This window comes from Occallatibacter sp. FHG110214_02 (assembly GCF_059115385.1).
Genome location: NZ_JBZYWK010000007.1, coordinates 57,672 through 239,359 on the forward strand (window position 1 = coordinate 57,672; position 181,688 = coordinate 239,359).

General features: G+C 56.9%; 143 protein-coding genes, 3 tRNA genes and 1 pseudogene (1 of these 147 only partly in view). 59 read left to right on the forward strand and 88 right to left on the reverse strand.

Annotation, left to right across the window (positions count from 1 at the left end):
* The 17 genes from AC5S3R_RS08385 to AC5S3R_RS08465 all read right to left on the reverse strand — a co-directional run.
* Nucleotides 1-87: the 5' portion of a hypothetical protein gene (locus AC5S3R_RS08385; RefSeq protein ID WP_494266569.1), read on the reverse strand. It extends 1,476 nt beyond the left edge of the window; 87 of the gene's 1,563 nt are visible here — the first part of the coding sequence; the start codon lies at nt 85-87; its stop codon lies off the left edge, out of view.
* Nucleotides 88-261: 174 nt separating this feature from the next.
* The gene (locus AC5S3R_RS08390; protein WP_494266570.1) at nt 262-2,145 is read right to left on the reverse strand and encodes an asparagine synthase-related protein; all 1,884 of its coding nucleotides are present in this window, start codon (nt 2,143-2,145) and stop codon (nt 262-264) included.
* Nucleotides 2,146-2,191: 46 nt separating this feature from the next.
* Nucleotides 2,192-2,266, reverse strand: a tRNA-Thr gene (locus tag AC5S3R_RS08395).
* A 46-nt stretch (nt 2,267-2,312) separates the two neighbouring features.
* A tRNA-Thr gene (locus AC5S3R_RS08400) sits at nt 2,313-2,387 on the reverse strand.
* Between the two features lie 1,019 nt (nt 2,388-3,406).
* A complete protein-coding gene (locus tag AC5S3R_RS08405) occupies nt 3,407-4,864 on the reverse strand; it encodes an O-antigen ligase family protein (protein WP_494266571.1) in 1,458 nt (485 codons plus the stop codon).
* Between the two features lie 113 nt (nt 4,865-4,977).
* Nucleotides 4,978-6,255, reverse strand: coding sequence for a glycosyltransferase family 4 protein (locus AC5S3R_RS08410; RefSeq protein ID WP_494266572.1), 1,278 nt, complete (start codon nt 6,253-6,255; stop codon nt 4,978-4,980).
* A 96-nt stretch (nt 6,256-6,351) separates the two neighbouring features.
* Complete coding sequence (locus AC5S3R_RS08415; protein WP_494266573.1) at nt 6,352-7,599, reverse strand: DegT/DnrJ/EryC1/StrS family aminotransferase; 1,248 nt, start codon at nt 7,597-7,599, stop codon at nt 6,352-6,354.
* Nucleotides 7,592-8,092, reverse strand: coding sequence for an acyltransferase (locus AC5S3R_RS08420; RefSeq protein ID WP_494266574.1), 501 nt, complete (start codon nt 8,090-8,092; stop codon nt 7,592-7,594). The genes AC5S3R_RS08415 and AC5S3R_RS08420 overlap by 8 nt, the downstream gene beginning before the upstream one ends.
* Nucleotides 8,089-9,087, reverse strand: coding sequence for a Gfo/Idh/MocA family protein (locus AC5S3R_RS08425; RefSeq protein WP_494266575.1), 999 nt, complete (start codon nt 9,085-9,087; stop codon nt 8,089-8,091). The genes AC5S3R_RS08420 and AC5S3R_RS08425 overlap by 4 nt, the downstream gene beginning before the upstream one ends.
* 111 nt (nt 9,088-9,198) lie before the next feature.
* Nucleotides 9,199-10,347 (reverse strand): sugar transferase, encoded by a 1,149-nt coding sequence (locus AC5S3R_RS08430; protein WP_494266713.1) that lies wholly within the window; start codon nt 10,345-10,347, stop codon nt 9,199-9,201.
* A 202-nt stretch (nt 10,348-10,549) separates the two neighbouring features.
* A complete protein-coding gene (locus AC5S3R_RS08435) occupies nt 10,550-11,527 on the reverse strand; it encodes a CpsD/CapB family tyrosine-protein kinase (protein ID WP_494266576.1) in 978 nt (325 codons plus the stop codon).
* Between the two features lie 88 nt (nt 11,528-11,615).
* On the reverse strand, nt 11,616-12,497 hold the full coding sequence (locus tag AC5S3R_RS08440; protein WP_494266577.1) for an ExeA family protein: 882 nt from the start codon (nt 12,495-12,497) through the stop codon (nt 11,616-11,618).
* Nucleotides 12,498-12,506: 9 nt separating this feature from the next.
* The gene (locus AC5S3R_RS08445; RefSeq protein ID WP_494266578.1) at nt 12,507-14,105 is read right to left on the reverse strand and encodes a GumC family protein; all 1,599 of its coding nucleotides are present in this window, start codon (nt 14,103-14,105) and stop codon (nt 12,507-12,509) included.
* 10 nt (nt 14,106-14,115) lie between these two features.
* Nucleotides 14,116-15,345: a hypothetical protein gene (locus AC5S3R_RS08450; protein WP_494266579.1), complete on the reverse strand. Its 1,230-nt coding sequence runs from the start codon at nt 15,343-15,345 to the stop codon at nt 14,116-14,118.
* Between the two features lie 120 nt (nt 15,346-15,465).
* Nucleotides 15,466-16,122, reverse strand: coding sequence for a polysaccharide biosynthesis/export family protein (locus AC5S3R_RS08455; protein ID WP_494266580.1), 657 nt, complete (start codon nt 16,120-16,122; stop codon nt 15,466-15,468).
* 55 nt (nt 16,123-16,177) lie between these two features.
* On the reverse strand, nt 16,178-16,819 hold the full coding sequence (locus AC5S3R_RS08460; protein ID WP_494266581.1) for a UpxY family transcription antiterminator: 642 nt from the start codon (nt 16,817-16,819) through the stop codon (nt 16,178-16,180).
* A 282-nt stretch (nt 16,820-17,101) separates the two neighbouring features.
* Nucleotides 17,102-17,974, reverse strand: coding sequence for a sigma 54-interacting transcriptional regulator (locus AC5S3R_RS08465; protein ID WP_494266582.1), 873 nt, complete (start codon nt 17,972-17,974; stop codon nt 17,102-17,104).
* 551 nt (nt 17,975-18,525) lie between these two features.
* Here AC5S3R_RS08465 and AC5S3R_RS08470 point away from each other — a divergent pair.
* The 4 genes from AC5S3R_RS08470 to AC5S3R_RS08485 all read left to right on the forward strand — a co-directional run bounded on the left by AC5S3R_RS08470 (nt 18,526) and on the right by AC5S3R_RS08485 (nt 27,161).
* Nucleotides 18,526-22,896 (forward strand): beta strand repeat-containing protein, encoded by a 4,371-nt coding sequence (locus AC5S3R_RS08470; protein ID WP_494266583.1) that lies wholly within the window; start codon nt 18,526-18,528, stop codon nt 22,894-22,896.
* A 181-nt stretch (nt 22,897-23,077) separates the two neighbouring features.
* Entirely contained in the window at nt 23,078-24,373 is a 1,296-nt protein-coding gene (locus AC5S3R_RS08475; RefSeq protein WP_494266584.1) for an MFS transporter, read from the forward strand.
* Nucleotides 24,370-26,343 (forward strand): YjhG/YagF family D-xylonate dehydratase, encoded by a 1,974-nt coding sequence (locus AC5S3R_RS08480; RefSeq protein WP_494266585.1) that lies wholly within the window; start codon nt 24,370-24,372, stop codon nt 26,341-26,343. Before AC5S3R_RS08475 ends, AC5S3R_RS08480 begins: the two co-directional genes overlap by 4 nt.
* The gene (locus tag AC5S3R_RS08485; RefSeq protein ID WP_494266586.1) at nt 26,340-27,161 is read left to right on the forward strand and encodes a fumarylacetoacetate hydrolase family protein; all 822 of its coding nucleotides are present in this window, start codon (nt 26,340-26,342) and stop codon (nt 27,159-27,161) included. The genes AC5S3R_RS08480 and AC5S3R_RS08485 overlap by 4 nt, the downstream gene beginning before the upstream one ends.
* 15 nt (nt 27,162-27,176) lie before the next feature.
* On the opposite strand, the gene AC5S3R_RS08490 is transcribed toward AC5S3R_RS08485, so the two are convergent.
* Nucleotides 27,177-27,953 (reverse strand): CAP domain-containing protein, encoded by a 777-nt coding sequence (locus tag AC5S3R_RS08490; RefSeq protein WP_494266587.1) that lies wholly within the window; start codon nt 27,951-27,953, stop codon nt 27,177-27,179.
* Between the two features lie 53 nt (nt 27,954-28,006).
* Here AC5S3R_RS08490 and AC5S3R_RS08495 point away from each other — a divergent pair, with 53 nt between their 5' ends.
* Nucleotides 28,007-28,861: an ABC transporter permease gene (locus tag AC5S3R_RS08495; protein WP_494266588.1), complete on the forward strand. Its 855-nt coding sequence runs from the start codon at nt 28,007-28,009 to the stop codon at nt 28,859-28,861.
* A gap of 2 nt (nt 28,862-28,863) precedes the next feature.
* On the forward strand, nt 28,864-29,322 hold the full coding sequence (locus tag AC5S3R_RS08500; protein ID WP_494266589.1) for a metallophosphoesterase family protein: 459 nt from the start codon (nt 28,864-28,866) through the stop codon (nt 29,320-29,322).
* A 6-nt stretch (nt 29,323-29,328) separates the two neighbouring features.
* On the opposite strand, the gene AC5S3R_RS08505 is transcribed toward AC5S3R_RS08500, so the two are convergent.
* Together AC5S3R_RS08505 and AC5S3R_RS08510 are read right to left on the reverse strand one after the other, a co-directional pair.
* Nucleotides 29,329-30,264 carry an ABC transporter permease gene (locus AC5S3R_RS08505; protein WP_494266590.1) on the reverse strand — a complete coding sequence of 312 codons (936 nt, stop codon included), beginning with the start codon at nt 30,262-30,264 and terminating at the stop codon, nt 29,329-29,331.
* A 32-nt stretch (nt 30,265-30,296) separates the two neighbouring features.
* Complete coding sequence (locus tag AC5S3R_RS08510; protein WP_494266591.1) at nt 30,297-31,796, reverse strand: ATP-binding protein; 1,500 nt, start codon at nt 31,794-31,796, stop codon at nt 30,297-30,299.
* A 66-nt stretch (nt 31,797-31,862) separates the two neighbouring features.
* On the opposite strand from AC5S3R_RS08510, the gene AC5S3R_RS08515 reads away from it, so the two are divergent.
* The 5 genes from AC5S3R_RS08515 (at nt 31,863) to kdpC (ending at nt 37,330) form a co-directional block, all read left to right on the forward strand.
* Nucleotides 31,863-32,567, forward strand: a complete 705-nt coding sequence (locus AC5S3R_RS08515) for a response regulator transcription factor (protein ID WP_494266592.1) — start codon at nt 31,863-31,865, stop codon at nt 32,565-32,567.
* 219 nt (nt 32,568-32,786) lie between these two features.
* Nucleotides 32,787-32,882 (forward strand): K(+)-transporting ATPase subunit F, encoded by a 96-nt coding sequence (gene kdpF, locus AC5S3R_RS08520; protein WP_494266593.1) that lies wholly within the window; start codon nt 32,787-32,789, stop codon nt 32,880-32,882.
* Nucleotides 32,883-32,899: 17 nt separating this feature from the next.
* Nucleotides 32,900-34,633 carry a potassium-transporting ATPase subunit KdpA gene (kdpA, locus tag AC5S3R_RS08525; protein WP_494266594.1) on the forward strand — a complete coding sequence of 578 codons (1,734 nt, stop codon included), beginning with the start codon at nt 32,900-32,902 and terminating at the stop codon, nt 34,631-34,633.
* Nucleotides 34,634-34,649: 16 nt separating this feature from the next.
* The gene (kdpB, locus tag AC5S3R_RS08530; protein ID WP_494266595.1) at nt 34,650-36,683 is read left to right on the forward strand and encodes a potassium-transporting ATPase subunit KdpB; all 2,034 of its coding nucleotides are present in this window, start codon (nt 34,650-34,652) and stop codon (nt 36,681-36,683) included.
* Nucleotides 36,684-36,694: 11 nt separating this feature from the next.
* Nucleotides 36,695-37,330, forward strand: coding sequence for a potassium-transporting ATPase subunit KdpC (gene kdpC / locus AC5S3R_RS08535; protein WP_494266596.1), 636 nt, complete (start codon nt 36,695-36,697; stop codon nt 37,328-37,330).
* 61 nt (nt 37,331-37,391) lie between these two features.
* On the opposite strand, the gene AC5S3R_RS08540 is transcribed toward kdpC, so the two are convergent.
* Nucleotides 37,392-39,320, reverse strand: coding sequence for a glycoside hydrolase family 127 protein (locus AC5S3R_RS08540; RefSeq protein WP_494266597.1), 1,929 nt, complete (start codon nt 39,318-39,320; stop codon nt 37,392-37,394).
* 151 nt (nt 39,321-39,471) lie between these two features.
* On the opposite strand from AC5S3R_RS08540, the gene AC5S3R_RS08545 reads away from it, so the two are divergent.
* The 3 genes from AC5S3R_RS08545 to AC5S3R_RS08555 are packed head-to-tail and all read left to right on the forward strand — an operon-like array spanning nt 39,472 to nt 42,481.
* Nucleotides 39,472-40,434: a proline racemase family protein gene (locus AC5S3R_RS08545; RefSeq protein WP_494266598.1), complete on the forward strand. Its 963-nt coding sequence runs from the start codon at nt 39,472-39,474 to the stop codon at nt 40,432-40,434.
* Complete coding sequence (locus AC5S3R_RS08550) at nt 40,431-41,570, forward strand: NAD(P)/FAD-dependent oxidoreductase (RefSeq protein WP_494266599.1); 1,140 nt, start codon at nt 40,431-40,433, stop codon at nt 41,568-41,570. Before AC5S3R_RS08545 ends, AC5S3R_RS08550 begins: the two co-directional genes overlap by 4 nt.
* On the forward strand, nt 41,567-42,481 hold the full coding sequence (locus tag AC5S3R_RS08555) for a dihydrodipicolinate synthase family protein (RefSeq protein WP_494266600.1): 915 nt from the start codon (nt 41,567-41,569) through the stop codon (nt 42,479-42,481). The genes AC5S3R_RS08550 and AC5S3R_RS08555 overlap by 4 nt, the downstream gene beginning before the upstream one ends.
* Before the next feature lie 52 nt (nt 42,482-42,533).
* On the opposite strand, the gene AC5S3R_RS08560 is transcribed toward AC5S3R_RS08555, so the two are convergent.
* The 5 genes from AC5S3R_RS08560 to AC5S3R_RS08580 all read right to left on the reverse strand — a co-directional run bounded on the left by AC5S3R_RS08560 (nt 42,534) and on the right by AC5S3R_RS08580 (nt 49,694).
* A complete protein-coding gene (locus AC5S3R_RS08560) occupies nt 42,534-43,307 on the reverse strand; it encodes a GntR family transcriptional regulator (RefSeq protein WP_494266601.1) in 774 nt (257 codons plus the stop codon).
* 118 nt (nt 43,308-43,425) lie between these two features.
* Nucleotides 43,426-44,685, reverse strand: a complete 1,260-nt coding sequence (locus AC5S3R_RS08565; protein ID WP_494266602.1) for an FAD-dependent oxidoreductase — start codon at nt 44,683-44,685, stop codon at nt 43,426-43,428.
* A complete protein-coding gene (locus AC5S3R_RS08570) occupies nt 44,682-44,924 on the reverse strand; it encodes a (2Fe-2S)-binding protein (RefSeq protein ID WP_494266603.1) in 243 nt (80 codons plus the stop codon). The genes AC5S3R_RS08565 and AC5S3R_RS08570 overlap by 4 nt, the downstream gene beginning before the upstream one ends.
* A 527-nt stretch (nt 44,925-45,451) precedes the next feature.
* Nucleotides 45,452-46,221, reverse strand: a protein-coding gene (locus AC5S3R_RS08575; RefSeq protein ID WP_494266714.1) for an IS5 family transposase whose coding sequence is annotated in 2 segments (ribosomal slippage) — nt 45,452-45,885 and nt 45,885-46,221 — 771 coding nt in all. Because the reading frame shifts where the segments join, the coding sequence is not laid out codon by codon here.
* Nucleotides 46,222-46,562: 341 nt separating this feature from the next.
* Nucleotides 46,563-49,694 (reverse strand): TonB-dependent receptor, encoded by a 3,132-nt coding sequence (locus AC5S3R_RS08580; RefSeq protein WP_494266604.1) that lies wholly within the window; start codon nt 49,692-49,694, stop codon nt 46,563-46,565.
* A 138-nt stretch (nt 49,695-49,832) separates the two neighbouring features.
* Here AC5S3R_RS08580 and AC5S3R_RS08585 point away from each other — a divergent pair, with 138 nt between their 5' ends.
* The gene (locus AC5S3R_RS08585; RefSeq protein WP_494266605.1) at nt 49,833-50,984 is read left to right on the forward strand and encodes a PepSY-associated TM helix domain-containing protein; all 1,152 of its coding nucleotides are present in this window, start codon (nt 49,833-49,835) and stop codon (nt 50,982-50,984) included.
* A 21-nt stretch (nt 50,985-51,005) separates the two neighbouring features.
* Here the strand turns inward: AC5S3R_RS08585 and AC5S3R_RS08590 are convergent, their stop codons facing one another.
* A complete protein-coding gene (locus AC5S3R_RS08590; protein ID WP_494266606.1) occupies nt 51,006-52,040 on the reverse strand; it encodes a LacI family DNA-binding transcriptional regulator in 1,035 nt (344 codons plus the stop codon).
* A 202-nt stretch (nt 52,041-52,242) separates the two neighbouring features.
* Between AC5S3R_RS08590 and AC5S3R_RS08595 the strand changes: the two genes are divergently transcribed.
* The gene (locus AC5S3R_RS08595) at nt 52,243-52,914 is read left to right on the forward strand and encodes a GntR family transcriptional regulator (RefSeq protein WP_494266607.1); all 672 of its coding nucleotides are present in this window, start codon (nt 52,243-52,245) and stop codon (nt 52,912-52,914) included.
* A gap of 91 nt (nt 52,915-53,005) precedes the next feature.
* Here the strand turns inward: AC5S3R_RS08595 and AC5S3R_RS08600 are convergent, their stop codons facing one another.
* From AC5S3R_RS08600 to AC5S3R_RS08620, 5 genes are all read right to left on the reverse strand, one after another.
* The gene (locus AC5S3R_RS08600) at nt 53,006-54,517 is read right to left on the reverse strand and encodes a M20/M25/M40 family metallo-hydrolase (RefSeq protein WP_494266608.1); all 1,512 of its coding nucleotides are present in this window, start codon (nt 54,515-54,517) and stop codon (nt 53,006-53,008) included.
* 125 nt (nt 54,518-54,642) lie between these two features.
* On the reverse strand, nt 54,643-57,867 hold the full coding sequence (locus AC5S3R_RS08605; protein WP_494266609.1) for a TonB-dependent receptor: 3,225 nt from the start codon (nt 57,865-57,867) through the stop codon (nt 54,643-54,645).
* Between the two features lie 554 nt (nt 57,868-58,421).
* Nucleotides 58,422-58,508, reverse strand: a tRNA-Leu gene (locus AC5S3R_RS08610).
* A gap of 139 nt (nt 58,509-58,647) precedes the next feature.
* Complete coding sequence (locus AC5S3R_RS08615; protein ID WP_494266610.1) at nt 58,648-58,911, reverse strand: hypothetical protein; 264 nt, start codon at nt 58,909-58,911, stop codon at nt 58,648-58,650.
* 196 nt (nt 58,912-59,107) lie between these two features.
* A complete protein-coding gene (locus AC5S3R_RS08620) occupies nt 59,108-61,552 on the reverse strand; it encodes a transglycosylase SLT domain-containing protein (RefSeq protein WP_494266611.1) in 2,445 nt (814 codons plus the stop codon).
* 243 nt (nt 61,553-61,795) lie between these two features.
* Here AC5S3R_RS08620 and AC5S3R_RS08625 point away from each other — a divergent pair, with 243 nt between their 5' ends.
* Both AC5S3R_RS08625 and AC5S3R_RS08630 read left to right on the forward strand, forming a co-directional pair.
* On the forward strand, nt 61,796-63,091 hold the full coding sequence (locus AC5S3R_RS08625; RefSeq protein ID WP_494266612.1) for a hypothetical protein: 1,296 nt from the start codon (nt 61,796-61,798) through the stop codon (nt 63,089-63,091).
* Nucleotides 63,092-63,353: 262 nt separating this feature from the next.
* The gene (locus AC5S3R_RS08630; RefSeq protein WP_494266613.1) at nt 63,354-63,776 is read left to right on the forward strand and encodes a hypothetical protein; all 423 of its coding nucleotides are present in this window, start codon (nt 63,354-63,356) and stop codon (nt 63,774-63,776) included.
* Between the two features lie 189 nt (nt 63,777-63,965).
* On the opposite strand, the gene AC5S3R_RS08635 is transcribed toward AC5S3R_RS08630, so the two are convergent.
* Nucleotides 63,966-64,343, reverse strand: coding sequence for a VOC family protein (locus AC5S3R_RS08635; protein WP_494266614.1), 378 nt, complete (start codon nt 64,341-64,343; stop codon nt 63,966-63,968).
* A 120-nt stretch (nt 64,344-64,463) separates the two neighbouring features.
* Here AC5S3R_RS08635 and AC5S3R_RS08640 point away from each other — a divergent pair, with 120 nt between their 5' ends.
* The 4 genes from AC5S3R_RS08640 (at nt 64,464) to AC5S3R_RS08655 (ending at nt 68,822) form a co-directional block, all read left to right on the forward strand.
* Nucleotides 64,464-65,108 (forward strand): sigma-70 family RNA polymerase sigma factor, encoded by a 645-nt coding sequence (locus AC5S3R_RS08640; RefSeq protein ID WP_494266615.1) that lies wholly within the window; start codon nt 64,464-64,466, stop codon nt 65,106-65,108.
* The gene (locus AC5S3R_RS08645; protein ID WP_494266616.1) at nt 65,105-65,341 is read left to right on the forward strand and encodes an anti-sigma factor family protein; all 237 of its coding nucleotides are present in this window, start codon (nt 65,105-65,107) and stop codon (nt 65,339-65,341) included. Before AC5S3R_RS08640 ends, AC5S3R_RS08645 begins: the two co-directional genes overlap by 4 nt.
* Nucleotides 65,342-65,434: 93 nt before the next feature.
* Nucleotides 65,435-67,492 carry a DUF1800 domain-containing protein gene (locus tag AC5S3R_RS08650; protein WP_494266617.1) on the forward strand — a complete coding sequence of 686 codons (2,058 nt, stop codon included), beginning with the start codon at nt 65,435-65,437 and terminating at the stop codon, nt 67,490-67,492.
* Nucleotides 67,493-67,586: 94 nt separating this feature from the next.
* Nucleotides 67,587-68,822: a DUF1501 domain-containing protein gene (locus AC5S3R_RS08655; protein ID WP_494266618.1), complete on the forward strand. Its 1,236-nt coding sequence runs from the start codon at nt 67,587-67,589 to the stop codon at nt 68,820-68,822.
* Here AC5S3R_RS08655 and AC5S3R_RS08660 read toward each other — a convergent pair whose 3' ends face one another.
* The 3 genes from AC5S3R_RS08660 to AC5S3R_RS08670 all read right to left on the reverse strand — a co-directional run bounded on the left by AC5S3R_RS08660 (nt 68,823) and on the right by AC5S3R_RS08670 (nt 73,437).
* On the reverse strand, nt 68,823-71,459 hold the full coding sequence (locus AC5S3R_RS08660) for an ABC transporter permease (RefSeq protein WP_494266619.1): 2,637 nt from the start codon (nt 71,457-71,459) through the stop codon (nt 68,823-68,825).
* A 4-nt stretch (nt 71,460-71,463) separates the two neighbouring features.
* Nucleotides 71,464-71,802 (reverse strand): PadR family transcriptional regulator, encoded by a 339-nt coding sequence (locus AC5S3R_RS08665; protein WP_494266620.1) that lies wholly within the window; start codon nt 71,800-71,802, stop codon nt 71,464-71,466.
* Nucleotides 71,803-71,988: 186 nt separating this feature from the next.
* Nucleotides 71,989-73,437, reverse strand: coding sequence for a S10 family peptidase (locus AC5S3R_RS08670; protein ID WP_494266621.1), 1,449 nt, complete (start codon nt 73,435-73,437; stop codon nt 71,989-71,991).
* A gap of 146 nt (nt 73,438-73,583) precedes the next feature.
* Between AC5S3R_RS08670 and AC5S3R_RS08675 the strand changes: the two genes are divergently transcribed.
* Both AC5S3R_RS08675 and AC5S3R_RS08680 read left to right on the forward strand, forming a co-directional pair.
* Nucleotides 73,584-74,330 (forward strand): peptidylprolyl isomerase, encoded by a 747-nt coding sequence (locus tag AC5S3R_RS08675; protein ID WP_494266622.1) that lies wholly within the window; start codon nt 73,584-73,586, stop codon nt 74,328-74,330.
* A 64-nt stretch (nt 74,331-74,394) separates the two neighbouring features.
* The gene (locus tag AC5S3R_RS08680; RefSeq protein WP_494266623.1) at nt 74,395-74,925 is read left to right on the forward strand and encodes a peptidylprolyl isomerase; all 531 of its coding nucleotides are present in this window, start codon (nt 74,395-74,397) and stop codon (nt 74,923-74,925) included.
* A gap of 66 nt (nt 74,926-74,991) precedes the next feature.
* On the opposite strand, the gene AC5S3R_RS08685 is transcribed toward AC5S3R_RS08680, so the two are convergent.
* The 3 genes from AC5S3R_RS08685 to katG all read right to left on the reverse strand — a co-directional run bounded on the left by AC5S3R_RS08685 (nt 74,992) and on the right by katG (nt 80,092).
* On the reverse strand, nt 74,992-75,603 hold the full coding sequence (locus AC5S3R_RS08685) for a hypothetical protein (RefSeq protein ID WP_494266624.1): 612 nt from the start codon (nt 75,601-75,603) through the stop codon (nt 74,992-74,994).
* 106 nt (nt 75,604-75,709) lie between these two features.
* Complete coding sequence (locus AC5S3R_RS08690; RefSeq protein WP_494266625.1) at nt 75,710-77,785, reverse strand: RecQ family ATP-dependent DNA helicase; 2,076 nt, start codon at nt 77,783-77,785, stop codon at nt 75,710-75,712.
* 114 nt (nt 77,786-77,899) lie between these two features.
* Nucleotides 77,900-80,092: a catalase/peroxidase HPI gene (gene katG, locus AC5S3R_RS08695; protein WP_494266626.1), complete on the reverse strand. Its 2,193-nt coding sequence runs from the start codon at nt 80,090-80,092 to the stop codon at nt 77,900-77,902.
* Between the two features lie 253 nt (nt 80,093-80,345).
* Here katG and AC5S3R_RS08700 point away from each other — a divergent pair, with 253 nt between their 5' ends.
* From AC5S3R_RS08700 to AC5S3R_RS08725, 6 genes are all read left to right on the forward strand, one after another.
* Nucleotides 80,346-81,266 (forward strand): LysR substrate-binding domain-containing protein, encoded by a 921-nt coding sequence (locus tag AC5S3R_RS08700; RefSeq protein WP_494266627.1) that lies wholly within the window; start codon nt 80,346-80,348, stop codon nt 81,264-81,266.
* A gap of 265 nt (nt 81,267-81,531) precedes the next feature.
* A complete protein-coding gene (gene smc / locus AC5S3R_RS08705; RefSeq protein WP_494266628.1) occupies nt 81,532-85,416 on the forward strand; it encodes a chromosome segregation protein SMC in 3,885 nt (1,294 codons plus the stop codon).
* Nucleotides 85,417-85,821: 405 nt separating this feature from the next.
* Nucleotides 85,822-86,715, forward strand: coding sequence for a phosphoribosylaminoimidazolesuccinocarboxamide synthase (locus AC5S3R_RS08710; protein ID WP_494266629.1), 894 nt, complete (start codon nt 85,822-85,824; stop codon nt 86,713-86,715).
* A gap of 45 nt (nt 86,716-86,760) precedes the next feature.
* Nucleotides 86,761-87,300, forward strand: coding sequence for a CvpA family protein (locus tag AC5S3R_RS08715; RefSeq protein ID WP_494266630.1), 540 nt, complete (start codon nt 86,761-86,763; stop codon nt 87,298-87,300).
* A 79-nt stretch (nt 87,301-87,379) separates the two neighbouring features.
* On the forward strand, nt 87,380-87,670 hold the full coding sequence (locus tag AC5S3R_RS08720; protein WP_494266631.1) for a helix-turn-helix domain-containing protein: 291 nt from the start codon (nt 87,380-87,382) through the stop codon (nt 87,668-87,670).
* A 16-nt stretch (nt 87,671-87,686) separates the two neighbouring features.
* A complete protein-coding gene (locus AC5S3R_RS08725; RefSeq protein WP_494266632.1) occupies nt 87,687-89,594 on the forward strand; it encodes a type II secretion system protein GspD in 1,908 nt (635 codons plus the stop codon).
* A gap of 57 nt (nt 89,595-89,651) precedes the next feature.
* On the opposite strand, the gene AC5S3R_RS08730 is transcribed toward AC5S3R_RS08725, so the two are convergent.
* The 7 genes from AC5S3R_RS08730 to AC5S3R_RS08760 all read right to left on the reverse strand — a co-directional run bounded on the left by AC5S3R_RS08730 (nt 89,652) and on the right by AC5S3R_RS08760 (nt 98,507).
* The gene (locus tag AC5S3R_RS08730) at nt 89,652-90,638 is read right to left on the reverse strand and encodes a DsbA family protein (protein WP_494266633.1); all 987 of its coding nucleotides are present in this window, start codon (nt 90,636-90,638) and stop codon (nt 89,652-89,654) included.
* Between the two features lie 76 nt (nt 90,639-90,714).
* Nucleotides 90,715-92,355, reverse strand: a complete 1,641-nt coding sequence (locus tag AC5S3R_RS08735; protein ID WP_494266634.1) for an NAD+ synthase — start codon at nt 92,353-92,355, stop codon at nt 90,715-90,717.
* A gap of 32 nt (nt 92,356-92,387) precedes the next feature.
* Nucleotides 92,388-93,335 (reverse strand): catalase family peroxidase, encoded by a 948-nt coding sequence (locus AC5S3R_RS08740; protein ID WP_494266635.1) that lies wholly within the window; start codon nt 93,333-93,335, stop codon nt 92,388-92,390.
* Between the two features lie 179 nt (nt 93,336-93,514).
* Nucleotides 93,515-95,032: a sugar transferase gene (locus AC5S3R_RS08745; RefSeq protein WP_494266636.1), complete on the reverse strand. Its 1,518-nt coding sequence runs from the start codon at nt 95,030-95,032 to the stop codon at nt 93,515-93,517.
* A gap of 546 nt (nt 95,033-95,578) precedes the next feature.
* Entirely contained in the window at nt 95,579-96,466 is an 888-nt protein-coding gene (locus AC5S3R_RS08750; protein WP_494266637.1) for an ABC transporter ATP-binding protein, read from the reverse strand.
* Nucleotides 96,466-97,140, reverse strand: a complete 675-nt coding sequence (gene mobA / locus AC5S3R_RS08755) for a molybdenum cofactor guanylyltransferase (RefSeq protein WP_494266638.1) — start codon at nt 97,138-97,140, stop codon at nt 96,466-96,468. Before mobA ends, AC5S3R_RS08750 begins: the two co-directional genes overlap by 1 nt.
* Complete coding sequence (locus AC5S3R_RS08760; protein ID WP_494266639.1) at nt 97,137-98,507, reverse strand: dipeptidase; 1,371 nt, start codon at nt 98,505-98,507, stop codon at nt 97,137-97,139. The genes mobA and AC5S3R_RS08760 overlap by 4 nt, the downstream gene beginning before the upstream one ends.
* Before the next feature lie 97 nt (nt 98,508-98,604).
* Between AC5S3R_RS08760 and AC5S3R_RS08765 the strand changes: the two genes are divergently transcribed.
* Nucleotides 98,605-99,369 (forward strand): acyloxyacyl hydrolase, encoded by a 765-nt coding sequence (locus AC5S3R_RS08765; protein WP_494266640.1) that lies wholly within the window; start codon nt 98,605-98,607, stop codon nt 99,367-99,369.
* 7 nt (nt 99,370-99,376) lie between these two features.
* Here the strand turns inward: AC5S3R_RS08765 and AC5S3R_RS08770 are convergent, their stop codons facing one another.
* A complete protein-coding gene (locus tag AC5S3R_RS08770) occupies nt 99,377-99,841 on the reverse strand; it encodes a nuclear transport factor 2 family protein (RefSeq protein ID WP_494266641.1) in 465 nt (154 codons plus the stop codon).
* Between the two features lie 127 nt (nt 99,842-99,968).
* Nucleotides 99,969-100,292, reverse strand: a complete 324-nt coding sequence (locus AC5S3R_RS08775; RefSeq protein ID WP_494266642.1) for a rhodanese-like domain-containing protein — start codon at nt 100,290-100,292, stop codon at nt 99,969-99,971.
* A 167-nt stretch (nt 100,293-100,459) separates the two neighbouring features.
* Here AC5S3R_RS08775 and AC5S3R_RS08780 point away from each other — a divergent pair, with 167 nt between their 5' ends.
* From AC5S3R_RS08780 to AC5S3R_RS08795, 4 genes are all read left to right on the forward strand, one after another.
* The gene (locus tag AC5S3R_RS08780; protein WP_494266643.1) at nt 100,460-101,860 is read left to right on the forward strand and encodes a sigma-54-dependent transcriptional regulator; all 1,401 of its coding nucleotides are present in this window, start codon (nt 100,460-100,462) and stop codon (nt 101,858-101,860) included.
* A 126-nt stretch (nt 101,861-101,986) separates the two neighbouring features.
* Nucleotides 101,987-103,891 (forward strand): sensor histidine kinase, encoded by a 1,905-nt coding sequence (locus AC5S3R_RS08785; RefSeq protein WP_494266644.1) that lies wholly within the window; start codon nt 101,987-101,989, stop codon nt 103,889-103,891.
* A gap of 59 nt (nt 103,892-103,950) precedes the next feature.
* Complete coding sequence (locus AC5S3R_RS08790) at nt 103,951-104,478, forward strand: hypothetical protein (RefSeq protein ID WP_494266645.1); 528 nt, start codon at nt 103,951-103,953, stop codon at nt 104,476-104,478.
* A 55-nt stretch (nt 104,479-104,533) separates the two neighbouring features.
* On the forward strand, nt 104,534-104,770 hold the full coding sequence (locus AC5S3R_RS08795) for a four helix bundle protein (protein WP_494266646.1): 237 nt from the start codon (nt 104,534-104,536) through the stop codon (nt 104,768-104,770).
* 84 nt (nt 104,771-104,854) lie between these two features.
* On the opposite strand, the gene AC5S3R_RS08800 is transcribed toward AC5S3R_RS08795, so the two are convergent.
* The 4 genes from AC5S3R_RS08800 to AC5S3R_RS08815 form a co-directional block, all read right to left on the reverse strand.
* A complete protein-coding gene (locus tag AC5S3R_RS08800; RefSeq protein ID WP_494266647.1) occupies nt 104,855-105,712 on the reverse strand; it encodes an NAD(+)/NADH kinase in 858 nt (285 codons plus the stop codon).
* Between the two features lie 38 nt (nt 105,713-105,750).
* Nucleotides 105,751-106,518 (reverse strand): TlyA family RNA methyltransferase, encoded by a 768-nt coding sequence (locus AC5S3R_RS08805; protein ID WP_494266648.1) that lies wholly within the window; start codon nt 106,516-106,518, stop codon nt 105,751-105,753.
* 116 nt (nt 106,519-106,634) lie between these two features.
* Nucleotides 106,635-108,176: a YncE family protein gene (locus AC5S3R_RS08810; RefSeq protein ID WP_494266649.1), complete on the reverse strand. Its 1,542-nt coding sequence runs from the start codon at nt 108,174-108,176 to the stop codon at nt 106,635-106,637.
* A gap of 133 nt (nt 108,177-108,309) precedes the next feature.
* Nucleotides 108,310-110,676 carry a glycoside hydrolase family 31 protein gene (locus tag AC5S3R_RS08815; protein ID WP_494266650.1) on the reverse strand — a complete coding sequence of 789 codons (2,367 nt, stop codon included), beginning with the start codon at nt 110,674-110,676 and terminating at the stop codon, nt 108,310-108,312.
* Between the two features lie 135 nt (nt 110,677-110,811).
* Here AC5S3R_RS08815 and AC5S3R_RS08820 point away from each other — a divergent pair, with 135 nt between their 5' ends.
* Complete coding sequence (locus AC5S3R_RS08820; protein WP_494266651.1) at nt 110,812-111,699, forward strand: DUF92 domain-containing protein; 888 nt, start codon at nt 110,812-110,814, stop codon at nt 111,697-111,699.
* 10 nt (nt 111,700-111,709) lie between these two features.
* Here AC5S3R_RS08820 and AC5S3R_RS08825 read toward each other — a convergent pair whose 3' ends face one another.
* Together AC5S3R_RS08825 and AC5S3R_RS08830 are read right to left on the reverse strand one after the other, a co-directional pair.
* Nucleotides 111,710-112,351 (reverse strand): YdcF family protein, encoded by a 642-nt coding sequence (locus tag AC5S3R_RS08825; RefSeq protein ID WP_494266652.1) that lies wholly within the window; start codon nt 112,349-112,351, stop codon nt 111,710-111,712.
* Between the two features lie 15 nt (nt 112,352-112,366).
* On the reverse strand, nt 112,367-113,011 hold the full coding sequence (locus AC5S3R_RS08830) for an L-threonylcarbamoyladenylate synthase (RefSeq protein ID WP_494266653.1): 645 nt from the start codon (nt 113,009-113,011) through the stop codon (nt 112,367-112,369).
* Between the two features lie 376 nt (nt 113,012-113,387).
* Here AC5S3R_RS08830 and AC5S3R_RS08835 point away from each other — a divergent pair, with 376 nt between their 5' ends.
* A complete protein-coding gene (locus tag AC5S3R_RS08835) occupies nt 113,388-114,224 on the forward strand; it encodes a TrmH family RNA methyltransferase (protein ID WP_494266654.1) in 837 nt (278 codons plus the stop codon).
* The gene (locus AC5S3R_RS08840) at nt 114,221-115,597 is read left to right on the forward strand and encodes a replication-associated recombination protein A (RefSeq protein WP_494266655.1); all 1,377 of its coding nucleotides are present in this window, start codon (nt 114,221-114,223) and stop codon (nt 115,595-115,597) included. The genes AC5S3R_RS08835 and AC5S3R_RS08840 overlap by 4 nt, the downstream gene beginning before the upstream one ends.
* 36 nt (nt 115,598-115,633) lie before the next feature.
* Here the strand turns inward: AC5S3R_RS08840 and AC5S3R_RS08845 are convergent, their stop codons facing one another.
* The 5 genes from AC5S3R_RS08845 to lnt all read right to left on the reverse strand — a co-directional run bounded on the left by AC5S3R_RS08845 (nt 115,634) and on the right by lnt (nt 121,830).
* The gene (locus AC5S3R_RS08845) at nt 115,634-115,819 is read right to left on the reverse strand and encodes a hypothetical protein (protein ID WP_494266656.1); all 186 of its coding nucleotides are present in this window, start codon (nt 115,817-115,819) and stop codon (nt 115,634-115,636) included.
* 225 nt (nt 115,820-116,044) lie between these two features.
* Nucleotides 116,045-118,414, reverse strand: coding sequence for a protein-disulfide reductase DsbD family protein (locus AC5S3R_RS08850; protein WP_494266657.1), 2,370 nt, complete (start codon nt 118,412-118,414; stop codon nt 116,045-116,047).
* Entirely contained in the window at nt 118,371-118,805 is a 435-nt protein-coding gene (locus AC5S3R_RS08855; protein ID WP_494266658.1) for a CoA-binding protein, read from the reverse strand. The genes AC5S3R_RS08850 and AC5S3R_RS08855 overlap by 44 nt, the downstream gene beginning before the upstream one ends.
* 197 nt (nt 118,806-119,002) lie before the next feature.
* Nucleotides 119,003-120,137 (reverse strand): peptide chain release factor 2 gene (prfB, locus tag AC5S3R_RS08860; protein ID WP_494266659.1). Its coding sequence is split into 2 segments (ribosomal slippage): nt 119,003-120,064 and nt 120,066-120,137, totalling 1,134 coding nucleotides; the frame shifts between segments, so codons are not numbered across the junction.
* A 7-nt stretch (nt 120,138-120,144) separates the two neighbouring features.
* Nucleotides 120,145-121,830 carry an apolipoprotein N-acyltransferase gene (gene lnt / locus AC5S3R_RS08865; RefSeq protein WP_494266660.1) on the reverse strand — a complete coding sequence of 562 codons (1,686 nt, stop codon included), beginning with the start codon at nt 121,828-121,830 and terminating at the stop codon, nt 120,145-120,147.
* A 122-nt stretch (nt 121,831-121,952) separates the two neighbouring features.
* On the opposite strand from lnt, the gene AC5S3R_RS08870 reads away from it, so the two are divergent.
* The gene (locus AC5S3R_RS08870; protein ID WP_494266661.1) at nt 121,953-122,078 is read left to right on the forward strand and encodes a hypothetical protein; all 126 of its coding nucleotides are present in this window, start codon (nt 121,953-121,955) and stop codon (nt 122,076-122,078) included.
* Between the two features lie 18 nt (nt 122,079-122,096).
* On the opposite strand, the gene AC5S3R_RS08875 is transcribed toward AC5S3R_RS08870, so the two are convergent.
* The gene (locus AC5S3R_RS08875) at nt 122,097-125,105 is read right to left on the reverse strand and encodes a two-component regulator propeller domain-containing protein (protein WP_494266662.1); all 3,009 of its coding nucleotides are present in this window, start codon (nt 125,103-125,105) and stop codon (nt 122,097-122,099) included.
* A 240-nt stretch (nt 125,106-125,345) separates the two neighbouring features.
* On the opposite strand from AC5S3R_RS08875, the gene AC5S3R_RS08880 reads away from it, so the two are divergent.
* Nucleotides 125,346-127,718 carry an APC family permease gene (locus AC5S3R_RS08880; RefSeq protein WP_494266663.1) on the forward strand — a complete coding sequence of 791 codons (2,373 nt, stop codon included), beginning with the start codon at nt 125,346-125,348 and terminating at the stop codon, nt 127,716-127,718.
* A gap of 129 nt (nt 127,719-127,847) precedes the next feature.
* On the opposite strand, the gene AC5S3R_RS08885 is transcribed toward AC5S3R_RS08880, so the two are convergent.
* The gene (locus AC5S3R_RS08885) at nt 127,848-128,762 is read right to left on the reverse strand and encodes an MBL fold metallo-hydrolase (protein ID WP_494266664.1); all 915 of its coding nucleotides are present in this window, start codon (nt 128,760-128,762) and stop codon (nt 127,848-127,850) included.
* Nucleotides 128,763-128,858: 96 nt separating this feature from the next.
* Complete coding sequence (locus AC5S3R_RS08890) at nt 128,859-130,205, reverse strand: sensor histidine kinase (RefSeq protein WP_494266665.1); 1,347 nt, start codon at nt 130,203-130,205, stop codon at nt 128,859-128,861.
* Nucleotides 130,206-130,245: 40 nt separating this feature from the next.
* Here AC5S3R_RS08890 and ribA point away from each other — a divergent pair, with 40 nt between their 5' ends.
* Nucleotides 130,246-130,938 carry a GTP cyclohydrolase II gene (gene ribA, locus AC5S3R_RS08895; protein ID WP_494266666.1) on the forward strand — a complete coding sequence of 231 codons (693 nt, stop codon included), beginning with the start codon at nt 130,246-130,248 and terminating at the stop codon, nt 130,936-130,938.
* A 738-nt stretch (nt 130,939-131,676) separates the two neighbouring features.
* Here the strand turns inward: ribA and AC5S3R_RS08900 are convergent.
* Together AC5S3R_RS08900 and AC5S3R_RS08905 are read right to left on the reverse strand one after the other, a co-directional pair.
* On the reverse strand, nt 131,677-132,195 hold the full coding sequence (locus AC5S3R_RS08900; RefSeq protein ID WP_494266667.1) for a DinB family protein: 519 nt from the start codon (nt 132,193-132,195) through the stop codon (nt 131,677-131,679).
* Nucleotides 132,196-132,207: 12 nt separating this feature from the next.
* The gene (locus AC5S3R_RS08905; protein ID WP_494266668.1) at nt 132,208-132,933 is read right to left on the reverse strand and encodes an AAA family ATPase; all 726 of its coding nucleotides are present in this window, start codon (nt 132,931-132,933) and stop codon (nt 132,208-132,210) included.
* Nucleotides 132,934-133,273: 340 nt separating this feature from the next.
* Here AC5S3R_RS08905 and gap point away from each other — a divergent pair, with 340 nt between their 5' ends.
* From gap to tpiA, 3 genes are all read left to right on the forward strand, one after another.
* Nucleotides 133,274-134,278: a type I glyceraldehyde-3-phosphate dehydrogenase gene (gene gap, locus AC5S3R_RS08910; protein WP_494266669.1), complete on the forward strand. Its 1,005-nt coding sequence runs from the start codon at nt 133,274-133,276 to the stop codon at nt 134,276-134,278.
* A 119-nt stretch (nt 134,279-134,397) separates the two neighbouring features.
* Complete coding sequence (locus AC5S3R_RS08915; protein ID WP_494266670.1) at nt 134,398-135,612, forward strand: phosphoglycerate kinase; 1,215 nt, start codon at nt 134,398-134,400, stop codon at nt 135,610-135,612.
* 146 nt (nt 135,613-135,758) lie between these two features.
* Complete coding sequence (gene tpiA, locus AC5S3R_RS08920) at nt 135,759-136,514, forward strand: triose-phosphate isomerase (RefSeq protein WP_494266671.1); 756 nt, start codon at nt 135,759-135,761, stop codon at nt 136,512-136,514.
* Between the two features lie 47 nt (nt 136,515-136,561).
* On the opposite strand, the gene AC5S3R_RS08925 is transcribed toward tpiA, so the two are convergent.
* A complete protein-coding gene (locus tag AC5S3R_RS08925) occupies nt 136,562-137,350 on the reverse strand; it encodes a tyrosine-protein phosphatase (protein ID WP_494266672.1) in 789 nt (262 codons plus the stop codon).
* A gap of 229 nt (nt 137,351-137,579) precedes the next feature.
* Between AC5S3R_RS08925 and AC5S3R_RS08930 the strand changes: the two genes are divergently transcribed.
* The 5 genes from AC5S3R_RS08930 (at nt 137,580) to AC5S3R_RS08950 (ending at nt 143,060) form a co-directional block, all read left to right on the forward strand.
* Nucleotides 137,580-138,902 (forward strand): Gfo/Idh/MocA family protein, encoded by a 1,323-nt coding sequence (locus AC5S3R_RS08930; RefSeq protein WP_494266673.1) that lies wholly within the window; start codon nt 137,580-137,582, stop codon nt 138,900-138,902.
* A gap of 57 nt (nt 138,903-138,959) precedes the next feature.
* Nucleotides 138,960-139,841: a sugar phosphate isomerase/epimerase family protein gene (locus AC5S3R_RS08935; protein WP_494266674.1), complete on the forward strand. Its 882-nt coding sequence runs from the start codon at nt 138,960-138,962 to the stop codon at nt 139,839-139,841.
* A gap of 75 nt (nt 139,842-139,916) precedes the next feature.
* A complete protein-coding gene (locus AC5S3R_RS08940; RefSeq protein ID WP_494266675.1) occupies nt 139,917-140,330 on the forward strand; it encodes a DUF8459 domain-containing protein in 414 nt (137 codons plus the stop codon).
* Nucleotides 140,331-140,741: 411 nt separating this feature from the next.
* Nucleotides 140,742-141,593 (forward strand): mechanosensitive ion channel family protein, encoded by an 852-nt coding sequence (locus tag AC5S3R_RS08945; protein WP_494266676.1) that lies wholly within the window; start codon nt 140,742-140,744, stop codon nt 141,591-141,593.
* A gap of 60 nt (nt 141,594-141,653) precedes the next feature.
* The gene (locus tag AC5S3R_RS08950) at nt 141,654-143,060 is read left to right on the forward strand and encodes an APC family permease (RefSeq protein WP_494266677.1); all 1,407 of its coding nucleotides are present in this window, start codon (nt 141,654-141,656) and stop codon (nt 143,058-143,060) included.
* Here AC5S3R_RS08950 and glgA read toward each other — a convergent pair.
* Nucleotides 143,057-144,514: a glycogen synthase GlgA gene (gene glgA / locus AC5S3R_RS08955; protein ID WP_494266678.1), complete on the reverse strand. Its 1,458-nt coding sequence runs from the start codon at nt 144,512-144,514 to the stop codon at nt 143,057-143,059. The two genes, AC5S3R_RS08950 and glgA, sit on opposite strands and share 4 nt — an antisense overlap.
* Nucleotides 144,515-144,575: 61 nt before the next feature.
* Here glgA and AC5S3R_RS08960 point away from each other — a divergent pair, with 61 nt between their 5' ends.
* On the forward strand, nt 144,576-145,304 hold the full coding sequence (locus tag AC5S3R_RS08960; protein ID WP_494266679.1) for a GNAT family N-acetyltransferase: 729 nt from the start codon (nt 144,576-144,578) through the stop codon (nt 145,302-145,304).
* Nucleotides 145,305-145,312: 8 nt separating this feature from the next.
* Here AC5S3R_RS08960 and AC5S3R_RS08965 read toward each other — a convergent pair whose 3' ends face one another.
* Nucleotides 145,313-145,978, reverse strand: coding sequence for an energy transducer TonB (locus AC5S3R_RS08965; RefSeq protein WP_494266680.1), 666 nt, complete (start codon nt 145,976-145,978; stop codon nt 145,313-145,315).
* 93 nt (nt 145,979-146,071) lie between these two features.
* Here AC5S3R_RS08965 and rsmA point away from each other — a divergent pair, with 93 nt between their 5' ends.
* Nucleotides 146,072-146,866, forward strand: a complete 795-nt coding sequence (gene rsmA / locus AC5S3R_RS08970) for a 16S rRNA (adenine(1518)-N(6)/adenine(1519)-N(6))-dimethyltransferase RsmA (RefSeq protein WP_494266681.1) — start codon at nt 146,072-146,074, stop codon at nt 146,864-146,866.
* Nucleotides 146,867-147,553: 687 nt separating this feature from the next.
* On the opposite strand, the gene AC5S3R_RS08975 is transcribed toward rsmA, so the two are convergent.
* The 13 genes from AC5S3R_RS08975 to AC5S3R_RS09035 all read right to left on the reverse strand — a co-directional run bounded on the left by AC5S3R_RS08975 (nt 147,554) and on the right by AC5S3R_RS09035 (nt 160,923).
* Nucleotides 147,554-149,122 carry a DUF6600 domain-containing protein gene (locus tag AC5S3R_RS08975; protein WP_494266682.1) on the reverse strand — a complete coding sequence of 523 codons (1,569 nt, stop codon included), beginning with the start codon at nt 149,120-149,122 and terminating at the stop codon, nt 147,554-147,556.
* A 284-nt stretch (nt 149,123-149,406) separates the two neighbouring features.
* Complete coding sequence (locus tag AC5S3R_RS08980) at nt 149,407-150,069, reverse strand: hypothetical protein (RefSeq protein ID WP_494266683.1); 663 nt, start codon at nt 150,067-150,069, stop codon at nt 149,407-149,409.
* On the reverse strand, nt 150,066-150,596 hold the full coding sequence (gene ruvC, locus AC5S3R_RS08985) for a crossover junction endodeoxyribonuclease RuvC (protein ID WP_494266684.1): 531 nt from the start codon (nt 150,594-150,596) through the stop codon (nt 150,066-150,068). Before ruvC ends, AC5S3R_RS08980 begins: the two co-directional genes overlap by 4 nt.
* 176 nt (nt 150,597-150,772) lie before the next feature.
* Entirely contained in the window at nt 150,773-151,165 is a 393-nt protein-coding gene (locus tag AC5S3R_RS08990) for an ArsR/SmtB family transcription factor (RefSeq protein WP_494266685.1), read from the reverse strand.
* 162 nt (nt 151,166-151,327) lie between these two features.
* Nucleotides 151,328-152,515 (reverse strand): acyltransferase family protein, encoded by a 1,188-nt coding sequence (locus AC5S3R_RS08995; RefSeq protein WP_494266686.1) that lies wholly within the window; start codon nt 152,513-152,515, stop codon nt 151,328-151,330.
* Between the two features lie 61 nt (nt 152,516-152,576).
* Nucleotides 152,577-153,281 (reverse strand): UMP kinase, encoded by a 705-nt coding sequence (gene pyrH / locus AC5S3R_RS09000; protein WP_494266687.1) that lies wholly within the window; start codon nt 153,279-153,281, stop codon nt 152,577-152,579.
* A gap of 109 nt (nt 153,282-153,390) precedes the next feature.
* Complete coding sequence (locus tag AC5S3R_RS09005; protein ID WP_494266688.1) at nt 153,391-154,092, reverse strand: methyltransferase domain-containing protein; 702 nt, start codon at nt 154,090-154,092, stop codon at nt 153,391-153,393.
* Nucleotides 154,093-154,306: 214 nt separating this feature from the next.
* Nucleotides 154,307-154,963 (reverse strand): translation elongation factor Ts, encoded by a 657-nt coding sequence (locus tag AC5S3R_RS09010; RefSeq protein ID WP_494266689.1) that lies wholly within the window; start codon nt 154,961-154,963, stop codon nt 154,307-154,309.
* A gap of 202 nt (nt 154,964-155,165) precedes the next feature.
* A complete protein-coding gene (rpsB, locus tag AC5S3R_RS09015) occupies nt 155,166-156,029 on the reverse strand; it encodes a 30S ribosomal protein S2 (protein ID WP_494266690.1) in 864 nt (287 codons plus the stop codon).
* A 190-nt stretch (nt 156,030-156,219) separates the two neighbouring features.
* Nucleotides 156,220-156,615 (reverse strand): 30S ribosomal protein S9, encoded by a 396-nt coding sequence (gene rpsI, locus AC5S3R_RS09020; RefSeq protein ID WP_494266691.1) that lies wholly within the window; start codon nt 156,613-156,615, stop codon nt 156,220-156,222.
* Between the two features lie 50 nt (nt 156,616-156,665).
* Nucleotides 156,666-157,097, reverse strand: coding sequence for a 50S ribosomal protein L13 (rplM, locus tag AC5S3R_RS09025; protein ID WP_494266692.1), 432 nt, complete (start codon nt 157,095-157,097; stop codon nt 156,666-156,668).
* A 590-nt stretch (nt 157,098-157,687) separates the two neighbouring features.
* Nucleotides 157,688-159,241, reverse strand: a complete 1,554-nt coding sequence (locus AC5S3R_RS09030; RefSeq protein ID WP_494266693.1) for a GGDEF domain-containing protein — start codon at nt 159,239-159,241, stop codon at nt 157,688-157,690.
* Nucleotides 159,242-159,588: 347 nt separating this feature from the next.
* Nucleotides 159,589-160,923, reverse strand: a complete 1,335-nt coding sequence (locus AC5S3R_RS09035) for a sugar porter family MFS transporter (protein WP_494266694.1) — start codon at nt 160,921-160,923, stop codon at nt 159,589-159,591.
* Nucleotides 160,924-161,301: 378 nt separating this feature from the next.
* On the opposite strand from AC5S3R_RS09035, the gene AC5S3R_RS09040 reads away from it, so the two are divergent.
* Together AC5S3R_RS09040 and AC5S3R_RS09045 are read left to right on the forward strand one after the other, a co-directional pair.
* Nucleotides 161,302-162,498 (forward strand): DUF481 domain-containing protein, encoded by a 1,197-nt coding sequence (locus tag AC5S3R_RS09040; RefSeq protein ID WP_494266695.1) that lies wholly within the window; start codon nt 161,302-161,304, stop codon nt 162,496-162,498.
* A 198-nt stretch (nt 162,499-162,696) separates the two neighbouring features.
* Nucleotides 162,697-165,405, forward strand: coding sequence for a glycoside hydrolase family 3 C-terminal domain-containing protein (locus AC5S3R_RS09045; RefSeq protein ID WP_494266696.1), 2,709 nt, complete (start codon nt 162,697-162,699; stop codon nt 165,403-165,405).
* A 231-nt stretch (nt 165,406-165,636) separates the two neighbouring features.
* Here AC5S3R_RS09045 and AC5S3R_RS09050 read toward each other — a convergent pair whose 3' ends face one another.
* The 3 genes from AC5S3R_RS09050 to AC5S3R_RS09060 form a co-directional block, all read right to left on the reverse strand.
* Entirely contained in the window at nt 165,637-166,218 is a 582-nt protein-coding gene (locus tag AC5S3R_RS09050) for a Spy/CpxP family protein refolding chaperone (protein WP_494266697.1), read from the reverse strand.
* Between the two features lie 190 nt (nt 166,219-166,408).
* Complete coding sequence (locus tag AC5S3R_RS09055; protein WP_494266698.1) at nt 166,409-166,804, reverse strand: hypothetical protein; 396 nt, start codon at nt 166,802-166,804, stop codon at nt 166,409-166,411.
* A gap of 44 nt (nt 166,805-166,848) precedes the next feature.
* The gene (locus AC5S3R_RS09060) at nt 166,849-167,400 is read right to left on the reverse strand and encodes an RNA polymerase sigma factor (protein ID WP_494266699.1); all 552 of its coding nucleotides are present in this window, start codon (nt 167,398-167,400) and stop codon (nt 166,849-166,851) included.
* Nucleotides 167,401-167,858: 458 nt separating this feature from the next.
* Here AC5S3R_RS09060 and AC5S3R_RS09065 point away from each other — a divergent pair, with 458 nt between their 5' ends.
* Both AC5S3R_RS09065 and AC5S3R_RS09070 read left to right on the forward strand, forming a co-directional pair.
* Nucleotides 167,859-170,801 (forward strand): ATP-binding protein, encoded by a 2,943-nt coding sequence (locus AC5S3R_RS09065; protein ID WP_494266700.1) that lies wholly within the window; start codon nt 167,859-167,861, stop codon nt 170,799-170,801.
* Nucleotides 170,794-172,230 (forward strand): sigma-54-dependent transcriptional regulator, encoded by a 1,437-nt coding sequence (locus AC5S3R_RS09070; protein ID WP_494266701.1) that lies wholly within the window; start codon nt 170,794-170,796, stop codon nt 172,228-172,230. The genes AC5S3R_RS09065 and AC5S3R_RS09070 overlap by 8 nt, the downstream gene beginning before the upstream one ends.
* Nucleotides 172,231-172,247: 17 nt before the next feature.
* On the opposite strand, the gene otsB is transcribed toward AC5S3R_RS09070, so the two are convergent.
* Nucleotides 172,248-173,102: a trehalose-phosphatase gene (gene otsB / locus AC5S3R_RS09075; protein ID WP_494266702.1), complete on the reverse strand. Its 855-nt coding sequence runs from the start codon at nt 173,100-173,102 to the stop codon at nt 172,248-172,250.
* Nucleotides 173,103-173,130: 28 nt separating this feature from the next.
* Nucleotides 173,131-175,455 (reverse strand): alpha,alpha-trehalose-phosphate synthase (UDP-forming), encoded by a 2,325-nt coding sequence (locus AC5S3R_RS09080; protein WP_494266703.1) that lies wholly within the window; start codon nt 175,453-175,455, stop codon nt 173,131-173,133.
* Between the two features lie 247 nt (nt 175,456-175,702).
* Here AC5S3R_RS09080 and AC5S3R_RS09085 point away from each other — a divergent pair, with 247 nt between their 5' ends.
* From AC5S3R_RS09085 to AC5S3R_RS09100, 4 genes are all read left to right on the forward strand, one after another.
* Entirely contained in the window at nt 175,703-176,476 is a 774-nt protein-coding gene (locus AC5S3R_RS09085; RefSeq protein ID WP_494266704.1) for an MlaE family ABC transporter permease, read from the forward strand.
* Nucleotides 176,476-177,309: an ABC transporter ATP-binding protein gene (locus tag AC5S3R_RS09090; protein ID WP_494266705.1), complete on the forward strand. Its 834-nt coding sequence runs from the start codon at nt 176,476-176,478 to the stop codon at nt 177,307-177,309. Before AC5S3R_RS09085 ends, AC5S3R_RS09090 begins: the two co-directional genes overlap by 1 nt.
* A 78-nt stretch (nt 177,310-177,387) precedes the next feature.
* Nucleotides 177,388-178,566 carry an acyl-CoA dehydrogenase family protein gene (locus AC5S3R_RS09095; protein ID WP_494266706.1) on the forward strand — a complete coding sequence of 393 codons (1,179 nt, stop codon included), beginning with the start codon at nt 177,388-177,390 and terminating at the stop codon, nt 178,564-178,566.
* Between the two features lie 47 nt (nt 178,567-178,613).
* Entirely contained in the window at nt 178,614-179,912 is a 1,299-nt protein-coding gene (locus AC5S3R_RS09100) for a metal-dependent hydrolase family protein (protein WP_494266707.1), read from the forward strand.
* A 5-nt stretch (nt 179,913-179,917) separates the two neighbouring features.
* On the opposite strand, the gene AC5S3R_RS09105 is transcribed toward AC5S3R_RS09100, so the two are convergent.
* The 3 genes and pseudogenes from AC5S3R_RS09105 to AC5S3R_RS09115 form a co-directional block, all read right to left on the reverse strand.
* Nucleotides 179,918-180,118, reverse strand: a complete 201-nt coding sequence (locus tag AC5S3R_RS09105) for a hypothetical protein (RefSeq protein ID WP_494266708.1) — start codon at nt 180,116-180,118, stop codon at nt 179,918-179,920.
* Nucleotides 180,119-180,148: 30 nt separating this feature from the next.
* Nucleotides 180,149-181,300: an aminofutalosine synthase MqnE gene (gene mqnE, locus AC5S3R_RS09110; RefSeq protein WP_494266709.1), complete on the reverse strand. Its 1,152-nt coding sequence runs from the start codon at nt 181,298-181,300 to the stop codon at nt 180,149-180,151.
* 185 nt (nt 181,301-181,485) lie between these two features.
* Nucleotides 181,486-181,688, reverse strand: a pseudogene (locus AC5S3R_RS09115) (hypothetical protein); the annotation flags it as partial.

Consider the following 181,688-nt stretch of genomic DNA (forward strand, 5'->3'; position numbering starts at 1 on the left):
GATAGTCGTTTGTGCCTCTGCTGACGAAAAAGCAATGACAAGCAAAACAAGGAATATAGCTTTTGTTAACAAACGCCGAACAAGCACAGGATAAGACCGTCCTTTCTAGATGTATGAATCTCCCTTGTAAAAATGGCCCTATCACGCAAAAGTAACCAACTGGAAACTATAGTAACAGTTAAAAGGATTTCTTCCTCTTTCTAATTGCAAATATCTATGCAAAATCAGCAGGGGCAGTACAGCTTAAGTAGAATTCCCAATTTAGGCCCCACGCACAACTTCTTCATCGAATGCGTATAAAGATTCATCTTTCGTATCACTGCCGGAATTGTCCACAAATAGCCGATGAATCAGTTCCAGCGTCAACATCTTATGTATCTCTGTTGTGTAATTCCGATTCCCTTTCAGATGTCCCTCAACTGCTGATTCCAAGTTCTTGCGCTCCACATAAGGCCTTGATAGGGTACGCTCATCGAGCAACATATCCCGAACATATCCTGCCAGAGCATTGCGATACCACGTGCGAAAATGGAAAGTCTTATGCCGCCCCATAAATAGATGTTCAAGGTGTAGCGGTTTAAAAAGATAATCCAAACGCGCCAGCCATTGCGGCATTCCTATGTCGTATGCATACTCTGCTTTGAAAAGAAACTCAAGTAGACCGTGAGCAACTGTTCTCTGGATTCGCCCCAGATTACCTCCCACCGCACGGTCAGTTGGGATCTCCGCAAGCCTCCGATTACCATCCGCAATCAGTCTAAGGCAAATATCATTTCCCTCAAATGTCGCAGTTGGTGCTCGGAATATTGTGCGGACAAATTCATTGTCAAGAAACGGTGTCCGCATACAGAGCTGTGTCTGTTCCAGTCCTAATGACCCGTATAAATACCATGGTCCTTGGCGAAAAGCGGCAAATGAAATGGGATGGCAATTGACCACGCTGGCATAGGTTTCAGATGTCCGCTGAATCTGTGCAGAAAAATCTGAAGAGAACACTTCCCCATCGCGCACTCCCGGCTTAAACGCGCGGAAGCCTCGAAGTAGCTCACCGCCATAAAGCCCTGTCATACGAACAGAGGAAATTTCCCGCGCTCTCTCATTTAGATAAAGGTCAGGTGAACGACTCACATCGACCGACCCGTCTCCGATATATATCGTCCTCTCAGCGTAGTCAGCAAACCTGGATAAAAACTCATTTCCTGCTGTCAAAACATGAAATGGCTGTCCATAAACTTCAGCAACGCGGTGTGCCACGCGCACATCTTCATTCTCGTGGTACATGCTACCGAAGGTGTAGCAAGGCAGTGTCCCTGGCGCCGCATCCCAACTCGCAAGAACCATGCGGGTGTCCAAGCCTCCTGTCAGAGACATACCAATGCATTCGGTGCCTGCAAAATAGCGCGGAAAATTATTATTGAAAACCGACCACAGTTTCTCGTAGTAGGCCTCTGGCTCCAGCGTCTCTTGCTCTTCCCACTCTTTCGGATTGAAATAGCTGGCCTTGTCAGTAAGTGCGCCATTACGGAACTTCCACGCCGCTCCGGGAGGAAGAAGCTGAATTCCTTGAAATACAGAACGATTCTCTAAAACTGCGCCGCAGGAAACATACTCGCCAAGGCCCTGATAATCTACGCGCCTCAGTTCAGGGCAAACCGCCAGAATGGCCTTAGCCTCCGCGGCAAAGTAAACTGCATCTTCCGATTCATGATAGTAAAGCCGATGCATCCCATAACGGTCATTGAAAAGCGTCGCTTCGCCGCGCGACAAATCAACGGCCATCCCGTGAAATCGTCCATTAAGGCCAGCAGGAAAAGACGAGGCTTCTTCCCACAAATGAGTTAAATACGACATCCCATCGGAATCAAACTCATGCCCCTGCTGCCGTAGATGCGAGAGCGTCGAAGGGTCAGGAAAATCTTCCCCGGAAAACACCACGACTTTATCCCGCCGCTCATTCCATAGCGGCATGGCCGAGCAGGGCGAGCTTTTGTGGGCAACCCATCCTAAATAAATGCCCTGCGTCTGCTCTGCCCAGGTCCCTGCAACATAGAACTGCTCATGAAGAAGAGCATTCGTCATCCGACGAATCTTCGTGAATGCAACCTTGGGCGATTGGCGGGTAATGCACCCGACGATTCCTGGCATAATTGCGCCTGCTATTGGAAATGTATTTACGAAACGGCGGGAAAACTGGAGCCGGCGGGGGGACTTAAACGCCCCATCTGTCGATTACGATTCGACTGCTCTGTCATTAAGCTACACCGGCCCATCTTAAAAAGAAGATTGTCTATAGTATGTAAGCCACTAAAAATTGGAGCCGGCGGGAGGACTCAAACGCCCCATCTGTCGATTACTATTCGACTGCTCTGTCATTGAGCTACACCGGCCCATCCTGATGCGATTCAACCAAGCACGTCTGGCCACGAGAAATGTAATCACGCTGTGAGGCAGCATTCCCATTAGCCCTTGATGAATCTTCAGCTTGATAGATATCATGCCCTTCAACGTCAGGGGCACATAATAGCGTGGAACTAAAACTTCTACGAATCCATTTCTAATCTTAAACTCGCGAAGCGAGGTATCGCGCTTGTTGTAGTAGTTATACAAACCATACGATAAATACTTCATCTTCTTCTCAACGCAAATCTCCATGACTTTTGCCATGAGTGCATTTGCTGGCCTCATATCGCTCTGGCTTGCCTTGGGAAGAAAGGTCAGGATAGAAGCGATTTCGCCTCGATAGACCAGCTTAACGAAGCCAACCAATTCAGCTTCATGATATGCGCATATGTAATCGCTGCGCTCCAGGAAGTCTTCCTGGTCCCGAAAAACTTCCTCTCGAGTCTTGCCAAAATGTGTATAAGCCTTTCCCTGCCTCACCGAAGAATCGTTATTCAAGGTGACGATATCGTCTAATAGCTGATCGTCCAGGCTTTGCACTCTTACTACCACGCCACGCTTCTGAGCTCTACGCACATTTTTGCGCGTCACTTGCGGAAGCGCCTCCCACCACGCATCAAATGTAGATATGGGAATAGCTGCAACACTTTCATATTCCAACGGGTATTGGTAGTGGGGTTCGATATCAGGAAGCATCTGAGAAAAAGTGAAGATGTCAGAGCGAAGTCGTGCAGCACCTTTCTCCTTCAAAGCGCGCATACAGGATAAAGGGTCTTTGATAGGCGCCGTCATCCACTCTTCTGCATTCACGTAAGCTGTTTTAAGCCATCTACCCCTCTGGGCAATATATGCTCCATCCACGTTGAGTGCAGGAACAGTTACCCACTTTCCTTTAATACTTATTTCGATACTTTCCACGGCCATTCTCTTCCTTGTACAACTCAATCGCTTGGAATTGGATGCTCTGTTGTTTGAATGCGTTCTTGATTCTGTTAATCAGCGCTACTCAGGCTTGTTTGCTCACCTGTAATGTATTCACACTCTGCATGCTGCCTGGCTGTGGAACCGGTTCGCTCATACGCTCTTCAGTAGTTCTCCACACCATGGAAAGAGTATTGCGAACCCGCTTGCTCGAGGATTCCGGGAGTACAAGTGCCCCCATCAGAAATATGATGTACAGCAATCCGCCTTCGAGTGCGGCTTCGGACATGTTATAGAAAACCATTGATGTCCATATTGCCAATGCAAGAACTGCTTGATGAGGCGATGACTTCAGTCGTTGGCACACCACTCGATAACCTGCAAACAGAAATATGCATGCCAGTAAAACACCCACCACGCCCATTTCGAGATAGACCTCAAGATAGCCGTTGTGAGCTTCATTCAAGTGCCCAAGGCCGGAACTATTCCAAAACGATTCCAATCTTGAGCCCAACCAGAAGCTTTGATATCCGACACCAATCAGTGGATTGGTATGCATGCTGAGAAGCACTGTCCAAATTTTTGTACGATCAGTAAGCGTGGGGTCTTTTCCAACAGCTTGCGCCATCTGACCATTCATTCCAAATACAAGATTCAGAACCAGGTACATGCCAAAGAGTGCCGGCGCAATTGCCTTAAACAGTGCGCGATTACGCTGCATCAGTGGGATATGCGCGAAAACGATCATCAAACATCCGAGCACAAGACAGACAGTTGAAGTTGTACTCGATGCAGTTTTCAGAAGCCACACTGTGAGCCCAAAGAATATGGCATTGATGTATAAAATCTGTTTCGTACGCCGCCCCTTCCGTTCATGCCAGCGTGAAGCAGAATCCCAGAAAAAATAGATACCGCTAATCATGCACAAGAGTCCCAGCATGTTCTTGCTTGTCGTTATGCCAACGTAATATCCAACTCCAGACCAATAATCATATTGCTTACCGAGTTCTGGGAAATACTTATCAAGCAAAATAGAGAGTGGAATCGCAAGAATGCTGAACCTACGCAGCACAGTTCTAATTGCTGCTAACGGACGCGGGTCAGATAAAACAACCAGCGCAATCAGATAACTGCACCAGTCACGAACCCAACGTTTAAATACAATGAACGGAAAGTCCGACCATATCGCACTTATCAACTCGAATCCGACAAAAACTGTCAGCGCAATATTCTGCCTGAAAAAGCTTCCCCACTTAAACGACCTTGCAGTTAATACGCCGATAGACAGTGCAATCAGTATTAGAAAGATGACTCTATCAAGAGGATTACCGTCCTCCATAGCCTGTGCGGACATCAACTCTTGGCCGCCGAGCCATTGTGAAGGAAGCCGCGACGAAAGGATAAACAGCCAGATTACTGGAATCCAATTTGCCGGCGAGAGATTCTTCTCTCGTGCAGGGTCCAGATACAGAAACACCCCAACACAGAAGGCCCATAATATTAAAGCAATTGATGGTGGCATTTGTCTGACTATTTGAATCACTTACAAACATTCGCTTAGCCCATTCCGAGCAGCAAATGTGGGAATTCAATAACTAATGGAGTCCCGGTATTCTTCGCGCGGAAGCGGTACCACAAACTACGAAGCCCTGCCTCTTAAACTGCGACCTTTCTATCGGGGCTGAGCAAATCAACAACTAGTCCCACAAGAGATTGCCGCTCGTTTGTCCATCTGTGCGCGAGATACACTTGCTGTCCTCGCTTTGCAGTTGCAATCGCATCCTTGTTATTCAGCGCAATGTGCTCCAGCATTGCAGCCAGGTCCTGCACACTCCCAGGTTCAAAAAAGAAGAGAGAGTCTGAAGCAAAATAATCTTCAATCCCTGTTGTACGTGGAGCAACAACGGGCTTGCCAAGAGCTAAGTACTCAAAAATGCGAGTAGGCGTGTTAATTTGTGTGAATTCGTTCCGCGGATTTGGAATAATCCCCACATCACAGCTTTCAATCTCCTGCGCCAGTTCTTCCAATCTCTTCGGTCCGAGATAATGCACACTATCGCTCAAGCCTAGCTCGTGCACTTTACTCATAACTTGCTCAAGATACGATGTGCTATACCCATATATTCGCAGCTCAGCATTGGCAATTGTCGTTCGCAATTTCGCAAAGGCCTCTACAGCCAGATGCAAACCATTACGATTCTCCAGCAAACCGTGATACATGATGACAAACGGTTGTTCAGGCTGACGAACTGGATAAGACCCCGCTTCACGAAATGGAAAGAGTCTCTCATCCGGAGAATTCATCACAACCCCGATTTTCTCGTCTGAACAACTGCGCCCGCTAAATATGCGTTTGAAAGTAGAACTTACCGTGATCACCAGGTTCACACGCGCAATGCTCCACTTTTCCAGCCAAAGCATAAGACGAACGCCAAAACTGTCCCGGTTCATACCAAAAATCGTCATCATGAGCTCAGCCATTGGATCATGCTGGTCAAGAATCATCTTTGCGCCGAACAGTTTAGGTATTAATCCACACATAACCAGAATGTCTGGCATGTTATGCACGTACACCAGGTCATACTTTTTTTGAAAACAACGCCGCGCAAGAATGGCCGTCGCCACCGAAATAAAAAGAGCGTACTGATAGGCATAGTCCAGAAAGCCACCACGACGGCGACGGATAGGAATCCGTATAACCTCGAGTTCCCCTAGGACCTCCTGCGAGGGAGATTTGCCATTCCCCTCGCAAATCAGGTCCACGTGCATTCCTTCTTGCAGAAGCGCGCTTGCAGCCCTGCGTGGCCGAGGGTCGGCTGGATAAGGAGAGAAAACCACCATTCCGACACGCTTATTCTTCAGATGGAGGTTCTTACCTGTATCTCCCTCTGAGATGCGTTGCAGCGGCATTTCCTCAACAGATATGAGTTGCATATTATCCTTGGTCGCCCTTAACTTCAGGGGTAGAACTGACTTGCATTATTGAATTGGAAGACAGTAATTACCTTTGTGGCGGCTCGAAATCAATCCTTACGCGATTTGGCCAACTTCTAAAGTCGGAGTAATGTCATCCCTCACATCTTTTCCTGGCTGCGCGGAAACGAAAGCAAGTACCTCTCTAACTACACGAGACTGCTGTTCCGAAGTTAGCTGCGGAAACATCGGCAAGGAAAGAATCTGAGAGGAGATTTGCGTTGCGACAGGAAAATCTTCCGACTGATAGTTCAACTCCGAATATGCTTTTTGCAGATGCAGCGGAACCGGATAGTGAATTCCAGTTCCTATCCCCACAGATTTCAGATATTCCATCAGGCCATCGCGGTCATCAACACGAATTACATATAAGTGATATACCGCCCTCGACCATGAGGGTTCATATGGACATTTCACTGCATCCCCATCTACCAGAAGACGGTTATATTCTTCCGAGCAGTCACGACGCAGATTGTTCCATCGTGAAAGATGTGCGAGCTTGGCATGCAAAAGGCCGGCCTGAATCGAATCAAGCCTTCCGTTGTATCCCTCTACGTCGTGGTGATATTTCCTCGCCTGGCCATGGTCTCGAAGCATTTTAATTTTATTGGCCACATTAACATCATTCGTTGTGACCGCTCCTGCTTCTCCACAGGCTCCAAGGTTCTTCCCCGGATAGAAACTGAACGCCGCGGCCTTCCCCATCGAACCAGCCGTCATCCACTGATTCCTTTTCGCCGAGAAGTATTCTGCACCGTGCGCCTGGCATGCATCTTCCACCACAATAAGCCCATATTCTTCCGCCAGGTCAAGAATCGGGTCCATATCTGCCATCTGGCCGTAAAGATGTACAGGCACAATTGCTGTTACTCGCCGATTGCTTCTGCGGCTAACAATGTATCCACCATCATCTCGTGAACACTGCTCTTCAAGATAATGCCGCAGCTTCTCAACTGACATGTTGTAGGTCTGTTCATCTATATCTACAAATTCAGGCAAAGCACCAGCTTGAGAAATCGCCTCGGTCGTAGCAATAAATGTGTGGGGAACAGTAATGACCACATCCCCTTTCTGCACTCCACATGCTATCAACGCAAAACGCAGAGCATCCGTCCCGCTGCTGACTGCAATCGAATGCGTCGTCTTGCAGAAGGCAGCAAACGATTGTTCAAACTCCTCAACGACAGATCCGCCAATAAAACCTGCAGTATAAAGGGCGCGTCGAAAAACTCCTGTCAGCTCTTCCTCCAGTTCTACATGAGGAGTAATGAGATCCAGAAATGGAACACCTTCAGAACTATGCATCGTACTCCTCCACGTTTTTTTGGATATAACGCAAGACTTTCGCGGGATTGCCCACAACAATTGCATCTGGCGGCACGTCTTTGGTGACCACGCTTCCTGCGCCTACAATCGCTCTTTCCCCAACGCTGATATTCGACAGTATTGTTGCTCCCGATCCGATGGATGCACCATTCTTTACGACAGTACATTCCACCTTCCAGTCAGCCTCCGTCTGCAAGCGCTCTCCCCCAGTCGTCGCTCGCGGATAGCTATCGTTGATAAACATTACGCCATGCCCAATAAACACGTTGTCTTCAATCGTGACACCTTCGCAAACAAAGGTGTGACTGGAAATTTTGCACCGTTTCCCAACGGTTGCATTTTTCTGGATTTCGACAAACGCGCCTATCTTGGAATCGTCACCAATCTCGCATCCATATAGATTGATAAATTTCGATAGCCGTACATTTACTCCGAGCTTTACATCTTCTGCGACACAATTCCAAGAGTTCACAGGTAGACCAACTCTCCTCGTTTATTCAATGAATTAGTAGCAGCCTCTAATATCTTGACGACGCGCAATCCAGCGTTGCCGTCATTATGAGGATTTCGTCCGCCGGAAACACAATCGACAAAATAAGACAATTCCTCTCGAAGCGCCTCTACTTGCTCCAATTGCGGAGCCCACATATCGCCTGACCGATAACTCACAAGAAGGTCGTAAACCCCCTCGCGGCTTGTAATCTGTACGCCTTTGTCGTAGAGCTTCACCTTCTCGTCGGCATCCAGATCATTCCAGACAAGCATCCGTTTTTCACCGCCGATGAGTGTCGTCCGAACTTTCACCGGAGACAGCCAATTGACATTGATATGAGCAATTACTTTGTCTGGAAAATAGAGGGTCATATAGGCTACATCTTCGTGCCCATTCAGGTGCCCCTCGCCTGTTGCGACAACAGCCTCCGGGCTCGCCTTGATGAGATAATCCATGATCGATAAATCGTGAGGTGCAAGGTCCCACAGAACATTGATGTCGTGCTGAAAAAGTCCCAAATTGACTCGTGTGGAATCGTAGTAATAGAGATTGCCCAGAGCACCTTCATCAATCAATCTGGAAATTCTCTTTACAGCCCCAGTGAACAGGAAGGTGTGGTCCACCATAATCGTTAAATTCTTCTGCAGAGCAAGATTTACTAGTTCCTCACCCTGTGCAGCAGTGCTCGTAAATGGCTTCTCCACGAATACATGTTTACCGTTCAAAAGAGCGGCCTTCGCTAACTCATAGTGAGTCCAAACTGGAGAAACAATTGCGATCGCATCAATTTCAGGAGATGTAATCACTTCTGATGTATCTGCCGTCACCTTGATGCCCGGATAGGCCTTTTGCGCACGTGCGCGCGCTGCGGGACTTATCTCTGCAATTGCGCATACCTGTGAACCTTCCAAACTCACCAGGTTTCGTACGATATTGGGCCCCCAATACCCGTAACCTATTACACCAAAGTTCATAATATTTTCGCTTTCAGAATTGCCTTCAGCACCGAACTGAAGCCGGAGAGGGTGCGATTAGCCATGCTTATCAATTTAGTTTTGAAGCGTGTCACCTAAAGTACTGCAGGCCTAAAACGCGCCAGCGCCTTTTATTACAGCAAGAGGAGTAAGCAGGAGAATCCTCAGATCAAGCCATAGATTCCATGAAGTCGCATAGCGAAGATCCAGGCGGACCATCTCATCGAACTTTACGCTGCTTCGTCCCATTACTTGCCAGAGTCCTGTAATTCCCGGCTTAACATCCAGTAATCGGCGGCGATGCCATGTTTGGTAAGCTGCAAGCTCGTAAGGAATTGGCGGCCTCGGCCCCACAAGTGACATGTCGCCCCATAGAACGTTCAAAAACTGCGGTAGCTCATCCAAGCTTGACCTGCGCAAAAACTTTCCGAGTGGAGTAACTCTTTTATCGTTTGTGAGCTTGTACACTCGCTCGCCTTCGCCGCTTCGCGACTCTGCCCCAGCTCCAGACTCAATCAAACGCTTCACAAATTCCTTGTGAACACTGGCATCATTGTTCACATACATCGATCGGAATTTGAGGAAAGTAAAGCATCGTCCATATTGTCCAACGCGCTTTTGCCGAAAAAACACAGGCCCTTTCGATGACATTTTTACGGCCAGCGCTATCACCAGAAATGCCGGAGAAAATATAAGCAGCAATAGTGCGCTTCCTATAACATCGATCGCTCGCTTAACTAGCAGCAGCGGCCCCCGCCCCTTGTTGTTGCTCATCAAATCTGGATACAAATTGGGGTTGCTTAAGCGACCTGGCTTGTCATTATCCCAGTCATCAGGAAAGAAGTGGCACGAAATAGTCACCGCTTCAAATTGCTCTGGTGTGAGCTCGTCTCGCAAGGTCGCGCTTACTCGACCAACGATCATCTCTGCCACAGAGTGTTTATCGTTTTGAAGCAGGCCGGTAAATATCACTCCAACAACTGCTTTTTCCTTGTACCACCCAATTACATCGGTATCTCTAACGGATGTCGTCAGAGCCGATACGATTGAGTCAAGCGCGCTGGCAGGCCGGTACACCTTGTCTTGATCTTCCAGTTCTAGCAGCATCAACAAAAACGGAACCATGGTTCGTTCGGTTCGCTTACGCTCAATCGCCATCATCTGTTTGAACGCATCAGCATCAAGGGCTTTCTGGCCGTGTATAACAACGGACTCCAACGCCGGGTTTGCTAGAGTTGACGCATTAGTCTCACTGCGCATGGTAAACACTTGCTCCTCTCTTATTGATTGCCATCCCCATGGATTCACGGCAAATTCCGCGATAATAGCAGCACCAATGAGGTCAGCCGCGGAGGCCCATTTTGCTTTCGGATACGTAAAGGCGATTTAGCTAGATAGATTGTGATATCGATAGCTCGACAGTTATCTATATTTAGGCGGACTTGCGAATAAACCGTAACAGCTACGCTGTACTCGAGGATCCATAGTAGTAGCTCTTATAAACAGTGTTCTTAGAGCAATTCAGCAATGCTCCTATGAGCTTGCCTGGTTCAAACGACTGCAGCGCCGCCGTTAGTTGCTTCTTTTCGGTGACCCCACGCCGCGTAACAAGCAAGATGCCATCTACCATCCTGGCCCATACGCTTGTGTCTGCCAATGGCAAAATTGGTGGAGCATCTACAATAATCCAATCAAACAAGGTGACTAGTTGGTCCATCAGTGGGAGCAACTTGCTTGACTGCAGCAACTCAAGTGGAGTCGAAGGCGATCTCCCTGCAGGCAATATCCACAAATTCGCTTTTTTGAGATGGTACATATTAGAGGGCTGGTCATTGTCCTTCTGCAACCACTCGCTGATACCAGGAACGTGCCCCAGTTCAAACATTTTCACAAGTGTAGGCCTGCGCAAGTCCCCCTCAATCAGCAACACTCTCTCGTCACTGTTGTGAGCGAGAGCACATGCGAGATTGCCCGCTACTGTACTCTTCCCTTCCCTTGGGGTCGAACTGGTAATCAGAACCTTCTTCAATGAACGTGTCTTGCGCAGGTCTCTGAGCCGCACACTCAAAAGCCGGAACGCCTCCGCTTGTGCGCTTTCACTATCAGTCAGTGACACAAGACGACTAGCAGAAGAAGGCGTTATGGGCAGCGACTGCAATTGATTTAACACATTCAGCTGCTCAGGAGTAGACGGAGCCTCGTACACCGGATCATCATTGAAAGAAACTGTTGCTTCCAGCTCTGAAGCCTTTTCGGTAAGCACACTCTCAGCAGTGCTATTTACGGCACCGCTGAACGCCGAAATGCCGTCCGTTTTCCATTTAGGCGTAGCCATATGTTCGACGTGCCGTAAGAGTTCAGTAGCCGCCGTCTGCGCCAGTGGATGATTATCTGCATGTTGCGTCTCAGATCTCAGCAACGCATCGAATATCTGACTCATATCAATTCCTGGGGGGAGAGTTACAGGTACTTTTCCTGCCTATATCACTGCATTTCCTGCAATCTAGCTTATAAGCACGGCAAACAATTTAAGCTGGTCGCGCCACCAATTGACTTACTCGTTTTGCCTCGGCATCTTCAGACGGGCGAGGAAGATCAAGCCGAAGATCTGCAGCCACTTCCTTTATGATTTCCTCTGTTGGATGCTCCAACCCTCTCGCGTATGAGTTAATCAGCGCATTCTCGCAAATGGAATTGATTAAACGGGGCAACCCTTGGGAATAACGATGAACTTCTGCGATGACATTTCGCGGAAAAATCGCTGCTGAAACAGGACATCCGCCGGCAATCTGCAGGCGCTTCTCAATATACTTTTGTGTCTCCTCCATGCTCAGAGGAAGAAGTTGCGTGCGAAACACAATTCTCTGCTTCAGTTGCCTGAGCCCGGCAGAATCAAGTTTCTCATCGAGTTCAGGCTGCCCAACCAACATGATCTGTAATAACTTTCCGTTAGGCGTTTCCAGGTTTGATAACAACCTGATCTCTTCAAGAGTTTCTGCGGATAGATGATGCGCTTCATCTACGATCAGCATAGTAGTTAAGCGCTTTGTGCCGCGCGCCACCAAATACTTATTTAGATCGAATAGCAGTTCACTTTTGTTCTTACCTGAAGCAGGAAGACCTAAATCGAACAGCGTATATTGCAAAAACTCCGTCGGAGAAAGTGTGCTATTAAACAGATATGCATAGGCAACATCTTTGCTCTCTTTTAGAAGTTGCAGTAGGCATCTAAGCAACAATGTCTTGCCTGTTCCGACCTCACCCGTCACCACAACCAGTCCCTTGTGCATTCGCACACCATAGTAGAGCGCTGCAAGCGCCTCGTCATGATGTTTGGTCGCAACAAAGTAGCCCGGGTCAGAAACCAGTTCGAACGGATTGCGATCGAGTTTGAAAAATGTTTTATACATCTCAAATGTCTACTCACGCAGATAGCTGACTGCAGAACCGGCTAGGATGATGCAGAAAACAACTACAGCCGTTGCCCATCCCAATGCAATTCGCATTTTTTCTTTTTGCACTTCAGCAGGAACAACAATTTCAGGAACTTCGGAGATGATTGCGCCGGATAATAACTCTTGAATCTGCGCATCGCTATGCATGCGGTCGTCAGGAAATTCAAACGCGATAACAACCAGGAGACCAAGTGCCACCCCAATACCTAAGCCCATACCGCACATCTTCATGCGATTTGGAGAATCAGGTTTTTGCGGCAAACTCGGTGGATCAATCATCGTAAACCGCTCCCCAGCCTGCATTTGTTCCATGCTGGTCGCCATTTCCGAGTCATTTTTCTTTTTCAGCAGTTCGTTGTAGTTCGCTTGTGATTGATCGTAACCACGCGTAAGATCCGCTAGCTGCTGTTCTATATTTGGCTCCGCATTTAAGCGCGCCTGATATTCACCGATCCTGCCTTGAAGGGCTGCAATCGCACGTTCGCGATTACTGATCTCCAACTGATCTGCTTGCAGTTGGCTCTGCAGTTGCAGAAGAGGCGCATCTTGCACGGGATCAATCGTTGCGTGTACATCGTCCACGTCTTTATGCGCTTTATTTTTCAGGCTCGCAAGCAATTGCTCCCTGGTCTTTTCGGTCTTGGCAATCTCGTCCTTAAGCTCTCGTACTTCTGGATACTGATCGGTGTAGCGCGCGCTGAGGTTTGCAAGTTTCGACTTTAAGGCATCGAGTTGCTGATCGACACCCGTCAACCCTGTCGGCGCTCCCGTGGCTGTATGGGATGTACCTGATGTAGACCGATACTGCGTAATCAGAGACTCCAAATACACACGATGCTGTTTTGCAGTATTGAGTGAATCCTGCTGGCTCTGTAGTTGCGACTGCAATCCTGTAAGAATCTGAAGATTGGCGGCCTGCTGGGATGGCAATTCCCCTTCGTGGACGGACTGGAATGCCTTCACCTTTGCTTCCTGATCAGTCAGACTCGTACGGGCCGTTTCAAGTTGGCTCTTAATAAATTCCGTTGTCTCTTCAGATTGCTGCTGACGCACTTTCGAATTTTCAGCAATAAAGAGGTCTGTCAGCTCAGTCGTTACTTGTTGCGCAATATGCGGATCTTTAGCCGAGTATGAGACTCGAAACGCATTGATAGCCCCACTCTTATCATCGTGGACTAAATCAATATCGATATCCTTGCGCATCAACTCGACCTTTTCGTCTGGCGTATACGCTTTGTGGCCGTCGCTATAAAGATGAAGTTTATTGATAATCAGAAGAAGCCGCGTTCTGCTGAGAATTTGTTGCGTGATGCTCTGCAATCTCGCCTGCAGATCATCGTTTACGTTGGGCGCAACATAGTTACTCGGCATGGTCGGCTGCTGTACCAGTATTAAAGTGCTGGACTTATAGCGCGAAGGAAGAATCCAACTCGCTCCCCACACAATAATCCAGGCCAGAAACAGCGGAACCAGGAAGTGAATATGCCGGCGTCGAACGATGTCCAGGTAGCGGCCAAAATCAAATGGCTGTGCTTTTTCGTTTTCAATGATTTGTTCGGACATTGTCCCCTTGCTACCTTCCCAGTGGACGCGTAAATTGCCACTTCAGCGAAACTGTTCCACGATTGCTGTCGGGATTGTTGTTAATTGCAGCGATTCCAGCGTAACTTTGGTGCAGGCGGTTATAGGCAAAGCTCAAGCTAACCTGACTATTAAATGCATGCTCAAGCACTGCATTTCCTACAATGCTGTGCCCACCAAGCGTGTTCGTGAATAATAGGGGCGTTATTGTATTGTTGTTTGCGTAGCTGGCGTTCACACCCGCAGTCCATGCACGTGAAACTTGCCTGCGCACTGACGCAGATATGCTGGTGGAGAGAAAAGCGCCTGCTAATCCTCCACCGCCAGAGACCTCTCGGGAATAGCTCAGCGCAAAGCTCGTACGAAGTAATTGCGCGCCCACACTTGCCATGAACATCGGCGCGAATCCATTTATCTTCGGGGAAGATGTCTCAGCTATTTCGTAGTATTGAACTCCACCAGTTGCAGAGATCGAAAAGTTATGTTTCGGATAAATTGTGTAAAACGCATAAGCGGCGTGTGTCTGGGTATCGCTTTCGATTGACGATATACTGCTTTGCCCAGCACCTGGAAAAGCATGCACCCACGAATATTGATACGTCACACCGGAATACTGCGCAGCAGAGATACGTCGGTTATAGAAAACGGAGCCGCCGCGTTGATCGGAATTGAACAAACCCTCTGCCTGGCTCGGATTCGGGTAGCGCATCGTTGTAAATGTTCCGGAAGCGCCGACCATTTCACTTGGTCTGTATTGCAGAGAAAACTCCGCACTGACATCGTTGGTGAGAAGACTTGCGAATGGAGCAATAACTCCTTGGCTCACAGTCGGCAACGAACCAGAAATGCTTTCATCAAGAAAAGGCGTAGAAGTTTTATGCAGGGAGTAATTCGCACTGATATTGGCGTGCTTCGTTAGACGATATTGATACGCCAAGATCGCATTCTGTTCTGTCGTATCAAAAGAAGAGGTGGGGCGATACATCATAAAGCCGGGACTATACCTCAGCATCCTATGCTGTCTGGATGTTGTCTGATCGACAATAATCGTCGGCTGGATAGAATAGTTCATTTCGCCAATTGGCTCTGCGCCCGTACCTGGATACAGATTGTCGATATATGAGGTCTGAAGCTCCAGCCAGCCGCTGACATAATTCGACCGCGTCTCACCGGCAGTCACTTTTGGATATGCCTTACTGCTTACGGGAGGAGGAACCTCCATCTGCTCCTGCTCATTCGAAGCCGGAGTAGCTCCCGTTGCACCTGATCCCGATTGGGCCCAGGAAGCAACAGACCAAAAGAACACAAAACTAGCGTACACACACTTAAACATAACCACCTCTCAAGGCACAATGATCGTGTCGTGAGCTTTAAGTGCGACATTCTTACTTACACTTTTTCCCTTGAGGTAATCCTGATAGTTGAAAGCAATCCGGGATTCCCCTCCGCTCGCGTCTTTTCGCAGAACATAAATCCCCTTCTTCTTCGCAAAGTCGCGAAAGCCTCCAGCAACGGCAATCGCATCTACAATCGTTGTGTTTGCGATAAGCGGATAGGATCCTGGTCTTTCAACCTGCCCAAGAACATTAAATTTCTGGCTATTAATCTGCTGTACCATCACCGTAACTTGCGGTTCTGTGATGTAGCTCTTAAGCCTTGTCGAAATATCATCCTCTAATTGCAATGGAGTTCGTCCCGCTGCAACCACTTCTCCAACAAGCGGAAGAGATATCTTCCCATCTGACCGCACAGGAATAGAACGGGAAAGGTCCGGCTCCTTCCACACATTCACCGCGAGAACATCTTCTGCGCCAATAACAAAAGCATCGTCGTGTGGCTTGGAATCAGGCGCAGTCGTGGACCGGGGCACTTCAACCGCCGCTGAAATTGCCTTTTCGCTGCCACCCTGAGCAGCCACAGACACCTGCGCCGACAGAGTGCTGCAAAGTAGAACCAGAGAGCCCGCAGCCCGTAATGTATGATTTGCCAGATTACTCATATCAGACCTTAACTAACTAGCCCTCCTTTTAAGTGGGCTCGCTTCAATTCCTGACTCAACTAACGAAACTAAAATTCTGCCGTTGATTGCGAGAAAAGGCCTGGGCAATGTTTACGACCTTCGAGGCAGGCGCAACCTCCACAGGTACATCCTTATTGGAGGACAGCTCCCTCACGGGCTCTACATCACTCGCATTCACTTCAACCGCAACAGACTGGGCAACCATATTCACAGAAAGAACTAGACGGAAGAGATTCTTCTTCCTGGTCAAAATTCCCTCCATACCCTCAAGCGCACCACGCACAACCCGAACCCGTTCTCCGCATTTCAAAAAAGGATGAGGCTCAACGTGAAAAGGTCCATCAACAACGCGGCGAATCGACTCGATTTCTGATTCCTGAATCTTCGCAACATGCTCGCCGTGATAAAGAATCATGTTCACGCCGGGGGTCGTCACAATCTGCAATTTGCGCTCAAGACCTCCGCGAACAAACACGTAGCAGGGAAACAATGGCAGAGAGAGCGTCTTCTTCCGGTCCTTCCAGATACGAACGGAATCATAGAGTGGCAGGAAGACCTCGAAGCCTTTTGTCGACAGCATATCTGCCACTGTCTTCTCGTGCTGATGACGGGTATAAAGCGCCCACCAGCACACGTCTTCGATCGTTTCGCTTCCAGTATTCGGTAGTGATGACATCCGACTTGCCCCCTATGCCGTGTATTTTTCGATTGATTCTCAAGAGGGTATAGCTTCGCCCTGTGAGTCACAGACCCCTTTTTCTTTCATGGTTCCCAGCCGTTAAGTACATAACTCCAACAGCCGCAGGCATGGAATTCGCCAGCGTTCGGGAACATATTTTCAACATCGTCAGTGCGTCAGTAACTTGCAATTCCAGGTTCGTTCTTGCTTTTGAACCTCTGGCTACCCTGCCGATGATCGTGCAACTGCCAAATTCACTTCTTACTCAACCGAGAAAAATTACCTGAATCTCGGAAACCTTCTGTGGTGCCTCCGCCGCTCCGATAGGGCCGCTGCCCTGCTTCCATACGGCAAAGACCGGTCACTCCACGCAAACTCTTCGTTGACCTTATGTTGATTTAAGTGACGCGAGAGCTCTTCGCATATCGCAGATTCGTCACCTAAAACAATTACGCGTGCAATACAGTTCTCAAGCTCCAGCAAATTCCCTGGCCAACTCCACTGGTTCAACACAGTCAGAACGGATGGCGTCAACTCCGGCACACCCTTTCCAAGCCTTCTTGCCAGCTTCTGAGTAAAGAACTTCCAAAGCTCGGGAATATCCTGCTTCCTCTCGCGCAACGCAGGCAGGCGAAGAGAGATAGCGTCAATGCAATAGAACAGATCTTTGCGAAACGAGCCGCCTGCGACAGCCTCCGCCAGGTCCATACTGGTCGCACAAATAATCCTTACGTCCGCGCGCGGCGCCTCAAATCCATCCACATGGAGATAGCGCCCCGCCTGCAGCAGATGGAGAAGCTTGCTCTGCTGTGCCCAGCTCGTCTCGCCAATCTCATCCAAAAAGAGCGTGCCACCGTTGGCAATATCGATCAGCCCCTGCCGGATATCATTGGCCCCCGGAAATGACTCCTGCTCGTATCCCAGCAACGCGGTTTCTAGAAACTCGACCGGCGTAGCAGCACAGGACAGCTTGACGAACGGCATATCCCGCCGGCTTGACTGGCTATGCAGATATTTCGCGATCAGGTCTTTACCTGTCCCGCACTCTCCCTCCAGCAGCACTGGAAGATCCGTATTCAGAACGCACTCTAGCCGGCCACGAACATCCTGCATGGCATAGGAGCTGCCGAAGATTACCTCAGCACTGGGCAAATCTGCGGGATCTACCCTGTATTCTTTTGGCAACTCAGCTGGCATAGCACCCCATTGGCAAATGACTGTTCTTGCCCTCTATTGAGCACGTCCGTCGCCAAAGAGCACATCTTTCTACTCTCGGTTTGAATTTCCCCTGTAATCGTCTGTTTCTAAATATCTTATGCAATAATTCCGCAAGGTGGCTAAGGCCATAATTCCCTCACCTCCTTGCGTTGTTGCGTCCAAGTGTGCAGCCCTTTGCACACTTTATGCAAAGGGCTGCCATAGAATCACAATTTCACTGCCCTATGCACGCGCAGAAGAACAAGACATAAAGCCCTTGTGCATCCAATTTCAGAACGCAACTCTTCCAGCGCCTCACTTTGACACAAAAGTCACAAAGCGCGAGCAAAAGTAACCTGCTATGTGGTGACTATATTCATGTGCCATGCTAAAATCCCGATATAAGAACTAAAGATATGTTGTATGGGCCCTCTTATGATCCGTTGCCATGGATTTATTCATAATGAGGCAGGACGATGCGCAAGCCAGATAGTCTTTGGAATCGAGTGGTCTCGATTTTTGGAGTATTTTCCCCCAACGCTGTTTCGAATCTGAGGCAAGGTACGGCTTTAAGCCGCATATCAGGCAAACAGCATTCGTTCCAGAGCTTCTCGTTACTTCTGTTCGTCCTGATAGGTTACCTGACGGTCACCCTCTCCGGGTGCGGAGCATCCTCTTCCTCGAGCGTCGTATTAAAGGGAGTCCTTCAATCCTCTACGAACTCCGTTAATTTTGGCTCGGTTGCCGTCGGCACAACTACGTCCGCCACAATTGAGCTCCTCAATCTGGGATCGACCTCGATTAAGATTACAGCCCTATCCCTTAACAATAAGGCTTTTTCGCTTCAAGGGCAGAACACGCTGCCCATCCAGTTAAAGAGCGGCTCCACGTATAAGTTGACGATTCAGTTTGCGCCCACATCTGCCGGAGCGACATCGGCAGCGCTGGCCGTTACAAGTGACGCCTCAGCCAACCCTCACCTCACCATTAATATCAATGGCACAGGCGTGGCAGCAGCAGCAATACCCATTTCAAGCAGCCTTACCTGCGCGAATCCCTCTATCACCGGCGCGGGAACGGACAATTGCACCGTCACGCTCAGCTCCGCAGCCCCGACAGGCGGACAGGCAGTCACGCTTGCCAGCAACAACAGTGCCGTCACGGTGCCAGCCTCCGTAACAGTAGCCGCAGGAGTCACAACAGCGAACTTCTCCGCAACCGCTACTGCAGTCAGCACCGCACAGACTGCAACCCTCACAGCCAACGCGGGAAACAGCTCTTCCACCTATAGCCTGCAACTCAACGCGGCAACTCCCACGCTTAGCATAAGCGCCAGTACCGTCAGCTTCGGCAATGTAAACCTGAACACCTCCACATCCCAGTCGCTCATCCTGAGTTCAACCGGAACGATCGCTGTAACCATTAACTCAGCCACCATCAGTGGCACAGGCTTCTCTGTCTCGGGAGCAGCTTTCCCGCTCACTCTAAACCCGGGCAAAACCGCCACGCTGACGATCCAGTTCACCCCCACTACAACAGGAGCCGAAGCCGGAGCCCTTACTCTCTCCAGTAATTCGTCCTCCAATGCTACGGCCAGGATAGGCCTCTCGGGCACAGGCATCGGCCCATCCCTAAGTGCCCTCACCTGCACCACTGGCTCTTATACCAGCGCTGGAACTGACACCTGCGCCGTCACACTCAGCGCCGCGGCGCCGGTCCGCGGACAGACCGTGTCCCTCTCCAGCAATAACAGTGCGGTCAAAGTGCCGGCCTCTATTACGGTATCCGCAGGCGCAACCACCGCCAGCTTCTCCGCGACTATCAGCGCCGTCAGCACCGCCGCCACGGCAACACTTACCGCCACCTCTGGCGGAGCATCCAAAACCTTCGCACTGCAATTGGGTGCTGGCACACCCACCTTGACCGTCAGCGCCAGCACTCTCGCCTTCGGCAACATAAACCTGAACACCGCTACATCCCAGTCGCTCACACTGAGTTCGACCGGCACAGCCGCTGTAACCATCAACTCAGCCACCATCAGCGGCACAGGTTTCACCGTCTCCGGAGCCACCTTCCCACTCACATTGAACCCCGGCAAGACCGCAGTATTGGCGGTTCAGTTCGACCCCACCACCGCTGGGGCCTCAACCGGAGCCCTCACTATCTCCAGCAACTCATCCACCAATGCCACCGCCAGGGTAAGTCTCACAGGCACCGGCATCGGCCCATCCTTGAGCGGTCTCACCTGCACCAGCGCCTCCATCACCGGCGCGGGAACTGACACCTGCACCGTCACGCTCAGCGCTGCGGCACCCAAAGGCGGTCAAGCTGTCACTCTCGCCAGCAACAACAGTGCAGTTACCGTACCCGCCTCCGTAACAGTAGCCGCAGGAGCAACAACAGCAAGCTTCTCTGCTACCGCTACTGCCGTCAGTACCACCGCCACGGCAACGCTCACAGCTACTTCCGGCGGAACATCCAGGACCTTCGCACTCCAGTTAGGTGCGTCTACCACAACCCTGACTCTTAGTACCAGCACGCTGGCCTTCGGCAACGTAAACCTCAACACGGCCACATCCCAGTCACTCACACTCAGCGCAACCGGCACAGCCGCCGTAACTATCAACTCGGCCACCATCAGCGGCACAGGCTTCACCGTCTCAGGCGCAACGTTCCCGCTCACCCTGAACCCCGGTAAAACTGCCACTCTAGCAGTTCAGTTCGATCCCGCCACCGCTGGAGCAGCAACCGGAACCCTCACCATCTCCAGCAACTCCTCCACCAATGCCACCGCCAGGGTAAGCCTCACAGGAACCGGCGTCGGCCCCTCCCTAAGTGCCCTCACCTGCGCAACTGGCTCTTATACTGGCGCTGGAACGGATAGCTGCACAGTCACACTCAGCACCGCAGCACCAACTGGCGGACAGTCCGTGACTCTCGCCAGCAACAACAGCGCTGTCACCGTACCCGCCTCCGTAACAGTAGCCGCAGGAGCCACAACAGCCAGTTTCTCCGCAACCGTTACCGCAGTCAGCACCGCGACAACAGCAACACTCACAGCCACCTCTGGCGGAGCATCCAAAACCTTCGCGCTGCAATTGGGCGCTGGCACACCCACCTTGACCGTTAGCGCCAGCACTCTCGCCTTCGGCAACATAAACCTGAACACTGCTACATCCCAGTCGCTCACACTAAGTTCAACCGGAACAGCCGCCGTAACTATCAACTCGGCCACCATCAGCGGCACAGGCTTCACCGTCTCAGGCGCAACGTTCCCGCTCACCCTGAACCCCGGTAAAACTGCCACGCTGGCAGTTCAGTTCGACCCCACTACAGCGGGAGCAGCAACCGGAACCCTCACTATCTCCAGCAACTCATCCACCAATGCCACCGCCAGGGTAAGTCTCACAGGCACCGGCATCGGCCCATCCCTGAGCGGACTCACCTGCACCACTGCCTCCATCACCGGAACCGCAACAGATAGCTGCACCGTCACACTCAGCACCGCAGCACCGACAGGCGGACAAGCAGTAACACTTTCCAGCAACAACAACGCCGTCACCGTACCGGCGTCCGTAACAGTAGCCGCGGGAGCCACAACAGCCAGCTTCTCCGCAACCGCAACCGCTGTCAGCACCGCTGCCACGGCAACACTCACAGCCACTTCCGGCGGAACATCCAAAACCTTCTCACTACAATTAGGCGCATCTACCGCCACGTTAACCGTGAGCGCCAGCACGCTGTCCTTTGGCAACATAAACCTGAACACCGCTACATCCCAGTCGCTCACATTGAGTTCGACCGGAACCGCTGCTGTGACCATCAACTCAGCCACCATCAGCGGCACAGGTTACACTGTCTCCGGAGCCACCTTCCCGCTCACTCTGAGTCCCGGTAAAACTGCCACGCTGGCAGTTCAGTTCGACCCCACTACAGCGGGAGCAGCAACTGGAACCCTCACCATCTCCAGCAACTCCTCCACAAACGCAACCGCAACGGTAAGCCTCACTGGAACAGGTATCGGCCCATCCCTGAGCGGACTCACCTGCACCACCTCCTCCATCACTGGCGCTGCAACCGACGCCTGCACCGTCACACTCAGCGCTGCAGCACCAACAGGCGGACAAGCAGTAACACTCGCCAGCAACAATAGCGCCGTCACCGTACCTGCGTCCGTAACAGTATCCGCAGGAGCCACAACAGCCAGCTTCTCCGCAACCGCAACCGCCGTCAGCACAACAGCCACGGCAACCCTGACAGCCACCTCTGGCGGAGCATCCAAAACCTTCTCACTGCAATTAACCGCAGCCACACCTACCCTCACCGTAAGCGCCAGTACCCTCGCATTCGGAGATGTCTCTCTCAACACCGCCTCGACGCAATCGGTAGCTCTCAGCTCAACCGGAACCTCCGCCGTAACCGTGAATTCGGCCACCGTCAGCGGCACAGGCTTCAGGCTCTCCGGAGGCACTTTCCCAATTACCCTGAACCCCGGTCAGAACACCTCGTTAAATGTCCAGTTCGACCCCACCACCGCAGGAGCGGCAACCGGAGCCCTCACCATCTCCAGCAACTCCTCCTCCAACCCCACAGCCAAGGTCGCCCTCACAGGCACGGGAACTTCAACCTCCTATGAAGTCCAGCTAACCTGGAGCGCGCCTGCCAGCTCCGCAGATCCGGTAACCGGCTACAACATCTACCGTTCCCCGAGCGGAGCATCCACCTTCCAGCTTCTGAACCCCTCCGCGAATACAGGAACAGCCTACACAGACACCACCGTCACGGCAGGGCAGAGCTACGACTACTACGTGGAAAGCGTTGATGCCTCCGGCAATCTCAGCGTCCCATCCAATACCACCACCGTAGCCATCCCATAAAACAATGCGGACCCTCCGGGTGGAGGGTCCGCATTACCAATATCCAGTCCGCGCTGAAATCAGAGTGGACACCTTATTCCTCTCGCACTCTTAAAGACAGAAACCAGATCTAACGCCTCTCTATCCGCCACGTAGCAAGAACTCCCCTCCCGCCGTTACAATCGCTGCGCAAAGAATTGTGATGAATTCCAGCGCTCTTACCGAATGGCCCGTCTCCACACCGGCGCAGGCAGCCTTGTACGCGCGCTGGTGGCGTCTGCTTCCCGCCGTCTTTGTCATCTACAGCCTCGCCTACCTCGACCGCGCCAACTACGGAATGGGCGCAGCCGCGGGCCTCGCCTCCACGCTGCACCTCAGCGGCCAGCAAAACTCCCTCCTCGGAGCCCTCTTCTTCCTCGGCTACTTCCTGTTCCAAGTCCCGGGAATGATGCTCGTAGGCAAGCGCAGCCCCGTCCGCCTCATCTTTGTCTCCATGGGCATCTGGGGAGTCCTCGCCGCTCTCACCGGCATCGTCCGCAGCTTCTGGATGCTGGCCCTCGTCCGTTTCCTCCTCGGCGTCGCCGAAAGCTGCATCTTCCCCGCCATGCTCTTGCTCTTGACACGCTGGTTCACCCGCGCCGAGCGCTCCCGGGCCAACGCACTGCTCATCATGGCCAACGCCGCCACCGTTCTCTGGATGAGCCTCATAACCGGCTTCCTCATGGAAAAGCTAGGTTGGCAAATCACCTTCATCGTCGAAGGCCTGCCCGCCGTCCTATGGGCAGCCGCATGGATTACGCTAGTCCGCGACCACCCCGCACAAGCCACATGGATGCCTCCCGAAGCCGCTGAAGCCCTCGAAGCCCGCCTCAACGCGGAACAAACCTCCGTCGGACATATCCAATCCCTCGGCAAAATACTCCTCCGCGCTGACGTGCTGCTCTTAACAGCCGTCTACTTCTGCTGGAGCCTCGGCATCTACGGCTTCGTCCTCTGGCTGCCGACTATCGTGCGTCGCGGTGCAGGCACCTCCATGAGTATCACCGGCATCTACTCCGCCGTCCCCTACCTCGCCGCAATCCTGCTTATGCTCTTCGCCGCACATCGTTCCGACAAACTCCTGCGCCGCAAAGCACTCGTATGGCCCTTCCTGCTCCTCGCCGGCATCGCACTCATGGAGTCCTTCCTCTCCGCAGGAGCCACCTTCGCCATCCCCTTCGCCGGCCTCATCGTCGCCGGAGCATGTATGTACGCGCCCTACGGCCCATTCTTCGCCATCATCCCCGAACGTGTCCCCAAATCCGCCGCCGCGGAAGTCCTTGCACTCATTAACAGCAGCGGCGCTCTCGGAGCCTTCGTCGGCACCTACTTCGTCGGATGGCTCCAGACAGCCACCGGCAGCTCACGTCCCGGCTTCCTCCTCATGTCCGCCGCAGTAGTCGTCGCATCCGCCCTCATGCTCACGCTGAAAGAAAAGCCACCGGAGAAAACGGCGTGATAAAAAAATGGACCGCATCCCAAATACTTGAGAGCGACAAAGCCGCACTGCAAAACATTCGCACCCACGCACCCGGCCCCGAAGGGGCTCTACCGCTCACGCCCGCCATGCTCGTCAACCAGCCTTCCGGCAATCTCTTCGGCTGGAGCCAAAATGCCGGAATGGGCTGGGAACCCACCCGCCTCGCCGACCCCGAATTCCTCATCCTCAGCACACACGGCGGCCTCCGCACACAAGACGGAACCCCCATCGCACTCGGATTCCACACCGGCCACTGGGAAGTAGGACTCCTCGTCTCCGAAGCCGCACGCGAACTCCGCGACCACCACGCCATCCCTTTCGCTGGCTCCTGCACCGACCCATGCGACGGTCGAACGCAAGGCACCGAAGGCATGTTCGATTCCCTCCCCTATCGCAATGACGCCGCCACGGTTCTCCGCCGCCTCATGCGTTCGCTGCCCACACGCAAAGGCGTCATCGGCGTAGCCACATGCGACAAAGGCCTACCCGCCATGATGATGGCGCTCGCATCCTCCGGCACATTCCCCAGCATCCTCATCCCTGGCGGCGTCACACTGCTACCGGAAGCCGGTGAAGACGCAGGCAAAGTCCAAACCATCGGTGCACGCTTCGCACAAGGCGAAATCTCCCTCGAATACGCCGAAGAAATGGGTTGCAAAGCCTGCGCATCACCCGGCGGAGGCTGCCAATTCCTCGGCACAGCCGCCACCTCGCAAGTCGTAGCCGAAGCCCTCGGCCTCTCGCTCCCACACACCGCCCTCGCCCCATCCGGCCACGCCATCTGGCTCGACGCCGCACGCCGTTCCGCGCGAGCCATCCTCCGAATGACCGAACAAAACATCGGCACAAGCAACGTACTAACCAACGCCGCAATCCGCAACGCAATGGTCGTCCATGCAGCCTTCGGAGGCTCCACCAATCTCCTCCTGCATCTTCCCGCCATCGCACACGCAGCAGGACTCAAGCGCCCTACGGTAGACGACTGGGCCGCAATCAACCGTCAGGTCCCGCGCCTCGTCGATGCTCTCCCCAACGGCCCACGCGGCTTCGCAACCGTTCAAGTCTTTCTTGCCGGAGGCGTCCCTGAAGTCATGCTGCACCTCCGCGAGGCTGGCCTGCTCGACACAAACGTGCGAACCGTAACCGGCGAAACACTCGAACAAAATCTCCAGTGGTGGAAAGAAAGCAACCGCCGCGCCGAACTCAAAAAGCAGATCCGCGAACAAGACAACATCGACCCCGATGAAGTCATCATGAGTCCATCCAGCGCCACCAGGCGCAACCTCACCGCAACAGTCTGCTTCCCCACAGGCAACCTCGCCCCGCAAGGCTCCGTAATCAAAAGCACCGCCATCGACCCTACCCTCGTCGATGCCAATAACGTCTATCGCCACACCGGCCCCGCCCGCGTATTCACCACAGAAGCCGCAGCCATGGAAGCCATCAAGCGTGGCAACATCGCACAAGGCGACATCATCGTCCTCATCTGCGGAGGCCCGCTAGGCGCAGGCATGCAGGAAATCTATCAAGTAACCTCCGCGCTCAAAACCCTCTCCTACTGCAAGCACGTCGCCGTATTAACCGACGCCCGCTTCAGCGGCGTATCCACCGGAGCCTGTATCGGCCACATCTCTCCCGAAGCGTTAGCAGGCGGTCCCATCGGCCGCATCATAGACGGCGACCAGATCGAAATCATCGTAGATCGCAAAACCCTAAGCGCCTCAATCAACCTCATAGGCGAAAACAATGAACTCTTCTCAGCACAAGAAGGCACACACCGCCTCGCAACACGCACCCCACGAACAGACTTAGCGCCACACCCCGCACTCCCCGCCGACACCCGCCTATGGGCAGCCTTGATTCAAGCAAGTGGCGGCGTATGGGGAGGCTGCGTCTACGACGTGGACGCAATCGTCACACAACTCAGCAACGGAGTCCCAAAAGCATGAAACTCTATCGAAGCACGCAAGGAATTTTCATAGAAAACAACGCAAGCTTCCACCGCATCGCCGCGGAAAGCTGGGACGCCCTGCTCAACAGCGACACCCTGCTCGAAACAGCACGCGCCGCGCTCAACACCGCTCCCGTATCCTTCGACCCCGCCACCGCATCAGCCCCCATCGAAAGCCAGGAAGTATGGGCCGCCGGAGTCACCTACTATCGCAGCCGCAGCGCCCGCATGGAAGAAAGCAAAGAAGCCGGTGGCGGCAGCTTCTACGACCGTGTATACGCGGCCGAGCGCCCCGAACTTTTCTTCAAAAGCACAGGCTGGCGAGTCATCGCCCCCGGCAGCCCTGTGCGAATCCGCAAAGACGCAACATGGTCCGTCCCCGAACCCGAGCTAACGTTAGTAGCCAACGCCGCAGGAAAAATCATCGGCTACACCATCGGCAACGACATGAGCTCACGCGACATCGAAGGCGAAAACCCGCTCTATCTCCCGCAAGCCAAAGTCTACGATGGCAGTTGCGCCATCGGCCCCGCCATCCTTCTCGCGGAAGAGCCAATATCCAAATCCACAGCCATCCAACTGCAAATCAATCGCGACGGAAACTCCATCTTCACCGGCAACACCACGCTAGCCGAAATGAAACGCGACCACACCGAGCTAATCTCCTACCTCTTCCGCGAGCTGCAATTCCCTCACGGAGCCTATCTCATGACCGGAACCGGAATAGTGCCACCCGACAACTTCACCCTGCAAACCGGAGACATCATCCGCATCTCAATCGACGGCTTGGGAACCCTGGAAAACCCCGTCGCATAACGCATTCGCGGGGACTCAGTACAACAACACCGCAAAGCGATACATAGTAAACCCACTGTCAGCACCACGCGGTGCGCAGCTCCCCACAACCGCCTCGTGATACTGCCCCGACCCTAGCCGATCCACAAGCGGCTGCGGCAAATGCCCAATGTCCGTGTTCTGCCACCGCATCACAAACATAGGCTCGCCGCCGCTAAGCCTGTCAGGCAATCCGCGCTCCATGCCGCACGCCCTCCGCGCATCGCCCACATTGTTCCGCAGCTTAATACCGCTCATCCGAACAAGCCCGCCAATCTGGGACTCCGCCTGCTCCGTCGTCATCGAAGCAACGCCCTGCGAATAATCCGCAACCGCATAGATATCGCCGCCACGCGCAATCACCGCAATCCCAACGCGATTCACCTCGCGATTCAGCAAATTCTGCCGATGCCCTTCCGACTGCATCCAGTCCTCATGAACCTGGTCCGGATACTGCCCCATCGCAATGTTCTCCTCAATCACGCTGAAGTGGGCTCCAGCCGCAGCCGCACGCTCCGTAAGGTCCAGCTCACCAGAGTAGCGATGCGAAATCGGCCCCTCCACCACCATGCGCTGGCAGTGCTTCATCGCCGCCGCAGCCAACGCCGCGTCCCACACCAGCGGCCCCGCGCCAGCCTGCGCGCGAGACTTGTTAGCAAGCGCCAAAAGCTGCTCCGCCATCTCCGGCTGCGACTGCGCACAAACAGCCTCTGGCAGCATCGCAACAAGAGCCGCAACTATATAGAAAAAGAACCAGCGATGAAAACGTGTCATACATAGATTGAACACAATCTCCCTCGGTTTGTCGCTGTATCCTCATCTTGTACATGAGCTTTCTCCACACAATCCAAAACCGTGTCCGCCGCCAGCCGCTGGCAGCCGTAGGCATCGCACTGCTCGCCGCATTCGTTCTCGGCGGACTCTTCGCACCCTGGCTCGCACACTACAATCCCGCGGCAATCGACCTGCTCCACCGCCTCGAAGCACCCTCCCTCACACACTGGGCCGGCACCGATGAACTAGGCCGCGACACACTCGCCCGCCTTCTCTGGGGAGCACGCCTCTCCCTCGCCGTCTCCGTCACAGTCGTCGCAGTGTCGCTGACACTAGGCATCGCCATCGGCGGACTAGCCGGATACCTCGGCGGCTGGGTAGACACCGCCCTCACCACCTTCGCGATGAACACCTTCCTCGCCCTGCCCGGAATCCTGCTCGCCATCGCCTTCGCCGCATTCCTCGGCCCCGGCTTCCTCAACCTCGTCCTCGCGCTCGCCATCGGCGGATGGGCCGGCTACGCACGCCTCGTCCGCGCACAGGTAATGTCCGTACGCGACCGCGAATATGTAGATGCAGCGCGTTCCCTCGGAGCCAGCGGCCTCCGCATCTTCTTCCGCCACATCCTCCCCAACATCCTGCAGCCCATCCTTGTGCAAGCAGCCATCGGCATGGCCGGAGTTATCCTCGCGGAAGCCACACTCTCGTTCCTGGGCCTCGGCATCCCCGCTCCTGCGCCAAGCTGGGGAGGCATGCTCAACGATGCCCGCTCCCACCTCTTCGACTCGCCGCACCTCGTACTCTTCCCAGCCGCCGCCGTAGCTGGAGCCGTCCTCGGCTTCAACTTCCTCGGCGACGCTCTCCGCGACCAGTTAGACCCGCGCACCAAGCTGGAAATGGGTTTGTAGCAATGAAAATCGGCGTAGTAAGCGACACACATGGCCTGCTAAGGCCCGAGGTCATACCAGCGTTAGCAGGCGTAGAGCACATCCTTCATCTGGGCGACGTAGGCAAGATAGAAATCCTCGAAGCCCTTCGCCAAATCGCCCCCGTCACCGCCATCCGCGGCAACATCGACACCACCGGCCCCTGCTCCCAACTCCCCGAAACCGAAGTCGCAGACATTGAAGGGATTTCTATCTATTTATTGCATAATATTGAAGTTTTAGACCTTAAACCTGAAGTCGCAGGCTTCCACGCAGTCCTCTACGGCCACTCCCACAAGCCCCACATCGAGCACCGTAACGGCGTCCTCTACTTCAATCCCGGCTCCTGCGGCCCCAGGCGATTCCAACTCCCCATCACAATCGGCCTCCTGCACGCCACGCCCAACAATCCCCTGCAAGCCAAAATCATCGAACTGCTCTAAGCATCCTCAAGCCCTCATCCGCGGATTCACCCACCGATACACAAGGTCCGTCAGCAGATTCACCAGCACATACGTCAGCCCAATCGACAGCAAACACCCCTGCACCAGCGCATAATCCCGATTGGAAATCGCATCCACCACCAGCCGCCCCAGCCCCGGCCAGCTAAAAATCTTCTCCGTAACAATCGCCCCGGCCAGCAGCGCGCCAAACTGCAATCCCACTACCGTAACAATCGGCACAAGAGCATTCGGCAACGCATGCCGCCACACCACAGCGCCCTCGCTCAATCCCTTGGCGCGAGCCGTACGAATATAATCCTGCCCTAACTCTTCCAGCATCGCCGTGCGCACCATCCTCGTAAGAATCGCCGCCAGGGAAGCCCCCATCGCAATCGCAGGCAACACAAGATAATGCCAGTCAATCAACTTTGTACTGCCGTTATTCGCGCCGGAAACAGGCAGCCACCCCAGCACAATCGCAAACACCAGAATCAAAACCGGCCCCAGCGCCAGCCCCGGAACAGAAAGCCCAAACAGGCTCACCACGCTCAGCACCTGGTCCATAGCCCGCCCCCGGCCCACAGCCGCTGCAACACCTGCCGGCAGCGCAAGTACAAGCCCAAAAACCAGCGCCGCAATCGTCAGCGCGAGCGTAAACGGATACCTCTGCGAAATAAGATGCGCCACCGAATCATGCAGCCGAATCGAGCTCCCCAGATCCCCATGCAGCACGCCGCCCCAGTAGCTCAGGTACTGCAAGCCAAGCGGCTTATCCAGCCCATATTGATGCCGCAACGCCGTCATATCCGCAGGCGTAGCGCCGTCCCCAAGCATCGCCTGGATCGGGTCTCCCGGCACCAGGTGAATCAGCAAAAACACCAGCGAAACCACCAGCCAAACAACCGGAAGCGTGAGAGAAAGTCGTATGAGAATCTGCTTCATATCTCCCTCTCACCATACATCAACGCTTCCACTTAACTCATCTTCAACCTGGCCGCGCCCTCGGGCTGTTTCTCCACCAGCGGAACCCAGAAGCGAAACGTGCTTCCCTTTCCCGGCTCAGTCGTCACATCAATCCCGCCCCCATGCGCCTCCAGGATGGCGCGAACAATCGACAGCCCCATCCCCGACCCCTTACCCGCCATCTTCCCCTGCTTCCCGCGATAAAACTTCTGAAAGATAAACGGCAAATCCCCGGCATCAATTCCAGCCCCATAATCCGCAACTCTGAACACAAGCTGACCCAACTCGCGCTTACTCTCCAAAGCAATTGCCGCGCCTGACGCCGAATACCGCGCCGCATTCTCGATAAGATGCCGCAGAACCCTGCTCAGCAAATGCGCATCAAACCACGCTGGCCTGTCCACCACGTCCACATCAATCGAAACAGGACGCCCCGCAAGCGTCCTTCGCGACTCCTCCACCGCATGCTCCAGCAATGCGCGAACATATTGCGGAACCAGCGTCACGCGCAGCACATTCGCGTCAATCTCCGCCATCTCCACCGCTTCGCCAATCAGCTTGTCGAGCCGCTTGCTCTCCTCATCCATCAGCTCTGCCAAGTCTTTGCGCGACGCATCATCCAGCCCCTCGCCATGCACAAGCGTCGTAGCCGCCGCGCGAATACTCGTAAGCGGCGTGCGCAGTTCATGCGTAAGCGAATCAATTAGAGCCGTGCGCAAGCGCTCTCCTTCGCGCGCAGCCTCCACATGCGTATAGGTCTCAATCGCCTCAGCTCTCGTAAGCGCAATCGCAACCTGCGCGCTCAAGGAAGTAGCAGAGTCCCGTGAAAGCACGTCAGGATTCCACGCAATCGCGCCAATCTTCTTCATGCCAAACATCAGCGCATGCAAAACATAGCCATCCCCGCCTTCTGCCGCGGCGGCATGGCCATACATAAGAGCGTGAAGCTCCTCCTGCACCTGCGAAGGAATCTCCTGCAACGAGCCATAAAATCTGTCCTGCTCCCGCACGTACAGCACCACATCGCCAAGAGAATATGTCTTCTGAATCATCGTCGGCAGATCGCGCATCAACTGCACCGCATCTTCATGCAGCATCATCTCCTGGCTCAACAAGTAAAGCCGTTCTACATCCATCCGGCGGTCTTCCGCCAGGCGCGCCTGCAAGCGTATGCGGTCTGCAATACTGCTCACAACCACGGAGCTGGCAAGAAAAGACAGCAACTCCATCCACTCCTGCAATCCCGCCAGCCGCAGCGTTCTCAACGGAGACAGGAAGAAAAAATCAAAGCTGATGGCACACAAAAACGCCACATAGAGCGAAAGCCGCACGCCAACCCGCGTAGCGACCCACACAACCGCCGTCAGAAAGATAAGCGCAACAATCGAATCATCAATCCGGCCCCAATCCAGCAACGCCGTCGCCGCAGCCACGCCCAAAGTAGCGTAAAGCGCCTTCAAAATGCTCTTGAGACCTATCGACCAGCTTGATGCTTCGCTCACTGTAGACATTGCCTTTCTCACTCAGCATGATACCCTCCGAAGCGGGGACACTATCGCGTCCCCCACGAGAAAGCTATGTCCGGACGAATTCTTGTCATCGATGATGAATCGCAAATCACCCGCGCCCTGCGCGCTGCACTAACGGCGCAGAGCTTTGAAGTACGCACCGCCAACGACCCCGAAGAAGGCCTGCAGGTCTTCCGCGAGTGGACGCCCGACCTGATCATCACAGACCTCATGATGCCCGGTCTCAGCGGCGTAGACGTATGCCAGGCAATCCGCCGCATCTCTTCCACTCCCATCCTCGTCCTCTCCGTTCGCGACCATGAACGCTCCAAGGTAGAAGCACTCGACGCCGGTGCGGACGATTACGTAACCAAGCCCTTCGGCATTCAGGAACTCCTCGCCCGCGTCCGCGCCCATCTGCGCCGCGCTCCTGAGCGCACAACAAGCGCAATCACCGTAGGTGATTTTGTCGTAGACATCGCAGCGCACAACATCACCGTGCAGGGCAAAGAAATCCACCTCACGCCCAAGGAATTCGACCTCCTCGCGCACCTCGCACGCAACCCCGGCAAAGTCATGACACATCGCGCACTGCTTACCTCCGTCTGGGGTGGCCAGGCCGCGCATCAGCCGGAATACCTCCGCGTCTTCGTTGGCCAGCTGCGCAAAAAACTCGAAAACGAAACCGGCCGCCAGTACATTCAGACCGAGCCATGGGTCGGCTATCGCTTTATTCCTGAAGGCTGGACAGACACCGAAGCACCATCCGAATAAATACACGCACTCCGGCCCTTACGCATTATTTAGGAATCATTTCGCCTACCTATAGACACACAAGCGCATCCTCACTCATGGGTTGAACAACGGTCACGCCTCGCGTGGCCATCCCCATGAGGTTGCTATGCAAGATGCACTGATGTTCCTTTTCACGGCTGTCTTCTTCGCCGTTTCCTTTCTCTACATAAAAGCCTGCCAGAGGTTGAAATAAGCGCCATGCACATCGACCTCATCAGCGCAATTGCGCTCATTCTCTCCATTCTTCTGCTGGGTTATCTCGTTGCAGCGCTGCTCTATCCCGAGAAATTTTGAATTGGAAAAGTTCTGATATGTCCCTCAATGGCTGGCTACAATTCGCTCTCTTCACGCTTGTCCTCATCGCAACAGTCCGCCCCATCGGCCTGTATCTCGCAAACGTTCTCGAAGGCAAGCGCACATGGCTTGATTTCGCACTACGCCCCGTAGAGCGCTCCATCTACAAACTCACCGGCGTTCACTCCGAACGCGAAATGAACTGGCGCGAATACGCCTTCGCGCTCCTCGACTTTTCCGCCATAAGCCTGCTGGTCACCTACGCAATCGAACGCCTGCAAGCCGCACTGCCGCTATGGAACCCACAAAAGCTAGCTGCCGTAGGCCCCGACCTCGCATGGAACACCGCCGCAAGCTTCACAACGAATACAAACTGGCAGTCCTACACACCGGAAGCCACCATGAGCTACCTCACGCAAATGGCAGCTCTGGCCACGCATAACTTCTTCTCCGCAGCCATAGGTATCGTCACCGCCATCGCACTCATCCGTGGCATCCGCCGCACCGAGTCCACCACCATCGGAAACTTCTGGGTAGACACAACACGCACACTGCTCTACATCCTGCTGCCCGCATCCGCCCTCTACGCACTGCTTCTCGTAGCCCAGGGTGTACCGCAAAACCTGCATGCCTACACCGTCGCCCACACGCTAGAGCAATCCAATCAAACACAAACAATCGCACAAGGCCCCGTAGCATCGCAGGAAGCCATCAAGATGCTGGGCACCAACGGAGGCGGATTCTTCAACGCCAACAGCGCGCATCCCTTCGAGAACCCCACGCCCTTCTCCAACTTTCTCCAGATGCTCTCCATCTTCCTCATCCCGGCAGCATTGACGTTCACGCTAGGCCGTATCACCGGCTCGCCCGGCCACGGCTGGGCCGTCTTCGCAGCAATGTTCGTGCTCTTCGCCGCAGGCTTTACCGCCGTCTACTGGGCAGAGTCGCATCCGCATCCACAACTCCACGGCACGGCACAAACAGGCACGCCAACAGCACCCTCCGGCAACATGGAAGGCAAAGAAGTCCGCTTCGGCATCTCGCAGTCTTCTCTCTTCGCAACCATCACCACAGATGCAAGCTGCGGCGCAGTCAACGCCATGCACGACAGCTTCACCCCGCTCGGCGGCATGGTCGTGCTCACCAACATCATGCTCGGCGAAGTCATCTTCGGCGGCGTTGGCTCCGGTCTCTACGGCATGCTCATCTTCGTTGTATTAGCCGTCTTCATTGCTGGCTTAATGGTTGGCCGCACGCCAGAATACCTCGGCAAAAAAATCGATGCCTACGACGTAAAAATGTCCATGCTCTACGTGCTCATCTTCCCGATCTGCATCCTCACGCTCACCGCCATCTTCGTCCTCTCGCCCACCATCGGCCTTGCATCACTCAACAACAGCGGCCCGCACGGCCTCAGCGAAATCCTCTACGCCTTCACCTCAGCCACCGGCAACAACGGCTCAGCATTCGCAGGCCTCAGCGCCAACACCTGGTGGTACAACGTAGCTCTCGGCTGGACGATGCTCGCAGGCCGCTTCCTCATGCTCATTCCCGTGCTAGCCATCGCAGGCAATCTAGCGCAAAAGAAAAGCGTCCCGCCATCCCCCGGAACATTCCCCGTAAACGGCTCGCTCTTCACCGTCTTGCTCATCGGCGTAGTCGTCGTATTAGGCGCACTAACATTTTTCCCCGTGCTAAGCCTGGGTCCAATCCTCGAACACCTGCTGCTCCAATCCGGCCAGCTCTTCTAACAGAAAGAAAACTCCAATGGCTGAAAACAAAAATCTTTGGAACACAGAAATCCTCGGCGCAGCGCTACTCGATTCCGTGCGCAAGCTCAATCCACGCTCCATGATCAAGAATCCCGTAATGTTCGTCGTCGAAGTAGGCAGCGTCCTCACCACAGCCCTGCTCATCAACGACGCAATTAACCACCGCCCCGGCCTCGCATTCAATCTGCAAATCACGCTATGGCTGTGGTTCACCGTACTCTTCGCCAACTTCGCAGAAGCCATGGCAGAAGGCCGCGGCAAGGCCCAGGCCGACACATTGCGCAAAGCCCGCGGCGAAACCATCGCCCTGCGCTACACACCGTCAGGAGAGCTTGAAGAAATCTCCAGCACCCACCTCCGCTCCGGCAACGTCATCTACGTCCCCGCAGGCCAATACATCGCAGGCGACGGCGAAGTCATCGAAGGCGTAGCCTCCGTCGATGAATCCGCCATCACCGGAGAATCCGCGCCCGTCATCCGCGAAGCTGGTGGCGACCGCTCCGCCGTCACAGGCGGCACCAAAGTCCTCTCCGACTGGATCAAAGTCCGCATCACCTCCAACCCCGGCGAAACCTTCCTCGACCGCATGATCGCGTTAGTAGAAGGCGCATCGCGTCAAAAAACGCCCAACGAAATCGCCTTAAGCATCCTGCTCTCCGGCCTCACAATCGTCTTCCTCTTGGCAGTTGTGACACTGCAACCCTTCGCCATCTACTCCAAAGCCCCGCAAACAATCTTCGTACTCGTCTCGCTGCTGGTCTGCTTAATTCCCACCACCATCGGCGGCCTTCTCTCCGCCATCGGCATCGCCGGAATGGACCGACTGGTCCAATACAACGTACTCGCCATGAGTGGCCGCGCTGTTGAGGCCGCAGGAGACGTCAACACACTCCTGCTCGACAAAACAGGAACCATCACGCTGGGCAATCGTCAGGCCGTAGAATTCGTTCCCGCTCCCAGCATCAGCCCCGAGCGCCTCGCCGACGCAGCACAACTCGCATCCCTATCCGATGAAACCCCCGAAGGCCGCTCCGTAGTCGTCCTCGCCAAAACCAAGTACAACCTCCGAGGCCGCGAGCTAAGCGACATCCACGCCGAGTTCGTTCCCTTCACCGCGCAAACCCGCATGAGCGGCGTCAACCTCCCCGGCATTCGCATCCGCAAAGGTTCAGCAGACGCCATCGCACGCTTCCTCGAAGAGCAAGGCGCAAGCCTCCCTCCCAAAGTCCGCGAAAGCGTGGAAGCAATCGCACGCCAGGGCGGCACGCCTCTCGTAGTAGCTGAAAATTCCTCCGCGCTCGGCGTCATCTATCTCAAGGACATCGTCAAAGGCGGCCTTAAAGAGCGCCTCTCCCGTCTGCGCGCCATGGGCATTCGCACCATCATGATTACCGGCGACAACCCGCTCACCGCCGCCGTCATCGCACGTGAAGCAGGCGTAGACGACTTCCTTGCCGAAGCCAAGCCCAAAGACAAAATGGACCTGATCAAGCGCGAGCAAGCCAAAGGCAAGCTAGTAGCCATGACCGGCGACGGCACCAACGACGCCCCAGCTCTTGCGCAAGCCGACGTAGGCGTAGCCATGAACTCCGGCACACAAGCCGCCAAAGAAGCCGGCAACATGGTCGACCTCGACTCCAACCCCACCAAGCTCATCGAAATCGTAGAAATCGGCAAGCAGCTCTTAATGACCCGCGGCGCGCTGACCACCTTCTCCATCTCCAACGACGTAGCAAAATACTTCGCTATCATCCCCGCCATGTTCGCCGGAACCTTCCCCGTGCTCAACGCGCTCAACATCATGTATCTACGCTCGCCGCAATCGGCCATTCTATCGGCGGTCATCTTCAACGCCATCATCATCGTCGCGCTCATCCCACTCGCGCTCAAAGGCGTGCGCTACGAACCCAAGCCCGCCGATGTCCTTCTCCGCCGCAACCTTCTCCTCTATGGAGTAGGCGGCATCCTCGTTCCATTCGTTGGTATCAAGGCAATCGATATGGTGCTGGCCATCCTGCACCTCGCCTAAGGAGATCACTCGTGCATTCCGTATCCACCATGCCCGCAACACCGGCAACAACATCACAATCCGAGCAAGCATCCAAGCCGCATTCCATCTGGAAGACGTCCATCCTCTTCACGCTCATCGCAACCGTAATCTTCGGCCTCGCATATCCGCTCGCCATCACACTCGTAGCGGGCATTCTCTTTCCACATCAAGCCTCCGGCAGCCTCATCCTGAAAGACGGCCAGATCATCGGCTCAGAATTACTCGCGCAAAGCTTCACCTCCGACCGCTACTTCCACCCGCGCCCCTCCGCAGCAGGCAGCGGCTATGATGCCACATCTTCCGGAGGCTCCAACCTCGCGCAATCCAGCGCCAAGCTCGTGCAACGCATTCAAAGCGACATCAACAAACTCAGCGCCGCATCTAACAACAAGCTCGTGCCCATCGACCTCGTAACCACATCCGGCTCTGGCCTCGACCCCGACATCACACCCGACGCCGCCTACTTCCAGGCCCCACGCATCGCCAAAGCCCGCAACCTAAGCGAGGATCAGGTCCACACCCTGATCGCCCAGCACACCACCACCCGCCAATTCGGCATCCTCGGCGAACCCCGCGTAAACGTCCTCCTGCTCAACCTCGCACTCGACATACAAACGAACAAATAGCCACTCGCACAAAAAATAAGCCGGGGATTTATCCCCGGCCATCACCTCAACACAACACTCATCAAACTTCTCTCTGCCAATAAACCGAATACCGCTCATCCACCACACGATAAAGCGGCCTCAGAGCAAAGTCCTTACTCTGCCCCGCGCTATGAAACAACAGCGCCTCGCCCTCATCCTTCCGCACCCACGCAGCCTTATCATCCGTCGCACGAAAACGCGGCAGCGCCAACGGCGGCAACTTCCCCATATCCGGCCCCTCACCTGCGTTAATCATCTCGCGGCTCAACCCCTCGCGCCCCATGCACGCAACCAGCGTCAACGGCCCATAAGCAACAGAAGCCAGCTCAGGGCTCCCCGGCACAGCCTCCTGCCGCAGTGTCATCGGCAACTCAACAGCAACCACATCGCCAGGGCTCCACGTCCGCTCAATCCGGACATACCCATCTGTATCTTTGCGCAGCTCCATACGCTTGCCGTTCACACTCATGCTCATCTCCGGTGACCAGTGCGGAGCACGCACCTTCAACACAAAAGCCACCGGCTTCTCCGCATGCACATGCAACACCGTCCGTTCTTCTTCCGGAAAACTCGTCTCCTGCACCAGCCGAACCTGCTTCGCATGCCAGTTCACTTCCGAAGCAACAAACTGGTTCACATAGATATTCGAGTCATCGTGAAAGTACAGCGTATCCACAAGCTTCGCGTATTCTTCGGACCCCGTCCCCGTGCAACACCAATTCGCGTCATAAACATCGCCGAACGTCTTCCATCCCCCCGGCACAGTAGGTACGTAGTACATCAGCTTTGCATCTTCGTTCTGCGTTCCCGCCCGCACATTCCACAGCAGCTTCTCGTAGTAATCCATCCGCCGCGCATCCGGCTGCCATCCAAATAGGTGCCGCGTCAGCTTCAGCATGTTGTAACTGCAGCAGCACTCCTGCCCGCCCGCAGCCAGCTGTTTCCCTTCCGTATCCGGCTCGCTCCATCCTTCGTTGTCATTGGAAGTCCCACCCGGCGCATGACTGTGATGCTCCGTAATCGTATCCCAGAAAAACTCCGCAATCTCCTTGTAGCGCGCATCACCCGTCAGCTCATACCCACGCGCCGCCCCAATCACCTTCGGAATATTCGTATTCGAGTGCAGCCCCGCAAGCTTGTCCTGCCGCGCCGCCAGCGGTTCAAAGAACCGCTTATGCTCAAACCGATACCCCGCGTCCAAATACTTCTTCTCTCCCGTCACCGCATAGAGATTGAACATGACCTCATTCATCCCGCCATGCTCCACCATCTGCACCTTGGCCAGCTCGTCATCACTCAGCGGCTCAATCCACTTAACCGCCCAGTTCGCCATCTTCTGCACCGTTTCCAGCGCCGTCGGACTGCCGCAATACGTATACATATCCAGGTGCCCCGCCATGATCTTGTGATACGTGTAAAACGGCGCCCAAACCTTCTCGTGCTTCTTCAACCTGTCGTAAAAGTTTTCGGGATAAGCGCCAAGATATCCGTTCGCCTGCTGACACTCCGCCAGCATTCCCACCAGCGCCTCCGCCTTCAACCGCAGCGACTCATCCCCCGTAGACGCATACATCAGCGCGCAAGCCGAAAGATAATGCCCGCCCGCAAGATGCCCGCGCAGCTCACCATCCGGAGCCTCCCATCCACCCAGCGGCTGCGCATGCGAAACCTTCCCCGCCGTCAGCCGAAAGCTATGTGCAAGCCGGTCATTCGGCAGCATGAACAGATAAATCCGGTTCCTCTCCTGCATCTCCTTCAAATATCCAGATCGCAGCCGCACATCCGTCATCGCAAACGGACGCGCCTTCCACGCAACCTTTTCGCGGTTCGCATGGTCCACGGACCGCGCCGAATTCACAACTGGGTCCTGCCCCATCGCCCACACACCGTGCGGCATCACCCCAACCCCAGCCGCCATCAGAGAAGACTCCCGCAGAAAATCCCGTCTCGTCTTATTCTTCCTCGCCATCTCAGCCCTTTCTCCGCTTCCCGCAAGTAGCGCTATTGTATCCAACCTCGTATACTTTCAAACAAGCACGGCTCCGCAAAAAGCCCGACCCGCAGCACGCGCTTCATCAGGCAAACATACGCAACCGCTCATTCTAAGACCCAAAGACACAATGACCAGCCAAATACCTCGCCGCATCTCAGTCATCGACTCCCACACCGCCGGCGAGCCCACCCGCTGCGTGCTTCCCTTCTCCATCGACCTCGGCAACGGAACCATCGCCGAACGCCTCGCAACCCTACGCGCCAACTACGACAGCTACCGCCGCGCCATCCTCTGCGAACCCCGCGGCTCTGACGTACTCGTAGGCGCATACCTACTCGAACCCAGCGATCCAACATGCGTAATCGGCGTCATCTTCTTCAACAACGCCGGCTACCTCGGCATGTGCGGCCACGGAACCATCGGCGTCATCACCACCCTCGCCCACACTGGCCAAATCCAGCCCGGCATCCATCGCATTGAAACTCCCGTGGGCATCGTAGAAGCCGAACTCCACGCGGACAACCACGTAACCTTCCGCAACGTCCCCGCCTATCGCTACCGCGCCGCTGTTCCCGTTGAAATCCCCAACCACGGCACCGTCACCGGAGACATAGCCTGGGGCGGCAACTGGTTCTTCCTCGTCAAAAGCCACCCCTTCGACCTCAGCATCAACCAGGTCGAACCACTCACAGCCTTCACCTGGAGCATCCGCAACGCCCTCATCGCGCAAAACATCACCGGAGCCAACAACGCGGAAATCGACCACATCGAGCTCTTCACCTCCGCGCACGCCCCCACCAACCATAGCCGCAACTTCGTCCTCTGCCCCGGCAAGGCCTACGATCGCTCTCCCTGCGGCACCGGAACCAGCGCCAAGCTAGCCTGCCTCGCCGCCGACAACTCACTCCAACCCGGCGAAACATGGCATCAGGAGGGCATCCTCGGCACCGTCTTCTCCGGCTCCTACCAATGGGACAGCAGCAGCCCCGGCCACATCCTCCCCACCGTCAGCGGTTCCGCATCCATCACCGCCGAAAGCACGCTAATCTTCGAGCCCAACGACCCCTTCCGCCTCGGAGTCCCCGAATGAGCACCTCCTACGACGCCGTCATTGTAGGCGGCGGCATCGTAGGCGCAGCCTGCGCCCTCGCCCTCGCACGCGAACACATGCGTGTAGCCATCATCGAGCGCGGCACCATCGGCGGCGGAGCATCCGCCGCAGGCATGGGCCACATTGTCGTCCTCGACGGCAGTGAAGCCGAGTTCGCCCTAAGCAGCCGCTCCCAAACCCTCTGGCAACAGCTCGCCGCCGACCTGCCCCGCACCTCCGAATACGCCCAAACCGGCACCCTCTGGGTAGCCGCCGACGAAGAAGAACTCTCCGAAGCCGAGCGCAAGCTAGCCTACCTCCAGCAGCACAACCTCCCCGGCGCCATGCTCAACGCCAAAGGCATATCCGAAGCCGAACCCAACCTTCGCCCCGGCCTGACCGGCGGCCTCGTCGTCCGGCAAGACTCCGTAGTTTTCCCGCCCACAGTAGCCGCCTATCTCATAGAAAAATCCATCTCTCTAGGCGCAACCCTCCTGCGCGCTAACGTCACACACCTGGCTAACGGCGAAGCCCGCCTCGACAACGGCACCACCCTCCACGCGCCGCGCCTAATCAACGCCGCCGGAGCCGAAGCCTACTTCTGCAACCCCTCCATCCCCATCCAGAAACGCAAAGGCCACCTCGCCATCACCGACCGCTACCCCGGCTTCCTCCGCCATCAGGTCGTCGAGCTAGGCTACATGAAATCCGCGCACTCCATCACCGCCGACTCCGTAGCCTGCAACCTGCAACCGCGCATCACCGGCCAGGTCCTCATCGGCTCCTCACGTCAATTCGGCGTAGACGACCCAACCGTAGAACACACCATCCTGAGCCGCATGCTCCGCCGCTCCCTCGAATACATGCCCGCGCTCGCGCACTGCAAAATCATCCGCACCTGGACCGGCTTCCGAGCCGCCACACCCGACAAGCTTCCACTCATCGGCCCCGTCCCCTCCGACAGCACCCTATGGCTCGCCACTGGACACGAAGGCCTCGGCATCACCACCTCGCTCGCCACCGCGGAACTGCTCGCCGACACCTTCGCCGGCCACCAGACAGCCATCCCCGCCGAGCCCTACCTACCCGCCCGCCTGTTAGCGGAGCAAACACAACCAATCAAGGAGCACCAATGAACTGGACCGGCGTAATGCCCGCCATGACCACCGCCTTCGACGCCAACGGAAACGTCGATCACGCCTTCGTAGCCCGTCACGCCCAGTGGCTCATCGCCAACGGCTGCACCGGCATCATCACCCTCGGCTCTCTCGGAGAAGCCGCCACCCTCTCCTTCGACGAAAAAATCGCCGTCCTCAAAACCATCATCACCGCGCTCGACGGCTCTGCCCCCACCGTCGCCACCATCTCCGCGCTCTCCACAGCCGACGCCGTCGCACTAGCCAAAGCCGCCCACGCAGCCGGAGCCAGCGGACTCATGATCCTCCCGCCCTACGTCTACAAAGGCGACTGGCGCGAGATGAAGGCCCACGTCTCTGCCATCCTCGAAGCCACGCCTCTCACCGGCATCCTCTACAACAACCCCGTAGCCTACGGAACCGACTTCCTCCCCGAGCAAATCGCCGAGCTGGCCGCCGCCCATCTCAACCTCGCGGCAGTCAAGGAATCCTCCACCGACGTCCGCCGTGTCTCCGCCATCCGCGCTCTGCTCAATGACCGCATCGCCATCTTCGTCGGCGTAGACGACGCCATAGTAGAAGGCATCCAGGCCGGAGCCACAGGCTGGGTCGCAGGCTTAGTCAACGCCTTGCCCCGCGAGTCCGTTGATCTCTTCAACCTCGCCCGCGCCGGCAAATCCGCCGAAGCCTTCGAGCTCTACCGCTGGTTCCTCCCACTCCTCCGCATGGACACCGTTCCCAAGTTCATCCAGCTCATCAAGCAAATCCAGCAGGAAGCCGGCGTAGGCAGCGCCAAAGTCCGCGCCCCGCGCCTCGAAGTCATCGGCGAAGAGCTAGCCCAAACCCAGGCCGCATGGAAGCACGCCCAATCCACGCGCCCCTCCGTAGCCATCCCCAGCACCACCTTCTAACCAAACAAAAAGGGAGAGCCAAAGCTCTCCCTTCCATCCAATCCAACAAACCCTACCAGCTCCCACGCTCCCCAAACATCTCAATCACACGCGCAAGCCTCTTGCACCCATTCTCCCAATTCCCCACCAGCGCCTTCTCCAGCCTGTCCGAATCCCCCGACACCAGCGCCGCAATAATCTCTTCATGCTCTTTCACGGAAAGATGCAGTTCCCCAATAATCGAACTCGCATAAAGCCGCCAGTACCGTTCCGTCTGCGGCTCAATCGCCCGATGCAGCGCAATCAACCGCCGCCCCGACCCTACATCCACAATCAGCCGGTGAAACTTGTGGTCCAGCTCAAAAATCTCCGGCCCATTCAAACTCCGATCCTGCGCAATCTTCCCCAGCCGCTCATTCACCTTCTTCAGCTCGCCAGCCAGCTTCTTCCGCTCTTCCACAGGAAGAACCGCCGCCCGCCGCCCAGCCAGCCCCTCAATCCGCCCAATAATCGGATAAAGGTCATTCGCATCCTCAATCGTCACCGGAGCAACAATCATCCGCGTCTTGCTGCCATTGCGATACTCGTGGATATACCCCTCGCGCTGCAGCAGATAAAGTGCCCCGCGCACCGGCGTACGGCTCATATTCAGGTGCTCGCAAACATCGCCCTCAACAATCCAGCTCCCCGGCGCCAGCTTGCCATGCACAATCAGGTCACGAACCCGCTGAAACGCCACCCCAACGCTCGTCCCATGCTCGGCCTTCACCGTCCGCTTCTTCAGACCCTTAGTAGTCTTCACCGCAACTCGAGCCACAGTCATCCCCTCACGACCTACCTCGTCCATCTAACCACACCCGGCACCCAGTCCCCATCTTCGTTCACCCACAAAATGAGCGTTGTCATCCTGAGCGAAGCCGAAGGACCTGCAGTTGTTCTTGCTCTTGCCTCCTACTCCCCGTTCCCTATTCCCTACTCCCTGTCTTTTCCGCCATCGCCAGCACACTAGCCGGAAACACCGGCGGCCTCTTATCCCTCACATCCCACCCAAACAAAAACTCCGCCGCAGCCCCACAAACCCGCCCCTGGCAAGCCCCCATCCCCGCCCGCGTATGCAGCTTCGCATCCCGCCAGCCCGCATGCTCGCACATCGCCTTGTACTCCACATCCTCGCAGCGGCAAACCAGCGTCTCCGCATCCGGCAACTTCCTCAGCTCATCCCGCAAAGCAAACGCAGCATCCAGCCGCCGCGCAAACCCAACCTGCTTCTCACGCTCCCCCTGCAAAGCCGCAACGCGCAACGTATCTCCCGCCGCAGCCCATCCCGCAATCTCTCCTTCAACCAGAGCCTTCCCCACACCACCAACGCCAGTCAGTTCTCCCACACAAAACACATCCGCAACAGAACTCTCCTGCCGCCCATCCACCCGCACAAACCCACCCTCAATCTCACACCCCAACAACAACGGCAACTCAAGATTAGGCACCAGGTGAAACCCGCAAGCCAGCAGGTCGCAAGCAACACTCCACTCCCTGCGTCCATTCGTCAGCACCACGCGCTCCAGCCGCTCGCGCCCCTCTGCACGCACCACCCAGCACCCCGCACGATAAGGCGCAAACCCCGCCCCAGCCCGATACGCCAACCCCTCAACCAGCTTTTCGGAATACCGCCACAACCCTGTGCCAAACTTAACCAGCCGCGCCAACGGAGCCTGCTCGCAAACCGCCGCGACCTTCGCACCCTTGCCACGCAGCCATGCAGCCACCGCCAGCAACAACGGCCCACTCCCTGCAACAACGGCCCGCCGCCCCTTCACCTCAAATCCCGACTTCAAAAACGCTTGCACCGCCCCCGCGCCCATCACACCAGGCAGCGTCCATCCCGGAAACGGTAAAAACCTCTCCCGCGCCCCGGTAGCAAAAATTAACTTCCCCCACTCCACATCGCGAACACCATCCGCACCTTCCACCCGCAGCACGCGCTCCCGCGGAGCAGCCACAACATTCGCCCCTTGCCAAACCTCGCAGCCAGACGCACGCAACCGCCCCAGCCACCGCGCAGCCAAACTCTCGTTGCCCGCCGTCTGCCCGCGCCAAATCTGCCCACCCGCGCCAACATTCCCATCCACAACACAAATCCGCAGCCCCGCCTCCGCAGCCACAACCGCCGCAGCAATCCCACCCGGCCCCGCACCCACCACAACCACATCAAACCGGGCACTCATTGCGTACGCACCTTCATCCCCTCTTCGCAAAGCCGCTGGCAGGTCACCTGCTGCGCCACGCCATCCACCTCCGCGCGACACTCCATGCAAATCCCCATCCCGCAAAGCGGCCCGCGCACCTCTCCCGTCGGAGAAACCCGCGTCCCCTCTCGCGCCGTCAAAACAGCCGCCGCAACGCTCGTCCCCCGCGTTACCCGCACCGCCCGCCCGTTAATCGTCAGCTCAATCTGCTCACTCATAAGCAGCCACTCTCACCGCAAAACCCTGCAGCAAAATCCCCACCCCCCCATATTGCATCCATTTTTGTATATTACAGACCAAACATCTCCCAACCTACTCTCCCAAGCGCAACGCCCCATCCTTCTGCGTTCCTTGCAGAAGGGTGGAACCCATATCACCAGTTCCCCGTCTTAGCTCTCCCAATCCCCCATCCTGTCCGGAGCCGAAGGATCCGCAGTTGTTCTTGCCGTTACCTTTCGCTCGGCATACCTCAACTCTGGGTGTCCCATTCATGCGGCGTAGTTTGCCGCATGGGTGGGATACCCCATACAGCAAGCTCCCCCGCTTCAAGTTCTCCCACCCATTCCCTGTGAAAATCTCTTGTCAAGCCCCAAACCAGAAAATATTTTCTAACCCCTTGATTCCATTGGGCAAAAATCTTCTCCAGTTTTGCGCTCAATTAAGCCAAACCTGCCACAATAGAATCAGCAGCAGAAAACGGCCCGATTCCCAAGGAATCGGGCCGTTCTGTTTTCTCGCTAACTTGCTAGGCTGTATCGACATATTGTTTGAGGTGTATCCAGGCGCAGGCGATGTTGACGGTACTTGCGAAGGTTGATGCATATTTGCAGTATCTTGTGGCGAATCGGCGGAACTGTTTGAGTTGATTGAAGCAGCGTTCGATGCGGTTGCGCAGCTTGTACAGGTTGTGGTCGTGGTTTCTTGGTTGTCGGCGGTTGACCTTGGACGGGATAACGACGGTAGCGCCCATGCTGCGGGCGTGCTCGACGATGGCCCGGCTGTCGTAACCGCGGTCGGCGATGACGGCCTCGGCTCTGCGTTGTCCCAGCAGGGCAAGGGCTTCGGTATAGTCGCTGCGCTGGCCCGCGGAGAGACGGAACTGGAGCGGTTCGCCTGCGCCGTTGACCAGCAGATGGACCTTGGTCGTCAGACCTCCTCGGCTTCGCCCCAGAGCCTTGTCGCCCCCTTTTTACGGCCCGTGGCCGCCTGCTGGTGTGCCTTCACGATGGTCGAGTCCAGCATCAGATAAGGGTTCTGCTTGTCTTTGACCAGATCGGCGAAGACACGGTCCCAGACGCCGGCATGGGCCCAGCGCACGAACCGCTTATGCACGCTCTTATACTTGCCATAACGCTCCGGCAGGTCGGCCCAACGCATCCCCGAGCGAATCACCCACAACACGCCGTTCACGAAACGCCGGTTATCTTCCGCCGGACGGCCCACCAACCCCGTTCGACCCGGCAGAAGCAGCTCGATCCGCCGCCACTGTGCCTCGCTCAATTCATAGCGCAATATACCCATCCACTCATCGCAACAAAAGAAAACATCTTGCGTAAGTGAATATGTCGATACAGCCTAAGAACAAAGCGCCGCTAACTCGCTAAATCAAATGAAAGGAGAACCCAATGCCATCAACAACAAGCACAATCCCCTATACCCGATACCCTATCCCCCGGCTTTTACACAGTTCCGGAATAAAGAAACTGCACAGCTCCTGTGCAATCCACCACAACCCAAACAAAACAAAAGAAATGAAAAAGCACCCCACTGTGCGCATACACACGGACGCATAAGCAAACAATAAAGAAAGGGCGCCATCTGTATAGAACGACGCCCCATCTCTCAATCCAACTCAACTAAAAATGCAGCTTCAAAGCCATCTGCAGCGACCGCGGACCTCCAACCTGGTAGAGCGCACCAAGCCCTCCCAGAGCCGAGTTCTCCGTGTTATAAGCCTGCCCAAACAGCGCCGACCCGGTAGAAAGAGAGTTGTACAGATTCCCGTAAATCGGATGATTCAGGAAGTTATAAGCCTCCGCACGAAACTGAATGCCGAACCGGTCATGAATCGGAAAGTCACGCCGTAGCGTCAAGTCCGCCTGCACCGCATCAAAGCCACGCGCAATGTTGCGCCCCGAGTTACCTTCCCCAGCAACCTGCGTAAAGGCATCAAAGTTAATCGCCTTCCCGCCGGGATACGCGCTGCCCTTCAGATACAACGGCTTCGTGCGGTCATAGTCAGGGTGATAAATCACAGCAGTAGCCGCCGACGTGTCAATCGTCGCCGTATCCTGCACATCAATCGGCAGCGCCGACCGCGCCGAAACACGCGCATCAACCGACCAGTGCCGCAGCGCATAGTCGAGATAGCGATTGTCGTAGTGCCCGCCAATGTCGTAGCTCAACGCCGCTTGAAAGTTATGCCGAATGTCGTAATCCGACACCGCACGCTCCAGCGTATAAACCGTAAAGTTCGATGTAGCCGTATCAATGCCCTTCGACCACGTATACGACCCAAGGAACTGCATCCCATGCGCCATCTTTCGCTCAAACCGCACCTGCAGCGAGTTGTAGTTGGAGTCAGCCGCATTATTCGTAACGTAAAGCCCATTGCCGCCGCTGAAGTTCTGGTTGCCCGCCAGCTCCGGATGATAGAACCGCTGCACCAGCAACCGCTGAGCCGCAGAGCCAACATAGTTGATCGTCAAGCTCTGCGCCGCGCCCAGCCCCTGTTCAATTGCAGCATTCCACTGCACCGTGTAAGGCTGCTTCAGGTTCGGATCATAAGCCCACACCGCCGCATTGTAAGGAGCAGCCGCGGAAGGCTGCGGCGTATTCTGCACCTGCTGCAGAGTAGCCGGAAACGGAGAAGCATAGCTGGCAAAACCCGTAGTACCAACGCCGTAATAACCTTCCGCCGTCAACTCCGTGCCAGTGTCATAAAAGAGCCCCGCGCCAGCGCGAAATACAGTCTCACGCCCCGGTGTGCGATGCATCTGGTAAGCAACGCCCACACGCGGAGCAAAGTTGTTCCATGTCGTCTTCCACAACGGCGCATTCTTCTGCGCAAGTGTTGTAGTAGCGAGATCCGTAATCTGCGTAACCGTGTAAGGCGTATTGCCATCCGCATCACTCGGCGGTGGATTCAGATCCCACCGCAGCCCAAGCGACAAGCTCAAACGGTCCGTAACTCTCCACTCATCCTGCGCAAACGCGGAGAAGTTCATATTGACCGCATGCATATTCGTACCCTGCGTATAAACATACAAACCCGCAGGCGCATTGTTCAGTATGGAATCCTCGTCATAATAAAACGCCACCTCCCACAGCGGAGCCAACGTTTCCGACGTAAAGAGCCTGCGATAATCCACGCCATACTTGAGCGAGTGGCGCCCAATCGTCTGCGTAAAGTTGTCCACCACATTAATCTGCCGCTGCTTATTCTGCTGCGGCTCGATGAGGTAGTAAGGATAAAGCCCGTAGAACAGAAAGAACGTCATCCAGTCGTTCTGCGCAAGGCCCGGCGCAACGCTGACATCCAGCGGCGTAGCTCCGCCAAAATTATCAAGATAACGCTGCGAGTAGTAATCGTTGCCCGTCACACCAAAGCGCAGCTCATTCGCCATCGTAGAATTCAGAGCCGCATCCAGACCCAGCACCGCCATCTTCACATTGCGAACATTGTTGTTCACCTGCGCCAAATCCGTATTCTGCCGCGACAAGCTATAAGAAGGCACATCCGTATAACGCCCAAACAGCTTCACGCGATCACTAAACGCATGGTCCACGCGAATGCTGCGGTTATCCAGCTGACTCGGAGCCGAATAGCCCGCCGTATAGTACGCAAGTCCATTGCCCTGGTCTGCGCCATTTTGCGTGGGAAAGGCAGAGAGAAAGGGCACCAGTTGCGGCTGCTTGGTGGCAGCCTGCGTTTTCAAGTCATCGCTTGGCACTTCATAAAGCTGCGCCGCCTGTGGACTCGTCAAACGAAGCGCTTCATACGAGAAGAAGAAAAACGTGCGGTCCGTGCCGTTGTAGAGATGCGGAATGCGAATCGGCCCGCCCAGCGTGCCGCCAAAATCATTCTGCCGCAGAGGCGGACGGCTCGTTCCAAAGTAGTTATTGAACCAGTTGTTCGCATCCATCGCGTCATTACGCAAAAAATCAAATGCCGTACCATGATACTGGTTCGTACCCGCACGCGAACTGAAAGTAAACTGCCCACCTGGCGAGCGCCCATACTCCGCCGAATAAGTAGAAGTCAGCGCACGAAACTCATCCAGCGCATCAATCGAAATAATGCTCTGCGTCGTGCCAAACGCGCTCGACTGCGGCGTAGCACCGCTAAAACCTGCGCCAATATAGCCGGAACTGGAAACCGTAGCACCCGTGTTCGCACTGATGCCGTCAACAATAAAGTAGTTCGCCTCCGTACGCTGCCCGTTCACGCTGATCTCGCCGCTCATACCCGAGCCCTGCGAAGGAACAACCGCCGTACCCGGATTGATCGTAATCAACGATTGAAAGCTGCGCCCATTGAGCGGAAGATTCTCAACAAACTGGTGATTGATAACCGTGCTCACGCTCGCATCCACGGTATTGATGTTCGCCCCGCTGCCATCCACCACAACCTGGTCGGTAGCAGTTCCCACCTTCAAGCTCACATCCAGCGAAATCTTGGCGCCCACCTCAACCGTGACATGCGTCCGGCGCTCTGTCTCAAAGCCCGCAGCCCCAACCGTAAGCTGATAGCTCCCCGGCGGCACCGCGGCCAGCGTATAGAGCCCCACGTGATTACTCACCGTGCTCTGCTTCACCGCTGTTGCCTCGTTCAGCAACTCCACCTGCGCATTAGCAACCACCGCGCCTGAGCTATCCGCCACAATGCCGCTAATGGAAGCGCTCTGCGCCCACGCCGTTCCACACATAGCCGGAAAAAGTACAGCCACCAGCCCTAGCCAAAATAGGAATCGAAAGCTTTTTTGCATCTTGCACTCCTCAAATAAAACCGACCGATTCAGTCGTACATAGTAGAGCACATAGAGGACTAATTTAGTCGCATATTCTGGAATGGGAGCAAAAATGCCCGTATATTCTGCAAACAGAACAACGGGCGAAATCTTTGCATGAGTTTTGTAGACAACCCGCAACAGCTCTGGTGGCGCAAGGCAATCTTCCAGGTCCATCTCTGGGCCGGCATCATCCTGTGCCTTTACATGCTCGTCATCGGCGCCTCCGGTTCCATCCTCGTCTTCGATAGCGAACTCCGCCATCTCACCTGGCCCCATCTCTGGAAAGCATCCCCCGCTCTCCCCGGCGGCACGGCAATTGATTTTCCCACTGCCGTCAAAACCATCTCCACTGCCTATCCCGGTTATCAAATCACCGAGGGGTACCCGCCCGACAAATCTGGCGACAACTTTGAATTCATCGCTCACCGCGGCGCAGAAAGACGCGACATCTTTCTCGACGCCAACACCGGCAAAATCATCGGCGAAGTTGCTCCCAATCACTCCTGGATCGCCTGGACCATCGACCTGCATTTCCATCTTCTAGGCGGTCACACCGGCGAAATCATCAACGGCATTGGAGCAGCCGGACTCATCCTCCTCTGCATCACGGGAATCATCGTCTGGTGGCCCGGCCTCAGCAACTGGCCCCGTGCCCTCAAAATCAATCTCCGCTCCAACTGGAAGCGAATCAACTTCGACCTTCACAGCGCCATCGGCTTCTGGACGCTCCTCATCCTCTCCATGTGGGCATTCACCGGCGTCTATCTCGTCTGGTCCGCCCCCATCGTGTCTTTCGTCAACCGTTTCTCTTCCACCGCAAGCGACAATCCCCCCGCCTTCCATCTCCCCCAGCACAGCAGCAACGCGACTTTAGCTGATCTCGCACCAATGATCCGCATAGCGCAGCAAACATCGCCCAACGCAGCCTTCGGCGGAGCCTTCTTTCCTGCAAGCAAGAAGAGCGCCCTCATCCTTCTCATGGCGCGCCAGCAGCAACGCAACTACCGCCAGTGCGACTACATCTACTTCGATCCCGTCGCCGGCCAGCAACTCGCCGTATGGCATCGCGGCATCAACAACACATGGGGGGCGCGCCTCGTCTTCTTTCTTGTGCCGCTGCACTTTGGCTACGACTGGGGGCTTGCAGTCAAAATCATCTGGGCAGTGCTGGGTTGCGCACTACCACTGCTCTCCATTACCGGCGCTCTAATGTACTGGAATCGCTCGCTCAGCAAGAAGTGGCGCGCGCTCAAATCCACTCACTGACTTCGCAGATAGCTCTGCGTCTTACCCTCTGCACCCGCACGACTGCCGAAGCACAAGCTTGGTCTCAAGCTTGATCTCCGCAGGCTGCTTCTTCGATACAGGAGACTTGCTCTTTGCCGCAAGAAGGTTTTCAAAAAGAATTTCCGCCGCAATGCGCCCAATATCTTCAATCGGTTGCTGAACAACACTGATAGAAGGGCGTAGCGTAGAAGCCAGTTCAAAGTCGTCATACCCCAGCAACGCCACCGACTTCGGAATTCCCACCTTCAACTTCTGCAGAGTCTCATACGCATAAATCGTCGTGCTGTTCTTCAGCGTCAAAATGGCCTGCGGCGGCTGCGACGTAGCCAGCAAACTTTCAATCGCATACTCAGCCGATTTGTAGTCCTTCACCGACATATCCACCATCGGCGTCAGTCCCCTGTCCACCATCGCCTCGCGATATCCCCGCAAGCGCTCCCGCAACGTATAAAGCGTAGGCTCTCCACCCAGGCATAAAATGCGCTGATGCCCATGCTCAATCAGGTGTTCCGTAGCAATGCGCGCCCCGCTATAGTTATCCGCCAGCACACACGGAATAGTGGAATTCATAATGGGCCGGTCAAATGTAACCACCGGCGTTCCCATGCGGTATAGAAACTCCGCCAGCGTATCGCTTTGATAATTAGCCGGAACCAGCAGAAGGCCATCCGTGCGGTGCCGCATCAGGATATTGAGATTCTCAATCTCCACATGCGGATCATTATTGGTGACCGTCACCATCAGCAGCGAGTCGTTCGCCCGTGCAATCGCCTGCGCCGCCTCCGCACAGCTCGCAAAAAACGAGTCCGCGATACTCGGAATCACCAACCCAACCGTCTTAGCCCGCTCGCCTTTCAGTATGCGGGCAGCTTGGTTCGGCATATACCCAAGCTGCTCAATCACCGCCTGCACGCGTTTCAGCGTGCGCGGACTCACCCGCTCTCCGCCGTTAATAACGCGCGATACGGTAGTGGTTCCGACTCGGGCTTTGCGTGCAACTTCGGCGAGAGTGGGATGCGTACTAGACTTGCGCATCAAGAATGAATAACCAGGCACTATTCAGATTTGCACCAGTATTCACCCCGCCGCGCAAGCTGTCAACGCCGGGCCCCATTTGCATCGATATCCCGCAATCAGGCAATAGTCGTTATTCCTTCCGGCAGACCCTTGGCCCAGGTGATATTTCACATATTATGGTTTACTACGCATCAGTATTGGATAGAATACGTGAGTCACCATGCACCGAATCGCCAAGATCAAACCCGTCAAAAATCTCACTGAGCTAGCATACGAAAGCATCAAGAACTACGTTCTTCGCGAAGACCTCGACGAAAGCACCAAGCTTACCGAAGAGCTCTTGTCCGGCCAGTTGGGTATCAGCAAATCCCCCGTGCGCGAAGCCTTGAACAGCCTCGCCACCGAGGGGCTTGTGCGCATTGAGCCGCGCCGCGGTGCCTATCTGCGCCAGTTCTCGCAGAAAGAAGTGCTCGATCTCTACAACCTCCGTGAAGCCCTTGAGGTCTACGCTGTAAGCATCGCTCACATCACGCCCGCACTCCTCGCAGAGATGCGCAAGAGCATTCAGCACACGGAAAAGCTGCTCAAGGCGCATGACAGGCAGGGCCACATCGAAGAAGATATGCACTTTCATGGGCTGATTGCCAGCGCAGCCGGCAATGCCGAGCTCGGCCGCATCCTCCTGAACATTCAGAACCAGATATGGCTCTGTCGCAGAAAAACCTACGACCTCTCCTCCTCCACCTCGCCGGACGCGCACCGTGCCATTCTCGCCGCTTTTGAAAAAGGCGACCTGAAATCGGCACAAACTGCCATGCACAAGCACATTACCCTTGTCAGAGATCGCCTGCTAGCCTTCATGGAAAGCAAGAATTCAGCCTCTGCATCCTGAGTCAGGCTCTTGTAATCGATATCGAGAAACATTGCAAAAAACGACTGCGCCGGAATCCCTAACTCCGGCGCAGTCGTTTTTATTGGCGCGGCTATTGCCGTGGTGCAGCCGCTGCCCGCCGCTGCGGAATCTCCGGAGCGGGCGCAGTCGCACTGCTGCAATGCCCTTTCGCATCGCACGAGCGTATGCCGAAAAATACATTGTCTTTAGAAATAGGAACAGTAATCGTGTGCATGCTTCCCTCGACCTTGTCGTCATACTTGGCGGCATTCCCCGCATACTGCCAGTCGGAAGCATCCGTCTCACGCCAGACAACTTCATACCAGGTATCAGCCGGCGCACCATCGGGAACAGTAAACTTCATCACCGAGTTATTATCCTGGTTGCGAGCAGACATCAGCACATTCTTCGGCTGTCCCGGCGCACTGGCCATGGTCGCCAGTGTCCCGGCATTGATCCGAGCTACCTTGGCAATGTAATCAAAGTCGTCGAATTTCAGCAGGTCACCATACTCAATCCCATTTTCCGTCCGCACATCCTGGTGCTGATGGTTATAGTCTTCACGCCATTCCGTAAACCGGATACCCGCAAAGCCCTGCGCATTGAAAGAACGATGATCACCGCCGCGTCCATAGCGGTCCAGCCGCATCTCCATCACCGGCTTCAGCGCAAAAGGAAGCTTCGACTCAGCAGGCGTCCCCGTCGGCAAATGAAAATACGTACGTGAAACATCAAGAATCTCTCGCGCCAACTCACGTGACGGCGTGTCATCTTCATTCCCGTACATAATCAACCGCTTCATCTCTTCAACAGTTGCATTCTGCGGAACACTCTCAGAAAACACACGAACGCGAGTCTTGCTCTGATGCGTTTCACCCGGCGTAGTGTTACCGCCAACAATATCGTTGTTTAGAACACCCTCAAGATCCCAGCCTTCCTTCTTGGCCATCTCGGCAAAGTGCTCGCTGCCATTCAGCCCCTGCTCTTCTCCCGGCACAGTAAGAAAAACAATCGTGGCAGGAAACTTGTGCTTGCTCAAAACACGCGCACACTCCATGCTCACAGCCGTTCCGCTCGTATCGTCATTCGCGCCGGGAGCAAAGTCATGCGTATTGAAAACATTAATGACGCGCGTGTCATAGTGTCCGGTAACCAGGTAAATGCGCTTCGCCTGCGCCGGGTCCGTCCCCTTCAACACCGCATAAACATTCACCAGGCGCGTATCTTTCGTGACACGCGAGCCGGGAGCATTCGACGCAGGCAGAATAAAATCATCTGTCTTAACTTCCAGACATCCGCCACATTCCTTGGAATACGCCTCAAACTGCCCCTTGATGTAATCAGCCGCAGCCAGCACGCCTGTATTCGGCGGCAAATCAGTCTCCGTGCTGCTAAGCGTGTTGCGATTCTTAAAGGCCACCAGCGCTTCAATATTCTGACGAATCTTCTGCGGTGAAACCGCCTTGAGCGCCTCGGCAATCTGCGAATCCGCAGGAGACACCTTCAAAGGTGAACCAGTCGTCTGGAAATCAAGATTCTGCGCCAACGCGGATGAGCTGAATGTCAGCCCCATAAACAAAAGACCTGCGGGTAACTTCAACATAACTTCTCCTGCATAATGCAACTGGAACGCAATGTTATTTGGCAATCTTACCGAATCACAGCAAGGTGGATAACAGCAAAGAAGGCGCGCGCTACCATTCCGGAAGCGCGCGCCTTCCACTTTGGTTAGAAAATAAATTTCCCCGCAATCTGCAACTGCCTTGAAGATCCAAGATCGCCCACTGGAAAGCGCGTAGAAGTGATAACACCGAAGGAACTGCTACCAGCAACAGCCGAGTTCCCAGGATTACCAAAGCTAGGATGGTTGAAGACATCAAAGGCATCGAGGCGCAACTGAAAGTTGAGCCGCTCGAAAATCTTTGTGTCTTTGTAGAGAGACATATCAAAGTCCGTAAAGCCCGGTCCCCTGCCGCCATTGCGCTGCATGGTGCCAAAGGCCGCGCTCGGCGTGTAAAACACGCATCCAGCCGGAGCGGGATTTTCCGTACCGCAAACCAACCCCGAAGGTCCCGTCGAGCCCGAAGGCGCGCTATACCAGTTCACCAGTCCGTCCGCACGATACTGCTTGTGATACGGAATCGCGCCCAACAGCGTAGGATGCTGCACACCCGAAGTCCCGGTATAGGTAGACGTAGTCGTAATGTTCAGAGGATTGCCCGTCTGCCACTGCAAAATTCCTGCAAGGCGGAATCCCTCCACCCACCTATTCCCCTTGAAAGGCAGAGCATAGATGCCGTTGCCCGAAATGCGATGACGGGTATCGTAATCAGAAAGGCCATAGTTGAGCGCCGGCTGCGTAATATCCGTAAACTGCGTTCCAGCAAGCGAGCCTTCGTCCATCGCCTTGGAGTACTGCCACGTAACGCTGTACTCAAAACCATGGCTCATATTCTTCTTACCCTGCACCCACAGAGCGTTGTAGTTGGACATACCATTGCTCGACGCCATCGTCACATTGCCGCTCAAAGACACGTTGGGATCAATCGGGCTGTCAGCGGAAATCCTGGTAAAAGCGCGCTTCTTCGTCTCAGGAGAAATCTGGTTAATATTCTCGCCCATGCGCAGATGACGCCCCACATTGCCGTAGTAGCCAATCGAAATAGCAGCATTCCCCGGCAGCGCTCGTTGCAGATTCAGGTTAAAGCTCTGCGTAGTCGCGTTCTTGTATCCCGGCTGCACAGCGCTCACTGAGATGGAAGCCGCAGCAGCGGACGCATACAGACTCTCCACCGGAATGCTCGCCAAATTTGCTGCAGAGTACTCCCGAACATCCGTTGCCGGATCCGCCGAAGTCGATGTCGTAGCCGTATAGCTCACCTTGGAGGTATACGGGGGGTTGCTCGAAAGACCCGTCACCAATCCGGAAAGCGGTTGATCCGAAAGGATCGAGTAACCGCCGCGTATCACCGTGCTGCTATTGCCAAACATGTCATAAGTAAATCCGATGCGCGGCATGTAGTTGTAGTTCTGGCTGTACGGATTGCTATAGCCCTTGCTGCCGTAAGGATTCAACGTAATCGCCACGGGATCAAAGACAGATGCCTTCATCCCGCCAAAGGTTGGAGACCCAAGCCATTCAAAACGGAAACCAGCTTCAATGGAAACGTTCGGAGTCACCTTGTACGTATCCATGATGAATGCGCCAACAGCATTGCCAAAGATGCGGCTAGTGTTCTGCTGAGGTGTAATGCTCCACCCGGTAGCATTGCCGCTCTGGAAGTTCTGGATAGCGGTCTGCCCAGTCTGTATCACGTTGCCATTCGCATCCAGCAGCGTCGGCGTAGCAGAAAAGCTCAAGGTACCCGCATCATCAGAAAAGTTGGTATTGAGATAGCGTCGTCCCTCTCCGCCAAACTTAATCGAATGCTTGCCAATGGTGTAAGTCGCCGCATCCGACAGCACTCCCAGCGTGTCATAGCGGCCAGAAGGAAAGCCCCCAGGACCACCAATCGCAACGCCATAACCGGAGATCGTAGTAAAAGGAATACCGCCGCTCGGCGTTACACCCGAAGGATAGTTGTTGAAACCATACTTCGTGGGATCATCCGTAAAGTTATTGATGAACTGCACCGCAACGCGGTTATACCCTGCGCGAAACTCGTTAACCAATCGCGGGCTGAACACATGCGTTTCATTAACCGTCAAAATCTGACGATGCCCTGGACGATGATCGCCAAACCCTCCAACAGTATTGCCCTGTGTAGTCGGTTCCGTGCGCACATCAAGCTGATAAGCGTAGAAGACATGCAGCATATCGCTGGAGCTGAAGTTCTGCAGAACATCCATGGTGCCCTGGTCGATGTTCACAGGCCCTGAGGCAAGGCCGTTATAAGTCTTGGCCGTAGGACCAGCTGCAGTAGAAGTAGGAATCAGCGGCAGAAGGCTCTTCATCACAGCATCGGTAACTCCGGCGCGGTCGTTCAGTGAAGGCACCGTCGTACTCAACTGCAACCCCTGGTGCTGGCGCAACGCCTCATAGCTGGCAAAGAAGAAAGTCTTGTCCTTCCAGATTGGCCCACCCGCCGCAACGCCAAAGTTATTACGCTTCAGCGATGCCTGCGGAGTGCCCGCCGGGTCAAAGAAGTTGCGCGCATCGAAAGAGTTGTTGCGCGTATATTCAAACAGCTCACCATGAAACTTGCTCGCACCTGATCGAGTGCTGACGTTCACAATCGAACCGGAGTTACGGCCATACTCCGCGGAGAACGTCGAATTATCAATCTTCACTTCGGAAGTAGTGTTGATCGAAGGCTGAAACACAATCTGCGCATTGGCGATGTCGTTGAGGTTGATTCCATTGATCTGAAAATTAACCGAGTCCTCGCGATTGCCTGCAGTATTAAACGAGAACGCGCCAACACCGCGGCTTGGAGCAGTAAGGCTGCCAGCCGCAGGTGCAGTAACGCCACCCGGCGTCAGCGTCGTCAAGTCCAGAAAGTGGCGGCCATTCAGCGGAATCTCCTGCACCGTCACCTTGTCGATGACCTGTCCCACCGTAATCGACCCCGCATCAATCACAGGTGCTACGCTCGTAACCTCAACAGTCTGCCCCGACGATGCAACCGACAGCGGAATATTGATCTCCGCGTGCTGGTCAACCTGCAGCATCAAACTCTTGATCGTATAAACCGCAAACCCCGGAGCCGTAACCGTAAGCGTGTATTCGCCCGGCTGCAGAGACGGCATAATGTAGCTTCCGGAATTGTCCGAGGTCACAACACGCTCAGCCCCCGTCGCTGCAGAGCGGGCGGTAACCTGCGCTCCGGGCAAAACAGCTCCTGTGGGGTCTTTAACCGTGCCTGCAATCGTAGATGTTGACTGTGCGGACGCCATTCCGGCGCAGAATGTAATTGCTATCAATGCGATAAAACTGTAAAGCTGCTTAATCAAGGACAGACCTCCCAAAAGGCCCACGCACCAAGGTCTCCCTCGACACGCATGGCATACATGTGCTGAATACGACAGAAATACACTGCTCTTTGCCTGCGACATGGAAGGCGAAGAGGTCACTTCGATGAACTGTGCAGTACAACCGGGATACAGCTTGGCCCTCTCCACGAAAGGACTGGGGAAATGTGAGAAGAATACGATTTCGTATACAAGAGGAGTAGTTCTTGAGTTATAAAATTGCACGACATTAACACGATGTCAATCGTAAAATGTTATATATCACCAATATTTCTCGAGACCATTTCACCCCGTCTCACGCAGAGCGCCGCTTAGGCGAAACATACCAAACAGGCGCTCCCGCAAGCTACCGTATCAACCTGTAAGTAGTAACCCGCATGCCGAATTACAGTCTCCAGGCGAGCCCTGAAGATGCCCTTCTCGCACTCTCCCATTGAATGAGCTTGAGAGCAAGCGCCCTGAGAGTTCATCAACCGCAAAAAACAAAGCCTCTCGGAAACCGAGAGGCTTTGTTCAATGAAACTCACATCTATCCATGGTGCCGGGAGGGGGACTTGAACCCCCACAACCTTGCGGTCCGCGGATTTTAAGTCCGCTGCGTCTGCCGATTTCGCCATCCCGGCGGAATGACTCAACCAATCTGTCTCTTAATTTTACGCTGTAACTCCCACCTCATCGCACTTGGAAAAGCAGAACCAGAAAAACAACAAACCCAGCGCAGCATTTCCACACCGCGCCGGGCCTGCTTGATTGAGATATTTTCTATTGCGGATTCCGGTAGCAGATGTTCTCGCCATCCAGTTGATACTCCGCCGAGCAGAACTCGCCCCCGCAAATCATTGCCTCAAACCCGCAAAGCTGCCTGCGTGTAATCAGCCCCATCGTCCCGCACCGTGGGCAACTCATCACCGCAACATAAGGGTTTTGAGCATTGCCAAGTTTGGTCTGGTTCTCCAGCACAAACACTGTGCCGGGGTCCATTCGTTCAGGAATCCACTCCTCCAGAAACTGCAAATCAGCCGTCATCCTGCCCTCCAATCGGGTTGAGATGCAACCGAACCAAAGCGCCCAGTATTCCGAGCGCCATTCTCTTCAAGCAGTCCCGCGAACGCCTACTTCAGAGAGACAAATCTCCGAATCGTTCTCAGTCTTCTTCTTTGACGTACCTACCGTCAATTGGAATTACATACCATCTGCCGCCAAGTGCCAATCTGGTCAATAACTATTGAGCCGCGTCCCCATGGCTCATGCTCGGCACAGCTGTTCCCGCCGCATCCAGCGACCGATAAATCTCCTCGTTCCGCAAAATCGCCTGTACATATTCCCGCGTCTGCGTAAACGGAATCGACTCCACAAACTCATCCATCCCGTGATACGGTCCCGCCGCCTGCCAATCCACCACGCGGCTCTCGCCTGCATTGTACGCAGCCAGCGCATACTCCTGCACGCCGCCAAACCTGTCCATCATCTGTTTGAAGTACCGCGTGCCCAGCCGGATATTCATCTCCGCGTTCAGAAGTTGATTCTGCGAGAATCCGCCAATCCCCTCCTGCCGCGCCAGCGCCCGCCCGTTATAAGGCTCAAGCTGCATCAAGCCATAAGCATTCGCATACGAAATCACACCCGGATTAAACTCCGACTCCTGCCGAATCAGCGAAGCCACAAGATACGGATCAAGCCCATTCTTCGCACTTTCCGCCTTGATTGTGCTCCACCACGCATTCGGAAACAGAATCCGCCAGTACGCCATCGGTATCGACTTAATCGGAGCCGAAGAAGCATACGGCAGAGCCTTCTTCATCACGCGCAGCGCATGATAAGGATCGTTGAACGACGCATAAATCTGCGCCTCCGCCAGCGAGCCCCAACTGGCCGAATCCGGGTCCGCCGCAATCTCCTGCGACACATACTCATTCAGCCCCGCATTCGCCACAAATCGCGCCTTGGCAATGTGCTCACTATCCGCCGGCACCGCCCCGTCCAGATGCGGAATCGCGGGCGTCTGAAACCTGTCCAGTTCCGGCAGCGCAACCGCCTGCACACCGCCTAACGCCGCAATTCGCTGCCGCGACATCTCCGCATAAAAGTAGTGCGTATAAGCCCGCACCACCGCGCGGTAATACGGCAGCGCCGTCCCCGGCTTATGCTCGTAGATCTCGAAAATCCGCCCGCGCCAGTAAAGCGCCGACGCCGCTTCCGGCGAGCTCGGGAACAGCCGTATCTGGTCATCAAAAATCTTCGCCGCATCAGCATACTGGCCTTGCCGGTAAATCATCCAACCGGCCTTCCAGTGCGCGCTCGCGGCATTCTTGTTCGCCGGAAAATGCGCCGCCAGGTAGCTGAAGTGTCCCGCTGCCGAGGCATATTCATGCTTCAGCAAATACGTTGTACCCGCCGAATACAACGCCTCCGCCAGCCACGGGCTCTGCGAAAACCGCTGCTTCATCTGCGCAACCAGAGTCTCCATCTCGCCGTAGTTCTGAGCGGGCCGTTCCAGCTCCACCATCAGGTACATGCGCCGCGCGCCATTCTCATCATTCGTATCGGCCAGCGCGGAAGCCTGCGCCATCGTCAGCCGCTTCAAATGCAAATCGCTCTCCGCGGCAGCGGCAGCAAAGCCGTTACGACTGTTCGCATCCAGCGTCGAGTTCCGAGCCAGCGCGTGATACTGCTCACTCGCCAACTGATACCGCCCTGCGCTGTAATACGCATCCCCCAAACTGCGCAGCTCAGTAGTCGTCAGGCTGCTCTCCGCACCCAGCGAAGTCAGGTTCGCCCGCGCCGCCTCCGCTTCACTGCTCAACGGATGCTTCAACAACAGATGCTTATAGAGCTGAATCGTCTGCGACTGGTTGCCTTGCGCCTGCGAAATCTTCGCCCGCGTTAAATCAAAGCTGGGCTTGTCCTGCGCCGCATCGCTCGCCTGCGCCAAAGCCTTCTGCGCGCCAGCCGCATCGCCCATCGCCAGCAACACATTCGCCTCAAGGTCCGCCGCAGCATCGTCAAAAATGCTGTCCGGATACTTCTCGCCAAATCCCTTCAGCAATGCCTCCGCCGCAGCATCGTTGCCGCCAACATGGTTGCTCATCGCGCCCAGGTAATCGGCATAATCATCCAGCGCATCACTCGCCGCATTCGCCTGCCGGAACGCCGCAGCCGACTCCGCATACCGCTTGTCCTTCTGATACGCAAAGCCCAGCGCAAGATACGCCGCGCCCGCCGCATCGCCGGTGTGGCTATGTGCATAAGCCGCAACGCCCGAATAAGCCGCCGGAGTCCGCAACGTCATCAACTGCTGCGCCATGGGCCGCAACTCGCTGCTCTCAACAAACGCCCGCGAGAACCGCTCTTTCCGCTCGGCGCTTCCAGCACGCCCCTTCTTGCCGTGAGCCGCAGCCTTACCCTTGCGGCCTTTCACTGCAACGCCCTTGCGCGACGCGCTCTTCTTGCCTGCACTGCTCCTTGCAGACTTTGTAGACGCCGCCTTTTTCTTCTTCGCAGCCACCGTCACAAGTCGCGCTCCAGAAGCGGAAGCGCTCCGGTGCGTCGTACCAACAGCAGCCACCAGCGGAACAACCATCAAGGCACTCAAGGCAGCAACAAGGCAGCGCTCTGCCACGCGCCGCCAGTCAATCGAAAGAGAGATAGGGGGATTCTGCGCTCTCATACTTCTTACTCTAAGCAGTCACGTACAAAATTTCATAAACGAATCAGAAGAATCGTAAGAATGGGCCTCATTTGGAACCAAACATGCCAAATAGGAAGAACAAAAAAACAAGCCTGCAGAACCCAGTCTGCAATCGGGACATAGCCTTTAAGTCATTGCAAAATAGCGCAAATTTCTATTTACCGCTACCTGATCTTCCGCTACACTCGCCCCATGAACCCCCAGCCATTTCTTCCCGTACGCATGGCATCCCGCACGCCTGCAAAGCCTGCCCCCGCGCCTTTCATTCCCGGTGCTGCAGTCCAGCGAGTTGTCCGCACGGCAGGAACACCGGCTGCAGCACAAGCCACGACAGCACAGGTGAAAGCCCCATCCAATCCTGCGCCGCCCGCGTGGAAGCCAAACGGAGCACCCCCCGCAGTATTACTGGCCAGCCGCCAGAACCGCATGCAGGCGCCGCCCGTCTACAATCCTTTTTCCCTGATGCAGAGACAGGTTCAGAGGCAGGCTGCAAAAAACCTTCCCGCGCCACCCGTCTATCGCCCCGTTGCACCACCAATCCAGCGCCACCTCGCCACAAGCCAGCCTCAGCCCAAAAACACCGCTCCCCCCGTATATCGTCCCGGCAACGTAAGTCAGGCCAAGCCCGCCGCCGCTCTGCGCCCCGCACCAGCCTCCGTCATTCAACGCACAGTCGCGGTTCAAACGGCGCAAACCACCCTGAGCGACATCATGACCGCCCACGGATTGGAAGCCTGGTATCAGGCAAACTGGGGTAAAGGAAAGGCAGTAACCCGGATCGCAACCGAGGTAGCCACTATGGCGGACACGGACAAAGACAACCTGCGCAGCCGTCTCCAGGCGCATGCGGAAATCGCTCCCCTGTTGCGCGCCGTCCGAATACAGCCCGAAACTCCCGCGGGCATTGCAGCTTTGTCTGCAGAGGAAAGAGACGTTTACGATGCCGTAAACTCACTCACCTTCTACCACGTCTCCGAACACCATGCAGGAGTCCGTGCAACCGGCCTGGACCCGAACCGCGGCGGCAAGGCAGGTGGATTTGCTGCGGAGCGCTCCACAGCCGGGCAAAAAGCCAAGAATGTCGCCAACAGCAAAAACAAGGTCTTCGTAACGCGCAACCTCGAAGAGGTCCGTCAGTATGCCGACGGCCACACAGACCATGTCGTGCGAGTGATTGTCCCTCCCCATGAGCAGGCTGCGTTTGCAACCGATCCCGACAGCCAACGCGGCCTGAGCCATACCGCTCACCTCACGCACACCGACACACCGTCCCGGCTACTCGATTGGTGGGGATACTCGTACGCTTCTCACCTACTTCCGCCGGGTCCAGCGAAAGATAATTTCGCCACACTCTACACCGGCCTCGCACAGAGCGGAGCTTTCGGACCCGTCCAGCCCGAGACGGAACAGCGGCTGCCCGGACCAGCTCCAATCATGGATGCGGAACAGATAATCGCCGCGCTTCTCGCAAAGTTCCCGGGACTGACTCGCGAAGAGGCTGCAAATGCAGTCCGTTAACTCGTAAACAAGCCGCACGGCGAACCCTGTCCCACGGCTACCCTGTTCTTGATAGGAACCACCTTTCAGCCCCCGCGAAACAAACTTCGTTTCGCGGGCAAGACTGTGGAAATCTTTTGTCAAGCCCCCTACTCGCAAAATACTTTCTAAACTGCTGATTCTAAAGAGAAAAACTTCCGCCACTTTTGCGTACAATTACCACTCCTTTTGCAACAATAGAAATAACCCTCTACAAACCTCTTTTTTCAAGGAGTTTCCAGCCATGCATGGATTCCAGACGACCCCGTGTCTTCACGCAGCCCTCTCCCCCGCCGTTCAGCGCTGCTGCAACGCCCGCAACGCCGTCCTCGCGGACCTGGCCAACATCCCCGACGAACCCACCGAAGAAAATCCCTTCTACGACCGCGATCTCTTCCGCAAAACCTTCACCGACTATCACACCAACAAATACGCCACCGTTGAAGGCTCCAACGCCTTCGCCTCATCCATGCCAGACCTCTCCACGCGCCAGAACATCAAGGACTACATCGCCTGCGTCCTCCACGGACTCGCCATCCAGGTCATCGACCAGGCCACTGCCTCTCGCATGATCGCCGGAGCAAGAATCGCCACAACCCTGCTCAAAGAGGACGCAGCCGAAGCCAAAAACGCCGCCAAAGAGCTGCAGCCAGCCGCCCTCGAATAAAAAATTCCGAAAAGTAACCACCTATGTACTAAACAGTAAATAGCTAAAACCACCATAACCAACAGATAAAAAACGACTAAGATAACTTCCTCTCCCCTACCTCCCAAACAGGCCAGCGAGTAGCAAATCGCCCAAACCCAGGTCCCCGCCGTAGAGACCTGGGATTAGGCCCCCGGCACGATTACCCGTTCAGCTCTTATGCACAGCCTCAAACGAATACCCATCAGGATCGATAACATCCGCCGCATAGTAGCCGGGGTAATACTCAAGCCGCGCCCGTGGAGAAATATTGTCCTTCGCCCCTGCGGCAATCGCCGCGCGATAAAACTCATCCACCTGCTCGTTGCTCTTCGCCGCAAAGCCCCAGTGAATCGATGCTGGATCCGGCTTCCCCTGCTTGAGCCAAAGGCACGCCCGCTTGCCGTCCCCAAATCCCCATAAATCGGGATGCCCGTCCTCTCCCGTATACGGAAGGAAAAAGCCCAGCCCAAGCGGCTTGAGCGCCGCATCATAGAACGCCAGCGAGCGCTCTACATCGCTAACCGTCAGAATTATGTGGTCAACCATCACACTCTCCATCAATAACTATTTGCCTTTGCAGCACCCTGCGCGCGGGGCTCTGTACCCTGCCCCCTCGGTCTTATACACTATTTCTTGCGGCACTTCTGAAACTTCCGCAACCGACGCATGGCGACAAGCATCCCTGTAGCAGAAGAAAACGAGCAGCACCCGGACGTTGCCCTTGTTGAAAGGGTACGCGCCGGAGATGTGTCTGCCTACGACCAGCTTGTCCGCAAGTACGAGCGGCAAGTCTTCCGCATCGCGCAACACATTACCAAGAATGCCGAAGACGCCGAAGACGTAATGCAGGATGCCTTCCTGAAGGCGTACGAAAAGCTTGACCAGTTTCAGGGAAACTCCAAGTTTTATACCTGGCTGGTGCGCATTGCCGTGAATGAAAGCCTGATGCGGCTGAGGAAACGCCGCTCCGGCCGAATGGTTTCGCTGGACGAGGATGTGGAGACCGAAGAAGGCTCTGTGCCGCGCGACCTGGCCGACTGGGACCCGGACCCCGAGCAGCAATATACGCAGGCCGAACTGGCCGAGATTCTGCGCAAGACCATTCAGGGCTTGCCACCGGGCTTCCGCGTAGTGTTTACTTTGCGCGATGTGGATGGGCTTTCGACGGAAGAAACGGCGGAAACGCTCGGTTTGAGCGTGCCGGCGGTGAAATCGCGGCTGCTGCGTGCCCGTTTGCAGCTTCGTGAGCGCCTTAGCCGCTACTTTAAGCGCCGTAAAGCATCGAATAGTGGGACGGGAGGCACCAAGTGACGTGCTCTGAGTTTTTAGCAATGCTCGACGACCTTATCGACGGCTCGGTAGCGCAGGACATGCGCACGGAGCTCGAGAAGCACTTGGGCAGTTGCGAGCACTGCGAGGTCACCTTCTCGACCACGCGCAAGACTATCCAGATTTACCGCTCGCATGAGATCTACGACATGCCCACGGGCCTGAGCGAGCGCCTGCATGCCGTGATTAAAGAGCGCTGCAAAAAAGGCTGCTGACACCGCAACTTCCCTTCCTTAAACCCGTCTGCATAAAGGTAAGCCGAGCCGCGACTCTGCATCGCCGGAACTTATCCGCGTGGAGACAGGTAAATGCAGCACTTGCAACGCACTCTGGCCGCCGCTCTTTCGTTGTTGCTTTGCGCCGGGCCCCTTCCCCTATCCGCCGCGCCGGATAACAAGCCCGTGCCGCGTCCAGCCTATGCCGCGCTGACGCAGGACGAGCGAATCCTCCACGCACTCAACCGCTTCACCTTCGGTCCGCAACCCGGCGACCTCGAATCCGTTCGCTCCATCGGGCTCGACCGCTGGTTCCAGCAGCAGCTTCATCCCGACACCATCGACAACATAGACCTGCGCGTGCGGCTTGCGCAGTACCCCGCCATGCAGTGGACAAGCGCCGACCTGCTCTTCCGCCTGCCCAGCAACGCCATCATCCGTCAGGTAATCGACGGCAAACTCCCCATGCCTGCAACCGGTGTACTGGAGCATGTCTATGCAAACCAGGCATCCCGTATCGAATACAAGCGCGAGCAGGACAAGCGGAAGCAGCAAGCCACGAACAACACTTCCAGCATGATGGCCACACCAACCCAGCCCGACTCTACGCAGCCTGAGTTCACACCCGCGCAAATCAACAACATCCTCGCGCTGCCTGCACATGATCGCGTAGTAACGCTGGCCGCCATGCCGCAACCCAAGTTCGACGCCTTCCTGAAATCTCTGAAAGGCCCGCAGCGCGCCGCGTTGATAACCAACCTCCCGCCAGACATGAAGGAGACCGTCGGCGCACTCGAAAACCCCGACCGCGTAGTAGTCGATGAACTTCTCTCCCAGCGCCTCACCCGCGAAATCTACTCGCAGGCGCAGTTGCAGGAAGTAATGACCGACTTCTGGCTCAACCACTTCAACGTCTTTCTGCGTAAAGACGAAGCCATGCCCTACTACCTCGTCAGCTATGAGCGCGACACAATCCGCCCGCACGTGCTCGGCAAGTTTGAAGACCTGCTGGAGTGGGTAGCGCACAGCCCAGCCATGCTCCTCTACCTCGACCAGTCGCAAAGCATGGGCCCCAACTCCATCGCCGCAGAGAGAGCCAAACAGAACGCCAACAAGAAGACGAAATCCGAAGGCCTGAACGAGAACTACGCACGCGAACTGATGGAGCTGCACACCGTAGGCGTAAACGGCGGTTACACGCAAGCGGATGTAACCGAAGCTGCGCGCATTCTCACCGGATGGACAGTGGACCAGCCACAGCGCGGCGGAGGTTTCCTCTTCAACTCCAACCGTCACGAGCCCGGCACAAAGAAAGTGATGGGCAAAAAGTTCAAAGAAAGCGGCGAAAAGGAAGGCCGCGATCTGCTGCACTTCCTCGCCACGCGCCCCGCCACAGCACAATTCCTCTCGCGCAAGCTGGCAGTGCGATTTGTAAGTGATGCCCCTCCACAGCCCCTGGTAGATCGCATGGCAAAGGCCTATCTCTCATCCGACGGCGACATTGCAAAGATGCTGGAAACCATGTACCGCTCGCCAGAGTTCTGGGCGCCCGCAACATACCGCGCCAAGATTAAAACGCCGCTTGAGTATGTCGTCTCCGCCGCCCGCGCCAGCAATGCGAACATCACCAACATGCAGGCGCTCATCAACGGCCTGCGCGATATGGGCATGCCGTTGTACGGCGCGGTTCCGCCAACAGGCTACAAGTGGGACGCGGCAGACTGGGTTTCAACAGGCGCTCTGGTAAACCGCATGAACTTTGCATTATCCCTGGCTACAAACCGGCTCAACGGAATTACAACCACATGGGCCATACAAGACCCCGCAACACAGCTTGCCGCAGCCTCTGCACCCGCTCCGGAAGCAGAAGAAGCACGTCTTGAATCGCGATTGATTGCAGGAGCCGTGAGTGAAACAACACGCAGCGCGGTCCTGCAACAGTTTGCGGCGCAGAACACGCAAAACCAAAGTGCGCCAGCCACGCCACAGATGCAGCAAGTAAGAGAACCGCAAGGCAACAAGTCCACCGTTGCAATTCCAAAGACCTTCCAGGCGCCGCCAAACAAGCTGCCTCCACCACCTCCCGTCGAGAGGCAGGACCAGGTGCTAGCAGGCCTGCTATTAGGCTCGCCTGAATTTCAACGCCGCTGATGGCATGAAGGGTACGGGCTTTAGCCCGTACATGGAAAATCGCAAGTCCGTTGGGGCTTTAGCCCCTGAGGGAAATCGATTCACGGAGTAAAACATGATGCCCATAAACCGCCGCTTCTTCCTTCATAAAGGCGCACTCGCCCTTGCCGGAACTACCGCAATCCCGCAGTTCCTCGTCCGCACGGTAATGGCACAGCAAGCTGCTCAGCCAAATAAGCGGCTCGTCGTCATCTTTCAGCGCGGCGCCGCCGATGGCTTGAACATCGTAGTTCCCTATCGCGAAAAGAATTACTATGCGATGCGCCCCAGCATCGCCATTCCGCAAAACCAGGTCATCGACCTCGACGGTTTCTTTGGCCTGCATCCGGCCATGACGGCTTTCAAGCCACTCTATGATGCCGGACATCTTGCGATTGTGCATGCAGCGGGCTCGCCAGATATGTCCCGCTCGCACTTCGACGCACAGGATTACATGGAATCCGGCACGCCCGGCGTAAAAGGCACCGATGACGGCTGGCTGAATCGAGCCCTGCAAGCGGAAGACATGCGTCATGCAATGCAACATACAGCTTTCCGCGCACTGGCACTCGGAGCAAGCGTGCCGCGCACACTCGACGGCAAAATCCCTGCGCTGGCATTGAGCAACGTGAACAACTTTTCCGTAGCAGGCAGCAAACCATCTCCCGCAGCCTCTGCCTTTGAGGCGATGTACGGCGCAAGCGGCGATAAGATCCTGCATGCAACCGGCGACGAAACCTTCGACGCAGTAAAGATGCTGCGAGCCGCAAACCTCGCACAGTACAAGCCTTCCGCCGATTATCCAAACAGTGAGTTCGGCAACAGCATGAAGCAGATCGCGCAATTACTCAAAGCAAACCTCGGCGTAGAAGCGGCCTTCACCGACATCAACGGTTGGGATACACACCAAAACCAAGGCAACGTAAGCGGCCAGCTTGCCAACAGGCTGAGTGACTTTGCGAATTCCATCGCAGCCTTCTGGCACGACATGGGCGACCAGGCAGAGAACGTCACCGTCGTCACAATGAGCGAGTTTGGCCGCACAGCAAAAGAGAACGGCACAGGCGGCACAGATCACGGACACGCCAATGCAATGTTCGTTTTCGGCGCAAATGTAAAAGGCGGAAAAGTCTACGGCAAATGGCCGGGCCTGGAGCATGAACAACTCAACGAAGGCCGCGACCTTGCGCTGACTACGGATTATCGCAGCGTGCTTGGCGAAGTTGTGATGCGCACGCTGGGGGCGAGCAATCTGGATGTAGTTTTCCCCGGTGCGCGCCTGCAGTCAAACACATTTTTGAAACTAGTTTAGCTATTCCGCACGCAACGCTTCGGTTGGATTGACAGAAGCCGCACGGCGCGCTGGCAGAAAACTCGCAACCAATGCCGCCACACCTAGTACCAGCATTACGGCAAAGAGCGTTGGCATGTCCCATGCGTCTACGCCGAAGAGCAGTTTCTTCATAAGCGTGGATGCAGCGGTGACGCAGATCATTCCCAATACAAGGCCGCTTACAGCGAGCACAATTGCCTGCTTCATTACCAGTGTGTAGACCGAACTGCGCGGCGCGCCCAGTGCCATGCGTATGCCAATTTCGCGGGTGCGCTGGCTGACAGAGTAGGCGATGACGCCGTAAAGGCCTACTACGCTGAGGACTAGCGCTATGAATGCGAAGCCACCGATGAGCCATGCAGAGGCGCGATGCAGAACTACAGGCGGCTCGCTTGCAATGAATTCCTGCATGGTCATTTCATGGAAGACACCTAGGCCGGGATCGATCTGGTGCAGCATGCGCACCATCTCCTGCACGATTGCCTTGTCATCCTTGGCGGTTCGCACCACAACGTCAAAGCCTGTGTCTACGGCACGATGGATCGACGAATACTCCGCGGGCCAGACTTCCTGTTCGAGGCTGCTCTCGTGTACGTCTGCAATGACGCCTACGATTTCGCGCATGGAGTCGGGCGACAAATCAAGGCTGCCGATTTTCTTGCCGATGGGGTCTTCACCGGGAAAGTATTTCTTGGCAAAGGATTCGTTGACAATGACAACCATTGGCTTTGGCAGGTCATCGGCGTTGGTAAGCATGCGACCGCGTATCAATCGCGCTTTAAGCGTGGCGAGGTAATCCGGGCTTACCTCGCGGGTGAGGATTTCATTGTGTTCGCCATTGTAGGGGCGGCCGGGGATGCGGATGCGATCAGTGTTGCAGTTGCACTGCACAGGTGAGACTTCTGTTATTCCAACCGAAACGACGCCGGGTAATGCGCTCAGCCTGCGCTCTATTTCGCGGTAGAGGTTTAACGTTTGTTCATTGGTGGCATAGTGACCTTCCGGTGCCTGAATCGAAGCCTTGGCAAGATGCGTAGTATCAAAGCCTGTCTCCACGTGCAGTAGCTTGTAGAAGCTTTTGACGAGCAAGCCTGCTCCGGCGAGCAGGACTACGGCAACCATCAATTCCATTACTACGAGGTTTGCGCCGAGGCGCTGCCAGAAGCGGCCTGCTGCGCTGCGGCCACCTTCACTCAGGCCGTCGCGAAGATTTGTATCGGCAAGACGCAATGCAGGCGTTGCCGACAGCAAGACGACTGCCAGCAACACGATTGCAGATGCAAAGAGTCCCGTGTGTACGTTGAGGCCAACCTTGTGCAGAAACGGCATACCGCCGGCCATCTGCGTGGGCACCTGCTTGGCCAGCAAAGGCATGGCCCATGCTGCGATGGATACACCGATGGCACAGCCTGCAACAGCCAACATCAGGCCTTCCGTAAAGAGTTGGCGCACGAGGCGGGAGCGGGTTGCGCCGAGTGCTCCGCGTACGGCCATTTCTCGGCGGCGGCTTTCAGAGCGCACGAGCAGCAGACTTGCTACATTGATGCAGGCGATGAGGAGCAGCAAACCTGCGCCGCCAAGCAATGTGAGCAGAATGGAGCGGTAGTCGCCGATGAAGGACTCTGAAAGCAACCGCACTTCGGCGCTCTGGCCGCGGTTTGAATCAGGATACTGCGATTCCAACTGTGCGGCGATGCGCTTGAGGTCGGACTGCGCTTGTACGACGGTAACGCCTGTGCGCAGACGTGCTACGCCGAAGAGGTCGCGGCACTCACGCAATTTTTCGCATTCGTCATCAAGGAGCGGCATCCAGAACTCACCGTTGCCGCGTGGCGCGAAGATAGAGTCTTCTGGCAGAACACCGATGATGGTGTAGTTGTCACCGCTTAGGTTGACGGATTGGCCGATAGCATCGGCGCGGCTGTTGAAGCGTTTTTGCCATGCAGCGTAGGTAAGGATTACGACCTTCGCGGAACCGGGGCGGTCTTCGCCGGGGAGAAAATCGCGGCCAAGGATGGGCTTGACGCCAAGCGTGCGAAAGATGCTGTCGCTGGCGCGCACGGTGGAGACGCGCTCCGTGGTTTCTCCGTGGCGCAGCAGGTGCGAAGAATATGACCATACATCGAGCGCGCTGAGTGTTGTGTTGCGGCGCTTCCAGTCTTCATAGTCGAGGCGCGAGAGTCCCGAGCTTGGTAGCTGCGCGGTTGTCTCATGGACTTCTATAAGCTGCTCCGGGTGCGGATAGGAGATGGGCCGGATAAGCGCGGCATCAACAAAGCCAAAGATGGTTACGCTGACCCCGATGCCGAGCGCGAGGATGAGTACCGATGCGAATGCGAAGCCGGGGTTGCGGCGCAACTGGCGGAAGGCGAAGTGCGCATCCTGAAGAACTGTTTCCATGCGGAAGCCTATGACCTGCTCGCTTTGCTCGCGGAGTTTGGTTGTGTTGCCAAATTGGCGCATTGCTGCGTAGTGCGCTTCTTCTTTGTTCATGCCATAGGTGCAGAGTTCCTGCTCAGCTTGCTCGCGGTGAAAGGCCATCTCTTCGTCCAGCTCGCTGCGGAAGCGATTGCGGGCAAAGAGAAGTGCGAGTTTGTGGATGAAGGAACCAGGCATGGGCTTATGCTTCCTCCGGCGCGGTGAGGACACGGCCAATGGCGGCGATCATCTGCTCGAATTGCGAGATTTCGAGGCCTAGCTGCTTCTTCCCTGCCCGCGTGAGCGTGTAGTAGCGGGCGCGGCGGTTAGTTTCGGTCATCTTCCACTCGGCTTTTACCCACTCAGCTAGCAGAAGGCGCTGGAGCGCGGGATAGAGCGAGCCTTCTTCGACGGTCAGCACTTCGTCGGAAAAACGCTTGATGGATTGCGCAATACCATAGCCGTGAAGCGGGCCGCGGGACAGCGTTTTGAGAATCAGCATGTCGAGCGTGCCGGGGAGCAGGTCAGATTTCTTCGCCATGCACGAATATATAGGTTATCTATGGGTAGAAAGTCAAGAGTTGAAAGAAGGGACTAAGGGGCTTGGGGACTAGGGACTAGAAAATGCTCGACAAGGTGTACGTATCGCCAATAAAAAACGAGGCCTCAGAGCGCGGTGCTCTGAGGCTTTTCGTTCCTACGTCCCTGGTCCCTATGTCCCTGCTTTTTAGTGCTTCTGCATCATATCCTGCACGTCTTTGCGCAGGGCCAGGCGGCTGGAGTCGCGGGTGTAGAACATGTGGCCGCCGGGGTATTCCTTGACGGCTACGCGGGTGGGGTCGCCCATAACGGGCATTCCGTCCACGGTAAGAACGGAACCCATGAAGGGGCAGGAGAGATCGTTCCAGCCGTGCACGATGAGCACTCGGAGTTTGGGGTCGGCGGCTACGGCTTCACGCAAGGCGGGAGCAGAGCCGCGGCGCTCGTCTTCACTGCCGCGTTCCCACAGGTTGCCCACTTCATAGGAGAGCGCGTTGTAGCGCTGGTCCACTTTCCAGCCGACGACGCGGGTATCGAAGTCCACCATTGCAGTGGTCATCGGCGCGACGATGCTGGCGAGGATGGGGTCGTTGGCACGTTGCTCGGGAGCGTACGGGAAGGGGTCGAACGAAGTAACGTTGGAATCGTAGACCGAACCGAGTTTGCCTTGCTCGCGATGCGCTTCGCGAAGATATGCGCCGGTTTCAATGCGTCCGCCGGAGTACTTCACGAAAGAGGGGTCGAGGCCGGTGAGCTCGGTGACCTTCTGAATCATCCTCTGCTGTCCGGCTTCGTCAGAGCGCCCTTTGAGCAATGCGGTGGCGTAGTCGCCACGCGTGTAGGCGATGATGTCGGCCATAGCTTCCGGCGTAAGCTTGTGCTGGCGCTCAAGATTTGCGGCGGAGATGGAAGGCAGTGTCATCATCCACGGCAGGGGCGACATGTCTTCGTAATCTTCCTGACCGGGGTTGAGGTAAGGCGAGACCAGGACGACGCCATTGAGTGCGACGCCGAGCTGCGATTGCAGGTAATGCGTGATGCGCGGGCCGCGGAAGCCACCGTAGCTTTCGCCGACGAGATACTTCTTGGAGCCGAGGCGGTCATTGAGAACCAGCCAGTCGTAGACGATGCGCGAGAGGTACTGAATATCAGGCGTGGTGGAGTAGAAGAGCTTCTTCGTCTCGTCCACGGAGACCTCGGAACGGCTGAAGCCGGTGCCGATGGGATCGACAAAGACGAGGTCGGTGAAGTCTAGCCATGTGCCCTGGTTGTCGGTCAGCGTTACGGGATCAGAGGGGCTGTCGCCTTCATTGCCGGCAATCATGTGCTTGGGACCGATGGCGCCAAAGTTGAGGTAAACGCTGGAGGCTCCAGGGCCGCCATTGAAGGCGAAGGTGACGGGGCGGTTTTCGCCCGCTACAACATAAGAAGTAACGACAACCTGACCGGCGATCTTTCCGTCTTTATCGCGCACGGGCAATGCGCCGACGGTCACCGTGTACTTGAGCGGCTTGCCGTTGAGGGTGATGGTCTGCTCGGTGTGCGCAGGTGGCGGCAGCGCTGGGAGAGCCGCTTTGTCTGCTGCCGGTTTCTCTGCCGGCTTGTCTCCTGCAGGAGCCTGCGCCCAACTGTGCAATGAACCTGCCCCTACGCATAGCGCACAAGCCAGCACAGCGGCGCGCCCACCCAAAACTTGCAAACTGAAAATGCTCATGCGTTTACGATACAGCGTTGACATGCGCTAGCAAGGCTAAAGCCGAATGATTTACCCTCAAACTCGGCATGAAGCTCAGATTTTGCCTTTTCGCACCTGCATTTGCCGCGATTTTTGCGGCTTCCGCGCTGGCCCAGCTACCAACGGCGCCAGCCACGCCTTCCACCCCGGCTACCAAGCCCGCAACCGCTGATGATCTTCCGGATGGGCCTCAGCCCACGCAGGCAGTGTTGACGCATCCGAATGGTCCCTTTGTCGTGTTTGATACGTCGATGGGACGCATTACCTGCCAGTTTTTTCAGAAGCAGGCTCCGAACGCCGTGGCCAACTTTATTGCGCTGGCCAATGGCTCCAAGGAATACACCGACCCGGTAACCAATAAGAAGGTCCATAACAAGCGCTACTACGACAACACGACCTTCCATCGCGTGATTCCTGAGTTCATGATTCAGGGCGGCGATCCGACAGGAACCGGCATGGGCGACCCCGGATACAGCTTTAACGACGAGCTTGACCCGAACCTGAACTTTGATGTTCCGGGACGGCTGGCAATGGCGAACAGCGGCCCGAATACGAATGGCAGCCAGTTCTTTATCACGGAGCAGGCTTATGATTCGCTCAACCAGCACTACACCATCTTTGGCCAGTGCGATGACTCAGGCGTTGGCGTAGTGAAGACGATTGCCCGCGTACAACGCGACAGCAATGACAAGCCACTGGAGCCGGTGACGCTGAAGAAGGTGACGATTGTGCCAGAAGGCCAGCCTCTGCCGCCGAATCCTGCAGCGGTGCAGGAAGGTTCCGCAAAACAGTAGTGCAACTGATTGAAACAGCAATGCAACCGAATGCGCTTTGCGCAGAAACTGCGAGGTATACGCTATGTCTCTAACCCCCGGCACTTATGCCAACTTCAACACGTCCGAAGGCAAGATTGTGATTCGCCTTTTTGAGCAGGATGCGCCAATCACGGTGAAGAACTTCATCGAGCTTGCGGAAGGCACCAAGGAATGGGAGCATCCCGGCACACGCAAGAAGACCACGGACAAGCTGTATGACGGCACCATCTTTCATCGCGTGATTCCGAACTTCATGATTCAGGGCGGCGACCCGCTTGGCGTTGGCATCGGTGGACCGGGCTATCGCTTCCAGGATGAGACGAAGGGCTCTCCGCACAGCTTTGACAAGCCGGGCAAGCTGGCCATGGCCAATGCTGGACCGAACACCAACGGTAGCCAGATTTTTATTACCGTGGCTGCGACGCCGTGGCTTACCGGTAACCACACCATCTTTGGTGAAGTAGTGGAGGGCCAGGGTATTGCCGATAAGATTTCCAACGTGAAGACGGGAGCACAGGACAAGCCGGTAAAGCCGGTGGTGCTTGAGTCGGTTACGATTGAGCGCGTGGCGTAGCACTCTCTACGAATACAACAAACCCTCGGCATGCCGAGGGTTTGTTATTTTTGCATGCAGATTGCGCTAGAACTTCCAGACTACTCCAGCGGCTGCCTTGCCGAAATAATTTGGCAAGCCTGGTACGCGGTATGGCTGGGTATACGTGACCGCCTGGATAAGCGAGTAGTTTTCATAGACCCAATCACCGCTTACACGGGCCGCAAAGTGTTTCGCGATGGGTGTATCGAGACCGCCGCCGACTACCGTGGTGAAAGATGTGGTCATGCCTGCATGCCCGTTGGGTCCCCAGTAGCGGTTGAGTGCAATATCGCCAGCCAGCACCTCGCCGAAAAGTGTCTCGCGGCCAAACTTATGGTCATATTGCAAGCCGCCAACAATATAAGTGGCATTCTGGTCTGCGTTGTAGTTGTGACCGCGGTATATCATCGTCTCCGCCTTAAAACGGATTCCTGGCCAGATATACGGAAAAGCCAGCGCCACTTCCCCGCCGTTCAAAGACTGCGTATGGCCGGGCACACCGTTGAATGAGTTGGACTGAAAACTATATCCGCCGTAAATCTGCCAACGCTCCGGAGCCTTTACGATACGCACTTCCCGCGCATCCGGAGCAGCCTGCGCGTAAAGCGCACCAGATAAGCACAGCAACACTGCCAGCACAAGAACTCGATTTCGCATGAATACCTCAACTAATGTATGAAAAGAGTTTACTGATTCTACGAGAGTAGTTTACCGCTTGCAGAGCCAATCGCCTAAGCCCTGCTTCGCGTTTCGATTGTATGGCCTAGCTTGTAACTGCACACAACTGCAGAATGGCTTCTCCAAACTTCTCCACCTTGGTTGGACCCATGCCGTCAATCTCCAGCAGTTGACGAGGATTAGACGGACGAAAAGCCGCAACGGCATTCAACGTGCGGTCATGCAGCACAACATAGGCTGGAACGCGGAGCCGCTTCGCTTCAGAGGCACGCCACTCTTTGAGCTTGGCCGCCAGTTTGGCACTTTCCCCCGTCAGCTCTACCGGAGCAGGTATTGTGTCACGCGAAGCCTTTGGTTTCGCGCTGCGCCTGCTTATTTGCTGGCTTGAACGCGGGGCGTACTCCTCTACGATTCCGTCAGATAGCAGCAATGCGACAGGCGTTGTTGCACGCGTATCGAGGCCGGATTCCGTAAGGCTGATTTTGCGATACGGAATGACGCGGCCATCTTTTTCAAACGAAGCTTCTTCGCTTTCGATAAGCCCCGCACGCAGCATACCCCCAAGGATTTCTTCGATACCATCGCGGCCTAGGCGCTCGGCCCACGAAAGCTCGCTCATCAACTGCTTGATGGTCTTGTAAGCTGCGGGGCGGAGAGCTTCAATGACTTCCTGAACCCAGTGGCGCTCTTCCGTTGTTGCGCGGCGGAAAAGTCGTAGAACGGCATCCGCGGGGTTGCAAACATCGCAATGACCGCAAGCCTGTGAAGCGTCTTCGTCATCGCCAAAGTGCCGCACAAGAGCGGCCATGCGGCAGGTTTGACCTTCCACAAAGTGCAGCACCAACTCTAGCTGCTCGCGGCGAAAATCTGCCTGCACGCTGTAAGTCTTTTTCCAGCCTGGGCCACCGATAGCGGCGTTGCCTGCGAAGTCTACCTTTGCGCCGCCGTGGATGTGAAGCTTTTCGAGAGCCTTGTCAAAAGATTCCGGGCCGAGCTTGGATTCGGAGCGAAGAAATTCGACTTCCTGCGGGTCTTCGCGAAGCATACTGTAGACACGAGTGAGATCCTGCGTGGGCGGATAGTCGCGATTGACAAGGAAGTCATGCGTGCGGCGGTCGGCGTAGCTGTGCATTAGGATGGTGCGACTTGGCTGGCCGTCACGTCCTGCACGGCCAATCTCCTGGTAATAGCCTTCTACGGTTGCGGGAAGACCCGCGTGGATTACGGTGCGGATATCGGCCTTGTCGATACCCATACCGAATGCGATAGTTGCGACTACGGCTTCCAGTTCACCAGACTGGAAGGATTTCTGCACGCGTTCGCGAGTTTCTGTATCGAGGCCTGCGTGGTAAGCCGCAGCTCGCACGGTTCGCGAGAGTTCTTCCGCAAGCGCTTCTGCCTGCTTGCGGGATTGCGCGTAAACAATTGCGGGGCGCCGGGATGGATCTTTCATCAGACCGCAGATGATGGGCGCGCGCTGCGGAACAGAAACTTCTACAACTTCGATCGCGAGGTTGTCGCGGCGGAAGCCGTGGATGAACTTTGCAGGCTTGATAAGGCCAGCTTGCGTGATGATATCTGTCTGAACCGTGGGCGTAGCGGTTGCGGTGAGCGCGAGGACAGGCGCTGAATCACCTTCGCCACTTCCCTTTCGTAACGCTGGCAGCCAGTCGCCGAGCATGCGGTAATCGGGACGGAAATCGTGGCCCCATTGCGAGATGCAGTGCGCTTCATCAATAGCGATAAGAGAAAGCTGACGCTTGGCAAGCATTTCGGCAAAGCCAGGGACGCGAAGGCGCTCGGGAGCGATGAATAGGAATTGCAGGTTGCCAGCGAGGTAGTCCACGCAGGCCTGGCGCGATGCGGCGCGGTCCATGCCAGAGTGGATGCGGGCTACTTTGAGGCCGAGGTCGATGAGCTTGGAAGCCTGGTCTTCCATCAACGCGATGAGAGGCGAGATGACGAGGGCCGTTCCGCCGCGTGCGAGCGCTGGCAACTGATAGCAGAGGGATTTGCCAGAGCCGGTCGGCATGACCAGTAACAAGTCGCGGCCAGAGGTTGCCGCACGGCAGACTTCTTCCTGGTTGGCTCGGAAACCCGAGAAGCCAAAGACAGAGCGCAGGAGCGCGTGAAGATTTTCCGGGTTGGAGGGAGTGGTCACAAAGAGGCGTAGAAGAAACGTAGATAGTCCTCTTCAACTTTACAGGAGTGCGCGGTTGAAAAACGAATGGCCGGAGCGTAACGCTCCGGCCATTCGTAGTTACATGGATTTGGCTTACTTCTTCAGGTCGAAGCGGTCCAGATTGGCAACCTTGACCCAGGCAGCTATGAAGTCCTTGATGAACTTCTCCTTCGCGTCGCTCTGGGCATAAACCTCAGCGAGAGCGCGGAGCTGCGAGTTCGACCCGAGGACGAGGTCGGCAACGGTGGCCGTCCACTTCTTCGCGCCGGTCTTGCGATCCACACCTTCCAGCACGCCTTCCGTTGCTGTCTTCTGCCACTTTGTGCCCATGTCGAGCAGGTTCACGAAGAAGTCGTTGGTCAGCGTTCCGGGCGTCGTGGTGAAGACACCGTATTCGGTGCCGCCGTAGTTGGCTCCGAGCACGCGGAGACCACCGATGAGCACCGTTAACTCAGGAGCAGTCAGCGTGAGCAACTGCGCCTTGTCGATGAGCAGGTTGGAGATGTAGCCCTCCAACCCCTTCTTGACATAGTTACGGAAGCCGTCAGCCTTCGGTTCGAGGTAGCCTACCGAATCCACATCGGTCTGCTCCTGCGTGGCGTCGTTGCGGCCCGGTGCAAAGGGAACCTTCACATCCACGCCGGCCTTCTTTGCGGCAGCTTCCACGGCAGCCGAGCCAGCGAGCACAATGATGTCAGCAAGCGAAATCTTCTTGCCGTCCTTGGCTGCGCTGTTGAACTCGTCCTTGATGGCGGTGAGCTTGGTGAGCACCGTTGCCAGTTCCGTGGGCTGGTTGACTTCCCAATCCTTCTGGGGAGCAAGAGCGATGCGAGCACCGTTGGCGCCGCCGCGCTTGTCGCCGCCGCGGAAGGTGGAAGCCGAAGCCCATGCCGTTGAAACGAGCTGCGCCGTGGTGAGGCCCGAAGCGAGAATCTTCTCCTTCAGCGCTTCTACGTCCGCATCGTCTACCAATTTGTAGTCAACAGCAGGAATCGGATCCTGCCAGAGAAGCTCTTCGCTGGGAACCAGCTTGCCGAGGTAGCGCGAACGCGGACCGAGATCGCGGTGTGTCAGCTTGAACCATGCACGGGCAAAGGCGTCGTTGAACTCGTCTGGATGCTCGTGGAAGCGGCGCGAAATCTTCTCGTAGATAGGATCGGCCTTGAGCGAGAGGTCGGTGGTGAGCATGGCGGGCTGATGCTTCTTCGACGCATCGAAGGCATCGGGCACGGTGTTTGCGCCTTGGTCACCCTTAGGCTTCCACTGGAATGCACCTGCGGGGCTGGTGGTCAGCTCCCACTCGTACTCAAAGAGATGCTTGAAGAAGTCAAAGCTCCACTTGGTAGGCGAGGTAGTCCAGGTCACTTCCAGGCCGCTGGTGATGGCATCCTTGCCTACGCCGGTGCCGTAGCTGCTCTTCCAGCCAAGGCCCTGCTCTTCAACGCCTGCGGCTTCCGGCTCAGCACCTACGTGGCCTTCCGGCGTAGCAGCGCCGTGCGTCTTGCCGAGGGTGTGTCCACCGGCGATGAGCGCAACGGTCTCTACGTCATTCATCGCCATGCGGGCAAATGTCTCACGAATACCAGGTGCAGCGGCGAGAGGATCGTGATTGCGATCCGGGCCTTCCGGGTTCACGTAGATGAGCCCCATTTCCGTCGCGGAGAGAGGATTGTCGAGCTTGTCAGAAGGGCGATGCGAGAGCCATTCCTTCTCAACGCCCCAGTTCACATCGGTATCGGGTTCCCACACATCTTCACGGCCACCGGCAAAGCCGAAGGTCTTGAAGCCCGTCGATTCGAGCGCAACGGTGCCCGCAAGGATAATCAGGTCAGCCCACGAGAGCTTCTTGCCATACTTCTGCTTGATGGGCCAGAGCAGGCGGCGCGCCTTATCGAGGCTCACATTGTCAGGCCAGCTATTGAGCGGGGCAAAACGCTGCTGCCCGCGTCCGCCGCCGCCGCGGCCATCGGAAACGCGGTAGGTTCCGGCGCTGTGCCAGGCCATGCGGATGAAGAATCCGGCATAGGAGCCGAAGTCCGCCGGCCACCAGTCCTGCGAGTCCGTCATGAGCGTCTTAAGGTCTGCGACTACGGCGTCGAGATCGAGTGTCTTGAACTCTTCTGCGTAATTGAATGACTCGTCGTATGGGTTCGACTTGGAGGAGTGCTGATGCAAAATTTCGAGGTTCAACTGCTCCGGCCACCAATCACGATTGGTCTGGCCGCCTTCATTGGTGGTGTGCTTCAACAATGCGCCAGTAAATGGGCACTTCGCTTCGCTTGCCATAAACTCTCCTGTGGTCAGCCAGCCGACCAGCCCGTTCAGTATAGGAGCCGGTTGCTAAGCTGCGCGAAAGAACTGGTTAAAAACATGAATAGGTAACAGCCATCACGCCTGCGGGTTTGGGAAGATGCCAGCGCCCTCCCATTACCCCGAGGCTTAGACTAACCACTGGCGCAAGATAAATACAATCAATTGTTCTGAATATAACGATTGGTTTTAGCTATGATAAAAGACGGTGAATAATTAGGAGTATCCATTGAACCTGCAGGACTTGAAATATCTGGTTTCCGTGGCCCAGCACCGTCACTTTGGACGCGCCGCGGAAGCATGCAACGTGAGCCAGCCAACGCTGAGCAGCCAGATTCGCAAACTGGAAGAAGAGCTGGGCGTAAAGCTGCTGGAGCGCACCAACAAGCGCGTGGACTTGACTCCGGTTGGCGGGCAGATCCTTGCGCACGCGCAGCAGGCTCTTGCCGCGGCGCGTGAGATGGAGACAGTAGCGAGCGCTTCGCGTGACCCGCTGGTCGGACCGCTGCGCCTCGGTGTAATCCCGACCCTGGCTCCCTACCTGATGCCGCTAATCCTGAAGCCGCTGCGGCAGGCGTATCCCGGGCTGACTATTGAGCTATGGGAAGACCAGACTCGTGCGCTCATCGAAGGATTGCGCGGGCACAGGCTGGATGCGGCCCTACTGGCTACTCCCGGAGTGGCACCGGAGATTACGGAGATTGAGCTCTTCCGCGAGCCGCTGCTTGCCGCCCTACCGCCCAATCACAAGCTGGCAAAGATGGAGACCGTAAAAGAAGCAGCGCTGGCGAATGAGCTGATGGTGCTCTCCGAAGGCCATTGCCTTGCCAACCAGGCTCTTTCCGCCTGCGGAGACAAGGCCAGCGCGCCGCGCAGCCCTCTGCAGAACTCCATGCAAGCCGCTACACTGGAGACGCTGGTGAACCTTGTTGCAGCGGGATACGGCACCACGCTGATTCCGGCCCTGGCTATTAAATCCCTGCGGAGCCGGGAAATTGCCATCCGGCCACTGGCGGGTGATTCGGTGCGAACAATCCGCCTTGTCAGCCGTCCCGGTTACTCGCGCCCTCAGGCGCTTCGTGCGCTCGAAAAGATTATTCGCCAGACGGTAGAACCTGCGCTTTCCTCGTTACCCAAAAGGCACTCCTGATTGCCGCCCGAGTGGACCAAAAGCTGTTGAAAAGTGGGCGAAAACACCGCCAGAAAACCCGAGAATCCCCCTAAAGCCCACCTTTTTTAGCCGAAGTGGAATTCCGTCCTCCTTTATCCACAAAAACCGGAGTCTGGGGCGTTGACCCCACCTCCATAGCTCCGTAGAGTCTGTAACAAAGGTGTGGATCTCCACGCCCGGGTGGCCGTGTAGCCACAAGGGCAAGGAGGTTCACAAAATAGTCCCCCAACCCATTGGAGTAGACATGCTGAAACTGAAAAAGATCCACATCATCGGCTTTAAGAGTTTTGCTGACCGGACGGAACTGACGACCGCCGGCTCAGGCATTGCCGTGGTGGTGGGTCCCAATGGATGCGGCAAATCGAACATTCTTGACGGCGTGAGCTGGGTGCTCGGCGAGCAGAGCGCGAAGACGCTGCGCGGCACGCATATGTCGGACGTGATCTTTGCCGGAACGCGCGACCGCAAGGCGCTGGGCATGGCGGAAGTAACGCTGACGATGGTGGACCCCGATGCCTACGAGGGCCCCATCCCCGTTGAGCCGGAAGTGCTGATGGACGACAGCAATCCCGAAGACTGGGATGAGGAAGCTGCACGCAAGGCGCGGGCCGAGGAAGCAGAAGAGATTATTGCCGCCGAGCAGCCGGGACAGGTAATTGAAGGCGAGGAAGGCGCGCAACTGCAGTCAGAGGCCGGTTCGGAAGCTGAAGCCAGCGCCGAAGCTGCTCCAGAAGCCACAGCCGAGCCCAATGCAGAGGCCGCACTGAAAGGCCCGCAGCCGGTGGTGCTCAAGATTCGCCGCCGCAAGTTTCAGCGTACCTTTGCCAAGGGCGAAATCGTCATCACGCGGCGCTTGTTTCGCACCGGCGAAAGCGAGTACCTGCTCAACGGCAAGCTCTGCCGTCTGCGCGACATTCAGGACATCTTTATGGGCACCGGCCTTGGGCCGGAGAGCTACGCCATTATCGGGCAGGAGCGCATTGGGCAGTTGCTCAGCTCCAAACCGCATGACCGCCGTTCGATTATCGAAGAGGCTGCCGGCATTACGCGCTTCAAGACGAAGAAGCGGCTTGCGGAACTTCGCCTTGAATCCGCGAAGCAGAATCTTGCACGTGTGGATGACATTTTTGAAGAAGTCACAAGGCAGATGAACTCGCTGAAGCGGCAGGCCGCCAAAGCCGAGCGTTATGCCGAGGTTCGCAATGAACTGCGCGGCAAGCTGCGCGTAGTGCTTGCCAGCCGCATGGCTCAGATGGATGCCGAGCAGGGTGCTCTTGACGCGGAGATCAATTCCCTCTCCGAGCAAATCAACACTGGCGCGGAAAGCATTACGGCTGCGGAAGCCAACCAGCACACGCTCACCGAGCGCGGCTATGAGCTGGAGCGCACGCAGAAGGAAGCGCAGACGCAAGCAAACAACTCCACGATCGAACTGGAGCGCGCCGCAGCCCGCGAGCACGGCAACACGGAGCGCGTCGCGGAACTTGAAGCGCGCATTGCAGCAACGGCTGCGGAAGTTGAGCAGACGCGCACGCAGCTTGCCGGAATCATCGAAGAACGCGAGCAGCAGAAGAGCTTCCTTGAAACGGCTGCCGAAGAGGCTCGCGCCTTTAAGCAGAACGTGGAAGCTCGCCAGCAGCAGGCACGCACGGCTGCGCAGGAAGTCTTTGAGTCTGAGCGTCAGCTTGAGTCGCAGCGCCGCAACGCGATGCAGTTGCTTTCGCTGGCCGGCAGCGCCCGCAACAACACAGCACAGGCGGAAGAGAGCCTTGCCGCTCTCGAACGTGAAGCGGAACGCCTCGAAGCCGAGATGCGGCAGTCGCGCAATGAACTCGAAGAACTAGGCGTGCGGCAGGGACAGGCGAAGCTCAACTTTGAGTCGGCCACGGAATCCCTCAAGACGCTGGAGTCGGAAATCAATGCGCTGCGTGAAGACCTGCAATCGAAGCGTGCCGAGGAGTCCGCGCTGCGTGCGAGCGCGAACCACTTCCGCTCAGAGGTCGCTTCCCTTTCGGGCCGCCGTGATTCGCTGACTGCGCTTATTCGCGATCACAGCTACTCGACGGAGACTGTGCGAAAACTGCTCAAGCCAGGCGCGCTGAACAACGGCTTTGCTCCTGTGGGCACGCTGGCGGACTTCCTCGAGGTCAGCGGCCAGCATGAAGGCGTAGTCGATGAATTTCTGCGCGAAGAGTTGAACTATCTCGTGGTGAAGAGCTGGTCGGCGGCAGAGCATGGCGTCAACCTGCTCAAGTCCGGCGTGGATGGGCGCGCCACCTTCCTTATTCATCCGGAAGAACACACGGCTACGGCCACCCTCGACAGCGCGACGATTCAGGAATCCGGTCTCACGCCGCTCAAGGACACTATCAAGGTGCTCAACGGCTTTGGCCGCTCGCTGGAATCGATTCTGCCGAAGCTGCGCGATGGATACATTGTCGAAGACTCGGCGGCAGCGCAGCGCCTTGCAGGACAGTACACGCATGCGTACTTCCTTACGCCGGGCGGCGAGTGCTTCCACAACACCACCGTTACCGGCGGCAAGCCTGCCAGTGAAGGTCCGCTTGCGTTGAAGCGCGATTTGCGCGAGACCGAGCGCAAGCTTGCAGCTCTCGAAGCACAGCTTGCCGAAGCAGAAACCAACGGTGCACTGCTTGCACGCACTATCGAAGAGCTTTCGCGTCAACTCGAAGCCAGCAACGAAGCCCGCCGTCAGGCTGAGCGCGACACCGCCAACCAGGGCGCTGCTCTCCGCCAGATGGAAGCCGAAGTGCAGCGCATCGATCGCCGCGTGCAGGAGTGGACCGTGCAGGCCGCGCGCAACAAGGACGCACGCGAGCAGAAGCTTGCCACCATTGAGCAGAAGCGCGCCGAGGCCGAACGTCTGGAAGCCGAGCACAAGACCGCGGAAGCAGCGCTTGAATCGAAGCAGGGCGAGCTGGCCGACATGCGTCAGCGTCGCGAAGGCTTGCAACAGGAAGCCGCGCAGCTTACCGCCGAGCTTGCTGGCCTCGAAGAGCGCCGCCGCGGCGCGGAAGCAGCCTTCCAGCGCATCGACCGCCTGCATGCCGATCTTGACCGCCGCATTCTTGCAGTCGAGCAGCAACGCGCCGCCGCGGAAGCTGAGCGCGCGCAGCGCATCAGCGAAAACGAGAACCTGGTTGCGCGTCAGACCGAACTAACCGCAGCCCGTGATGAAGCTCTTGCGCAGGCGCAGGCTCTCAGCGCAGAGGCGCAGGCTCTTCGTGCGCAGCTTGCGGGAATTGAAAGCGAGCTTAAGACCAACCGCACCGCCATCGACCAATTGCGCGAAAGCCGCACTGGCAAGATGAGCACGGTTGCCAAGCTGCGCGCCGACCTGGAACATCTCGAAGCCAGCGCTCTTACAGAAGTCAACGAAGAGGCCGTTGCACTGCGTGCCGATGAATCTATCGTTCGCATTGACGGTGAAGCCCTCGCGGCAGAAGACGAAACCTGCCGCACGCTGCGCCAGAAGATTGAGCAGATGGGCCCCGTCAACATGATGGCGCTTGAGGAGTACAAGGAAACCGCCGACCGGCACACCTTCCTTGAGACACAGCGCAAGGACCTCATTGAGTCCATCGAAAACACGCAGGAGACCATCAAGGAAATCGACCAGATCTCCCGCGAAAAGTTCGACGAAGCCTTCGCCCGCATCAATGAAAACTTCGCGCAGGTCTTCTCTCGCCTCTTCAATGGCGGCCAGGCCTTCCTGCGACTCACGGATGCGGAGAATCAAGCGGAAAGCGGCCTCGACATTGTGGCCTCGCCGCCGGGCAAGAAGCTGCAGAACGTGTTGCTGCTCTCGGGCGGCGAGAAGGCGCTCACAGCAATCTCTCTGCTCATCGGCATCTTCCAGTTCCAGCCCAGCCCCTTCTGCGTGCTGGACGAAGTGGATGCGCCGCTCGATGAAACCAACGTGGGCCGTCTTGCCGACATGCTGCGCAGCCTCGGCAAAGAGACGCAGTTCCTCATCGTCACCCACTCCAAGCGCATGATGCACGCCGCCGATATGATCTACGGCGTTACCATGCAGGAGCCGGGCGTTTCCAAGCTGGTCAGCGTAAAGCTGGGAAATGGGCAGGAACAGCAGCGGGCCACCGCATAACGATCAGTAAAAACACGTAAAGCCGCAAGCGGCGCACCAGGTTTGGTGCGCCGCTTGCGGCTTGTGTCGTTTATCGAAGGGTAATAAGCGCACAAGAAAAATTTGCGGGGACCAGTAGCCGGCACTGGAGGTCGATAGTACGCGGCTACTGGCAATCCCCTGCACACGACGAGACATGCTGCGGCTTCCCCGTTCCACGGCAGCCTCGTGTCCACTGGCTCCAAGGCGGTTAGGATGGCACCGCCCGAACCATGTTGACAACAAAAGTCTCGCTCAGCCGGCTGCTCCGGTCCGTGACGTGCGTCACAACTCCGCAAAGCCTTTCCCGAACCGCCTTCCTGCATTGACAAGGCACGGCGCAGCCTCGAAAATTGAAGTTTCGACCCCCATCGGAAAGGCCTTTCTGTGACTGCTCTCCTGACGACGAATCTCGGCGATATTCCCTTGCTTGGCCGCGGCAAAGTGCGTGACCTTTATGCCATTGGCGACAACCTTCTGCTCATCGCCACGGACCGCATCTCCGCTTTTGATCACGTGCTGGCCACGGGCATTCCCGGCAAGGGCAAGATTCTTACGCAGATTTCGCTCTTCTGGTTTGATTTGCTTGCGGACATTGTGCCGAATCACCTGATTAGCGCCGATGTGCGCGAGTTCCCTGCCGAGCTGCAACCCTATGCGGACCAGCTTGAAGGCCGCTCCATGCTGGTGAAACGCGCAGAGATGTTCCCCGTGGAGTGCGTGGCACGCGGTTATCTCGCCGGCTCCGGCTGGAAGGAGTATCAGACCGAAGGAACCGTCTGCGGAATCTCCTTGCCTGCTGGATTGCAGGACGGTTCGCAGCTTCCTGAGCCGATCTTCACGCCTGCCGCCAAGAGCCAGGACGGCGCACATGATGAAAACATTGCATTCGATGCAGTAGAAAAAGTTATCGGCACAGCGGACGCAACGGAACTGCGCCGCCTGACCATGGCCATCTACGCCAAGGCATCGGCGCATGCGGAATCGAAGGGCCTCATCCTCGCTGATACAAAATTTGAGTTTGGCCGCACTTCCGAAGGCATTCTGCTTGGCGATGAAGTGCTTACGCCTGATTCCTCCCGCTTCTGGGATGCGTCTAACTGGAAACCGGGCGGCGCGCAACCGTCTTTTGATAAGCAATTCGTACGCGATTATTTAGAATCGATTCACTGGAACAAGCAGGCACCCGCTCCTGCACTACCCGAAAACGTGGCCGAACGCACACAAGCAAAATATCTTGAAGCTTTCCGTCTTCTTACTGGACACTCTCTTACGTTGTAGTAGGATGGTCGAACAAACTCTCACACACTGAATGGAGTACCACACATGACACCAGTGGACTGGGTTGTTATTGCCATTCTTGCTGTTTCATTTTTCAGCGGACTGGCACAAGGATTTTTCCGCTCTGTCTGCGGCTTAGGCGGGTTGATTCTGGGCCTCGCCGTAGCGGCGTGGAACTATCACCACTTCTCCATCTCGCTTTCGCGTTTCATTCGCATCCCCGCAGTTGCGGATGCGGTCGCGTTTATTCTGATTGCCGTTGCGGTGATTGTTGTCGCGGGATTTATCGGTCATCTGCTGGCAAAAGCCTTCAAGCTCATCGGCCTTGGATGGCTCGACGGCCTTGCTGGCGGCGTCTTTGGCATTGTGCAGGGCGCGGTCATCCTCAGCATTCTCATTCTTATCTGCGCCGCATTTTTTCCGCAGGAGACGCATTGGATTGCGGAAGGGCAGCTTTCACGCCAGCTCATGGGAGTCACGCATTTCAGCTCTCATATCGCGCCCTCGCATCTCGGTGACCAGATTCGCGAGGGCTTACGCTCATGGGAAAGCAAGGCTCCGCAGTGGCTCCATCCCGGTCTGTGATAAACGAAAAATATTTGCCGACGCAATGCGCCGGAATATGGCAATCTAGGTAAGACGCAAACAAGCAAGAGGTGGGAAGTTGAAACGAGAATTGGACAGCCTGGTGACGCAAATGCACTCGAGCGGAGTACGCTACGAAGATGCAGTCAGGGAATTTAAGAGACAGTACCTGCGCGAGGTACTGATTGCGCATCGTGGCAACCAGTGTAAAGCCGCTGAAGAGCTTGGAATGCATCGCAATACGCTGAGCCGGTCGATGGCCGAGCTTGGCCTCAGCCTTGCAGAAGTTCGCGCAGGCCTCAAGCGTCCGCCGCGCAGCGAACGTCCTATATTCAGCGCCGCTATCCGCTCAGGCTATCGCCAGGGCTGACACGGCGCATAGCATCATGCGCCAGACTGCATATCCATCTTTCGTAGCACTGCTATTGTCCGCGACGCTTGCGTACGCGCAGGCAGCCCCGTCTGCGCAAAGCACACCGGCACCGCCTGCAAATCCGGGCTCTGCATCGACTGCGCCTGCGCAGTCTGCCAGCGCTGCAGATAAGCGCCGCGCGGACAAATTCTACATTGCCGCGACCAAGCTCTATGAGGCCGAGCAGTTCGAGCCTGCGCTCACGCAGTATCAAAAAGCCTCCGAACTCGACCCCGCAAACAACGATTATGCAATGGCCATAGTCGTGGCTCGCAGCCACGCGGTTACGGCGCTCATTCAAGCTGCAGCAAAAGCGCGTACGCTCGGCGATAAAGCCGCAGCCCGCGCCGCGCTTGCGCATGCACAACAGCTTGATCCGCAAAATGCGAATGTAGCGGCCCATCTGAGCCAGCTTGCCGATGACTATGCTGCAGAGCCTGTTTCCCCGCTCTCTACGCAGCAGCACTATCGTTTCGCTTCTCCGGAAGAGTTTGCGCCCAGACCCGGCGCGCAAAGTTTTCATCTACGCATGAGCCAGCGGCAGCTCATTGAGCAGGTTTACAAGTCCTACGGCATTGATGCCACCATCGACGATAGCGTAAGCGGGGATAATGTACGTCTCGATCTGGATGATGCCACCTTTGCAGATGCCTCCAAAGCGCTTTCGCTGATGACAGACACCTTCTCCATCGTCATTGATCCGCATCGTGCGCTGATTGCCCGCGACACACCGATATTCCGCAGCCGCTACGAGCGCAACGCGGTTGAGAACATTTCCCTCCTCGGCCTTGACCAGAAAGAAATGAACGACATTCTCAGCATGTCGAAGACGGTCTTCGAGATACCGCACGGCAATCTCGACGTAAACGCATCCATGCTTTCCGTTGAGGCTCCGCCCAGCACGCTCAACGCGCTCAACAGCACATGGCGCGATATTTCAGAAGGCCGCTCCGAAGTGCTGATTGACGTGAAGGTTCTCCAGGTAGCGCATAACACCACAAGAACCACCGGCGCGCAGTTACCGCAGACCATCACCGCCTTCAACGTTTACGCAGAAGAGCAATCGATTCTGAACTCGAACCAGAGCCTCGTGCAGCAAATCATCTCTTCCGGCCTTGCCTCACCGGGAGACACGCTGGCGATTCTCGGCATTCTGCTTGCCTCTGGCCAGGTTTCCAGTTCCATCTTTTCCAATGGCACCGTGCTCTTTGGCAATGGACTTACCCTCTCCGGTCTTTCACCCGGCCCTGTCACCTTTAATCTCAATCTCAACTCGTCAGACTCGCGCCAGCTCGACGACTTTCAACTTCGCCTCGAAGACGGTGAAGAAGGCACGCTCAAGAGCGGCACGCGCTATCCGATTACGACCTCATCTTACTCGAGCCTTACGCCAAGCTCGCTGAATATCCCCGGCCTCACCGGCGCAGGCAACTCCAGCGCACTCGCAGGCCTGGCCTCGCAGCTTTCAAGCGCCACCAACATCCCCATGGTGGAGTACACAGACCTCGGTCTAACGCTCAAAGCAACACCGCACGTTCTCCGCTCCGGAGATGTCGCACTAAACATCGACATGAAGATGACCTCGCTTGCCGGAACCTCCATCAATGACGTTCCCGTGCTTGCGAACCAGGCTTATGCAAGCATGATCACCGCGCGAGCAGGAGAAGCCGTAGTAGTAGCGGGTGAAATGGATGAGTCCGAGGTTCGCGCCGTAAGCGGCTTGCCAGGCCTGAGTGAAATTCCAGGAATGAACGACGCCACCGACAAGAACGTGCAGAAGAACACCGCCACGCTGCTCATCATCATGACCCCGCGTATAGTGCGCAGCACACATAGCATGGGGCACTCGCCAATGCAGTTGGTAGAGCGCACATCGCACTAAAGCGAAACGGCCTTCTCACCAGACGATGGAAGGCCGTTGTGTTGAGCTGTAAAAAGCTTACTTCTGAATACCATCCTGCTTTGCCTGAAACTCGATAATCTGCTTCAGTGTCTCGTAAGGAATGTTCGCCGGAACCTGGCGGCCATTAATCACCAGTGTCGGAGTCTCATTGATGCTGGCATCCTTCGCCAGCTTAACGGAGGCATCCACAGTGGCAGTGGTCGCAGGCAGCGCGGCACAGGCGGCAATCTTCGTCGGGTCCTGCCCGGCCTTTGTCACCGCGGCATTCAGTGTCAACTGCGCGCCATCGGGAGTGTTCAGGCCATCCTGCCCGTCAAACACGGAAGCAACATACGTAGCGAATGCGTTGTTGCCGCCGGCCTTGGTGACGCAAACACCGTAAGCTGCCGCACGAGCCGCCTGCGGGTGCATAGGCAGAGGATAGTTCTGGAAGACGATGCGCGCATGCGGAAAGTCCGTTGCAAGCTGGTCCATGTTTGCCTGCGCAGCCTTGCAATGCGGGCACTGCAGATCGGCGAACTCCACAATCTCAAGATCCTTGGAAGCGTTGCCGCGGTAAGGGCCATCAGCGCGCTCCTGCATAGTAGCGCGCAGTTCCGCGTAAGGATGCTCACCGAAAGGGAATACATCTTCGCCAAGGACGAGATGCTTGCCATCGGGCAGCGCCAGGAAGGCGAAGCGTCCCGGCTTCTCTTTGCCGGTCTTGTCGCCGACAAAAACAATCACCTTGCTGATGCCTTCCACCTGCGTTTTGAGAATCGCTTCCACCTGCCAGATGCGGTTCGTGTCATATCCCCAGCTTGCATTCAAGAATGCGTCCACGGTCTCGCGGGTGGGCGCGGCAGCAGTAAAGTTTGCGGGGTCCGGTTTGGGGAAGACGGGCGCAGCTGCCGGCGCCGAAGGAGCCTGGTCAGCTGATGCGGGGGGAACCTGCTGTGCCTGCTGAGCGGCAACAACCAGAGATGAGGACAGAACAGCCAGTACGGCAAGCGGGCTGGCAAGACGGCCAATCGACAGTGTCAAACGAATTCTCCTTAAAGCTGCAAATACAACTGAGGTGCGGACTGCAATCATTATCGCTGTACAGGGGCCAATGCGGCTATACCTGTACCTTGACCGCAATCGGAAAACGCCGCCCCGTTCCAAAGGATTTGCAGGTTACCTTCAGCACCGGCGCAGCCTGCTGCCGCTTGTACTCGGAGCGCTCCACCAGGCGCACTACCTGTTGGACCAACTCACGCGGAAAACCGTACTGCTGCGCAATCTGCTCCGGCGACTCGTAACGCTCCACATAGGCCTCCAGAATCGGATCAAGCACATCGTAGGGCGGCAACGAATCGGTGTCCTTCTGGTCAGGCCGAAGCTCAGCCGAGGGCGGCTTTTCAAGAATCGTGTAAGGAATAACCTCGCTCTCACGATTAAGCCAATGGCAAATAGCGTAAACCCGCGCCTTCACCAGGTCGCCAATCACGGCCAGCGCACCCACCATGTCGCCATAAAGCGTGCAGTAGCCCACAGCCATCTCAGATTTGTTACCCGTAGTCAGCACAAGCGAGCCGAACTTGTTCGAGAGCGCCATGAGCAGGTTGCCGCGAACACGCGACTGAATATTCTCTTCCGTAATATCCGGCTTGCGGCCTTCAAAAAGCGGCCCCAGCGCCTTGGTAAATTCCTCAAAGAGCCCGCTGATGCCGATGACCTCAAAACGAATGCCAAGATTCGCAGCCAGCTTGCGGCTATCGTCAATCGAGCCTTGCGACGAATACGGGCTAGGCATGCCGATACCCAGAACATTCTCCGCACCGAGCGCGTCTTTCGCAATTGCCGCCACAAGCGCGGAATCAATGCCGCCGCTTAAGCCTACAATCGCCTGCTTGAATCCACACTTGCGTACATAATCACGCGTGCCAAGCACCAACGCTTGATATGCCGCTTCCGTTTCATCATCGGCTGGCGCATCAATAGGCTTCGCATCAAACGGGTCAATCAGCACAAGATCTTCTGCAAACGAAGCAGCCTGTGCAATCAACTCACCCTTCGCATTCAACGCAACTGACGAGCCATCAAAGAGAATGCTGTCATTGCCGCCCACCTGGTTGCACAGCAGCACCGGAATCCCATCACGCTTCGCAATCGCAGCCAGCATGCGGCGGCGCAGTTCGCGCTTCCCATGCCAGAACGGCGACGATGAAAGATTCACATGCAACTGCGGATGCTGACGCATCAACTCTTCCATCGGGTCAATGGAGTAAAGCTGATGCGGCCAAAACTCTTTATCGTTCCACGCATCCTCGCAGATGCTGATAGCCAGCCGCACGCCATCCAGTTCCACCACCTGCTGCGACTTCGCCGCCTGAAAATAGCGCTGCTCATCAAACACGTCATAGAACGGCAGCAGGCGCTTGTGCTGCTCCAGCACAACCTTGCCCCTATCCATCAGCACAGCAGCATTGACAGCAGGTTTGCCGCCATTCGGCGCAGGCAACGCCACGCCAATAACCACTGCCGCAGAGAGTTCCTTCGTGCCCTCGGCAATCTCCTCCACCGCACTGCGGCAGCGCGCCAGAAAGCTCGGCTTCTCAAGAAAATCCGCCGGCGGATAGCCGCAGATGCAAAGCTCAGAAAAAACAACAAGCCGCGCGCCTTGTTCGGCTGCGCGGCGGCTTGTTGCAATAATTTTTGCGATGTTCCCGATAAAGTCTCCGACCGTAGGGTCAATCTGTGCGAGCGCGATCTTCACTCTTCCAGTTTAATCCCCTCGGCAGCGGCAGACTACACCGTAGCAGCACGCCGTCTCCGCCCGCTAAGCAGATAGATAGCCGCACGCAGTTCCAACAGCGGGTCCGCCGAAGCCTCAATGCCCTCCACACGCGGAATGGGATCGAAGATAATGTGTTTCTGCTGCGCCAGTGAATCCGGCATCACCGCATTCAGCTCCACCGTGCCGAACTCCGCCAACTCGCGGCTCTCCGGCCAGTGAATCGTCGCATCGTCCACGGTATCTGTCGCATCCGCAACCTGCACCAGGATCTTGAAGCGCACCGGAGTTTTTGCCACCCGCTCCGCAATCTCGTCGAAGTGGTAGTTCTCGGAAATCGAAGCCACCTGGCCATCGCTCAGATAATCGTTGCCCAGCTCCGGCAGAATGCGATAGCGCCCATACTTCGTCTCGCCAGCGGCATTCGTAAACTCAAACGCCGTCACGGCATAGTAAGTCTGCCGCGCAAGGCTCGACGGAAACGGCTTGGGAGCCTGCACAAACGCCAGCGCCGCCGGATGCGTGCCAAGAAACTGCTCAATCGGCTTGGGAGAAGGCACATCCGCACCACTGGCTGCCGCCGCCTTCAGAAACTCAAGAAACTCGTAGCCGTCGCGCGTAGGAAAACCATCCGTAGAGTGGCTCACGATATCCGTATGCACATGCTCGGCAAGATCGAAGCGAATCGCAAAACCACGAGGGTTGGCATCCGCCACGTTATCCGGCAACTGCGGCAACCCAGTGGAGTTGGAGAAGCGCACCGTAACCGGCGTGGACTCCCGCACAATATGCGGAGCCTTGGTAAGGGACTGCGCCTGCGCCGACGGCGTAAACGTGCCGGTCAGCATCAGGCCCTTGGCATGCGCGGCACGAAAACCGGCATGCAGGCCAAAAATCTGGTCAAACTGCTGCAGAAGATCATTCGCAAGCGCAACAATGCGCTCATCGCTGGGCAATGGCATAAAAACACTCTCCTGTGTATCGCTGTACCGCGAGCATTACAGTAGCAGAAAGCCACTCATGCCTGCGTCAAACTTCATGCAAAGCAGCACTACGGTATGGCTTTCAAATAGTACGGGCTTCCCTTCTCATCAAGAAAGAAAGCCCATAGAGTTCATAACCGTTCTGCAAAAGCTTCCAACTAAGAGCCCGTCCCCGCAAAGACCACACCAATCGTGCGAATGATGATCTTGATATCCAGCCACACGCTCCAGTTTTCAATGTAGGTCACATCAAGCGAGATATAGCTGTCAAACGAGGGGTCCTGGCGTCCCTGCACCTGCCACAGCCCTGTAATGCCGGGCATCACATCCAGTCGGCGCAGATGGCTCAGCTTGTACTCGCGCACTTCGCTGGCAATCGGTGGACGCGGCCCTACTACGCTCATGTCGCCCTTCAGCACATTGAAGAACTGCGGCAGTTCATCAAGCGAATACTTGCGCAGCAAGCGGCCAAGCGGAGTAATGCGCGGGTCATTTGTAATCTTGAAGAGCACGCCGTCGCGCTCGTTCATATGCATCATCTCAGCACGACGCTGTTCTGCGTCCTGCACCATAGTGCGAAATTTAATGCACTTGAAAACACGCCCCTTCTTGCCAATACGCTCCGAGCAATAAAAGACCGGGCCCCGCGAATCCAGCTTGATGGCAATCGCAATCGCCAGCAGTACGGGCGAAAACACCGCCAGCAGGGATAAGGAAAACACAATATCCAGAAGACGCTTCAGCGTCAGCGCAATCTCCGGAACATGGCCGCAGTGCAGCGGAATAGTGGGAAACTGGCCGATGTATTGAATCTGCGTATTCCACACAAGCCCGTCGTACATATCCGGCACAACGCGCAGGTCCACGCTGTTGTTGCGGGCCTTATCCAGCATGTCCTGCATCAGGCCACGTTCGCACTGCGTCGCGATAAATATCTCATCCACAAACTGCTGGCGCGCGCATTCAAACAGGTTCTCAACATTACCCACCACATCACCCGAGCTGGAGGCATAACGGGAGTTGGGACCAGAGAAATTGATGAATCCCTTGAAGGTGTATCCAAGATGCCGGATGCTCTCCAGGTGGTGCCGCAGCGCATGCGCCTCCGGCCCGGTGCCCACAATCAGCACATTGCGCGTACCAATTCCGCGCTCATAGCGCCGGTAGAGCATCAGTCGGTAAACAAAGCGCCGCAGGCACAGCGCCGCCATCACCAGGCCAAGTGTAATCAACACAATGCTGCGAGGAATATTGATGGCATGAATGACGTAAATCGTTCCGGTCAGCAACAGGCCGGCGGCAAAGCATGCCTGCACGGTCAGCCGCTGCTCATGCAGCATGTTATGAATCCGCGTAGGCGTGTAGAGATGCATCTGCCGGCTGATGAGAATCAGCGCAATAATAAAGCCAGCAAGCAGCGCCCACTCCAGGCTCATGGAACGGCCTTCAATCAGCGTTCCATGCCAAAACTGCTTGGCACCTGCAATAAAACTAATGCGAAAAGAAATAAGCGTAGCTATGGTAGCCGCTATAAATACCGTCAACGCATCCAGAAACATCCATACCCTGGAAGTTCCCGCAAGCGGACGGGACAATGGCGCTGGTGCACCTCCGGCCCATTCCTGCGAAGAGGAAATAGAGGCCGAGACCTTCTGCCAAAAATCCGATGTCGCCATAAAGCGTCCTGAAATCCTCAACCGTCCCCACGCGCCTTTGGTGAACGAAATACTAGCCTCGTTTCACGCTTGAAAAAGGCTGATCAAGACAGCTGATCTGTTACATCGGGCCCGATACGTTTTCGGAGAACGGATTGCATATCCGCGGAAAACGGTGCTGAGTCTTTCGCACTGATCCCGGTTGTCTTGAAACGTTATTGCCGGGCTTTCCGGCAATAACACGTTCTGCGCAATTCCGACTTACAGGCAACTTTCATAGCAAAGGCGGGAGCTTACTTCCACCCAAAAATTGAAAAATAAAAAAATGACGACGAATGATAACTTGTAAACCAACGATTACAAATGAATTATATCAAACTTAGATTGAAACTCGCGCAGAGTTCGAAAGTGATTTCTGGGGCATGTACTTAACAAAATAAAATCTATACTGCCAGCCTTTGGGACCGACGATATAACCAGCATCGCCCGAAAGGGGGCATTCTGGCAAGTCAAAACTTAGACGCGGACACGTTACAGAACGTTAACTCCCTGGCCCCTGAGCCCGCCCTAAGCTACAGGCAGCGCATATTCATCCAACTCAAGGAATTCCCGGACATCCGGATCAGGCGACTCCAAAAACTCCGCCAGCGGCCCAAAAAACTGCGCCCGTCCCTTGTTCAAAAACAGCACAGAATCCGCAAGGCTCTTCGCAAAGCGCATATCGTGCGTGACCACAATGCTGGTAAAACCAAGCTGCTGCTTAAGCCGCTGAATAATGTTGCCCAGCCTGCGTGAGATAATCGGGTCCACCATCGTCGTCGGCTCGTCATAAAGCACAACCTCCGGCTGCGAAGCCAGAGCCCTTGCCATTGCCACTGCCCTGCGCCGCCCCATGGAAAGACTCGCCGGAAGCTGATCCGCCACATCTTCCGCGCCTACGAGCTCAAGCAACCGGTCCACAGTGCCATCCAAATGCGACTCATCCAGGTCGCCACGCTCGCGCAACGGAAAAGCCACATTTTCGCGAACAGAAAGCGAGTCAAACAAAGCCCCATTCTGAAAGACCATCGTGACGCGCTGGCGAATATGCTGCATCTCCGCCTCGCTCATCCCAATAATCTCTTTCCCTTCCACACGAATCGAACCCGAATCCGGCACCAAAAAACCCATCAGCATCCGCAGAGAAACCGACTTGCCCACACCGCTGCGCCCCAGGATGCAAAGCGTCTTGCCGCGCTCGATGTGAAAACTCACGTCCTGCAGAATCACGCGCTCGTCAAAAGCAATCGAGACATTCGTGAACTGGATAATTGGCTCGCCAGGGTCCGGGCACGCCTCACCGCCGGGCACATCGACGCATTCCTCAGGGGGACGAACACCGAGTTCGTCCGCCAGTTCGGAAAGAACCGTCTCCTCGCGCTGGGGGTCTTCGCGTTGCGGAATGTGATGCTCCATCACCGTGCTTCCAGCTTACGCGATTTTCCTGCAGGCCACCGCTCAGCCCGCGCCAGCTCCCGCGGAGAGTTCACGTTATGGAACCAGCGCGCCGGCGGCAAATCCAGTGGATGTTCTACCTGCCCCGCCTGTGCCAACTGCTCCACAGCAAGCACCCGGATAGCTTCACCAACGCGTGCAGCCGCATCATGAAAACCCGTCCGGCAGCTAGCGCGTCCTTCGTGAAGCTCTTTCAGCAAAGAAGGCAAAGCCGAACGCCGCACCACCACGGGGAAAGTCTCCGCAAAGCCGTTCATCGACACCCACGTCACCATGCTGCCCGTCGTAGCGGCATCCCATGCCAGACGACGCACCAGCGAAGCCGGAAGCAGCGGCATATCCACGGAAAGAAACGCCGCCCACTCCGCGCTCGTCGCAGCCAGCGCCGAACAAATCCCGCTCAACGGCCCGGCATCCGGCGTCTCATCACGAACCACAGTAGCAAATGAAGAAAGCTCACTCCGCGCCCCGGCAATCTGCGCAGTCAGCCCGGCGTCTTGCAACGCCTCCACGGCATACGCAATCAGCGGTCTGCCCGCAAGCTCGACAAGCGCCTTATCCCGCCCCATGCGCGTGGACTGCCCACCAGCAAGAACAAAGCCCGCAACGGTTGAAACGTTGCCCGCTAAACTCAACGCCCAGCCTCCTCCAGGAAGCCGATAATCGAAGCAATCCCCAGCTCAAAGTTCTCAAGGTTGAACTTCTCATTCGGTGCGTGAATGTTGTCATCCGGAAGCCCAAAGCCCATCATCACGCTCGGCAACCCAAGGTGCTTGTCAAAGTCACCCACAATCGGAATCGACCCACCGCTGCGAATAAACACCGTGTCCTTGCCCCACACCTCATGCAGAGCCTTCGTCGCCGCCTGGATGTACGGATTATCTACCGGAATCAGGCACGCATCGCCGGAGTGAATCAGTCGAACGCTCACATCCACGCCCTTCGGCGCAATCTTCTCCACGTAGCTCTTGTACTGCTCAAATGCCTTCGCCGGAGTCATATTCGGCACCAGCCGCATGGAAATCTTCGCCGTTGCCTTCGCCGGAATCACTGTCTTCGCACCCGCTCCGATAAAGCCGCCGGGCATGCCGTGAACCTCCAGCGTAGGCCGTGCCCACGTGCGCTCAAGCACGGAGTAACCAGCCTCACCGACCAACTCCTTCGAGCCAACCTCCGTCTCGCGATAGTGCTCTTCGTCAAACGGCAGGCTCTTCCACGCCGCCAGTTCTTCCGCGCTCGGAGCCTCCACATCGTCATAGAAACCGGGAATCAGAATCTTCCCTTCCCGGTCTTTCAGCCCCGCGATAATCTGCGCCAGCGCCACAAAGGGATTCGGCGCAGCACCGCCATACATGCCGGAGTGCAAATCCGTCTTCGCGCCGCGCACTTCCAACTCGGTGTAAATCATGCCGCGCAGCCCAACGCAAAGTGTAGGCAGCCCCGGCGCAAACAACTCCGTGTCAGACACCAACGCAAAATCCGCCTTCAAATCCGCAGGCTTAGAAGCAACATAAGCGGCAATTCCCTCCCCGCCCACCTCCTCTTCACCTTCCAGCAGCACGCGCACATTCAACGGCAGCTTCCCGTCTGCTTTCAGCAGCGACTCCAGCGCCTTCACGTGCATGTACATCTGTCCCTTGTCATCCACCGCACCGCGCGCATAGAGGTTCCCATTGCGCTCCGTCGGCTCAAAAGGAGGTGTGTGCCACTCGTCCAGCGGGTCTGCAGGCTGCACATCATAGTGCCCATACGCCAGCACCGTCGGCTTACCCGTCGCATGCAGCCAGTCGGCATACACCAGCGGATGCCCACTCGTTTCAATCAGCCGCACATTCTCCATCCCAATGCGCTTCAGCTCCGCAGCCAGCGTCTCCGCCGTCTTGCGGCAGTCCGCGGCATGCTCCGGCAGCGTGGAGACAGAAGGAATCCGCAACAGAGCCTTCAGCTCATCCAGAAAGCGTGAATGATTCTCAGCAGCGTAAACAACAGCGAGCGAAGGCATTGCAGAAACTCCCGTCAACATGGAAAATGACAATCAATACGAAAGTATAGGCTCTGTAACTTCCCCTGGGACCCCGTTCGAAGGAGATTTCCCGTTGTTGAAAGTCCCGCCTGCACGTCTTTTGCTGACTTTTTCCCTGCTTTTCGTTCTTTCCAATGTCCTCGTTTCCGCCCAGGCAACACCCGCTGGCGAAGTGCCCTTCGCGCGCAAAAGCTCGTTCGGCGTGTTCTTTGCCTACTCCGGCGACTCAAGCCACATCCTGCTGGGCGATGCCGAGCGGCGCAAGCTCATGCACGCCGGCCTCAGCTACAGTCGGCAGATCATCCTGAATCACGCATTGAACTGGCAGTATGACGGCGAGGTTCTTCCGGTAATTTTCGAGAGCGACCCGCTGACAAAGATCCTTGTCCAGCAAACTTCGCCCACGCAGGAGACGTTCACGCTTACCGGGCAGTCGCCAAGCGTTGTCTGCGCGTCGCAAACCCTCGACTACGACATAACCGCCGGAGGCCTCGACTTTATCGGAACGGAAACCTTCACCTGTTCCGGCCGCCAATGGGCATATGGCGCAGGCCTCTCACCCGTAGGAATGCAGTTGAACCTCTCCCCTGCCCGCAAGATTCAGCCGCTCGTCGAGAGCCATGGCGGATTCTTAATTGCCAGCCGCGCAATTCCCGTAGAGACCGCCCGCTCCTTCAACTTCACCTTCGACGTTGGCGCCGGCCTTGAATGGTATCTCTCCTACAATCGCTCCCTGCGCGTCGAGTACCGCTACCATCACATCTCCAACGCCAACACCGCGCCCACCAACCCCGGCATCGACAACGGTCTCCTGCAGGTCTCCTACGTCTTCGGCCACTAGGCCGGGATTACAGCCCCAAATCACTAAGGCCGGGATGCTCATCCGGTCTGCGTCCCTGCGGCCAGTGAAAGAGCCGCTCCGCTTCCGTAATGCGCATGTCGTTGATGCACGCATAGCGCTTCTGCATCAGACCCGCCTCGTCAAACTCCCAGTTCTCATTGCCATAAGCGCGATACCACTGGTACGAGTCATCGCGAAACTCATACGCAAACCGCACAGCAATGCGGTCCGCATCAAACGCCCACAGTTCCTTGATAAGCCGGTACTCCAGCTCGCGATTCCACTTGCGCGTAAGAAACGCAACTATCTCCTCGCGCCCGTTGACGAACTCCGCACGGTTGCGCCACATACTGTCCGGCGTATAAGCCAGCGACACCTGCTGCGGATTGCGCGTATTCCACGCATCCTCAGCGCGGCGCACCTTGGCAATGGCAATCTCACGAGTAAACGGCGGAACGAGTGCTGTAGACATGCTTCTCTCCTGACGAAATCTATCGAACTGCAAATATGCTATTGCGATACCTTCCGCCGCTCTGCGCAATTCTTGCTGCAAAAATGTAAAAAGTCATGCAGCCTCTCCATCTTCTCGTTAACGCAGACTAGTAGCGCGGAATAGCCGGGTCAATCTCCGCCGACCACGCATCAATTCCACCGCGCAGCGATTGCGCATTTTCAAATCCCTGGTTACGCAGCCACACGGCGGTATTCAGCGAGCGCATTCCATGATGGCAAATCACCACCAGCCGCTCATCGGGGTCAAGCTCCTGGTTAGCGCGTGAAGGCACATCGCCCATCGGCATCAGCACCGAGCCTTCAACGTGTGCCGTCTGGAACTCCCACGGCTCACGCACATCAATCAAACGGGCTTTTTTATCTTTCAGAAGCTCCGCAGCTTCCGAAGGGGAAATTTCGTAATCAAGCATAGCTTCAGTTTAGATGCGTCACGCTGCGCGAGGCGTCAGCTTAAACACCCTCCCACAACCGCCGAACACCAAAGGGCATGCCCTTTCGTAACGGCTAAAAATTGCTACTCATGATAAAACTGTATAGATACAGCGCAAAACCTAGATAGCGCATAAATGAGCCACTTATGTCGAATGCTGTGAAAGTCCTGATCGTGGAAGACGAACCCCATGCCCTTACCGGGCTTGCCGAGTTAATATCCGGCTGGGGTTACCGAACGGAAACCGCGAGGGACGGCATTGAGGGCTGGGAAAAAGTCCTGGCATGGGATCCGGCCATCGTGGTCACGGACCTGAAAATGCCCCGGCTCGACGGACTGGGTCTCCTTTCCCGCATCTCGGAAAACGCCTCGCAGTTCCAAAACATTGCGGTAGTTCTACTTACGGCGCAAGGCACCATCCAGACCGCCGTGGACGCCATGAAGCTCGGCGCGTACGATTTCCTGCTCAAGCCGGTAGACGCAACCCGCCTCCGCACCATCCTCGGCAACGCCACCCGCCAGCGCGATACCAATATCGAGTTGGAAGTAGCCCGCCGCCGCCTCCGCGAATCCGGCGTACTCGGCTCCATGGTGGGCAACTCCACCGCCATGCGCGAAATCTTCACCCTCATCGAGCAAATCGCACCCTCCAACGTTTCCGTACTGGTAACCGGCGAAAGCGGCACCGGAAAAGAGCTGGTAGCCCGCACACTCCATGACCTGAGCACCCGCAAGCAGCGCCCGTTCGTAGCCGTCAACTGCGCAGCCATTCCTGAGTCGCTCATCGAAAGCGAAATCTTCGGCCATGAAAAAGGCGCTTTCACCGGCGCGCTGGAACGCCGCATCGGCTGCTTTGAGCTGGCCGACAGCGGAACCCTCCTGCTCGACGAGCTGGCCGAAATGCCCATCAACACGCAGGCCAAGCTGCTGCGCGTTCTGGAAGAGCGCAAGCTCCGCCGCCTTGGCGCTCGCAATGAAACCGACGTAGACGTTCGCGTACTGGCCGCCACCAATCGCAACCCGGAAGAAGCCATCGAGTCGAACCAGCTTCGCTCCGACCTCTACTACCGCCTGAACGTCTTTCATATCCACCTGCCGCCGCTGCGGCAGCATCTCGACGACCTGCCCGCCATGGCCGAGGCAATGGTGAAAGAGATGAACACCAAGCATGGCCGAACGGTAGCAGGCATCGCGCCGTCATTTCTTGAGCGTGCCATGTCCTGGCAATGGCCCGGCAATGCACGCGAGCTGCGAAACACAATTGAGCGCGCCGTAATTCTCTGTCCCGACGGAGCAGCACTGGACGCCACGCATCTACCGCCGGCCTTTGGCAAATCACAGTTGCCCCCCGTCGCAGTCCATGACGCCAACATAGTTCCGGTGCGCGTAGGAACAACCGTGGACGAAGCCGAGAGGATGTTAATTCTGCGAACCCTTGAAGCTACCGGCCAAAATAAAACACGCGCCGCAGAGATTCTTGGCGTAAGCTTGAAGACCCTGCACAATAAGTTGAAAGAATATAACCAGAGCCAGCAAGCGGTTTCTTAGCTTGCCGCGAACTCTTCCCTTGCAGGCATTAGGAGCCAGGCTCCAGTACTCGCCGATACCGTTTTCAACGGCGACGAGACCGCTTCAAGAAGCACAATCCGCCTGAGGGCTAGCAAGAAAATGCGCTTGAAGACAAAACTCGTGCTGGCAATCACCGCCCTGGTCGTACTGATTTCAGGCTTACTGTCACTTGTCTACATCAGCCAGCTCCTGAATGCATCCGTAAAGCAATCGCAGGAGAGCAATCAGATGATTGCCTACCAGATTCGCTTTGCCCTGCAAAACGCCCTGCAAGCCGGCCTGCAAGACCGCACCTTCGACCCCAATCATCCCGAGCAACTGCACGACCTTGCAGTTCAGGCAATTCGCGGCGATAAAAATCTGGCCGCCGTGCTCGAATCCGTCAACCGCTACTCCAAGACGGTTTACGACATCAACATCAGCGACAACGCAAAGCAGGTAATCCTCAGCACCAATCCTGAAAATCAGGACAAGCAGCTCCCCACGCGTGCCGATTACACCCAAATGCTGAATGCGGACCCCGTAAAACTGATGCACGCCGTCTTCGGCAACGACCCCAGGGTCTACGACATTTCCGCCCCACTTGACCGCAACGGCGCCCCTTTCTTCAACGTCCACGTCGGCGTGCGCACCACGTTCCTGCGAGCCGTATACAAACCCTGGCTCGAGGAAACAGGAGAGCTGATGGGCTTTGCGCTCGGCGCGGCGCTGGTAGTAGCCTTCCTGCTCAGCAACCTCGCCCTGCATCCACTCGAAGAAATCAGGCAGCAACTCGACTACTGGGTTTCACCAAACGCAAACGAAAACACCCAGCCAAGCGAAGAGCTAACCCGGCACGACACCGTCGAGCACGTCTCGCACCAGATTGAACGCATCGGCCAGCGCATGCGCAACGTCGAAGAGGTCTTCTCTGCCCTCAAAGATAACCTCGACCAGATTCTCGGCAACCTGCAGGACGGTCTGCTGCTCTTCACCGGCGACGGTCGCGCCGTTCTGGTTTCTGATGCCGCCCGCCGCTTCCTCACCCTCGACCCCGACTCCATACTCGGCCAGCACGTTACAGAAATCTTCGACCGCAACACGGCACTGGGCCACGCTCTGCGCGATGCCTTCACCACACACACCGCGCTCATTCAGGAAGAAATTAAAACCGAATCAGGCCGCAAAGTGCAGGCTTCCGTCCACTTCATCCACGACGACGAAAACCTCCAGGGGCTCGGCGCGCTAGTCACCCTCCGCGACCTCGAATCCGTGGAAGCCATCGAGTCGGAGCTGGAAGTCTCGCGCCGCATGTCGGCCATAGGCCGCCTCACCTCCGGCGTGGCCCATGAAGTCAAAAACCCCATCAACGCCATCGTCGTGCACCTCGAACTGCTACGCAACAAGCTGGAAGCCGCAAACACGCCCCAGATTGAGCGCCACATGGACGTCATCCAGTCTGAAATCCACCGCCTCGACCGCGTCGTGCAAACGCTGGTGGACTTCTCCCGCCCCGTGGAGTTGCAACTACAGGAACGTGACCTGCGCGACCTGTTGGAAGATGTAGCCGCGCTCTCCTCCGAGGAGCTCTCCACCCGCCACGTCATCCTCGCGAACCAGTTGCCGTCCCGTCCGGTCATCACCAACATTGACGCCGACCTGCTCAAGCAGGCGCTTCTGAACATCGTGCAAAACGGCGCCCAGGCCATGCCCGAAGGCGGCCACCTCGACGTAATCCTGGAGATGGACCGGAAGACCGCCGTCATCCGAATCATGGACGAAGGCACCGGAATTCCCGAGGAAATCCGCGAAAAGATTTTCGATCTGTACTTTACGACAAAGAGCGAAGGCAGCGGCATCGGCCTCGCCATGACATACAGAATCCTGCAGCTTCACCATGGCAGTGTCGAGGTACAATCAAGAAAAGACCGGGGCACCGAGTTCCGTTTACACATACCATTAGCCACCCAGGATCGAAGCCGCCGGCACCTTCAACCTGCTGGGATAGAACAGGAAAAGGGGCAAGGATGAAGTACCCTCTTACACGCGCTGCGTGCTTATTGCCATTGGTCCTGCTGAGCGGATGCTTTTTGCACAAGCAACAAGCCCAGAATCAGCAACTCCCACTGGCTCCGCCAGTGGATGACGGCCCTGTGACCAAGGCAGAGAGCGCGCCTAGGGATACGCCCGCACCAGTGGCCACGCCTCCGGCGCAGGACAAGCCCGCTCCCGCCGCTGACACAGCCTCCACGCAGGAGCAGCCCAAGCCCACCCCGCATCACAAAAAGCCGGCCCCGAAACCTGCCACCCAGAACGCCTCGGCAACAACAACACTGCAGCAGCAGGCCTCCACCGGCACACCGGAAGTAAGCGCCATCGGGCAGCTCTCCACCGGCGACTCCGCCGACTCGCGCACCAAGACCTCCAACTCGCTTGCAAACACCGAGCACCAGCTCAACAGCATCAACCGCAAGCTGAGCACGCAGGAAGAAAAAACCGCCGCGCAAATCCGCGAGTACATCAAGCAGGCCCACTCAGCCCTGAACTCCAACGACCTCGACGGCGCACAAACGCTGGCCACAAAAGCCCGCCTCCTACTGGACGAACTCAAGCAGTAGACAGGGATCAGATTCAGGTGTCAGGGATCAAATCCGCTATACAGGAAAACTCACTATGGTCCGGTCTTACGGACTCACTAGCCAGATACGCCGGGCTTCGGTAGCCATTGCGAGCAACATTGCGGATGGGCACGGAAGACTCAGCGCGCGAGAATATAGATACTTTCTCGGCGTAGCGCGCGGCTCTAACTTTGAGGTACAAACACAGATAGAAATCGCACGCAATCTCAACTTTGGCGACTCCCAACTCCTCAACGACGCAAAGGGCCTATCGCATGAGTCGGCAACATGATGTACTCAGTCTCTGGAAAGCTGGATGTGTAAGGCACTCAATAACTGATCCCTGAAACCTGATCCCTGAAACCTGATCCCTGCTTTATCTTTCTCCCCAACTCAACTTATTCCGCAGCGCCTCAAAGAACCCGCCATCCTGCAGCCGCACAAGGTTCACCGTGTACTGCGAGCGATTACAGCGAATCTCATCCCCGCGTTCCAGCGCCACAGCCGTCTGCCCATCCACAGTCAGCAAAGTACGGTTAGGCACCCCGCCAATACGAACCAGCAGATTCGCATCCCCGCGCACAACAATCGGACGCAGCGTAAGCAGGTGCGGACAAATCGGCGTCACCACCATCGCGTCCACATTCGGCGTAAGAATCGGCCCATTTGCCGCCAGCGTGTAAGCCGTCGAACCAGTCGGCGTAGAAATAATCACGCCATCTGCGCGGAAGCTCGCCACATTGCGCCCATCCAGCTCGATGACAAAATCGCCCATGCGGGCAATCTCGCCCTTCGTCACCACAATGTCGTTCAACGCCTCAAACGTGCCATGCACTTCGCCATTGCGAACCAGTTCGGCATGCAGCATCGCGCGACGCTCAATCACATGGCAATCCGCGCACCAGCCCTCCAGCGTGGGAAACAAATCCCCAAGCCTAACCTCCGTAAGAAACCCAAGCTGTCCCAGATTCACGCTCAGCAGCGGCGTGCCCGTAGCGGCAAAGATGCGCGCCACAGAAAGCAGCGTGCCATCCCCACCAAGCACAATTACCAAGCCGGGATGAAAGCTCGGCAACTCGCTACGGTCCACAGCCAGCGCGGCATCGGTATAGCGGCCAGCCTCATGGTCCAGCACCGGCTCATAGTTCCGCTTCCGGAGCCACGCAATCAACTCCGGCAGCAAACGCCCTAACTCTTCTTTCTGCGGTTTGCAAACGATAGCAATGCGCATCATGCGGTTCTCAGTTTAAGACAGAAAACAGCGCGCCGTCTTTAGTTCTGAAACGTTGCATGTAAAAGAAACTCCTTATTGCCTTCCATCCCCGTAATGGGAGAGTCAATTACGGCAGCAACTTCCCCGCCCTGCTCGCGCACGCAATCAGCAACTTTATCAATCGCCATCTGGTGCGCCTCCGGGTCGCGCACAATGCCGCCCTTGCCCACATGCCCGCGCCCTGCCTCAAACTGCGGCTTCACCAGGATGACAGCCTCACGCAGCGAAGGCGCAGCCGCCAGCACCGGCGGCAGCACAAGCGTAACCGAGATAAACGACACGTCCATCACCAGCAGCGTAGCCGCCGGCTCCTCGGAAAGCGGGCCTGGCTCAAGCGACCGGGGCTCAAGCAGCCGCGCATTCGTACGCTCCATCAGCCGCACGCGCGCATCATTCCGCAGCTTCATCGCAATCTGCCCAAAGCCTGTATCCACCGCGGTCACCTGCGCCGCTCCATGCTGCAGCAAACAATCCGTAAAACCGCCCGTAGAAGCTCCCACGTCAAGGCAAGCGCGCCCCGTCACATCAATCTTCCACGCATCCAGCGCAGCTTCCAGCTTCAACCCGCCCCGGCTCACATAGCGCAGGTCCTCGCCCAGCAACCGCACGGCAGAATCCGCGGCAACCGAAGCTCCCGGCTTATCCACCTTCTGCTCATTCACCAGCACGCGCCCCGCAAGAATCATCGCCCGCGCCCGCTCGCGGCTCTGCACAAGCCCACGCTCCACAAGCAGTTGGTCAATACGAGTTTTGGAGGATGCAGACATGAATTGCTTTGAGGTTACAGAGGAAACTTCACAATCGCCCAAACAAAACAACGGGCACCCAAGCAGGATGCCCGCAGCTTTTTCTATACCCGATACCCTAACCCAATACCCTGTCTTTACTGCACAGACTGGGCCCGGCACTGGTCAATGCCCGGCGCATTCCCAATCTGCTGCGCCGACAGGTTGCAAGGCTGTCCATACCCCGGCATACGGCTGACGTTCTGGCTGTTGCCCGTCCCGCCGTTCTGCGAGGCCGTACGCACATCCACAACATTGCCCTGCACCAGCACCGTCGTATCCACAATGTCCTGGTCCGTGCGCAAAATCGTCAGGTACGGGCTGTCCGGCGAAGCAACATACACCTTACCCTGCTGCGAGTTCTGCGTGGAAACCACCGTGCGCGGATGCCCGTTGACCGTAATCGTCTTTTCGAGCGAATGGCTGGCCACGTTGATAATGCTCACCGTGCCGCTGCCCGAGCCGTCTCCGGTCGAATCATCATTCTGGTTCGCCGTGTAAGCACGCGAACCGTCATAAAGCACCGTCACGCTCGCCGGATTCGACTTGGCGCTATTCCCCACCTTCACCGTATACGTGGTGCCAAAGGTTGGGCTGTCATTGCCGTAAATGTCGAGGCTTACGTCGATAATGCTGACCGTTCCGCCGTCATAGTCCGCCACAACAAGCTGGCTCGTCGCCGTGTTGTACTCCGCGTAAATCGGCCCAGCCGTTGCAGGTAGGTTCGCCGTAGTCGGGTTCACCGGCTGAACGCCCGAAGCCGTAACACCCGCCGTAGAAAGCGGCAGCGTCGGATGGCAGGTAACCGTCTGCCCAGACTGGTTTTTGAACGGTGTGCACTGGTCCAGCGTGTTGAGCTGGCTATTGATGACCGTAATCGTGTCATCCCCGCGGTTCAGCACAAAAAGCCGCTGCGAATCCGGCGTCTGCACCGCATACACCGGGCACTTGCCCAACGGAATCTGTGCCTCAACCGTATTGCTGGCCACTTCAATCGAGTCCGCAATGCCATTCGGTCCGCTGGTCGGCGCATTGTTGCAGGTCGTGGAAGTTACTGCGCCCTGCGTAATCGCGTAATCGCGCTGCCCCACCACGCTCGGCCCAATCACCATAATCGGCGTCGGGTCAACCGGGATAGTCCGCAAAAACGTCGGCGGAACGCCCGAAAACACGTCCACCACGTTATCCGTCAAATCCGCGGCATAAAAGCCCGCCGAAGGCGAGAAGAACGAAAGCGGATTAGCCGTAGACTCCAGCGAAGAATACGAAATATTCTTCTGCTGCAGCGTGGTCGAAACCGGGAAATAGGTAATCGTGTGGTCGCTGTTCAGCGTATAGCCGTTCGAGCCAGTCTCGTCCAGCGTAAACGCCAGCGGACCGGGGCCAAGCGTGGCCTGCGCCATTACGGTATCACCCGAATAATCAATCAGGTTCACTACGCCGGGCGAACTCGGCGAAGGCGAAGAAATAACAGCAGTGAGCGACGACGGCTGCGCAGCCGGTCCACTGGGGTTAATGGGCGTAACAACGGGGCGATAACCAGCGCCGCATCCGGCAGCCAGCCCCATTACCATCCCAGACAAAACACAAACGCCCGCCGTACCGAGCTTCCGCTCAAATGACATACGAAAAAGACTCATTCCGATTCGTTACCTGCTTACTTGGTCATTGTAAATGAGGCAATTGGGTGCGCAGGCAAGGGGTAACCTGCGCGTCCAACAGGCACATTCCAATTAGACGCGCAGCTTTCCGCTCTGTGTGAGGAATCCACGCTTAACGGCCAACGATTTCTACCGCCGCACCCTCTGCCGCGGGCCCCTCATGCGTCAGCTTTCCAGCAGAATTATCCCACCGAAGTGTAGTCCGCGAGCCGCCGCCATGCTCATACGCGTACGTCGTTCCGTCATCGGTAAACAGCGTAAACTCCGCATTCGCGCCGGGATAAACCTTCACCTTGGCAATCGCCTGCTTTTCCTTGGTATTTTCGACAGCCGACCCCAGCGGCAAAATCGACCCTGCCCGCACAAACAGCGGAATCGTATCAATCGGCGCGGCCACCGTAATCGTCTGCCCACCGCGATAGCGTTGATTCGTCCAGTAGTTGTACCAATCCGCCCCCGCCGGCAGATAGACGGAACGGCTAGTCGCCCCCTGATCCGTCACCGGAGCCACCAAAAACGCCGCCCCGAACATATACTCATCCCGCAAATCCGCAACCTTCGGGTCATTCGGAAAATCCAGAGGCAACGCCCGCATAAACGGCGCGCCCGTTGCCCATGTCTTGTACCCAAGCGAATAAATATAAGGCAACAGCTCATACCTCAACTTGAGATATTTCTCCAGAATCGGCTCCGCCTGCTTGCCGTAGCTCCAAACCTCGTTGGCCTTGCGTGAGCCATGCGTCCGCATAATTGGCAGGAACGTCGCATACTCAAACCACCGCGTATAAAGCTCGGGATAGTCGTCATAATGCCCCACCACATCCCGCGCATCCGAGGGGTCCAACAGTACCGGATGCTCCGGCGTATGCACTGCCGGCAGATACTGCCACCCACCCGTATCGTTCGACCAGTACGACAACCCCGAAGCCGTAAAATCCAGCCCCGTCGGAACCTGCCGCTTCAACGTGTCCCACGTGCCATGAATATCGCTCGACCAGAAGATCGTCCCATTCCCCTGCGCGCCTAAATACGCATCCCGCGACAATACCAGCCCCCGCTTCTCTGGAAAATCCCTGCGGAATCCGTCATACAGCGCCTTGGTATGAAAGTACGGATAAGCATTAAAAAACTCCGTCCCCGGCCCAATATGAAAGAACGCCCCATTCGGAGGCAGATCCGGTTCCGTCTCATCCGCCCAAAGCGAATCAAACCCCAGAGAAAGAATGTCATCCTTGGAAATCTTCCAGAAAAACTTCGCCGCATCCGGGTTCGTCGTGTCGATGTCCGCCCCCGCCTTGTCATAAGGCAGCCCATTCTCCGGCGTGCCATCCGCCAGCGACTCAAACCACCCATTCTTCAAGATGATGTCGTAATAACGGTCCTCCGGCACAAACCGCGGCCACACAGAAATCATCGTCTCAAAGCCCATCTTGTGAAGCTGGTCATTCATAGCCTTGGGGTCCGGCCAAAGCTTGGGGTCCATATCAAACTGCCCCATCTTCGTGTAATAAAACCAGTCCACCACCAGCACATCCGCAGGCAAATGCCTGTCGCGATATCCCTTCGCCACACTCAGCAACTCATCCTGCGAAGAGTACCGCTGCTTGCACTGGATATACCCATAAGCCGCCTTCGGCAGCATCGGCGTCGGCCCGGTTAGCAGCCGGTATCCCGCATAAATCTCATCCGACGTATCGCCCGCAATCACAAAGTAAGAAACACGGCTCCCCGACTCCGATTGCCAATGCGTCTGCTCATTAAACCCCGCCGCAATCGTAGTCCTGGAAGCGTTATCCCACAGCAGCCCATAGCCTTTGTTCGTAATCGCAAACGGAACACATGAGCTAGCCCCACCCGGCGCGTTGTAATCATGCCAGCACCGCACCACATGCCCGCGATGATCGAGGAAACCTTCCTGGTTCTGCCCCAGCCCGTAGTAATGCTCATCACTCGGCGAGCGAAACGTCGCACCCACCACATAGCTCGGCCCATCCTGCGGCCTGCGATCATTCGCAAGCTGCGCCGTGCCATCCTTGTGGTTGTAATCGGCTTGCTCCCACCCCAGCATGTCCAGAACCATCTTGCCCTGCGGAGTCTTCACCGTCACATTCGCCCAGGGCGCAGAACCGGAAAAATACTTCGCCGTCTCCGGCATCGGCCCCGGCTTGTCTCCCGCATGCGGACGATGCACCGTAACCACCAGCTTGCCCGAACGGTACTCATCTCCGCCATTGGCCTGCGTCAGCGTCCACCCCGCCGCATCGGGCTTCGCAACAATGCCATACCCCGGCGCAGCCTCTGCCGCACTCGCATCCTTGCTAATCGTCACACGCAAAATATTCTCGGCATAAGGCTCCAGAACAATCGTCTCCCCCGGACTCGCAAGAACCGCACGCGGCCCAGCACTCTGAGCCGAAGAAACAGCAGCAAAAGAAACAAGTCCCACAAGAAGATAAAGCGCGCTTGAACACTTATTCATCCATAACCCCGTAGAAGTACATCCCGCATAAGAAATCAGTAGCCATGCGAGTGTAAATCGTCAGGGATACCAGTTGTAAATCGATTCAGTACACAACTTTCTTGTCCTTCCCTGACATCCGGTTACGATAAATACGTGAAGCCGACAAACCTCAACTGGCAATCCAAGCTCGTCCTTCTGATAGTTGTTGCGCCCGTCGCCATCAACGTCGCATGGCAACTACGCTTCTGGCTTACAAGCCAGCCGCAAGTCGCCATCTGGGCCATCGGACTCAGCGCACTCCTCGGCCTCCTCGCATGGCGCTCCCGCTCCGGCACACCCGCAGCAGCAGCCACCGGAGCACTCATATGCGCCAGCATGATGTTCTCGACATTCGTCTTCCCCTATCACCCATGGCAAACAGCCATCATCCCCATCCTCACCGTGCTGGTGCTCACCTCGCTGGCCACCCGCTTCGGACGCAAGCAAAAAGAAAAACTAGGCATGGCCGAAGAGAAACACGGACGCAACGCCGCACAAGTCTGCGCGAACCTCGGCTTCGCCGCGCTGGTATGCACACCGGCAGCAGCCTTGCTCTTAACCCGCGACGCCGGTACGTTCAACAGTTCGCTCGAAGTCCTTCTGGCATTACCCGCTTATGCAAGCCTGGCGGAAGCGGCTGCAGACACAGCATCTTCAGAGATAGGACAAGTTCTTGGCGGCCAGCCCTTTCTGCTGACCACGTTTCGTCGCGTAGCTCCCGGAACCGATGGAGCCATCAGCCTGGCCGGAACGCTCGCAGGAGTAATAGCTGCAGCCATCGTGGCCGGCATCAGCACCCTCGTACTGCACGGCAACTGGATCACGATATGCACCATTGGTACGGGAGGAGTATTCGGCCTGCTCTTTGACAGCCTGCTTGGCGCAACTATCGAACGCAAAGGCTGGCTGAACAATGACGCAGTAAACTTTCTTTCCACCGCCAGCGCCGCATTCTTTACGCTCATCCTTGTCTTGCTTTCGATTCGCAACGAGCCACTGTAAGCACAAGCGCTCAATCCAATCGCAGCCGCCAAAGCGTATACGCCAAAACCTCATGCGCATACCGCTCAAAGTCCCTCGGCCTGTCCGCAATCGGAGCCGACGGTCTCGGCGAAGTAAACACATTCAATCCATCCGCCGCGCAAATCTCGTGTATCCGAAACAAGTGCGCCCCATCGCTCACAATCACCAGCCGCTGCAGATTATTCGTTCGTGCAATCACCGCCACGCGCCGCGCAGACTCCGAAGTATTCCGGCTCTGCGTCTCCGCAATAATCGCCTTCTCCGGCACGCCCTGCGTCATCAGGTAGTTGCGCCCCACGCCGCCCTCGCTGTACTCATCGCCGCCATCGCCACCCAGCGTAATCACCAGCGGAGCAATCCCATGCCGGTACAGCGTCAGCGCATGATTCAGCCGCGCGCGAAACACCGGCGAAGGCTTGCCATCCCACTCCGCCGCGCCAAAAACCACAATCGCGTCTGAAGGAGTAGCCTGGTCCATCCCGGCAAAGTAAGCAATCTGCGTATAAACCCACCCGCACCACGCCGCCGCAGCCAGCAGCAAAACAAACACTAGCACAAAACAGAGCGTCCATCCCCAGCGCCGCCGCGGGACACGCCCCTGTGGGTCCGGTGTGATTAGGTGCGTGCTCATCCACCGGCCTCCTTATTACCGCTGCAATACCATGGCAATCTCGTGCGTAGGAATCGCGCCCTCGCGCAAAATCATCCACCGCCCCGGCCCCAGGCTCAGGTCCACAATCGTCGTCGGCTGCGAGCGCCCCGTCGGCCCGCCGTCAATAATCAGCGGAATCCGGTCGCCAATCTGATCCCTCACACAAGCCGCATGCGTACACTCGCTCGCACCCTGCAAATTCGCGGAAGTCGCCGTAATCGGCAGCCCAAACTTCTCCACCACCGCTCGCGGAATCGCCGCATCCGGCACCCTCAGCGCCACGTTGCCCGTGTACGCCGTCGAGCGCAGCGGCAGCTTCGTCCCCGCGCGCAAAATAATCGTCAGCGGCCCCGGCCAGAACTTGTCCGCCAACCGGTCCAGCATCGGATCGTTGTCACGCACAATCTCATACGCCTGTGACAGGCTTGCAACCAGCAGCGAAAGCGGCTTATGTTTCTGCCGCGTCTTAATCTGGTAAATCTGCTCCACCGCATGCAGATTCACAGGGTCCACGGCCAACCCATAAAAGGTATCCGTAGGCAACGCAACAACACTGCCCTGCCGCAGACACGAAACGATATAGTCAATCCGGTCTGGTTGGGGCTCGTCGGGATGAACACGCAGAATTTCAGCGGACAAAAAGCTCTACCTCGTGCGTACGAATCGAGTGGCTACAAGTTCGGAAGCTAACACAGCACCCATCCCCGTGCAAGCTCACGCCGTCACAAACCTTCAATCCGTTTGAAGCCGCCTTGTAAGTCCACAACTGCTAGGCCGGGGATTTCCCCCGGCAATTAACAGCTCCAAAAATATTTCCAGGCTTTAGGCAGTGTCTGACAAATCCATTTGCCACCAGTTTTGAAAGGGCACAGCTTAGCCGTGCCACAAACAATCGCAAGTTCGATGGGCTTTAGCCCCTGAAGGATGCTTTTGAAGCTATGCACTTCTACGCCACGGAAAGATGTTTAATACGCCACCAACGAATAGAATCGTGAATGTACGCTAAAAATCTCCCATGCCTGTCCGAATCGTCCAAAGCAAACAAAACGCCCGTCTCAAAGAACTGCGCCGCGCGCTCAGCAAACCTCCGCGTTCCGGCGAGAAACTGGCGGCCATCGAGGGGCCCAACCTCGTTGAAGAAGCCGTGCGAGCGCGGCTTGCAATCGAAACTGTTTTCTTGGCACAGGATTCGGAACAGCTTCTGAATGATCTGGCATTGCCACCAGAAACAGAAGTACTGCTCCTGCCTCAGGAACTGCTCACTCCTACTCTGACAACCGAGGCTCCACAACCGATTGCAGCCCTGATTCGGCAGCCCGACTGGATTTGGAGAGATTTGCTGGAAGGATTGGCAGAGTACGGCAATGCGCTGATTCTTGTGCTGGCTGGATTGCAGGACCCCGGCAATGTCGGCACGATTGTCCGTTCAGCGGAGGCTTTTGGTGCATTCGGCATTGTGAGCCTTCCGGGAACGGTGAGTGTATGGAATCCCAAGGCTGTGCGCGCTTCTGCTGGAAGCGTCTTTCGTGTGCCGGTGATTGCCTCCACACTTGAGGAAATGCTTCCACTGTTTCGCCAGTTTCGCATCTCCATCTGGACGACAGCAGTCCAAACGGCAACTTCAATTAGCGATGTGGATTTTACGGCCCCCGTAGCGCTCATCCTCGGCAATGAAGGCAACGGCGTTCCACCGGAAGTCGCAGCCAGGGCCGACGGCGTACTCACCATCCCCCACCCCGGCCCCGTCGAAAGCCTCAACGCCGCCATCGCCGCCAGCATCTTGCTCTATGAAGCCGCCCGACAGCGCACCATGGCCCCAGCATCCGCACAACACACAAGGAACGCCCAATGAGCCTCTTTGACGGAGAAATCGAAGGCTCAAAACACGCCTCGAAAAGAACCTACACCGAAGGCGCGCCCTTAGCCGAGCGCATGCGCCCCCGCACCCTCGACGAATACGTCGGGCAGGAGCACTTGCTAGGCCCCGGCAAGCCCCTCCGCGTGCAAATCGAACGCGACAGCCAGGGCACCGGCGAACTCGGCTCCATGATTTTCTGGGGCCCTCCCGGCGTGGGCAAAACCACGCTCGCCAAAATCATCGCCGAAACCACCCGCGCCAACTTCGTAGAGTTCTCCGCCGTCCTCAGCGGCATTAAAGAAATCAAGCAGGTAATGGCCGACGCCGCGCGCGCCGCCGAAATGCACGCCCGCACCATCCTCTTCATCGACGAGATCCACCGCTTCAACAAAGCACAGCAGGACGCCTTTCTACCCTACGTCGAGCGCGGCTCCATCCGCCTCATCGGCGCAACCACAGAAAACCCCAGCTTCGAAATCGTCTCGGCCCTGCTCTCCCGCAGCCGCGTCTACGTCCTGCAGGCATTAAGCGAAGACCGCATCGCCGAACTGCTGCGCAGGGCACTCGACGATAAGGCTCGCGGCTTAGGGGAAATGAACCTAACCGCCGACGATGAAGCACTCGCGCTCCTCGCCGGTTACTCCAACGGAGACTGCCGCGCCGCCTACAACACGCTGGAAGTAGCCGCCCAGCTAGCCGCTGCCGGCACGCAACACATCGACAAAACCCTCGCCACGGAAGCCGTACAGCAGCGCGTGCTCATATATGACAAATCCGGCGAAGAGCACTACAACCTCATCTCCGCGCTGCACAAAAGCGTCCGCAACTCCGACCCCGACGCCGCGCTCTACTGGTTAGCCCGCATGTTCGCCGCCGGAGAAGACCCGCTCTATCTAGCCCGCCGCGTAGTCCGCATGGCCGTCGAAGACATCGGCCTCGCCGCACCGGAGGCCATGAACCTCTGCCTCTCCGCAAAAGAAACCATGGAATTTCTAGGCAGCCCCGAAGGCGATCTAGCGCTGGCGGAAGCCGTAGTCTACCTCTGCCTCGCACCCAAATCGAACTCCGTCTACACAGCCTTCGGCGCAGTAAAATCCGAAATCGAGCACACGCGCCAGGAGCCCGTACCGCTGCACCTGCGCAACGCGCCTACAAAATTGATGAAGGAACTGGACTACGGTAAAGGCTACCGCTACGCACACGACGAAGAAGGTAAAGTAGCCGACATGGACTGCCTCCCCGACTCGCTCAAAGGCCGCACCTACTACCACCCCACACAGGAAGGCCGCGAAAAACTGCTAGGCCAGCGCCTCGAAGAAATCCGCCAGATCAAGGCACGCAAAAAGGGCACGCTATCCAACGGATAGCAGCCCGCGAGCAGCTTTCACGCAACGTAATTGCCTTCAATCCTCGTAAGTCTGAAAATTCCACGCCTTCGCATCCCCGGTTTCCAGTTCCTCATCCATGCCGGTTGAATCCGCAAGATGAACCGAACCGAGCGCATCGTTATAAAGCACATCGTCAGCCGAATCCCTGGGATCAACAAATTGCCAGTTCGGCCTGTAGGGCGGTCTGTATTCGAGCCTCATATGCGCGGCCCTCCATGCGAGTGTGAGATGAGGCAGGCAGCAATGGAGTTGGGCGGGCTGCCCGATTCTTCTGTGAATTTCTCGCGCCGCAAAGGTCGCCAATCCAGCAGGCAACCACAAGGCGCATCCGCTAACTTGCATCAGCCGGTTGCAATCAAACAGGCGGAGCCAGAGCCCCGCCCGCAACCTGCCAATATCTATACTCCATTTTTCTCGCGAATGGAGTTATTTCCTCACAGAAGCCGTAGTTTTCGGCAGCCCATTCAAAGAGTCGAGCACAATCCCCGGAGTCAGCGCCTCCGGCAACAGCTTCGGCCCTGTCTGCCCCGGCGTATACAGCGCATAAGCCGGAACTCCGCTGCGCCCCAGCTTCTCCAGCGCCTGCGCAATCGCCTCGTCATGCTGCGTCCAATCCGCCTTCAGCAGCGTCACATTCGCATCTGCAAATGCCTGCTTCACTTCCGGCCTGCTCAGCGCCACACGCTCATTCACCTGGCAGCTCAGGCACCAGCTCGCGGTAAAGTCCACAAACACCGGCTTACCAGCAGACAGGCTCTTCTGAACCGTATCCTCCGACCAGGCCTGCCAACTCCCGCTCTGCGCCGTCTGCTCCACAACAGGCGCAGCAGCAAACGACTTCGCAGCATACAAGCTAAGTCCCACAACCAGAACGCCAAGCCCGGCAGCCAGCCCCGTAGACCAACCCTTCGCAGGCCACCGTCCCAAAAACCATCCAGCAATCGCCAACAGCAGAAACGCCGCCAGCAACGCGGCCAACAGCGTCGCGCCATAGCTTCCCGCCACCACCCATGCCAGCCAAATCACCGTAGCAAAAATCGGCACGGAAACCGCCTGCTTCAGCCATTCCATCCACGCACCCGGCTTAGGCAAAAGCTTCGTCCACGCCGGCTGCAGCGTCAGCGCGACATAAGGAGCAGCCAGCCCCAACGCCAGCGCCGTAAACACAGCAAACGTCACCAGCGCCGATGCGGATAGCGCATACCCGATCGCCGCGCCCATAAACGGAGCCGTGCACGGAGTAGCCACAATCACCGCCAGTACGCCGGTAAAGAAGCTTCCTGCAAATCCCTGCTTCTGCGCCAGCGATCCACCCGCGCTCGTCAGCGAAAGCCCAATCTCAAACTGCCCCGCCAGCGAAAGCCCCAGGAAGAACAAGAGCGATGCCATCAGCATCAGGACGATAGGCGACTGAAACTGGAATCCCCACCCTAGCTTTGACCCGGCAGCACGCAGAGCAAGCAGCACCGCCACCAGCGCCCAGAACGAAACCAGTATCCCCGCCGTATAAACCAACCCATGCACCCGCAGCCGTCCGCGCTCTTCCGAGCTCGACTGCACCAGCCCCAGCCCCTTCAAAAACAGCACCGGAAACACGCAAGGCATCAGGTTCAAAATCAACCCGCCCAAAAACGCCAGCCCCGTAATCTTGAACAGACCAGACTGAGCCGCCACAGGCGCAGCCGCAACAACCGGAGCCGCAGCAACAGGCGCAGTGGGCTTCACCGCAACCGGCGCTACCGGAACAGCATCCTTCGCAGCCTCAACCGGCACCGACGCAACAGCAGCCGTCTGCTCCGTCGAAGCAGCCGCAGCAGAAGCCGTCCCCGCCACAGCCGCAATCTCATAAGCCCGCCCGTGCGAAAGCTCAATCACACCATTCAGCTTCGCCGGATTCGCCGTCAGGCTCGCATCTTTCTTCAAATCCAGCGTGAAGCCTTTAGCCGTAGGCGTCACTTTCTCCGGCGCAGGATTATCAATAATCTCCTGGTCAGCCGGAAAGAAGACAGCCTGCGTCTCCCGCTGCCCCGTCTCCACATCCAGTTGGAACCCTGCCGCTGTGGGATGGAAGAAAGCCTTCGCACTCGGCGGCAGCACCTTCGGAACCCGGTTCGCCAGCCGCGCATACAGCCCTGCATCCGGGTCCACAGCCGAACCCGCGCCCGGTCCAACAGGCCGCGTAGCCTCCAGTTCCGCCTTGCCCGGAATGCACGTCTCGCGGCAAACCAGCCAGTCCACCTTCGCGTGCAAAACCGCATTTCCCGACTGCACACTCGGCGCAACCTTCAGCGCAAACGGAAACAGAACCTCGTTCTCATAGCCAAAATCCATTAGCGGCCCAATCGGCAACCGCTGCGGCGCAGGAAACTCAAGCCCCCCCGCCGTAATCCCATCCGGCAGCGTCCACTTCATATGCGGAGGCTCGCCCGCATCGCCCGCGTTCTTCCAGTAAACGTGCCACCCCGGCTCCAGCTTGAAGTAGAGCCCAGCCTTCGCCGTATCGCCGGCCTTCAACCCCGACTCAGGAATCACAAGCTGCACATGCAGATGCAGCGCATCCGCGGAAGCGCCCTGTCCCAGCGCCGGAAAAGCCGCCGCAAGCACCAGAAAAAGACCGGAAATGTACCGAAAAATTCGCATTTTATTCCGTAACAATCCATTGGACGCGCCAACCACCACCCGCGCCGCAGGGAAATTCTCCATCCCAACCACTCTATGCGCGGCCTCGCAGCGGATTGTCACGCCAATGTCATCAATCCACAGCCAACTGCGCATGCCGCCGGAAGATGCAGTCATTCTGCACCGCCTTCACGCCAGCCGCTTCCGCCCGGGCCACGGCCTCATCATGTATCACTTCATCCTGCAGCCACAGGTACTTGATTCCAAGCCGGATAACATCATCCACAATCGCCGGAACAAACTCGGACGCCCGGAAGACATCCACCAGGTCAACCCCCTTGCCCGTCTCGGCAACCGCCGCCTCCTGTGCCGCGTCCAGCGTAGGATACGCCTTCAACCCCAGCACTTCCTCAATCGCAGGATTGACCGGAATCACCCGGTACCCCTGCTGATGCAGATACTTCCCAATATTGAAGCTGGCCCGCGCAGGCTTATCGCTCATCCCCACCACCGCAATCGTCCGCGACTGGTGCAGCATCTCCTCAATCACTTCCGGCTCATTCGCCATCACTGCTCCCTGATACCCCCATCCAACAGTTTGGAAAAGGCGCAACTGGTAGGCCGGGGATTTATCCCCGGCAATCAAACCGCATACAAAATACACTGGGCTTCAGCCCATGAGGTAAGCTCTTGCTGAGATACCTCAGTCGTAAGCTCTCCCATAATCCAGCTAAAAGCTAATAGCTGGAAGCTAAAAGCTGCCTTTCAAACATCCAAATCATCATCGCCCGCAGCCACAGCCGTCCCGCGCCGCTTCGCCAACAGATAGCCCTTCAAAAACGGCTCCAGATACCCGTCGAGCACCTTATCCACATCGCCTACTTCCACCTTCGTGCGGTGATCCTTCGCCATGCGATAAGGCTGCAGCACATACGACCGAATCTGCGACCCGAAGTTAATATCTAGCTTCGAGTCCTCCAGCTTCTTCGTCTCCGCGCGCTTCTTTTCCAACTCGTACTCGTAAAGCCGCGACCGCATCACCTTCATCGCCTTCTCGCGATTCTTAATCTGCGAGCGCTCATTCTGGCAGCTCACCACAATGCCCGTAGGAAGATGCGTCATACGCACCGCGGAGTCGGTCGTATTCACATGCTGCCCGCCCTTGCCGCCCGAGCGGTACGTATCAATCCGCAAATCTTCCTGCTTGATGTCCACATGAATCGAGTCATCAATCTCCGGCGAAACAAAGACCGAAGCAAAGGAAGTATGCCGCCGCTTCGCCGAGTCAAACGGCGAAATCCGCACCAGCCGGTGCACGCCGCTCTCCCCCGCCAGCATGCCAAACGCATACTCGCCAAAAATGGTGAAGGTCGCGGATTTAATCCCCGCCTCATCCCCATCCTGGTAATCATTCATTTCGGTTTTAAAGCCCTGCTGCTCAGCCCAGCGCAGATACATCCTGAGCAACATCTCCGCCCAGTCCTGGCTCTCCGTGCCGCCCGCGCCCGGATGCACCGTAACAATCGCATTCAGCGCGTCCGTCTCACCCGAAAGCATCGTCTTCGCCTCAAGTTCCTCGGCAAACGACGAAAGCCCCTTGATATCCCGCTCCAGGTCGGCAAGCACATCCTCGCCCTCCCCGGCCAGCTCAAAGTAGGCTTCAATATCGCCCGTGCGCCTTACCAGCGCCTCGTCGTCAGCGATCAGCCCTTCCAGCCGTTTGCGGTCGCGCATCAGCGGCTGACTGGCAGCGGAGTTGCTCCACATCGCCGGATCAGCAAGCTTGGCTTCGATGTCGGTTAATTCCCTGCGTATGCGCGCCGGGTCAAAGATACTCCCGCAGGTCGCGCACCTGGTCGCGCACGGGAGCATAAGCGAACTCTAAATCGTTCAACGTCATTTTGCTCTTAAGACCTGACTTTGTGTAAGACTTGCGAGCCGCCGCGCTTACTGAAGCTCCACGCAACCAACCCGATACTCCCTATTGTACAAAGCCAGGCAAACACATCCCCATGCTCGGTATAGAACGTAGTCTCCGAGTTATACCCAAACTGCGCCACCAGCGCGTCCACCTTGTGCCGGGGAATACTCTGCCTCACCGTCCCATTCGGATCAATCACCGCCGTCACGCCGTTATTCGTATCCCGCAAAATCCAGCGCCGGTTCTCAATCGCCCGCATCCGCGCCATATTCAGGTGCTGCCAAGGCGCACTCGTATCGCCATACCACCCATCATCCGAGATGTTGACGAAAACCTCCGCCCCACTCTTCGCAAACTCGCGAACCTCATCCGCAAACACACTCTCATAGCAAATAAACACGCCATATTTGTGCGCCTGCCCATTCGCATCTTCAATACGAAACACATTCCGGCTCCGTCCCCGCGCAGTCTCGCCCACTTTATGCGTCAGCTTCTTCGCAAAAAAGAAAAGGTCGCGATACGGAACAAACTCCCCAAACGGCACCAGGTGAATCTTGTCATACCGCCCAATCCGATTCCCCAGCACATCAAACACAATCGCGGAATTGAACGTCCTCCACTCCCCGTCGTCCGCCGCCTCCATCCCCACGCCGCCAATCACCAGCGGCGAGTGAGCCGTCTGCGCAACCACCCTCATCGCATCGCGAAAGCGATTCTCTTCCTCGTAATACGAAGCAGGCGACTCCGGCCACGCCACCAGCGAAGGCTGCCCACAGCTCTTCCCCGCCACCACCGCACCAGTCTCTGGAATCCCCGTCAAATCCGGCCCGCACTCCCGCATCGCATAATGCAGAAACTGCCCAATCTGCTGCGTCCAAACCGCGCTCGACCAAACCCCCGACGCATCCACATCCAGATTCGGCTGCATCAACACCGCCGAAGCCGTAGCCTTCGGCAACCCTGGCTGCGCAAACAGCCAAACCACGCAAATCCCCACCGGAGCCAGAATCGCCCCCGCAAACCGTGTCCGCTGCGGCTGCAGAACAATCCCCGCAATCGCCGCATTCACCAGCACAAGGAAAAACGTAATCCCATACACACCCGTCAGCGGCGCAAGATGCGTCAGCAGCGGATTATCCACCTGCGAATATCCAAGCTGATCCCACGGCACCGAAGTAAACCGCGCCGCAACAAAGTCCAGCCCCGTCCAAAGCACCGGCGCAGCCATCAACGCCGTACTCAGCCCTAGCCACCTCGCAACAAACCGCACTCCCAGCCCAAACAGCCCAAAGTACCCACCCAGCACTAAGCTGTAAAGCAGCAGAATCCCCACCGACCCAATCGCCGGCACCCCGCCATGAATCTGCATCGTGTCATAAATCCAGTAGCAGTTCCCCGCATACCAGAGCACGCCGCAAAGATACCCAATCAAAAACGCCCGCCGCAGCGGACGGCGCGCAGGCAAGCCAAAAGAAGTTTTCAGGGAGGCTGAGGCGTCAGCCCCCGAGGCATGTTTTACATCCGAAAGCACCGCCCAAATCAACGGCACCAGCCCCACAAACGCAATCAACCCGCGCCACGCCGGCATAGGCCCGGCAAGAGGAAACGGCAACTCCAGCAACCCAGCGGAAACCACAGCCGCAACCCACGGCAAGCCCTTGCGAAGATTCATACAAAACCGAGTCTACCGCACACAAGAGCACCCAAATCCATCCCGCCTGCCCCCTGCACCCTTTATCCTTCCCTTACCCTTTCCGCCCACTTCCCTTACCGCTTTCTCCCTACCATCAACACATGGCTGCTCTATCCATAGCTATGCACGTTCTCGTATTCCTCTTCTTCCTCGGCATGGCCGGCTCCTCCATCGTCATCCTCATCAGCTTCGTAGAAGACATCAAGCATCTCTTCAGCAAGGAATAGAGCAAGGAATATCCCCACTCAGGAATGCGCATTCACCGGCATCTCTTCCTCAGCCTCGGTCCTGTACCGCACGCAATTCCTTCCCGCCCGCTTCGCCATATATAAAGCCTCATCCGCGCGCCGAATCAGCTCTTCCGCATCCATCTCGCCATTGCAGCAGGCCACTCCAAAGCTGCACGTAACGCGAAACACCATCGCCCCATCCACTATCGCCATCGCGGCAATCGCGCGCCGAAACTCCTCAGCCCTCTCCAGCGCACTTTCCAGCAAACACCCCGGCAGCCCAATCACAAACTCTTCCCCGCCATACCGCCCCGCAAAGTCACCCTGCCGCAGATGTCCCTGGATGCACTGCGCCACCGCACGCAGCACCTTATCCCCCATCAAGTGCCCGCGCGTGTCATTGACTCTCTTAAAGAAGTCCACATCCATCATCAACACACTCATCGGCAACTGCTTCCTCCACGCCCGCGTCAACTCCACCTGCAGCGTTTCAAAAATCGTTCCGCGATTCCACAACTGCGTCAGCCCATCCCTCGCCGCCTGTTCCTCCAGCGCCTTCCGCGCCGCCTCCGTAACCTTGATAGCCTCCTGCAACTGCTCCGTTCTCCGGCCCACCTTCTCTTCCAGCTCGCGATTGCTGCGCACCAGCAGCCGCACACGAAGCCAGTAAAGAGCCGCCATCACCAGCAGCGCCCCAAAAAGACACACCGCCAGAAACCACCCCGTCTGCCAGAAGTGCGGCGTCAATCGAACCGCCATCACCAACCGGCTCTGGCTCCAGTCCTCGTTTCCATTCGTAGCCTGCAGCTCAAAGCTGTACCTGCCCGGCGGCAACATGGTGTAAATCGCCTCGCGACGCTCCCCCGCATCCACCCACTTCGTTTCAAACCCCGTCAGCCTGTAGCGAAACCGAATCCGCTGCGGCGCAACAAAATCCGGAGCGGTAAAGCGAATCTCAAGGTCGCCCCCGCCCGGCCCCGCCGTCACGCCATGCGCAAACGCCACCGCCTTCTGGTTCACCAGCACCCGCTCAATCAGCAGGGACGGCCTTCCCGTCGTAATCTCACTGTGAGCCGGATCTACCGAAGCAATCCCGCCCGTCGTCGCAAACCACAGCCGCCCATTCCGGCTCTTCCATATCGAAGAGTTCGTAGCAAAGTTGCACTCCGTGCTCCGCAGCCCATCCGCCGCCCCATAAACAATGCTGTGAATCGCCTTCGCCCGCCCCGCCGCATAATCATTCAGCTCTTTCTTGCTTACCTTCCAGATGCCCAGATCGGAAGTCATCCACAGGTAGCCCTCATCGTCCTCAATGATTCCGCCCACCGTCATATCAAACAGCCCCTGGTCAGGCGTGTACGTCGTAATGTGCCCATTCTCAATCCGGTTCAACCCGCCCGGAGAAGTCCCCGACCACACCACGCCGTCCTTATCCACATACACCGACTGCGCAAAATTGCTCAGCAACCCGTTCTCCGTGGAATAGCTCACCACCCGGCCATCCTGCCCAACGCGGCTCACCCCGCCATGATCCGTCCCCACCCACAGCGACCCATCCGGCCCCATCGCCAGCGTATTCGGCCATCCCGGAACGGCATAATGCTCAAAGCGTCCCTGCCGCATCTTCATTAGCCCATTCGCCTGGTGATACGCCAGCCAGAGACCGCCGTCCTTATCCTGCAAAATCGAGTTCAGATCGCCCCTCCGCGCCGGGTCATGAATCACCGTGATGCGCCCGTCACGCAAATGGCTCAGCATCCCATGCTCTGAGCCAATCCACAGGCTCCCATCCGCGTCTTCCGCCAGCCCAAAGACAGACCCAAGCGGCACTCCCTCCCGCGTCCCATACGTGCGAACCTTCCCTGGCCCCTCCAGGTGGTCCACGCCATGGCTGTTCGTTCCCACCCACAGCGAGCCGTCCCGCGTCTCCAGCGCGCTCCAGACCATGTCCTCCGAAAGCCCTTCCGGCTTGCCAAACGAGCTGAACGCCCCATGCCGCAGTTCCACCGCCCCGCCATCCAGAAGTCCTACCCAGTAGTGACCATCGCGGTCCTGAAAAATCCTCGACACATCATCCGAAGGAAGCCCCTGCCGCGTCGTATACGGCGTAAACACCCCATGATTCAGCGACCCAATCCCGCCGTGGTTAAACCCCATCCACAACTCGCCGCACGCATCCACCAGCAGCGACACAATGTTGGAGTGCTCCGGCATCCCCGCACTCGGAACCGCAGCAACCCGCCTCCCGTTCCATTCCAAAAGCCCCTTCGGAGTCGCAATCCAAAGCCCGCCATCATGCGCCACCGCCAAAGCCAGCACATTCTCTTCAGGAAACCCCTCGCGGCCGCCATGCGCATGCAAGACTCCTCCTTGCATGCTGGCAACGCCCTTGTCCGTCCCCAACCACAGCGTCCCATCCGCACCCTGCGCAATCCCGCTCACCGCATTGCCCGGCAGCCCATCCTGCACGGTGTAGTGCCGCACTCGCTCTCCCTCGACGGAGTAGAGCCCGTTCGTCGCACCCACCCAAACCACGCCATCCCGAGCCTCAAGAATCGAGCTAATCGGGGCCTTCGCCTTGAACAAGGGCCGGAACACGCCATCATGAAACCGCAGCAGCCCCGTACGCGTCCCCACCCACAGGCCGCCATCGCGCGCCGCCGCCAGCACGGCAACGTAGTTGTCGCCCATTGCCTTCTCATGCACCGCGTCAAACACCGTCGCGCGCATGCCGTCAAAACGGACCAGCCCCTCCTCCGTCCCGAACCACATGTACCCATCCCGCGTCTGAACCATGGAATGCACAGAGTTCTGCGGAAGACCATTCTTGTTCGTCAAAGAGGATTGAACAAATTGAGTAATCCCCACCTGCCGCGCCGGCTGGGACAGCGCCAACAAATGTGACAAGACCAGAAAAAACGCACAGAGAAGCCCCGGCCGCATCCGCGATCCCTCGCTTCCCCACTGCCGGACTGGCCGCAAGTGACTCAATTGTTTGTCCCTATCCCGATGATTCCGCCACATATCCGTAACGCAACAGCAAAGGGGCCCAATTAGGAAACATCATCGGCAGAATCACTCAGAACAAGAGAACAGAAGACAAATATCCCTCTCCCTGTTTCACCCATCCAAAATCGATTCACTATTGGAAAATCTCTTCCATTGACAGCGCACTCCAACAGACTTATCCTCTCCAAGGGCGCAAGCAATCATGAATGCGCCCCCTAGACTGAGAACGCCGGAGAAGTAGAGCCGGCACTTGTGATGGCTTCCTCTCGAACGACCGTTGCTCCTGTACCCGACCGCGTGCGGTTGATTGTGGCATCCTCCGTGATGCTCACCTTCATTTCCTTCTGGCGTGCCGCCGCCATCGTCCTGAACGATCTGGGCTCATCCGCCTTTTATGCTGGCGGCATCGCGGAACAGGCCATTGGAGCCTCCGCCCCCTGGTTCATTCTCGGAATCATGCTCTTCAGCTTCGCCGTGCGTGCCGTTTACGTCGAAAGCTGTTCCATGTTCACCCGCGGCGGCGTCTATCGCGTTGTAAAGGAAGCTCTTGGCGGCGGATTCGCTAAAATCAGCGTCTCCTGTCTCATGTTCGACTACATCCTCACAGGCCCCATCTCCGGCGTATCTGCTGGCCAGTACATCGTGGGCCTCATGAATGAGATGATGTTCGTCGCCCTCAACCATCATTGGTTGCCCCAGGCGCTCATCTACCCCAACAACACCCCCTACCAGTTCAACGTAGACCACACTTCCGCCGTCTTCGCCGCCGTCGTTACCGTCTATTACTGGTGGCAGAACATCAAGGGCATCGAGGAATCCAGCGACAAGGCCCTCCGCATCATGCAGATAACCACCGTCATGGTGGTCATCCTGCTCCTCTGGGGCATCTACTCCGTCGGAGTTCGCGGCATCCACCTTCCGCCCGCGCCCTCCCCCGCCAACCTGCACTTCTCTGACGGCGCGCTCGGCTTCCTCAAGGGAACAAACCTCGTTCCCGTCCTCGGCCTCTTCGGCATCCTCATGGCCTTCGGCCACTCCATCCTCGCCATGTCCGGCGAAGAGACCCTCGCTCAGGTCAATCGTGAAATTGAGCACCCCAAGCTCAAGAACCTCAAGCGCGCAGCCATTGTCATCGCCATTTACTCCCTTGTCTTCACCGGCGGAGTCACGCTGCTCGCCTCCATGCTCATCCCCACGTATGAGCGCACACATATCTACCAGGACAACCTCATCGCTGGCCTCGCCATGTACATGGTCGGCCCCGATTTCCTGCGCATCGCCTTCCGTATCTTCGTCGTCATCGTCGGCTTCCTCATCCTCTCCGGCGCCATCAACACATCCATGATCGGCTCCACCGGCGTGCTCATGCGCGTCGCGGAAGACGGCGTACTCACCGATTGGTTCCGCAAGCCGCACAAGGTCTTCGGCACCAGCTACCGCATCGTGAACCTCGTCTTCGTCCTGCAAATGTTCACGATCATAGCCACCCGTGGAAACGTAATCATCCTCGGCGAGGCTTACGCCTTCGGTGTCATCTGGTCCTTCTCCTTCAACGCCCTCGCCATGCTCGTTCTCCGCTGGAAATACCACGGCGAACGCGGCTGGAAGGTTCCGCCAAACATCACCATCGGCAAAACGGAAATTCCCGTCGGCCTAATCTCTGTCTTTCTCGTGCTGGCCACCACCGCCGTCGTGAACATCTTCACGAAATCCGTGGCCACCGTCAGCGGCATCATCTTCGCCGGCGGATTCTTCCTCATCTTCACCATCTCGGAGCGCGTCAACAAGCGCAAGCACGCGCTCACCGAGCGGCAGATGAAGGACCACTTCCAGTTGGAGCATCAGGACCAGGTCAGCCGCACCTCCGTCGGCATCCGCCCCGGCGGCATCATGGTCACCATGCGCGATGCCTCCAATCCCTTCGCGCTCAAGTGGGCTCTCGCCCGCAACCCCGGCGACGAGCAGGACATCGTCGTCCTCAACGCCCGCATCATGGCCGTAGGCGGCCCCGAATTCCTCGCCCCCGACGAGCAGTCCTTCACCGAGCACGAGCAGATGCTCTTCACCAAGGCCATCTCCGTCGCCGAAAGCTTCGGCAAAACCGTCTCGCTCCTCGTAGTCCCCGCCGGCGACATCTTCGCCGCCCTCGCGCAATCCGCCAACTCGCTCGACGTAGACTCCGTAGTTTCCGGCATCTCCACCAAGATGACCGCCGAAGAACAAGCCTTCCACTTAGGCCAGGCATGGGAATCCCTCCCCGAGCCCAAGCGCCAGTTCAACTTCTACGTAGTCGAGCCCAATGGCCAATTCAAGGTCTTCTACATCGGACCCCACGCGCCCAATCTCAGCCCGGAAGACGTGCAGCTAGTCCACCGCCTCTGGCTGAACATGCGCCGCGACCCGCTCTTCAAAAATCTGCACCACTCCGACATCATCACCTACGCCCTGACGCGCCTCGCAGGCCAATACGCCCGCGACAAGGAAGAGATAAGCCGCGACCTGCGCTCCTGCGTCTCCACAGCCACCAACCCCGCCCCCACCAAGCTCCACCTCGGCGGCGAAGACTGCGCCGGAGTCCAACCCGGCCCCGACAAAACCGCCATCAAGCCCCCGCTAGTCCACTCGTAAAAACAGGGAGTAGGGAGTAGAAAGCAAAATGGAAAAGCCCCGCAATCAGCGGGGCTTTTCCATTTCACAGCTATTGCGGAAAGTATCGTTTGATTCAAAGCCGGGCACCCATCCACTCCCCAAGTCCAGCTAGAAGCGAATACTCTCCAGCCCTAGTTCCTGCTCCGCCAGCATCAACCGATTCCCCAGCAGTGTCCCGCGCCCACTCAGCGCCCGCTCCGCAGTCACCCGAGCCAGCTCCGGCAGATTATTGCACTCCGAAAGATGCCCCAGAATCACGTAGTGAGCACCGCCGTCATACTCCCGCTCCAAAAACTCCGAAGCCGCATCATTCGACAAATGCCCCACCCGCGAAAGCACGCGTTGCTTCACCGACCACGGATAAGGCCCATCCCGCAGCATTTCCAAATCGTGATTCGACTCAATCATCAACAAGTCGAGATTCTTCAGGCAGGCCTTAACATTCGGCGGCATATACCCAAGGTCAGTAGCCACCGCCATCCGCACCCCTTCCGCCTGGAAAACAAACCCGCAAGGGTCCGCCGCATCATGCGGAATCGTAAACGGACTGACAGCAATATCCCCAATCTGAAACCCCACGCCAGCCTGAAAAAACTCCACAGCAGGCAGCCAGGCCGGGGCCTTCTTAGGCTCCGCTACGGTATCATCAGCGGATTCCTTGTTCCCTTGTTCCCTCGTTCCTTCGTTCCCTTCCTGTTCCGCCTTCCGCATCGCCGCCCATTCCGCATACGTCATCTTCCGCTGCGGAGTAAGCTGCCTCACCCAAGCCCTATGCGTAGCCTCAGTAAAGTAAACCGGAATCCCCAGCTTCCGCGCCGTCACCGCCACACCGCGAATGTGGTCATCATGCTCATGCGTAATCACAATCGCATTCAGCGTAGCCGGATCTTCCCCCGCCGCCTTCATCCGCTTAAAAAGCTCGCGACAGCTCAGCCCCGCATCCACAAGAACCCGAGTCCCCCCACCCGTAATCACGGTAGAGTTGCCCTTGGAGCCGGAAGCAAGCACAGTAAAGCGAACCATCTTTCAAGAATACCGCCGCAGCGCGTGCAAAAACACACACCTGCATTGACTCCACAGGAACCTCACCCTATACCCCAGCCCCTATCCCCTGCCTTTTCACCCCGCCGGAATCTCAATCGCCACCAGCGTTCCCCGCCCCGGATTACTCACCACCGTAAACCGCGCCTGCGGCCCATACAGCACCTCCAGCCGCTCCTGCACATTCTTCATCCCAATCCCGGCCCCCGTCCGCTTCAGCGCCCCTTGCGGACCAGCCGTAATCCCCACGCCATCATCCGCCACCTCAATCAGCACCCGGTCCCCCTGCAACCGGCTCCGCAGCGTAATCGTCCCGCCATGTATCCGCGGCTCCAGCCCGTGCTTAATCGAGTTCTCCACCAGAGGCTGCAGCAAAATACTCGGCACCATCACATGCAGCGTCTGCGGATCAATCTCCTTCTCCACCCGCAGCTTCTCCGCCCCAAACCGCACCACTTCAATATCGAGATAATCATCCGTAAACTTCAGCTCATCCGCCAGCGGAACAAAGCTGTCATGGTCCTTCAGCAGCGCCCGCAAAATATTCGCGAGCTTCACCGTCATCTCCCGCGCCATCTCCGGCTTTGTGCGCACCAGGGAAGCAATCGAGTTCAGCGTATTAAACAAAAAGTGCGGATTGATCTGCCTCTGCAACGCATCCAGCCGCGCCTCCAGCAACAACCGCTTCTGCTCCTCCAGCTTCAGCTCAATCCGCAGCGCATTCCAAACCTTCAGCGCAATGCCCACCACCATCGGCGCGCACAGCCACACCAGCACCTGCAAGCCCCACTCATCCGTCAGCAGCGCAAACAGCCGCTTCGGATACATCCTCGCCACCCACTCATGCGCAATCTCAAACAGCGCAATCAGCAGCAACATCAGAATCTGCCGGTCAATCCTCGGCTGCCGCAAATTCCTTCGCACCCAGCGGTACAGGCTTAAATCAATAAACGGAGTAAAGTCCCAGACCTCTTCCTTCTCCATCGCCTGCCCCAGCACGCCCGCCGCCACCCCTAGCGCCGCATTGAACGGCAGCGAAAGATACTCATGGTGCACCATCGCCGGAACGGAAAGCACCACCCCGCCAACCGCGGCCTCCACCGGCCCCAGCAGCAGTCCCAGCAAAATCACCGTCTCAAACGAAATATCGGCGGCCAGAAAGTTCGGAACCGTCGTCCGTACCCACACACCCAGCGTCAGCGGAACCAGGAAAAACGCCATCAAAACGGCTGTCTGCCGCAAACGCCGCCTCTGCTCTCCCAGCAAAAGCTGCTGAAAGGTCCGCGACCGCGCCAGCGCCGAGGCCACTGCCGCGGAAACGCCCAGCTTCACCAGCAGCGTAATAAGCAAAAGGGTATGCGTCACCAGTCCAATGTATCGTGTCGCCGCCCCGCGCATCGAATAGACAGCGGCAACAGTGTTCAAGAACACCTCACCTGCAAATCAACGGAACTACAATAGGTTTATGGCATTTGAGAGCGTAACAAAGGTAGCCGACGCGGACTTTCCCTCCCGCTGGGGCCATTTCCGCATCCTGGGTTTTGAAGGCGTTGGAAGTGGAAACAAGTGTGGCAACAAAGCGCATGAGACCGAAGGCCTCGTAGCACTTGTCATGGGCGACATTCATTCCACGCCGCCGCTCGTGCGCATCCATTCGCAATGCCTCACCGGAGACGTCTTCCACTCCCTCCGCTGCGACTGCCGCCTGCAGCTTGAGCTGGCCCTCAGCAAAATCGTAGACGCCGGCGCCGGCATCCTGCTCTATGAGCAGCAGGAAGGCCGCGGCATCGGCCTCATGGCCAAGCTCAAAGCCTACGAACTGCAGGACAAGGGCCTCGACACCGTGGAAGCCAACGTAGAGCTGGGTTTTGAAGCCGACTGCCGCGCCTACGAGCTCCCCGGAGCAGTCCTCAAGCAGCTAGGAGTAGACAAGGTCCGCCTAATCACCAACAACCCGGAAAAGGTAGCCGCTCTCGAAACCGCGGGCATTCAGGTAGTAGAGCGAGTCTCCGCTGAAGTAGCCCCCGAAGAAACCTTCGAGCGCTACCTCAAAACCAAGCAGGAAAAAATGGGCCACCTCTTAGGCTTGACAGGAGCAGACCTGACCAGCCCCACCCCGCCCCAAACAGCGGTACTGGACGAGCAACCCACCCACTAACCCCCAAAATCCCGAGTGCTCCAGGTCTCTGCAGTTGGAGACCTGGGGCATCAATACCGCCAGCCCCATGTCGTAGTTCTCCCCATCTTGACTCTCCCACAAAATCACCGAGTGTCATCCTGAACGAAGCGCATTGGGCCCCGCGAACAGCCTTATCGTTCGTGGGGTAGGCGGAGTGAAGGATCTGCGGTTGCACTTGCCTTTGCCTTTCTCCAGCGCAACTACAACTCTGGATGCTGGTCCCACATCACCCTCTTTTGGAGATGTGGGACCAGCATCCCCGCCAGACTTAAGCCTTGTATCAGGGCACGACTTCAGTCGTGGCGAAAGTGCCAATAAAAGCACCGGGCTTTAGCCTCCGACCACTGGGAGGGCCACAAAAGCTTCGTGGCGCGCCAAGTGCGCAGCCGCTGCATGCAATGCAAAATAAATCCCAAATCTGTGGATAACTCTTGCGCTCAATTAACCCCTTTTATGTCACACTAAGAATCAAGCAGAAAAACGGCCCGATTCCAATGGAATCGGGCCGTTCTGTTTTTCCGCTGACTCGCTAACTCAAAAGAAAGGAGACCCCATGCCGTCAACAGCAAGCACAATCCCCTGTCCCCTGCCTTTTGCACAGTTCCGGAATAAAGAAACTGCACAGTCCCTGTGCAATCCCCCGCAACTCACACAAAACAAACGAACTGGAAAAGCACCCCGCTGTGCGCATATACACGGAGTCGCACACAACCTGTGCTACTCCCCCCTCAGCGCCTTGATCACCTTAGCCGTAGTCACAACCTGCCCCACATGTCGCTGCGTATGATCCGCCACATGAATCAGCGCTCCGCCAATGCTCGTAGGCAGTTGCCTCCGCCCCACACCACGCGGCGTATCAAAATTCGCCGTAGCCAGTACCCGAATCCGCTCATCAGCATTCGAGAACGACGCTTCCACCTCAGCCAGCAGCGCAGCCAGCGACTCCTCGCCGCCCTGCTCCGCCTTCAGCAGCCCCAGTTGCTCGGCCGTTAGCTGCCCGCCCTCGGCGTAAGTCAAAATCCGGTCCACCGACCGCGCAATATGCCGCAGATGAAACGCAACCGAAGGCAGCCCCAGCGGCTGCGAATGCACCTCCGCATCCGTCAGCCCTTCCGTCCACTTGGTAATGTCATCCAGAGCCAGCTCCAGCGCATGAAGCACAGCCCGCCCCACCGCCGGAACATCCGTATGCGTCCCGCGCATCCACGGCTCAACGTAAGGAACAGATGTGCTCATCGAACCTCGCAGCTAGACGGCGCTCTTCACGCGCACAACCGTAATCTTCGCAAAGCCCTCTTCAAACACAGGCGGCTTCAGTTTCTCGGCCATCTTGCGCATAATCTCTTCGCTCACCGAGCGGTCACGCTGCCGGTTGCGCTCCAGGCAAACCTCAAGCGGTACATCAAAAAACACCGCCTGAACCTCGTACCCAAAGCTCTTGGCCATCTTGATCCACTGCCGCCGCTCATGGGTCGAAAGGTTCGTAGCGTCCACATAGTTCCACGGCATCTTGGCAATCAACCGCGCCCGCAGCATCGACCGCAGCGTAGAAAACACCAGCCCTTGGTAGCGCTGCTCCTCCACATCGTCAAACAGGATATTCCGCAGCAAATCACTCGACAGCGGCGTAACCCCGCGCCGGTTAAACCACGTAGTCTTGCCAGACCCCGGCAACCCAATCGCCAGCACCACATAGCCCTTGGGAGCCTGCGCCGACTTCTCCGTCTGCGCCTCCGCGGGAGCCATCGGCGGGATCTCAGGCTGAGTCTCTACCTCCAGCTTGCCGGGCTGCGTTCCGCCCCAGTCTTGCGGAGGACGTTGCTGCCGCGGCGCGGGAGCCGAAGCGCGAGGCGAATAACCCGCCTCATCGGGATAGTTGGGAACAAGCGGAGCTGGTTGGTTCGACGGAAGCTCCTGGCCAATCTTGCCAGTGGCTTCAGATAGATTCGGTGCGCGTCTTGTGCGTCTTCTCATGCGGCCTTCAATACGTGCGTAATACTCAGGGGATACCATAACCACCTGCAACGCTGCAAATGCTGTGCACTCCATCACATCGCGGGGAGAACCTTTGCAGTCACAATCGACGTGATCGGAAACGCGCACGGAGAACAAAGGGAGGCTCCCACATGCGGCGCAAATTTTGGGCTACCAAACCCCGGATGGTAGGCTTAAGGGTTTGGTGGAAAGCCTGCAAGGGGACCATGCAGCCAATTTCACGGCAGCCAATTCCTTCGCCGCCGAACGCGACCGTAATTCCCCCGTTTCGTTTTGATTGGCAACTCAGCTATTAACGCGTATCAAGGAGAAATAGCACATGGCAGTGAAGGTTGGAATTAACGGCTTTGGCCGTATTGGCCGCAATGTGTTGCGCGCCGCGCTTGCAAACCCCGAAATCGAATTTGTGGCGGTTAATGACCTGACCAGCCCCGCGACTCTTGCGCACCTGCTCAAGTACGACTCGATTCTCGGCAACCTGCCGAATGAAATTACCGCAGGGGAAAACTCCATCACCATCGATGGCAAAACAATCAAGGTTTATGCTGAAAAAGATCCTGCGAAGCTGCCCTGGGCAGAAGTCGGCGCACAGGTCGTCGTGGAATCCACCGGCCGCTTCACCGACGCCACTGTCGCCAAGGCGCATCTCGGCGAAACGGTAAAGAAGGTCATCATCTCTGCCCCCGCAACCAACGAAGACGTTACGCTGGTCCTCGGCGTGAACGAAGACAAGTACGACCCGGCGAAGCATAATGTCATCTCGAACGCGAGCTGTACCACCAACTGCCTCGCGCCCGTCGTCAAAGTGCTGCTCAAGGAATTCGGCATCGTCAGCGGCATCATGACCACTATCCACAGCTACACGAACGATCAGGTGATTCTGGACTTCCCGCACAAGGATCTGCGCCGCGCCCGCGCTGCCGCCATCAATATGATCCCCAGCTCCACCGGCGCCGCAAAGGCCTTGAAGCTGGTCCTCCCGGAAACCGCAGGCAAGCTCGATGGCTTCTCTCTGCGCGTTCCAACTCCGAACGTCTCGATTGTTGACCTTACCTTTATCAGCGAGAAGGCCACGGACGTAAAGTCCGTAAATGCCGCTCTCAAGGCTGCCAGCGAAGGCGAGCTGAAGGGCATCCTCGGCTACGACGAAAACCAGCTCGTTAGCTCCGACTTCAAGGGCGACAAGCGCAGCTCCATCGTCGATGCTCCTCTGACCAAGGTAATCGGCAACAGCGTCAAGGTGCTGAGCTGGTACGACAATGAGTGGGGTTATTCCAACCGCGTCGTTGACCTGATCGGCTTCTTGGCCTCCAAGGGACTGTAAAAGGCAGGGACTAGGGACGCAGGAGCTGTAAGCCTATCCTTTAAACCTGCGTCCCAGTCTGCTGTTTCCTAGTCCCTGCGTCTCTAAGTCCCTACGTCCCTTAAAGAAGGTTTCTCGCCATGTCCAAGCTCTCCATTCGCGATCTTGACCTGAAGAACAAGCGTGTATTCATCCGCGTGGACTTCAACGTGCCGCTCACTGAAGACGGCTCCGCCATCACCGACGACACACGCATCAAGGCAACCCTGCCCACCATCTGCTACGCGCTCCAGCACCACGCCAAGGTGATTCTCGCTTCGCATCTGGGCCGCCCCAAGGGCAAGCCGAATCCGAAGTACTCGCTGCGCCCCATAGTGGACCGCCTCCGCGAACTGCTCGACCCCGAGCTAGGCTACGGCGTCAACGTCGGCTTCTCGCCTGACTGCGTAGGCCCCATTGCCAACGAGCTAGCCAGCCAGCTTGAATCCGGCCAAGTCCTGCTCCTTGAAAACCTCCGCTTTCACACCGAAGAAGAAGCCAACGACCCCGAGTTCAGCCGCAAACTGGCCTCGCTCGCGGAAGTCTATGTCAACGATGCCTTCGGCTCCGCGCACCGCGCCCACGCCTCCACAGAAGGCATTACGCACTTCCTCAAGCCCGCCGCTGCAGGCCTGCTGATGGAAAAGGAAATTACCTACCTCGGCAAGGCTCTCGAAGCCCCTGAAAAGCCCTTTGTAGCCATCATCGGAGGCTCCAAAATCTCCGGCAAAATCGACGTAATCAACAACCTCCTCGACAAGGTAGACACGCTCGTCATCGTCGGCGGCATGGCCTACACCTTCCAGCGCACCCTCGGCATCACCACCGGCGACTCGCTCGTCGAAGAGGACAAAATCGAAGTCGCGAAGGAAGCTCTCGAAAAGGCCAAGGCAAAGGGCGTCAAGCTCCTGCTGCCCAGCGACAACATCCTCGCTGACAGCTTCTCGCCCGACGCTAAGACGCAGGAGTGGGACACATCGAAGAACTTCCCCGCCGGCTGGCAGGGTCTCGACATCGGCCCCAAGTCCATCGCCACCATTGAGGATGTCGTAGACACCGCCAAGACCATCGTCTGGAACGGCCCTGCAGGTGTCTTCGAGTTTCCCAAGTTCGCCGTAGGCACCAACGCCATCGCCTGCGCCGTAGCGGCCAACAAGCCCGCCACGACAATCATCGGTGGCGGCGATTCCGTCTCCGCCATCAACCAGGCCGGCGTAGCCGACCGCATCACGCACATCTCCACCGGCGGCGGCGCAAGCCTCGAATTCCTCGAAGGCAAAAAGCTCCCCGGCGTAGAAGCGCTGACAGATAAATAACAGGCAGCAACAATCACAATCCCAGGGGAGCGTTCCTTAGAACGCTCCTCTATTTTTTGCAGAAGCATCCCAGACTGTGCCGTCCATCACCCTCCCAGCACAAGATCGTCCCGTAGAATCATCCCGGAGGAAATTTCAAGGAATATATGCCACGCAAAGACCTGATTGCCGCAAACTGGAAGATGTTTAAAACGCCGTCAGAAGCCAAGGCGTTCTTTGAAGAATTTCTACCCCTTGTTGCAGACCACACACGCGACGACATCGCAGTCTTTCCTTCGCCCGTTCTGTTGCCCACCGTCATCGAAACGGCAAAAGGCTCCAACGTATCCATCGGAGCGCAAGACATCAACTTCGCAGAAGACGGAGCCTACACCGGCGAAACCTCCGCGCGCCAACTCCAGGCCATCGGAGCAACCCACACCCTCATCGGTCACTCCGAGCGCCGCCAGTACTTCTGCGAAACCGACCAGACGGTGAACAAAAAACTCCACACCGCTCTCAAGCACGGCATCACGCCTATTGTCTGCGTTGGAGAAGTCCTCGCCGAGCGCGAAACTAACCAGACCGCTCATGTGCTCCGCAGGCAAGTAGCCGCAGCTCTCGACGGCATTACGCCGGAAATAGCCGGCCCCATCGTCATCGCCTACGAGCCCGTCTGGGCCATAGGCACCGGCAGAACCGCCACGCCAGAGATCGCCGTCGAAGCTCACTATGTAATCCGTACAGAAGTGGCACGCTGCCTTGGCGAAGAGATCGCCGACAACATGCGCATTCTCTATGGCGGCAGCGTAAAGCCTGAGAACTGCGCCAGCCTTATCCGCCACGCAGAGATAGATGGCGCACTCGTAGGCGGCGCAAGCCTCAAACCCGACACCTTCGCGCAAATCGTAAAGTACTACTAATTTGTATCCAATGAGAAACGGCGCCAGGAGGTTTCCCAGCGCTGTTTTTATCGTCCGAAGAGCTTGCCGAAGAAACTCTTCTTGGGTGCTCGCAAATCCTCGTACAGCCCGTGAGCCTCAGGCTGCGGCGGCAAATGCTCCCCAAAATAGACGGCCTTTGTGTTTGTGAGACAAAGCCGATCCGCGGTTTCCAGGTCGTACTCGGACTTGAGAAATTCGTGTGCCCGCATCATAGCTGGGCCACGGCGCTCCGCGCTGTGCGCATCACTGGCAATAATGTGTACCCAGTTCTTCCGAAGCAAATCGCGGGCCATCGCCTGAGACCGATTTCCAAAGCGGCCAATCAGAGAAGCCGCGGTAACCTGCACCAGGCAACCAACCTTAATCCATTCCGCCATACGCGCTTGATCCTGCAACAAAGTGGGATTGCGTTCCGGATGTGTAATGACCGGAATGATGCCCGCGCTAATCATGTCGTAGAACGTATTCACCATATTTGGTGGGATAGAAAAATCCGAAAACTCCACCAGCAGATACTGCTTGCCATTGATGGTGTATCGCGAAGGATCTTTGTGAAGGCTCTCTATATTGTCGTATGAAAGATGAAAATCGCAGCCAAGCCCCAGGGTTATGCGATTCCCAAGACGCTCCTGCAGTTTGTCCCTGCGCTCCCGGTTCACTTCAGGTCGAAACTCATAACGGTCGTTCGAGTGTGGAGTGCAAACTATATGCGTAACTCCATCCTCAATGGACGCTTCCGCCAGCGCCAGAGAATCTTCGAACTCTGCAGGTCCGTCGTCCACACCGTAAAGCAGGTGGTAATGAATATCAAACACGTTTAAACTACGTCCCTTTCCTGTTTCGCGCTAAAAACTTTGGCCTAATCAGCCGCGCCATTTCGTTCAGCCTATGCCGGAACAACTTATCTCTGCCTTGTTCCCGCATCATGACAAAAATTCGTCCTTTGCCACTCTAACTCGCCCGGCACAATTATGATAGCTTCCGGCCCTGCACTGTGTGCACTACAGCACACCAAATCAGTCAGTAGCGGGCGGGAGGACCATTTTGGTAACACGTCGAGAGTTTCTGGATACTCTTGCTACCGGAGCGGCTGGACTGGCACTTGGAACCAGCGCGAAAAGCTATGCCCGCATTCTTGGCGCAAATGACAGACTGAATTTCGCTGTTATCGGATTGCGAAGCCGAGCCTACGCACACCTCTCCTCCCTCAAGGCCAACAAGGACGCGGCCCGCGTTACGCACGTTTGCGATGTAGACGCTAATACCCTCAAAAAGTTTGCAGCGGACACTGCGCAAGAGATGGGTGAGGCTCCTAAAGCTGAACGCGATTTCCGCAACATCTTGGCCTTCAATGACGTAGATGCCATCACCATCGCCGCCCCAGACCACTGGCACACTCCTATGGCGATTCTCGGCCTCAAGGCCGGAAAATATGTATACGTGGAAAAACCCTGCAGCCACAACCCGGGCGAGGGTGCCCTGCTGGTTAAGGCACAGCAGAAGTATGGCAAACTGGTCCAGATGGGCAATCAGCAGCGCTCGTCTGCACACTCCATTGAGATTATCGACAAGATTCACAACGGCCTGATTGGCCGGGCATATTTTGCCAAGGCATGGTACGTCAATACTCGCGGCTCGATTGGCGTAGGCAAGGAAGCCCCGGTTCCGGCGCAGTTGGACTGGGACCTGTGGCAAGGCCCAGCTCCGCGCCGTGCCTACAAAGACAACGTGCAGCCGTATAACTGGCACTGGTTTAAGCACTGGGGCACAGGAGAGACCTTGAATAATGGCACGCATGAGGTCGATGTGTGTCGCTGGGCGCTGGGCGCGGATTTCCCTGAGAGCATCAGCGCAACCGGCGGCCGTTATCACTTCAAAGACGACTGGCAGTTCTACGACACGCTCGTTACCAACTTCAAATACTCCGACAAACTGCTCACATGGGAAGGGCTCTGCTGCAATGGCATGCGTCAATATGGACGCGACCGCGGCTCACTCATCCAGGGAACAACAGGCTCGGTAGTTCTGGACCGCGACGGCTATGAGGTATACGACCTGAAAGGAAAGAAAACCGATGAATTCAAAGCGAGCCGTGCGCAGACCTCTTCATCGGATCTGACCGGTCGCGACTCCATGACTGACGCACATTTTGCCAACTTCATCGCAGGCATTCGCAAGGGCGAGAAGCTGCATTCGCCCGTAGCAGAAGGCAACGTAGCCGTAACCATGCTGCAATTGTCCAATGTTGCGTGGGAACTGAACCGCGTGCTGGAGTTGGACACCGCCGATGGTAAGGTCAAGCACGACGCCGAAGCGATAAAGTTCTGGAACCGCGAGTACGAAAAAGGCTGGGAACCAACCATCTAAGCAATAGCGAAACACTGCAAATCCGCTGTAAACCAGATTCGTTTTCAATGAGGAGATATGCTGACAACAAACGAATTGACTCGCCGCAGATTCTTCCAATCGGGAGCACTAGCCGCAGCCGCCTGCGCAGTCAGCGGCTCAGTGCCCGCATTTGCACTGCCTAGGGAAGCTTCAGGCAAGCCCTCGCCTATCAAGATTGGTCTGGCAAGCTACACCTTCCGCAACTTTTCGCGGGCACAGATGATCGGCTTCATGAAGGATCTAGAAATTACCGACCTGAATGCGAAGGACGTGAAAGATCATCTGCCCTCCGATGCCGCAGGCGAAGATGCAGCGCTTGCCGACTACACTGCCAACGGCATCAAGCTCCACGCAGCCGGAGCAATTTACTTCAACAAAGATGAAGATGCCGACATCCACGACAAGTTTGAGTATGCCAAACGAGTCGGCATTCCCGTTATTGTGGCTGGTGATCCCACTCCAGCCACGCTCCCTCGTGTAGAAAAGTTCGTAAAGCAGTACGACATTCGCGTTGCCATTCACAACCACGGCCCTGAAGATAAGATTTACCCTTCGCCGCTCGATGTACTGAAGCTCGCAAAGAATTACGATCCGCGCATCGGCTGCTGTATCGACGTGGGCCACTGCGTTCGCGCCGGTACGGATGTCGTAGAGGCAATTCATGCCGTAGGTCCACGCTTGTTTAACCTGCACTTCAAAGACCTGACAAACCTGACCGATAAGGACAGCCAGGTTGCGGTAGGTCAGGGCAAGCTGCCCATCCGCGAAATCTTCGAGGCACTCATCGCCATCCGCTATCCCGGATTTGTCGATCTTGAATACGAGGTGCACGGTGACAATCCCATGCCAGGCGTCATCGCCAGCTTTTCTTATATGCGCGGCGTGCTTGCCGGAATGGGATACCTTACAAAAGCATGAGTTGAGGATTCATGCTCTGCTATCCTCAACTCACATCGAGAAGCACACCAGAAACGCACCCGGAGACGCACGAGAATGCGCCATATTCAACGCATAGCATCTGCGGTCTTTGCCAGAAAATTCGCATTGTACATCGTTATCGGTGTCGCACTCGTCTGCGGCGCAGTTGTACGTTACGGATTTGCGCAGGATGCGGCAGCAAGCGTGCCTGCTCTTCTTGATGGAAAACCTGTTCTGACCATTCGCTGGGGATTCAGCAACAATACATCTGCGGCCCGAGCCGCTGGCGCAGCAGCACGCATGAAAGCCGTTGCTGAGGACACCAGCGCTCCGCTTACACTGACGCAACAAGCAGGCGAGATTGCCATCGATATCCGCTGCGGCAGCGTCATCCTCATTTCCATTTACTCCGGTGATGCACAAGCGGAAAACACCACACCAGAAGCACTGGCACAGCAGTGGTCCGGCAATATGACCGCCGCTATGTAGGCCTATCGCGAGAAGTATGGCTGGCGGCTGGCATTTTATCACAGCGGCCTCTCCCTGCTTGGCTTTGCCTCCTGCCTCGCCGCATTTCTGTGGATTCGCGGTCGCAGCCGGCGCATTGCCACAACCGCAGCAGAATACCTTGCGCAACGCAGCGAGAGTACCCGCATCCAGGTTCCCTCGCGCCTCTCTTTCACCATTGGCGAAACAATACTCCGCCGCCTGCTTGCGATTACTCAAATCCTGCTGCTGGTTGCATGTGTAACACTGGTCCTCCATGCGCTGCTGATTCTTTTCCCCAGTTCGCGGCCGCTTACCACCAGCATTTATGACGGCATTGCGCATTTCACAGGCACTCTCCTCCATTCCTTCTGGACCAATCTTCCAGCACTACTCTTTCTCCTGATCCTGTCCGTGGTGCTGTGGCAGTTCATCCATTTCATCCGCTATTTCTTCAACAAGGTCGGCGAGCGGGCAATTACTATCGAGGGCTTCCGGCCGGCATGGTCCACAGTCACGGGGAGGCTCATCAGTATTGCAGTTGTCGTGCTCGCCGTGCTCATCGCATATCCTTATATTCCCGGCTCGCAATCGGCTTCGTTCAAGGGCATCTCGCTCTTTTTTGGTGTCCTGCTCTCGCTTGGCTCCACTGGCCTGGTTGCCAACATCATCTCCGGCGTCATGCTCACCTACATGGACGCATTCGAGGCCGGCGACCTTGTAAAAATCGGCGACATCACGGCTTACGTTAAAAGCACTTCCCTGCTGATAACGCGGCTCGTCACGCAACACAACGAAGTTATCACCGTGCCGAACTCGTCCATTCTCGACAAGCACATCGTAAACTACACAAGCCGCAAGGCCGACGAAGAAAGTGTGCTCATTACAACAACCGTAGGCATGGGATACGACGTTCCGTGGCGACAGGTGGAAGCAATGCTTATGGAAGCAGCCCGGCGCACAGAATCCGTACTCAGCGAGCCAATGCCCTTTGTCGTAACGCCCGCCCTGGAATCCTACTCCGTACATTATGAGCTGAATGCGTATCTTAAGCCCGGAGTGCGGAAATATATAGGTATTACGGAACTGAATCACAACGTGCTGGATGTATTCAATGAGTACGGTATTTCGATTATGACGCCTTCTTACATAGCGGACCCAGCAAAATCGAAATTCGTAGAACCGGAACACTGGTTTGACACACCAGCAAGCCGCGAGCAGACATCACAACCTCCTGCGCGAAAGTATCCTCCTGCCGGTTTATAAACGCCTCGCCACCTGCTCTCCATACTGCATGGCGCTGCTATGCTACTCTCACATCACTACATGAGTTCCGCCCCACAACCATCCTCTCAGCAAGCCAGTGCCGAACTGCCCCGTGTTCTTGGCGCATCGCAGGCCATGGCAATTGTTGTCGGCACCATCATCGGCAGCGGCATCTTTCTTGTGCCGCGCGAAATGATGCAAGACCTCGGCTCATCGTCTCTTGTCTATCTCGCCTGGATTGTCGGAGGGCTTCTTTCGCTCTTTGGCGCAATGACGTACGCCGAACTCGGAGCCATGCTTCCCTATGCGGGTGGCGAATATGTCTATCTGCGTGGCGCATATGGCGACACAACGGCATTTCTCTACATGTGGACATGGTTCGCAGTAGCAAAGCCAGCGTCCATCGCAGCTGTCACAAGCGGTCTTGCACGCACACTCGGCGTCTTTCCGGCATTCCACTGGCTCACGCTGCCTGTAGCGGGTTTGCCGCTGGTCTGGTCGCAGGTCTTTGCCATTGGCGTCACATGGTTCATGACTGGGCTGAACTATCTCGGCATCAAGAAGGCCGGCGATTTCCAACTCATCTTCACTGTGCTCAAGGGTGTGCTGATCCTGATCGTGGCCGCGCTTTGCTTTACTTCGGCGGCTGGCTCGTGGAGTAATTTTTCTACCGAATTACCGGGTGCCGTGGGCGGGTTGAACGGCTTTATGGCCGCGCTGATTGCCACGCTGTGGGCCTATGACGGCTGGAATGACCTGACCATGGTGGCTGGCGAAGTTCGCAAGCCGGAGCGCAGCTTACCCATTGCACTGATTGGTGGACTATTCGTTGTTGGTGTGCTGTTCATGGCCACCAATGCGGCTATTCAATACATTCTGCCTGCTTCTCAAATTGCGGCCAGCGAGCGGCCAGCGGTTGCTGCACTTTCAGTTGTTGCCGGGCCGCGTGGAGCAGGATTTGTGGCTGCAGCAATGGCGCTCAGCATCTTTGTCACGCTCAACGGAACTGTTATGTCTGGCGCGCGTGTGCCCTACGCCGCAGCCAAGGACCGCCTCTTCTTCCCGCAGTTCGCAAAGATTCATCCTCGCTTTCAGTCTCCATCGTTTTCACTCCTTATACAAGGAGCGCTCTCGACAGTTCTGCTGTTATTCCTATCGGAGTTCCAGCAGTTCTTCGACCTCGCGGTCTTTGCAGAGTGGCTGTTTTACATGCTGACGGCTTCGACTATCTTCTTCTATCGCAGAAAATATCCCGACTTGACGCGGCCTTATCGCGTGTGGGGCTATCCATTGCTGCCAGCCATCTTTATCGTCTGCGCAACGGCAGTGCTTATTTCAAGCTACACAAGCAACCTGAAAGCCTCTCTTATTGGCACGGCACTTATCCTGATTGGCCTTCCCGTTCTGTGGGTGATACGCAAGCTTTATGGCGCATCCACCCCGATAGAACGCGGACACATGTATTAACCGCGCCGCTTGGCAACCTCTGCATAAACTTCCGCATACTGCCTCGCGGGCTGTGTCCAACTGTAGTTTTTTACCATGCCGTTGCGCATCAGGCGCTGCCAGCTTTTCTTTTCCTTGAAAGCATTCAGGGCGCGATCAATAGCGGCCAGAAAATCCCATGAGTTGTAGCCTTGGAATTTGAAGCCTGTGCCGATTCCCTTCTCCGGGTTCCATTCGTCAATCGTGTCGTCGAGTCCGCCGGTGGCACGCACGACAGGCACAGAGCCGTAACGGAGCGAATAAAGCTGGTTCAGGCCACCGGGTTCGTAGCGGCTGGGCATGAGGAAGATGTCGGAGCCTGCCTCTACCTTGTGCGAGAGCGATTCGTCGTACTTAATCTGCACGGAGATGCGGCCGGGATAACGTGCGGCCCACTCGCGGAAGAAGTTTTCGTAATATGGTTCGCCGCTGCCTAATGCTGTTACAGCTACGTCGCGCTTCATTAACTCGTCGGCGATGCCCGCAAGAATGTCGAAGCCTTTCTGCGTGGCGAAGCGGGAGACGATACCGAGAACTGGCGTAGTTGGAGCGACAGATTCCAGACCGAAGGCGTGGAGCAGGTCGGCGCGGCACTCGGTTTTGCCGGTGAGTACATTAGCGGTGTAGTGTGCGGCGAGATAGCCATCTGTCGCCGGATCCCATTGTGCGTAGTCCACGCCATTGAGAATGCCGCGCAGGTCAGCGGCGCGGCCGCGGAGCACGCCGTCCAGCTTTTCGCCGAACTCTGGTGTCTGGATTTCCTCGGCATACTTGCGACTTACGGTTGTCAGCATATCGCTGTACACGAGGCCGCCCTTGAGGAAGTTGAACGTGTCGAACTGTTCTACGCGGTCCATGGTGAAGACATCCCATGGAAAAAGCAGCCATTCGGTAGTCTGCGGCGGAAACCATCCCTGGTAGCCTGCGTTGTGAATCGTCAGCACTGTGCCTACGTTGCCTAGTAGCGGATCGCTTGCGTAGGTGGTGCGGAGGTAAATGGGGATGAGCGAAGCCTGCCAGTCATGGACGTGGAAGATGGACGGCACACCTAGAATTTTTGTTGCTTCGAGAACGGCGCGGCAGAAGAGGCCGAAGCGCTCCCAGTTATTTGGATATTCGCCGCCGCCGGTGCCATAAAGACCCTGGCGGTCGAAGAGGTCGGGGCAATCGACGAAGTAATACTGCACGCCGTTGCGCTTGCCGCCGTCTACGATTCCGGCATAGCGGTTGTAGTAGGTGAACGGAATGGTGATCGACCGCACGGCATACTTCCATGTGCCGGTCAGGTGCGGGCGCACTACAGCATAAAGCGGCAGATAGACCGTGACTTGATGGCCGAGCTTGACCAGTTCCGGAGGCAGCGCACCGACTACGTCCGCCAGTCCTCCGGTTTTTGCAAAAGGGACACACTCCGAAGCAGCAAATACAATGTGCATGGATGCTTTTTCTCCAACCACCAACGACAGTCTATTCCAAGATGCAGGCTACTCTATTTCGATGCCGATACTGAATGATTCTGACCACGCTCTGGAGCTTCTCGACAAGCCAATTTGGAACTCACTGAGCACGGAGCACCTCAAGCTGGCGTTGGGCGACGGACGGGCGCGACGTTATCCACCGGAAATTGGTCCGTTGAGCGGGATTCCGGAACAAACGCCGGGATGTTATGAAGCGTTGCGCAAGCTGGTTGAGCCAGGTGGCGTTGTGGTGCTGTTCTCGCTGGAAGAGTTTCAAATTCCGGAGGGATGGACAGTGGTCTTCAGCGGGCAGCTTTACCAGATGGTGCGGCAGGCCCGCGGCGGTCTTGCTCCGCTGCGGCTGGAACAGGGCGAGAAATTACGGCGGTTAACGGAAAACGATGCTCCGGCAATGGTGACGCTGGCAGAACTGACAGAGCCGGGGCCATTCCGGTTGCGGACTTTAGAGCTGGGTAACTTTTACGGCATATTTACTGACGATCGGTTGGTGGCCATGGCCGGCAAGCGGATGCACCTGCCGGGGCTGATTGAGGTAAGCGCGGTTTGCACGCATCCTGACGTGCGCGGGCGCGGTTATGCCCCGATGTTAATGTCGCTGGTGATTGACGAAATTGAGCGTGACGGGCAGACAGCGTTTCTGCATGTGTTCACGCATAATCCGGCGGTTCGCATTTATGAGTCACTTGGATTTGCGACTCGGAAAACCGCTAACGTCATTGCACTGAAGAGCAATGACCTGGCGGCATAAGGTTCTGCTTAAGAGTCTGCCAGCGGATATTGCGGGTTGAATGGGAAGACTAATTCCGCCTGGGTGGGAACTGGCTTTCCATTTACGGTGGCGGGTTGGAAGCGCCAGCTCTTTACAGTATCGAGAACAAGCTGATCCAACTGGTTCCCTATTCCGGTTACCAGTGTTTCTGCTACTACTCCGCCGGCTGCATCAATATTGACATCTACGACAATCTTTTTCTCGGATCCGGGCAGGAGCGAACGGTTCTTTACAGGCGGCTTAGGCGAGAAGACTGGAAATGCTGGTGTGGCATCCTGCGCATCGGCTCCGCTGCCGGTTGCGGCCTGACCTGTGCCTTCGCCCTCGTGCGGTGTGGGAGGAGTGCCACCGCCGGCTTTCTGCTGAGGACGTGTCTTTTCGACGGGAGAAAGCGTTTTGTCGGCTGCGTTGGCGTTGGGTACAGGCTTTTTGGTGCGAGCGGCTGCTGGATCAGGAGGCAACTCCAGCCTGACGGCATGGGATGCACCAGCAACTTCCACTTGAGACACGTTGATGAAAGCAATTGACTGGACGGGAGGCTGGATGAACCCGGCTTTTGAGGAAACTCCCAGCAGAAGCAGGCAAGCGAATACGGCTCCATGAATCCCTACGGAAAGTAAAACTCCGCTGCTGCCGCGTCGAGAAGATTCCATCGGAGGCTCCTGTGATGCTTGATTGTCGCATACTTGCAGATGGCGCCGGGCGGGATATGTGCCGGTTCCGATACGATAGTTGTTTGCGACCCTATGCCTCCTAAATCCAAGCTCGGACAGAATTTTTTGCGCGACCAGTCGGCGATTACTCGTATAGCGGCGGCGCTGGGCGATGTTGCCGGACGGACCGTTGTGGAGATTGGGCCGGGTGAAGGCGTGATTACGCGGGCGCTCATTGACCGGGCGGCACGTGTGAAGGCGATTGAGGTGGATCACTCGCTGGCGGTGCGGCTGCAGGCGTTCTTTCCGGCGGATAAGCTGACTGTTGTTGAGCAGGATGTGCTGCAGTTTGATTTTGCAGAAGCTGCCGCGGCTGCAGGGCATAAGCTGCCGGTTGCGGGGAATCTTCCGTACTACATTACTTCTCCGATATTGCTGAGGCTGGCTGAGAACCATGCGGTGCTGGACCGGGCGGTGCTGATGGTGCAGCGCGAGGTGGCTGACCGCGTGACGGCGGAGCCGGGTTCGCGGGATTATGGGCTGCTTTCCGTGACGGTACAGATGTATGGGCCAGCGGAGCGGCTGTTTACGCTGCCGCCGGGTGCGTTCTCGCCGCCGCCAGAGGTGCATTCCACTGTCTTTCGCTGGCGGTTTGCGCCGCGGTTTGAGGAGCTGGGTGTTTCCGAGGACGGCTTTATCAAATTTGCCAAGGTTGCCTTTGCACAGAAGCGGAAGACGCTGGCGAATAATCTGCGGGCGGCTGGGGTGGAGGCTGAGGTTATCCAGGCGGCCTTTGCTGCTGCGGGGATTGCTCCGCAGGTGCGGGCGGAGGCTCTGACGATTGAGGATCTGGCGGCTTTGAGTGCACAGGTTGATTTGCGCGTGTGAGATGCGCACAGTGGGGTGCTTTTCCATTTCTTTTGTTTTGTTGGGGTTGCGTGGGATTGCACAGGGACTGTGCAGAACCTTTATTTGTGAACTGTGGAACTGTGGGGAAGGCAGGTTACAGGTTTCAGGTGTCAGGTTACAGACGGTTGTGCCTGCCAATGCGTACATGGGGAGCTCCTTTCTTTTGGGTTAGTGGCGCTCTGCGCGCCTAGCTAGTTAGCGAGTCAGCGGAAAAACAGAACGGCCCGATTCCATTGGAATCGGGCCGTTTGTTTGCTTTATTTCTGCTTATTTTTAGTTTGGCATATTTGGGGTTAATTGAGCGCAAACTTGGCTAGGAATTTTGCTTAATGGAATCAAGAAGTTAGGAGATATTTTTCGGTTTGGGGCTTGACAGGATTTTTCCACAGGACGGCTGGAGAGCTTGATGTGGGGAACTGGCAGTATGAATATCCCACTCTTGCGACAGAAAGAAGTCGCAAGGGTGGGGCACGGGAGGGATGTGGTGGCGCGCTCAAAAAGCAACCGCAGATCCTTCACTCCACCTACCCCACTTCGTGGGGCCCCAATGCGCTTCGTTCAGAATGACAACCGCTGATTTTTTGTGAACGGGGATGAGGGAGGCTTACAGAAAGAGAAAGGCCGCCCGATTGTTGGGCGGCCTTTTGGTTAGGAGACTGGTTGGTCTTATCTGTGCGGCGCTGAGAAGTGCGGCGCAGGGGCTGACGGGTGTGAGGCCGGGGCAGATGGCCGCGGAGCAGGCATTGACGGGCGCTGAGCAGGAGCCTGTGGATGGAACTGCTGGGGCGCGGGCTGCCGTTGCTGCTGGCCGGGGTTGAACTGCTGCGGGCCTCCGAGAGCAGGACGTGCGTGTGAGCTGGGGTTGTTCTGCTGCGGGTTGTTAAAGTTGGGCCGCTGCTGTTGCCCGTTGCCGGGCTGCTGGTTGCCGGGGCGGTTGAAGTTGCCGTTATTGCCAGGTGTGGAGCCGAAGTTTTCTCGACCACCGAAGTTGGTGGAGCCGGGATTGAAGCGTTGCGGGACTTGCCCCTGCTGATGGTTGTAGACGGGGCGGTTGATGCGTTCCTGATTGTTGCGGCGCAACGGCATTACAGTCGAGTTGCCGATGGTGACCGGCGTGTGGCGGTCACGGAGCGGCAAAAGCGTGTTCTGCGACGGTCCCTGACGGCGGACAGGTACGACGGGGGATGGACGGAAGGAGCGACCGCCGGGGTAGGCGTGCGGGAATCCACCACCACCACCAAAATGCGGGCGGTTAGGACGGTTCGGGGGACGCCAGCCGCCGGGGCGAATGCCTACGTTGATGCCCCAGCCACCGCCGCCGCGCCACCAGGGCGTGCAGGCTCCGGGAGCCCAGCCCCAACCGAAGCTGTTGTACCAGTTCCACATGCCGCACTGGAATGGCAGGTAGCCCCAGCTATAGCCGGAGACCCAGGTGTAGCCGTAGTCGGGCGTGTCCATCCAGTAGCCGTTGCCGTAGGGGTCCCAGCTTGAGTCGGACGCGTCATAAGGCGACCAGACGTAGCCCTGGTCGGGAACGTTGTACCAGTTGCCGTTCTGGTTGAGGTCTCCCCAAGCGGGGTTGTTGGCGTCGGGCAGGCCCTGCGTGGCAGGTGTGGCTGTGGCTGACGCTGTGCTGATGGCCTGGTCGCGGTCGGAGTTCCATGCGTCCCATGAATCGGGCTCGATGCTTTCAGCAACCTGCAACGGGCCGCCGAGTTTGACGCTTTCGCCGCCGTGGAGGTCGGCGTTGGTTCCGGGGCCGGCTACGTGGACGCCGCCGTTGAAGACGGCAACTTCTCCGGGGGCTTGGTCGAGCTTAATGCGGAGGGTGGCTCCGCCTGCAGAGGTGACGACCGTGCCGCCACCGACGAGGATGCGCTCGGCGGCGCGGAGGTCGAAGTAGGCCATGCCGCCGTTGAGGGTGAGATCATTTTGGCTGCCGTTGAGCGCGGTGAGCGCGAGAGCGGAGTCGGGCGGGATGCGTCCTACGGTGCCGTCATCGAATTGGACTTCGGCGCGTCCGTCGTCGCCGGTTTGGAGAATGTAGCCGGAAAAAAGCGGCGTATTGGCGACGGCCTGGTCGGTGATGACCTGGCTGGATGCGTCGGTGATGCGGACCTGGCCCTCCACATAACTGAGCCGGACCGCTTGCGACGGTGGCTGCTGTGCGAATGCCGCAAGAGAGAGAGCAAGTGTAGCGACGGCGACAGAGCCAGTCTTGATCCAATGCTTCATTGTTTTACCCCCCAGCGCTTGCCTGCTGCGCTGCTTACCTGTTGGATGCAAACACGGTTGCTTGCGATGAGTCGCGTTTATGGTAATGCAGGGGACAGGATACGGGGTGTAGGGTACAGGTTTTAGATAAAAGACTGGGACTATAAAAGGCGGAAAGACTATAAAAAGCAAAAGCTATAAGGGGCAACCGCAGATCCTTCCCTCCGCCTGAAAAACGGCTTCGTTCAGGATGACACCTCTTTGGGAGAACGAAGTTTAGTTTTCTGCTCCCTACTCCCTGTTCCCTAGTTGCTTCCCTGTTTTGCCAGCAGCTCACGGGCGCGACGGCGGACTCGCTCCATCAGGGATTCGTCATCGGCCAGAGTCTGGAGGGTGGGGCGGATTACGGAGACTTCTATGGCGCGGCCGTCGCCCAGCATATCCTGCAGGGTTTCCATCTCATGGTCGAGGCCGAGGCGGTCGTGCTGGCGGAGGCGTTCGATGCGGGCGCCTTCGAGAATGGTGGCGGCGAGGGAGGTTAGCTGGTCGCCGAGTTGCTGGATTTGGCGGTCGCGGGAGTAGTTGAAGCTGCATTCACCGTGGCCGTCGGGGCCGGTATAGGAGAGGTGCTTGATTCCTTGAAACGCTACTTTGTCTTTGCTTTCGCAGGGGCGCTGGAAGAAGTTCTGAGAGGCGGCTACGGCAAAGACGTTGGCGGCAAAGGAGGGGCTGACCTGGATGTCGCGGTCCTGGTCGGGGGCTTCAATGGGCGTTCCGGCTGAGCGGGGGGCGTTGCCGCGCTGAGAGCGGAAGTGGCCGGTGCCGTCAGGGTGCATCTCGAGTGTCCATGCGGCGGGGACGAGGCCGGCATTGGTGAAGTCTATGCGGACGGTTTTGGCGGTATCCAGGGTGGGCTGGCTATGGAGCGCAGCGACGAGGAGAAAGACGGCTAGGACGAGAGGCTTCATCGGACGGACCTGCCTGGTATTGGAACAGCGCTTTGCGCGTCGAGTGTTTGGGCCGTGTGGATGTGGCAGATGGCGATGGCGAGTGCATCGGCAGCGTCGGCGGGCTCGGGGAGTTCGGCGAGCGAGAGAAGGCGCGCGACCATGAACTGCACCTGCTCCTTTTTGGCGAGGCCGTAGCCGACGACGCTGGATTTGATTTTGAGCGGGGCGTACTCTGCGAGTGGGAGACCGGCGGTGGCGGCGGCAAGGAGCGCTACGCCGCGGACCTGGCCTAGTTTGAGAGCTGACTTTGCGTTGACGGAGTAGAAGACTTCTTCTACGGCGACTACGTCGGGTTGCCAGCGGTGGAGCTGCTCGGTGAGCTCGGCGTAGACCTGCGCGAGACGCTGCGGGAGAGTTTTGTTTTTGGGTAGGCGGATGCCGCCCATCGTGAGGCAAGAGAGACGTGGCTGGCGGCTTGTGTCCGCCGTTTCTACAACACCGAAACCTGTGATTTCCGTGCCGCAGTCGATTCCGAAAACCCGCATGGGGAAAGGATAAAGCAAGGGGACAGGGTGCGGGTGTGGGTACAGGGTTTTAGATAAAGGACAAAAGCTATAAGGAGCGGAAGCAAGAGCTATAGATATCCCACCCGTGCGCGATGAAACTGCGCATGAATGGGGCACCTGATTGTGGAATTGCATCCGATGCTGTTTCCTGCTTTTCAGCGGCTTTTCTTTGCTGGTTTCTTTGTAGCTGGCTTGGATTTTTTGGGAGTGGCGAGGGGCATTGCCGGGCGGTGGATGCGCGTCTCCCATAGAGCGCGGCGGCTTTGTATCCAGCTCTCGAATGCGCTGAAGCCGGCGGGGTTGATGTTGCATGTGCGGGAGCGGCCTACTTTTTCTGATATGAGGAGCGAGACCTCTTCGAGCCATGCGACGTGCTGCAGTACGGCTGCGGTGGTAATGCTGAGGGCTTCGGCGAGCTGGGTGATAGTGCGGGGCTGATGCGCCAGCTTGCTTAGCAGCTCGCGGCGGGTGTGGTCGCCTAGCGCGGCGAAGAGGCGGTCTATGTTGACCCTGGGGTTGTTTTTGGGGCTGGTGCGACTGCTTGCCATTGTGTGCGGCTACTCCGTGCGTGCTTAGAGCTTCTGCTAAATAATTAAGTGGATACTTAAGTATTTTCGCGTCTCGTTTTATCTGTGCGAAAAAGCACTGAAAGCATACCGCAAGGCATGGCGGGCGGGATATATTTTCTGCGTAAATTACCGGGGCGGCGGTTACGAAACAGGCTCGGTTCCCTGCTCTTTGACGTCGGTGCTGCGGGTTTCAGCGTGCATCCACTTGCGGAGCAGCTTTTGGGCGGGCTTTTCGACGAAGTGAAGGGCGATGAGGCCGAGCGCGACGAGGATGACGTAGCTGATCCACGGGTCGAAGCGGGCAAGGCCCAGCTTATCGAGAATGTGGTTGTCGTGGATGAGGTTCCAGAAGTTGAAGTGGAGGAGGTAGAGGCAGTAACTCGACTCGCCGATGAAGACAAGCGGACGCCAGCCGAGGATTTTTGCGAGCCAGTTTTGGCCGGAGAGTCCGAGGATCATGCAGGCGAAGAGCGGCATGAGGAGGCCGTCGTGGATGACGGCGTAGGGGATGTCCGGGCCTAGCCAGAGGAGGAAGAAGAGAATGATGAATCCGGCGAGGCCGAAGATCAGGCGCTTGCGGGATTCGCGGGGAATTAGCTCGTCGAGTCCAGAGAGCGCGACGCCAAAGATGAAGCTGGCGAGGTGCGGGATGGGCGTGAACTTGAGCGCAGAGAGCCACGGGGCGGAGCTCCAGCGGTCGGTGACGGCGAGGTGGTCAGGGTTAAGGAGCCAGTAGAGCGTGCCGGGGATAAGGCCGCAGATCCAGATGAGGAAGAGGCGGCGGACGATGGGCGGAATGGTGTCGGGGCGCTTCCACTTGGCAAGCCAGGGGAAGAGGAAGTAGTAGAAGGATTCGGCGGACATGGTCCACGCGGGGGTGTTGAGGAAGGTTGCGATTTCCGGCACCCAGCCTTGCAGGAGCAGGGGCGAGAGCACCATGCCGAGCCAGAAGAGCGGGTGGGTGTGCGCGCCGTACTCGCCGGGGATATTGCCGACGGCTAGGAGCAGGCTGAGGAGGTAAATCGGGTAGAGGCGCGTGAAGCGGGCCTTCCAGAAGCGGGGAAAATCGAGTTTGCCGGCGCGGGCGCGGGGAGCGTAGTTGTAGGCCAGCACGTAGCCGGAGAGCAGGATGAAGAAGCTTACCGAGGCGTAGCCCGCGTTGACGATTGGAGCGAAGATTCCGAACCACTGCGGGTTGGAGAAGTGGAAGAGAACGATGTTGACGGCTGCGAAGGCGCGCAGGCCTGTCAGCGCATTGAGCCGGTCCGGTCTGCGGATCTCTTGCCTGCGTATCTCCACTTTCGGTTGGACGTTAGAGCTGGATGGCACGATGTACGGGCAGTGGGAAAAAAGGTTTGCACTCCCTATTCCCTATTCCCTACTCCCTGATTTAAGCGGTGACGAGCGTACCGACTTTTTCGCCCATCACGACACTCTTAATATTGCCGGGCTGGTTCATGTTGAAGATGACCATGGGCAGGTTGTTGTCCTTGCAGAGGCTGACGGCTGTGAGGTCCATTATCTTGAGACCCTGTCCGAGGATTTCCATGTAGGTAATCTCGTCGTACTTGACGGCAGCGGAATCCTTGACGGGGTCTGCGGAGTAGACGCCGTCCACCTTGGTGCCCTTGAGCAGCACATCGGCCTTGATTTCCATGGCGCGAAGGCTGGCGGCAGTGTCCGTGGAGAAGAACGGGTTGCCGATGCCAGCGGCAAAGATGACGATGCGGCCTTTTTCAAGGTGACGCACGGCGCGGCGGCGAATGTAGGGCTCGGCAATCTGGTTCATGGCCACGGCCGTCATGACGCGGCACTGGATGCCCTGCTGCTCAATTGCATCCTGCAGCGCAATGGCGTTGATGACCGTGGAAAGCATGCCCATGTTGTCGGCACTGACGCGGTCCATGCCCTTGGCATGCTCCTGCACGCCGCGGAAGATGTTGCCGCCGCCGACGACAATACCAATCTCAACGCCCAGCGCATGAATTTCGGCGATTTCGGCGGTGGTTTCCGCGACTTTTTCCGCGTTGAGGCCGAAGCCACGCTCTCCGGCGAGAGCTTCTCCTGAAAGCTTGAGGACGATCCGTTTGTACATGCTCGTATGAGTATCGCATAAGTGCAGGGAGCCGGAATAAGAAAGGCCCGAAGCAAATGCTCCGGGCCTTTCATGGACCTATACCAATGGTGGCAGTACTTTGTTCTGTTTAGTTCATTTTTGCTAAAGCGAGCAGGTGATTCGTCGGGGCAGTTTCCACCGCCAGAACGTTCATGCCGAGGCTCGTCAGCAGTTCGCGGACGTTTCCTGTGTCAAAGACATGGTGATGGAGGCACCTGTTTTCGAAATTTGCAAGCGAGCGCTTTCGAAAGTTTTCAAAATCTCCGGCGCGAGGATCGCGACTCAGATCATGCTTTTCGAGAATTTCGTTGAGGTGAGTCAGATCCTCTTCCGTTGTTCCCTTTTCATAGTCCTCAAGCATGTGCGAAACAGGCGTGGGGGTTCTGTGATGGTCAAAGGTATCTTTGTAATACGGAAGCACCAGAATGAGCGACGCGCCAGGCTTTGTTACCCTCTGCCACTCTTTGAGGGCTTTCACAGGGTTTGCGAAGTGTTCGAGGTTGTGGCAGGAGAGAACGAAATCGTAAGCATTATCGGGAACCACGGTGAGGTAGGAGCCATCGCAGAAGATACTTTTGCCGGGCTGTTTTTCCGTGTCGAACACGAACTGGTTCGCATGATCGGCCCATGCTGTCTGCGCGGAAAAGTCGCAATTGTCCAACTGACCAACCGAGCAATAAATGGGCAGGGGTCTTTCGCGGAAAGCAGTGCTTGGTCCTCCGATTTCGAGGCCGGTTTTGCCTTTAACAAGAGAATTGGCAAGCTCAAGACAATGAGCTCGGGGTTTCATTAGGATTCTAAACTTTTGGGTTGCGCGATGCAGAATAGGCGTTGCCACGTATAGGCCCTCCAAATTACATCTACGCCATATCCTACGGGATATCAGTAAGGTATGACGATATGAAGAAGAATCTTCCATTTTCCTGGTGATAACCCTTGATAAATGAGAAAAATAAAAGGCCCGGAGTATCTACTCCGGGCCTTGAATCGAGCGGGCAGCGCGCTTACTCGGCTGCGCCTTCGACGGCCTTGGTCTGGGCGACGGTCCAGTCGGGGGCGCCTACCTTGAAACGGGCAAAGCGGCGGACGGTGATGTTTTCGCCTAGCTTGCCGACCTTCTGCGCAATCAGTTCCTTGATGCTGATGGCCTGGTCCTTGACGAAGGGCTGGTCGAGGAGGCAGACCTCTTCGTAGAACTTCGCCATCTTGCCTTCGACGATCTTCTCGACGACCGGGGCGGGCTTGCCGGTGGCGGCAGCCTGGGCGCGGTAGATCTCCTTCTCGCGGTCCATGTCCTCGGCGGTCACGTCGTCGGACTTGACGTAGCGCGGGTCGGCGGCGGCGATGTGGAGCGAGATGTCCTTGAGGAGTTCCTGGAAGTCCTCGGTGCGGGCGACGAAATCGCTCTCGCAGTTGAGCTCAAGTAGCACGCCGATTTTGCCGCCGGCGTGGATATAGGTGCCGATGGCGCCTTCATTGGTGGTGCGGGCGGCCTTCTTCTGAGCCGAAGCCATGCCACGCTTGCGAAGAACGACGAATGCGTCTTCGATATCGCCCTTGGTCTCCTGGAGAGCCTTGAGGCAGTCGCCCATGGGGGCGCCGGACTTGTCGCGGAGTTCCTTTACCAACTTTGCATCAATCTTTTCACTCACAGTGCTCATCTCGCTTCCTTCTGTCTCTAAATCCTGAATTACGTTGGGGATGCGCTCAAGGGCTAAAGCCCTACATCAATTTTTCCGTCTACTGTTGCCAAGGATTCAAACCCCAGCTAGCCAGTTGCGCCTGTCGGGCACATAAGAAAAGCGTGGCTCGAAAATCTGCGGCCACGCTCTCCAGTATGCGCCATGAAAGCGCCGAGGATGATTAAAGGCCTGCTTCGGCTGCCTCAGCAGAATCTTCGATAATGGCCTGAACCGCTGCCGGGGCCTTGCGGACGCCCGCGCCGAGAGCCGCATCGAAGTCGATGTCGTCAATCGTGGAGGTTTCAGCCGGGGCTTCGCCTTCGACTGCTACGGGCTCTTCCACGGCGAATGCCTTGTCGCCAACGAGGTTGACGCCTTCGGCGGCTGAGTCGGCAATCTTCGAGGTGAAGAGGCGGATGGCGCGCAGGGCGTCATCGTTGCCGGGGATCACGTAATCAACGACGGTCGGGTCGCAATTGGTATCGACAACGGCGACGACGGGGATGCCGAGCTTGCGGGCTTCCTTGACGGCGATGGCTTCGTTGTTCGAGTCCACGATGAAGAGCGCGTCCGGGAGGCGCTTCATGTTCTTGATGCCGGCGAGGTTGGCCTGAAGGTGCTTGCGCTCGCGCTCGAGGCGGATGACTTCCTTCTTGGTGAGGAGGTCATAACGGCCATCGGAAGCCATGTCGTCGATTTCCTGAAGGCGCTTGACCGACTTCTGCACCGTCACCCAGTTGGTGAGGAGGCCGCCCAGCCAACGCTGGTTGATGTACGGCTGCGAAGCGCGGGTGGCTTCTTCTGCAATGGCATCCTGAGCCTGGCGCTTGGTGCCGACGAAGAGAATCGTCTTGCCGCTGGCAGTCAGGTCGGTAACGAACTTGGATGCGTCCTTGAAGAGCTTGAGGGTCTTCTGCAGGTCGATGATGTAAATGCCGTTGCGCTCTCCGAAGATGTATTCCTTCATCTTGGGGTTCCAGCGCTTGGTCTGATGCCCGAAGTGTACGCCTGCTTCGAGCAGCTCCTTCATAGTGATCGTTGCCATTCGGCTCCTTCTTGCGTTGCATCCGGCGGTTGGTGCCGGGACCGGATTAAGCCTGCCGTAGCAGGGATTTGAATACCAGCTACTAGCTTTTAGCTCTTAGCCTGTTCGCGCTAGAACCAGCGTTTGCTGAAATCCTGAGCGCTTCGTTCAGGCTGGAGGAGCTAAAAGCTAGAAGCTAATAGCTGCCAGTTTAGCGCTTGCTGAACTGGAACCGCTTGCGGGCGCCCTTCTGACCGTACTTCTTGCGCTCCTTGACGCGCGCGTCGCGGGTCAGGAGGCCTTCGGCCTTGAGAGGCTTGCGCAGATCGGCGTTGAACTCGACGAGGGCGCGGGCTGAGCCCATCTTCACCGCGTCGGCCTGCGAGGCCACACCACCGCTGGAAACGGTGACGACAACGTCAAAGCTCGACGCCAGCTCAACCACATTGAGGCTGCGCTTGGCGGAGGCGCGCTGCTGCTCGGTGACGAAGTATTCGTCAAACGCCTTGCCGTTGACCTTCCACTCGCCCGTTCCGGGGCGCAGGAAGACGCGAGCGATCGCCGACTTGCGGCGGCCCGTACCGTAATACTGAACCAGATCTGCCATTCTCTCTCTTTTCTCTCTGCCGCCCTTCCGCAGGACGGCTATCAACTTAGTTATGCCACCGGCAGAGCAACGGGGCCCTGCGCCTGGTGGGGGTGCTTGTCGCCGCGGTAGACCTTGAGCTTGGAGCCCATGGCGCGACCGAGCTTGCTCTTCGGGAGCATGCCCTTGATGGCTTCTTCCAGAATCAACTCCGGCTTGCGGGCGAGGAGGCGGGTGAACGACTCCTCGCGCAGGCCACCGGGGAAGCCGGTGTAACGGCGGTAAACCTTGGTCTGGGTCTTGAGGCCGGTCAGGCGAACCTTCTCGGCGTTAATCACGATGACGTGATCGCCCATATCGATGTAGGGCACATACTGCGGGTTCAGCTTGCCTGCAAGCACGCTGGCAGCCTTGGTCGCCAGGCGGCCAAGAGTCTGGCCTTCGGCATCGATCACATACCACTTGCGGTCAATATTCTTGCCGCTTGGAACAAAGGTGGACATTTCTCTTCTTCCCTCAAAACAACTTCTGACCGAATTGAATTCCGGCCGCAAAAACCTATCGCGCAAAGCGCGTTTCCCCATGCCGCAAGAACATGGGACGTAATTCCACCCACTGCCGAACATCGCTGTTGGGGTGAGGCTGCGGAGCTTGCCCTCTTGAGGGCTCCTGACTCTGGGGGTTATCCGCTTTTCACGAGCCGGACGCTACCAGAAGGCGGCCTGAGTAATTGCCTGTCGGAACGGAGTCCAGGCAGACCTCGGGCGCAACACCGCACAAGGACTCCAGAATACGCGAATTTTAATTTGGAGTCAATGGGATAAAGGCAGGGTTCAGGGGACAGGGTGCGGGGCACAGGGTTTTAGATAAACGGCTGAAGGCTATAAAAAGCGGGGAAGCTGTAAAAAGCAAAAACTATATAAAAGCAACCGCAGATCCTTCGCTCCGCCTACACCAATGCGCTTCGCTCAGGATGACACCCGATGATTTTGTGGGGGAGCTTGGACGGAGGCTGGGAAATCTATGTTCCCGGTCCCTAAATGCTAGGGACCGGGGGCACCCGATGTTTGTGGAACTGTATCCCAGCTTGTCCCTATTCCCTTGCTCCTGCGGCGTGCAGGTCTTTGTGGGATGGGAAGTCCTTTTGGCTGCTGTCCCAGACGGAGATGCGGTTGCGGCCGAGGCGCTTGGCTTCGTAGAGGGCGCGGTCGGCGCTCTTGACCAGGTCACACTTGGCTAGGTCGAGGCAGGGCCTCAGGGTGGCTACGCCGATGCTGACCGTTACGATGCCGGGGGTGTAGGGCAGGTGCGGAATCTGGGCGTCGAGGATTGCCTGGCGGATGCGCTCGGCCATGGTCATGGCTCCGCTCGGCGGGGCGCCGGGAAGAAGCAGGGCGAACTCCTCGCCGCCGAAGCGGGCTACCAGGTCTGTGGAACGGCGGGCTGCACTGGAGAGGATTTGGGCGACGCGGCGGAGGCAATCGTCTCCGGCAAGGTGGCCGTAGTGGTCGTTGTAGAGCTTGAAATGGTCCACGTCCACGATGAGAAGCGAGATAATTCCCTGCTCGCGGAGGGCGCTTTGCCATTCACGGACGAGCTGGCGGTCAAAGCTGAGGCGGTTGGCAAGGCCGGTGCCGTAGTCCATGGCAGCCATGGAATCGGCGTGGAGATAGGCGTCGGTCATCTCGGCGTGGAGACGGTCGCGGGAGCTGAGAGTCGCGTTCACGGCGTAAAGGATGACGACGTTGACGCAGAGGAAGAGCTGCAGGACGAGGTAGCCGTTGTGATGGTCGGTGAATCCCGCGACGTTGGAGAAGACTCCGCGGCCACGCTCGGTCATGTAGACAGCGGGCGCGGCAATGAGCAGAATGGCGATTGCGCCGCCGGTGGCTCGCAGGCGGAAGATAGCGATGAGCAGAACCGGGATGACGAGAAAGTCGAGAGGCAGGCCATTCAACGTGAAGACGGCGACGGAGATGACGGCTACTCCGAAGAGGACCGCGGCGGTCTCAAGGCGCTTTGCAGGTGAGAAGAGGCGGAGCAATGCTCTGCGCTCCATGAGGAGAAAGAGCGGCGTGATGACCGCAATTCCCATGATGTCGCTGGCCATCCAGCTTGAAATCATCTGCGGGTGGCTTGGGTAGGCCCAGAGGCCGAGGACGATTTCCAGAAAGCCGGTTGAGGTGACGGGCGCGAGGAGTATGCCGAAGCCGATAAACCGGATGAGAGTGCTGGGCTTTGTGAGGTCTGGCCGGGCACCGTCTTTTTCCGAAAGCAGCAGGATGGCCACCAGGACTTCGACGGTGTTGCCGACGGAGTAAAGCAGCGAACGCTGGATGGAAAAACCAAAGCCGAGGTGGACGAATGTGTTGAGGACGATGCTGGCGGCGATGTAGCTGCTCCAGTAGCGGCGCGCGATGGGAAGCAGCAGGGCTATCAGGAGTCCGTTTGCGGGCCAGACGATGTCAGAGACTGCCGGCATGCGGGTGAGCGCGTTTCCGCCCCACGAGGCAACAAGGTACAGGCCAAGCACGCAGGCAAAGCGTGTGAAAGAGTCCGGGGTGGCCAGTGCCTTCAGGCGGGCGGTCAGGGATGGGAACGCAGGCTGCACAGAGCCGGTTTGCACTGCTGTAGAAATAGCCTTCATCCGTCTTACACTGCCTCCAAAAGTTCCGTACGCGTGCGTGGCCCAAGTGTTTTTTGTCGAAGACACAGGAGCGGAAAAATACCTCCGCAGGTAAGCACCGGTGTCTTAACCAGTCAGCCTTACGCATGGAAACAAGTCGCGATCCCGAAACGTGTGGAGTTGAGGATTCCCGCTTGTGAGCTCTTTGTTTGCTACCAGCATAGCCCTAGTTGATAAAGAAGGAAAGAAAACTTTCTGTTATTTACGAGACCGAAATGGAGTCTTTTTACCGGATTGTTATCTGCCTGAACCCTCGGAGAGGCGATTTGTTGCGCTGGCGCGCGAGAGGGTGTCCCGGATGTTGTTGATTACTTGGACGGAAGGAGTTTGCGCTGCAGGTCTTCCAGCGAGTGGCCGCGAGTTTCCGGATAGGTAAAGAGCACGACGAGGAACTGCAGGGCGGTCATTCCGGCAAAGAAGGTGAACGGAGCGCTGGGGCTCACGTTGGCCACGATGATGGGGAAGACAAGCTGCAGGATGGTGTTCATAATCCAGTGGGCGGAGTTGCCAATTCCCTGCCCCTTGCTGCGGACTGCGTTGGGGAAGACTTCGCCGATATAGACCCAGATGACCGCGCCCTGCGAGAGCGCGAAGAAGGCGATATAGATGACGAAGAACCAGACGAGCAGGCCGTGGCTTGTGTTGGCGTGCAGGAGCCAGGAGACTGCGCCGAGGCAGATGGCAGTGCCGACAGCGCCGATAAGCAGCAGCGTTTTGCGGCCCAGCTTGTCGATGACGCTCATGCCGACGATGGTGAAGATGAGATTGGTGAAGCCGATGGCGATGGCCTGCTTGTCTCCGGAGAGTTGCGTGAAGCCGGCAGAGAGAAAGATGCTGGGCAGGTAATAGAGGATGGAGTTGATTCCGGAAAGCTGGTTGAAGAGGCCGATGGTGATGGCGAGGAAGAGCGGGTAGCGGTACTTCCAGCGGAAGACAGGCTCGTTGGCAGTGGCTTTTTCCTGCTGGAGCGCGGCGCGGATATCTGCCAGTTCGGCTTCGGGGTTGGGGTCGCCCATCTGCTTGAGGATGGCGAGGGCTTCGTCGATACGGTTCTGCGAGACGGACCAGCGCGGGCTGCGTGGGATTCCGAAGAGAAGAATGAGGAAACCGACGGCCGGGATGGCGGCGACGCCTACCTGCCAGCGCCACTCATTGGCACCGAGCAAGAGCGTGCGGATGAAGTAGTTCGACATGTAGGCGAGCAGGATGCCGAGGACTACGTTGAACTGGAAGGCTCCGACGAGGCGGCCGCGCCACTTGGCGGGGGCCAACTCTGCAATATAGACGGGACCGAGGACGCTGGATGCTCCGATGCCTACGCCGCCGATGAAGCGGAAGACCATGAGCGAGTTCCAGTCCCATGCGAGGGCGCTGCCGATGGCGGAAATGATGTAAAGGACGGCGGTGATGCGCAGCGTCTCACGGCCACCGAAGCGCTGGCCGAGATTGCCGGCGGCGAGCGAGCCGATGACCGTGCCGATGAGCGCGATGGCGACGGTCCAGCCTTTGCCGCTGGGGCTGAGGTTATAGAGATGGACGAGCGCGTCGATTGCGCCGGAGATAACTACCGTGTCAAACCCAAAAAGAAGGCCGCCGAGTGCGCCGGTGAGCGTGGCCTTGGCCAGGTTGAAATTTAGCTTCATGTTTTTTGGTGTGGCCTGTCACATCGATATTGGTAACGCAACCATAGTACAGGGTTCAGCGTACAGGGTGTGGGGTACAGGGTTTTAGATAAAAAGCAAAAGCTATAAAGGGATGTATATATCCAAGTCCCCAACTGCAAGGACCTGGGGCACTCGAAGTTTGTGGAACTGCATCCCAGCTTATCCCTTGAACCAAGCTCGAAAACATATCTCTTATTCATATGAGGTTTACTCGAAGGCGAAAACCTGCATCTAAGCCATTGGGGAATTCTGTATTGATAGTGACACTTAGGACTAGCTCCTTGGGAATTCCATATTCTGAAAAGTGAGGTTGAAGCTCCCCCGATGAATGTGTTTTCAGGAAACAAGGTAGTATTTTTGCGCGCAGCGGCATATCTTGCAGTGGCTGCAGGACTGACCGCGGGCATGTTGAGTGCACAAGGCACGCCCGATGTGCTGGTGCTGGCCAATGGCGATACGTTGCACGGCAAACTGGTGAATGAGATTGGCGGTAATGTCACCTTCCATAGCGATATGGTGGGCGATGTCACTGTGGGTTGGGACAAGGTTAAGGAGTTGCATTCAAGCCAGCAGTTCGCGATTATTCCCAAAGGCGTGGAACTGCAGGGCAAGAAGAAGGCTTCGCAGGTTCCCACGGGCTCTGTGGACGTAACGAACCAGGCGCTGACTGTGACAGGAGCCAATGCTCCGGGCACGGCGATTCCGGTGGCGAACACGGCTTACATTGTGGACCAGCCGACGGTGGACAAGCTACTGCATCATCATCCGAGCTTTATGCAGGGCTGGAATGGCGCGGCGACCGCGGGTGCGTCGATTGTGAGCGCCTCGCAGAACTCCTATAACGTGACCGCTGGCGTGGGGCTGATTCGCCAGGTTCCGGATGTGCCGTGGCTTGCGCCGCGCTACCGCACGGCGATTGACTTCAACGAGGCGTATGGCAAGATTACGCAGCCTGCGTACACGATTCCCGGCACGGGTGGCGCTGTTGACACGGTTGTGCCTGAATCGTATACGAAATCGTCGGTGATGCATGCGGACGCGGAGCAGGATTGGTATGTTTCTTCCCGCGCCTACCTGCTGGCTCTGACAGCTTTTGATCATAACTACTCGCAGGACCTGGATCTGCAGCAGATTTATGGCGGCGGCTTTGGCTACACGGTCTTCAAGCGGCCCGTTCAGCAACTGGATGTGAAGGGCACCGCGCAGTATGAGAAGCAGTCGTTCGGCGGCACTCCGGCTACGGACACCACGCCGGCGATTCCGGGCACGACGAACAACCTCATCAGCTCGACCTTTGGGGCTTCGTATCTCTTCCACAACAAGTTCTTCAACTTCACGCAGGGCGTTGCGTTTATTCCGGCGTGGAACCAGACAGACGCGTGGAGCTTCTCAGAGACGAACCTGGTGAGCTTCCCTACGTACAAGAACCTGAGCTTCTCGCTGGGTACGCAGGATAGCTACCTGAACGATGTTCCGGTTGCGTATCCTCCTACGCAGAACAACTCGTTCCAGTTCACGATGGGCTTCTCTTACGCGATTAAGTCGAAGTACTAGTGGTCGGGGATCAGTGGTCAATGGTCAGAAGAGGCGCGGCGACTGCCGCGCCTCTGTTTTTTTGCTGGCCGCTGAGGACTGGCAACTGATAACTGTTTTTCTGCTAGTAAAGCGATAAAGCTAGTCAGAAGCAGCCCTGGTCGGGTAGAGTTTCTTCCGGTTGCCGAATCAACATGGCATAGATTTCCGGAGGACCCAATGGCACGTCGTTGTTTGCTATTTGCTGCTTCCCTGCTGGTTGCATCATCTTTTACCGCATTTGCGCAGGAGCAGCCGAAATATCTTGATACCAAGCTTTCCGCGCAAGAGCGCGCGCATGACCTGGTAAGCCGCATGACGCTGCAGGAGAAGGCCGAGCAGCTTGAGGACTGGGCAACGGCGATTCCTCGGCTTGGCATTCCTGACTACCAGACGTGGAACGAGTCTCTGCATGGCGTGGCGCGCGCAGGCTACGCGACGGTCTTCCCGCAGGCCATCGGCATGGCGGCCACGTGGGATACAAAGATGGTGCATGAGATGGGCAATGTGATCTCCGAGGAAGCGCGCGCGAAATACAACCAGGCACAGCGTGAGGGGAACCACCGCATCTTTTACGGGCTCACCTTCTGGTCGCCGAATATCAACATCTTTCGCGATCCGCGCTGGGGGCGCGGGCAGGAGACTTATGGCGAAGACCCGTATCTGACCGGGCGGCTGGGCATTGCGTTTATTGGCGGCGTGCAGGGGCCAGATCCGGAGCATCCGCGGGCAATCGCGACGAGCAAGCACTTTGCGGTGCACTCGGGACCGGAGTCCACACGCCACACGGCGGATGTGGACCCAAGCGCGCACGATCTCGAAGACACTTACCTGCCGGCCTTTCGCGCAACGGTTACCGAGGGCCACGTTGGCTCGGTGATGTGCGCCTATAACTCGATTAACAAGTTTGCGGCCTGCACAAACCAGATGCTGCTCAAAGAGCATCTGCGCGATGCGTGGGGCTTCAAGGGCTTTGTTGTCTCCGACTGCGGCGCGATTGTGGATGTGCACCAGGGACACAAGCAACAGCCGGATATCGAGCATGCTTCCGCAGAGTCGCTGAAGGCTGGTACGGATCTGTCGTGTAGCATCTGGACGCCGGGTTTCAACTCGCTGGCCAAGGCCGTACAGCAGGGACTGGTGAGTGAAGACCTTGTAACACAGGCGGCGGAACGGCTCTACACGGCACGCTTTGAGCTTGGCTTGTTTGATCCGCAAGGATCGAATCCGGGCGACAAGATTCCCTTCTCCGTTGTAGGCGGCGAGGTAAACCGGGCTAAAGCGCTGAAGGCTGCCGAAGAGAGCATTGTGCTGCTCAAGAATGATGGCGTGCTGCCGCTGAAAAAGCCCGCGAAGATTGCAGTCATCGGGCCGACGGCAGATCAATTGACTTCGATCCTTGGCAACTATGTTGGTACGCCGGTGAACCCGGTGACGCCTCTGGAAGGTGTCGCGAAGCAGTTCATGTCCACGCCGGTTTTGTATGCGCAGGGCTCTACGCTGGCTGATGGTGTCGGGGTTCCCGTGCCACAGACAGCCTTTGGCGGGCCCGGTGCTCTGAAAGCTGAGTATTTTGCTACTTCGGACTGGACCGGGCGCCCTGTTGCGACCGCGAAGACTTCGACAATCCAGGCTGACTGGGAAAATGCGAAGCCGGTGCCGGAAGTCGAGACGGCAAACTACTCCGTACGCTGGAGCGGAACACTACGGGTTCCGGCGGCTGGGCATTATGTATTTACGGTGGAGGCCGCGGATAGTTTCCCGTATTCTCCGGCTGAGAGCTACCGCTTTGTGCTGGACGGAAAGGTTGTGAAGGAAGGCAGCCTGCGTACGGGACATGATTTGTCGGCGATGGGCAGCTTCAAGGCAGCTCCGGGGGCTTCTCCCACGGCTCCTCCGGTGGAGGCTTTTGCGCCGCCGGCAAAGGTTGAAGTGGACTTTGCGGATAGCCAGCCGCATGAGTTCCGGCTTGAGTACTCGCACTCGGCAGATCAGTCTGGCGGCGGAGTCACGCTCAAGTGGCAAGCTCCGGCGGATGCCCTGCTGAATCAGGCTGTGGATACGGCGAAGCAGACGGACGTGGTGGTGGCGTTTGTGGGGCTCTCACCGCAGCTTGAGGGCGAGGAAATGCCGATCAAGATTGACGGCTTTGCAGGCGGCGACCGCACAAAGATCGACCTGCCGGCTGCGCAGGAGAAGCTGCTGGAAGCCCTGTCCGCAACCGGCAAGCCGCTGGTCGTGGTGCTGCAGTCGGGCTCTGCTGTTTCGCTCAACTGGGCCAATCAGCATGCGAACGCGATTCTCGAAGCGTGGTATCCGGGCGTGGAAGGCGGCATGGCCATTGGACGTACGCTGGCTGGGTTGAACAATCCAGCGGGCAGGTTGCCGGTGACCTTTTACACGGGCGTGGACGAGTTGCCTGCGTTTGCCGATTACAGTATGAAGGACCGCACCTATCGCTACTTTACCGGCAAGCCGTTGTGGGGCTTTGGCTACGGGTTGAGCTATACGAAGTTCAAGTACGGGCCGGTAAAGCTTTCAGCGGAGACAGTGAAGGCCGGTGAGCCGCTAATGGCTACGGTGCTGGTGACAAATGCAGGCGCAGTGGCTGGCGACGAGGTTGTCGAGGCGTATGTGAAGACCCCGCAGGAGGGTGGCCCGCATCACTCGCTGGTGGGCTTTGAGCGCGTGACGCTGCAGCCGGGAATCAGCCGCGAAGTTACGCTGAAGATCGATCCGCGATCGATTTCCAGCGTGGACGAGCAGGGCAACCGCTCGATTCTGGCTGGTAAGTATCGGCTGTCCGTTGGCGGGGCTCAGCCGGAGGAGACGGAAGCAAAGTCCGAGGCTGGGTTTACAGTGACGGGAACGGCTCCGCTGCCGAAGTAGTTCCTTGCAACGTAACAAGCGGGCAGGCTCAATGTGAGCCTGCCCGCTTTTCTTTTGCACAGCAAAAATGTTGTGCTTACCTGTTTTGCAAACAAAAAATCGGCGGCGCGGGGATAGCCCCTTCGCCGCCATCGGTTCTGGTTTCAAACCGTATAAATGCTCTCTGCTACTTGGGATGACGGAGTATTCCCGCCGCAGGTTACAAGAACGCAGAGAGCCCTTACGGTTTCTTTAGAAAAATCCGGGGCCGTTCGCTGCCGGGCCATCCGGGCTACCCTGTGGCGGTGGGCCCTGGCGGTGCTGCGCGCCAGAGCGCATGTGCTCACGGAACTGCTGTTCGCGTTCGGCGCGGGTGGCCTGTAGGGTCTTCCACTGATCCGGCGTCAGCTTGGCGCGAATGGCCAGCAGGAAGCGCGCATTGGCCTTTTCAAGCTCGGCACGGGCCTGGGCAACGGCGTCAATCTGCGAGAGAATGTGGGTTTCGTCCGGCTGGTCCGCGCTCATCAGCGGCTGCAGGGCAATCTCCGCCTTTTCGAGGTTGGCGTGCAGGTCAACGAGCGTGGTGCGGTGCTGCTGCAAAATCTGGTCGAAGTTCTTGCGCTGGTCCTCGGTCAGGTTCAGCTTGGAAACCATCGCGGGATCGTTCCAGAAGCGCCCCTGTACGCCCATCGGCCCAAAAGCGCGTTCCATGGGCGGACGGTGACCGCCGAAGCCCGGGCCTCCACCAACGGGTGGCGCCTGCGCACCGGCCGCTACTGCAGCCGTCAGCGCGGCTGCACCCAGCATTGTGCGAACCATTACTGTGAATTTCATCTTTCCCTCTCCCCTTTTCCTGCGTGTGACTGAATCACACAAACTTGTTGCGCCTGACTTGCCTGTTTCAGCTTTAGTTATGAAGCCAATCAGCGCGCAGTCCTATCCCCACCTCTCCTGCGTCACGATTGCTCATCAGGAGTGCCTTATTGCGAATGCAGAGCTAAGTAACCAGAGAATCCCCAGAGAGCTATTCCGCGCCACCAACCAGGCTGGCCAACGGGTCCATTGCAGCCGGAACCTGGCGGGAAACAGCGCTGTCCACATGCGCCAGCAGCGTATCGGAGTCTTCATTGGCATGCGCCGCCAGCTGCTGCTGGACTTTGCGCTGCTGCTCCGCTGCTTGCTGCTCTTTCACATTGCGCTGATACTGAAAGACGCCGCCTGTAGCAATCCCCGCAACAAGAGCACAGCCGAGAGACCAGGCGCCAACCGCGCGCCACATGGAATTGCGAGCCAGCGTTACCGCCGCGCGAGGACGGCTGTAGGCTGCGTCGCTCCAGGCGTAGACGCTGAGGCGGAAGTTCCGTAATGCCTCATTCAACTCCGAATCCTGCGCCGCGTGCCTAGTATCTATCTCCGTCATCTTGCTGCTCCTCACTCTGTTTCTCTTCCAACTCCACTGCGGGCTCATCGTTTGCCCCCCAGTTCCGTACGTACGCGTCCCAGGGCTCGTGAGAGATGCGCTTTGACGGTTCCATCGCTGAGTCCCGTCGCTGCGGCAATCTCGGCAATCTCCATCTCTTCCACGTAGCGGAGCAGGAATACCGTTCTCTGCCTTCCGCTCAGGTTCTCCACCGCGCGCCACACATGGCCCACCTGTTCCCGCGCCAGCAGTTGCTGCTCCGGAGAGCTTTCGTGGCTCGGCAGCCAGTCGCTTGCCTCGTCGGCATCCACGGCGTTGGTGCGTGTGAGCCGCCAGAACTGCATGCGGCGGTTGCGCCAGTGGTCCTTCAATATGTTGATGGCAATGCGCATCAGCCACGTGAGCGCACTTGATTCGCCACGGAAACCGGCCCAGTTGCGGTGTGCCTTCAGCAGGCACTCCTGGGTCAGGGTCTCCGCCAGATCCACGTCACGCGTGGAAGAGAGCAGGAACCGGTAAATCTGCGCACGATAGGTGGCGGCGATATGCGCGAAGTCCTCTGCGGCAATCGCTTGTGCCGATGCCATCGTGGTCATAGGTTCAAGTACGGTTCCAGCTGCCATCACTTTGATAGACGGACACATTTACGCCAAGTTTACAGCGCGCTCACATCCGAAACACGAATGCGCGGTTCCAAAAGATTCGCGGCGCTTAAAAATTCCATCGCTTCTTGTCGCAGAAACTGCCATACTGTCAAGAACAGGCTGCCCCGGTGCTCGCGGAACAACTTCAAGCAGGACCGCACGTTATCAATTTGCGTAGACGCCTCTTGTTTTACGGATACCGCCTATTGTTTTTTGCATCTTTCGCGCAGCAGTGAGAAAATATCTGAAACAACGCCGTGCTTGAAACGTCCTTATCTTGTGCAGTGTCAAGCAATTGGCGTGACGTAGCGGACCATCTGCCGTAACTGCAGCAGCATGGCAATCAACGTGCTTCCAAGATATTTCCGGGGAGTTGTTCCCCGGCCTTTTGCAAGTCCAGGTACCTCACGATGGAGACGAATCTTTCCAACCGGCTGCAGGCGATGCTGCTGGCTGTCTTTACGGCGGCCCTGGTACTGCTGGCTGTGTGGAATTTTCGCCAGGAGGGCACCTTCTCCCAGCCGGATGACGGCGTGTGGTGGCGCGAAGCTCCGAATGGCGCAGGCCTGATTGCGCAACGCGTTCTTCCCGGAAGCCCCGGCGCTATTGCCGGAGTGCAGGTGAACGATCTGCTGACCGACGTGGATTATGCCCCGGTTGCTCAGGTGGATGAGCTGGAACGGCTGCAGTCTGGTTCGCACAACACTACTTTCACAACCCATGTGCCGGTAGCTCACGTGGCGGACCTGGAACGTGCCCTGTATCGCGTTGGCGCTTTCGGGACTCTGGGCTACTCCATTACGCGCAACGGCTATGCGTTTGAGACGCCGCTGCCGGTAATTCCCGCGCCGGTGGACCGCAGCCTCTTTGAGGCAGAGCGCGTTATCGGGCTTATCTATCTGGCCATTGGTTTATATGTGCTCTTCCGCCGCTGGACAGCGCCGCGAGCCATGCACTTCTATCTCTTCTGCCTGGTGTCGTTCGCTCTCTATGCGCTGAAGTATACCGGCAAGCTGGACGTGCTGGACTGGACGGTTCTGTGTGGCAACCACCTTGCCGAGGCTCTGCAGCCGGCGCTCTTTCTGCACTTTGCGCTCAGCTTTCCGGAAGAACGTTTGCGCAAGAGCGGTCGCAAGTGGGTTCTGCCTTTCATCTACGCGCCGGGAGCGGCTGTTCTGGGGCTGTGGGTGTGGGCTATTACGCGCTGGCAGGCGTCCGGTCTGCTGTCGCATCGTCTGGACCAGGTAAGCACTTCCTACGACGCGCTCTTTTATCTGCTGGCTGCGGCGCAGTTCCTGTGGAGCTATCGCAGGGCCGACCAGCCTCTGCTGCGCCAACAGCTCAAGTGGCTCACGCGCGGTGCGCTGCTGGCGGTGCTGCCGTTTACGTTGCTCAACGCAATTCCCTTCCTTCTGGACCTGCGCATCCCCACAATCATCACGCGGCTGGCGGGGCTTTCGCTGATCCTGTTACCGCTGACGTTCAGTTGGGCCATCATCCGCTACCGGCTGATGGATACGGATCTCATCTTCAAGCGCGGCGTGGCTTACACGCTGGCCACCGGAGTCAGCCTTGGCGGATACTTCGGACTTGTCGGCATGGTTGCAGGCGTTGCGCATAACCGTCTGCCTGCGGCGGTTCGGGATTACGGCGAGGCGCTGGCTGTTGTACTGGTGCTGGCCTTCTTTGAACCGCTCAAGCGCCGCATCCAGGGATGGGTGGACCGCATCTTCGACCGCCACCGCTATGACTATCGCAAGGCGCTTGTGGAGTTTGGCCGCGGCCTCAACTCAGAAACCGATTTGAATGCGCTGCTGGCTTCGATTGTCGAACAGCTTCCGCGCACGCTGCTTGTCTCACGCGTTGCTATCTTCCTTGCAGGGGACAACGGGCAACTGAAGCTGGCTGCGAGTCATGGACTTCCAGCTGAAGTAAAAACCGCACAGAGCAATGGCGGCTCTCCGCTGGATCTTGGCTTTCTTGACTTCGACGAAAATCAGCACACACATATCTTCCTTGAGAATGCGCAGCAGGCCCTGCACCTGCCGGAAGAAGAGCGCAAGACAGCGGCGCTGCTTGATCTTAACTACTACCTACCTTGTCGAGTGCAAGATGGAAGTGTTGCGCACACCATTGCTGTTATCGGTCTTGGCCGCACCATCGGCGGTGACTTCCTTTCAAGTGAAGATGTTGAGCTGCTCGAATCCCTCGCCAGCTACATTGGAATCGCGCTGCAGAACGCCAGCCTCTATACCCGCCTGCAATCCAAGATTGATGAATTTGAGCGTCTGAAAGAGTTCAACGAAAACATAGTTGAATCCATCAACGTGGGCATCTTTGCGATTGACCTTGAAGACCACATCGAGAGCTGGAATGCGCAGATGGAAGCGATGTATGCGCTGAGCCGCGCTGAGGCTCTTGGTCAGGACCTGCGCAGCGTCTTCCCTGTTGAGTTTATGGATGCGCTCGACCAGTTCCGCAATGAGAGCGGCGTGCATCATCTCTACAAGTTCCGCCTGACTACGCGTGCTGGCGAGCCGCGTACGGTGAATATTGCTGTGGCTCCGCTCATGTCGCGTGATTTTGTTTCAGTGGGCCGCATCATTCTTGTCGATGACATCACCGAGCGTGTCTCTCTCGAAGCGCAACTTACGCAGGCAGACAAGCTCAGCTCCATTGGTCTGCTGGCTGCCGGTGTGGCGCATGAGATCAACACGCCGCTTGCTGTTATCTCCAGCTATGCGCAGATGCTGACCAAGCAGCTCAAGGATGACCAGCGGCTGAGCCCTGTGCTTGCGAAGATTACGCAGCAGAGCTTCCGCGCGGCGGAGATTGCCAACGGCTTGCTGAACTTCTCGCGCACCTCAACGACGGAGATGCGCGCCACAAATCTCAACGCTGTCATTCGCGATACGCTTTCGCTTCTCGAACACCAGTTCAAGACAGCGCAGATTGATGTGGATCTTGAGCTTGCGCATGACCTGCCGGAGATTAACGGCAATCCCGGCAAGCTGCAGCAAGTCTTCCTCAATCTTTTGTTGAACGCGAAGGACGCCATGCCCGGCGGTGGCCGTCTGCGCGTAAACACGCTGGCCAACGGTCATGTAGAAGCGATTGTGAGCGATTCCGGTTCCGGCATTGCACCCGAACACCTCAAGCGAATCTACGATCCATTCTTTACGACCAAGACCATTCCCAAAGCGGATGGCAAGCGCGGCACAGGCCTTGGCCTGAGCGTTTCTTACGGAATTATTCAGGAGCACGCGGGCAAGATTCATGTGGAAAGCGCCGTTGGCTCCGGCACAACGTTTCATCTTGAGTTTCCCCTGATGAGGAAGTCGGTACATGCCTGAAATCGATCTGCCCTTTAACACCTCCACATCCACGCCGACGGGTACAACTACAGCACGCATTCTTGTGATTGATGACGAGGCGGGCATCCGCGACTCGCTGGAAGTGCTGTTGACGCTCGAAGGGTACTCGGTGAAGATGGCGCCGGATGGCGACCAGGGCCTGCGTATGCTCGAGCTTGAAACCTTTGACTTGATTCTGCTCGATCTTGCACTGCCTGGACGCACAGGGCTTGAGCTGCTGCCTTCCATTAAGGAACTGCATCCGGAAATCCCTGTCATCATGATTACGGCTTATGGCACGGTAGATAACGTTGTCGAGGCTATTCGCGCCGGTGCAGACAACTTTGTACAGAAGCCGTGGGATAACGAAAAGCTTCTTGCTGACATTCGCTCCGCTGTTGCGCGCCACAAGGCAGAAGAAGAGAATCTGCAGCTCAAGCGCACGCTCAAGCAGCGCTACAACTTCACCAACATCGTTGGCAAGAGCGAAGCGATGCTGCGCATCTTCGATCTTGTGGCGCAGGTTGCACCAAGCCGTTCTACGGTTCTGATTCAAGGCGAGAGCGGCACAGGCAAAGAGCTTATTGCGAAGGCGATTCATGCGAATTCGCCGCGCAAAGACAAGCCTTTCGTGCCCATCAACACTGGCGCCATGCCCTCGGAACTGCTGGAGTCCACACTCTTTGGTCACGTGAAGGGCGCGTTTACTTCGGCGATTGCTTCCAAGAAGGGCTTGTTTGAAGTTGCCAACGGCGGCACGCTCTTCCTTGATGAAATCGCAACAATGGGCATGGACACGCAGGCAAAAATACTGCGCGTATTGCAGGATAAGCGATTCATGCAGCTTGGCGGCATCCAGGAAATGCAAGTCGATGTGCGCATCATCGCCGCAACCAATATCGATTTGCGCCAGGCAGTGCGCGAAGGCAAATTCCGCGAAGACCTCTTCTATCGCCTCAACGTCATCACCGTTGAGCTGCCGCCGTTGCGCTCCCGCCGCGAGGATATTCCGCCGCTTGCACAGCACTTCCTCGATATCTACTCGAATGAAAACGGTCTGCCGCAACGCAAGCTCTCTGCCGACGCACTGCGCGCTCTCGTTGATTACGAGTGGCCCGGCAATGTGCGCGAGTTGGAGAACTCCATCGAGCGCGGTGTGGTACTTTCTTCCGGTCCCGTCATCGGTTCAGACCTGCTACCGGGCCACATCACGGGCCGCAGTTTTCAGGATGCACTGCTTGAGCACAATCCCAACGCTTCCCTCTTCGACATTCTTGAAGACATTGAGCGACGCATCATTGTGGAGAAGCTGGAACGCTGCAACTGGAACCAGACCGATGCTGCAGAGCAGTTCCGAATCCCGCTCTCTACGCTGAATCAGAAGATCAAGCGCCTGAATATCGAGATTCGGAAACGCATCCGCGAATAGTTCTTACTTACAACTAATCAGCTTGTCAGCGCCTGCAGAAATGCAGGCGCTTGTTTTTGCTCGCGGCTTTTTGGAGCTGCTCTCAGCCAATGCTTCAAGAAGCTGCGAAGTTCTGTAGGAGGACGCAACCATACCTCAGCGTCCGTTTGACGCATCTCCCGTTTCACCAATGCGCTCAGGTGTGGCCCCTCGTATGCGTTCACTGCGCGGAAGGCTGCCTCATCTGTGTAGTCATCGCCGAGATACGCAATCGGTGTGCCTACTGGAACTTCCGCAGCCAACGCCTGCACTGCATCGCCTTTGTCTCGTCCGGCGCGCAACTCAAGGCCATTCTCAAATTCCAGCAGCTTCAAGCCGGGCTGCGTAGCGAATGCCCCAAAAATCTCCCGCGTGCGCTGCTCAATAAAGCGAGCCGTGCGCGGTGAGGCTCCACGCCAGTGCATGACTGCCGCGTTGGGCTTGTCTTCAAACTCGCCGCCAAGATTATTGTGCCGCAGATATTCCCGCAGCTTATCGAGCATGCGCTGCGTCTCCGGCGTGGGCTGCTCCAACTCATGCCGGCCATCCGCATGCAGACGTTCCGAGCCATGCAGGCCCCACACTTCCACCGGCTGCTCCACTACAGGAGGCACTCCGCGCAGCAGCGGAGAAATCTCTTTCGCATGGCGGCCCGTAATCACCACAATGCGCGTCTCGCTCTCTGCCTGGATACTGGCAAGCACTTCGCGCACGCCCTTGAAGGGATGCGCTTTCATGCGGTCCACGCGAAATGGAGCAAGCGTTCCGTCATAATCGAGCAGCAGCAGCGGAGCAATATCTTTCGTAAAGCCAGCAAAGAAGCATTCCAAGCGGACCTGTGTTTCTTGTGTCATAACAACCTCATTATTGAATTCCCATAATTTATGCGCTCATACGGCGCGGCTCATCTTCCGCATGCGTCAATACTGTTTCATGCGGCGCTGTAGTTGTACCATCCGCGTTCTCAATGTGGAGATCGCGCAGGTCTCCTAAGACGGACGCAGCCCAGCGGTAAACGTTGTTTTCCATCACCTGGCGGCGCATGCGCCCCATGCGATGCTTGCGTTCGTCATACTCCATCTCAAGTCCATGGTGCATTGCTTCCGCAACGCCATCAATGTCATACGGGTTCACAATCAGCGCATCGCGAAGCTCAACGGCAGCTCCTGTAAATTTGCTCAGGATCAGCACGCCGTCTTCATCGCTGCGCACGGCAAGATACTCCTTCGCTACAAGATTCATACCGTCATGCAGCGAAGTCACAAGACACACATCCGCCACGCGATACCATGACGCAACTTCTTCATGGCTTGCCTGACGCTCAATCAGGATTACAGGTTTCCAGTTCTGCGTGGCAAAACGTGCGTTAATGGATTGCACTTTTTCTTCCACGCGATTCTTCAAATCGATATAGCTCGGAATACGCGTGCGGCTTGGTGCGGCAATCTGCACCATGGTCACATGCTCGCGGTGCCACGGATGCTCTTCCAGCATCCGCTCAAAGGCCATGAGCCGTTCCACAATGCCCTTGGTGTAATCCAAACGGTCCACGCCAAGAATGATGCGGTCCGCATGCGCTCCGAATGGACGCAGAAGGTCTTCCAGCGCCATGCTCGGAACAACGCGGCTATCCTTGTTTGCGTCCGTAGCCACGCTGATGGGATACGCACGCACCGTAGTTACATGCCCGCGACGGCGCACACTCATCTGCTCGCGGTTGGTACGTGACTCCAATGCACGGTCCACCGTATCGAGGAAGTTGTTGCAGTGCAGCGGAATGTGGAAGCCGATCAAATCCGCACCGAGCAGCCCATCCAACAACTCCGCTTGCCATGGGCAGATGCCGAAAGCTTCCGAGTTGGGCCACGGAATATGCCAGAAGATTGCCACACGCGCATCGGGACGTGCGTTCTTCACCATACGCGGCAGCAAAGCAAAGTGATAATCCTGCACAAAGACAATCGGGTCTTCACTTCCCTCCATCTCATGCAGCAGCGCATCGGCAAATTTGCGATTGACGGACTTATACGTTTCCCAATCCGCAGCGCGGAAGATAGGACGCGTATGCGCGATGTGGCACAGTGGCCACAGACCTTCATTCGCAAAGCCATCATAGTAGCCCGCTTCTTCTTCCGGCGAAAGCCATACGCGGCGCAGCGTGTAACGCGGATCATCGGGCGGAACACGCAGGCGGTCGAACTCATCTACCGTTGCGCGGTCTTCACTACCACTTCCAAATGCAACCCACACGCCATCGCATGCGCGAAGAATTGGCTCAATTGCCGTTACCAATCCACTGGGAGGAACATGGCAGACAACTTCCTTGCCTTGCCGCATGTGAATATACGGCTCGCGATTGGAGACAGCGAAGATGCGGCTGGTGCCAGTCTTGCGGCTCACATGCGCAGTCAGACGCTCAGCGGTCCAAAGACTCTCACCGGCATCGCGCAAACGCGCTTCTGTAGCCGCCGCAGCACGCGCTTCAATGAGGCTTTCGGTCATTGTCTCCATCTCACGCGCAAGCGGCTTGAAGAGGCTCATTTCCGGAGCAGCGGTGTGATCGTCCTCTTCGCTTTCTCCCAAACGCAAACGGCGCAAGCGCTCCGCAAGACGATTTGCAGGCCGCATCAGGAACCAGCTAATCATCAGCGCGGTAACGCCAACAATCAGCAAGACTGAGGCAGAGGTGCGCCAAAGAGTGTGACTCCAGACCACGGCGCTGTCCGCACGAATAGCGTTTGCATCTTCAAAGATGACCAGCGCGCCGGCCATGTTGTCATCCACGTGCAACGGCACTACAGCTTCCAGCCAATCAAAGCTTCCCGTGTGGCTGAAGAGAGACGAATTGGTTCCACGCTTCAACGTGGTTTCAATCGGGCCCGGACGAATTGCATACAAGGCCGCAGCCGGTCCGGTAGCGGCAATCAACCGCCCCTGTCCGTCATACATGGCCATGGCAAGCGCAGAACCGTGCCGATTCAACTCATTCAGCAACGGAAGAAATACGTCGGATGTTGGCGTTTGCTGCACGGCCAACATCTGTTCCAGCATGGGCTGCATGCCAGTGCCTAGCGATATCGCTCTGCGCTCCAACTCCACGCGCAAAATGTGTTTGTGCGCCAGCACCTCAAAATACGTGGAAGCCAATGACACCACGGTAATGCAGGCTGCAAGGGCGAGAATCAACTGGAGACGAAACGAACGCATCCCAACCCTCCATAAAATAAAATAGATACAACAAATGGAATACAAGCGCCATGCAGGGTCGGTCGCACTGGCGCAGATATTTAGTACTTATATTAGATGCACCAAAGTGCGCGAACGCTCACACGAAAACGCAAGGCTTGCAAAATCAGGCACCTGCGTGGAGTGTTTCCGTCTCATCTCCCCGCTTATGCGGCCAGATGCGCTATGCTCTAGGGAGAGCAACACGTTCACGTACTATACGCATACGATGGCAATCGAGGCAATCGACAAGGCAGCCAAGAACTTCGTGTTGACAGTGCAGGACTACTCCCTGTTCGTGCTGCGCGCTGTCTTAAATTGTTTCAGCCCGCCCATCTATTGGACAGACATTATTCAGCAAGCCGATATCATCGGCTTCGGCTCCACCATCATCGTTGTCTTTGCGGGATTCTTTACAGGCTGCGTGCTCGCAATCCAATCCGCAGCCACACTGGCACAGTTTGGAGCAACGGCAGTCACAGGCCGCTTCGTAGCCATGTCTATGATCCGCGAGCTCGGCCCCGTGCTGACCGGGGTCATGGTCTCCGGCCGCAACGCTTCCTCCATGGCCAGCGAACTCGGCTCCATGGTCGTCACCGAGCAGATTGATGCCATGCGCGCACTCGGCGTGGACCCAATGCGCAAGCTGGTCACACCGCGCATTGTGTCCACGGTCATCATGCTCTTCTTTCTCACTATCTTGTCTGATTTCTGCGGCATTCTAGGTGGCGCAGCTGTCACCATCTTCATGAACGGGCAGAACGGCACGCAGTACTTCTCCATGGCATACCAGTTCCTGCACTATCCGGACATTCTGCAGGGGCTTGTAAAACCGCTTCTTTTCGGTTTCATTATTGCGTCCATTGGATGCTTCTATGGCATGAAAACCTCAGGTGGCACGCAAGGCGTGGGCATATCCACTATTCGCGCTGTCGTCTTTGCATCCGTTCTTATCATTTTCGTTGACACCCTGGTCAGCACCATCATGCTCTCGCTCTTCTAATGGACCAATTACTTACATCTCCGGCGCCAACAGCGGCACAGTCATCCGAGCCTGTAGTTGAGTTTCATCGCGTAACGGTCTCGTTTGATGGCCGGCCTGTTCTCGACGATGTGAGCTTTACTGTCGCCCCCGGAGAGACGCGCATCCTGCTTGGCCCCGCGGGAGTGGGCAAAAGCGTACTGCTGAAAACCGCAAGCGGACTCATCACTCCGGACACTGGCAGCGTATCGTTGTTTGGCGAAAACATTACCGGCCTTCCGGAACGGCAGTTGTTTTCTGTGCGTGCGCGTACAGGAATGGTCTTTCAGGAAGGCGCGCTCTTTGATTCGCTCTCCGTGCGTGATAACGTTGCCTACCAGTTGATCCAGGAGAAAGTATCGGACGAGGAGATTGACGCGCGTGTGCATGAGGCGCTGAAGTTCGTCGGCCTTGAGCAAACTTTCTCGCTCTTTCCCGGCAGTCTTTCCGGCGGCATGCGGCGGCGCGTGGCGATTGCGCGTGCGCTCATTCATCATCCTGAACTGTTGCTTTATGATTCGCCAACCGGCGGCCTTGACCCTGTTACCTCGACCACCATCATTGAACTGATCGTCAAGCAGCGCGACTTCTACAAGACCCCATCGCTGCTGGTAACGCACCGCTTGCAGGATGCGTTTACCATGTGCACGCACCGTTTTGATTCCGATAAGAATGCGATGGTGCCGTTGCCCGAAGGCACGACCGATCCCAACACAACATTCCTGATGCTGAATGAAGGACGGTTGATTTTTGATGGCTCGCTGCATGAACTGGTGAACAGCAAAGACGAGTTTGTTCGGGAGTTTCTGGAGTAATAAACTGTACCTTCCGCGTATGCCGTGCTCTCTGCTAGCCTTGGCCTTCGGCATTTTTCGTATAAGAACGGGTGCGCAATGGGTTTCAAATTTCAAGGCGTAGATTTCCTTCACCTCGATGCAAGCTTCAGCGAAGATGAGCTGCTTGTTCGCAAGACGGCACGCGAGTTTGTAGACGACAACCTCATCCCTCTCATTGAAGATTGCTTTCGCGAAGGCCGTTTCCCACGCGAACTTGTGCCTCTGATGGGTGAGCTTGGTTTCTTCGGCGCCAACCTTGAGGGCTATGGCTGTGCAGGGATGTCGAACGTCGAATACGGCCTCGTCATGCAGGAGCTTGAGCGCGGCGATTCCGGCTTTCGCAGTTTTGTGAGCGTGCAGTCGGCGCTTGTTATGTATCCCATTTACACCTTCGGCTCCGACGAGCAGAAAAATACGTGGCTGCCCGCGCTCGCGAAAGGCGAAAAGCTGGGCTGCTTTGGGCTCACGGAGCCTGGTTTCGGTTCCAATCCTTCTGGAATGACAACGACCGTGCGCAAGTCCGGCGATGAGTACATTCTGAACGGCGAGAAGATGTGGATTACCTCCGGCTCGATTGCGGATGTGGCCGTCATCTGGGCCAAGGTGGAAGACGAAGAAAATCGTGTGCGTGGCTTTCTTGTGGAAACAGACCGCCCCGGCTTCTCTGCAAAAGACGTGCATGGCAAGTGGTCTCTGCGTGCTTCAGTAACGAGCGGCTTGTCGCTGCAGGATGTTCATATTCCCACATCGAATCTTCTGCCCGGAAGCGGCGGCTTAAAAAGCCCGCTCATGTGCTTGAATCAAGCGCGTTATGGCATTAGCTGGGGCGCGATTGGCGCAGCGATGTCGTGCTATGACACGGCGCTGCAGTACGCAAAGCTACGTAAGCAGTTTCACGATCAGCCCATTGCCAGCCATCAGCTAGTGCAGGAAAAACTTGTGTGGATGGTGAGCGAAATCTCTAAGGCGCAACTGCTGAGCCTGCATGTCGGCCGCCTGAAAGACGCCGGTACCGTCGGCCATGAACACATCTCCATGGCCAAGCGCAACAATGTGTGGATGGCACTCGAAACAGCGCGCATGGCCCGCGATATTCTTGGCGCGAACGGCATCACGGAAGACTATCCCGTGATGCGCCATGCGATGAATCTCGAATCCGTGAAGACCTACGAGGGTACGCACGACATTCATGCGCTCATTCTCGGCCAGAACATTACGGGAATCGCCGCTTTCTAACGAAAACATTATCGACAAGCCGAGGCAGATGCGGCATATTCATAACTATGCCCACACTTTCTGTCGCTCTTCGCAACGTCCTTCTGTCTACATGCGCTCTTACGTGCGCCGCGTCTTTAGCTGCACAACAGACGGCTCACGCGCCGATTGTTCTGCATGCAGCGCGACTGCTGGAAGTGGCGACTGGCAAAGTGCTGACGCCGGGCGAAGTTCTGGTGGACGGTGAACACATTCGCGCTGTTGGCTCTTCCGTTGAGCATCCTGCTGGAGCAAAAGTCATCGACCTCGGCGACACCACACTGCTGCCCGGCTTGATTGACGCGCATGTACATCTCTTTCTGCATCCCGGCGCGGAAGACCTGCAGACCGTCGAGGAGTCTGTGCCGTGGCGCGTGATTCTTGCGGAGCAGGCCGCGAAGGCTGACCTGCTTGCTGGCTTCACTGCTGAACGTGACATGGGCACAGAGGGCGCAGGCTCTGCCGACACAGCGGTGCGCAATGCAATCAACAGGGGCATCATTCCGGGGCCGCGCATGCGTGTGAGCGGCAATGCTATCAGCGTGCTCGGCGGGCATGAGGATGCAATTCACTTCAACCCGGCAGAGCATATCTCATCTAACGCAGACTATGCGAACAATGCCGCGGAGCTTGTTACGACTATTCGCCAGCAACTGAAAGAAGGCGCGGATTTCATCAAGATTTACGAGACCGGCGCGGACAGCTTGCAGCATGGGGAGTTCCATTCCAACTACCAGTACACGCAAGCAGAACTGGATGCCGCCGTTGCGGAAACAGCGCGAATGGGCACACGAGTAGGCGTGCATTGCGAAGGCGAACCGGGCGCACTGTACGCAGCTAAAGCGGGCGTGGCCTCGATTGACCATGCGGACCAGCTAAGCGAAGAGACCATGCGACTGATGAAGGAGAAGCAGATATTTGCCGTGCCTACCTTTGCCATCCAGGAATACTTTGCTGCTCATGCGGCGAGTGAGCAAGGCGCGCGCAGGGAGAAGATGCTCATCGATTTTCATGCGGCGGAGTTCAAGAAGCAGATTGCCGCAGGCGTGCCGTTTGCTGTTGGCTCGGACGTGGGACCGTTCCCGCACGGAACGCAGGCGCGCGAGCTGGAACTGATGGCGGAGTATGGAATGAAGCCGCTGGCTGTGCTGCAGGCTGACATGCTGAACGGCGCAAAGCTGCTTGGCTGGGAAGACCAGATTGGCCAGCTCAAGTCCGGCTATCTCGCGGACGTTATCGCTGTAGACGGCAATCCGCTTGATGACATCAAGGCTGTCGAAAAAGTTCGCTTCGTAATGAAGGGCGGCGAGGTGATACGGCAGCCGTAAGGCCGCTATTTCCCCGTCTTAGCACGATTCAATTCAATCTTGTGGAGTGCTCGCTGGTAGCGCTCCGGCTTCACTTCAGCCATCGAGTCTTCTACGCCCTTGCGATACCCACCGAGATAAATGGAATAGAGGATCGCCAGCGAGCAACCAATGCCCCAGAAAAACCCGCAGGCTAACCCTATAATTACGGCTGGCCCGAAGCTCATCGTTCGTCCTCTCTTCCCTTTTCCGTTAGCTTAAACAGCCACGACAAAGCTGTCTTCCGTACGCGTCACGGAGTGATACAGCGTATCGCGCTCGACAGGCACGCGGCCAGCTTCTGTAATCAAGCGGGTCAGTTCCTTGCGCGTCATACCCTGCGGCGTCGTTGCTCCGGCATCGTGGTAAATCTTCTCTTCAATCACTGTGCCGTCGAGGTCATCCGCGCCAAAACGCAGCGCAATCTGTGCGATCTTCGGAGTCAGCATCTGCCAATACGCCTTGATGTGCGCAAAGTTGTCGAGCAGTAAACGGCTCACGGCAATCTGACGGATATCGGTAAGCCCCGTCGTCACCGGCAGATGGTCGAGCGGAGTATTCTCTGGATGAAATGCCAGCGGAATGAATGTCTGGAAGCCCTTCGTCTCATCCTGCACTGCACGCAGCTTCAGCAGGTGGTCCACGCGGTCTTCATCATTCTCAATGTGCCCGTAAAGCATTGTCGCGTTCGACTTGAAACCGTGCTTATGCGCAAGCCGCGCTGTCTCCAGCCACTCCGCGCCATCAATCTTGTGATCGCAGATGATGGAGCGAACATGCGGCGCGAAAATCTCGGCTCCGCCACCAGGCATGGAATCCACACCGGCCTCTCGTAGCTTCCCCAACGTTTCGTCAATCGAGAGCTTGGCGCGGCGCGCAAGAAAGGCAATCTCCACCATGGTGAAGGCCTTGACGTGCACTTTTGGAAAGCGCTCCTTGAGCCCTTTCACCAGATCAAGAAAATACTCAAGCGGCAGGTCCGGATGCAGGCCGCCGACAATGTGGAACTCCGTCACCGCTTCTGAATAGCCGGAGGCTGCCGTCTGCCACGCCTCTTCGAGAGCCATCGTGTAACCGACAGGGTCGTCCTTCTTGCGGCCAAAGGCGCACAGCTTGCAGGCCGCCACGCAGACATTCGTGGGATTGATATGGCGGTTCACGTTGAAGTACGTCACATCGCCATGCAACTTCTCACGCACATAGTTCGCCAGCCACCCTGCGGCCAGCACATCCCTGGTTCCGTAGAGTGCAACGCCATCTTCAAAACCCAGCCGTTCGCCCGCAAAGACCTTCGCAGCAATCGGTTCGAGCTTTGAATCATAGGTATGGAAAGAGTGCTGCTTATTCGACGAGTGAGTTTCTGCCTGCATATCTTAATGATACAAAACTCTCATCGCATGGAGCCACTGCTCACTTCACGCGCCACGCAGCCTAAGCGGGGCTTCCGTTGCTCACCTCAAAGATACCACCAAGGACAGCCTTAGACCATCCCTCTCAAACGGCCGCGAGGCTGACCATTAGGTCAGCCTCGCGGGGTGATGCGTTTCGGGTTAGGTTACTTCTTCTTGTGGTGGTGGACCGGCTTGGCGCCGAGCGCTACGCGCTTGATCGGCTTCACCACCGACTCATCCACTGGCGTCGTGCCCGGGACATCCGAGGTGAAGTTCGCACCCGCTGGGACAAGGTAATCTTCCACCGTCTGCGAGTCCGAAGTGCCCGTCGCTACCGAGATACGCGATGCGTCGATGCCCTTCTCTT

Coding starts and splice junctions, on each gene's coding strand:
- AC5S3R_RS08390 (WP_494266570.1), bottom strand. CDS start 2,145: ATGCCAGGAATCGTCGGGTGCATTACCCGCCAATCGCCCAAGGTTGCA.
- AC5S3R_RS08410 (WP_494266572.1), bottom strand. CDS start 6,255: ATGCAACTCATATCTGTTGAGGAAATGCCGCTGCAACGCATCTCAGAG.
- AC5S3R_RS08415 (WP_494266573.1), bottom strand. CDS start 7,599: ATGCATAGTTCTGAAGGTGTTCCATTTCTGGATCTCATTACTCCTCAT.
- AC5S3R_RS08425 (WP_494266575.1), bottom strand. CDS start 9,087: ATGAACTTTGGTGTAATAGGTTACGGGTATTGGGGGCCCAATATCGTA.
- AC5S3R_RS08430 (WP_494266713.1), bottom strand. CDS start 10,347: ATGCGCAGTGAGACTAATGCGTCAACTCTAGCAAACCCGGCGTTGGAG.
- AC5S3R_RS08435 (WP_494266576.1), bottom strand. CDS start 11,527: ATGAGTCAGATATTCGATGCGTTGCTGAGATCTGAGACGCAACATGCA.
- AC5S3R_RS08440 (WP_494266577.1), bottom strand. CDS start 12,497: ATGTATAAAACATTTTTCAAACTCGATCGCAATCCGTTCGAACTGGTT.
- AC5S3R_RS08445 (WP_494266578.1), bottom strand. CDS start 14,105: ATGTCCGAACAAATCATTGAAAACGAAAAAGCACAGCCATTTGATTTT.
- AC5S3R_RS08450 (WP_494266579.1), bottom strand. CDS start 15,345: ATGGAGGTTCCTCCTCCCGTAAGCAGTAAGGCATATCCAAAAGTGACT.
- AC5S3R_RS08455 (WP_494266580.1), bottom strand. CDS start 16,122: ATGAGTAATCTGGCAAATCATACATTACGGGCTGCGGGCTCTCTGGTT.
- AC5S3R_RS08460 (WP_494266581.1), bottom strand. CDS start 16,819: ATGTCATCACTACCGAATACTGGAAGCGAAACGATCGAAGACGTGTGC.
- AC5S3R_RS08475 (WP_494266584.1), top strand. CDS start 23,078: ATGAATTCCAGCGCTCTTACCGAATGGCCCGTCTCCACACCGGCGCAG.
- AC5S3R_RS08485 (WP_494266586.1), top strand. CDS start 26,340: ATGAAACTCTATCGAAGCACGCAAGGAATTTTCATAGAAAACAACGCA.
- AC5S3R_RS08490 (WP_494266587.1), bottom strand. CDS start 27,953: ATGACACGTTTTCATCGCTGGTTCTTTTTCTATATAGTTGCGGCTCTT.
- AC5S3R_RS08495 (WP_494266588.1), top strand. CDS start 28,007: ATGAGCTTTCTCCACACAATCCAAAACCGTGTCCGCCGCCAGCCGCTG.
- AC5S3R_RS08500 (WP_494266589.1), top strand. CDS start 28,864: ATGAAAATCGGCGTAGTAAGCGACACACATGGCCTGCTAAGGCCCGAG.
- AC5S3R_RS08505 (WP_494266590.1), bottom strand. CDS start 30,264: ATGAAGCAGATTCTCATACGACTTTCTCTCACGCTTCCGGTTGTTTGG.
- AC5S3R_RS08510 (WP_494266591.1), bottom strand. CDS start 31,796: ATGTCTACAGTGAGCGAAGCATCAAGCTGGTCGATAGGTCTCAAGAGC.
- AC5S3R_RS08515 (WP_494266592.1), top strand. CDS start 31,863: ATGTCCGGACGAATTCTTGTCATCGATGATGAATCGCAAATCACCCGC.
- kdpF (WP_494266593.1), top strand. CDS start 32,787: ATGCACATCGACCTCATCAGCGCAATTGCGCTCATTCTCTCCATTCTT.
- kdpA (WP_494266594.1), top strand. CDS start 32,900: ATGTCCCTCAATGGCTGGCTACAATTCGCTCTCTTCACGCTTGTCCTC.
- kdpB (WP_494266595.1), top strand. CDS start 34,650: ATGGCTGAAAACAAAAATCTTTGGAACACAGAAATCCTCGGCGCAGCG.
- AC5S3R_RS08540 (WP_494266597.1), bottom strand. CDS start 39,320: ATGGCGAGGAAGAATAAGACGAGACGGGATTTTCTGCGGGAGTCTTCT.
- AC5S3R_RS08545 (WP_494266598.1), top strand. CDS start 39,472: ATGACCAGCCAAATACCTCGCCGCATCTCAGTCATCGACTCCCACACC.
- AC5S3R_RS08550 (WP_494266599.1), top strand. CDS start 40,431: ATGAGCACCTCCTACGACGCCGTCATTGTAGGCGGCGGCATCGTAGGC.
- AC5S3R_RS08555 (WP_494266600.1), top strand. CDS start 41,567: ATGAACTGGACCGGCGTAATGCCCGCCATGACCACCGCCTTCGACGCC.
- AC5S3R_RS08560 (WP_494266601.1), bottom strand. CDS start 43,307: ATGGACGAGGTAGGTCGTGAGGGGATGACTGTGGCTCGAGTTGCGGTG.
- AC5S3R_RS08565 (WP_494266602.1), bottom strand. CDS start 44,685: ATGAGTGCCCGGTTTGATGTGGTTGTGGTGGGTGCGGGGCCGGGTGGG.
- AC5S3R_RS08570 (WP_494266603.1), bottom strand. CDS start 44,924: ATGAGTGAGCAGATTGAGCTGACGATTAACGGGCGGGCGGTGCGGGTA.
- AC5S3R_RS08580 (WP_494266604.1), bottom strand. CDS start 49,694: ATGCAAAAAAGCTTTCGATTCCTATTTTGGCTAGGGCTGGTGGCTGTA.
- AC5S3R_RS08585 (WP_494266605.1), top strand. CDS start 49,833: ATGAGTTTTGTAGACAACCCGCAACAGCTCTGGTGGCGCAAGGCAATC.
- AC5S3R_RS08590 (WP_494266606.1), bottom strand. CDS start 52,040: ATGCGCAAGTCTAGTACGCATCCCACTCTCGCCGAAGTTGCACGCAAA.
- AC5S3R_RS08595 (WP_494266607.1), top strand. CDS start 52,243: ATGCACCGAATCGCCAAGATCAAACCCGTCAAAAATCTCACTGAGCTA.
- AC5S3R_RS08600 (WP_494266608.1), bottom strand. CDS start 54,517: ATGTTGAAGTTACCCGCAGGTCTTTTGTTTATGGGGCTGACATTCAGC.
- AC5S3R_RS08615 (WP_494266610.1), bottom strand. CDS start 58,911: ATGACGGCTGATTTGCAGTTTCTGGAGGAGTGGATTCCTGAACGAATG.
- AC5S3R_RS08620 (WP_494266611.1), bottom strand. CDS start 61,552: ATGAGAGCGCAGAATCCCCCTATCTCTCTTTCGATTGACTGGCGGCGC.
- AC5S3R_RS08625 (WP_494266612.1), top strand. CDS start 61,796: ATGGCATCCCGCACGCCTGCAAAGCCTGCCCCCGCGCCTTTCATTCCC.
- AC5S3R_RS08630 (WP_494266613.1), top strand. CDS start 63,354: ATGCATGGATTCCAGACGACCCCGTGTCTTCACGCAGCCCTCTCCCCC.
- AC5S3R_RS08635 (WP_494266614.1), bottom strand. CDS start 64,343: ATGGTTGACCACATAATTCTGACGGTTAGCGATGTAGAGCGCTCGCTG.
- AC5S3R_RS08640 (WP_494266615.1), top strand. CDS start 64,464: ATGGCGACAAGCATCCCTGTAGCAGAAGAAAACGAGCAGCACCCGGAC.
- AC5S3R_RS08650 (WP_494266617.1), top strand. CDS start 65,435: ATGCAGCACTTGCAACGCACTCTGGCCGCCGCTCTTTCGTTGTTGCTT.
- AC5S3R_RS08655 (WP_494266618.1), top strand. CDS start 67,587: ATGATGCCCATAAACCGCCGCTTCTTCCTTCATAAAGGCGCACTCGCC.
- AC5S3R_RS08660 (WP_494266619.1), bottom strand. CDS start 71,459: ATGCCTGGTTCCTTCATCCACAAACTCGCACTTCTCTTTGCCCGCAAT.
- AC5S3R_RS08665 (WP_494266620.1), bottom strand. CDS start 71,802: ATGGCGAAGAAATCTGACCTGCTCCCCGGCACGCTCGACATGCTGATT.
- AC5S3R_RS08675 (WP_494266622.1), top strand. CDS start 73,584: ATGAAGCTCAGATTTTGCCTTTTCGCACCTGCATTTGCCGCGATTTTT.
- AC5S3R_RS08680 (WP_494266623.1), top strand. CDS start 74,395: ATGTCTCTAACCCCCGGCACTTATGCCAACTTCAACACGTCCGAAGGC.
- AC5S3R_RS08685 (WP_494266624.1), bottom strand. CDS start 75,603: ATGCGAAATCGAGTTCTTGTGCTGGCAGTGTTGCTGTGCTTATCTGGT.
- katG (WP_494266626.1), bottom strand. CDS start 80,092: ATGGCAAGCGAAGCGAAGTGCCCATTTACTGGCGCATTGTTGAAGCAC.
- smc (WP_494266628.1), top strand. CDS start 81,532: ATGCTGAAACTGAAAAAGATCCACATCATCGGCTTTAAGAGTTTTGCT.
- AC5S3R_RS08715 (WP_494266630.1), top strand. CDS start 86,761: ATGACACCAGTGGACTGGGTTGTTATTGCCATTCTTGCTGTTTCATTT.
- AC5S3R_RS08725 (WP_494266632.1), top strand. CDS start 87,687: ATGCGCCAGACTGCATATCCATCTTTCGTAGCACTGCTATTGTCCGCG.
- AC5S3R_RS08740 (WP_494266635.1), bottom strand. CDS start 93,335: ATGCCATTGCCCAGCGATGAGCGCATTGTTGCGCTTGCGAATGATCTT.
- AC5S3R_RS08745 (WP_494266636.1), bottom strand. CDS start 95,032: ATGGCGACATCGGATTTTTGGCAGAAGGTCTCGGCCTCTATTTCCTCT.
- AC5S3R_RS08750 (WP_494266637.1), bottom strand. CDS start 96,466: ATGGAGCATCACATTCCGCAACGCGAAGACCCCCAGCGCGAGGAGACG.
- AC5S3R_RS08760 (WP_494266639.1), bottom strand. CDS start 98,507: ATGCCTTCGCTCGCTGTTGTTTACGCTGCTGAGAATCATTCACGCTTT.
- AC5S3R_RS08770 (WP_494266641.1), bottom strand. CDS start 99,841: ATGTCTACAGCACTCGTTCCGCCGTTTACTCGTGAGATTGCCATTGCC.
- AC5S3R_RS08775 (WP_494266642.1), bottom strand. CDS start 100,292: ATGCTTGATTACGAAATTTCCCCTTCGGAAGCTGCGGAGCTTCTGAAA.
- AC5S3R_RS08780 (WP_494266643.1), top strand. CDS start 100,460: ATGTCGAATGCTGTGAAAGTCCTGATCGTGGAAGACGAACCCCATGCC.
- AC5S3R_RS08795 (WP_494266646.1), top strand. CDS start 104,534: ATGGTCCGGTCTTACGGACTCACTAGCCAGATACGCCGGGCTTCGGTA.
- AC5S3R_RS08800 (WP_494266647.1), bottom strand. CDS start 105,712: ATGATGCGCATTGCTATCGTTTGCAAACCGCAGAAAGAAGAGTTAGGG.
- AC5S3R_RS08805 (WP_494266648.1), bottom strand. CDS start 106,518: ATGTCTGCATCCTCCAAAACTCGTATTGACCAACTGCTTGTGGAGCGT.
- AC5S3R_RS08810 (WP_494266649.1), bottom strand. CDS start 108,176: ATGAGTCTTTTTCGTATGTCATTTGAGCGGAAGCTCGGTACGGCGGGC.
- AC5S3R_RS08815 (WP_494266650.1), bottom strand. CDS start 110,676: ATGAATAAGTGTTCAAGCGCGCTTTATCTTCTTGTGGGACTTGTTTCT.
- AC5S3R_RS08825 (WP_494266652.1), bottom strand. CDS start 112,351: ATGAGCACGCACCTAATCACACCGGACCCACAGGGGCGTGTCCCGCGG.
- AC5S3R_RS08835 (WP_494266654.1), top strand. CDS start 113,388: ATGCCTGTCCGAATCGTCCAAAGCAAACAAAACGCCCGTCTCAAAGAA.
- AC5S3R_RS08840 (WP_494266655.1), top strand. CDS start 114,221: ATGAGCCTCTTTGACGGAGAAATCGAAGGCTCAAAACACGCCTCGAAA.
- AC5S3R_RS08845 (WP_494266656.1), bottom strand. CDS start 115,819: ATGAGGCTCGAATACAGACCGCCCTACAGGCCGAACTGGCAATTTGTT.
- AC5S3R_RS08850 (WP_494266657.1), bottom strand. CDS start 118,414: ATGACTGCATCTTCCGGCGGCATGCGCAGTTGGCTGTGGATTGATGAC.
- AC5S3R_RS08855 (WP_494266658.1), bottom strand. CDS start 118,805: ATGGCGAATGAGCCGGAAGTGATTGAGGAGATGCTGCACCAGTCGCGG.
- lnt (WP_494266660.1), bottom strand. CDS start 121,830: ATGAATCTTCGCAAGGGCTTGCCGTGGGTTGCGGCTGTGGTTTCCGCT.
- AC5S3R_RS08870 (WP_494266661.1), top strand. CDS start 121,953: ATGGCTGCTCTATCCATAGCTATGCACGTTCTCGTATTCCTCTTCTTC.
- AC5S3R_RS08875 (WP_494266662.1), bottom strand. CDS start 125,105: ATGTGGCGGAATCATCGGGATAGGGACAAACAATTGAGTCACTTGCGG.
- AC5S3R_RS08880 (WP_494266663.1), top strand. CDS start 125,346: ATGGCTTCCTCTCGAACGACCGTTGCTCCTGTACCCGACCGCGTGCGG.
- AC5S3R_RS08885 (WP_494266664.1), bottom strand. CDS start 128,762: ATGGTTCGCTTTACTGTGCTTGCTTCCGGCTCCAAGGGCAACTCTACC.
- ribA (WP_494266666.1), top strand. CDS start 130,246: ATGGCATTTGAGAGCGTAACAAAGGTAGCCGACGCGGACTTTCCCTCC.
- AC5S3R_RS08900 (WP_494266667.1), bottom strand. CDS start 132,195: ATGAGCACATCTGTTCCTTACGTTGAGCCGTGGATGCGCGGGACGCAT.
- AC5S3R_RS08905 (WP_494266668.1), bottom strand. CDS start 132,933: ATGAGAAGACGCACAAGACGCGCACCGAATCTATCTGAAGCCACTGGC.
- gap (WP_494266669.1), top strand. CDS start 133,274: ATGGCAGTGAAGGTTGGAATTAACGGCTTTGGCCGTATTGGCCGCAAT.
- AC5S3R_RS08915 (WP_494266670.1), top strand. CDS start 134,398: ATGTCCAAGCTCTCCATTCGCGATCTTGACCTGAAGAACAAGCGTGTA.
- tpiA (WP_494266671.1), top strand. CDS start 135,759: ATGCCACGCAAAGACCTGATTGCCGCAAACTGGAAGATGTTTAAAACG.
- AC5S3R_RS08935 (WP_494266674.1), top strand. CDS start 138,960: ATGCTGACAACAAACGAATTGACTCGCCGCAGATTCTTCCAATCGGGA.
- AC5S3R_RS08940 (WP_494266675.1), top strand. CDS start 139,917: ATGCGCCATATTCAACGCATAGCATCTGCGGTCTTTGCCAGAAAATTC.
- AC5S3R_RS08950 (WP_494266677.1), top strand. CDS start 141,654: ATGAGTTCCGCCCCACAACCATCCTCTCAGCAAGCCAGTGCCGAACTG.
- glgA (WP_494266678.1), bottom strand. CDS start 144,514: ATGCACATTGTATTTGCTGCTTCGGAGTGTGTCCCTTTTGCAAAAACC.
- AC5S3R_RS08960 (WP_494266679.1), top strand. CDS start 144,576: ATGCCGATACTGAATGATTCTGACCACGCTCTGGAGCTTCTCGACAAG.
- AC5S3R_RS08965 (WP_494266680.1), bottom strand. CDS start 145,978: ATGGAATCTTCTCGACGCGGCAGCAGCGGAGTTTTACTTTCCGTAGGG.
- rsmA (WP_494266681.1), top strand. CDS start 146,072: ATGCCTCCTAAATCCAAGCTCGGACAGAATTTTTTGCGCGACCAGTCG.
- AC5S3R_RS08975 (WP_494266682.1), bottom strand. CDS start 149,122: ATGAAGCATTGGATCAAGACTGGCTCTGTCGCCGTCGCTACACTTGCT.
- AC5S3R_RS08980 (WP_494266683.1), bottom strand. CDS start 150,069: ATGAAGCCTCTCGTCCTAGCCGTCTTTCTCCTCGTCGCTGCGCTCCAT.
- ruvC (WP_494266684.1), bottom strand. CDS start 150,596: ATGCGGGTTTTCGGAATCGACTGCGGCACGGAAATCACAGGTTTCGGT.
- AC5S3R_RS08990 (WP_494266685.1), bottom strand. CDS start 151,165: ATGGCAAGCAGTCGCACCAGCCCCAAAAACAACCCCAGGGTCAACATA.
- pyrH (WP_494266687.1), bottom strand. CDS start 153,281: ATGTACAAACGGATCGTCCTCAAGCTTTCAGGAGAAGCTCTCGCCGGA.
- AC5S3R_RS09005 (WP_494266688.1), bottom strand. CDS start 154,092: ATGAAACCCCGAGCTCATTGTCTTGAGCTTGCCAATTCTCTTGTTAAA.
- AC5S3R_RS09010 (WP_494266689.1), bottom strand. CDS start 154,963: ATGAGCACTGTGAGTGAAAAGATTGATGCAAAGTTGGTAAAGGAACTC.
- rpsB (WP_494266690.1), bottom strand. CDS start 156,029: ATGGCAACGATCACTATGAAGGAGCTGCTCGAAGCAGGCGTACACTTC.
- rpsI (WP_494266691.1), bottom strand. CDS start 156,615: ATGGCAGATCTGGTTCAGTATTACGGTACGGGCCGCCGCAAGTCGGCG.
- rplM (WP_494266692.1), bottom strand. CDS start 157,097: ATGTCCACCTTTGTTCCAAGCGGCAAGAATATTGACCGCAAGTGGTAT.
- AC5S3R_RS09030 (WP_494266693.1), bottom strand. CDS start 159,241: ATGAAGGCTATTTCTACAGCAGTGCAAACCGGCTCTGTGCAGCCTGCG.
- AC5S3R_RS09035 (WP_494266694.1), bottom strand. CDS start 160,923: ATGAAGCTAAATTTCAACCTGGCCAAGGCCACGCTCACCGGCGCACTC.
- AC5S3R_RS09045 (WP_494266696.1), top strand. CDS start 162,697: ATGGCACGTCGTTGTTTGCTATTTGCTGCTTCCCTGCTGGTTGCATCA.
- AC5S3R_RS09050 (WP_494266697.1), bottom strand. CDS start 166,218: ATGAAATTCACAGTAATGGTTCGCACAATGCTGGGTGCAGCCGCGCTG.
- AC5S3R_RS09055 (WP_494266698.1), bottom strand. CDS start 166,804: ATGACGGAGATAGATACTAGGCACGCGGCGCAGGATTCGGAGTTGAAT.
- AC5S3R_RS09060 (WP_494266699.1), bottom strand. CDS start 167,400: ATGACCACGATGGCATCGGCACAAGCGATTGCCGCAGAGGACTTCGCG.
- AC5S3R_RS09065 (WP_494266700.1), top strand. CDS start 167,859: ATGGAGACGAATCTTTCCAACCGGCTGCAGGCGATGCTGCTGGCTGTC.
- AC5S3R_RS09070 (WP_494266701.1), top strand. CDS start 170,794: ATGCCTGAAATCGATCTGCCCTTTAACACCTCCACATCCACGCCGACG.
- otsB (WP_494266702.1), bottom strand. CDS start 173,102: ATGACACAAGAAACACAGGTCCGCTTGGAATGCTTCTTTGCTGGCTTT.
- AC5S3R_RS09080 (WP_494266703.1), bottom strand. CDS start 175,455: ATGCGTTCGTTTCGTCTCCAGTTGATTCTCGCCCTTGCAGCCTGCATT.
- AC5S3R_RS09085 (WP_494266704.1), top strand. CDS start 175,703: ATGGCAATCGAGGCAATCGACAAGGCAGCCAAGAACTTCGTGTTGACA.
- AC5S3R_RS09090 (WP_494266705.1), top strand. CDS start 176,476: ATGGACCAATTACTTACATCTCCGGCGCCAACAGCGGCACAGTCATCC.
- AC5S3R_RS09095 (WP_494266706.1), top strand. CDS start 177,388: ATGGGTTTCAAATTTCAAGGCGTAGATTTCCTTCACCTCGATGCAAGC.
- AC5S3R_RS09100 (WP_494266707.1), top strand. CDS start 178,614: ATGCCCACACTTTCTGTCGCTCTTCGCAACGTCCTTCTGTCTACATGC.
- AC5S3R_RS09105 (WP_494266708.1), bottom strand. CDS start 180,118: ATGAGCTTCGGGCCAGCCGTAATTATAGGGTTAGCCTGCGGGTTTTTC.
- mqnE (WP_494266709.1), bottom strand. CDS start 181,300: ATGCAGGCAGAAACTCACTCGTCGAATAAGCAGCACTCTTTCCATACC.